The sequence below is a fragment of the Synechococcus sp. Minos11 genome (assembly GCF_014279855.1).
Classification (GTDB): domain Bacteria; phylum Cyanobacteriota; class Cyanobacteriia; order PCC-6307; family Cyanobiaceae; genus RCC307.
Genome location: NZ_CP047953.1, coordinates 167,638 through 387,547, shown reverse-complemented (window position 1 = coordinate 387,547; position 219,910 = coordinate 167,638). Strand labels below are relative to the sequence as shown.

Genomic DNA, 219,910 nt, shown 5'->3' with positions numbered 1-219,910 from the left:
GCCCCACAAAGTGAATGCGGTGCTCGCGATCGCGCAGCGCTGCCACCGCCTTCAACAGCCGGCGCAGGTTTTTGTGGGGGTCATGGCGGCCGAGCACCAGCAATTCCGCTTCGCGCTGATAGCCCAAAGGGCGAAGCTGTCCTGGGTTGAAGCCCAACTTCAAGACGGACAAGCGGCGTGTTGGCACGCCAATGCGGCCATGCACCTCCCGGGCCGTCGCCTCGGAATTGCAGAGCACGTGGCGAGCGCGGCGCAGCACCAGCGGCACATAGGCCAGGTGGTAAGCCAGCAGCGGCGTCAGCTGCGGGTACCGCAGCGGCAGCAGGTCATGGGCCAGCACCACCGAAGGCACGCCTGCCAACAGGGGGGCTTCCGGCAATGGCGATAACAACAGCGGCGCGCCACTAGCCCGCCACAGCTTCGGAAGCTGCCTCTGGGTCCACCACAGACGCCGGCCATGGCCCGCGCTGCCCTGATCGGGCGCCATGCCTTGGGGCCACACGGCTGGCACCTGCTCAGGACCCAAGGCGGCGGCCAAATCCCTCGCCACAACGCCAATCCCCGTGGGCCGCTCTCCGACATAGCTGCCGTTAAAAAGAGCGAGGGGAGTTTGCATGAGCGTTACGGTCTCACAGTGGGTCATGGCCTGCGGCGCAGGGCATGTGCCACGATCAAAAAGACACTTTGTCCACAGTCATGGCGCTCCAGCTTGGGGACACCGTTCCCAATTTCACCCAGGACTCCCAGCAGGGTCCGATCAATTTCTACGACTATGCCGGCGATAGCTGGGTGGTTCTGTTCTCACACCCCGCTGATTACACCCCGGTTTGCACCACGGAGCTCGGTGCCGTCGCCAAGCTGCGAGCCGAATGGGATAAGCGCAACGTCAAAACCATTGCCCTGAGCGTTGACTCTGCTGAGAGCCACAAGGGCTGGATTGGCGATATCAACGAAACCCAGTGCACGGTCGTTGATTACCCGATCCTCGCGGATGAGGACAAAACCGTGAGCGATCTCTACGGGATGATTCACCCGAAGGCGCTCAACAACCTCACGGTGCGCTCGGTGTTCGTGATCGACCCAGCCAAGAAGCTGCGATTGCAGATCACCTATCCCGCCAGCACCGGCCGCAACTTCGATGAAATCCTGCGGGTCATCGATTCGCTGCAGCTCACCGACCACCACCAGGTGGCCACTCCAGTGAACTGGAAAGACGGTGAAGACTGCGTGGTGGTGCCCTCCATCCCCACCGATGAGGCCCGCAACAAGTTCCCCAAAGGCGTCACCGAAGTCCGCCCGTATCTGCGCATGACTCCCCAGCCCAACCGCTGAGGATGGGCGCCACGGTGCTGGGGCTGATGAGTGGCACCAGCGCCGATGGCGTCGATGCTGTGTTGGCCCGTTTTGATGGCGCCCCCAGGCAACCGTCCTGGCGCGTCATCAATGCCATCCATCACCCCTACCCCCTGCCCTTGCGTCAGCAGCTGCTGGATGCGGGGCAGGGGGTTTTGTTATCGGCAGCGCAGTGGCTTGAGCTGCGCCAAGCGGTGAGCGAAGCCCAAGCGGCCTGCGCCGCCGCGGCCGACCCCCAACACCAAGCCAGCCTGGTGGGCTGCCACGGACAAACCCTTTGGCATCAACCGCCCCACGCCGGCCAATGCGGCGCCAGCTGGCAATTGCTGGATGCCTGCTTGCTGGCCGAGAGGCTGCAGCGCACGGTGGTGAGCGACTTCCGCAGCGCTGATTTGGCGCGGGGCGGCCAAGGGGCACCCCTGGTTCCCCTGACCGATGCGGCCCTCTATCCAGCCGAAGGCGGCTGGCGGGCCCTGCTGAACTTGGGCGGGATCGCCAATCTGACCCTGCTGCCACCGGGGCAAGGCCGCGATCAGCAGCCCGTTCAGGGCTGGGACTGCGGGCCCGCCAACACCCTGCTAGATCTCGCAGCTGAGCACTTCAGCGGCGGCAGCAGCCACTTTGATGAGGGCGGACGCTGGGCGCTGCAAGGGCAGGTGCACGAAGCCTTGGTGCAGCGCTGGCTGCAGGAGCCGTTCTTTCAACAGTCGCCGCCCAAATCAACCGGCCGCGAACTCTTCGGCCGCCCTGACCTGCAGCGGCGCCTAGAGGAGCTGGGGGAGAGCATCAACCCAGCCGATGCCCTGGCCACCTTGGCGGCCTTGAGCGCAGCGGCGGTGGCGGCTGATTTGCAGCGGGGGCCTGCGGTGGTTGAGATGCTGGTTGCCGGGGGCGGCTGCCGCAACCAAGCCCTGATGCAACAACTCAGATCACGCTGCCGCGGCCTATGGGTGCGCAGCTTTGAAAGCTTGGGGCTCAACCCCCAACACCGCGAGGCCCTGGCCTTTGCCCTGCTGGCCTGGTGGCGGCAGCTGGGACTGCCGGGAAGCGCCCCATCGATCACAGGAGCGCGAGCGGGCCTGCTGGGGCAAGTGGCCGAGCCCTAATTAGCCGCCGCGCAAACGAATCCGCCGCAGCCGGCCCTGACGCAGACGGGGCTGCACCTGCTGCTGACGCTCGAGTTGATGGCGCACGCCGCCCTGCAAGCGATCGAGGCCTTGCTGAATCAAGACCTTGGCCATGTTGCTGACCGTGCGGCTGTCCTGGTCTGCCGCCACCGCCAGGCGCTCGAGAAGCGCTTCTGGCAACACCACCTGAATACGCGGCGACTTGGCGCGGCCACTGCTGGAGGTCTGACGGGTCGCCACGGCCTTAGGCACACACGGTCACACACACAAGTGTACTGAGATCGCCACGGATAGTATCCATGCGTATGCTGATGGAACCGGCAATCCCCGCCATGGCCGCCTCCGCTGACAAGAGCGATGTGCTCGTCTCCGCTGTGATGAGTACCTATTTGCTGACCCATCTCCACCACGTGTTGCAGCGGGCGGAATTCAGCGCCGCGCGCGAGGGCAGGCCAGCGATGGCAAGGAATTACGCCAAGCTGCGCAAGGTGCTTTGCCTCGATGCACGCACCATGCGGGACGCCTCCGCCATGGAGATCTCCGAAGACTGGGCGGCCTGAGATTCCGCACCCAATTCAGCACTGATCAGCAGCACTAATCGTTTTTAGCTTTCCCCAGCGGGGAGCACTTTTCCCAAACCAAGCTGAAGGTTTTCCACAGCCCAACGGGTCAAACCCCCGCCGCAACGGCTGAACTGGGGAAACACCCAATGTGTTCCCGTTCTCACTTGACAGTGTTGCGTCATACATCTGGCGCCATAGCCAAACCGAAGCGCCAGCAAGCCAAGCCAGTTGCAGCAGTCAATCTCGGCCATGGGACTCATGCGACCACCTCAGCGGGCCCGCTTTGACGAATCGGCCATCTCGTGGCGAACTAGTGCACCCAGCGCACAACACCTCCATGCTTTCCGCCGCCGTTGCCAGCGCCACCCAGCCAATCGCTTTACAGGCGGAGTGCACCGGTAGTGAGCAGATGGTGAGCTTCCAGACCCCCCTGCCCGGCAACCTCGCCCAGGCCATGAGCCAGTTCATCGAGGCCCATCCGCAGTGGGATCAATACCGCCTGATGCAAGCCGCGCTGGCCGGCTTTTTGCTGCAGCAGGGCGTCCAGCAACGCGACCTCACACGCCGTTACGTCAGCAGCATGTTTGGTCGCCGGGTCTAGCTTGAAAAAAAGCGTTCTGCCCTATGGGTTTTGAGCAGGCCCAAGCCCTCTACGACATCGTGCGCAGCGATGCCCAGCTGACCCGATCCCTCTTTCGCCAGGCCCTGCAGGACCCCCAGGGCACCTTGGATCAATTGGTCGCCATTGCCGAAGCCAAGGGGCTGAGCGTCAGCCGCCAAGAGATCCGCGATTACCTCAACGACAGTGCCGACGATGCAACCCGGCAGTGGCTGATCAAAGCCCGCGGTGGCCTATGAGTCGGCGGAGCGCTCCTGGGGAACCGGTGTGGTGAGCGGCTCTCGCTGACTGCCCCCGCCTTGGGCCCAACTGAAGAACAGCCAATAGCTCACAACGGCCAGACCGGCTGTCACCACCAAGGCCATGACCGCTTCCAAGCGCTTGAGCATCACCGTGCGGGTGCCAGCACAGCCTTCAGTTTGACCTGCCGCACGCTTGGTATGGTCCTGCCGGTCCCATGCTTAAGACCGGGTGCTGCGGCTGGAGCGCGTTGGCAAGATCTACCCCACCGGGGAGGTGCTTCGCGACGTCACCTGGGAGGTCAAAAGCGGAGACCGCATCGGTCTGGTGGGCGTCAACGGCGCCGGCAAATCAACCCAACTGCGGATCATTGCGGGCTTAGAAGAGCCCAGCAGCGGCCAAGTGGTCCGGCAGGGCGACCCTCGCATCGTCTTCCTGCAGCAGGAATTTGATGTCGATGTGCGCCGCACGGTGCGAGAAGAGCTGTTTCAGGCCTTTGGCGAGGCGGCCGAGGTGCGCAACCGCCAAGGGCACGTGGAGCAGGCGATGGCCAGCGAACGAGCCGCGGAAGACCCCGACTATCTGCAAGAACTGATCGAGGACTTGGGGCGACTGCAGACCCGCTTTGAGGGGCTGCATGGCTACGAGCTGGATGCTCGCATCGACAAGCTGCTGCCCACGATCGGCTTCAACGAGGCCAAAGCTGAGCGCCTCGTTGGCGACTACTCAGGCGGCTGGCAAATGCGGATCGCCCTGGGCAAGATCCTGCTGCAGGAGCCCGATCTGCTGCTGCTCGATGAGCCCACCAACCACCTCGACATGGCCACGATTGAGTGGTTGGAGGGCTATCTCACCGAGATCAATGTGCCGCTGGTGGTGATCAGCCACGACCGCACGTTCCTCGATCGGGTGTGCAATCAGATCGTCGAAACCGAGCGCGGGATCTCACGCAGCTACCTCGGCAACTACAGCCAGCACCTTGAGCAAAAAGTGCTGGAGCGGGAAGCCAGCCAGTCGGCCTTTGATCGGCAGCAGAAAGAACTCGCCGCGCAGCAGGCCTACATCGACCGCTTCCGGGCCAGTGCCACCCGCTCCACACAAGCCAAAAGCCGCGAGAAATTGCTCGACAAGGTGGAGCGCATTGATGCCCCAGTGGAATCGCTCGGGGGGCCGCAATTTCAATTCCCACCGGCGCCGCGCTCAGGTCGTCAGATCGCACTGATCGACAACCTCACGCACCACTACGACGACAACATCTTATTTCTCGAGGCCAACCTCGAGGTGGAGCGGGGCGACCGCATTGCCTTTGTTGGCCCCAATGGGGCCGGGAAATCCACTCTGTTGCGGTTGGTGATGGGGCTGGAGCAGCCCAGTGAAGGGTCGGCTCGCCTCGGGGAGCACAACGTGGAGGCCGGCTACTTCGAGCAGAACCAAGCCGAGGCTCTGGATCTCGAGAAAACCGTGATCGACACGCTGTTCGAGGCGGTTCCCGACTGGACCCAAACGCAGGTGCGCTCGCTCTTGGGCAGCTTCTGCTTCAGCAATGACGCGGTGTTCAAGCAAGTGGGCCAGCTGAGCGGCGGCGAAAAAGCCCGCCTCGCCCTGGCACTGATGTTGCTAACCCCCTGCAATCTGCTGGTGCTCGATGAGCCCACCAACCACCTCGATATTCCAGCCAAACAGATGCTGGAAGACGCCTTGATGCAATACGAGGGGGCCGCACTGCTGGTCAGCCACGACCGCACCTTCATCGCCCGCGTGGCCAACCGCATCGTGGAACTCCGCGATGGTGAGCTGGTGCTCTACCGCGGCGATTACGCCTACTACCTAGAGAAGAAAGAAGAGGAGGCAGCTCTGCTGCGCCAGGCCGAGGAAGACGAAGCACGGGAAGCCAAGCGAGCCGCCAACCGGGCCAAGCAAAAGTCCAAAGCGGAGAGCCGGCGCAAACGTCCCACCTGAGGGGCCGCCGACAAACAACTTCACAGCTTTGTAGGCAGGAAGACTCAACTTTCTGGACCTCTCTTTTCGGTGTGCATACGCTGACGGGATGCGTTGAGGTTGCTGGATGAGCTGCTCTTACATCCCCGGGTCAGGCGAGCACGAGCAGACCTGGGATGCCGTTGAAACCTATTTCCAGTGCATCACCGAATGCTCCTTGGATGACGGTGAATGCGTCACCCGTTGCGTGGAAGATCTGCGCATCAGTGATGGTTCCGAAACCGACTAGCAGCAGATGTAGCCCTTACTACGCAAGCATCTGAAACAGTTTTTAAGGTTTGTGGCATCTAAACGGATGCCATGGATTCCGCCGCCGCCCTCAGCCTTGGCCAACGCTTTGAGCTGGAACGGATGAATCGCGCTATCGACGCCGAAATGGATCCCACTGCCGTGCGCGGCATTGCCAAGCAGCTGCTGCAGGCCTGGCAAAGCCAACGGGCCGCATCCCGCTGGCTGCTCAGCCAGCAGAGTGATCAGCAGAGTTGAACCACGGGCAGCCTTGAACGAGCCAGCGACCTCGAGCTACGCCGACCAGGAACTGGGCGAGCGACCGCTTGACCTTTGGGATCCAGCGCAACGGATAGAAAGCGTGCGCGACGACGACCTCAATGACATACCTGACCTCCCATGGGAGTGATCAACCAAGCTGCGCCGGCACGGTCAACAACTGATCAGGCTGGCCCAAACCACGGAATTCCTGCAGCAACGCCTCAGCCTCCAATACAAGCCCTTCCTCCAGCAGCTGAGCGCGGCGAGCTGCCAGCCAGCTGCGGTTGCCCTGCAGAGATAGAGCCAAAGCCAGTCGCTGCCTTGCCACAAACGTGGAATCGATTGGTCTCATTGTGAGACGAATTGAGCTGGGGGCCTTGACAAACGGACAGCGATCACGCCGGCCTATGGACTCTGGGTCAACTGGCCATGCTGGCCATCTCCACCGGCACCACCTCCAGAGTGCGGCGCTGACCATCACGCAGCAGCTCAAGGCTGAGGGGCTTGCCAACCCCTGAGAGCTCCATACGAGCCAGGAATTGCGCCGGATCACGCACTGCTTCGCCGCCAACGCTCAGCACCAGATCGCCGGGCCGCACCCCCGCGCGAGCGGCTGGGCCGTTGGGCATCACGGAGTTCACCCGCACCCCCTTGGGCTCAGCGGAGAGAGCCAGACCAACCAGAGCATGGCTGGCTTTGCCATTGCGGATCAGCTGATCGGCAATCGATCGCGCCCGGTTGATCGGAATCGAGAAGCCCAAGCCGGCGCCAGGGCCAGTGCGCACCAAGGCATTAATCCCCACCACCTCACCATCGGCATTCAGCAGCGGCCCGCCGGAATTCCCGGGATTGATCGCGGCATCGGTCTGAATCAAATCAAGGCGCTTGTCGGTGATCCCGAGCTTGGTGGCGTTGCGGTTGGTGCTGCTGATGATCCCCAAGGTGACGGTGTTGTCCAGACCAAATGGGTTCCCCACCGCGATGGCCCAGTCCCCCACCTCCACCGCATCGGAATCGCCCAATGGCGCCACAGGCAGAGGCTCTGAAGCGGCCACGCGAACAACTGCCAGATCGGTGACGGGATCAGCCCCGATGACCGAGCCTTCCATCGTGCGGCCATCCACCAGAACCACCGTGACCCTTGAGGCCCCCTCGACCACATGGGCATTGGTGAGGATTAAGCCATCAGCCTCAAAGATCACCCCCGTGCCCTGACCGCGTTCAGTGCGTTGGCTTGGCCGCGGCGCGGGCATGGCGCCACCGGAGCCACCAAAGAACTGACGAAACAACGGATCCATCAAGAACACCGGCGGAATTCCGCCTGGTGCGCTGGCGCTGGTGATGGTGCGCTCGGTGTCGATGCGCACCACCGCGGGCCCGGCCTGACGGACGGCCTCTGCCACAAAGGACTGGCGATTGGTGGTTGAAACGGGCAAACGGGCTGGCGCCTGAGCTGCTGTTCCGATCACCAAAGCCGTGGAGAGGGCAAGCAGCGGCAACTGGCGGCGCATGAATCGGGGCAAAAGACTCGTCAAACCGTATCGACGGTTGACCGCTCAGGCCCCTCTGGCAACGCACCAAGATGTGACTGGTTGTGCCAGTGACCGGGCTGATCTCGCACAATGAAACAACTGATCAATGGCTGAAGGCCTTTTGACCCAACTGTTCCCACTGCTCTACCTCACCTGTCTGGGGCTGCTGCTCTGGCAGGCTTTTCGGGTGATGGGGCGCGGCTTTAGTGCGGCGCAGAAATCAGTACAGCCGCCGGCCAACGTGCACCCCGAGCTCTTGGATGCCAACGGCCAAATCACCGAAGAGGAACTCCTAACGGTGCGCTTTGAGGCTGAGCCCAGTGCCGACGGGTCCGATGATCACGCAAGCTAGGAAGACAAGGGACCTCAGTTCAGATGCAGGCAGGAGCTCGCCAAGCCGATCCACGCACCCGAGTGGTGCTCGCTGTTCTTAAGGCCGTCAAGTTGCCTCCTCGCTTTCGCCTGAAGCTGGTCAAAGATGACCCCGTGCGCCTGGAGCTCACACTGACGCCGGCCTACGGCAAAGACCCCATCCTGGTGGGCATCGTGGAATCCCAGGATCTGGTGGCCCGCCGCGACCGCGAAGGGCGCATCCCCCGTGATCTACAAGGAACCTGGGATTGGACGGTGCGCCACGGCAAGGTGTCGACCGGCGGCTGGAACCCCTACCTCAAAGAAGCCCTGCAAACCATGTTTGAAACAGGGCTCCCGGCGATTGTTTACGAAGAAACCACCGGCGAGGCGTATCACCCAGTGGATGGCACGCGCCACGTGCGCTGACGCGCTGAAATGTTGCGCATTCCAACCATTTGAAACGGGGTGCGAACAGCTACGGCGCCAGCCAACCAAGAGCGCTACAACGGAATCATTGCGACCTTTAGGTTCTCTTTATGTTTTCCGTCGCTGCTGGTGGAGGCTTAATTCGCCTCCTTGCCGCTTTGGGCCTCCTGAGCTCAGCGGTTTTCGCCCTGGCGTTGTCGATTGCCGGCTGAAGACAGGCTCGCCCTCACTTTTCTCTCCAAGACCGCTGCTGCTGGAAGCAGCGTCACAACATTGGCCCAAAACACGGGCCAGTCTTGAACCCACAATCCATAGACCGCCCAGGCACTGACGCCTGAGGTGAAGAGCAAGTACATCCGCAGCGAGATCCCTGCGGTTTCATTGGTCCGCAAGGTTTTCAAGGCTTGCGGGAAAAAACTGCTGGTGGTGAGGGCTGCTGCCGTAAAGCCCAACCACTGGGCGCTGTCGCTCACGAGGCCCCTTGAGCCAGCAGCCCGCCAAAGCCGAAATGCTCCAGGCCTTCGAGGATGCCGCTGCAACCAGCGCCGTTGGCCAGATAAGTATTGGGCAGTTGGGGCAGCCACTCCAGCAGGGGAGCTTCGGCGTTGCCCACCATCACACCGGCATAACCGGTCTGAAAAAGACCCAAATCATTGAGGGTGTCCCCTGCCACGACCACAGGCACCTGCTGTAACTCCAGCAACTCCAGCACGCGTTGCAGCGTCGAACCCTTGTTCACCCCTGGGGGCAGAACGTCGAGGTAGCGGCCATCGGAGAACACACAATCCACACCCACCTGGCGCAGACGTTGCATCAGGCCTGGATCCATCAGCTCTGGATCGGCATCAAAGGCATGGCGCCGTTCCGCGCACACTGGCTGGGGGGACAACCCCGGCTGCCCTTGGGTCAGCGCCAACACCTGCTCAGCGAATGGTTGCCACTGACGTTCGATGTCATCAACCACCAACGGCACCAGCTCGAGGCTGTCGCCGCAAGCCACCGTGCAGCCCACATCACTGATCACCAGGTGGGGCTGCCTGAGCAGAGCATGCTCAGGCGCCTGAAACAGCTCAGCCACTGAACTGCGTTCACGGCCCGTGGCAAAGATGTGCAGCACCTGCTCACGGCAATCACTCAGCCAGCGATAAAGGCGTCGCCGATCCGCTGGCTCGCCGGCCAGCAAGGTGCCATCGAGATCGGTGACGAGCACTAGCTCAGGAGCACTCGGCAAGGGCGCCTGGACTTGAGCCTGAAACTGTGCCCGCATCAATGGCCTTGCCAAACCCTGCCTCAGTAGGCCCAGGCGGCCAACCTGTCAATGCCGGTCAATCGCATCTTTTGTTGCCTACAGCACTTTCAACAAAGCTCAATCATTCGTTACACTTGGCAAAGACAACACCTTTAAGCCATGTCCGAAACCAACGCCTCCCGCTTCGGCTTCGTGAACTTCGCTGAAACCTGGAATGGCCGCCTGGCCATGATGGGTTTCGTCATCGGTCTGGGCACCGAACTGCTGACCGGCCAGGGCATCCTGTCCCAGCTGGGCCTCGGCTGAAGCTTCTAGAAGTCACCAAAGAAGGGGGGCCACGGCCCCCCTTTTTTTGTGCCCTTTTAAGGTGATCGTTGATCGGCCTGCTGCGTGAAGCTGTTTGTTGACAATCGCCGCGACGGCTCGCGCCTGTTGAGCAGTGCCCTGGCCTTCAGCTTCGTGGGTCTGATCCGGATCGACACCAGCTGGGGACGCGTGTTGTTTGTTGCCGCTGGCGCCTTGAGCCTGTGGTGGTGGCTCTGCTACCGCAAGCTCACCCACTAATGGAGCTGCCCGCTTACAGCGTTAGCGAGCTCAATGAAGCCATTGGTGTGTTGCTGGAGCGGGGCTTTGCTCCTCGCTTTTTGGTCGATGGTGCCGTTGTTAAACCCGTTCTGAAAAAAGGCCATCTCTGGTTCAGCCTCAGCGATGGAGATGCCTCCATCCAAGCTGTGGCTTGGGCCTCAACGGTGGCCCGGCTCAGCTTTCGCCCCAACGATGGCGACGGCGTTCGCGTCGTTGGCAAGCTGAATTTTTGGGGTGCACGCGCCAGCTTGAGCGTGCAAGCCCTCGACATCCGCCCCAGCCTCTCGACGGTGCTGCGCCGCTTTGAGCAGGTGAAACAGCAGCTCGAGAGTGAAGGCTTGCTGGATCCAGCCCTGAGGCGTCCGCTACCGCAACGGCCAAGCTGCATTGCCATCCTCACTAGCGTTCCCAGCTCAGCACTGGCCGATCTGCTGCGCACCGCCAAACAGCGCTGGCCCGCCTGCAACCTGCGGGTGGTGCCGATCCCCGTGCAAGGCGATGTGGAAAAGCGCATCTGCGCGGTGTTTGATCAGCTGGAAACCCAGTGGCAACCGCTCGGCATTGAAGCGGTGGTGCTCGCCAGAGGCGGAGGCAGCCGCGAAGACCTCAGCGTCTTTGACGGCGAAGACTTGGCCCGGGCCCTATTGCGCTGCCCGGTGCCCGTGGTGAGTGGCATCGGCCACGAAGACGATGTGACGATCGCTGATCTCGCCGCTGACTACCGGGCTGCCACTCCCACCGCCGCCATGGTGGCGCTGCTGCCCGATCGCCAGCAGGAGCAACAGCTGCTGGAGGAGCGCGGACGCCATTGGCGCAGCAGCATCCAACACCGGTTGGAGCAGGAGCTGAGACAGTGGGACCCAGAATTGAGGCAAGACCAGCGGCGTGCTCTGCTGCAGCGAAACCTGGAAAGACGGCAATGGCAGTTGCACAGTCAGCGGCAATTGCTCGCGGCGCTCTCGCCCCAACGCTTGCTGCAACGGGGCTACTGCTTGCTGCGCAGCAGCGAAGGCCAGCTGCTGCGTGATGGCAGCACACTCAGCGCAGGCGATGCCGTCGAAGCCCAACTGCATCAGGGCGTTCTGTCGTTAACGGTGCAGACGTGGCAACCTGAAACCAGTGAGGTGAGCTGATGGCAGCCAAAGCCAAGCGCCAAGCCGATCAAGGCCTCAAAGACCTCAGCTACAGCCAAGCGCAGGAGCAGCTTGAACAGGCCTTAGCGCAGCTGCAATCAGACACTCTGCCCTTGGAGGAGTTGCCCCAGCTGTACGCCCAAGCCGTGGCACTCGAGAACCATTGCCGCCAAAAACTGGAGCAGGTGAGCCAAGACATTCAAAAACTTGATCCCGATGGCATCAGCCTGAGTGCTTGGTCAGAGGAGGCAGGATGAACGGCAGCCAAGGCAGACAACTGATCTATCTGCTGCTGACCGTCAGCGGCACGGTGCTGACGCAACGGGCCAATTGGCAATTCATCCAAGAGAACGGCGGCTTTGCCTTAGGCGAATTCATTGCCCAAGCCGGAGCCACCGCGGCCGGGCAATCCCTGAGCTGGGATTTGGTGATTGGGGCCACCGCCGGTGTGATGGCGATGATTGTGGAGGGGCGCAGGCTGCAGATGCGCCATCTGCAATGGCCGGTGCTGGCCTCCATGCTGATTGCCTTTGCCGCCGGTGCTCCGCTGTTTTTGCTGATGCGGGAGCGCCACCTGCAGCAACTTGAAGACGCCAATGGCTAGGAGCAGGCCTGCACCGAATCTGATGGCAGAACTGCTGGATCTACCAGTGGTGTCAGCGGGTCTGCGCACCGCGCAGAGCCAAGGGGTGCACTGGGGCCGGCAATTACTGGAGCAACACGCGGACCTGGGGCGTGATGGGATGGTTGAGCACGCCATTCGCCGGGCCATGTGGCGCACCGCCGGGACTGGAGCGCTGGCGGGGCTTGGTGGGGTGTTGACCCTGCCAGCTGGCGGCGGAGATTTGCTCTATTTCCTCTACGCCGAAATTGAGCTGTCGGCAGCCATTTTCACAGTCTTTGGCGTCGAGCTCGACGACGAACAGCACCGGCCGATTTTGCTGGCGGCAGCCATGGGCTTGGGCGTCAATGAAATGGTGCGATTGATTGGCAGCCGTCTTGGTGAGCGCGCTGCTCGCCAGTTGCTGCTTCAGCTCTCCAGAGAAGCCAGCCAGATGCTGCAACGGCTGGTGGGGCAGCGGCTAGTCACCCATTTGGCGCGCCGCGGCTGGCTCGGCCTGGGGCGGCTGGTTCCGCTCACCGGTGCGTTGGTGGGCGGAAGTTTAAATGCCGTGTTAATTCGAACCGCTGGCGAAGCCATGCGGCACACGGCACGGGAATACAAACGCTTTCTCGATGACCATGGACGCGTTGACCCAGTCGATGTTGTTGTTCTTGATATCAACGCAGATACTGCGGGCTAGAGATCAGCCTCAGCTGATTGGGCATCATTCGCTAACAACAACTGCGGCTGGCGGCGCTGCGTCAACGCAACGGTCCAAGCCATCCCGAAATACAAAATCAGGCCCAATAGCCAAATCCAAAGCGTGAGAAGAATAATTCCGCCAACGAGGCCATAGGCCAAAAAGCGGGAGCCAGCCCAGACCAAAGCCCTTCCCAGTAGTGGGTTCACCAAGGTGAGACCCGTGGCCACCAGCAAGGAACCTTGCCACAGCAAGCCCAGCCTGGGCCGGCGACTGGGCAAATAAGAAAACAACAGCACGGTGGCAATCACCACACCCAACCAACTACCAAGCACCGAAATCAAGGTGCGGGCAGGCACCTCCCAGGGCTGCGGCAACCAGGGAGATAATGAACCCAAACTCGACCACATCGACGACCAAAGCAGACGAAATGGCGTGGTGATTTGGTTAATTAACAGCACCAATGCCAGTAGCAAAGCAGCCCCAATGGCCTTGAGGCGTTGAAAGAACCAGCGACGAAGATGCCAATGCCAAGCTTGATCACCAGCATTAGGCAACCCCAATCCATACCAAAGACGATCAGCCCCACGCTGCAACGACAACGTGGCGTTACTGGCACTAAAAATTAAGACCAAACCACCAATCTGCTCAGCCACCTGACCCTGATTCACCAAACGCTGCAAGATTCCTTCCATCACTTCCAAGCCACCAGGCGGTAAAACACCAGCGGCTACGGCCAGTAATTGATCACTCGCACCATCAACTTGCCCGAATAAACGTGCCCCAACACCCAGGCACACCAACAAAAAAGGGAAAAAAGATTGGAGACTATGGAACGCAAAAGCTGCACTCAGATCAACACAGCCATGGCGATTCCACACCTGGCAAGCAAGCTGTAATTGATGTCTGGCGCGTTGAAGCAAGCTCATGCGAATAGACACAAAAAAAGCCACCCCGTCACGGGATGGCTTTGATGAAGTAAAGGAAATTTTTACCTGGCATTGAGCTATTTTCACGGGGGGCCACCCCCCAACTATCGTCGCCGCTGCAGCGTTTCACAACCGAGTTCGAGATGGATCGGTGTGGGACCACTGCGCCATGAACACCAGGATAGAAATTCCCAGGAAGAACCCTGAGAACTGCATAGGGTACTCAGCTCAAAGAACTGAGCTCTGGAAAAAACATCTCACATGGAGGGCCAAGTGATGGTCAAGCCCTCGGTCTATTAGTACTCCTCCGCTTCACACGTTGCCGCGCTTCCACGTAGAGCCTATCAACGGGTGTTCTTCCCGTGACCTTACTGGGTTACCCCATGAGAATACTCATCTTGAGGTGGGCTTCCCACTTAGATGCTTTCAGCGGTTATCCACTCCGCACATGGCTACCCAGCGTTTACCGTTGGCACGATAACTGGCACACCAGAGGTGCGTTCCTCCCGGTCCTCTCGTACTAGGGAGAAATCCTCTCAATATTCTTGCGCGTGCACCGGATATGGACCGAACTGTCTCACGACGTTCTGAACCCAGCTCGCGTACCGCTTTAATGGGCGAACAGCCCAACCCTTGGGACCGACTTCAGCCCCAGGTTGCGATGAGCCGACATCGAGGTGCCAAACCTCCCCGTCGATGTGAACTCTTGGGGGAGATCAGCCTGTTATCCCTAGAGTAACTTTTATCCGTTGAGCGACGGCCCTTCCACACAGAACCGTCGGATCACTAAGGCCGACTTTCGTCCCTGTTCGACTTGTAGGTCTCACAGTCAAGCTCCCTTCTGCCTTTGCACTCGTCGGCTGATTTCCAACCAGCCTGAGGGAACCTTTGCACGCCTCCGTTACCTTTTAGGAGGCGACCGCCCCAGTCAAACTGCCCACCTGATACTGTCCTCTCCCCGGATAACGGGTGAAAGTTAGAATTCTATCTCTGAAAGAGTGGTATCTCACCAGTGGCTCCAATTAACCCACGAGCTAATCATCAATGCCTCCCACCTATCCTGCGCATTCAGAGACCGAACACAATACCAAGCTACAGTAAAGCTTCATAGGGTCTTTCTGTCCGGGTGCACGTAGTCCGCATCTTCACAGACAATTCTATTTCGCCGAGCCTCTCTCCGAGACAGCGCCCTGATCGTTACGCCTTTCGTGCGGGTCGGAACTTACCCGACAAGGAATTTCGCTACCTTAGGACCGTTATAGTTACGGCCGCCGTTCACCGGGGCTTCAGTCGCCAGCTTCGCTTACGCTGACCGGCTTCCTTAACCTTCCGGCACTGGGCAGGCGTCAGCCCCCATACATCGTCTTGCGACTTAGCGGAGACCTGTGTTTTTGGTAAACAGTCGCCAGGGCCTCTTCACTGCGACCACCTTGCGGTGGCACCCCTTCTCCCGAAGTTACGGGGCCATTTTGCCGAGTTCCTTAGAGAGAGTTACCTCGCGCCCCTCGGTATTCTCTACCACCCCACCTGTGTCGGTTTCGGGTACTGGCAGTTATGCCTTAACGGGTATAGAGCTTTTCTTGGAAGCATGACATCACCAACTTCGCTCCCGTAGGAGCTCGTACTCACGCCTCAGCTCGGAACGTTTTCACCGCTCCTCAACGCCTCGAACGCTTGAACCAGTAACCAACGTCTGGCTTGGCTAGCCTTCTCCGTCCCTCTTCCCAAAACATAACCGGTACAGGAATGTTGACCTGTTATCCATCGACTACGCCTTTCGGCCTCGCCTTAGGTCCAGACTAACCCTCCGCGGACGAGCCTGCCGGAGGAACCCTTAGGGTTTCGGGGCATGGGATTCTCACCCATGTTTTCGCTACTCAAGCCGACATTCTCACTTCTATGCAGTCCACGCCCGCTCACGCTAACGCTTCGCCCCACATAGAACGCTCCCCTACCATAAATCCGCAGCTTCGGTATACCGCTTAGCCCCGTTCATTTTCGGCGCAGGATCGCTCGACCAGTGAGCTATTACGCACTCCTTTGAGGATGGCTGCTTCTAGGCAAACCTCCTGGTTGTCTATGCAATCCCACCTCCTTTATCACTCAGCGGTAATTTTGGGACCTTAGCTGGCGGTCTGGGCTGTTTCCCTCTCGACCATGGAGCTTATCCCCCACAGTCTGACTGCCTGACTACACACAGGGTATTCAGAGTTCGTCTCGATTTGGTACCGCTCTCGCAGCCCGCACCGAAACGGTGGCTTTACCCCCCTGCTGGAGCATCAGACGCTACGCCTCAACGTATTTCGGGGAGAACCAGCTAGCTCCGGGTTCGATTGGCATTTCACCCCTAACCACAGCTCATCCGCTGATTTTTCAACATCAGTCGGTTCGGACCTCCACTTGGTATTACCCAAGCTTCATCCTGGCCATGGTTAGATCACCCGGGTTCGGGTCTATAAACACTGACTAACGCCCTATTCAGACTCGCTTTCGCTGTGGCTCCACCATTCCCGGTTTAACCTGCCAGTGCCTATAAGTCGCCGGCTCATTCTTCAACAGGCACACGGTCATCCGATGAGTCGGACTCCCATTGCTTGTAGGCTCACGGTTTCATGTTCTATTTCACTCCCCTCCCGGGGTTCTTTTCACCTTTCCCTCGCGGTACTGTTTCGCTATCGGTCACACAGGAGTACTTAGCCTTACGAGGTGGTCCTCGCAGATTCACACGGAATTTCACGTGCTCCGTGCTACTCGGGATACAGCTAGGCCAAATTCCCTTTCGAATACGGGGCTTTCACCCTCTCTGGCGCGCCTTTCAAGCGCTTCTTCTAGGTTCATTGGTCCACGTTGCTGTCCCACAACCCCGATGGTCGAAACCATCGGTTTAGGCTCTTCCCCGTTCGCTCGCCGCTACTGAGGGAGTCGTTTTTACTTTCCTTTCCTCCAGCTACTAAGATGTTTCAGTTCGCTGGGTTGGCTCGCGCCAGCCTATGTATTCAGCTGGCCGTACAAGGGGTTGCCCCATTCGGAAATTCCCGGATCAAAGCGTGTTTCCAGCTCCCCGAGACTTATCGCAGGTAACCACGTCCTTCATCGCCTCTGTGTGCCAAGGTATCCGCCGTGAGCCCTTTGTAGCTTGACCATTTTGTTCCTGATCAAATTGATTCAGGACTCGGCTTTTCTCCAGAATTGTTGAACCAAACATCAAGCAAATCACGCCGTAACGTGGATCACTTCATGCCTGGATCATCTCTGTGAGATGCTTTATTTCCAGACTTACCTATGCAGTTGTCAAGGTTCTTGCTGAACCCATTGCTGAGCCCAGCATCGTTTGAACTTGAATCAAGAATCAAACGAGGCTGGAATCACCAACATCCTTCTAAGTCACCCTGCGCCACAGTTCCATTATCAAGACTAATGGAGGTTAGCGGACTCGAACCGCTGACATCCTGCTTGCAAAGCAGGCGCTCTACCAGCTGAGCTAAACCCCCAATCCCGATGGGCCATCCTGGACTTGAACCAGGGACCTCACCCTTATCAGGGGTGCGCTCTAACCACCTGAGCTAATGGCCCAGGAACCCTCTCGGGCCCATCCCACAAAGCTTATCAGCTAAGGGGTGGTGACCTAGACAAGCTTAAGGACCGAGATGAGTGATTATCACTCACTGAGGTACCGATCGACCTTAGGAATGAACAGTCAAATGGATCACTAAAAAGTGGTGATCATCATTTGAGGTTGGTTCTCCCTGTTAGGAGGTGATCCAGCCGCACCTTCCGGTACGGCTACCTTGTTACGACTTCACCCCAGTCATCAGCCCCACCTTCGGCGTCCTCCTCCCAGAGGGTTGGAGTAACGACTTCGGGCGTGGCCAACTTCCATGGTGTGACGGGCGGTGTGTACAAGGCCCGGGAACGTATTCACCGCAGTATGCTGACCTGCGATTACTAGCGATTCCTCCTTCACGTAGGCGAGTTGCAGCCTACGATCTGAACTGAGCCACGGTTTATGGGATTTGCTTGTCCTCGCGAACTTGCTGCCCTTTGTCCGTAGCATTGTAGTACGTGTGTAGCCCAGGACGTAAGGGGCATGATGACTTGACGTCATCCACACCTTCCTCCGGTTTGTCACCGGCGGTCTCTCTAGAGTGCCCAACTAAATGCTGGCAACTAAAGACGTGGGTTGCGCTCGTTGCGGGACTTAACCCAACATCTCACGACACGAGCTGACGACAGCCATGCACCACCTGTCACTGCGTTCCCGAAGGCACCCTCCGGTTTCCCAGAGGTTCGCAGGATGTCAAGCCCTGGTAAGGTTCTTCGCGTTGCATCGAATTAAACCACATACTCCACCGCTTGTGCGGGCCCCCGTCAATTCCTTTGAGTTTCACACTTGCGTGCGTACTCCCCAGGCGGAACACTTAACGCGTTGGCTACGACACCGGAGGGGTCGATTCCCCCGACACCTAGTGTTCATCGTTTACGGCCAGGACTACAGGGGTATCTAATCCCTTTCGCTCCCCTGGCTTTCGTCCATGAGCGTCAGTGATGGCCCAGCAGAGCGCTTTCGCCACTGGTGTTCTTCCCGATATCTACGCATTTCACCGCTACACCGGGAATTCCCTCTGCCCCTACCACACTCAAGCCTGACAGTTTCCACTGCTGAAATGGAGTTAAGCTCCACGCTTTAACAGCAGACTTGTCAGGCCGCCTGCGGACGCTTTACGCCCAATAATTCCGGATAACGCTTGCCACTCCCGTATTACCGCGGCTGCTGGCACGGAATTAGCCGTGGCTTATTCATCAAGTACCGTCAGATCTTCTTCCTTGATAAAAGAGGTTTACAGCCCAGAGGCCTTCATCCCTCACGCGGCGTTGCTCCGTCAGGCTTTCGCCCATTGCGGAAAATTCCCCACTGCTGCCTCCCGTAGGAGTCTGGGCCGTGTCTCAGTCCCAGTGTGGCTGATCATCCTCTCAGACCAGCTACTGATCGTTGCCTTGGTAGGCCATTACCCCACCAACAAGCTAATCAGACGCGAGCTCATCCTCAGGCGAAATTCATTTCACCTCTCGGCATATGGGGTATTAGCGGCCGTTTCCAGCCGTTATCCCCCTCCTGAGGGCAGATTCTCACGCGTTACTCACCCGTCCGCCACTAACCCGAAGGTTCGTTCGACTTGCATGTGTTAAGCACGCCGCCAGCGTTCATCCTGAGCCAGGATCAAACTCTCCGTTGTAGACACTTCCTATTGGTCATTGCATAGCAAACCCGCAAAGTGTTCAGCTTGTCCCGTGGCGCTTAAACCACAGTCCTCAGCTCGCCTTCTTGCGAAGGGTTCGGATAAGTGCCGTGTCCGTCGTTCACTCCGCAGCGAACAACCACGACTCTCCTTGGAACTCAGTTCCGGTGCGTCCACTCTTTCGCTTTCCCTCTGTGCGCAGCCTCGTGAAAAACCACAACACAGATCCAAAAGAGCTTTCGCTAGTTCTTTTTGACGGGACCTCACACCTTTGTCGCGAAATCGTTCCTTTCAAAGCCAGAACAGCGTTCTGGTGAAAGAAACGCGACAAAAGCGTCGGTTCCTTAAGCTTTTCGGTTGTCCAGGTGCATCGCCTTTCGGCGTATCAGAGCGCCGGATCGCCGTTTTCAGAGAACTGAAAGGGCGAGGGCGTCTGGACGACGCACAACCGTCTTTCGACGGCTGAGGAACAGTAGCAAAGCGTCGGATCCGAAGCTCTGGCCGAAACCAGACATCAAGAAACGAGCGCAGCTCAACTGCCCACCAACGAAACATAGCACAAGGGCATCGCTTGTCAACAAATTGACTGGCGTCCTCGCCAGGACCTGGGTTATCGCAGAGGGATTGCAACGGTCTTGCCTTTGCCCGACGTTTCTGCGAGCTGCTCTTCAGCCGGCGATCCGCTGGGTTTGCTGCAGTCGCGCCTGCCTCAGGTGCGGCAGCGGATTCAGCAACTGCATGGGAGCGGCGATCACGCGGGGGGCGAACGTCTCTTTGAGGAATACAGGGAGTGGCTTTGCCCCAACGATCCGCACAGTGACTTGCTACTGATGCGGCGTTTGGCTGAAGGCCCCTGATTCAAAAGGATCCTTCAGAAAGACTTGCGTTGCCGAGATCAAAGGCTGTGGGCATAACAGGAGTGAGCCCACGGGTCTTTGGTTTCGTGAAATTCTTTTGCTGCTACGACGGTGAGGGCACGCTCTTGGCCCGCTGCCAAACCATGGCTGATGTGGAAGTCCTGCGCCGCTTGGGGCGCCCCGTCATCAAGGTTGTGGAGATGGAGCCGGAGGAAGCGGTGGTCTGCCGGATGACCGACGCACCGGTTTCCCCCAGAGCTTTCAACGAGGAGTACTGATCACGCGTTGATCAGTCGTCGTAAATCCGGCACTCAGGGGACTCGGGATTGTTCTCGCAGAACATCTCGAGCGAGGTGGGGTCGTGATTGTCGCCAGGGTGGTGCTCCTTGAACACTTTGAGGTCCTGGAGCTCGCCCTCGAGGTGGCGCACTTTGCCTTCATCGCCTTGAGCTTTGGCCGCAAGGATCTCGTTCTCATCCTTGGCGATGTGCTCGTCGATGGATTTCATCGCGCGATCAATCAATTCACTTTCAAGGGTATCCACCCCGGCAAGGTTTGGTGACTCAGGCGGCCATCTCCACACACAGATGGGCACGCCATCACATATAGATAGGGGGGCAGACGAGCCGCACTCGATGGTGAAGGTTTTGATCCCCCGGGAGTGGGATGCCGGGGAAACCCGGGTGGCAAGCAGCCCAGAGGTGGTGAAACGTCTTGCTGGACGGCAAGTCCAATGCTGCGTTGAGCGCGGCGCTGGGCGGCAGGCTGGCTTCAGTGATGAGGACTATGCGGCGGCCGGAGCTGACTTGGTTAACCCCGGTGACCGCGCGACGTGGTCGCAAAGCGACATCGTTCTGAGTGTGGGCCCGCTGGGCGACAACACAGCAGCGCTCAAGCCAGGTGCCGTGGTGATTGGTCAGCTGGCGCCCCACAACAACAATGCGTTACTCGATCAACTGGAAAAAGGCCAGCTTTCAGCCATCTCCCTAGAGCTGCTGCCGAGGATCAGCCGGGCGCAAGCGATGGATGTGCTCTCCTCCCAAGCCAACATCGCCGGCTACAAAGCGGTGTTGCTGGCAGCGGCGGATTTGGATCGTTTCATGCCAATGCTGATGACGGCGGCCGGGACGGTGCAGCCAGCCAAGGTGGTGGTCATTGGAGCTGGTGTGGCCGGGCTGCAAGCCGTTGCCACTGCCAGGCGCTTAGGCGCTGTCGTCAGCGTCAGTGATGTACGCGCTGCCGCACAAGAGCAGGTGGAATCGCTGGGCGCTCGTTTTATTCCGCCTCCAGAGCAAGGCGTACCGGGTGAATCCGGCGGCTACGCGAAGCAAGCCACGATGTCGTTTCTCGATGCCCAACGGGCGGGATTGAGCGAACACCTCAACCAAGCCGATGTGGTGATCTGCACGGCTCAAGTGCCCGGAAGACCAGCGCCGATGTTGATCACCAGCGCCATGGTGTCCGCCATGCGCCCTGGGGCCGTCATCGTTGATTTGGCCGTGATTCAGGGGGGCAACTGCGAACTGAGCCAAGCCGGCCAAACCGTGGAGCACCACGGGGTGAAGGTGATTGGTGCTGATCGCTTGCCCGGCAGCGTGGCCCACCACGCCAGCTCGTTGTATGCACGCAACCTGATGTCGCTGCTGGAGGCGCTGATCGATCAAGAAGGTGTCCTCAAGCTCGACAGCGAAGATGAGCTCCTAGCTCCCAGCCTGATCAGCCTGGATGGCAATCTGCGACGCACGGATCTGGTGCCTGAGCGCGCCACCTCAAGCGAGATGACCCCATGAACGACGCTCTTTCCCTGAACGACGCCCTCTGGGTGTTGCTCCTCGGCAGCCTGCTGGGGCTCGAGCTCATTGGCAAGGTGCCTCCCACCCTGCACACGCCTCTGATGAGTGGCGCCAATGCCATTTCAGGAATCACCGTGTTGGCGGCCCTGACCTTGATCATCAAGGCCGGCTCCAGTGGCAATGGCGGCCTGATGACCTTGGGAGCCGTCTCCCTGGGCTTTGCCCTGTTCAACGTGATTGGCGGCTTTTTGGTCACCGATCGAATGCTGGCCATGTTCAGCCGTAAACCCGCTCGCCAGAAGGAGAAGCGCTGATGACTGCCGCTGTCGTAATCAAGTACGCGATCGAGCTGGTCGCTGTCCTGCTCCTCGCGCTGGGCATCAAAGGGCTATCCAAGGTGCGCTCGGCACGCGCCGCCAATCAAATCTCGGCCGTCGCGTTGGCTTTGGCCGTGTTGGGCGTGTTGATCAACTTCCTCAGCACCAGCGGGATCGACTCCAGTGCCTGGCTGTGGATCATCGGCGGCACCGTGGTGGGTGGCTTGCTGGGCGCCATCACCTCGCAAAGGGTGCCGATGACGGCCATGCCCGAAACCGTGGCGCTGTTCAACGGTTGCGGCGGCATGTCCTCGCTGTTGGTGGCCCTTGGCGTGGCTCTCGATCCACTGGCTGGAAGCGATGGTGAGGGCACAGGAGCCCTCGTTGCCGGCATTTCGATTGTGGTGTCGGTGTTTGTAGGTGCGATCACCTTCAGCGGCTCGGTGGTGGCCATGGGCAAGCTGCAGGGTTGGCTGGACACACCGGCCTGGATGCAGAGCAAGCTGCGCCATGTCATCAACATCGGCCTGGCGGCCGTCTCCCTGGTGGCTGCCATCGCCTTAATCGCAAGCGGTGGAGATCAAGGCCTCTGGCTGCTGGTGATTGGCTCCAGCCTGCTGGGCATCGGCGTCACCCTCTCCATCGGAGGGGCCGACATGCCCGTGGTGATCTCCCTGCTGAACTCCTATTCCGGTGTTGCTGCAGCAGCAGCCGGTTTTGTGGTGGGCAGTCAGATGCTGATCGTGGCCGGCGCCATGGTTGGTGCGGCAGGCCTGATCCTCACGCAGGTGATGTGCAATGCCATGAACCGTTCGCTGGTGAACGTGCTGTTTGGTGGTGCCCTTGGCGCCAGCGCTAGCGCTGCCGACCAAGGCGAATACCAGGGCATCACCTCCTGCAGCGCTGAAGAATGCGCCCTGACTCTGGAAACAGCCCAACGGGTTGTGTTCGTACCTGGCTACGGCTTGGCGGTGGCCCAGGCCCAGCACATCCTGCGGGAAGTGGCCGAGCTACTGGAAGCCCAAGGCATTGATGTGGCCTATGCCATCCACCCGGTGGCCGGGCGCATGCCAGGGCACATGAACGTGCTGCTGGCGGAAGCCGATGTGCCCTACGAGCAATTGATCGAAATGGAAACGATCAACCCCGAATTCCCGCGCACCGACGTGGTGATTGTTCTGGGCGCCAATGATGTGGTGAACCCCCAGGCCCGCAACGACTCCTCCAGCCCGCTCTACGGCATGCCCGTGTTGAACGTGGAGGAAGCCACGACGGTGTTTGTGGTGAAGCGAGGTCTGAGCGCTGGTTATGCCGGCATCAAAAACAGCCTGTTTGAGCGCCCCAACACCTCGATGGTGTTTGGCGACGCCAAGAAGGTGCTCAGCGGACTCGCTCAGGAGTTGCGCGAACTGGGGGTCGGAAAAGCCAAAGTGGGCTAAGCAGCCCTGCCGCCATGGTGGCCTCCGTTCTTGTTGTCGGCGGGACCCATGGCAACGAATGCAATGCCCCCTGGCTGCTGCAGCAATGGGGGCCGAGCTTTGCGGCGCTCCAACGGCCCAGGCTGAAGGTGCAGACAGCCCTGGGAAATCCCAGGGCTTTGCAGTGCTGCCGGCGTTACATCGATCGCGATCTCAATCGCAGTTTTCGAGGCGATCTCCTGCAAGCCCAGCCAAGCCCAGCTGATCAGTGGGAAGTGCAGCGAGCCAGGGAGTTGGTCCAAAGCTTTGGGCCACAAGGAACCAAGCCCTGCCAGGTGGTGATCGATCTGCACAGCACCACAGCCGCCATGGGCAACAGCTTGGTGGTCTATGGCCGCCGTCCTGCCGATCTCGCCCTGGCTGCTGCCTGCCAAGAACGGTTGGGGCTACCGATCTATCAACACGAACACGATCCGGATCAAACCGGTTTCATGGCAGAAGCTTGGCCCTGCGGGTTGGTCTTGGAGGTGGGGCCAGTGCCCCAAGGAGTGATTAGCCCAGTGATTTGCCAGCAAACACAGCTGGGGTTGGAAACCCTGCTGGATCTGCTGGATGAGGCCAGCCAGGGCCATCTTCAGCTGCGCTCTCCCCTGCGCGTTCACCGCCATAGCGGCAGCCTTGATCTCCCCAGGGACAGCAGCGGCCAACCCACGGCTTGCCTGCACCCAGCACGCCTAAAGAGTGATTGGACGCCACTGAAACCAGGAGCGCCCCTGTTTCAACAAGGCGATGGCACCGTGATTCCCTTCAGCGGAGAGCCAGACCAGGTGACGGTGTTCAGCAATGAGGCGGCTTACCAGGAAAAGCACATCGCCACGAGCCTGGCCCGGCGCGTGAGCATCCCCTGCGATCCCAGTTGGAGCAGGGCTTTGAGCGACTTGCTACAGGGAGTTGATCGCTAACGCTGGGGCAACACCCGCCGCAAAAATTGCTCGGTGGCCTCCAGCACCTGACGCTGAACCGAGGTTGAGCGGAATCCATGGCCTTCGCTCTCAAGCAGCATCAGCTCTGGGGAGAGGCCCCGCCAGCGCAAGGCTTGCACCATCTGCTCCACCTGCTCGGGGGGCACCACCCGATCCTGCAACCCCTGGATAAACAGCACAGGGCGATGGAGTTGATGGCTGCAGGAGCGCGGTGAACGCTCGTCGTAACGGCTGCGCTGCTGTGGCCAAAGACCAATCAAGCCATCGAGATACCCCGACTCAAAGCGGTGGGTGTCCTTGGTGAGTGCCTCGAGATCACACACCGGATAACGGCAGACCCCGGCGCGGAAAACCGGTTCACGAATCAGGGCCGCCAGGGTCGTGAAACCGCCCGCACTGCCTCCCTCCATGGCTACCCGCTGGGGGTCAACGAGCCCCTGCTCCACCAAATGGGCCACGGCTGCAGCGCAATCGGCCACATCGAGAACGCCCCACTGACCATCGAGCCGCTGGCGATAGGCGCGGCCGAAACCGGTGGAACCGCCGTAATTGACATCAACCACCCCCCAACCGCGGCTGGTCCAAAACTGAATCGCCAGATTCAGCCCAGTGCGGGCCATGCCGGTGGGTCCGCTATGGGCCTTCACCAGCAATGGCGCTGGGCCTGCCTCTGAGGTTGTGGGGGGGTAATACCAGCCATGGCTGCTCTGTCCATCGCCGCCGACAAACTCCAGAGCCCTGGGCTCACTAATGCGAACCAGCCCCTGGGGTAAAGGGGCCGCTGGCTGTAGAGGGTGATGGCTGGCTGCTGCCAAATCCAACTCCAACAGGGTTGTGCGCTGCGTCGCCGAAGCGCCCAAGCAAACCGCCCGCTGGGAGGAGGCCGTCAGGCCACTGAGCTCGTTCAACGGCAGGGGAATGCGCCGCCATTGCTGTTGCTGCCAGGGGTACTGCCAAAGGCTCCATTCCCCCTGGGCGCAGGCCAAGGCCAGCAGGGCGCTTTCGCTGGCGGCCATGGTGCGCATGCCATAAACCCACTGGGGCATGGCGGTTTCACAGGCCTGCGGCAGCGGCAGCGGCTGCCAGGCCGGTTGCTGATCAGGGCACCAACGCTGGGGCGTCCACCAGCCACTGCGATCGGAGGCCACCAGCAGCTCACCAGCGCTACTCCACAGGGGCTGAAACAAGGATTCAGCACAGCCATCGCCTCCAGCAATCCGCTGCGGATGCGACAGCTCACCGGCGGCATCGATGGGCGAGCACCACAGTTCAGTGCGCTCCCACGGCATCGCAGGCAGCGACCACTCCAGCCAAGCCAACTGATCACCCGCTGGAGAGAGGGCGGCATAGCCGCAAAAATCCGCCTCTTGGCGCAGCACCTGGGGCTCACCGCCTGAGAGGGGCAGCGCCACCAGCTGATCGCAGCTGGTGGTTTCACGCACCCCCAGCCAACGCTGGCGCTGCGTATCAATCAGGCCATCGGCGTAGCGCCCACACTCATCAGAGGGTCCACTGATCAAAGGCCTGGGCTGCGCACCAGGGCTGAAGGAGACGGCGTGGGGAATCCCGCTGCGGGCCTCAATAAAGACAGCCAACTCGCTGCTGGCACAAAACAGGCCCCCACCAAATTCATGGACCCGGCTGCGCAAACTCCAGCGGCCTGGAGTGAGATCTTGCGGTGCGGCCCCCGCCGCCACCTGGCGCATCAAGGTGGTGCGGCCACCTTGGTCGGGGCGGTGCTCAGCCCAGAACAACTGCTCACCCAGCAGCAGAGGCTCTTTGCAGGCGCGATCTCGCCCCATCACCTGATCAACGGGCAGGGCTGCAATGGCTTCAGAACGAACCGCCACAGAGATCTCGACACTGCTGCCTAGGATGCAATCTCTCTAGCGAAGCGGTTTTGTCCCTGAACTTTGCCGCGATGGCGCGCCAATCCGAACGGCAGGCCTCCACGGTGATGGTCCCCAAGGGAGAGGAGCAGCCTGAAAGCCCCAAGATCCACACGCTGGGATCCAACGAATTGCGCAAACCCGCCAAGCGCATCAGCAAAGTCAATGAACAGGTGCGGGAGCTGGCGCGGGAGATGCTGCGCAGCATGTATGCAGCCCACGGCATTGGACTGGCAGCACCGCAAGTCGGAGTCCACCAGCAACTGCTGGTGATCGACCTCGATCCAGAGGAAGCTGCCAACCCTCCCCTGGTGCTGATTAACCCTGAAATCGTGGCCACCAGCGGAGCCCTCGACACCTACGAAGAGGGTTGCCTCAGCATTCCCGGCGTCTATCTCAATGTGGTTCGCCCCAGTCAGGTCGACGTCAAATACCGCGATGAGCTCGGCCGGCCGCAACGGCGCAAAGCCGATGGCCTGATGGCCCGCTGCATCCTGCATGAGATGGACCATCTCAATGGGGTGCTGTTCGTGGATCGGGTCAGCGATGAGCTGAGCTTGAGCGGTGAGCTGCAGCGGCTCGGCTTCGACCGCAATGATGTGAAGCCTGTCGCTTGATCCCATGCCGATGAAACCCCTGGCCGGCCTGTTCCTGGCCCTGGCTTGCGTTCTTGGGATTGCAGCAACCGGTTGCGTCTTCGAGCTCGCCTACGGCGATCCCGACCTTGGCATTGGTGTGACGCGCGGAATCTTGATCGGCGCGCTGCCTGGTTGCGCTGGATCACTTCTTGTCGCGATTCGCCTCAACACACCGGCCTAATGCCCCTGGGCAAGGCTGAATCTGACTTTTACGATCAGTTCAAACCGGTCTGATTACTGCCTGTGTTGTCTGCCTTTCGCCGCCTCGCCCCTGCCCTCGTGGGACTGGCCAGCGCTACGACTGCCCTGCTCAGCCAGCCAGCTCAAGCAGGACTGTTTGATGCCAAAGAGGTGGAGACCACCCAGTTCGTCCTGGTGGCCGCCCCGATTCCTAGTGGCGGCGCCCAGCTCAATATCTACGAGCAAAAGAAAGACACCCGTCCCTGCTTTAGCCGTGAGGGCAATGCCCCCACCACGGTGAAGCCGCTGCTGGCCACCTTTGATTTCACAGGGATCTGTGGCCGCTACATGGACAGCAATGGCTATTCCGTGCGCATTGGCGAGATTGATTACGGCTCAGCGATGCGCCTGCGCGTGGAGATCCTGGAAGAGGACATCGTGCTGATGAGCACCGGTCCCAACGGCGGTGAAGTGGTGATGGCCAGGGCCGGCGGCATCGACGACGGCTATGTGGAGCTGAAACTCGAGCCAGGCTGGAGCTTGAAGCGCCGCCACTACGGCGAGCGGGCCCTGGGCCACCTCTATGTGCACAACGAAAGCCTGCCGATTCGCCGCGATCAGGAATGAGGCGAGGGTGATTGGTAAGATTGAGCGTTCAAACGAGCGAAAGCGAAGCCGGTTCTTATGACCCAGGTGACCGTCGGTGAAAACGAAGGGATTGAATCGGCCCTACGCCGCTTCAAGCGCCAGGTGTCCAAGGCCGGGATCTTTGCTGACCTGAAGCGTCTGCGCCACCACGAAACCCCCGTGGAGAAGTACAAGCGCAAACTGCAACAGCGTCGTCGTCGCCGCTGAACATCAAGTTTTTGCAGCCCAAAACAACCTTTTGTGCCGTTTACTCTGACGGCACTTTTTTTTGGTGCTGACGTGCACAAACTGGAAATAAGCCATTCAGGAGGTCCCCATGGGCAACCTGTTTCATTCCGTCCGCGCCTGGTGGGGCGAAGCCATCGAGCACGCCTTTGGCGACCCTCGCCAGGAAAAACTGCACCAGCCGCCGCTCATCGGCATGCAGCCCTTCCGGCACCATCCCCACAAAGACGGCCACTAGGCGCCCTGATGCCAGCGTTGTTGACAACGCTGGCTTTGTTGTTGGCAGGGCCACTGGCACGGGCTGAGGTGCTCAATCAGCGCCTGATCTACAACCAGGACCCCTGGGATCCCGACACCCATCTGGAGGTGAATTGCGCTCCCGGCGCCGATGGCTCAATCAGCTGCGACACCAGGCCGCCCGGCCAAGCCTGGGTCGAGACCACCATCACGGGCGACTGAGCGCTCCAGCGAGCGAAACAACAGGGCTTCAGCCAAATGCTGCGGTTCCACCACAGGGCTCGCCGCCAAATCCGCCAGGGTTTGGGCAACCGCCAGCAGACGATGCCGCCGGCGCCCGCTCAACAGGTGAGCCAGCCGCTCATCCCTCCACCAGCCTTCGGCCTGGGGGCTCAACTGCACACAGCCGTTGAGCTGGGCTGCCGTTAAGCGCCCATTGCAGCGACCCGACGGATTGCGCTGCCGCATCCTTTGGCGTGCCCTGTGAACCCGCCGCGCCACCACGGCGGTGGCCTCTGGCGGGCTGCTGGATGGGCTGGCGCAGGCATCACTGCGCAAGGACACCTGCAAATCAAAGCGATCCAGCAATGGACCACTGATGCGGTTCCAATACTGCTGCCGGCGGTGCTGTCCGCAGCAACAGCCCTGACGTGGATCCCCCCACCAGCCGCATGGGCAAGGGTTGGTGGCCCCCACCAGCAACGTCTGGGAGGGAAAACGCAGGGCCTGCTTGGCGCGAGCAATGAGCACCTCACCGCTCTCCAAGGGCTGCCGCAACTGGTCGAGCACAGGGCGCCGAAATTCCGCCAGCTCATCGAGAAACAGCAGGCCGTGATGGGCGAGGGTGAGCTCACCAGGCCTGGGACCAAGGCCCCCACCCACCAAGGCTGCGGCTGTGCTGCTGTGGTGCGGCGCGCGAAAGGGGGGGTGGTGCAGCAGCGGAGCTCCAGCCGATCGCAGGCCCACCATCGTGTGGATGTGACTCACCATCAGGGCCTGCTCGTTATCCAGCGGAGGCAGGAGGCCAAGCAAGGCCGAGGCCAACATGGTTTTGCCGCAGCCTGGTGGTCCCACCAGCAACAGGTGATGCCCACCGGCCGCCGCCAGCTCAGCAGCGCGGCGTCCCTGGCTTTGGCCGAGCACCTGCTGCAGATCAACCCCTACGAAAGGCGGCTGGCATGGATGCAGCTGGGGCCGGGAGGACCAGGAGGCTCGGCCTTGCAACGCCGCCACCACAGCGCTGAGGCTGCTGGCTGGATACAGGGGCAGCGCGTCGAGCACCGGCGCCTCGCTGGCATTGGCTTGCGGAAGGATCAAACCTGAGGCGGCAGCCTGCTGCGCTGCCAAAACAACAGCCAAAACCCCCTGAACAGGGCGCAGGCTCCCATCGAGAGACAACTCACCAAAAGCCCAATGGGCCTGCAGCCGCGAAGGATCTAGCTGACCGGAGGCGACCAGCAACGCCAAAGCAATCGCTAAATCAAAGCCGGCTCCCTGTTTGGGCAGATCCGCTGGAGCAAGGCTGACCACCACCCGGCTTTGCGGCAGCCGAAAGCCGCTGTTGCGCAGGGCTGAACGGACCCGCTCACGGGCATCGCGGCCACTGGCATCACTCAGCCCCACCAGCTGGAACCCCGGCAAACCCGGAGCGAGGTCGACCTCAACAGCAACAGGATGGGCTTCTAACCCCAGCAGGGCAGCCGCACCACAGCAAGCGAGCACAGGCGATGGCCCAACGCTGCTGCCATGACTCCCCGCTGGGGCTCAGCTGTTGCGCTGCTGCAGGCGGTAGCGCAGCCGCTCAAGGCGGCGAATCGAAGCTTCGGTGTAGTCGTGCAATTCGGTGCGGCGGCTGGGATCCAGGCGCTGCTCGGCTTCGTCCATCAGATCAGCCAAGCGGTTGACCGAATCCAGCAGATTCATGCCGGCATCTTGCCAATCGGGCTCCAGGCGTTTGCGGATGGGACCGCGACGCCGCTGCGCAAGTTCCTCTTGAAACTGCCTGTGCAGCATGGAAACGGCCTGACAGCCACGAACTACGGACATACATTGAAGCGTCCCGGAGCGTTTCGGGAAACCTGTGCTGGTTTACGAACAGGCCCGATGGCTGAGAACAACCCAACGATTTTCGGACGCATCCTGCGCGGCGAGATCCCTGCTGAGCGGATCCATGAGGACGAGCACTGCATTGCATTTGCCGATATTCAGCCGCAAGCCCCCGTGCACCTGCTGGTGATTCCGCGCCAACACATCCCCAGCCTCAAAGAAGCCCAGCCCTCCGATAGCGCCCTGTTGGGGCACCTCTTGCTGGTGGCCGCCAAGGTGGCCAAGGAGGCCGGCCTGCAGGACTGGCGCACCGTGATCAACACCGGCGCTGAGGCTGGTCAGACCGTCTTTCACCTGCATGTGCATGTGATTGGTGGCCGTCCGCTGGCTTGGCCGCCCGGATAAGCCGTTTGACGGCGAGAATGCGGCCATGACCGCGACCGTCGCTGCAGGTCCTCTCCAGTCCCTGCGCCAGCAGCTCAGCAAGCTGCGCCACCTCTCCCAGCCGTTCTTCCTGCCATTGGACCAAGCCAGTGGCTGGCAGTTTCTGTGGCTGTTGGTTTCGCTGCTGTTCTGCGTTGGCGGGCTGGTGCTTGCCCTGCTCACCGGAATCATCCGCAGCCTGGAGCAGCTGCAGCCGGCGCTAACCGAGAAATACTTCGGCGGCGTTGCCGCCACGATCAGCGGGATCTGGAGCTCCTGGTGGGGCATTGGTTTTGTCTGCCTCTTTATCCTGGGAGCCGCCAGCTTTGTGGCGTTCCGCCAGCAATTGCGTCAGCGGCGCTGGCTGCACTGGCTGCTGCTGGGCGTGATCGTTGTGATGCTGCTTTCGGTGAATGGCATCAACGCTGGCATCGGTTTCATTGCCCGCGATCTCACCAATGCCTTGGTGGAGAAGCAAGAAGCGAACTTCTATCGGATCTTGATCATCTATGCCGCCTGCTTTGTGGTGGCACTTCCGATACGCATTTCACAGTTCTTTTTCACCTACAAACTCAGCAATATCTGGCGTGATTGGCTCTCGAAGTCGCTGATTGGCGATTACATGAGCAACCGAGCCTATTACGTCCTCAATCCAAATGACGAACAAGCAACTGACGTCGACAACCCTGACCAACGAATTACAGAAGATACCTATGCATTCACCTTCCAAAGCCTTGGATTCACGATCGGCATCTTCGATGCTTTGCTGACTTTCTCGCTGAACATCCTGATTCTGTGGAGCATCAGCCAGGTGCTCACGTTCAGCCTGTTTGGCTATTCCGCTGTGGCTACCACCTTATTGATTCTTGCTGGGCGCAAGTTGGTTGGGCTTCAGTTCGACCAACTGCGCTACGAGGCCGACTTCCGCTACGGCCTGGTGCACATTCGCGACAACGCCGAATCGATCGCTTTTTACGCTGGCGAAGAACCAGAGTCACAGGAGACGCGTAGGCGACTTGACACGGTCATTCGTAACTTCAACCTGATCATTAATTGGCGAGTTATTATTGATGTGATGCGCCGAACCACCAACTACGCGGGCAACTTCTTCCCGTATTTGGTGATGGCTCCGGCCTTCTTTATGGGTGAGGTGGATTACGGCGGTTTCGTTCAAGCGTCCTTCGCCTATGGAATGGTGGAAGGTTCGCTGTTCTTCATCGTTAACCAGATCGAAGAGCTGGCCAAATTCACTGCCGGCATCAGTCGTTTGGAGGGCTTCCAATCGAAGGTGGAAGAGGTCAGCACCCAGCCGCTTGACCCCAGCAACCAGATCATTCAGTCCGGTGGCGGCATCGTGATTCGCCACGCCGATCTCTACACGCCGAAAGGAGAGCTGCCCGTCATCCGCGATCTCAATTTGAGCGTCAACGACCACGAGCGGATGTTGGTGGTGGGCCCTTCCGGCTGCGGCAAAACCTCCCTAATGCGGATGATCAGCGGCCTATGGAGCCCTCGGCGGGGCACCGTGGAACGCCCCGAAACCGGCGATCTGCTGTTTATTCCCCAGAAGCCCTACATGCTGCTGGGCTCATTGCGCGAGCAGCTCTGCTACCCCAGCGATGAGGAGCGCTTCAGTGATGCCCAGCTGCGCAGCGTGCTGGAGCAGGTGAACCTGCCGCAGCTGGTGAGCCGCTACCCCGACCTGGACATCAAGCAGGACTGGCCCCGCATCCTGTCGCTGGGTGAGCAACAGCGCCTGGCTTTTGGCCGCCTGCTGCTGAACTCACCGCGCTACGTGGTGCTCGATGAGGCCACCAGTGCCTTGGATGTCAAAACCGAGAAGCTGCTCTACGAGCTCCTGGTGGAGCGCGATTTGGCCTTCATCAGCGTGGGGCACCGGCCATCGCTGAAGAGTTTCCACACCAACGTGCTGCAACTCGAGGGCAATGGCGATTGGCGTTTGATGCCAGCGGTGAACTACGACCCAGAAGCGGCCTAGGCCCGCCGGCTGGCGCCCAGCCCCCACGACCAGCTAAGAACCACTGCATCCCAACCACCGCTGATGGCTAGCGCACCTGATTCCAACGCTGCCGCTGAGCAGAAAACCAGTGCCACCACCAGCGAAATCCCCAGCTTTGGCTGGAGTGGCTATGCCGAGCGCATCAATGGCCGTTTCGCCATGGTCGGCTTTGTGGCGATTCTGTTGATCGAAGCCTTCAGCGGCACCACCTTTCTGCACTGGGCTGGCTTGAGCTAAAGCGAGCGCGCCTAAGGCACACGCATCACCTCCACCTCCCAACGCCCGCCGCGGCTGACCTGCACAGCCAGCTGCTGACCATCTGCGCTGAGCGCCACACGGGCCGGAACCCCGGCGGGCACCAGCATCAACGGCCGCACGCTGGCCAGGTTGCGGTTGTAGAGCAACAACTCGGTGCGGCCATCGAGGCTGCGCACCAAGGCGATGCGGGATCCCTTGGCATCAACACTGACGCTGATGGGCTGGGCATCGGGCCGGTTGAGACCTGGCAACGGGCCGCCCATTCCGCTGGCCAGATCAAACCAGCGCACCTGATGCTGGCCGGCTGGACCCGGGGCAATCCACACCACCCCCTGACGGGCCATCGAGGGGGAGCGGTCATCGCCTGGTGTGGAGAGGCGGGTGTTGACGCCCATCAGCGGCTGCAGCCGCAAGCCCTGGCAACCGCTCAACAGCACGAGCCCCAGCAGAGTCGAAGCCAGCAGCCTCATGGCAACGGCGCTCCTGCCGGCAGATCAGGCTCAAGCCCGGGCAAGCGGAAAAGCTCCAAATCCAGCTGACCGCGGCGCAGCACTTGAACCGCCAGCTGCTGACCATCGGGGGCCAGGCTGAGTCGCTCCGGCAGCCGGTCATTGGGCAGGGCCAAGGGCTGCAAACGGCCGCTGAGACGATCGAGCAGCACAGCCTCTGGGCGTGTGCCGCGTTGGCGGATGAAGGCGAGATAACGGCCGGTCCAACTCAACGATGGCGAGCGGTGCGGCTGGCCTTGGCGCAGGCCCGGCAATGGCAATTCCCGGCCGGTGGAGCGTTCCACGAGCCGCAAGGAACGGCGGCCGCCACGATCGACAACGCTCACCAGCAAGCGTCCATTACCGCTGAGGGCAGGATCTTCTTGATCGCCAAGACCTGGAGCTGAATACCGCTGGCTACATCCAGCCAGCAGCACCAGCACAAGCAGCAGCTGCGCGCGCCGCACCGAGGCAATCAGTCGTCGAAACGGGAGCTGTTATCGCGGTTGGCCGGCTGCGATGGGGCAGGACGGCTGCTGATCGGTGAGAAGTCAGCGTCGCTGATGGGAGCGCCCTCGGGCATTGATGTGCTGCTGGGGCGATCCGGACGGGCAGCCGCCACAGGACGGCTCGAAGGCCGGCGACTGGAGCGGGGCATGTCGTCTGTGGCACCACCGGGGCGAGAGCCACTGCGGCGGGTGCTGCTGGCATCGCGCTCACGGCGGCGGGCGCCAAACTCAGGGCGCGGCTCTCGGGTGCTGGCGCCATAACGGCTGCGCTCACGGCTGCCACGGCCACCGCGATCCTCAGCGTCGGCCTCATCGAAACGGCTCTCGGCGCGCTCAGGGATCGCACGGCGCTCAGGACGCCGCGGGCGGTAGAAATCCTCCTGATCACCGCGCTCATCGCCGTCTTCAGAGCCATCGGCGCGGGAGCGAATCCTGCGGCGCAAGGGCTGGGGATCATCGAAGCGCTCATCGCCACCCCACTCACCGCGACCCATGCGTGGGCGAGAGGGCACCGGTTCGTCGTCGTCGAAGTAGGCCGAACGACGAGCCTGTTCGGTGGTGACGCTGCGCAGGCGCACCGACTCGTAGGCAAAGAAAACGGTGGTGGAGGCTAAAAGAAACTGACCGAATTGAAGGATGGGGTCTAAACGCCATCCCTGAAAAAAGAGGATGCCGCCGCACAGCAAACCAACGGCAGCAAAGAAAACGTCGTAATCACGGGCCAGCCCCGGCTTGAAGCTGCGCAGGAAGTACAGCACGCAGCCGCCCACAGCAAGGACGATGCCAACGATGCTGGCCCAATTCAGGCTGGCATTAACCATTCGTGCCCTCCCAGGCCCGGCCGGGCCATACAGCCCTTTGCAATCAGTTTAAGGGCGGCTTTCGGCCACGCCAGGGCGATCAGAGCTTGCGGTCAACCTGATCGGTCTGGCTGATCAAGATCAAAGCGATGGTGATGGGCACCACCACGATCAGCGCACCCGCCACGAGACTGTTGAGGAAATTCGCGAGGGAGGGGGTCATGGCACCACTGGTGGTCGCGGCATCCTACGGGGCCTGAACCTGGCTTCATAGAGTGCCCAGCCAAGCGCTTAGAAGTTTGTGACAGCAATATCGATGTTGAGCGTTAGCAGCTGGGTGATCGGGCTGCTGCTGGCGGCCTGGACACTGCTGTTTCTGTTCCGCATCGTGCTGACCTGGTACCCCCAGATCAGCAGCGAAAATCCTTTGGTGGCCTTGGTTGTGATCCCCACCGAGCCGCTTTTGAGCCCCACGCGCAAGCTGATCCAACCCATTGGCGGCGTGGATGTCACCCCGGTGATTTGGGTTGGCTTGGTGAGCTTGCTGCGCGAGCTCCTGGTTGGTCAGCAGGGGCTGATCACCCAGCTGGTGCTCAAAAGCGCTTAGTCGCTGAGCATCTCCTGCTCAACAAATTTGGTGTGCACCTGGGCGTTTTGAAACTCCGGACGATCCAGCAGCGCGAGATGGAAGTCGATGGTCGTTGGCACACCAATCACGGCGCATTCCGATAGCGCCCGGCGCAGACGCAACAACGCTGCCGGCCGGTCTTCCGCCCAGACAATCAATTTGCCGATCAACGAGTCGTAAAAGGGCGGGATGTCGTAGCCGGTGTACACGTGGCTATCGATGCGAATGCCAGGCCCTCCGGGGGGCAGCCAACCGGAGATGGTGCCTGGTGAGGGGCGGAAGCCATGTCGCGGATCCTCCGCGTTGATGCGGCACTCGATCGCATGGCCATGGAGCTTGATTTTGTCCTGTTTGAGCTCCAGGGTTTCGCCGGCAGCAATCTTGAGCTGTTGCGCGATCAAGTCCACGCCGGTCACCACCTCGGTGACGGGATGCTCCACTTGAATGCGCGTGTTCATTTCCATGAAATAGAACTCGCCTGAGACATCCAGCAGGAATTCCACGGTGCCGGCGCCCTCGTAGCCAATGGTTTTGGCTGCTGCCACGGCTGCTTCGCCCATGCGCCGGCGGGTTTCAGGATCAAGCCCAGGGCTCGGAGCTTCCTCCAGCAATTTCTGGTGGCGGCGCTGGATGGAGCAATCCCGCTCGCCGAGGTGCACCACGTTGCCGAAGCGGTCGGCGAGGATCTGCACCTCAACGTGGCGCGGCCGCGTGATGAATTTCTCCATGTAGAGCCCCGGGTTGCCAAAGGCCGCTTCGGCTTCACCCTGGGCCGCTTTAAAGAGGTTTTCCAGCTCATCGGCACTTCGCACCAGACGCATGCCACGACCACCACCGCCTGCGGTGGCTTTGATCATCACGGGATAGCCCATCGAGCCCGCCAGACGGGCTGCTTCATCGACGCTGGCGAGCAGGCCTTCGCTGCCGGGGATGGTGGGCACCCCAACCCGCTGCATGGTGGCTTTAGCGGTGGATTTATCGCCCATGGACCGGATGGACTCCGGCGATGGACCCACAAAGATCAGCCCATGGGCGCTGCAGATTTCAGCGAAGCGGTCGTTTTCAGCCAGAAAGCCGTAACCGGGGTGAATCGCATCGGCACCGCGGGAGGTGGCCGCCGCAATGATGTTGGGGATATTCAGATAACTGCGGCCGCTGGGGGGGTCCCCAACGCAGACAGCCTCATCAGCCAATTGCACATGCAGGGCGTTGCGGTCCACCGTGCTGTACACAGCCACTGTGGAGATGCCCATCTCCCGGCAAGTGCGGATGATCCGTAGAGCGATCTCACCCCGGTTGGCGATCAGAAGCTTGCCAATTCCCAATGGGGGAGCGCGTCAGCGAGCGATTTTATCAGCGATTCACATGGCGCTTTCACAAACGTCCAGACCGACTGGTACGCTCGCTTTCTGCCTCTTGGCAGACCACGCGGATGTGGTGGAATTGGTAGACACGCACGTTTGAGGGGCGTGTGACTTCGGTCTTGCGAGTTCAAGTCTCGCCATCCGCATCAGAGCCATCACGGGCCATCGTTTTGGTCTGCAATGGCCCCGGGGAGCTCACCACCTGGGTTCGTCCGTTGGCGGAGCGGCTGCATCAACGCGCCCTGCCAAGCACGAGTTTGCAGTTGGTGTTGGTGCCGTGTCCCAACGCCACTGGCACCGAGGCCGACGTGGCCCGGCGCATGAATTTGTTTGACCGGGTGCTGCCGGCATCACGCTTTTGGTGGTTGCTGCTGCGGCCCCAACGCCATGGCCCATGGCCAGCCGCCGGCGTGGTGGTGTTTCTCGGTGGTGATCAGTTTTGGACTGTGCTGCTTTCCGCGCGACTGGGCTACCGGCACCTGACCTATGCCGAATGGGTGGCGCGCTGGCCCCGCTGGAACGACCGCATTGCAGCGATGGGGCCCGCGGCCGCCGATCGGCTCGCCAAACGCTGGCAACCCCGCTGCCAGGTGGTGGGTGATCTGATGGCTGACCTCTCCAGCTCAGCCCGCTCCAGTGCCCCCTTACCCAGCGGCGAGTGGGTGGCGCTACTGCCTGGTTCCAAACGAGCCAAGTTGCAGGTGGGCATGCCATTTCTGCTGCGCTGCGCCGAGGCCCTACAGACTCTGCGGCCCCAAACGCAATTCCTGCTGGCGCTGGCGCCCACCACCAGCGTGGCGGAGCTGCAGGCTTTCGCGGGACCCAGCAATCCGCTGCAGCGCTTTTATGGCACCCAGGAGCCCGAGCTCATCGAGCAAGACGGCCAGCGCTGGCTTGTGAGCTCCGGGGGAGCTCGAATCCTGCTGGTGGAGGAGCATCCCGCCCATGGCCCCTTGAGCCAGTGCGCTCTGGCCCTCACCACCGTTGGCGCCAACACCGCCGAGCTTGGGGCCCTTGGAGTGCCGATGCTGGTGCTGCTGCCCACCCAACACCTGCATGTGATGCAGGCCTGGGATGGCTGGTTCGGCCTGGTGGCGAGGCTGCCCCTGCTGCGCTGGTTGGTGGGTGTGGCCCTTACGGCCTGGCGCTTACGCAACCGGGGCTTTTTGGCCTGGCCCAACATCAGTGCCGGCCGGGCCGTGGTGCCCGAGCGAGTTGGGGCGATCACCCCTGAGCAAATTGCCTGCGAAGCCCGTGACTGGCTCGCTGAGCCGCAGCGGCTCCGAGGGATGCAGGACGACCTGCGCAGCTTGCGGGGGCAGCCCGGTGCTGTGGCTGCTTTGAGCTCACTGGTGGAGGAGCTGCTGCCTAGCGTTGGACCGAACCGTTGATGACCCCGTGGAAGCAAGCGAGAACGACTGGCGCTCCAAGCTGACTCCTGAACAGTTCCGCATCACCCGGGAGGGCGGCACTGAGCGGGCCTTTACCGGGGCCTACTGGAATCACAAAGGTGATGGCATGTACCGCTGCATCTGCTGCGGCGCTGAGCTGTTCCGCTCTGACCGCAAATTCGACTCCGGCACCGGCTGGCCCAGCTTCTGGGAAGGGGTGAACCCTGAGGCCATCCGCACCATCCAAGACGTGAGCCACGGCATGGTGCGCACCGAAATCCGCTGCGCCAAATGCGATTCGCACCTGGGCCATGTGTTTCAAGACAGCCCCACCCCCACTGGGCTGCGCTACTGCGTGAACTCAGCCTCGCTGGACTTCAAAGACAAGACGTGAGTTACGCCCAGGGGTCTTCTTCAGCGGGTTGAGGCCCCCTGGGGGGTTCTGGCAGCGGCTCGGGCTCGACATCCAATGGCGCGTCGTAGCGGTCGCGGTATCGATCACGCTCGGCGTAGCGATCCCGCTCGCCATAGGGATCGCGCTCCTCATCCATATAAAGACGTTGGGGCTCGCGGCGCTGGCGCTGCTCAAGTTCCACGTATTCGTAGTCGTCTTCCTGGCGCTGCGGCTCAAAACGCTCTTGCCTGGAGGCCTCAAGGCGCCGCTGCTCCTGTTCAGTGGGAACGCCGGCCGGCAACTGATTTTCAACTGGCACCATGTTGAGCCGGTAGCGCTCACGCTCTTCGCGCTCGAGGCTGCCGCCGCCTATGCCCAGCTTTTCGAGCAAACCGGTGTTGAGCTGCTTGAGCTTCTCTTCCGCGCCCTCATAAACAATGATTCGATCCGGGCCCGAGCTGACGATTTCATCAACGGGCAGCTCCCAGGTGCTGAGGATGCCTTCACCCAGAAGGGGCACGCCCACAGCGCCCACCACCAAGGTGGTGAGCTCACCGGTTTCGATGTCAAAACTGAAACCCAGAACCCGGCCAAGCTGCTCACCGGCTTCCGAGACCACCTGACAATTGATCACCCGGTCGTAGCGATCGGGGTTGAAGCCCTCAGCCAGGGAGTCGAGGGAATCAACCAAGATCACATCACCCACCTGACGGATCTGCTCCAGCGGCATCCAACGCGGCAGACCAGGCAGGAAACGGGTCAACGGGTTGTCGCGCAGGCCAAGGGCCACCACCTCGCGGCGGTCGATGTCCACCAAGACTTCGCCCACCACGCCAAGACGGCGGCCGGTGTCAGTGGTAATGACCTGGGTTCCCATCAATTCCGAACGCAGCCAAAGCCGATCGGAGGGTGCTGGGGTGGAATCGGAAGGGGGGGGCGCCTGCAAGGGCTAACTGCTCGATCGCGCCATTGTGTCGCAGGATCGCCAATCAGGCTGCAGCCGGCATGCCCACCACCTGGGTGTGGGCACCGCGGGCCTGGGTCACGCCGATGGTTCGGGTGCTCGCAGCAATCATCGGGCGGCGATGGCTGACCACCAAAAACTGAGCATCGCCGGCTTGAGCAGCGATCAACCCAGCCAGGCGCTCAACGTTGACGCCATCGAGGAAGCTGTCGACCTCATCGAGGGCATAGAAGGGCGAGGGCCGAAAGCGCTGCAGGGCAAACAGGAAGCTGAGGGCCGTGAGCGACTTCTCGCCGCCAGACATTGAGGCCAGCCGGCGCACGGCCTTGCCCTTGGGATGGGCCACCAAGGTGAGACCTCCCTCGAGCGGATCGCTTGGGTTTTCCAGCGACAGCTCGCCTTCACCATCGGAGAGCCCGGCAAAGATGCTGCGGAAATGGCCATCGACAGCGCGGAAGGCCTCCATAAACGCCTCCTGACGCAGGGTGGCCACCGTTTCAATGCGAAGCAGCAACTCATGGCGCTCATTGCCGAGCACCTCGAGCCGCTCTCGCAGCTCAGCCAGCCGGGCTTCCAGTTGCTCGAGCTCCTCGAGCGCCAGCATGTTCACCGGCTCCAGCGCTTCCATGCGCTGCTGAATCACGCGCAGTTGCTCCTGCAGCGCCTCCAAGCCGGCCTCCCGCAGCTCATCGCTGATCTCCGGCAACGGATCGGGCAATTCAGCCACCTGCTGCTGCAAGCGCTCACCCAGGGCGCGGCGCTCTTCGGCAAGGGCCTCGATTTGCTCTGCCAAGCGCTGCAATTCCCACTCCCGCTGCTGCTGCTGCTGACGCAGGCCAGCCAGGCGGGCTTCGGCTGCATCACGGGCACGGCGCTGCTCACCAAAGCGCTCCTGCAAGGCCTGCTGCTGCTGCTCGAGTTCAGCGCGGCGGGCTTGATCGGCCAGTTGCTGGTCCCGCAGTTCCTGCACCTCAGCGGTGAGGGCGGCCGTGCTGGCTTGCAGGCGCTGGTCTTCAGCGGCCACGGCCTCGAGCTGGCTGTTGAGGCGCGCCAGCACCAAACCCCGATCACGCTGGGCGGCTTCCAAGCCATCGCGCTGGGCCCGGGCGGCGCTCAATGCCGCATCGGCCTGTTCGAGCTCCTGCTGCAACTCACCCCAGCGGGCGGCATCGGCGGAATCACTGCTGGCCGCTTCACCTTGTTCAAGCTGCTCCAATTCCTGGCGCAGCGGCTGCATCGAGGCCTGCAGCTCCTGCAATCGGGTTTGATCGCTGCTGAGGCTCTGGCTCACCTGCTCGAGCCGCGCCTGCAGCTGAGCTTGACGGGTGACCTGGGGACCATGGGCCCGTTGGGCGGCCGCCAACTCAGCCTCCACCCCAGCTTGGCGGGAGCGCTCGGAACTGAATTCCCCTTGAGCCGCTTCCAACTGGCGGCTGAGCTCAGCTTCACGGCGGCGGCTAGCCACCAGGGTTTCACCTAACTCCAGCAAGCGGCGGCGCAGGGGTTCAGCCTCATCTCCATCGTTGGCACGACCAAAACTGAGGCTGCCGCTGCGCTGCTGCAGGCTGCCGCCGGTCATGGCACCGCTGCGCTCGAGCAGCTCGCCTTCGAGGGTGACGATGCGGCTGCGGCCGAGCTCCCGGCGAGCTGACTGCAGATCGGAATAGACCAACGTGTCGCCAAACACATGGCCAAACACATCGCGGTAGATCGGCTCAAAGTGCAGCAGCTCCACCGCCCGGCCCAAGCACCCGCCACCGCTGGGGGCACCGCCGCGCTGCAGGGCTGCACCGCCGCCCCGCGCTGAGCTGCGGATCTTGTTGAGGGGTAAGAAAGTCAGGCGGCCGGCACGGCGCTGCTTGAGCAACTCAATGGCACGGGCTGCGATGCGGTCGTCATCAACCACCACCTGGGAGAGCCGGCCCCCAGCGGCCACCTCCAGCGCTAGACGGTAGCGGTCGTCGACCTCGGCCAACTGAGCCACCAGGCCGTGAATGCCATCGAGGCCAGCCTCAAGCAACAGCCTCAGAGCTCCAGTACCGCGGCTCTCCTGCAAGGTTTCGCGGCGGCTGTCATGGCGGGCAATGTCGCGTTCGAGCTGCTGCTGCTCCTGCTCCAGGCGAATGCGGGTGCGCTGCTGCAACGAAAGGGCTTCAGCGAGCTCCTGCACGCGCTGCTTGTGCTTGGCGATCAACTGCAGCAGCTCCTGCTGAGTGCCTTGCAACTCTTTGAGCTGCTCAGCCGCCGTGCCATTGCCTTGCTGCTCACGATCGAGTTCCGCCTGCAACTCCTGCTGGCGTTCCTGCTCTTGGCGCAGGCGCTCATCGAGCTGCACCGCCTCAGCTTGCTGAGGACCCAGTAGGGCCTGCAGCTCCTGACGGCGGCGACTGCGCTCCTGCTGCTCCTCCATCCAGCTGCCAGAGCGGCCAGCCACTTCCGCCAGGCGGCGGCGGGAGAGTTCAACGGCTGCTTCCGCGCTGCGGCAGGCCTCATCAGCAAGCTGGCGCTGCTGAACGTCATCGGTGGATTGCAGCTGCTGGCTCTGCTGCTGCAATTCAGCGCGCTGCTGCTGTTGCTGATGGCGCTGATGCTGCAACTCCGAGGCCTGCTGTTGGTGGCGCTCAGCGCGGCGCTGCAACTCGCGGCCAGCGGCTTCAAGCTCAGCCAGCTGGCCTTGCACCGCAATCAGCTGGTCTTCACCAAGACTTTTGACAGCCTCTTGCAGAGCGGCCAGTTCCTCCGCAGCACCTTTGAGTTGCGCTTGGCCTTGGATCAGGGCTTGCTGTTCCGATTCACGCCGCCCGCTGAGTTGCTCACTGTTCTGCGCCAGCTGCTCGAGCTGGGCGCGGTTCTGCTCGACCACCAGCACCTGCTCTTGCTGGCGACCGAGCTGGACCTTTTGGCGCAAATCCTGATACAGCCGGGCCCGCTGGCAATCGCGTTCCAGGCGGGTGCGGGAGGCTTCCAGCTCGCCTTCGACGATGCGGCAGCGTTCTTCGCGCTCCTGCACGTCATCGAGCTTGCGGCGGCTTTGCTCAATGCGGCTATCAAACAGCGCCACACCAGCCAGCTCATCGATGATTTCGCGGCGATCGCGGGCGCTCATCGAAACGATGCGGGTGACATCCCCCTGCATCACAACATTGCTGCCATCGGGATCGAGGCGCAGGCGGCGCAGCTGGGTTTGCAGCTGCTGCAGGTTGCAGGGCACCCCATCGGCGCTGTAGCTGGTGCTGTAGGTGCCGCCCGGAGCCACACGCAGCCGGCGGGTGACGGTCCATTCGGTTTGCCCGGGCTTGATCCAGGGCCCCTCCTCAGGGGCTTCCAAACCGTCTTCTGCCGTATCGGGCTGCCAGCCGCGCAGATCGAAGCGCACCGACACCGACGCTTCAGAGGCTTTTCCCTGTTTGAGGGCGTTGTTATTGATCAGATCCGGCAGGCGCTCAGCGCGCATGCCGCGGCTGCTGGCCAACCCGAGGCAAAAGAGGATGCCGTCAAGGATGTTGCTTTTGCCTGAGCCGTTGGGCCCAGTCACCACCGTGAAACCTGGCTCCAGGGGGATCGTGACACTCCCCCCGAAGGACTTGAAATGCGTAAGGCTGACCTGATCGATAAAGACCAACAGGACAGCGACCTTTCGGTCAGGAGTTAGATCGACTGAAGTTAGCCGAGGTGTTTAAGAGCACAAGAGAGAACAGGCCGCGCTGCCAACCGCCCGTTGGCTCGATACCTTGCGGGAAAGAGCCAAGGGATTGATGGCGAGCTCAGGGCTAACCCAGGTGGGCGAACGGTTCCGCGAACGCTTCACCGAACTGCTGCCGGAGATTCAAGAGCGATGGCCCCAGGTGGCCCATGAGGCCCTCACCAACACCCGCGGCAGCTTCGATGAGGTGGTGGCAGTGATCGCCGCACAAACCGGTCGAACCAGCGCGGTGGTGCAAGAGCAGCTGCTCGAATTTATGGATGTGGCTGGCGAGCAAACCCGCAAGCTCGGCGACAGCCTGCAGCCACTGGAAGAGCAATTGGAACGGTTGCTCGATGACCTCAACGCCAACCTCAGGCCAAAAATTGAATCGCCGGTGCGCGAGCGGCCGCTGCTGGCGGTGGGCATTGCCGCTGGAGTTGGCCTGTTGGCTGGCCTAATCCTGAGCGGCGGCCGCCGGCGCTGATCAGCATGGAATCCCAATCGCCCCGCGGCGCCACTGGAAAGCTGGCCTCCCTGGTGGTGTCGGTGATGGACCTGCATGTCCGCATCGCCCTCAAGGAGGTGGACCGCGAAAAGCGGCGCCTCATCGTTGGTGCCTTGCTTATGGGCACCGCCTTGGTCTTGCTCACCGGAGCACTGCTGGTGGCCCATGCCGCCTTGGTGATCGTTTTGGTGGAGGGCGCTGCCCTCGATTGGCTAACCGCTTTTTTAGTCGTGGGCGCCATCGACCTGGTGCTGGCCGGGCTGCTGCTGCGCATCGGCGGGCAACTGCTGAAAGGCCCCTACCTGCCCGAGACAGCTGCGGGCATCAGCCGCACCACCCGCACGCTGCTGGGGCGCTAGCGAATCTCGTAATGGAGCCAGCGGCAATCAATGCCGCCATTGCTCACCGGCACGCGCCGGCTGGCCTTCATTCCTAGAGCGCGAGTGAGCTTGGCGTTGCCGCTCAGCAACCACAAACTCCAACCACTGCAGTGGTCCTTGAGCTGCCGGCCAAAGCGGTGATAGAGGGCATCGAGCGCCTGCTCATCGCCCAGACGCTCGCCATAGGGGGGATTGCAGACCAGCACCCCTGGGCCAGGCGGAGGCATCAGCTCACAACCATCGCCTGGGCGTAGATCGATCCAGGCCTCCAGGCCTGCCGCGGCCACATTGCTGCGGGCTTGCTCGAGCACCTCAGGGTCCTGCTCCAGGCCAATGACCGGAGCCAACGGTTGCTGCGATCCAGCCAGAGCCTGCTCAGCGGAAGCCACCACTTCCGAACGCCACAGGCCCAAATCCGCATCAGGCCATTGCAAGCAGCTGAAGCGGCGGGCCTGGGCGTGGTGGGCCGGCTCCAAAGCAGCACCAGGCAACAAACCCGGCGGACGCTGCAGCACGCGCGAGACGGCCTCGATCAGCAACGTGGCAGACCCGCAGAAAGGGTCCACCAGCGGCACGCTGCCATCCCAGCCCGTGATCGCCATCAACCCTGCAGCGAGGTTTTCCTTCAAAGGTGCCAGGCCCATGGCCGCCCGGTAGCCGCGGCGATGCAGGCTGCTGGAACTACCGGCCACATACAGCGACGCCATGGGCCCCTGGCGTCCTTGGCCGAGATGCAAATGAAAAACCCGATCTGGATCCTCGAGATCCACATCGGAGCGCTGGCCACAGTGCTGGCGCTGCCAATCCACCAGGGCGTTCTTGACCTCCAAGGCCGTGAAATGACTGTGGTTGAGCTCTCCAGCTCTTCCGCTGGCCTCAACGCGGAAGCTGAGCTGCGGCGGCAACCAGCCCTGCCAATCCGCCGCTTGCTGCACCCCGCCATAGAGCTGAGCGCGGCTGGAGCAGGGGAAGCTGGCGAGCAACCGCAACAGCTGAAAAGGCAAGCGGGCCTGCAAATGGGCGCGGTAAAAGCCCGCTCGATCCAGGCGGCAGCGCACCGCACGGCGCAGGGTCTGCAGCGATTGGGCACCGAAAGCCTCAAGCTCTGCCGCAGCTTCTGCCTCGAGCGAAGCAGGCACAACGGCGATCACATCCCAGAGTTGATCCTGCATGGCAGCGGGCACTGCTGCCACAATGAAGGAGTCCGGTCCTTCCGGACTAGGTGACTCAAACCAGTGTTTCGGACAGCGGTTCGATTCCGCTCAGCTCCATTTCTCCCCATCGCGGGGCTGCAATGGTTTCGACGGGGCAACAGGAGGGTGACTGAAACCTGCTCGGTAAGAGCAAACCCGTAACTGCGAACAACATCGTTCGTTTCTCCCGTCAAGCAGCCCCTGTTGCTGCCTGACCCAAGTAAGGGAGATGGGGTGAGGTCAGCCTTATCACCCAATTGACCCACTGGGGCTGGAAGGCCCCTTCCACCATTCCAGCGCAATTGATCTGGCCATAACACCAGAATCAAACGCGGGGCCTGTGACCAGTCCCACGCAGGCTCTGTGGCGACCGCGACAAAAAGGTTCAAGCTGATACATAACCCTTGAATGGCCGCCATGGGAGTGGTGGCGCTTCGAGCATGGGACGGCTGTGGGAGGCCGTCCTTTTTATTGCTTGCCTAGCAATACGCTTGTACTACTCTTTGGCCATGAAAGAAGCCTGGCTGAAGCAACCCAACGGTCCATGGGTCGAGCGGTTCTGGCCCAATCCAGAGCTTGAGCGCGACGGTGGCGCCAGACCCATGGCGGTCGACCTAGGCAGACACCTTCTGCTCCATGAACCACCCCTGCTGAAGTCACGGCGCCAACTCACGCTCAGCCAAGCCCGCGAGCTGTGGCGCAATCGGGTGAAAGCGGGCTGGAAACGGGTTGAACCGCAGTGGTGAGAAGGCGGGGTGTTGGATGCTGAACCTGGGCTGCCAGAGGAGCTAAACAGCAGCCAGGACTACAACCCTCAAGAGTCCTGGCCAGGATGCTTCCAGTCTTTGCACTACTGATCCCGCTGCTTGTTTTCGGGATTGCCTTTGTGAGTCTCTACGGGCAGCCATTGGAGGGCAGGCTCAAGTGGCTTTCAGAGCATTCCGCTCAGATCTGGATTGCAGGGATGGTTTTCCTGATCACGGCCAGCCTGATCATTTTCCTAGCCCGCTAATGGGGACGGCCATTTTTCAACGGCTCAATGCTCTCCAGCACTTCCACCGGTTGGCCATTGATGCAAAGCGATAGAGCCACACAGTCCCAACCCTGAAGCGCACTTTTGAGCACGGAGCTGTGATAGTCCTCCACCGCATCGAGCACGCTCTCGTGAAAGGAGGTCTCCTCACGCCGATCTGGATGGGTGATGCAGACAGCGAAGGAGAGTTTCATGACAGAACCAGCAGCCGGTGCTCGTAGTCCCCATTGTTGAACGGCTCACCAGCCCAGCAGGGAAGCCTCCTGGCTGTGTGGAGGGCTGGATCCTCGTGGAAACCAACGATGCCGGCGTTTGCACAGCCAGGCTCAAAGCCGCGCAGCTAATCGATCGCAAGCAGCCGAGACTCACCTGATGGACAGCTGTCTTGATGGATCACGGAGTCCACAGATGCTGCCTCGGCTGATCTTGGATAGGCGTCACTTTTTATCCCTCCTCCCGTGCAGGAGTCCACGCAAAACCTCTTACGGCTGGTGCATGACGCCGCGTTTGAGACGGCCTTGAAAGGTCAGTTTGATGAGGATCGAGAAACCGTTGAGAGCATCCTTCAATCAGCCCTGAACATCCTCGAAGGCAAAGCGCTGCTCGCCCAAACTGGCTTGGCCAGCCAGCAGTAACAGCAACACTCAGTCAGAGCCAGCAGCGGGTGTTTCCGCCGGCGATGGCGGGGACATGCTGAATCTCACCGTGCATTGCCACCGGAAGTCGTTGGCTACGGAAATCTGCTCGCAGTGGCTGTCAGTGATTTCAGCCCCTTGAGGCACACGGCTTCGAGCTGCTCGCATGGCAGCGGCTTGGTTCCAAATGGAGCTTCGCGTAATGGAGCCGGCCTGCACTGGGGAAGCTGCCAACAAAGCAATACCAAGCCATGCAGCGGCAAAGATCAGGCGTTGAAGCATTGCCAGCAAACCCATAAAACCTTGATGGCATTGGTAGCAAAACCGAGCGGCAGCACCGCGTTCACCGGTTCAATCAGCTGAAGCCTTTGCCGCCCGAGGCACGCTTCATTTGCTCGTGTTGGCGCATGATCGGCGAGCATTTACTGCACTTCGCTGTCTTGGCCGCGTCCCAAGCCTCGGGGATCTCTACGGGCGCACCGCAGCTGACACAAGGAATCGTCTTACCCATAGCCCTTCATCAACAGCTCCATCCTGAAAGGTGGACAACCATCACGGCTCCACCATCACCACCCGGCGGAGTGGGAGGAAACGTTCTTCAACATGGCTGTCTTCATCGCAATGTTGATCGATGTAGTCGAACGCATCATCAGAGCTGTAGAAGCAAGCCACTTCTCGGTAGTTGTTGAACACATCGCACGCGTTCACAACCACCCAACGCTCATCACCCATCGCCTTCACCACTGCTCGATGGTTGGACGGTAGGAGCTCTTTTTTTCTAATCAGCAGATAGACATCTCTCGTAGTCAAGCCCATCCATTCAGCCTGATCACCAGGGCAAGGAGCTCAGCTGGCCGCGCTGGGAGCAGCTTTTTTGATTTTGCTGCTGTGACGATGCTTGTTGACCAAATGCAGAAGCTGACTGGAGCATGCCGGCTGCTCTTGCTGCTTCAAACGCTTCACCAGCTCAAACACGTCGTGGGCTGACAGCTCTCCGTTGGACTCCCACTTGAGGGTATTAATCCTTTCCGGAGGCATTTTTGAACGTAAAAGGTCCCCAAAAGTAGGCAAGAAAACAAGTCTTGGTGTCCGAATAGCAACAAACAAAACTGAGGAAAATCTAAAACTGTTGTGATTGCTGCCAGAAGCAAGCGTTTTGGTATCCAGCCAGGCGTTTCCTATTTTTTGACCCGTGCCATCGGCCTGCATCTCCAATGCGCTTACTGCTGTCTTTGCTGCTGTTTCTCTCTCTGCTTGTCCCATCCATGCCCGCGCTTGCTGCTGAGCAGCAGGTGTGGATCCAGCGCATTGGAGGGGAAGAGAGTGGCGAGGTGCTCGGCAGCGTGATGGCCCGTGACACGAGCGATGGACTGGTGATCAGCCCGAGCATCTCCGGATTAGCTGCAGGGGCCTATGGCTTTCACCTTCATGAAAACGGCCGTTGTGATTCAGGCCTCAAAGACGGAGTCGAAGTGGCCGGTCTAGCGGCCGGTGGACACTGGGATCCCGACAACACCGGCTCCCATCAAGGGCCGTTTGGCGTTGGCCACCGCGGTGATCTGAGCCGATTGGTGGTCAACGCTGATGGCACATCAACCACGCCGGTCGTCGCTCCACGGTTAGGCGTGGATGACCTCAAGGGCCGAGCCTTCATCGTTCATGCCGGCGGCGACACCTACAGCGATGAACCTCCCTTGGGCGGAGGCGGCGCCAGGATCGCCTGCGGCGTTGCTGGCGAATGAAAGACATTTAAGGGCTGATCGATCACGGATCAGCCGCCATCAAGCGACCAACCTTTGGCCCAGCACCGCCCTTAATCAGCGCAGGGCTCTTGACCGGCCACCAACACCTCATTGATCAGCTCACAAGCCAGGTGCTCGGCGTAGTCGTGCAACAGGCCGAGCTTGCCGACCACGCAACTTTCAACGCCCGGGCTGGCCAGATCAGCGCGCATGGCGAGCCGTGCTTTGTCGCGCTGCTGGCTGGTGGCGTGTTTGCTGAGGATGCGCTCAACAGCGAGGGCCATCAAAACCTCCGTGGCTTCACCGACGGGGTTGGTCGCTGTGCTTCGCATGGAGAGAATCTCCTTTGACAACGGAGGTTTAAGGCCTTTTCGAGAGGCGGTGCTGTGGTCGTCGCGACGTTGTGAATGTGTCGCGGAGGACTTTTTCTTTAAGGAAATACAAAGTTCCAGAATTGGTGTTTATGGCGACCGAACAAGCCCCCGGCAGCCAGCTATTCATTCCCCACGACTCTCGGGAAAAGGGTCGTGGATCGACAAAGAGACGCCCTTTTCGGCAAAGGGCGTTTTTTTTTGGCAAGACTGCTGTTGAGATGACCAGCGCTGGAGTCAATTGATGGGTGAAGCTGCTGTTGGCGAGGCCAACTACTTCTGCGCCGCCCCCGAAAGCCTGAGACAAGCCTTTGACAGCTGCGGACTGAGCCCCAAAGAGCGGGACTTCCTCTTTGCCACCGTTGCGCTGCGGCGGGGCACGGCTGCTCGAGGTGCGCTAGCCGCTGGGCTGAGCCCCGAGAGCCGCCCTTCCAACGAAAGTCCGGGCACGTTTTTGAAAGTGCAGTGGAACTCCGTGGTTGGCCATGCCTGCAGCAAGCTCGCTGGCCAGCTGGGGTGGAAAAAACCAAGCACCGGGATGTGGATTGATCTGCTGGTGACCTTCGAGCGCAAAGCGGCCTATGGACTTGACGATGCCTATGAGGAAGGCAAAGAGAGCTTTACCTGGGTCGTGCGACCGGAATGGGTGGAGGCACTGCGCTGAGGGCAGACGGTCAAAGAAGAGCCGACTGAACACAGCAGACAATTTTGGTGACACTTAAAGGTTCAGCCTGAAACATCTCGGCAGAAGCGAGCTGGTAATTTCCCGCCATGAACGTATTTCTGCTGTTGGCAACGCTGGTTGCCTTAACGCCCGTACGCGCCAATCCCCTCGTTGCGCCGCTACCAGAGGCAAGTGGGCCTCGCGAGCTGCCAGCTATGCCCAAAACAACAGCAGCTTCGGCCTCCCAACTCGACCCGAGCTGGGAATGGTTCAAAGATCAAACCGGGATGTATGGAATCAAATGGGATGGCTGGAAAGATGGCCGCTATGGCAACCGCTACGCCGCTGTGAATGACCTCTCGCCTGGCATTGGCGGCAAATTGTTAGCCGTTGGCGTGAATTGCCAAGCCTTCAAGATTGCTTGGAATCAAGACAACGGTCAGAGCAAAGCCTGGACGGCCTGGGAATACCCCATTTCACGCTCGGTGAGCGAGCAAATCATGCTGAAGCTCTGCGAGGAGATTTGATTGTTGAGCAGCACCCCGGCAACTCACGGGGACGGGATATTTCCTCGACTGGACACACTCTCTTCTGAGAGTTGATTCAGAACTGTTGAGAGACCAACGCCGAGCTGACCAAAGAGCATGGCGGCACCAATGAGTGCTGTTGCGAACTTGGCAACCTTCATCCCAAGCAAGCCCACCAGAGTCATCACGCTAGGAATCCCATTGTCAGGTTTCAACGCAATGAGAGAAGCGGTCGGTCGATTTCTCAGGCGGCCGGGTTGGTCTTCAAGAACTTCAGCGGTTCGGCCATCGAAGCAGAAAAGCCAAGCAGCCCTGGGTCCTTCCAGCTGTAAAGCAACGACCCATCACTACTGATCAAAAAGGTGGCGCCTCGTTGGGTCATCCAACGCTCATCCGGTACATAGGTGCCCCAATGGCTGAGCACTTCGACCATGTTCCGCAAGCGGATACTGGCGATCCAAAACGGGAGATAACGCCCGCCGCCGTGATAACTACGCAACACCTCGCGCAAGGTGCCCGGCGAGCCAATGCCTGCGCACATGGCGAGCAAGTTTCCCCAGGGCCCACCAAATCCCTCCGCACCGCCATACAACCCCAGATCACGGTGCAACCTCGCCTCGGGATCGACTGACAAGCGTTCCTTTGGGAACCGTGTGTAATCGCAAAAACGATCAACGCTTCCCGCATTACCAATACCGATGGCGCGAACATCCACGCCGGCTTCCCGCAGCTGAGGCCATGAGGCCATCACCGCCTGGGCGTACTCAACCGAATCAAAGTCACCCAGCTGGCTGAGCACCAACAGCAAACGGCGCTGCTGGTTAGCCAATGGCGCCAGCCCAGCCAAAACAGGCTGCAACGGAGCTGGGACCTCATGCCATGGCGAGGCTTGAAGCGTGGGGGCGGGCTGGGTCAAACCGGTGATGCGGTTGAACAAGGCCCAGCCAGCAAAACCGATCAGCAACGTCCAAAGCAGAAAACCAAGACCACCAGCCCAGCTGCCGTCACCAGGCGCGATCAAGCCGACTTGCAACAACAAGGCCTCAATGCCAATGCCCCCGAGGCACCACAGCAGCACCCAGGTGAACAAAAAACCAATGGCCTGCAAGTTGCCCGTCATGGCGTTGTTTTGCGGCCGCCATTCTGCAAAGCAATCCAGAGGGTTGCCGCTTGGCGCGACACTGCATGGATTGAATGCACACCCCAATGAAGTTGGACAGCAAGCAGCCCTGGGGCGTTTGGGCTTTTGTGATTGGCCTGAATGTGGTGGGCGTGATCGGCTATTTCATCCTTCAGTCCAAAGGCATCACATTGCAGTCGATCCACGCCGGCTAACGCACAACGGGCAGCGAAACCAGCGGCGGCAGGCAATTGATTGACGCAGCAGTACACCCGTACTAGAACAGGTGTACCAGCGGCAGGACCATGTCTCCCAGCTCGCCCTACGCCACCTTCCGTGCTGATGCCTGGATGCGGGGCCCTGCCATCGCCATCCCCGCACCATGCGCTGCCAAGCCTGGATCCATAACCCCCAAACTGCGCACACCAAGCGCTTCCACAGGGATGAAAAAAGCGTCCCGCAGGACCCGCACATCTTTGTGGATTCAGGGCGACCTTTTCCAGGCCAGCCTCCCCTACTAACCACGAGGCTTCATCTCAAAGCCCAAGCGGCGGAACTGCTGTGGCAGAGCCTGCTGCAGGGAGGCTGGAGGCCATGCGATCCGCAATGGGATGCGGAAGCGGATATCTAAAGCCTCTGGGTTTGGCCGCACCCCAACTCCATGGTCTTGGGCTAAGACCGCATCACGCGCCTGCTGGCACGTGATCAACCTCGGCAGCAGGATTTCGGAACTAGGTCATGCGTGTTTTGTTGCCGGCAGCCCTTGTTCTGAGCTTGCTGGTGATCCTCAGCGCCAGCTTGATCCGCTTCAACTACGTCAACCGTTCGCGCCAGCTCCAGCTCAGTCCTTTCGTGAACCGAGGTGGCTACATCCCCGCCAGGCAGCGCCGCAAAGCCGTTCGGCGCTCCACCTACGGCGTTGAGCTCATCGATTGAGGCTCAGAGCCCAGCCCAGCTGCGCAGTTGCGGCAAGGTCATCACGCCCTCAGCGCGTTGATCCCCCAAGACCCAGGTGGGGAAGGCCTTGATCTGAGCTTTGCGGCATTGCTCTCGCCCGGCGTCATCTTTGTCGCACTCCACATAGGGCAGTTCACGCCCCGCCTCGGTGCCAAACAGATTCTTTTGGTGGAAACAGGCGCCGCACCACCAGGCGCCATAAAAAATGACGCCGGCTTGCTTGAGCTCACGGGCCAAGCTCAATTGCTCAGCATTGGAGGGCTCAACGGCATCACCCAGGTTGCCGGCCTGCGCCTTGGGCAGTTCCGCAGAACCGAACACCAACCCTGCCGCCAAGGGCAGCAACCAAAGAGAGCGACGCATCAGAGGAGCCATGTTGGGCGGAGATTAAGCGCAAATCGTTCGGACTTCCGCCCCAGGCAAGCCACCTGGGGACTGAGAAACTATGGGCTGAGGGGCAGGGCCCGGATGAGTTCAGGCGGCTACCGCGATTACTGGAAAGTGCTGGGCCTTGAGCGCGGCGCTGATGGTGACGCCGTCAAAAAAGCCTTTCGCAAGCTGGCTCGTCAGCACCACCCTGATGTGAACCCTGGCGACAAGGCAGCTGAAGCTCGTTTTAAGGAAATCAGCGAGGCCTACGAGGTGCTCTCTGATCCTGAAAAGCGGCGCCGTTATGAGCAATTTGGCCAGTACTGGAATCAGGCTGGTGTGGGCAGCGGCGGACCCGGCGCCGGATTTGATGTCGATTTTGGCCGTTACGGCAATTTCGACGACTTCATCAATGACCTCCTTGGCCGCTTTGGCGCCGGTGGAACACCAGGAACACCAGGGGGGTTCCCCGGCGGCTTTGGCGGCGGCTTCGGCGCTCCGCCACCAGCGGCGAATCTCGATGCTGAAGCCAGCATCAAAATCAGCCTGGCAGAGGCCTTCCGCGGCTGCGAGCGCACGCTGCAAGTGAATCAAGAGCGAGTGCAAGTCCGCATTCCTGGCGGGGTCAAGCCCGGCAGCCGCCTGCGGCTCAAGGGGAAGGGCAATCTGCAACCCAGCAGCGGCCGGCGCGGCGATCTCTACCTCACCATCAATCTCGACAGCCACCCCTTGTGGAAGCTCGACGGCGATGTGTTGCGAGCTGAACTGCCCTTAAGCCCCGCTGAGGCGGTGTTAGGCGGCGACGTCAAAGTGCCCACCCCCGATGGCGAAGCGGTGGTGACCGTTCCCGCTGGCATCAGCTCAGGCCGGTCGTTGCGACTGCGCGGCAAAGGCTGGCCGCTGAAGGCCGGTCGCGGCGACCTGCTGCTGACCGTGCAACTGCAACTACCCAATCAACCAAGTGAGGCGGAGCGGCAGATTTATCAACAACTGCGTGATCTCCCCAGTGACAACCCACGCGACAGCCTGTTTCAAAACTCCAGGCTCTGACTGGGGCATTCCTTAAGCTTCTCGCCATGGATATCGCCTATCGCCCCCGCCGACTACGGCGTACACCTGGCCTGAGGGCCATGGTGCGCGAGCACCACGTCAGTGCTGCCGATTTCATCTACCCCTTGTTCGTACACGAAGGGGCGACCAACGAACCGATCGGAGCCATGCCAGGCGCCCAGCGCTGGAGCCTCGATGGCCTGCTTGGGGAAGTGGGGCGCGCCTGGGATCTCGGCATCCGTTGTGTGGTGCTGTTTCCCAAGGTGGCCGATGGGCTCAAAACAGAAGACGGCAGCGAGTGCTTTAACGAGGGAGGCTTAATCCCCCGGGCGATTCGCCGCATCAAGCAAGAGCACCCCGGCATGACGGTGATGACCGACGTGGCGCTCGATCCTTACTCCTGCGATGGCCATGACGGCATCGTCAGCAATGAGGGCATCGTTCTCAACGACGAAACCGTTGAAATCCTCTGCAGACAGGCTGTCACTCAAGCAGCTGCCGGCGCTGATCTGATCGGCCCCAGCGACATGATGGATGGCCGTGTTGGCGCCATCCGCGAAGCCCTCGACGACGAGGGCTACAGCCATGTGGGGATCATCAGCTACACGGCGAAATACGCCTCCGCCTACTACGGCCCCTTCCGTGAAGCGCTGGATTCCGCACCCCGGGCCGCGGCAGGCAAGCCCATCCCCAACGACAAAAGCACCTATCAGATGGATCCGGCGAACAGCCGTGAAGCCCTGACCGAAGCCTTGCTCGATGAGCAGGAGGGGGCCGACATCATGATGGTCAAACCAGGCCTGGCCTACCTCGACATCATTCATCGCCTGCGGGCAGAAACCGAGCTGCCGATCGCCGCTTACAACGTCAGTGGTGAATACGCCATGGTCAAAGCGGCGGCTGAGAAAGGCTGGATTGATGAGCGTGCCGTTGTGCTCGAGACCTTGCTCAGCTTCAAGCGGGCCGGGGCCGACCTGATCCTCACGTATCACGCCTGTGATGCAGCCGAGTGGCTGCGCCACGGCTGAGGCCTACTGCACTAGAGAATGGGCCTATTGCGGCGTGGCAATGGCAGTCAACAGGTTGGGCCATGTGGCAATCCGCGTGGACGATATGGAGCGCGCCAAGGCCTTCTATTTGGGCCTTGGCATGAGGTTGATCTGGGATGCCGAGGATTGGGCTTACCTGGGAGCCGGCAACGAAGGACTGGCGTTGCTGGGCCCGAACTACAAAGCCGCCGGCCCCCACTTCGCCTTTCATTTCGATAGCCGCGCCGCCGTGCAGTCCATGCATGACCAGCTCAAGGCCGAAGGAGTTGCTGTTGGCGGCCTGCACGACCACCGCGATGGCACCGCGTCGTTTTATCTGCGGGACCCTGAAGGCAACTGGCTGGAAATGCTCTATGAGCCTCCCGGCGGGATCCCCAGCAACCAGGGGTGATGGAGATCCAAGCCGAAACACTGGCTCTGTTGGAGTGGGAGCGGCTTGGCGAGCAAGTGGCTGGCTTTGCCGGCAGCTGTCTTGGGGCCAACCTCTGCCGCCCTTTGCAGCTAGCGCCAACGCTGGAGGAAGCCCAGCGGCGGCAAACGGAAACAGCCGAGCTTTTGGTTCTTGATGGCCTCACCGAGGGGGGACTGAGCTTTCAAGGCGTCAGCGACCACAGCATCACGGTGCAGCTCTGCAGTAAGGGGGGCTGCGCTGGGGCCGATGAGCTGCTGCAACTCGCCGACACCCTTGCAGCAGCACGGCGTCTACGGCGTCAGATCGATGACGACGAACTGCGGCCTGTGACCACCGCGCTGCTGGAGGGGCTACGCACCCTGCCGGAGTTGGAGCAGCAGTTGCGCTTCGCGATTGAAGAAGGCGGCCGCGTGGCTGATCGGGCCAGTCCGCCACTGGCGGGCCTGCGCCGGCAGCTGCAAAGCCAGCGGCAAGAACGGCAAAGCCGCCTGCAGGAGCTGATGCGGCGCTGGGCCAATCAGCTGCAAGACAGCGTCATCGCCCAGCGCCATGGCCGGCCGGTGTTGGCCGTCAAAGCAGGCGCTGCCGGTTCCTTGCAAGGCCAGGTTCACGACAGCTCCGCCTCCGGCAACACGCTGTTCATTGAGCCCCAAGCGGTGGTGGGCTTGGGCAACCGCATCGCTGAGCTTGAAGCGCAAGAGCAGAAGGAAGAACGGCGGGTGCTGCTGCAGCTCAGCGCTGCAGTCGCCGCTGAAGGAGACAGCCTGATGGCCATGCAGGACTGCCTGGCTCAGCTGGATCTGGGCCTAGCCCGGGCGCGCTATGGAGCCTGGGTGGGGGCTGTTAAACCCAAGCTGGGCACGGAGTACTGGCAGCTCAAGGACCTGCGCCACCCCCTGCTGGTCTGGCAGGAGCGCCAAGAGGCCGGGACTGCGGTGGTGCCGGTGAGCTTGCAGATTGAACCGCCACTGCGGGTGGTCGCCATCACCGGGCCCAACACCGGTGGCAAAACGGTGACCCTCAAAAGCCTGGGGCTGGCCACCTTGATGGCCAGGACCGGACTGTTTCTGCCCTGCAGCGGCACCCCACAACTGCCCTGGTGTGAAGCGGTGCTGGCCGACATCGGCGATGAACAGTCGCTGCAGCAAAACCTCTCCACGTTCAGCGGCCACGTGCGCCGCATCGCCCGGATCCTGAAAGCGCTCAGCAGCCTGGGCGCAGCACCGGTACCGGCGTTGGTGCTGCTCGATGAAGTGGGAGCTGGCACCGACCCCAGCGAAGGGGCGGCCCTGGCCACAGCACTGCTGCGTCATCTGGCCGATCAAGTGCAGCTCAGCGTCGCCACCACCCACTTCGGTGAGCTGAAGGCGCTCAAATACGACGACTCCCGCTTTGAAAACGCCTCCGTTGAATTTGATGAGGTGAGCCTGCGGCCCACCTACCGGCTGCTTTGGGGGATCCCCGGACGCAGCAATGCCTTGGCCGTGGCTCGGCGCCTGGGCTTGAGCGAAGCGGTGCTCGGTGGAGCTGAGCAGCTAATGGATGAGCAGGGCACCAGCTCGGTGAACACGGTGATCAGCGGCCTGGAAGAGCAACGCCAGCGGCAACAGGAAGCCGCCGAAGAAGCTGCCGCCCTATTGATGCGAGCCGAACTGCTGCATGAAGAGCTGCAGCAGCGCTGGCAACAGGAGCAACAACAAAAGCAAGCGCGCCAAGGGGAAGCCCAACAGCAGTTGGTGGGCTCGATTCGCGAAGGCCGCAAGGAAGTGCGCCAGCTGATTCGCCGCCTGCGCAATCCCAAAGCCGATGGCGAAGCGGCACGGCAAGTGGGGCAACGACTGCGCAGCCTCGAGCAAGAACATGCGCCAGAGAGCAGACCGCAGCGGCATCATCGCGGCTGGAGCCCTGCCGCTGGCGATCGGGTGCGGCTGCTGAGTCTGGGCAAAGCCGCTGAGGTGTTGAGCTGCAGCGACGACGGCCAGGAGCTGCAAGTGCGCTGCGGCGTGATGCGCCTGACCGTGCCACTCACGGGTATCGAGGGCCTGCAAGGGGAAAAGCCGGCGCCACCAGAACCAGCCCCGGTGCGCATCCAAGGCCGCGGCCGGCGCAGTGATTCAGCCGTGCGCACCAGCCGCAACACCGTTGATGTACGGGGCCTGCGCGTGCATGAGGCCGAAGCCGCGGTGGAGGAGCAGCTGCGGTCGGTGCATGGACCGCTTTGGGTGATCCATGGCGTGGGCACCGGCCGGCTCAAGCGCGGACTACGGGAATGGCTCAGCGGGCTCGACTACATCGAGCGCCTCGTCGATGCCGAGCAGGGCGATGGCGGCGCTGGCTGCACCGTGGTCTGGCCCCGTTAAGCCGGCAGGCTGGGCAAATCAGGGGACGCCACCGCAGCATCGCCGCTTGTAGGACGCAACGCATCGCCAGCCGCATCAAACAGATTCCAGCCAGCGGCTTCGATCTCGAGGTGGCACTGGTCTCCTGGCTGAACACTCACCTCAGCGGCGGTGCGCAATTGCACGGTGTGATCAGCATCCAGCAGCCGGCAGCTGAGCAGCTGCTCATGGCCCAAAGCCTCGAGTTGAACCACTTCAGCTGGAAGATTGCGGTTGGTGGCTGGCGCCAGCCGCAGGCGCTCCGGGCGCAAACCCAAAGTGAGTTGCTGGCCCAAATGGCCCTGCAGTAGGCCAGCCAAGGACGGATCAGCGGCCACACGCTTGCCGGCCAGCAGCACCTGATCAGCCGAGAGCACCTCCACCGGCAAAAGATTCATCGGTGGCGAACCAATGAACTGGGCCACAAACAAATTGGCCGGCTGCTCATAGAGCTCAATGGGGGTACCGAGTTGCTGCAGGCGGCCGGCATTCAGCACCGCAATGCGATGGCCCATGGTCATCGCTTCCACTTGATCGTGGGTCACATACAGCGTGGTGACCCCCAACTGCCGCTGCAGCTGCACGATCTGGCGGCGCGTATCGCCGCGCAACTTGGCATCCAAGTTGCTGAGCGGCTCATCCATCAAAAAGACAGCCGGCTGCCGGGCAATGGCGCGGCCCAGTGCCACCCGTTGCTTTTGGCCGCCAGACAACTCCTTCGGCAGACGATCGAGCAGATGGGCCAGATCCAACATCTCAGCCACCTGCTGAACCCGATCGGCAATGCGTTGCTCACGCGGTGAACGCAGCCAACCGGTGGTGCGTGCCAGCCAATCCTGCAGCTGCTGCTGCAGGCGGCGATGACCGCTGCGGCGCAAACCAAACGCGATGTTGTCGGCAACGCTCAGGTGGGGATAGAGCGCATAGCTCTGAAACACCATCGCCACATCCCGGCGTGATGGCGGCAGAGCTGAGACATCCCGGCCAGCCACCACCACCTGCCCCTGACTGGGCGCTTCCAAACCCGCCAGCAGGCGCAGCAGCGTGCTTTTGCCGCAACCCGATGGCCCCACCAGCACGAGGAATTCGCCGTCGCGCACCTCAAGATCAATGCCTTTGAGCACCTCAACAGCGGCACTGCCGCGCCGCGGCGGGTACTGCTTGCGCAACTGGCGGAAGGCAACCTCGGCCACGCGGAGAGCTCTGCGGATGCCCGACTTTATAGAGGTTGGCCTGACAGGGAAGAATGATGGATTGACCCGCAAGCCGTGCAGTTCATCGACCAGGCCAGGATTGCCGTTAAGGCCGGCCGCGGTGGTGATGGCATTTGCGCCTTTCGGCGAGAGAAATACGTGCCAGCTGGCGGGCCCTCCGGCGGCGATGGCGGGCGCGGTGGTGATGTGGTGCTGCAGGCCGACAGCAACCTGCAAACCCTGCTGGATTTCAAATACAAGCGCCTGTTTCAGGCCGACGATGGTCGCCGCGGCGGACCCAACCGCTCCACCGGAGCCAGCGCCAACACGCTTCTGATCCGCGTGCCCTGCGGCACCGAAGTGCGCGACCTGGGCACCGATTTACTGCTTGGGGATCTGATCGACAACGGTGAGCAGCTGGTGATTGCCACCGGCGGCAAGGGAGGCCTGGGCAATGCCCACTACCTCAGCAACCGCAACCGAGCCCCAGAGAAATTCACCGAAGGCAAAGACGGAGAAGAGCGCGAACTGCAGCTAGAGCTCAAGCTGCTGGCCGAAGTGGGGCTAGTGGGGCTTCCCAATGCCGGCAAGAGCACGCTGATCAGCGTGCTCTCAGCCGCCCGGCCAAAGATCGCCGACTATCCCTTCACCACGCTGGTGCCCAACTTGGGGGTAGTGCGCCGACCCAGCGGCGATGGCACGGTCTTTGCTGATATCCCCGGACTGATTGCTGGTGCCGCCCAAGGGGCCGGACTCGGCCACGATTTCCTGCGCCACATCGAGCGCACCCGGGTGTTGATCCACCTGGTGGATGGCAGCAGCCCCGACCCGATCGCTGATGCCCAAGTGCTGCTCGGCGAGCTCGAGGCCTATGGCAATGGGCTGCTGGAGCGTCCTCGCCTGCTGGTGCTCAGCAAATCCGAACTGCTCGATGAGGAACAACTCGAGGCGCTGCCTGCCCAGCTCAGTGACACGTTGGGCCAGCCGGTGCAGGTGATCTCAGCGGTGACCGGTCAAGGCCTGGATGGACTGCTGCAGCAGGTGTGGCAAGAGCTTGGCGTCAGCAGCTAGCTGACCAGCGCTTGACCCCAGGGCAAAAACCGCTGGTAGTGCTCTTCGTCGCACGCGGCCATCAAGGGATAGCTGGCCTCACCCAAGGGAGCTCCTGGCGTCATCGGGAAGGGGTGATCCGCCAGCGGACGAATCACGCAACCAAGCTCCTCGAGGATCAGCCACACCGCTGCGAGATCCCAGATCTTGGGAGTGGCCTCGAGGGCGGCCAGCATCGTGCCTAGCCCCACACCCAGCAGGTTGAGGCTGGCCACCCCCAGCATTCGCGTTTTGGCGGGGAAGCGCCCGGGCACCTTCTGCAGCACCGGCAGCGAGCGGGTGCAGAGGCTGGCGCAATTGCAGCGATGGCGAGGACCGCCAGGCGGCTGCAATGGCTCACCATTGCGCCAGACGCCCTGGCCGCGCACCGCCACATAACGCTCCCGGAGCGGGGGCACATCGATGATGGCCTCGAGGGGCTGGCCGTCCTGCAGACGCGCCATCGAAATCGCCCAAATCGGCAGGCCCACCGAGAAATTGGTGGTGCCATCAAGGGGGTCAACAATCCAGCCATGGCGCTGGGTTGGGGCATCGGTGCAGCCTTCTTCGCTGAGCAGGCCGTCGCCGGGAAGGATCGCCTCCAAGCCTGCAGCGATGGTGGCGTCACTCCAGCGATCACAGTCGGTGACCAAGCTGCCATCAGGCTTCACCGTGCTGGCGATCTGACCGAAGTCAGCGCGCTGACGCTCAGCGACCCGGTCGACAAGCTCATGCAAGGCCGGCCAGTGGGCCCCATGGGGATAGGTCGCCATCAATCGAGCTCCAGCGCGAGCAGATCCCCCAAGGCGCGCTGCACCCGCTGCTGGAACAGGGTCGTATCCACCCGCAGCAACAACAAACCAGCCAACAGCAATCCCACCGCCTGAATCACAAACACGCTGGCATAGGCCCCGTAGGTGTCTTGGCCGCCGAACACACCGCCAAACAGGCTGAGCAACCCGCCGCCAGTGACCGTGGCCACGCCGCGGGCGTAGGCCTGCGCCAGACCCCAGACACCAATAAACGTGCCAGCCAAGGCGGGCGAGGTGAGCCCCAACATCAAGGTGAGGCTGGCGTTGGTGCTCACCCCAGCGGCGTAACCAAACAGCAACAAGGCCAAACGGAAGAGCGGCTCTGAAACCACCGCTCCAGCCACCACCATCAGCAGCACAAACACCCCAGCTAGAACGCCACCAACCAAGGCGGTGCGCTGCGGGCCCAAGCGAGGCACCAGAAGAAACCCTGTGGTGGCAATGCCCACCAAGGTGCCAACGCCCCAAATCGCATTGAGGCGCGTGGTGGCGCAAACATCCATGCCAAAGATCGCGCCGCCATAGGGCTCCAGCACCGCCTCCTGCAGAAACAGCGAGAAGGTGAAGAGCGACAACACCCCAAAGAAATAGGCCACCTGAGGCGATGCGCGCAGTACGGTCCAGGCTTGGCCAAAGCTCAGTTCGGCAGGGCGATCAGCGGCAGGCTTGGCTTCATTGCTCTGCTGGTCAACGGGCCGCTCCACCCCAACCACTGCCAAAAGGATCAAGCCAAAGATCACCAAGGGCGCCACCACGATCAGCCGTTCCACCCCGGCAATCACCAAATCCAAATCAGTGCTGGCGCAGGCGGTGCCCAAAAAGCGGCTGGCCAAAATCGCGCCGGCAACGATGCCGACGGTGAGCATCGACCACACCACCGACACCAGGGCTGGCCGTTGCCGCTCGCTGGTGACATCAACGAGCAACGCCGCAAATGGCGTGGAGCTCGCTGAGATGGCCAGGCCGTAGCCGAGAAACACCACCGTGAGCACCAAACCGCGCCACAGAACGGCACTGCCATCGCCAGCCTGAGACGCCTCTGCCAGCCACAACACCGTGCGCCCGGCAATCCAAAACAGCACGCAAAAGCTCAGCGAACCGCACAGCACAAAGGGGGTGCGCCGCAACCCGCGCCAACGGCAATTATCGGAACGTTGGCCAAACCAAACGCGGGTGAAGGCCACCAGTTGCTGGGCGCCAAGGGCAAGCGCCGTTAGGGCAGCAGGAACCGAGAACTCATCAATCAGCAGCCGATTAAAGATGCCGAGCGTGAGCACCGAAAGGGCCCCGAGGCAGGCCTGAAATAAGCCCAGGCGAACCGCCAGAGCTGCAAAACGCAATGACCCCAACCGGATCAGTCAGCAGGGGGCACAAACGTAGCCCGTTGGAACGCGCAGGGTTCAGTGATTGGCGTTGAGAACACCGGCACGTCAGTCAAAGGATCTTTGACGGGCGGCTCACCTGGCAGCTCAGCAGGAATGCAACTGACAACAGCATCCAGTCCGGTCTGCCGACGCAAAGCGGCCAAAGTGCGGTTGTAAAGCGCAATGGTGTCGGTGTAAGCCACCTCAGCGCGGGTGACATCGCGCTGGTTATCAATCACGTTGCGCTGGGTGCCAACACCAGCTTGGAAACGCAAAACAGCAAGGCGGTAAGCCTCCCTTGAGGAAAGCACTCGACGAGAGTTACTGATCAAATCTCGAGCATGTAACTGGAGGTCGAAAAACTGCTGTTCAACTTGCTCACGAATTTTGTTGCGCTCCTCAGCAAACAGATATTCGCTTTCTTTGGCCTTTTGCTTCTGCTCTCGTGCCAAGGCTTGCGCCCGGCCTCCATCAAAAACTTTCCAGGTCAAGCCCATATAGATGGCTTGATCAAGGTCTTCAGCGACCCTGCCCATGTCGACCCATTCGTCACGTTTTCGCTGTTCTCCAAACGATTTGGACCAACGCGCATCCCCTGCAATGTTCAAGAAGGGCTGAACATCACCCAAAAATGAATTGGCGCGGGAGTTATAAATCGAAATATCCAAAATGATGTTATCAAGCTCTTCTCGGAATTCGTTGGCGGCAATAATGCTTTCATCCAAACTTGCCTGCCAAACACCCAGAACTTCAACCCTATCGCTGGCAGTAGGAGTGACGTTCTGGGGCAAGTTCAGTGTCTTAGCCAGCAAACGTTGCTGAACTGATTGGTCTCGCAGGGCTCTGGAAAGCCCGGCCTGGTCCTGTGCGAGTTGAGTTTCGGCCTCCAAAACATCGAGTTTTGTAGCCACACCAGCCTGCAGCTTGGCCCGGGTATCGCGAACATTGACCAAAGAGGCCTGGACAGCAGCTGTAAAGGTATAAACGTCAGTGTCGTAGGCCTGAAGCTGAAAGTATTCGCGAGCTGTTTGAAGCCGTAGATCGCGCAAAGCAATCAGATAGTTATTTTGGGCTTTTTCGTAATCATCCCGTGCAGCAGATATATCAGGAACACGCTTGGGGTTGATCAGTTTCCAATCCAATGTGGCTGTCGCTGAAGCGCCATAGGTCTGAGTGGTCCCCCACCATTCGCCGTAGCGATCCAGTTCCATATCAGGGAACTGCTGCTTTTTCTGGTTCTTCCGCTGTGTGGCCTGGGGATCGGTGGCTGCCTTACCAAAGTTTCGATAATTAGTCCCGAAATTACGGCCGGGGAACTTGAGCCGATTAGTGGTCAAGTTGAGGGTTGGATACCAGGCGGCGATGGCTGCACGCAAACGGCTTTGCGCTTCATCGATACGGATTTTTGCGGCTTCGAGGAAGGGGTTATTCACCTCCATCAGCTCCACCGCTTCCGTCAGAGAAAGCGGGCGAAGGTCTTCAATACGTACTTGCGAGGGCTCATTGGGAAGCGCCAGCGGAGCAGGTGCCCCAAGCTGATCCACATCAGGCGAGAGGGTCGTCGCTGCTGGAGCCAACACCGAAGGATCTGACTTCGGTCTTGGGCCCTTTTCTTGAATCGCCGTCGGCAACGGCCGACCTTCAAACGGATCAACGCTGTCATCGGGCTGAACGCCGATGTCTTCCGGTTGCTCTGTCCACAGAGGGTTCCCCAACCAGTCAGTGGTGTCTTCTTGCTCTTGAGCCAAAGCGGCCAGAGGAAAGCCCATCAGGACGAGGGCCAGCAAGCTGCTGCGCAGACGTCCCTTCACAAGCCCTTTCGAATTCCTTTGGGAAGAATTTAATGGGGCTAAGGGGTTTCGTGTAGGCAGGCAGCCACGACTTCAGCCGCACCCCCCACCACCTGCAGCGGAACTCCTAAGCGCTGCTCGACGGTCTCCAAGCTCAAATCGTCCAAAAACACGGGCTGGCCCTGACGCAGCAGCACCGCAGGCAACAGCACTGCATCGCCCAAGTCCTTGCCTTGCAGCCCGTCAATGAGGTCTTGCCCGGTGAGCAAGCCCGTGACCACCTGCTCACAGCCCCAATAGGGACTGGGCAGGGACTGCAGGCGGAGATCCAGCCCCTGCACTTGATGCAAGCGCTCCACCACGGGCTTGAGACTGGGCCCCACCAAACTCCCCACCACCCAACTCAAGCTGCGGAATTTGGGCAAAGCAGCAGGCAACTCTTGCGTGGCGTCATCGAGCTGCTCCAGGAAGGCGCGAATGCTGCCGACACCGTTCTCCTGTTGGGGCAAATCCTCATAACTGGCCCGCTGCGGCAACGGCAGCCCCGCCATCAAATACCACTCATCGGAAAGCCAGGCCCAACGGCTGCCAAAGCGCTCCGAGAACTGCTGCTGCAGGGGTTCCACCACTGCAATAGTGCGCCTGGCCATCGCCGGGGTGACCGGCACCAGGCCATCCCCATCGGGGCGAAAACGGGTCAACCCCACCGGCACCACCGCCACCGACAGCACCGCTGGCCAATCGCCACCACCAAAACGCGCCAGGTCCTGCAGGGTTTGCACCAGGGCCTCGCCATCGTTCAGGCCTGGGCACACCACCACCTGGGCATGGATTTGCAAGCGCTTGGCTTGAAACCAGGCGATTTGATCGAGGATCTGGCCGGCCCGCTCGTTGACCAGCAATCGGCTGCGCAGGGCGGGATCGGTGGCATGAACAGAGACAAACAGTGGCGAGAGGCGTTGGCGCTCGATCCGCTGCCAATCGGCTGGCAACAGGTTGGTGAGGGTGAGGTAGGAGCCGTAGAGAAAGCTGAGGCGGTAGTCGTCGTCTTTGAGATACAGGCTTGAGCGCCGCCCTGGAGGCTGCTGATCGATAAAGCAGAACGGGCAGTGGTTGTTGCACTGCTTCAGGCCATCGAATAGGGCCTCGGTAAAGCCCAAACCCAAGCCGTCATCAGCATCTTTTTCCAGTTCGATGTGATGGCTAGTGCCATCAGGGTCCTCCACCTCCAAGGCGAGATCTTCCTCACCGCAGAGCATGCGCAGATCAATCAGATCCCGCGGGCGAATGCCATTGACAGCCACCAGCCGGTCGCCAGGTTGAAAGCCAAGCTCCTCGCCGATCGATCCCGGCTCCACCGTGGCCACCACGGCGGGCTGCGGCGCTGCGGCACTGGGATCAGCCTGCAGAGGAACCCCATCACTGGGCTCGTTCCACACCCTGGTTCAGGCGACTTATCCCAGTGTGGGGTTTGTCAGCACGAGAGCCAGCAAAACCAACCCAAATACCAATCGATAGATCACAAAGGGCCAAGTGCTGTTGGTTTGCAAAAACTTCAGCAACCAAGCAATCGCCAGCCATGACACCACGGCGGCCGAGAGGATTCCCAGCAGCATCGGCAGCGGCCCGTAGACCGAACCTTCAGCAAAGGCGCCCTTGAGCTCAACCAGTCCAGCCAAGGTGATCGCTGGAATCCCAAGCAGAAAGGAGAAGCGGGCGGCATCGGAGCGCTGCCAGCCAAACAGCAGGGATGCCGTCAGGGTGCTGCCGGAGCGCGAGACCCCCGGAATAATGGCCAGCGCCTGGGCCAGACCCACCACCACACCATCTAGGCCTTGCACCGATGGGAGCTGCTTACGGCGCTGCCCCAGACGCTCGGCAAGGGCCAACAGCAAGGCCATCACGATCGAGACGATGCCAATGGAGGCCAAGCTGCGCAGGGGCGATGTTTCGTAGCCCGGCCAAAACAGCTTGATCAGCAGCCCGGCCACCACAACCGGCAGGGTGCCAACGGCAATGGCAATTCCCAGGCGAGCATCAGGGCTGCCCCAGTCCCCCTCCCGCAAGGCCCTGGCCAAACCGCGGCACACCTGCAGCAGGTCACTGCGGAAGTAACCAATCACCGCTGCAATGCTGCCGAGCTGAATCACGGCGGTCACCGCCACACCAGGGTCTCCCCAACCAGCCAAAACCGGCACCACCTTGAGGTGCGCCGTGCTGCTGATCGGCAGAAATTCCGTCAGGCCCTGAACGATGCCCAACACCACCGTGCGCCAGCAGGCCTCCAGCAGCGTGAGTTCAGCGGCAGCATCCACGCGGGCTCAAGCCAAGTGGCGAAACCTTAAGCGCCATGGGCGGATGCTTTTCCGCTGACCAGGGGTCAATCGCTTTAAGCTTGTTCGCGTTTGTTCACACAGCTGTTGTTCGGAGCTGCCCCAGTCCTCAATCCGGCGCCGCAGCTCAACGCAGCTGGTGTGAGCTTGAAGTTGTCAGCGCCGGCCGTGGCAGCCGCGCTGGTGATGCTCCCGGTGTTTGCGCAGGCTCCCTGGGTGCGCAGCTCCCCAGTGGCCTGTGCGCTGTTCACGGCTGTTTTGGTGGCGTTGGGGCTGCGGCTGCGGGGCGACCTGGGCGCCCTGCTAATTGGTTTTTCCGGCAGCTGGCTGGCCGGAGCCGTGTTTTGGGGTTGGCTGCGGCTGCACCCCCTCTGGCATTTGCCGGTTGAAGCCTTTGCCCTGCCCCTGGCGATCGCCGGATTGCAGGGGCCTTGGCGCCGGGCAGGGCAGTTCTATTTGGGCGCCTTAATCGGCACCGCCTGCACCGATGCCGCCACGGCCCTTTGCGGCTTGATGCCGCTGTGGCCGCAAGTGCTGCAAGCCAGCCCCAGCGAAGCGCCTCTATTGCTTTCCGCAGCTGCAGAGCAGGTGCTGCAGCCGCTGCCCCTGGCTGTGGTCAGTGGATTTGCCGCAGCCATGCTGGCTGCGGGTCGCTGGCTGTGGCGCCAAGGCGAAGGCGGACAAGTGGTGGCAGCAAGCCTGCTCAGCACCTTGGCGGTGGATGCCCTGTTCCTGGCGTTGGCCCTGTTGAGCCCGCAACTCAGCGGCTTGGTTTAAAGATCTGCAAATGCTGCCCGGCCGAGAGCTCGGCGCAGCTCAAGCCTCTGTAATCTGGCCGCTCAGCCCTTAATCGGCCCCGCATGTCCAGGCTTTTTCGTCGCCTATCCACCCTGCTGCTCTGCAGCCTGCTGGTTTTGGGTGTTTGGCTGACCCAGCCGCTGAGCGTGCAGGCTGCGGAAATTCGCAACAAGGTTGACGACAAGATCGCCGAAACCGCCGGCAAGGTTGACCTCAACAACGCCTCGGTGCGCCGCTTCCAGCAGTACCCTGGCATGTATCCCACCCTGGCCGGAAAGATCGTGGTGGGCGGCCCCTACGACCAGGTTGACGATGTGCTCAAGCTCGATCTGACGGAGCGTCAGAAGGAGCTGTTTGAGAAGTACAAAGAGAACTTCACCGTCACCGACCCGGAAATCGCCCTGAACGAGGGCTTTGACCGCATCAACGACGGCCAGTACCGCTGATTTCCACCTCTTCAGAAGACACCGAATCATTGTTTGACGTCCCTTGGGACGTCGTGGTGATCGGTAGTGGTGTTGCCGGTCTGATGAGCGCCCTGGAGCTTCCCGCAAGTTCCAGGGTGCTTTTGCTCAGCCGCGACATGAGCACACCTCCGGCCAGCCGCTGGGCCCAAGGCGGTTTAGCGGCAGCGATTGGAGCTGATGATTCACCAGCGCTGCACCGCAGCGACACCCTGGCGGCAGGGGCAGGGCTATGCGAGCCGGCAGCGGTGAACTGCTTGGTGGAGCAGGCACCGGGCTGCATTGCCAACCTGCTGAGCCTGGGGCTCAACCTCGACCGCCACGGCGAGAACCTCAGCACCACCTTGGAGGCAGCCCATAGCCGCCGGCGGGTGCTGCATGCCCAAGATCAAACCGGCCTGGCGCTGGTGGAGTTGCTGGAGCAATGCATTGAAAGCCGCCCCAATGTGACCTGGTGGCGCGGGGCCATTGCCTTGCAGTTGCTGGAAGAAGCAGGACGCTGCTGCGGTGTGCAAGTGCTGCGTCATGGAGAGCTGGGCTGGCTGCGCAGCGCTGCTGTGGTGCTGGCCACTGGCGGCAGCGGCCACTTATTTGCCAACACGACCAACCCGCGAGGCGCCCACGGCGATGGGATTGCCATGGCCTGGCAGGCCGGCGCGATTCTGCGGGACATGGAATTCGTGCAATTCCACCCCACCGCCTTGATGCAACCCGGGGCGCCCCATTTCCTGCTCTCAGAAGCGCTGCGGGGCGAAGGGGCACGCCTGGTGCAAGCCGATGGCCAACCGCTGTTCACCAGTGGCAGTGAACTGCTGCCCCGCGATCAACTCAGCCGCAGCATGGTTCGCGCCATGCAGCAGCAGCAACTGGCGCAGCTGTGGCTGGATCTGCGCCCGGTGGGCGAAGCCAAGCTGATCAAACAGTTCCCCACGATCTTGGAGCGCTGCCGCGAGTTGGGGCTGGACCCGATGCAAGTGCCGCTTCCGGTGGCTCCAGCCGCCCACTACTGGATGGGGGGCATTGCCACCGATCTCGATGCCGCCACCTCGCTACCGGGGCTCTATGCCGTGGGCGAAGTCGCCAGTAGTGGAGTGCATGGGGCCAATCGCCTGGCAAGCAATTCGCTGAGTGAATGCCTAGTGATGGCCAGCCAGCTCAGCCGTCTGCAGCCCCAACCCAATGCGCTGGTTTCCTCTGGGCGCTGCCAGCGGCGCCAACTGGAGTGGGCAGCACCACCGGAGTTGGAAGGGCCCTGCGGCGCACCGATCACAGCCCTCCGCCAATGGAGCTGGCAGGCCGCTGGTGTGGAACGCAGCGGCAGGCAGCTGCAAGGGGCCCTTCAGCAGTGTGAGCAACTCCGTGAGCAGCTCAGGCTCGATCGCGCTCTAGCGCCGATCCTGCAGCTGCAACCTGGCCAGAGCTTCAGTTTGAGCAGCAGCCAAGAACAGCAGCTGGGCTGGCTATGGGAGTGCCGCCAGCGGCTGCAAACCACGGTTCTGCTGCTGGAGGCTGCCCACTTCCGCCAAGAAAGCCGCGGCGGCCATTTCCGCTGTGATGCCCCCGCAACCCTTCCCTACTGGCAGCACCACTCACTGCAGCAGCGGGATCAACCGATCAGAAGTTCCGCGGGCCTTGATAACCGCTGAGGTCAGCCAGCTTCTGCAGCGACTTCACACCGGAATCGATTTGACCCTTGATCTCCCAGCTGGGGAAGCCTTCAATCGCCTTGCTTTGGCAGAGCGACGCCTGGGAGTTTTTGCCATCGGTGGCGCACTCGATCACATCGAGCTTGGCGGCCGCTTCCTGGCCAAAGAGCTCCTTCTGCTCATGGCAATGGGGGCACCAATAGGCCGAATACATGCGAGCGCCGATGCTGCTGAGATGCTCAGCCAAGGCCAACTTGGCCGGATTGCTCACGCTGGTCACAACCGGCGGGGCACCTTTTTCACTCAACACAGCTGGGCGATCGGCCGAGGCCACCCAGGCCAGGCTCAGCAAGCCCACCAGCACCACCAAGATCACACTGCGGAACAGCACCTGACCGCTGTCTTCCCATTCACGGCCAAGCAAATGCAGCAGCCACAAAGCCAGGCTCAAACCAGCTGAGAGCAGACAGAACGCACAGATCGCTTGAATCTTGAACAGCATCAAGCCCACCAAGGCGGCGCTGAACACGCTCATGCCCAGGCTCAGCAGATAGCCCAGGTGCCAAAACAAATCGGGGCCGCGGCCAAAGCGGCGAGCAGTTAAACCACCGCTGCTGCTCTGGCGATCGATCAACCACTGCTGCACCGCTGGAATGAGCGGCAACAACGAGAGCAGCACCAAGGCCAGGTAGGCCAAGAAGCCAAACAGCGCCAGGGGCTGGCCCAGCACTGTTCCCCAGGCACTGTTGAGCACCTTGTCGCAACCATCGGCCCCACCAGGGCAGGCCAACTCGCCAATCACACCCCAGCGCTCGAGGGTGATCGAGACCGTATCAATTGCGCCGATGGTGGCCAGACCACCCATCACAGGCCGCACCCAACGGCGGAAGGGCGGCTCGGGGCGCTGGCGTGAGGCTGTCACTCGCTCTTGATTTCCTTACTCAGGAAGTTTGGCATCGCTGCAAGGTTTGGCGTAGGGCTTGCACCCGCAAGGGATCCACCGGATTGGCCAACAGGCCATCGCGCTTGAGCGAGCTGGCCACAATCACGCCATCGGCGCTGGCCCCCAGGCTGGTGGCATTGCCCGCATGGCAACCACTGCCAATCAACACCGGAGCGCTGCCAGCAGCTGATCGAGCTGCGGCCAGATCATCGGGATCGGGAGCAGCACCGGTGGCCACACCACTAACGATCACCCCGTCAGCGCCTGCTCGGCCCAAGCAATCCTCCACGGCTTCCCCGATCGGCTGGGGCGCCAGCGGATAGGCGTGCTTCACCAACACATCAGCAAAAATCCCAACCTCTGTGGCCTCCAGCTGCCGGCGCAAACGCAGCAACTCCGCTGCTCGCCCTTCAATCAGGCCCTGATCGGTGAGCATGGCACCGCTCAGCACATTCACCCGCACAAAGGAGGCGCCGCTGGCCGCAGCAATCCCGATGGCGGCTTGGGCGTCATTGCGCAGCACATTGATCCCCACCGGCACTCCGGCGGCAGCCTCCACCACCTCAGCAGCGATGCGAGCCATGGCAGCAACGGTGTGGGACGGCACGGCGGAGGCAAAAAAGGGCGCATCGCCGAAGTTCTCCACCACCAAGCCATCAGCGCCGCCCGCCAGGTAGGCCGCTGCATCAGCCAGGGCAAAGCGACGCACTGCTTCGAAATCCCCCTGCCAGCGCGGACTGCCCGGCAACGGCGGGAGATGCAACACGCCGATCAATGCCGGCCGGTCATGGGCAAACAGCGATGACCAGGGAGCAGCAGCCACCAAGGTTTACGTTGAACTGTTGGGCTGATGCTGCCATGGCTTCCACAGCAACCACCGCCCGGCCCACGGTGGCCTTTGCCCACCTGGGCTGCGAAAAAAACCGCGTCGACACCGAGCACATGCTGGGCCTGTTGGCACAAGCGGGCTACGGAGTCAGCGCCGATGAAGCCGATGCCCAAGTGGTGGTGGTCAACACCTGCTCGTTTATTCAGGACGCCCGCGCTGAATCGGTGCGCACCCTGGTGGACCTCGCCGAGCAGGGCAAGCAGATCGTGATTGCCGGCTGCCTAGCGCAGCATTTCCAAGAGGAGCTCCTGGAATCGCTGCCGGAGGCCCGCGCCATCGTTGGAACTGGCGATTACCAACACATCGTTGAAGTGCTCGAGCAGGTGGAGGCCGGCGAGCGGGTGAACCGGGTGAGCCAGGTGCCCACCTTTGTTGCTGATGAAAACCTGCCCCGCTACCGCACCACCTCCGAGGCGGTGGCCTATCTAAAAGTGGCGGAAGGCTGCGACTACCGCTGCGCCTTCTGCATCATTCCCAAGTTGCGCGGTGATCAGCGCTCACGGCCCATCGAATCGATCGTGGCCGAGGCCCAACAACTGGCGGCCCAGGGGGTGAAGGAGCTGATCTTGATCAGCCAAATCACCACCAACTACGGACTCGACCTTTACGGCAAACCCCAGCTGGCTGAACTGTTGCGGGCCCTAGGCGAGGTGGAAATCCCCTGGATTCGGGTGCACTACGCCTACCCCACAGGCCTAACCCCCGAGGTATTGGCGGCGTACCGCGAGGTGCCCAACGTGCTGCCCTACCTGGATCTGCCCTTGCAGCACAGCCACCCGGAGGTGCTCCGGGCCATGAATCGGCCCTGGCAAGAGGGGGTGAATGGCCAATTGCTGCAGCGCATCCGAGAGCAGCTGCCCGATGCGGTGCTGCGCACCACCTTCATCGTTGGCTACCCGGGTGAAACCGAAGAGCAGTTCGAGCACCTGCTGGAGTTTGTGCAAGAGCAGCGCTTTGACCATGTGGGCGTGTTCTGCTTCTCACCGGAAGACGGCACCCCAGCTGCCGACCTTCCCAATGCCGTGCCCGCAGAGGTGGCTGAAGCCCGCCGCGGCCGGTTGATGGAAGCCCAGCAGGCCATCAGCGCCGAGCGCAATGGGGCCTGGGTGGGACGCATCGTTGATGTGTTGGTGGAGCAGGAAAACCCAAGCAGCGGGGAGCTGATTGGCCGCTGCCTGCGCTTTGCCCCGGATGTGGATGGAGAGGTGCGGATTCGAGCTGGCAGCCACGGAGCCGCGGCCAGCGCTGGCACCATGGTTCCAGTGCGGATCACCGCAGCCGACATCTACGACTTGGAAGGAGAAGTGGTGGGAGCCCAAGAAATGGTTGATGCCGTGCGGCATTCGTGAGGCAAGCCCGCTTCAGCCTCCCTGCTCAACGCAATCTGTTCCTGCTGGCCTCCGGGCTCAGCACGATGGGCTCCTTTGCCGGCCTAACGGCCAAAGGCTGGGTGCTGATGAGCGGCACCAACAACCCGTTGATCGTGGCCCTGCAATTCGCAGTTCTGGCCCTACCCACCCTGGTGGTGAGCGGGCCTGCCGGAGTGCTCACCGATCGCCATGGCTGCGAGCGGGTGTTGGTTTGGGCTCAATTCGGACTCCTAGGCGGAGCGCTCGTTGGAGCCCTGGCTATGCCCCTCACTTCAGGGGCGCTGCAGGCCGCACTGCTACTGCTCAGCACCCTGCTGGTGGGGATCGCCAGTGCATATGAGCTCACCGCCCGCAACAAGTACTGCGCCTTGCTGGTGCAACACCCCGGCGAACTCGGCAGTTATTTGACCAGCTTTTCGGTGGTCTTCAACGTGGGCAAATTGGTGGGCCCGCCGGTGGGAGGGCTGTTGGTGGCCCTAACGGGCCCATCGCTGGCGCTGCTGCTTGATGCCAGCACCTACATCCTGCCGATCGTGAGTGTGGTGTGGCTGCTGGAGCCCTTGCGGGAGCAGGAGCAGCGCAGCCAGCAAGGCGAAAGCGCCAGCCTCTGGGCCGCCTGGCGCGGCTGCGGAGCCGACCTACGCCATGTGCTGCGCTTCACCGCCTTGTTCTGCCTGGTGGGCTTTTTTCACCCTGGCTTAGCCCCAGTGATGGCGGCGGATTTCATCGGGCCCGGCCCTCAGGATCTGGGCCTGTTCACCAGTGTGTTGGCCGCAGGCAGCATCACCGGTGGCGTGCTGCTGCAACGCAATAGCTTTCGGCTCAGCCAACGGCCCGCCTTCCTGCTCGGCAGCAGTGCCCTGCTGACCTCATTAGCTCAGCTGGGCCTGGGCATCGACGGGCCCAGGGCTTGGACCCTGGCGATGGCCTTTTTGATTGGCTGGGGAACAGCAGTGCTGCTCTCAGGCACCAACCTGATCACCCAAGTGGGAGCCTCCCAAGTGCTGCGCGGACGCATGGCAGGACTGGGGCAAATTGCATTTTTGGGCGGCGGCGGCCTCAGTGGGCTACTCGCTGCCGGTTTAACGATGCGCTGGGGCCTTGGTGCCACCTGCGCGGTGCTGGGCGCTATCGGCCTGGTGATTGCCGTCCAAGAGCTCATCAGGCACAGTCAAGACCGGCTGACCTTGGCATCTGATTGAGCTCAGATCAGCTTGATCCCCTTCAGCAGACGGGTCAGCACCACAGCGGTGACCAGGAATCCGCCAACCCAGGTGAGATAAAGGGCGATGCCCATGGCCGCTTGTGTCAGTGGGGGTATTAGAGCAGATGTGGCGTTTCCTACGACGAAACCGATTAGGGTTTGCCACATTCAGGCGATAGCGCCACCGCAACGTCACCGGGCATGCGCACCCTGTTCATCTACCCCGAATTCCCCAAGACCTTCTGGAGCTACGAGAAGATCTTGGAGCTGGTGAACCGCAAGGTGCTGCTGCCCCCCCTTGGCATGGTCACCGTGGCGGCCCTGCTGCCCCAGCAGTGGGAGATGAAGCTGGTGGACCGCAATGTGCGTGAGGTCACCGAAGCCGAATGGAACTGGGCTGAGCTGGTGATCATTTCCGGAATGATCGTCCAGAAGGACGACATGGCCGTGCAAATTGCCAACGCCAAAGAGCGTGGTTTGCCTGTGGCCGTTGGCGGCCCCTTCGCCAGCTCCACTCCCGATGCACCTGAGCTGGACCTGGCTGATTTCAAGGTGCTCGATGAGGGTGAAATCACCCTGCCGATGTTCATCGAAGCCATCGAGCGCGGCGAGCGCAGCGGACGCTTCTCCTCGGAAGGCGAAAAGCCCGATGTGACGGCAACCCCGATTCCCCGCTTCGATCTGCTTCAGCTCGATGCCTACGACTCGATGAGCGTGCAGTTCTCCCGGGGCTGCCCATTCAATTGCGAGTTCTGCGACATCATCGTGCTCTACGGCCGCAAACCACGCACCAAGACTCCCGAGCAACTCGTTGCCGAGTTGCAATACCTCTACGACTTGGGTTGGCGCCGTTCGATCTTCCTGGTCGACGACAACTTCATCGGCAACAAGCGCAACGCCAAGTTGCTGCTGCCCGAAATTCGCAAGTGGCAAGAAGAGCGCGGCTACCCCTTCAGCTTTGCCACCGAAGCTTCAGTTGACCTCGCCGACGACGAGGAGATGATGCGAATGATGGCCGATTGCCGTTTTGAAAGCGTCTTCCTCGGGATTGAAACCCCAGATGAAGCGAGTCTGGAAACCGCCCGCAAGGTGCAAAACACCCGCAACCCCCTCGATGCTGCGGTCGACCGCATTACGGCCAATGGCATTCGCGTGATGGCGGGCTTCATCATCGGCTTCGATGGCGAAAAGAGCGGCGCCGGCGATCGCATCGTTGAGTTCGTCACCCGCACCGGCATTCCAGCGGCAATGATGGGCATGCTTCAGGCCTTGCCCAAAACAGCGCTGTGGGCACGCCTGGAGAAAGAAGGTCGCCTGATCCAAAACGAAGACGCCGCTAAGGGCGTGAACCAGACCAACCTGCTCAACTTCGTTCCAACCAGGCCGATCCGCGAGATCGCCAATGAATACGTAGACGCGTTCTGCGCCTTGTATGAGCCCAATGCCTACATGGATCGGGTGTACTCCTACTACTTGAAGATGGGTGCTCCTCGCTGGAAGGCTGCCGCCAAGCTGCCCACCCTGGTCGACCTCCGCGCGCTCTCGATCGTGGTGTGGCGCCAAGGGATCAAACGCAGCACGCGCTTCCGCTTCTGGCGCTACATGGTGGGTATGGCCATTCACAACCCCGCACTGCTGGAGCAGTTCCTTGTCGTGTTAGCTCACAACGAGCACTTCCAGGAGTACCGCGGTGTGGTGACCCAGGAAATCCAAGAGCAACTTGCTGAGTTGCCGGCCAAGCGCGAACTGCAGCCCGCCTGAGTCAGTCCTGCACGTAGTCGAGGCCCTGCTCGAGGCAGAGCTCCGCTTTTTGCAGCTCACGGCCTAGGTACAAGGCGTGATCCAATCGACTGAGCGGCAAAGGCTCGGCGCTTTCGGTCAGCGCCATGCCCAGCTCTTTGGCGCTGCGGCCGCGGTATTCCGCTGACGCTGCACGTGGGCCACCACCGCGGCAACTGAGCACCTCACCAGTGTCTGGATCGGTGGCAAGCCCCTGGTCATTGATGGCATTGCCGAAGTGCTGGACCACCAGCTCGCCAGCAGCAGCATCCACACGGATCAGAAAATAGCCACTGGGATCGAGCTCGATCGTGCGGTTGGAGTGGGCATCATCCAGCTCGCGGCGCTGCTGGGGCGAGAGCGGTGCCATGACAGGTGGTGGCTCAGCCTTCGATTTTGCCCTGCTCTGGGGCCAGCGGGATCTGGCGGCCGCTAAACGGCAACTCTGCGTTAATCGCCTCCACCTCCTCCAGCTGCTGGGCATTGGCCAATGGCAACCAACGCTTAATCAAGCCGGCGAACTGGGGCTCATACCAGCGGTGCAAGCTGGCATGCGGGCGGGCCACAAAACCGCGGCGGCGCTTGTGGCTACCGCCGGCACCTGGGTCGTAATGGCGAATGCCCTGAGCGATGGCCCATTCAATCGGCGCGTAATAGCAGACCTCGAAGTGGAGATTGTCGATCTCCACCGTTGAACCCCAATACCGGCCCCAGAGGTGATTGCCCTCCCGCACGCAGAGGCTCATGGCGATGGGCTGATGAGGATCCTCCCCGTGGCGATGGGCACTGAACAGCACCAGGTGCTGACGCAACTGCTGAGCCAGTGAGAAGAATTCTTCGGTGAGGTACTTACTGCCCCACATGCCCCAGCGGCGGCAATGGTCTTCATAAAAGCCATGCATGCGCGCCAACAGCTCCGGCGTGATCGCTTCCGCGGCAATGGCGCTCACCTGCAGGCCCGCTTGCTGCACGGCCTTGCGTTCGCGGCGGATATTGCGGCGTTGGTTGGCGTTAAAGCTGGCGAGGTAGTCCTCAAAGCTGCCGTAACCGGGATTGCTCCACAGGCTCTGCTGATTGAGCCAGGCGGAGCAGCCAGCGGCTTCGGCGTGGGGCCGCCAAGCCGGATCGACATAGAGGAAGTTGCAACTCAACAGTTGGTTGCGCTCGCAAAAGCGATCGATCAAGCGCAGCATCAACGCAGTGCAAGCGCCCTCCTCTTCACTGCTGGCGATGAAGAAGCGATAGCCCAAGATCGGGCTCAATGGGCTCATGCCCAGCAGCTTGGGGTAGTAGCGCAGGCCCAACTGTCCAGCGAGTTGAGCGAAGGATTGATCAAAGACGAACTCGCCGTAGCTATGGCCTTTGACGTAGAGCGGCGCCACCGCAATCAGCCGTTGCTCGCGCCACAGGCTGAGGTGGCAAGCCTGCCAGCCCTGGGAGGGAACAATGCTTCCGGAGCGCTCCAAGGCTTCCAGCCAAGCCCAGCGGTAGAACGGCAGTCCAGCGGAGGCCACCAGAGCATCCCAAGCCTGCTCAGGAATCTCGGCAAGCTGCTTATGCCAGCGCGCCTCCAAGGCCTCAGCGGAGTGATCGGACTCGCTCACAGTGGGGCTGGAGTTGCTGCAAAACCTAATCAGGCCATCGCACGGCTGGGGAGTGCTGCAGGCTGAGGTCACACCCGCAACGGCTCGATGCTGCTGCCCTTACTGATCCTGGCTCAAACCAGCACGCCGACCGAAGACCTGTTGATGGTGCTGCGGCCGCAGCTGGAGCTGCAGATGACGCGGGAATGCGAAAAAGCCGTCAACAGCCCTGACGGCAGCTTCTTGAATCTGCGCAGCATCTGCTCAGAGATCTCACAACCCGCCAGCGTTTGCCTGGTGGAGGAGATCAGCCAGCAAGGCAGCTTGGCCCAAGTGGCCCGTGAAGCTCTTGAAGGCAGCCTGGGGCCCGCCAGCTTGGGTGTGGCTTCGGCCTGCATCGAACGGCTGATGCAAAGCGCCAAGCCGGTGTGGGATCAGGAGTTCCCCTTGCGCTGATAGCGCAGCAGCACCTCCCCATCGCCTAAGGAGCGCTGCTCCTGCAGCAACCAGCGATCAGCCTGGGGCTGTGCGGAAGGCGGCAGCCAGCTGTGTTCACCGCCCAGCACCAGCGGGCAGATGGTGAGCTGCAGCTCATCGACGAGATCCTCTTGAAGCAAGGCCCCAGCCAGCTGGGCCCCACCCAACAGCAGCACGCGTTGATGCCCCTCGGTGTTGAGTTGGGCCAGCAAGCCCTGCCAACTCTCCAAAGCAAGCTGGCGCGCAAACCCAGCAGGCGGCGCCGCCAACAGCGGCGCTGAGCTCAGCCACCAGAGCTGCAAGGGCTGGGCCCAAAGGCGCCAAGCGGGATCAAAGCCCACTGGAGTGGCCTGGCGGCTGGCAATCAGCAAAGGCGGTTGCAGCGACTGTCCGCGGGACTGGCGCTGCTGCTGCAACTCAGGGCGATGAATCAAACAGCTGCAGCCGTGGGCCCGCACGGTGCCGGCACCCACCACCGCGACATCAGCCCAGGCCAGGGCCTCCTCAAGCACGCAGCGATCACCGGCGCCACCCAATTGGGCAGCTCCGCCTGCAGGGGGTGCCAGCCGGCCATCGAGGCTGACCGCCAGAACCAGGCGCAGCGTCACACCTGGGCGGGTTCGGCGTAGATCTCAGCGGCGTTGTTGGGGCTCTCCTGCAGGCGGATCTTGTGCAGTGAGGCACCCAGATCAGCGATCGGCGCCTTGAGCCGATCAGCGATGTGCAGAGCGATGTTTTCAGCCGTGGGCACGCAGCTGGCGAAAAACGGCACGTCCTTGTTGAGGAACGTGTGATCGAAGGGCTCGAGCACTTCGTCATCGAGCAGCTTCTGCAGGGCAGCCAGATCACAAACCATGCCGCTACGGGGATCGATCTGGCCGCGCACCGTCACATCGAGCAGGTAGTTGTGGCCATGGCCATGGGGCCGGGCGCACTTGCCATAGATGGTTTCGTTTTCGCTCTGGCTCAGCTCCTCACGGGCCAAGCGGTGGGCCGCCGCAAAGTGTCCGCGAATGGTGAGGAAGGCTTCCATGTCATTGCCGAAGTAATCGGCCCAGAGGGTGGATTGTTCAAACAGGCGCAGGCTGCGCAGGGGCAGATGCGCTGATAGGCGCTGCCAAATGGCATACAGCAACCACTCGGTGGTGGGCAAAGCGGCCTGCTGGCTGCCTTCCACATCGAACTCCGGCCAGGTGGTGTTGAGGCAGCGGAAATCCAGCTGCTCGGTCACCTGGGAGCGGATCGCATGCTTCACATCGGACAGGTTGAGCACCATGCCGTTGGCATCGAGCCCGCCTTCCATGGCCACGATCAACTCGTAGTTGTGGCCATGGCCTGGCGCCTGGCTGCAGGGGCCAAAACGCTGCTGATTTTCAGCGGCGCTCAGCTCCGGCAGGGAATAGAGATGGCTCGAACTGAAGGTGGCCCGGCGCGTGATCACGCAGGACCTGCCCTGGCCGTGGGGGGCCGTGGCAGCATGCCCAATCACCTGTGGCGCCAAAATTGTCACAGCTTGTAAAGCGCATGCATCCTACGGATCCATCCCAGCCCCTTGGTGAACGGCTCCAGGGCACGAACCTGTATTTGGTGGGAATGATGGGCAGCGGCAAGAGCACGGTGGGACCGTTGCTGGCCAAGGCCCTGGGCTATCGCTTTCTTGATGCCGATGCGGTGATCAGCCAAGCCGCTGGCTGCAGCATCCCCGAGATTTTTGAGCGCGATGGGGAGGAGGGCTTCCGCCAGCTCGAGAGGCAGGTGCTGCAGCAGCTCAGCCAGTGGCATTCGCTGGTGGTGGCCACCGGCGGCGGCATTGTCACCGTGCCAGCGAACTGGGGCGAACTGCGCCAGGGCGTGGTGATCTGGCTGGATGTGGCTGAAGAGGAGCTGATGCGCCGGCTGCAGGCTGATCCCGGCGGACGGCCGCTGCTGGCTGGAGACGATCCAGCAGGACAACTGCACGGACTCTTAGAGAAACGCCAACCCCTCTATGGGCAAGCCGATCTCCGCGTGAGCGCGCAAGGAGAGGGCGCCAGCGGCATCAGCGAGCGGGTCTTGAGTGAATTACCCAATCTTTTACGCAAACCAGATCTGAATCCCATCAACTAAAGCGGTAATCAGTATCCGTTCTTTTCTGAGCCGATGAATTCGTTGGCGCTGCAGCTGTGTAGTAGTAGAGAGCAATTGAGTTGCGGGCCATACCATCTGGCAACTGCATCGGGTCGGGGTGACCGTGGAATGACGAATCAGTTGTATTGAAAACGACCATGGTGTTGAACTCTGGGAAAATCGCTTGCTCCACACGCAAGCCTTGATCAAGAGAGCGAGCCAAACGAAGATCTCCGCCCCAAGCAGGATCCCAATTGGGATTGAGATAGATCAGAACATTCAGACGGCGGTAGAGCTGAAGCTTGTTGTGCCAGTTGAAGTCTGCATGCATCTTCAAGAAGCCTTGGTTAATCGTTGAATGGATTCCACCGCCGAACAAATAGGGATCAGGGATGAGCGCATCAATACTTGTGAGCTGTTCTAAAAACCCAAGGAATTCAGGAGTGCTGCAGAAATCAATCAAGCCCAATGTTGCTGGCGGCAATTTCGCGCGAGTTCCACAAAAGCGTTTGCCAACCGATCCAAAAAACTTTTTCTCACCATCCCAATTCACAAAAGCATCACACTCCGCGGCAACCTGCCGAAGCATGGATGAATCCCAGTAATCCCTCAAAACAATGTGAGGGAAAGGAGCAGCAGCAGCGAACTCAGCCGCAGCCTGGGCCATCACATCCATTGCCACGCATTCATTGCTCGGGCGGACCTTACGGGCCAACCCCTCAGGCAATCAAGGCTCCAGGCGCACCGCAAACCACTGCACCGTGAGCCCCGGCTCAATCTCCAGCGCACAGGCCGTGTCGATGAGCCATTCCACCTGCTGGGGCAGACCCTCGACAGCAGCGATGTCGGCCGGCAATTGCTTGAGGCGTTGCAGCTGCTCCGCCAACCAGTGACGGGTTTCAGCAGCGCTGAGGATTTGTTCGCCCACGGCTGGATCCAGCACCACGTAATGATCAAGCTCGCGGATGAGGGGATCAGACATGGCCACCAGCCTGCTGGGGCTCATCTTGGCGCTGCTGCTGCCCATCAGTGCAGCGGCCGGCCCCTTGAGCCTGCGGCTAGAGCAATGGCCCAGCTGGCAACTGCCGGCTCCATTGCCGCGTCCAAGCCCTGGTGATGACCTGATCTATCCGGCCTGGTTTGAAGGCGATTGGCAGCTGAGCAGCAGCGATGGCATCAGCGCTGAGGTGCACTTTCAGCGCCGCACTGATGGTGCGGTTGTGGGCACCCGAGCAGCCAACGCCATGGCCATCGGCCGGGCCGTGTTGGGGGATGAGCTGCTGGAGGTGCAGGACGATCCCGGCAATCCGAACCGGCAGCTGGCCCGCTTGAGCGATGACCGCGTCTTGGACACGCGCATCAGTGGCCGGCGCAGCGAAACGCCCAGTCCCAATGCCTTTCTGGCCGACGAACTCAGCCTGCAGTTGCTGCGGCAAGGGGGCGCACCGCCGCGGATCAGCCGCATTGAAACCCTCAGCAGCTACGAGCTGTTGGGCCCCGATCAAATCAGTGGTGAGCAGTGGCAAGCCAGCTACGGCTCACCGGAAGACGGCCTGGCGGGCGCAGCACGCAGCAGCCAGAAGCTCAGCTTGATGTTGGAGCGCATCTCAGCGCCCTAGCAACCCAATGAACTGCACAACATCGGCAGCACAGCGCCGGATCTGCAGCAAGTTGATCAGGTCGGATCAGAACCTCCCATTCGGTTGTGATGCAGCAGCAGCCCATCTCGATCTTCATTGGCATGGACCCGCGCGAGCGGGCCGCCACCAATGTGTTGATCGATTCGCTTGTGGCCACGAGCAGCGCGCCGCTTGCCATCACGCCTCTGGTGACCCCCCAGCTTGAGCAGCAGAAGCTCTATTGGCGCCAACGCGATCCCAAACAAAGCACCGCGTTCTCCTTCACTCGCTTTTTGGTGCCCCAGCTGATGGGCTTTCAGGGCTGGGCGATCTTCATGGACTGCGACATGCTCTGCCGCGCTGACATCAGCGACCTGTGGGCGCTACGCGATGAGCGCTTTGCCGTGATGTGCGTGCAACACGATCACCAACCCACAGAAGCCAGCAAGTTCTTGGGGGAAACCCAAAGCGCCTACCCCAAAAAAAACTGGAGCTCATTAATGCTGCTGAACTGCAGCCGCTGCCACGCACTCACACCTGAATACGTGAACTCAGCAAGCGGGCTTGATCTGCATCGCTTCCATTGGCTCGACGGCGACCATCAGATCGGTGCCCTCCCCAACCGCTGGAATCATTTGGTGGGTGTGCAAGAACCAGCCAGTGAGGAGGCGGCCCTTCTGCATTGGACCCTTGGGGGGCCCTGGTTTCGCGGGCAGCGCAGCATGGGCGGGGCTGTCGCGGCCGAATGGTTTGGCGCCCGTGATGACGCCATGGCCCTGTGGGACGAATGAATCACCCCACCACCGTGGTTGCCATTCCAGCGCGGCTGGAATCCAAGCGACTGCCCCGCAAACTGCTCGCCGATGTGGGCGGCAAGCCTTTGCTACAGCGGGTGCTGGAGCGCTGCCTCGAGGCTCAACACCCAGCTGCTGTTGTGCTCTGCACCGATAGCGAAGAACTCCGCGACAAGGCCAGCCAATGGGCCCTGCCTCGACCTGTGCCTGTGCTGATGACACCAGCGAGCTGCAGCAGCGGCAGCGAACGGCTGGCTTGCGCCCTGCCGGAGCTGTTGGAGGTAGCAGGCTCCAATGACCCAGCCCATTGCTGGGTGCTGAATGTGCAGGGGGATCAACCCTTTGTGGACCCAATGATCATTGACGCCATGGCTGAACGCTGCCGCGAAGCCCGCAGCGATGTGCTGACTCCGGTGTATCGCCTACCTGCTGAGAAGATTCACAACCCAGCAGTGGTGAAGTGCCTGCTGGCCCATGACGGCCGTTGCCTCACGTTTTCGCGTAGCGCGCTGCCCCATGTGCGCGATGTGCCGCCAGAGCAATGGCATGCCCATGCCCCCTACTGGGGCCATGTGGGGATCTATGGCTACCGGGCCGAGGTGTTAGCCCAATGGGAAGCCCTACCTGCCTCACCCTTGGAGGCCATTGAAAAACTGGAGCAACTCAAGCTGCTAGAAGCAGGCATCGCCATTGGCAGCTTCCCGGTGGAGGCGGATTCGCTATCGGTGGACACCGCTGAGCAACTGGAAGAAGCGCGAGCAATCGCAGCTCAATTGCGCTGACGCCAGCCACCGGCAGCGAGCGCGGTCCACTCACCGCGTGCCTTGAGAATCCGCTCGGCGAGCTCGCGAACAGCCCCATGGCCGCCCCGGCGCCGCAACACCAAATCGGCCTGCCGGCGCAACGCCTTGCAGGCATCAGCAGGCGCTGCCATCACGCCCACCTGGGAGCGCACCACCAAGTCGTTGAGGTCATCGCCAATAAAGCCCGTGGCGGCGGGCAACACCTGAAGCTGCTGTTGGAGCTGGCCCAATTGCGCCTGCTTATCGCGCACCTCGGTGAAGCAGTGCTCAATGCCTAAATCCTGGGCGCGGCGCTCAATGGCTCCGCTGCGGCCCCCACTGATCAACGCCAAGGTGATCCCCGCCTGCTGCAAAAGCTTCAATCCCAAGCCATCGCGCACATCAAAGCGGCGCCACACCTGGCCATCGGGGGCATAACTCAAGCCGCCATCGGTGAGGACACCATCCACATCAAGCACCAGCAACTCAAGCCCACGTAGCGACTGACTGAGGCGGCTCACAGGCTGCTCACGGCCTCCGGCTGCGCTGCGGCGGCTGCGCGAATCGCCAACAGCTGCTCCAGCAGAGGTTCGAGGCGATGCAACGGCACCATGTTGGGCCCATCGCTCAGGGCTTGATCGGGGTTGGGGTGGGTCTCGATGAACAGCCCATCAACTCCAACCGCCATGGCGGCGCGGGCCAACGGAGCGACAAACTCGCGCTGCCCGCCCGTGCTGCTGCCGCGGCCCCCGGGCTGTTGCACCGAGTGGGTGGCATCAAAAATCACAGGGCAGCCCTGCTGGCGCAGCTGCGGCAGGCTGCGCATGTCCACCACCAAGGTGTTGTAGCCAAAGCTGGTTCCGCGCTCCGTCAGCCAGAGCTGCTCAGGGCTCTGCAGGCCGGCTTCACGCAACTTGCTCACCACCTGGGCCATGTCCCAGGGGGCAAGGAATTGCCCTTTTTTGACATTCACAACCGAGGCAGCTGCCTCTGGGTTTTGAACGGCGGCAGCTGCGGCCAAAAGCAAATCGGTTTGGCGACATAGGAAGGCAGGAATCTGCAAGACATCCACCACCTGAGCCACCACGGCAGCCTGGTGGCTCTCGTGGATATCGGTCAGCAGCTGCACTCCCAACTCTTGCTTCAGTTGGGCCAGCACCTCAAGGCCCTGCTCCATGCCGGGACCGCGAAAACTGCCTCCTGAACTGCGGTTGGCCTTGTCAAAGCTGGTTTTAAACAGCAAACGGATACCGAGCCGCTCGCTCATGGCCTTGAGTGCGGCGGCCATGTCAAAAACCAGCTCAGGGCTTTCGAGCACACAGGGCCCAGCGATCAAGGTGAACGGGATGCTCATGCCGCCTGCGGAATGTCTGTGGTGGTTCCTGAAGCGCGGCTCAGCCCGGCCTGCACCAGATCATGCAAGCGCAGCAGCCCCACCAACTCCCCACTGGCCGCTTGCACAGGCAACACCGAAATCGACTTACGGCGGTTGCGCTCCATCAGCTCCAAAGCGGCAACGGCCAATTGATTAGGGGCTGCCGTGATGGGATCAGTGGTCATCAAATCGACGGCCTGAATCGCAGCCCAGGCCTGCGGCGAATGGGTTCGCAGCGCGCGGCGCAGGTCGCCATCGGTGATCAGGCCCAACAAGCGCTTGGGCTGATCAGGCTGCTGCACCCACGCGGCCCCAGCCAGAGCGCCGGTGAGCTGGTCCACCACGTCCGCCAATGCAGCATCCGGCGGCAAGGGCGGGCACCTGTCGATGGGCACCATCAAATCCGCGACGCTGAGGGTGAGCTGCCGCCCCAAGGAACCTGCTGGGTGATTCACCGCGAAATCGGCCTGGGTGATGCCCTGCCGCTGCATCCACACCGCCGCCAAGGCATCCCCAATCGCCATCGCCACTGCTGTGCTGGCTGTTGGAGCCAGGTTGAGGGGGCACACCTCACGATCCACGGAGCCATCCAGCACCACTTGAGCGCCCCTGGCCAAGCTGGAATCCAGCCGACCTGTCAGGGCAATGCAGGCGCTACCGCGGCGGTGCAAATGGGGCAGCAACGCCAGCAACTCACTGCTCTCGCCGCTGTTGGAGAGCAATAAAACAACGTCATCGGCACCCACAACCCCGAGATCCCCATGCAGGGCATCGAGGGGATTGAGATAGAGGGCCATTAGGCCAATCGAGGTGAACGTGGCCGCGATCTTGCGGGCCACGATCCCGCTTTTGCCCACACCCGTGACGACCAACTTGGCGCCCTGCTCGCTGCAGTGCTGCAGCAGATCCAAGGCGGCCTCGGCTTGATCGGGCCGCAATTGAGCGGCCGTGTTCAACAACGCCTGGGCTTCCTGCTGCAACACCGGGGCCAGGGGATTCATCGCAGGCCCAGCAAAGAAGACCCGAAATTAAGATGCCCGGAGGCTATTTCGATGTGATCAGCGAGCCCAAGCGCGCCTCACCCCACCGGCATGGCCTCAACCGAAGCCGACGCTTCTGAGCCATCGGGCCGGCGGCCCAGGGTGCGGTAGAGCTCATCGCGCCATTGGAACAGCGGCTCAAATCGGGGCTGATCAGCCACACCGGCCACACCGCGGGAGGCCAGTTGAGGCCCAGCCACAGATGGGAACCGCAGCAAATACAGCTGGGCGGCCACCGCTACATCGGCCACGGTGGGGCGCTCACCCACCAAATAGGGGCGCTGCTCCAACAAGGTGAGCAGCTGCTCGAGGGCAAAGATCAGCGAATCGCGCCCCATGGGCAGCAATTGGCCCACACCACCGAGCAGATCACCTGGCACGGCACCGATCAAATTGCGCAGCAGCGATGGGGTGGCATCGGGCAGCAGAGCGCCGCGAAGCACAGGATCTTCCGCTGCACCCTGCAGGAGTGCCATGCGGGCGGAAGAGGCCAAGGCCGTGTCGGCCCAGTCCTCCAGCAGCAGCACCTCAGCGCGCTGGGCGGCATCACTGGGCAGGAGCGCAGGCTCCGGGTGCTTGGACTCCAAGTGCATCGCGATGGCACTGGAATCGGCAATCAGCTGTTCGCCATCGCGCAGCACCGGCACCTGCCGCTGGCCTGTGAGCTGGAATAGTTCGATCTGCCCCACGCCGGGGGTGACATCGTTGACGCTGTAGCTGAGTCCTTTTGCCGCCAATAACAAGTGCACTTTTTCGCAAAAGGCAGAGTGGCGGAACTGAAAAAGCTCCATGGCAGGCGGGCGAAACAGCGCTTGCCGGCAGAGTAGCCATGGGTTTTGTGAGGTGATGGGAGAGTTTTTCGCCAACGTGACGCGCTATCCGCGTTACTTGATCGCCTTTGGATTGGGTGTGGCCAGCTCGGTGTTCGAGCCTCTTTTGGCGCGCACCCGCAACCCCGTCACCGCCGTTGCGCTGATTGGCGCGCTGATCAGCGGGCTGCTCACGCTCACGCTCGTGCTGCGTGCCATGGTGACTCCAGTGCCGCTGGCATAGGCAATGGCCCATGGGCGACGGGTAGAGCGCGTGGCCTCGATGATTCGCCGGGAGATGAGCGAATTGCTCGTCAATGGCGTGCGTGATGAACGCGTGAACCAAGGCATGGTGAGCATCACCAATGTGGTGGTGGCCGGCGATCTGCAGCACTGCAAGGTGTCGGTGAGCATCTTTGGCAGCGAGAGCGAGCAAGACCAGGCCATGGCTGGCCTGCGCTCGGCAGCTCCCTACCTGCGCGGTGAGCTGAGCCGGCGCCTGAACATGCGCCGCACCCCCGAGCTGGTGTTCCACCACGACAAGGGCTTGGCCCAAGGGGTGGAAGTGCTGGGGCTGCTGAGCAAGCTCGAGGAAGAACGGCAAGAACGCGGCCCGGTGCCCGACGGCAGCGAGGAGATGTGAGCCTGCGCCGCCAGCTGGCCCAGCTGCTGGTGCTCAGGGCCAGTGGCTACGCCCTCGACGGGCAGCGCCGCTACCCGCGCTGGGAACTGAGCAACAACGAACTGCAGCGCGGGCTGGCTGAAGGCGTGGGCGGTGTGATCTTGCTGGGCGGATCAGCAGCTGATCTAGCGCTGCGCTGCCGGCAACTGCAGCGCTGGGCCCAAGGGCCACTGCTGCTCTGCGCCGATGTGGAGGAAGGCGTGGGCCAACGCTTTGATGGCGCCAGTTGGCTGCCGCCACCACTGGGCCTGGCGAAGCTGTGGAAACGCGACCCGACTCAGGCCGAAGAGCTGGTCACGGCCTATGGCCGCTGCACCGCGCTTGAGGCCCGCAGCCTCGGGTTGAACTGGGTGCTTGGGCCGGTCTGCGATGTCAACAACAACCCCGCCAACCCGGTCATCAATGTGCGCGCCTGGGGAGACACAGCTGAGGCCGCCAGCGCTTTGAGCTGCTGCTTTCTCGTGGGACTGCAACGCGAAGGGGTGCTGGGCTGCGCCAAACACTTTCCCGGCCATGGCGATACTGCCAGCGATTCCCATCTGGAACTACCGCTAATCCCCCACGACCTCGAGCGCTTGCAGCGCATTGAGCTGCCGCCGTTTGAAGCCGCCATTGCCGCTGGAGCCGCCAGCGTGATGACCGCGCATCTGTTGCTGCCGGCCTTGGATGCTGAGCGGCCCGCCACCCTCTCCAAGGCAGTGCTCACCGATCTGCTCAGGCAGCAGCTTGGTTTTAACGGGCTTGTGGTGACCGACGCCCTGGTGATGGAAGCCATTGCTGATCGCTATGGCCCTGGGGAAGCTGCCGCCTTGGCATTTGACGCTGGCGCTGATCTGATCTTGATGCCAGCGGATGCGGCAGCGGCCCTTGATGCTCTCGAAGAAGGTTTCAGCAGCGGGCGCTGGCCGATCGAGCGCTTGGAGCAAAGCCTGCAGAGGCGAGAGCAAGCCCTGGTGCAAAGCCAAACAGGCCCAGCCGAGCCAGCGATGGCCATCGAGCAACTGGCCGCCCTACAAAGTCAACACCGCAACCTGCAGCAGCAGCTGCTCACCGCCAGCTTTGAGCACCGAGGCGGGCCACTCGCCAGCGGCGGCGGCGTCAATCTGATCCGCCTTGACAACAGCCTGCAATGCCCGGCTCTGCCCCTCAACGCCCCAGCCCTGATCCGGCCGCAGGCGGCGGGCTGGAGAACCTGGCGCATCGATGATCAAAGCCCGCCCTGGAACCTGCCCGAAGAGAAGGTGTTGCTGCAGCTGTTCGTGCGCGGCAACCCATTCCGCGCTGGCAAAAACAGCAATGAGAACTGGCCTGAGCAAGTGCAGCAGCTGATCCAGCAGGAGCGCCTGGCAGGCCTGGTGGTCTACGGCAGCCCTTACCTCTGGCACGAGCTCCAAGCTCTGCTGCCTGCCGATCTGCCAGCGGCCTACAGCCCCGGCCAAATGCCGGCGGCTCAAGCCATGGCCTTGGCCCAACTGGGGTTGGTGGGTCATGCCCATGAGGGCGGTTTTACCGACTGAGGCACTCCAGGAGATGCCGCTTAATCTCTGGGGCGATTTAGTAACCAGCGGCCATGCTCAGCCTCTCGATGATCGTGCGCGATGAGGAGCAGCAGCTCGGCGCTTGCCTCGAGAGCGTGAAAGGGTTTTGCGATGAACTGGTGGTTGTTGACACCGGCTCTACCGACAACACCGTCGCCATCGCCAAAGACGCCGGCGCGCGAGTTGAAGCGATCGAATGGCCCGGCGATTTCACCCCAGCGCGCAACAAGGCGCTGGAGTTCGTAAGCGGCGACTGGGTGCTGGTGCTCGATGCCGATGAGCTGCTGCTTGATGACGTCAAGCCAGCGCTGCAAGCGTTGATGGCGCAGCCCGATGTGCTGGTGATCAACCTGCTGCGCTACGAGGACGGCGCGGTTCAATCGCCCTACTCCAGCGTCAGCCGTCTGTTCCGCAAGCACCCAGCGATCCAGTGGAGCCGGGCCTATCACTCGATGATCGACGATTCCGTCGAGGAGCTGCTCAAAACCGAGAGCCAATGGCGGGTTGTTGATTGCGCTGAACCGGCCCTGTTCCACACCGGCTACCGCCCCGAAGAGCTCATTGCCGGCAACAAGGCCAACCGTCTGCGGGAGGCCATGGAGGCCGAGCTCGCCAGCAAACCCGGCGACCCCTATGCCTGCGCCAAGCTCGGCGGCCTTGAGGTGGATCAAGGCAACACCACCCGCGGCCTGGCGCTGCTGGAGATGGGACTCGAGCACTGCCAAAGCGATCAACACCGCGAGCGCTATGAGCTGCTGCTCCACCTGGGAATCGCCAACAGCAGCAACAAACCTGAGGAAGCCGAGCGCTATTACCGCCTGGCCTTGGAGGAACCCCTCAGCCCCCAGGTGCTGGTGGGAGCCCGGCTCAACCTGGGCGCATTGCTGCTGCGTCTGAACAAGCTGGCTGAAGCGACCGAGGTGACGGCGGCTGTGACCCGGCAGCTGCCGGAGGTGATGCTGGGCTGGTACAACCTCGGCCTGATCCAACGCAAAGCCGGCGACATCGGCGGGGCGATCGAGGCCTACCAAAGCGGTTTGCAGCTTGATCCCAACAGCCCAGAGCTGCATCAAAATCTGGGCGCTGCCCAGCTGGCCGGCGGCAACTTTGAAGCGGCGCGCAGCAGCTTCTTGATGGCGATTGGGCTGCTGCTGCAGCAAAACCGCAAGGATGATGCTGAAGCCTTAGCCCGCAGCGCTGGCGAGCTGGTGAACCTGAATGCCGCCTGATCTGAGCGGCCACACCGTGGTGCTCACTCGCGCGGAGCACCAGCTGGGCGCTGCGCGAAAGCTGTTTGAAGCCGCTGGCGCCCAGGTGCTGGATTTGCCAGCGCTGGTGATTGGCCCGCCCGATAGCTGGGGGCCTTTGGATGATGCCCTGGGCGAACTGGAGGACTTCCACTGGCTGGTGGTCTCCAGCGCCAATGGCGTCAGCGCGGTGGATGAGCGCTTGCAAGCCCAAGGCCGCAGCCTGGCTCGGCGGCCAGCGTCGCTAAAAATCGCTGCGGTGGGCCGCAAAACGGCTCAACAACTGGAGGATCTCGGCGCCACGGCCGACTTCATCCCACCTGATTTCGTGGCCGACAGCCTGCTGGAGAACTTCCCTGTTGGCGTCTGGGGCCAGCGGATCCTTTTGCCGCGGGTGCAAAGCGGCGGACGCACGCTGCTGGCTGAAGCCTTTGGCGAAGCCGGCGCGCGGGTGAGCGAAGTGGCGGCCTATGAATCCCGCTGCCCCAAGGATCTGCCAGCCCTTACCGCCGCTGCTCTAGAAGCCGGCATGGCGGAGGCCATCTGTTTCAGCAGCGGCAAAACCGTGCGCCACACGGTGCAACTGCTCAAGGCCCAGTTCGGCGAGAGCTGGAACGAGCACACCAGCAAGCTGGCGGTGATTTCGATTGGCCCGCAAACCAGCGCCGTTTGCCGCGAGCTGCTGGGGCGCGTCGACGCTGAAGCTGATCCCCATGACCTTGATGGCCTGGTAGCCGCCTGCAGCCGCGCCTTGGCTTAAAGCTGAAGCGGGCTCAAGGGCCGGCCATCGCGCTCCAATAGCAAGCGGCCACGCTGCACATCAACACCCGCAACGCCAACACCGGTGGGCAGCCAAGGCAGGCGATCAGGGTCGCCCACATCACCAGGGGCCACAGGTCCGCTATGGCTGCCATAGCTCACAAACGCCTGGGCCACACCACCTAACGAGGAGACACCCATCAGCTCGGGCACCCCGTCGCCTCCTGAATCAGACGCGTCATCTTGGGCGGCCACCAGCGCCTGCGGAGGCGGCGCAAAGGGATCTTGGCGGCCGCGCGGCAACGAACCCAGCACCTCAGCCGGGTCGTAGAGAGGAATCAGCTGTGGATCAGCTGTGGGCTCAGGCAGCGAATTGGCAGTGTCTTTGTTGGCCTCAGCGGCAGGAGGCGTGCTGGCCTGCGGGGGCGTCTGGGCGCCACAGGCCGCCAGCATCACAGCGGCAACAGCAACAGCGGCAGCAGCGCGGCAGGCCAGCAGCCCATCAGCAAGTGGCCGAACCCTATCGAGCGCGGGCCCGCTCTTCCACCAGTTCTTGAAAACGATCGAGATTGGCCTGCAACTCCTTACTGACCAAACCGCCCAGGATCTTGGGATCCATCAAGGGCGCCAGCACCCCAGGCAGCTCGTAGCTCACGGTGAGCTTCACCGCGGTGCGCTCATCGGCTTCTGGGTAGAAGCGCACGGCGCCTTTGGTGGGAAGGCCTCCGACGGATTGCCAATGCAGTTGCTGGGCCTCCACCCGCTGGGTGATGCGGGCCTTCCACTGGAAGCGAAAGCCCTGGGCCGCCAGGGTCCATTCAGTGAGGTCGGGGTCATCGAGCGTCTTCACCGACTCGATCCAGCGCATCCACAGCGGCATGGATTCGAGATCACTCCACACCGCCCACACCAGATCCACGGGCGCGGCAATGTCCACCGCAACACTGTGCTCAAGCCAGCGGCCCATCTCAGCCTCCCTCGCCGTTGAGGATGGCCTTGGCGGCCAGACGCCCGCTCATGGTGGCCCCTTCCATCGAATCGATGTAGTCCTGGCGGGTGTAACTACCGGCCAAGAAGAAGTTGCTCACCGGAGTGCGCTGATCAGGCCGATAAGGCTCCATGCCGGGGGCTTCGCGATACAGCGACTGGGCCAGCTTGACCACATTGCTCCACACCAGCTTCAAGCCGCTACTGGAGGGGAAGAGCTTGCGCACCTGGGCATCAGTGTGGGCAACGATCTCCTCGGTTTTGCGTGGGATCCAGGGATCACCCGGGGTGAGCACGCACTGCAGCAGTGAGCCCTCGCCTTCCTTGCGGTAGTCCTCGGGGCTGGCCAAGGCGAGATCGGCAAAACAGCTGAAGTCGGCATCGGCTGTGTAGAGCAGGTTGTTGAGACCCGTGGGGTGAGCCACATCAGCCCTGGCGGCAGCCGCTTGGGGTTGATCACCGAGTTCCGTCACCCAGCCGTCGTAGCGAAGCTGAACGGTGGCCACGGGTACGGCCTCGAGCTTGTAGATGTTGTCGAACTGCTCAAAGCGGCGCCACTCCTCGGGCAGCAGGCGCTGAATTCCCGGCACATCGCAAGCCGCGAGGTAGGCATCGGCTTCCACCTCCACATCGCCATCGGGGGTGCCCATGGTCAAGCCGGTGACCTCGGTGGTGCCGTTGTCGCCCTTGTGGTGCACCGCGGTGACGCGATGGCGCAGGTGCAGCTGGCCGCCACGCGCCTTGATGTAGTCGAGGATCGGACCAGTGAGCCAGCGGTGGGGCGAGCCCTTGAGCAGGTTGAGCTTGGAGGCCTCTGTGCGGGCGGCAAACATCATGAAGATGGTGAGCATGCAGCGGGCGGAGATGGCCTCGCAATCAATGAATCCCAGGGCATAGGCGATGGGATTCCACATGCGGCGAATGCTCTCCGGGCTGCCTCCATGGCCCAAAAACCACTCACTAAAACTAATGCGATCCAGGGCGCGAATGGTGCGCATCGCCCCCTCGTAATCCACCAGGCCTCGCACGATCGGGCTGGTGCCGAGCGCCAGGGCATTGCGTAGCTTGTCGATCCAATCAAGCTGCGGTGTCGTGAAAAAGGCCTTGAGACCGTTGAACGGAGCACCGAGGGCAAAGCGGAAATCCAGCTCCCTGAGATCACCCCCTTCATTGACAAACAAATGGGTGTGATCTTTCGGCAGCAGGTTGTCGAAAGCGCCCACCTTGCGCATCAGCGCAAAGAGATTGGTGTAGTTGAAGAAGAAGACATGCAGCCCCATCTCGATGTGGTTGCCGCCCTCATCCACCCAACTGCCCACCTTGCCGCCCATGAAGGGGCGGGCTTCATAGAGATCAACGCTGTGGCCGGCATCCACCAGATCCACTGCCGCCGAAAGACCGGCCAATCCAGATCCGACGATGGCGACACGCACCGCTCAAGCTCCCGTAAGGCCCCTGACTCTATGGATCCGAGCTGCCCAGCCGAGGCTTCCTAAACTGCAGAGCAATTAGCTGGCGCCGGAATGGCCACCGAAACCCTGACCCACACCGGCAAAGACGGCAAAGGCATCTTGATCACCGAGCCAGCCATGAAGCAGCTGGCCAACCTGATGCAGCAGCAAGGCAGCGGCAGCGTGCTGCGGGTGGGCGTGCGCTCAGGCGGCTGCAGCGGCATGAGCTACACGATGGATTTCATCGATGCCGCTCAGATCGAGGGCGATGACGAGCGCTACAGCTATGAGCCTGCGGATGCTCCCAGCTTTGAAGTGGTGTGTGATCCCAAAAGCCTGCTGTACATCTATGGAATGCAGCTGGACTTCAGCACTGAACTGATCGGCGGCGGCTTCAACTTCACCAACCCCAACGCCAGCCAAACCTGCGGCTGCGGCAGCTCCTTTGCGGTCTGATGACCGCGGCCATGGGAATCTGTTGGTCTAATCCCTGCGCCCATGACGGAAGAGCAGCCAAGCCTGAGCGAAAGTCAATTCGGCCAAGCCCTTCAGCGTTATCAAGACGGCGCGGAGGCCGCTGATGTGATCGCTGACTTTGAGGCCATCACCCGGCGCGACCCGCGTCAAGCTGCCGGATGGACCTGCCTGGCTTGGCTGCAATTGCTGACCGAGCAGCCCGAAGACGCCCTGCGCTCAGCCAAAACCGCGGTGAAACTCAACGCGCAGGATCCGCAAGGGCGGCTGAATTTGGCCCTGGCGATGCTGGAAACCGGCGCCAAAGGCGTGCGTGAGCACATCGAGATCGTCAAGCGCGTGATGGTGTTCTCCCCGGAACTGGGCCAAGAGCTGGAGACCTCGATCGCCGATGGGCTCCAGCGGCGGCCGGGTTGGCCGGCACTGCTGAAAGTGCAGGCCTGGCTGGCGGACTGAGATGCAGCTGCTGCTGCTCAGCAACGGCCACGGGGAAGACCTCAGTGGTGCCCGCCTTGGGCAGGCGCTGCAGCTGCTTGGCGCTTCGGTGCGAGCCGTGCCTTTGGTGGGCGATGGAGCCCCCTACCGGCAGGCGGAGCTTCCAATTGCAGGCCGCACCCAGAGCTTCAGCACCGGCGGGCTGGGCTACGCCAGCTTTGCCGGCCGCTTGAAAGAAATCCTGCAGGGGCAGGTGCTTTATCTGCTCAAGCGCAGCTTGCTGCTGCTGCAAGAAGCGCGCCACGCCGATGGAATCGTTGTGGTGGGCGATGTGATCCCGGTGATCCTGGCCTGGCTGAGCGGCAAACCGGTGATCACCTATCTGGTGGCCTACTCCAGCCATTACGAAGGCCGTCTGCGGCTGCCGTGGCCCTGCGGGCCATGCCTGGCCAGCAAACGCTTTGCCGCGGTGTTCAGCCGCGATTCGCTGAGCGCCAGTGATCTGAGCGAGCAATTGGGGCGGCCGGTGGAGTTTCTCGGCAATCCCTTCATGGATGGGTTGGTGGCCGCTAAGGCCAGCGAGCGCTCCGGGCGGGTGCTGCTGCTGCCTGGCAGTCGTCTGCCAGAAGCGCGCCAAAACCTCGAGCGCATGCTGGCGTTATTGGAAGAACTACCCGCTGGGTTGCGCCACCACGATTTCCAGGCGGCGTTGGTGCGCGAACTGCCCGCCGCCGCAGTGGAAGCCTTGGCCGCCAGCCGCGGCTGGAGCTTGAGCAGCAGCACCAGCCGCAGCCTCTGGCTCAAGCGCAAAGGGCTGGTGCTGCAGTGTTGCTGGGGGCAATTCACCACCCTGTTGCCAGCGGCGCAGGTGGTGGTGTCGATGGCGGGCACCGCCAGCGAGCAGGCCGCCGGTTTGGGCAAGCCGGTGCTGCAACTCGCCGGCCATGGCCCGCAATTCACCGTGGGCTTTGCCGAAGCCCAACGGCGCCTATTGGGCCCGGCGGTGCATTGCGCCGAAGGCGATGTGGATGCCCCGCACACCCTGATCGCCAGCGCTGAGGTGCTGGAGCAGTTGCTGCAGCTGCCGGAGGCAACACTGCAGCAGCTGCGCAAGGAGGGAGATCAACGCTTAGGCCAAGCCGGCGGCACCAAGCGCATGGCCCGCGCGATCCTGGAGAAGCTGCAACACCCTTGATGGAGACCCTCAAAGGCTGGTTGGACCGGCTGCTCGTTGCCGATGTGTTTGTGGTGATCGGCGGGGCGTTTTGGTTTCTCGCCGCTGTGCTGTGTGAAGCGCGCGGCATCCATCAGCCCCTGGCAGTGTTCCAGCAGCTCTGGGAGCCGTTGTTTACACCAGCCATTGGACTCTTGATGGCCGCCGCTGTGATCAGCGGGGTTTTGGGCTGGTGGGGGCGACGTCGCTCAGCAATTGGCGATACTGCTGCTCAATCCTCTCCACACCAAAATCAGCATTGAGGCGATCACGGAGTGGCTGTGGAGCAAGACAGCACTGCGGCTGCTCTCCCTGCAAGCAAGCAGCCAATGGATCACTTGCGAGCACGGCCAAATCGGAGAAGGGCTCATATGCAGGAATGGGTGAAGCAAACACCTTTTTGCCAAGCAAAAGCGCAGTTGTCAGGCGGTTATGGCTGCTGTAGCGCTTGCGGGCATCATCCCCATTGACAGGAAGCACAACTGAACCCACCCCTTGAAGCTGGTCAGACAGTTGTTGTGGGGATTCGTATTCATACCAATGCACAGCTTGAAAACAATCCTCAAATCGCTTCAGCAAGTTCTGGCTACCTAATCGATCGCGCAGCACTTCAGCCCGAGTAATCAAAGTCAGCTGTTGAGACACAGGCCTATGAGCAAATGCCAAATCCAGTAATGGCTGGATGTTTGTGTCGTGGCCAAACCAACCGATTCCTGGACCATTGGCACTGCACGCAGAAGGCACAGCAATTTGCTCCGTGCAATCGGCAATGGTGATAAGGCTGCAGCTGGGGCCTACTTGGCGGGGCAGCACTTCACTGGCCAATGCATTGGTAGAAGCGATGCAGACATCCGCCTGTGCAGCCCAAAAAGAGGCGTAGTCGCGATGCCATGCATGAGCTGCAACAAAATTATTCTCACAACAATCAAACAGAAGCTTGGCGTTCAACTGAGGCTGAATGCGGTTTAAAAAAGTCTCAAATAGTTGAGTCACAGAAGTAGTGGCTTCAGCCGTTGGTGGCGGTGACCACTTGCCGAGATAAACCACCGATAAACCTGGCTGCTGCAACGCGTTCCAAGTTTGATCAAGGGTCTCCGGGCGCCAGACCCACCAGCCCAATTGGTGGGCAGCGCGCTCAAGTGGAAGGACTCTTAAACGCATGCTCGCTAGACGCTCTGACTCGGCGAGTTCACCAAAACTGCCTGGTCCAAGCACCACGAGAATTGGTGACGACGAAGCGATCACAACACGGCGTCAAAGCACTCAGGCAAGCTTGCCTGGGAAAAGGCAAATCCATTTGTTTGTAACCGCAAGGGCTTGACCTGCTGGCCTTGCAGCACCACCTCGGCCCCATCACCAAGCAGGAGCTTCAACACAGCGCCTGGCACTGGGAGCAGGCTGGGGCGACGTAAGGCGCGACCAAGCTCCGAGCAAAACTCCCGCATCGACACTGGATTGGGAGCTGTGGCGTTGTAGATGCCAGCAAACGCTTCGTCGCTCAATGCAGCACTGATCAGCTGACAAAGATCCGTCCGCGAAATCCAACTCATCCACTGCTGGCCTGAGCCAATCGGGCCACCAAAGCCAGCGCGGAAGATCGGCAACATCTTGCCGAGTGCCCCGCCATCGGCCGCCAGCACAATGCCGATGCGGGTGATCACCAGCCGCGTGCTGGGCTTTACCTCTTGGGCAGCGGCTTCCCACTGCGCGCAGAGCTTGCCGAGAACATCGGCACCAGCTGGGCTGTCTTCCTTAAAGCTGGCGGTTTCACTGGTGCCGTAGAAACCCACAGCCGACGCGCTCACAAGCACCTGCGGCGGCGTGGCGCTGGCATTGATCGCTGCCACCAGATGCCGTGTGGTGTCGATGCGACTGCGGTGCAAAACCTCCAGGTGGGCAGGGGTCCAGCGCTTCTCGGCAATCGGCTCCCCTGCCAGATTCACCACGCCTTCGGCTTGCGCAAGGGCTTGCTGCAGAGCTGAACCGGCAGCCCAAACTTCGGGGAGGGATGGATCGGCTTGCAGGCAGGTCAGGCCGGCCAGTTCGCGCTGCTGGCGGCTGACAACGGTGAGCGTGTGACCTGCAGCAAGCAGCTGCGGCACCAGCTCACGGCCAACCAATCCCGTGCAACCCAGCAGCAGCAGACGCATCAATCAACAGCCATAGCGCTGGGGACCCTAGCCCTGTTAGGGCTTTAGCCTGCAGCCACTGTGGAGCTGGGCCATGGCTGATGCCCTCAAAAAAGGAAGCTTGATCCGCGTGAACCGGGAGGCCTATCTCAGCAGCGTGGAAGCCAAAGCCAGCGCTGGTGATCCCCCGGCCTATTTGCTGGAAGGCCCCGGCGAAGTGTTGGCGGTCAAAGGCAACTACGCCCAACTGCGCTTTCGCCAGCCGGTTCCCGACATCTGGCTGAGGATGGATCAGCTGGAGGCCTACGCCGGAAGCTGATCCTGAATACGTTGGCGCCGCAGGCAGGCTTCGCGAATCATCTCGCGTCCATCACGCAAGTAGTCATCGACATAACCCGCGGTGTAGCGCTCCAGCTCCATCACAGCGTCCTGAACACCACTGAGGAAGTGATAGAGGCTCAGCCCAAAACCCTGAGCTGATGAGGGACATGGCATGGAGCGGTAGAGCGTCTCAGCCGTCTGCAACTTGCTTTGGCTGCGCTCGATGTAGTCGCAAAACGCCTCCATCAAGCTGTCGTCATAGGGGTCAGCCGACAGCTCCCGCAATTGGGCGGGGAATGGATCCAACACCTGGCCCAATAAGCGATCCACCGGGTGATACACCTGCTCCAGCCAACGCTCAAGCTCGGCGTCATTGGCAGCACCGCGGCGGCGTTTCCCGGAGCTAGCGCGGGCCTGGGCTGTGGCCCGCGCGCTGCGCTCACCGCGCCCGGCATCAAAGCGTTGCCGCGCCTCGGCATCACCCAGCAGCTCCCAAGCGGCGTTGATCTCCAAAATCCGCTCGGGATCATCACTGATGCCGTCAGCTGCATCGGGATGATGTTGCTTGACCAGCGCGCGATACGCCGATTTGATCTCGGCCGCTGACGCCGATGGCGACACCCCCAACACCTGGTAGGGGTCGCGTGTCATCAGAAGCCGATTTCCGTGAACATCGGCGTGCTGAGGTAGCGCTCACCAAAGCTGGCCAGCACCACCACGATCAACTTGCCCTCCATCTCGGGGCGCTGGCCGAGCTTGAGGGCCGCCGCCATGGCCGCACCACTGCTCACCCCACTCAACAAGCCTTCAATACGGGCCAAGCGGCGTCCCATCACCATCGCCTCGGCATCGTCGACCTGCAGCACCTCATCAACGAGGGAGGGTTGATAGTTATCGGGCACAAAGCCGGCGCCAATGCCCTGGATGCGGTGCGGGCCTGGGGTACCACCGCTCAAAACAGGACTTCCAGTTGGTTCAACGGCAAAGGCTTGAAAGCTGGGCTTGCGCTGCTTGAGCACTTCACTGCAACCGGTGATGGTGCCGCCGGTGCCAACACCCGCCACCAAAGCATCAATGCGGCCCTCGGTGTCGCTCCAGAGCTCTTCTGCGGTGGTGGCCGCATGAATCGCTGGGTTGGCGCTGTTGGAGAACTGCTGCAGCAGGTAGGCATTGGGAAGCTCATCGGCGAGTTCTCTTGCCCTGGAGATGGCACCCTTCATCCCATCTGAGCCTGGGGTGAGCTCGAGTTCGGCTCCATAGGCCCGCAGCATCGAGCGGCGCTCGGTGCTCATCGTGTCGGGCATGATGAGGATGAGGCGGTAGCCGCGGGCAGCGGCCACCATCGCCAGCGCAATTCCCGTGTTGCCACTGGTGGGCTCAACGAGGACCGTGCGATCTGGCGCAATCCGCCCAGCGGCTTCTGCCTCGCGGATCATCGCCACACCGATGCGGTCTTTCACCGATGCGGTGGGATTGAAGCTCTCCAATTTCGCCGCAATCTCAGCTCGGCAGCCGACTTCTTGCGGTAATCGGTTCAGACGCACCAACGGGGTGCTGCCCACAAGTGCCGTGATGTCAGGGGCAATCGCCATCGCGGGGCGTCAGCTCGGCAGTTGCTGTTCATTCTGGCCACCAGCCTCAGCAAGCCAACAAACCAAACGCTCTTTCACCAGCTCAAGGGGATGATCCCAAACTCCTGGCAGCTGTTGGCGAAACAGCTCCACCGAGGCATACCAAGGCATCGTGGATTTTGAGCGTCCATAACGCCATTCAGCATCTTGAGGCAGCAACACCCAAGCAGATGTGCCAACGGCTCCAGCGATGTGTAGTGCCGTCTGCTGAACAGTGATCACCAAATCCAAGGCTTGGGTCAACGCTGTGGTTTGCAGCAGATCCTGCGTGATGCCTTCAAAATGATGAATCTTGATTTGATGATTGTTGCGAAGCTCTTCTAACTCATCAGCCACGTTGCCGTATTGCAAGTTCACCCACTGAATGCCTGGTGTTTGCAGCAACGGCAATAACAATGGCAACGTCATTGAGCGCTGCTTTTTGTTCTCTAAAGTTCCGCCACCTCTCCAGGCAACACCAATCTTCAAGCCTGAGCCAAGCGACTGCAATGTCTGCTTCCAATGCATCAACAGCTCTGGCGGCACCTGCAGATATGGCTGACCTGAACAAGACTCGGGTGATGGCCGAAAGAACCGCCCCAGGCTTCCAAGAGCATAACAACGCTCCATCGCTTTGAACTGAGCGAAATTCATCTCAGATGAGCAAGGAATATCTGGAAAAGTGGCCTCAAACAAAGGCAATAAACGAGGTGTTAGCAACAACTTCACTGAAGCTGCATGCTGCTGCAGCTCTGGCAACATCGATGCCATCATGATGGTGTCGCCGATCCCCTGTTCGCCAAAAACAACAACATTGGCTTGATCAGGAGGTTGATCGGAACGCACCTCTTCCATGCCAGGGGGAAGGCACCTAAAACGATTGGATCCTTTCAAACGGGCGGCGTAGTGCGGCCAGGCTTCTTGCCAATGCGCGAGGGCAAGCAATTCACGGGCCAGGGCAGATTGCAGATCAAAATTATTGGGTGAAGCTTGATGCAGCTCCCGGCGCAACTGCAGCGAGTCTTCAAAGCGGCCAAGAGCGGAATAGACCATGGCCAGCAGGCCACTGCGATACTCAGAGTGATCTTGGGTTTCAAGAATCGCTAGTGCCTCGTCATAGTTGCCAGCGTTGTAAAGGCACTGCGCCAACATCAATGGCTCAGGCGTATCCCAATAACCAGACGTAGGCTGCGAAAAAGTCCAACGCAGATCATCAACACGGGCCTGGGCAACCAGAAAATCCTGGAAGGCAATTCGCAAACGGCCATCCAATCCGTGGCGATCAATCGCACACCTAAACGTATCCTCAGCTTCGTCAATCAGCAGAGCACGCTCATACAAACAGGCCAATTTGAGCAAAACTCGCCGGCTGTTGGGGCAGGTGCTTCTCACTGCCTCCGCTGCGACGCGGCGCTGTGGAATCGAAACATCATGTTCAAGCAACTCCAACTCCAGAAGTGCGGCTTCCTCGGCAGCTCCATCGAGGGCGGCTAAGCGGTCCAGGCAGAATCGCGCGCGCTTGAAGTCGCCATCAAAGATATGCCAATCCGTCAGGCCAATCCCCAGACGCAGCAGATCAATCTCTCCCTCCTGTTGCAAGGCGACGTAAATCGCCTCAGCTTCTTGGCGATGGCCTAAGCGAACCTGGACCCGAGCGAGGCCCCATTGCCCCAGGGGGGTTTGCAGCAAACGGGTGTCACTGCTGTCTGTGAGAACCCGATACGCCCACGACCACTCTTCAGCTGCAAGCAGTGCCTCCACCATTTCCCAGCGCAGGGGCAGCGACTCGGGATCCAGCTGACAGGCGCGTTGAAGGCTGAAAACACCAAGCTCAGGTTGCCCAAGGCCGCTATTGGCGCGGCTATGTAAAAACAAAAACTCTGGATTCTCCTGCCATTGCGCTGCTGGCGAGTCCGCCAACATGGCCAGCAAGTCATGCCAACGCTGTTGCTCAAACAACTGGCGGGCCTGAAATAGATCCAATGGCATCGATGGATCAGATGTCTGCATGCTTATGGCTCGACATCGGCATGGGATTGTGGCCCATCAGGACGCCAGTGTCGCAAAGCGTTGAGGCGTTCATGAAGCAATGGCTTCCAGCCACCAGAACGGGTGGAGCGGAACAACTCAACACTGCCGTACCAGGGCATCTCAGGCCCATCGGTGCCGTAGCGCCACTCCGGCACAACTGGAAGCAGCACCCAAGCGGGCGTGCCAAGGGCGCCAGCAAGATGCACCGTTGTTTGTTGCACGGTGATCACCAGATCCAATGCCTGAATCAATGCCGCCGTGCGGGTGAGGTCAGAGGCCACGCCGTCGTAGTGATGCAGCCAGGGCTGGGTTTGCTCATAGTCCTGGTCGGTCAACCCGTACTGCAAATTCACCCAACACACCGGCGACTCAGTCAACAACGGTTGGAGCAAATCGAGCGGTATCGATCGGCGGGCTCGCTCTTTGACGTAGCCACCACCACGCCAAGCGAGACCGACTTTGAGCCCTGAGGGCAATCCCGCTAGCCATTGCCTCGCCTGCAGCTGCTCAGCACGGGGCACTGTCAAGCAAGGCCGGCCAGGACAAGCCTGAGGGGAAGGCCGAAACCATTGCCCAAGGCTGGAGAGAGGCAAAACCGCCTGAAAGGCTTGATGCGAATCCATGGGCAGCGCAGTTTTGACAGCCACCTGCGGGAATGAAGCCGCCAATAACGCCTGCAAGCGCGGCTGAACCAGCAGGGTGATGGAGGCGGCCTGCTGCTGCAGCTCCTCGAGAACAGAGCACATCATCACCGTGTCACCGAGGCCCTGTTCCTCATAGAGAAGAACATGTTTCCCCACCAATGACGTCAAAGCGGGCGTGCGCTCGGGCAATCCAGCAGCCTGAACGCGCTGCACTGCAGCAGAAAGAATCGATCGCTGTTCATAGAGCGGCCAGGCTTGCGACCAATGGCCCAACGCCAAGAGCTGGTGCGCCAACTGCAATCCATACTGCGGTTGAGGCAGTTGCTGGCAACAGATCAAGGCCTCATCAAATCGGCCTTGTAAACGCAGGCACTCCGACAGCAAGGAGGTGCCCTTGGAATCGCGTGGCACCAAGCGGCGCAGGTGGGATTCAGCCAGCTCCAAGCGATTGGCATTGATAAAAGCCTCGGCCAACAGAAGCTCAAGGCCGCTCACACCTGAATCGGCTGGAAGCCTTTGCTGCCATTGCAGGAATTCATCGGGCTCGCCCAATTCAGCCAATAGCTGAAACCAAAGCGTGGCAACATCACCATCGAGCCCCCAATGATCAATAACCTTCTGCAACAGCTTTTTCGACTCATCAAGAAGCTGAAAATGCAAAAGATCTCGCAACAAGCCAACAGCGAGCAGCCTGCAGTGCAATGCTGCTTGTTCAAGCTGCTGCCAACCAACACAATCCTCCATTGACCAGGAATGGCGCAATAGCTTCCAATGCGCCGAAGCGAAAACACCAACAGAAGGATCAAATTGCCGTAACTGCTCAAGACACATCTGGGCTTGCTTGAGCTGGCCTTGCAAAACATTGGCTTCCAGCAAAACAATGCCCAAGTCGACAGGATCAAAGTTCAACTGATGCTGCAACTGAAGCAACTCATGGGCTCCCTGCTGCGCTTGACCGCAATGAATCAAAGCGCGAAGACGCATCAATTGAAAAGATGGATCATTTTTAAGACGTTGGGCCACAGGTGACTGCAACAGCTGCAGCGAGAGTTGCCACTGCTGGCAATCCTGCAAGGCCCCTAAGGATTCCTGGATAATCTCAATTGAATCAGGATCAAGATTGCAGGCTTTTTCCAACCAAGGTAAAGCCAACTCAGGCTTACCCAAACGTCGCTGATTGCGAGCTTCACAGAAAGCCTTTGAAGCCTCGATGACTCGCTGGCTTCGATGATCTGGCGAGTCAATCATTCCCAGGGAGGCATTGAATCAACCTTGCAAATAGTGCCATAAAAACACAAAAAAAAGCCCCTCCTTGCGGAGAGGCTTGTGATCTGTGTGAGAGGTGGTGTGGTGAGGAGTGAAGCGTCGAGAACTGAGATCAGAACTTGAACTCGGTCTTGACGATGCCGCCCCAGACGTCGCCGTTGGAGGCGTCGAGGGTGACCTGACCATAACGGCCGGTCTTCTCGTCGTTCTGGCCAGAAACCCAGAACACACCAGGGGTGACGCTGATGTTGTCGGTGACCTGGAACTGATACCAGGTTTCCAGAGCGATCGGCATGCTGCCGTCGGTTCCCCAGCCACTGTCGTTGCTGTTGACCGTTGGCACACCACCGATGGCGAAACCGGCCTTGTTGCCTTGGATGAAGACATCCTTGAAGTTCAGGCCGATCATCCAGCTGCTGGTCTGAGCAGAGTCACCAGCACTGGCCATCTTGATGCCCAGGACGCTGCTGTCGTAGCGAGAGTTCATCGAAGCACCGCCGTAAGCGCCGGTGATCTGGAACTGCTTGCTCCACTTATAGGCCAGGGTGAAGCCGTACTGATTGGATTCAATCAGAGTGCTGTAACCGAAGGGGTTCTTAGCCAGCTCGGTGCCGACCTTGCCCATGGAGTTGTTGCCACGCTCGTAGGCGTAGTTGGCAGTGAACAGCCACTTCTTGTCTTTGCTCTTCCAAGCGAGTTGGACGGGCAGGCGGAAGCGGGTGTCGCGACCCATGAAGCCTTCCTGCAGGTAGTTGTAGGAAGCGGGGTTCATTGCGTCACCTTCGTTGGCCAGGTAGCCGATACCGAAGCCAACGGTGCCGTTAGCGATCTTGAGCTTCTTACCGCCGAAGCGGCTGATGCCTACACCTGCACCGGTACCGGTGTAGGAGGGGAACACACCAGCGGAGGTGTTGAAGAACTCAAGCAGAGCGTCCTTGGTGTACATGGTGCCGCGGCTAGGCAGGAAGGAATCCTGAGGAGCGCGAGTACCGAAGGACACCTTGCCCCAATCGCCAACAGGGAACTTGTAGTACAGCTTGTCGACGTACAGCTTGGCCTTGCCTTTGGTGGGCTTGGAGCCATCGAAAGCCAGGTCAGCGAAGGGAGCGTTAACGCGCTTCGCGAAGCCGTAGATGGTGTTGGAACGCAGACGGAAGTTCAGCTTGTCCTTACCAGTGAAGCTGGTGTTGAAGTTCAGCTGAGCGTCGTGGCTGAAGGTGAGGGCGTTGCGGTCAGCAACACCGTTCTTGTTGGCGGGGTAAGCAGCCAAGCTACGCACGAACAGCTGACCAGCCTTCTTGACGTAGGCGGTGTTGCGCTGAGTGGTGTTGAGTGAGCCGTACTCAGCCAGCAGGTAGTTCATGACGTTGTTGTACGCCAAGTTGTTCTGAACGAAACCACCAGGGGTCACGGCCAGGCCTGTGTTACCACCACGGTCGTCGGCACCTTCGCTGCCAGCACCAGTGATCAGAGCAGCGTTGCCGTCGGCCTGATAGCCGACATAAGCGCGGGCCACGTCACCGATCTTGATGGGGTCAGGCACACCAGCGGCTTTGGTGTACTTGGTCAAGCCAGCGATGCTGGTGGTGTTCGCAGCAGGCAGGACGTAGTAGTCGTAAGCCTTCACGCGGCGGGCCTTGTTGGCCAGGTTGACCAGGGCGCCGTAGTCAGCTTGGTCGAATTGGATCGACTTGGCCTTGTAGTTGCTGGAGCCGGACTGAGAAGTCTGGACGCGCAGCTTCTGAGTGTTGCCGAACTTGTCCTGGAGTTGGAAGTTACGGGCACGCAGATAGGCACTCGGGGCCAAACCGTTTTGGATGCCCTGAGAGGAGAACAAGAAGTAGCTGCTGGTGCTCTCAGCGCCAGAGGTGTTGGCGAAGGAGTTGTCAGTGCGGCTGCCGTCCTTGAAGTACAAGGACATGCGACTGCGGTCAGGCGTGTAGTAAGCCGTGCCAGTGCCGTTGTTGTTGCTGGTGTTAAGAGCCGCAATGCTGGGGGTCAGCAGGATTTTGTAGGAGCCAACGCCCTTGGCAGCTGTATTACCGTTACCAGCGGCAAAGGTATTGCCGGACAGTGCGCGCATGGCACTGCTATCAGTTGCGTCGCCAATCGACATTCCGGAAACGGCACCGCTAGGAGTAGCGCCAGTCCAAGCAGTGTTGAAGGCGACGTTGCGCGCTTCGTACTTGGTCAGGGAGCCCGCAGCAGGCTGGCTGTAGACGGTTTGACCAGACAGACCACCCTTGGTGGGGTAAGCGCCAGTATCAGGGTCAACGGCGTAGTAGGTGTAAGCCTCGCCCTGGGACTTGCCGTCCTTGATCTTGTTGACGGTGCGGTCCTGGAGACCACCGGTGGAACCGTCGTAAACGCGGATGCCGTAGAGCTGAGCAGCCTTCAGGACATTCTTGAGACGACCGAAGCGGACGTAGCCGTCGCCGCGGTAGGCAGAACCTTGGACGAAGCGGACTTTGCCCTTCAGTTTGGTGGTGGTGGAGAACTGGGTAGCTTCCAGCTCACCAACGGCGGCCTCGAGACCGTCGACGCGAGCTTTGACAACAGCCAGCTCTTTTTCGAAGGCCTTCATCAGGCGACGCACTTCGTCGGTGATCTCAGTCACGCGATCGAGGCAAGCGTTCAGCAGAGCTGCTGCTTCGTAGCGGGAAAGAGCGCGGTTGCCTTGGAAGGTGCCGTTGGGATAACCAGCGACGCAGCCGTAGCGCTCGATCAGATTGGCAAGAGCCTGGTAGGCCCAGTCCGTGGGGTAGACGTCAGAGAACTGGCTGATGCTGGTGACTTGCTCATCAGCGGAGGCGTACTTGGAGACGCCGCCGAAGTTGAGCTCGCCAGCCATGGCGCCCATAGGGGCGAACAGGCCGAGAGCAGCAGGAGCCAGCATGAGTTGCTGGAAGAGTTTCATGGGGTCCTCACACCAAAAAAGAGGATGGATTGAGCGCTACAAGTCAGGCGAAATCGCCAGACAGAGCAGCCCTCTTTTTAAATCTATCAACGGATATTGATGTTTCCAACGTCCCAATGCACCACTGCGGACAGCTGATTTGTTGTCCCTTAACGAGTCTCAAAAGTCCTAAATCTGACCATAAAAAAGGGGCCCGAAAGGGCCCCGATTTGTGTGTGAAAAGTGGTCTGAGAAGTGGTCCTTTTGAAATGAATCGCTGATGCGACTCGATCAGAAGGTGAAGGTGGTCTTGAGGACGCCACCTTGGACGTTGCCGCCTTCGCCCATCCCGGAGGGATTGTCGATGAAGAAGTAGGCGGGGGTGACAGCGATGTTGTCGGTGACCTGGAACTTGTACCAGATCTCCCAAGCGAAGGTCGAGTCGTCGGACTCCAGGAAGGAATCGTTGGAGCTGATGAAGGTCGGCTGACCAACAGCAGTACCCAGGTAGTTGCCTTGCAGGAAGATGTCGGGCCATTGCAGACCGACATACCAGGACTGGCTCTCGGCGTTGTCGCCGTCGCCAACCGCATCGATGCCCCAGATGTTGACATCTGCGTTGGCGGTGTAGCTGTTGACGCCCCAACCAGCGCTAACAGAAGGCATCCAGCGACCCCAGTCTTCAGGAGCAAACCAGCCGCTCAGAGCGAACGAGCTGGTGCTGAAGGTGGAGAGACCACCGAAGGGATCGGAGGCCAGAGGAGTACCGACGGGGATGTAACCGCCGTAGGCACCGCCTTGGTTGTAGGCGTAAGCCGCGGTCAGGTTCCAGACGTCACCCGTGTAGGCGATCTGAACAGTACCGGTGCCGTTGGAGTTGTCGTTGGCGATACCACCGACAGCGCCATCAGGGGCAGTTGCAGTCCCTTGTTGTGCGGAACTGAAGCTCTCGTTGCCAGCGCCAGCGACGTAGTTGGCGCTAACAGCAAAGCCGTCCATGCCAAGGAATTCGCCTGCGTAGGACAGACCAGCACCAGCGCCCAGGTTCAGGCTGTAGGTACCAGGTGCACCGGCGTAGGTGAAGAAGTCCATGATGGTCTCAGCCGGGTATTGGCTGGGCCACACGGCCAACATGTCATCCTGACGGACTTGAGGACCAGCGGTCACGGTCCAGGAATCGCCAACTGGGAACTGGTAGAACAGGCGGTTGACGTTGAAGCTTCTGGTACCGCCTTCTTCGAAAGCGATCTCAGCACCAGTCACGGGGAAAGGAGTACCCGCGAAGGTGTTGTTTTGGAAGTTGCCGGAACGCAGGCGAGTGCGCAGCAAGTCCTTACCAGTGAAGCTGGTGTTGAAGTCCAGGCGGACGTCGTAGTTGAAGCTGACAGCTTCGCCCACTGCCACATCGCCAGAGAAGAGGTCCTTCAGCAGCTTGCGGGCTGCATTCTTGACGTACTTCTGGTTAGCGAGAACAGGACCCAGGGAGCCGTACTCAGCAATCGATGCGTTGAACGGATCGGTGTAGACGTTGGTGTTGGTGAAATAACCACCGTCGGCGATCTGGTAGCCAGGGTCGTTGACGTTGAACGTGGCCGAAGTGGAAACAACGTTGTTGTTGTAACCAATCATCGGGGCGTTCTTGGCCTTACGGGAGGCATTACCAAGACGAACCAGGTTGGCCAGGTCGGTGGAATCCAGGGTGAAACCACCCATGGCCACGCCGGCCTTGTCCAAGCCCTTGAGCTCAGCATCCTTCTTGTAGTTACCGGGGGTCAGGCCGATACCAAGGGGAAGATCATTAGTGCCGAAACCAACGGTGCCGAAGGTGTCGCCATTGCCGCGCAGACCGGTGACAGCCAGCTGGCCGGAGACGGTTGTAGCACCGCCGATGATGTTCTCGAGGGTGACAGGAGCAACTGCAGCGTTATTGAGCGTGGCGGCAACAGAAATGTTGGCCAGGCTTGAATCGGAGTAGTTGGTGGGGTTTCCGTCGTAGCTGCTGACGTCAGCAACGGCGCCAGCACCAGTTTGACCAGACCAGGTTGCACCTTTCTGGAAGATGCGGCCTAGGCCAGCCTTGGAAGTACCTGCAACTTCAGTAGCGAAGTTGTTGAAGCCGCTACCTGGGGTCAGGTTGAGGCCATTGTTCTCAATCGCATCCGCGTAAGAAGCGACTTCAGCCAAGCCAGCTGCACTGTTAACAGCGGGGGATTTGCCGCTGTCGTTGTAAACAGCGCCACCCAGCCAGAAGAAAGCAACACCACTGAGTTTGGTGGTGGTGGAGAACTGGGTTGCAGCCAGCTCAGCAGTTTGAGCTTCGAGGCCGTCAACACGGGCCTTCAGCACCACGAGTTCCTTTTCGAACTCCTTCATCAGGCGCTTGAGCTCTTCGGTGATCTCGGTCACGCGATCGAGGCAAGCGTTCAACAGAGCGGCCGCTTCGTAGCGGGTCAGTGCAATGTTGCCCTTGAAGGTGCCGTCGGGGTAGCCAGCGACGCAGCCATAGGTCTCAACCAAGTTGGCGAGAGCCTGATAAGCCCAGTCGGTGGGGTAGACGTCAGAGAATTGGCTGACGGAAGTCACCTGGCCCATTTGTGCCTCAAGGGCACGCATGCGGTCGGTGTCTTGTTGTTGGGTGTAGCGGTTGACATTGCCCATGTCGAAGCTTTGAGCCTGGGCAGCCACAGGGGCAGCCAGACCGAGCACGACAGGTGCAAGCAACAGCTTGCGAAATGCGTTCATGGTCCTCACACACAGAGAGATGGCGCAATGCGCCTTCCTGATATTCATTCCGCTGTTAAATAAAACAACATGGGTGTGTACCAGAAAACAATTGGCCCAATCACTGCCGTGCCAATCCGTCGACTGGGACCCCTCTTCCTTTTCTGGCTCGCTGCTCTCGCGCTGCTGCTGATCCCCGGACTGGATCTACCGATCAGAGATTGGGATGAAGGCATCGTGGCCCGCGTCGCCTATGAGCGCGGCGACGCACTGCTGCAGTGGCTGAGTGGGCAAGCCCCATTCAGCAACATCTGGCTGCCCACCTATTGGGATGCCCCCTATCTCAACAAGCCCCCTGGCCTGCACCTACCCGCCAGCCTTCCCTTGCTGCCATGGATGTCTGCCAGCGAAGTGCCGCCGGCCTGGGCGGTGAGGCTGGTGCCAGCCCTGGTCGCTAGCGCCGTGGTGCCGCTGGCCGGATTGATCACGCGCCAGCTGAACCACAAACAACAAGGAGCAGCGATGGCCGCCGCTGCGATTGCTCTAACGCTGCTGCCGTTGATGCGCCATGGCCGGCTGGCCATGCTCGATGGGGCCTTGGTCAGCGCTTCAGGGCTGCTGTGGTGGCAGCTGCTGCTCTGCCGCCAATCCAGGGGCTCGAAGCTGTTGGGCTGCGGCCTGCTGTCGGGGCTGGCCTGCAGCGCCCTTCTTCTCTTGAAGGCACCGCTTGTGATTCCCGTGCTGGGGATCGGCCTGCTGCTGTTGCTGCTCGAGCGGCAGCTGGGCGCTCAGCAATGGCTTGTCCTCTTCTTAGGACTCTGCTTAGGACTGCTGCCTGGGCTCGGCTGGCATCTCTTCCATTGGATGCAGCGAGGCAGTGATGCGCTGCTGCTCTGGGGCGGTGATGGCGCTAGCCGCGTGCTGCTCAGCGCTGGGGAAGGCAGTGATCTGGGTTGGCGCATTCCCTTCTTAGAGGTCTTGGAAGGTGGTTGGCCCTGGCTGGCGCTGTGGCCCTTTGCTGTTGTACTGGCCTGGAAACAGCGCCATCTCAGCGCCGGCCGCTGGCCCTTAGGGCTGCAGCTGGGCATGGCGGCGGCTGTATTGCCCTTGCGCACGCAACTGCCCTGGTACAGCCACATCCTTTGGCTGCCATTTGCGCTGCTCTGCGCTCCGCCCCTGGCGCAGCTGGTTGCAAGCGGCAAACCCAAAGCCGTGAGCTGGCTATGGCTGCTGCTGGGCCTGGCGCTGCTACCGGTTGCTCTGCTCAAGCCTGAATTCAGAACTGTGTTGCTTCCCGCCAGTGGTGCCTTGTTGGTCGGCGGCTGGGGCCTACGGCCTGCCAGCAGCATCAAAGTTCAAGCGGCCGGCGCGATGGTGGGCTTGTGGTGGCTGGGCTTGCTGCTGCTGTTCAGCGGACCGCTCTGGCACTGGGAGCTCAATGAACACCGGCCCGTGGCTGCTGCCGCGGAGCTAGCCCGCACGGCTGACCCCGAGCTGCCGATCGCCCTATGGGGCCAAAGCGAACGGCCCAGCTTGAGCTGGCAAAGCCAAAAGCGCCTGCAACAGCTGTCCAAACTCGGGCTTTCCAATGAGCCGTTGCAATTGCTCAGCCCACCCGGCGCACCGATCCCAGAAGTGGCGGGTCAGCAATGCCGCCAACAGGGCTCCAGCGAAGATGGCTGGCTTCTATGGCTGTGCGCTCCTATCCCGTGACGGTGTCCTCCCCGCCTTTAAGCCTGAGCGTGGTGCTGGCCACCTTTAACGAGAAGGACAACCTGGGGCCGATGCTCGAGCAGCTCAAGGCGCTGCTTGGTCAGCGCTATCAGCTCGAGCTGGTGGTGGTGGATGACGACTCTCCCGATGGCACCTCGGAACTAGCGCGCCAGCTCGCGCGTCAAGACCCACGCATTCACTTGATTCGCCGCGTTGGCCGCAGCGGCCTCTCCAGCGCCATCCGCGAAGGACTACTGGCCGCCTGCGGTGAGGTGGCCGTAGTGATGGATGCCGATGGCCAACACGAACCAGAAGCAGTGCAGCGAGCGGTTGACCGGCTGCTAGCTGGCGATCTGGATCTGGTGATGGGCAGCCGCTTTCACCCGGAGGCCAGCATTGCCGGGCTTTCAGCCAGCCGGCAAAAGGGATCGGAGAGGGCCAATCAGCTGGCTCGCTTCAGTCTTCCCGCGTACGCTCAGCTCTCCGATTACATGAGCGGCTTTTTTGCCCTGCGCTTGGAGAGGTGCAACAGCGCCATCCGCTCTGTTGATGTCTCGGGCTTCAAGTTCCTCTATGAGCTGCTGGCAGTGAGCAAAGGCCAACTCAAGGTTGAGGAGATCCCCCTCAATTTCCGCTCACGCCAGGCGGGCGACTCCAAGCTCGACAACGCCGTGGTTTGGGATTGGCTGGTGTCGCTGGTGCACACCGCCACCTTTCGGCTGCTGCCCAGGCGTGCGGTGAGCTTTGGCATGGTTGGCGTTAGCGGCATGGTGGTGCATGTGGGGCTTTATGCCCTGCTGCGCAGCGCCGGTGTTGGTTTTTTTGGAACCCAGGTGGTGGCGGTGATCACGGCCGCCTGCTCCAACTATTTGATCAACAACTCCCTCACCTTCCGCAGCCGGCGGCTGCGGGGCCGCTCGCTGGTGATTGGACTGCTGAAATTCCTGCTGGTGTCGTCCCTTGGCATGGCCGCCAATGTGGGGGTGTCGACTGTGGTGTTCGCCAGCATGCAGGGCGGGCCAATCGCGATGATCGCCGTGGCCAGCGGCATCCTGGTGGACTTCATCTGGAAGTACGCCGCCTCCTCGCGCTTTGTTTGGAACGTGCCCTACTGAGGCAGCTCGCGGCTGAGCCAGGCGGCATAGCCATCGGAGTAGCGCTGGCGGTAGCGGCTGCGCTGGGGCTCCGGCATCCGGTAGGACCCACTCGCCCAACGGCTGAGGGCACCATCGAGCAAGCGGCGCAGGCCGCGCTGCCAGCGGTGGCGCGCTTGTGGGGTGAGCCAGGCGCAGTGGCGATTCAGCCAAGCCAGCAGGTTTAAAGCGCTGGGGTTGAGGCCGCGATTGCGCTGACGCTGAGGCTCAGGCGGCCAGCCCGCTGCAGGAGCATTGCCGAGCAACTGCAAAAAATCAGCGCTCAAGCTGCCGCCTGCTTGGGGCGGAAAGGCGCGGGGCTGCAACACCGCCTCACCAAACACAGCCCGCCAGCGCCGCAGGCTGGCGCTGTGATCACAGATCAAGGCCACAAAGGGATCGGCTGGATCCGCCGGCAGGGGCCGCTGATCGCCTGAGCGCACCATCGTTGAAAAGAGCGATTCGATCAGCGCTAACGGTTCGCGCAGATAAATCACCACCTGTTGAACCTCCAACCCCAGCTCCAATAAGAGCTGCTTCAAGGTTTCGATTTCTTCAGGGCGCTGCAGGCTGAGATGGAAGTGCTCAGAGCTAAGAATCACGCCCAGCTCATCTGGCACGGCCTTGAGTTGAGCCTCAAGCTCGGCCTTCACCTGCTGGCGAAAGGCCAAACGCTGCTGGGGCTCCACCAAACGAAGCGCCCGCAGCAGTTCATCGCGTTGATCATCGATGGCAATGCAGGCCGCCGCCAGATCGCGGCGATCGGGCCGGCCAACAGCCGGCAGATAACACCAGCCGGCTTCAGCCAGGGCCTGCTGATGCTCAGCGAAGTACGCCTGCAGGGATGTGGAGCCGGTCTTGACCGTTCCCACATGCAGCATCAAGCGGCGAGATTGGGGCGCCAACAGCCTTAAGTTGACCCGCACATGCGGCCGAGACTAATCAGCACCCGATCGGTCTGGCCCCTGCTGCTGATCGGCGCCGCCCTGCGGCTGGTGAATCTGCACGCTCCGCTGTTGGGGGTGCACAGCTGGCGGCAAGCCGATACGGCAGCCATCGCCCGCAATGCCTTTGAAGCTGGCCTGCCCCTGTGGCTGCCCCAAGTGGATTGGGGCGGGGCGAGCAGCGGCTTTGCTGAAACCGATCCACCGCTGTATTCCCAGGCCGTGGCCTGGCTCTATGGCTGGTTTGGCGTGCAGGAATGGTTGGCCCGCGGCCTCAGCCTTGTGCTGAGCTTGCTGGCCCTGTGGCTGCTGGTGCGCCTAGGCCAGCGCTTGCTGGGCGCCGATGCCGGCTGGTGGGGCGGGCTGCTGTTCGCCGTGCTGCCGTTGAGCGTGTTTTATGGCCGCTCGATTCAGCCAGAGAGCCTGCTGCTGGCCTGCAGCGCCTTAGCCCTGGAGCGCGGCTTGGCCTGGAGGCACGGCGGGCACTACCGCGATCTGGCCCTGGCCAGCGGTGGGCTCACCGGAGCTGTGTTGATCAAGGTGCTGCCGGCCCTTTGGTTGGGCTTGCCGCTGCTCTGGCTGGCTTGGCTGCGCCATGGCCCAGGCCTGCTGCGGCGCCTTGAGCTATGGCTGGTGGCTGCGGTCGTTGTGGGCGTAACGGGGGCTTGGTACTGGCATGCCCATCAGCTGTTTTTGCAAACGGGTTTGAGCTTTGGCTTTTGGGGCGCCGGAGCCAATCGCTACAGCTGGAGCGAGCTGATCGGCCCTAGCTACTGGGGCAACCTGCTGCTGCGCACCAGCGTGCGCGGGCTGGCGGTGTTGGGCCTGCCGCTGCTGGTGATCGGTCTACTCAACAAGCAGCTGAAAGCTGAGGCACGGCTGCTGCCGATCGGCTTGGTGTCGGTGCTCGCTGCCGGAGCGTTGGCGCCGGAATCCAGCGGGGTGCACGAGTACTACCAACTGCCGCTGCTGCTATTTGCCTGCCCCTTGATGGGACTGGGCTGGGTGCAGCTCTGGCAGCAGGCGGGTCACCTCAGTCGACGCTGGCTCACTGGCGCCATGGCCCTGCTGCTGGGCTGCTCACTGGTGGTGCTGAATCTGGAGTATTGGGCCAAAGAAGTGCCCGAGGGCAATCCCACCTGGGAGTTAGCCCAGCGCATTCGAAATGAAACACCGCAACAGGCGCGGATCATCAGCGTGAGCGGCGGTGATCCAACGCTGCTGTATTTGGCGCACCGCAAGGGCTGGCTCAAAGGCCCAGGCGCCATCACCGAAAGCTGGCTGAAGGAACGCCAAGACGAGGGGGCGACCCACATTGCCGGCAGCTGGGAGGTGATCCAGAGTTATGCGCCTTTCCCCGACAACGGCGCCAAGGCGCGCTTGCGGCAACTCTTGGGCCCACAAGCCAGCCATGGGCCCAACTACGTGGTGACGTTGCCCTTGCAAAACGATGCCCCCGGCTCACAACAGTGAACCGGGGGCTCTCGCCGGGTCCGCTATGGCACGGAACCGTTTTGATCAGGACTCGGATACCTAAATCAGGCGGCCTTCTCCGCGATCAGCAGACCCTGAATGAAACAACTGTGGGACATGACACCTCCTGTGAAATAAGCCTGACCGGCAAGGCCTTCGGCAAACGCACCGGCGAGCCGGGCATTGGCCACCTCACTGTCAAACGGACTCCACGAGCGTAACCAAAAAAAAAGGGCGCCCGCAGGCGCCCTGAATGCAATCGAAACCTCGGATCAAAGAGCGTTGCCGCGGGGCAGGACCTCTTCGGGGAAGATGAAGTTTTCGTGGGGTTGGTCGGCCGGAGCCATCCAGGCGCGCAGGCCTTCGTTCAGAAGAATGTTCTTCGTGTAGAAGGTCTCAAATTCAGGGTCTTCAGCAGCCCGGAGTTCCTGGCTGACGAAGTCATAGGCGCGCAGGTTCAGTGCCAAGCCGATGATGCCGATGGAGCTGGTCCACAGGCCCATCACAGGCACGAACAGCATGAAGAAGTGCAGCCAGCGCTTGTTGGAGAAGGCGATACCAAAGATCTGACTCCAGAAGCGGTTGGCGGTGACCATTGAATAGGTCTCCTCTTCTTGGGTGGGCTCAAACGCCTTGAAGGTGTTGGCGCCGTCACCGTCTTCAAACAGGGTGTTTTCCACCGTGGCGCCGTGGATGGCGCACAGCAGTGCGCCGCCGAGGATGCCGGCCACGCCCATCATGTGGAAGGGGTTCAGGGTCCAGTTGTGGAAGCCCTGCAGGAACAGCAGGAAGCGGAAGATCGCTGCCACTCCAAAAGAAGGAGCAAAGAACCAGCTGCTCTGGCCGAGGGGGTACATCAGGAAAACGCTGACGAACACCGCAATCGGGCCGGAGAAGGCGATGGCGTTGTAAGGACGAATGCCCACCAGGCGGGCAATTTCGAACTGACGCAGCATGAAACCGATCAGGCCGAATGCACCGTGCAGTGCAACGAAGGCCCAGAGGCCGCCGAGTTGGCACCAACGCACGAAGTCGCCTTGGGCTTCAGGGCCCCACAGCAGCAGAAGGCTGTGGCCCATGGAGTCCGCTGGGGTGGAAACCGCAGCGGTGAGGAAGTTGCAGCCCTCGAGGTAGCTGCTGGCAATTCCGTGGGTGTACCAGGAAGTGACAAAGGTGGTGCCGGTGAGCCAGCCGCCAAGCGCCATGTAGGCACAAGGGAACAGCAGCAGGCCGGACCAGCCCACAAAAACGAAACGGTCGCGCTTCAGCCAGTCATCGAGGACGTCGAACCATCCCCTCCCAGCTGGTGCACGCCCCACGGCGATCGTCATGACGTTGGCTTTACGAAGCTTTACAAGCGAAATGTAGGGGCCCCGCCAGGGGTTTGGGGGGTTTTGCCCTCCAGAAGGGGTATTTCTACTTAGCGGCTTTTCTCCTTAGGGTGAGCCGACTGCTTCCAATGTCATGTTCGTTGTTGAGCTGAGCCTCAAGTTGTCGCCGATGCCCATCAGCGTGCAGCGCAAAAGCCTGGAAGCGGCCCAAGGCTTGTACGGCGAAATTCGCCAAGCCATGGAGTCGGGCCATCCCCAGCTGATGGATCTGCGCTGCGAAAAATCAGAGGAAAAACAGATCTGCCTGCGCAGCAGTGAAATCGTTTCGGTGCAGCTGTATGAAAAGAGCGCCATGGGCGCCGGCAGCAAGCGTCCTGGCTTCAGCACCGGCGGCTGATCGGGGTGATTCCGCTCGCAGTTGAGCGCCTGCGCTACCGCTGGCCCAATGGCAACAGCGCCTTAGAGCGCTGCAGTTTTTCAATCCCTGGCCCTGGCCTGTGGATGCTGGTGGGCGGCAATGGCAGCGGTAAAAGCACCCTGCTGCGGCTCATCGCTGGCTTGCTCGAAGCCGAGAGCGGCGTCATCCAAAGCCCTGGGCGCCCAGCGCTGGTGTTCCAAAACCCCGATCACCAGCTGCTCTTGCCCAGCTGCGGCAGTGAGCTGGCCTTCCATCTGCCGGAAGAAACAGCGCTGAGCACGGCGGTGATCGATCAGGCTCTCAAGCAAGTGGGACTGGAGGGTATGGCCGATCGCCCGATCCACAGCCTCAGCGGCGGCCAGAAGCAGCGACTGGCGATTGCTTCAGGGCTCTTAAGCGGTGCCCAATTGCTGCTACTGGATGAGCCCACAGCCCTGCTGGATCCCGAGAGCCAGCAATCGGTCTTGCAATTGATCCGCCAGCTCAGCCCACCGCTGACGGCGTTGTGGGTCACCCACCGGCTCGAAGAGCTGGAGCAGTGCGATGGAGCTCTTCAGCTGGAGTGCGGCGTTGCTGGCCCATGGCAGAGCGGAGCGGAGCTCAGGCGGAAATTGGAGCGTCAGGGGTTGCCCGGAAGCGCGGCTGGCAGGTAGGTTCTTGCGGTTCCATTCCTCGGTAGCTCAGCGGTAGAGCGGTCGACTGTTAATCGATTGGTCGCAGGTTCGAATCCCGCCCGGGGAGTTTTTTTCCATTCACAAACCGGCCCGTTTCTTGGATGGTTGACATCGAAGAAGCGGGCTTTTGTGTGATCAAATCCATAGAGATTCTTAAGTTCCAACGTAATTCCTGCTTTTTGATGCAAAAGCATCATTCAAGCCTCCATAAAAAGCAGACGAAGAAAAGAATCTCCCTATAGTCAAATCAGAAAAACCGCAAGATCGTTCGGGCACATTCCGCTTCCGCGATCCAACTGCCCTCCCGCGAACGTCCAATGAAGCCCTGCATCCTGCTGATCGAAGACGACCGGGACATGCGCGAGCTCGTTGCCGGCAATCTCGAGCACTCTGGTTTTGATGTTCAAAAGGCCGATGACGGCATCAAGGGTCAAGCCCTGGCATTGCAATACATCCCCGATCTGATCGTTTTGGATTTGATGCTGCCTCGGGTGGATGGTCTCACCCTGTGCCAGCGCCTGCGCCGCGATGACCGCACCGCGCAAATTCCGATCCTGATGCTCACTGCTCTGGCGGGCACCAAAGACAAAGTGACGGGCTTCAATTCCGGGGCCGATGACTACCTGACCAAGCCTTTTGAGTTGGAAGAACTGCTGGCACGGGTGAAAGCACTGCTGCGCCGCAGCGACCGCGCTCCTCTCTCCAGCAAGCACAGCGAAATCCTCAGCTTTGGCCCCATCACCCTGGTGCCCGAGCGCTTCGAAGCCATCTGGTTTGACCAGCCCGTGCGGTTGACCCACCTGGAATTTGAACTGCTGCACTGCCTGCTGCAGCGCCATGGGCAGACCGTGGCCCCTTCGTTGATCCTCAAAGAGGTGTGGGGCTACGAGCCCGATGACGACATCGAAACCATCCGGGTTCACATCCGCCACCTGCGCACCAAGCTCGAGCCCGATCCCCGCAAACCTCGCTTCATCAAAACGGTGTATGGCGCTGGCTATTGCCTGGAGCTTCCCAGTGGAGCCAACCTCGATGACGCCAGCCGCGTGATGAAGGAGTTCCGCGCCGAGCGCCAGGGCAACCTCGAGCAGATCGCTTAGGCGATCAGATCCAACAAGGCCACTTCCCAAGCCAACCGCGGCTGAACGTGGCCAACCAAATGGCGGCGCAGCTTGGTCAGCCTCCGCTGCACGTTGTCTTGGGCTTGCTGGCGCCAAAGGTGCCATTGCCACCACTGCAATAACCAGAGCTGCTGCTCGGTGTCGAGCGCTTCACACACCTCACGGGCCAACGTGAGCGCATCGATCGGCTGGGTGGGGAGTTGCTGCAGCTGGGCCAACAGCTCAGGCGGCAGTTCGGCCCAACGCTCACGCCACAAAAGCAAGGCGCCAGGGGACCCAGCCGCTAAATCCACCAGCGCCGGGGGATCGTCTTGGGCGCCGCCCACCAGCTGCAGCATCGTGTGAGCCGGCAATGGCTTAAAGGGGATGCGCTGACAACGGCTCAAGATCGTCGCCAACAGGCGCTCGGGGGCTGCGGTGATCAACACCAGCAGGCCCTGGCCAGGCTCCTCCAAGGTTTTCAGCAGGGCATTGGCTGCAGACTCAGCCATCGCCTCAGCCTGCTCAATCACGACCATGGAGCGGCTGGCATCCAGGGGCGGCCGCGCCAAAAAACGGCTGACTTCGCGGATCTGCTCCAAGCGGATCTGGGGCAGGGTTTTCTTGCTCAAGCCGCGCTCTTTGGCTTCGGTCGCTGTGATGCGCTCGCCTTTCTCCAAATAGGTGGGCTCCACCCAGATCAAATCGGGATGGTTGCCCTGTTGCAGCCTGCGTCGCAAGTCCGAATCGGCCTGAGCTCCACCAGCGCAAAGGCCTTCCAGAAAACGGCGGGCCGTTAAGGAGCGCCCCACGCCATCGGGCCCGGCAAACAGATAAGCCGGGGCCAGGCGCTGCTGATTCAAAGCAGCAGTGAGCAGCTCAAGGGCCTGCTGCTGCCCTTCGATGCCGGCAAACAGCGCCTCACTCACAGGGCCAACTCCAAACCCTCACGCACCAGCTGCTGCACCTGCCGGTGCACCTGCTCAGGGGGAAGCGAGGCATCCACCCGCCGCCAAAGCGGCCGCTGGCTCAGCTCAGCAAAGCCTTGATGCACCCGCGCCAAAAAAGCCAAACCTTCGGCTTCGATGCGGTCTTGCTGCTGGCCGGAGCGGCGCTGGGCGGCCAGCTCAGGCGATAGCTCAAGCCAGAGGCAAAGATCTGGCTGCAACCCCGCCGTGGCCAACTGCTCCAGCTGGGTAATCAAATCAAGGTCCAAACCGCGGCCATAGCCCTGATACGCGGCCGTGGAGCCGCAATAACGATCGCTGAGCACCCAATCACCAGCAGCCAAGGCAGGCTCCAATCGGGTCTGAACATGTTGGGCGCGATCAGCCGCATAGAGCAGCAGTTCAGCGCGGGTGGCTGGGGCCTGCTCCTCGGGCGGATGCAGCAGCAATTGCCGCAGGGCCTGGCCCAAAGCGGTGCCGCCGGGCTCGCGGGTGGTGATCAGCTGCGCGCCAGCGGGCATTAGGCCACTGGCTGGCAACCAATCAGCCAGGGCCTTGAGCTGCGTGGTTTTGCCGCAGCCATCAATGCCCTCCAGCACCAGAAACCGGCCTCTCATGCCGGAGCGCGTAGCAGCAGAGCATTGGCCACCACCGTGATCGAACTCAGTGCCATCAACAGAGCGGCCAAAGGAGGGGTGAGCAAGAGGCCAAAGCCTGGCAGCAGCACCCCAGCGGCCAAGGGCAACACCAGCAGGTTGTAACCGAATGCCCAGCTGAGGTTCTGGCGAATCTTGGCCTGGGCTGAGCGGGCCAAGGCCAGCGCTTGCGGCACTGCCATCAGGCGTTCCCCAAGCACCACCAAATCAGCGCTGTCCTGGGCGATCTGGGTGCCGGTTCCCACCGCGATGCCGAGATCAGCTGCCGCCAAAGCTGGGGCGTCATTGAGGCCATCACCCACCATCGCCACCGGGCCAGGGGCCTGGTGCAACCGCTGGAGCTTGTGCTCAGGCCGCAGCCCCCAAGCCAATTGATCCGTCTGCAGAGAAAGCTGCTGGCCCAGCTGCCGCACGGGGCCCTCACGATCACCGCTGAGCACGGCCAAGGCCAAGCCATCTCTGCGCAACTGGGCCAGGGCCTCAGCCGCATCGGGGCGCATGGCATCGCGCACGGCCAACAGCCCCAACAGCTCCTGGCCATGGGCCAAGGCCAGCACCGTGGCTCCGCCCTGCTCCTGCTGCTGCTGCCATGAACTGGCCTCAGCCGGCACATGAACACCGTGGTGCTCAAGCCAGGCCAAACGACCCAAACGGCAGAGCTGCTGCTGCGAATCCAATTGCCCCTCGACGCCATCGCCGGCCTGGGTGGTGCTGCTGCTGCTGCTCAGCAAGCTCAAGCCCTGGCCTTCAGCGGCCTGCAGCAGCGCCCACGCCAAGGGGTGGCGAGTGGTTTGCTCCAAGGACGCAGCCAGTTGCAGCAAACCCGAAGCATCCAGGCCATCAGCGATCACCAGCTGGTCTTCCAGCAGGGGCCGGCCGCGGGTGAGGGTGCCGGTTTTATCCAGCAACACCGTGCGGACCGAAGCAGCCACCTCCAGCACATCGCCGCCGCGGAACAGCAGGCCCAAATGGGCGGCGCGGCCGGTTGCCACGCTAATGGCTGTGGGGGTGGCCAGCCCCAACGCGCACGGGCAAGCCACCACCAGCACGGCAATGGCCAACTGCAAGGCCAGGGCAAAGGGGGTTTCCGCGCCACTGCCCAAGCTGCGGTGATGGCCCGGGCCATGGGCCATGCCATCCAGCACTTGAGGGAAAAGATCACTGCCCAGCAGCCACCAGAACAGGAACGTGGCCAGGGCCAAAGCCATCACGATCCAGGTGAAGCGGCCCGCCCAGCGATCCGCCATGGCCTGCACCGGTGCCTTACGGGCCTGGGCCTGCTCCACCAGGGCAATCACTCGGGCCAGCGCTGATTCCGATCCCGGCCTGAGCACCTTGAGATCCAGCGGCGCCTGCAAATTGAGGCTGCCGGCGGCCAATTCATCACCACTGGCCACGCTGCGGGGCAATGGTTCGCCGGTGAGGCTCGATTCATCCAGCGATGAGCTGCCATCGATCACCACCCCATCAACGGGCAAGCGATCACCCGGGAGCACCCGCAGATGATCGCCGGGCCGCAGCCCACCGACACGGATGCTGCGGGTGGAGCCATCCCCCAGCAGCAACAGGGCGGTTTCAGGCTGCAATTGCGCCAGCTCCTCCAGCGCTGCACCCGTGCGGCGGCGGGCGCGGGCTTCTAAAAAGCGGCCCAGCAGCACAAAGCCGAGCAGCATTACCGGCTCATTGAAAAAGCAAGACCAGCCCACCGAGGGCCAGATCAAAGCCACCATGCTGGCCAGATAGGCCGTGCCCACGCCCAAGCCCACCAGGCTGTCCATGCCAGGAACGCCCTGGGCCAAGCCTTTCCAACCGCGCACCAAGATCGGCCGGCCCGGGCCGGCCAAAGCGACTGTGGCCACCAGGGCGTGCAGGCGCATATCGGCGAGCACACCGCCACTACTGAGGTGGCCGGCACTGCTGATCAACAGCAGCACCAATGCCACCACCAGCTGTCGCCAGCAGCTCCACCAGCTCTGCTGCTGGCGGGCTTGCTGCAGGCGCTCCAGCTCACCGTCTGGATCGCGCAAATGGCCTGGGAAGCCAAGGGCGGCCAGGCTTTCCAGCAAGGATTCCGCCGTTGCAGGGGGCTCGAGTTCCACCCAAGCCGAGCGGCTCAGCAAATTGACGCTGGCCTCCTGAACCCCAGGTTGGGCGCGCAGGCGCTTCTCCACAGCGCTGACGCAGCCGCCGCACTTCATGCCTTCGATATCAAGAAGTAGCGCTTCTGGAGCCATGCCCCAAGCTAGGAACACTTCGCTAAGGCGCCTTGCCTCGCAGTCAACGCAACGACAACTTCATCGATAAGAGCTTCACGGTGATGGCGGACCTGATCCTCAAGGTGCTGCCAACCAACCAGAAAGCCAAGGAAGCCTTTGCCTACTACCGCGATGGCATGAGCGCCCAAGGCGATGGCGAATACGCCGAAGCCCTGGAGAACTACCAAGAGGCGCTGCGGCTCGAGGAAGACCCCAATGACCGGGCATTCATCCTGTACAACATGGCCCTGGTCTACGCCAGCAATGGCGAGCACAACAGGGCTTTGGAGCAATACGAACAGGCCCTGGCGCTCAACGCCAAGATGCCGCAGGTGCTCAACAACATGGCGGTGATTCACCACCATCTCGGCAGCATTGCCCAGGAAAAAGGTGAGAGCGATGAAGCCGATCGGCGCTTTGATTTGGCCGCTGATTTCTGGAGCAAGGCGATCCGCCTGGCACCGAACAACTACATCGAGGCCCAGAACTGGCTGAAGACCACCGGCCGCGGTTCAGCTGACGTCTACCTCTAACTAGTCATCAGCCGGGTTGACTCCCAGCGCTGCCACCAAGGCCTCAGCAATGCCGCTGGCCTCTTGAATCGCCAACTCAGGGCAGCTCACCCCGCTGCCTTGGGGCACCACAGCGCGGCGGAACCCCAAACGAGCGGCTTCCTGCAGGCGCAGCTCCAGCTGCCCAACGGGCCGCAACTGACCGCCCAAACCGAGTTCACCCACCAGCACCGTGCCGGCGGGCAGGGCTAAATCGCGAAAGCTGGCCACCACCGCCGCGGCCACACCCAGATCTGCGGCCGGTTCTTCCACCTCCAAACCACCAGCCACCGCCAGATAGCAGTCGAACCGCGAGAGGGGCAGGCCCAAGTGCTTCTCCAGCACAGCCAGGATTTGATGCAAGCGGTTGGTGCCGATGCCGGTGGCCATCCGCCGGGGGCTGGCGTAGCTGGTTGTGCTCACCAGAGCCTGCAGCTCTACCACCAACGGCCGCGTGCCCTCGCAGGCCACGATCGTGGCCATGCCCACCGATCCTTCCGGGCTTCCTAAAAACAGCTCGCTGGGGTTGCTGACCTCCAGCAGACCGCGATCGCGCATCTCAAAGACCCCCAGCTCATGGGTGGCGCCGAAGCGATTTTTCACCGCCCGCAGCAGCCGGTGGCTGGCAAAACGATCCCCTTCAAAGGTGAGCACCGCATCCACCAGGTGTTCGAGCACCTTGGGGCCCGCCAGCATCCCTTCTTTGGTGACGTGACCCACCAAAAGCAGAGCGATATCGAGCTTTTTGGCCAGCCGCTGCAGCGATGCCGCGCACTCACGCACCTGGGCCACGGAACCCGGTGCACTGCTCAAGTCAGCGTCATGCAGGGCCTGGATGCTGTCGATCACCGCCACATCAGGCCGCAGGGCTTCGAGCTCCTGGAGCACGTGTTCCAGATCGGTTTCAGCCAGCAGCTGGGGCCCATCCCCATCACTGCCGGCAGCGGCCAACCGCTGCCAGCGCAACTTCACCTGCTGGGCTGATTCCTCCGCACTCACATAGAGAACGCTTTGGCGTTGGGCCAGATCTGCAGCGGTTTGCAGCAGCAGGGTGCTTTTACCGATGCCGGGGTCACCACCCACCAGCACCAATGAGCCCGGCACCAAGCCACCGCCCAAGACCCGATCCAGCTCAGCAAAACCGGTGCCAAGGCGCTGCACAGCCCGCTCCCCCACTGCAGCCATGGCCTCTGAGCGGCGCGGCGCTGGTTCAGCCGCTTCGGCGCTCTGGCGGCGGCGCCGGCCATCGGGCGGCGGACCACTGGTCTGCTCCACCAGGCTGTTCCAGCTGCCGCAGGAGGAACAGCGGCCAAAAAACTGGCGGCTCTGGGCTCCACAGTTTTGGCACACGTAGGTGGTGACAGTTCGGGGCACCGGGGTTTATGAAGAATGGTGATTGTTCGGACTTGAACTCGACCGAGTCTCGGTTGAGTGGTCCGGACCTTGATTGTCCGCACACGACACCATGGCGGTTGCTGCCCCAGCCCACAACGGCAAGGAGACCATCCTTGTGGTGGATGACGAGGCCAGCATCCGGCGGATCCTCGAGACCAGGCTCTCGATGATTGGCTACAACGTCGTGACGGCGGCCGACGGCGAAGAGGCCCTCGAAGCGTTCCACCGCGAGCCCACCGATCTCGTGGTGCTCGACGTGATGATGCCCAAGCTCGATGGCTATGGCGTCTGCCAAGAGCTACGCAAGGAATCGGACGTGCCGATCGTGATGCTTACCGCCCTCGGTGATGTGGCCGACCGCATCACGGGCCTGGAGCTCGGCGCTGATGACTACGTCGTGAAGCCCTTTAGCCCCAAGGAACTCGAAGCGCGCATCCGCTGCGTCCTGCGCCGCGTTGAGAAAGAGCACGGCGGCGGCTCGATCCCCAACTCCGGCGTGATCCAGGTGAGCGATCTCAAGATCGACACCAACAAGCGCCAGGTGTACCGCGCTGGTGAGCGCATCCGCCTGACCGGAATGGAATTCAGCCTGCTGGAGCTGCTGGTGAGCCGCTCGGGTGAACCGTTTAGCCGCGGCGAAATCCTCAAGGATGTTTGGGGTTACACCCCTGAGCGCCATGTGGACACCCGGGTGGTGGATGTGCACATCTCCCGGCTGCGCTCCAAGCTCGAAGACGATCCTGCCAACCCCGAATTGATCCTCACCGCTCGCGGCACGGGTTACCTTTTTCAGCGGATCATTGACGGCGCCACTGGCGAAGGAGCCTGACCTCCATGGCGGAGCCCCAATCCCTGCCGGGTCGGACCCGGCGGCCGCGGCCCCGCCGTGCCATTAAGCGCCTGGTGATTTGGTATCGCCGCACCGGTCCGGTGATTCGGCTGGTGAACACGGCCAATTCCGCTCTGGGCCCGCTGCGCCTGGGCCAAACCCGCCCTGGCGGCACCACTGCCGTTAAAGGGCCAAGGCTCTCCATCGCCGTGGATGGCATGGGCGGCGATTACGCCCCCGGGCCAATCCTGGAAGGATGCCTCGGCGCCATCGAAGAACTGCCGCTCAAGGTGATGTTCTTCGCCGAAGAGAAACCGCTGCAGGCGGCCATCAAGGCCCTCGAGCTGCAAGAGGCCGTGGATCAAGCCGTGGCCAAAGGCCACCTGGAGCTGATTGCCAGCGGCCCCTCGGTGGGCATGGACGATGAGGCCACCAGCGTGCGCCGCAAACGCCAGGCGAGCATCAATTTGGCCATGGACCGGGTCAAAGCTGGCGAAGCACTGGCGGTCTACTCAGCCGGCAACTCGGGGGCTGTGATGGCCGCAGCCATCTTTCGCCTCGGGCGGCTCAAGGGGATCGAGCGACCCGCGATTGGAGCCCTGTTCCCCACCAAAGACGTGGGGCAGCAGGTGCTGGTGCTCGATGTGGGGGCCAACACCGACTGCAAACCCAGCTACCTGCACCAGTTCGCCCTATTGGGGAACATCTATGCCCGCGACGTGCTCGGGGTGAAGCAACCCCGCGTGGGGCTGCTCAACATCGGCGAAGAAGAATGCAAGGGCAATGAGCTCGCCCTCAAAACCCACCCCCTGCTGGTGGAAGAAAAGCGGCTGAACTTTGCTGGCAACTGCGAAGGACGCGATGTGCTCTCGGGCGAATTTGATGTGGTGGTTTGCGATGGCTTCACCGGCAATGTGTTGCTGAAGTTCCTCGAATCAGTGGGCAGCGTGCTGTTGGAGGTGCTCAAAGCTGAGCTGCCCCGCGGCCGCCGCGGCAAGGTGGGCTCCGCCTTTTTGATCAGCAATCTGCGCCGCATCAAGAAACGGCTCGACCACGCGGAACATGGCGGCGCCCTGCTGCTGGGCGTTGATGGCCTCTGCGTGATTGGCCACGGCAGCAGCAAGGCCCGCTCGGTGATGGGCGCCCTGCGCTTGGCCCATGCGGCAGCCAGCCACAACACGCTCGATAACCTGCACCGCCTCAGTGATGAGGGTGTTGGATGAAGGGGATCCGCCTGTGCGGCAGCGGGGCCGGTGTGCCGCGCCTGCGCATCAGCAATGACGATCTGAGCGGCAGGGTTGAAACCAGCGATGAATGGATCCGCACCCGCACAGGAATTGCTGCGCGCCGCGTGGCTGATGAGAGCGAAAGCCTCACCAGCCTGGCGGCCGCCGCCGGCAAGCAAGCCCTTGAGCGCGCCGGCTGGGATGCCAGCAGCGTTGATCTGATCCTGCTGGCCACCTCCAGCCCCGATGATCTGTTTGGCTCAGCCCCCAAGGTGCAGGCACTGATCGGCGCTGGATCAGCCGTTGCCTTTGATCTCACCGCCGCCTGCAGCGGGTTTCTGTTTTCCCTGGTGACGGCAGCGCAGTACCTGCGCACCGGCGCCATGAGACGGGCTTTGGTGATCGGCGCTGATCAACTCAGCCGCTGGGTGGATTGGGATGACCGCCGCAGCTGCGTGCTCTTTGGTGATGGCGCTGGTGCTGTGGCCGTCGAGGCCTGCCCCGCTGACAACGATGGCTTGCTGGGTTTTCGCCTCAACAGCGACGGCGCCCGGGGCGATTGCCTGACCCTGGCGCAAACCAGCGAGCGCGCTGAACTGCTGCCTGGCATGAGCCACCAACGCGGCGGCTACGCGCCAATCAGCATGAACGGCCAAGAGGTCTACAAATTCGCGGTGCGAGAAGTGCCAGCGATCCTCAAAAAGCTGCTAGCCGACACCAACACCGAGCCCGCCAGCATTGATTGGCTGCTGCTGCACCAGGCCAACCAGCGCATCCTTGATGCTGCAGCTGAACGGCTGGGCATCGCCGCAGACAAGGTGCTCAGCAATCTGGCCAACTACGGCAATACCTCAGCCGGCACGATTCCGCTGATGCTGCATGAGGCCGTCAGTGATGGGCGCATCCAAAGCGGCCAACTGATTGCCAGCAGTGGCTTTGGCGCCGGATTGAGCTGGGGTGCTGCCCTGCTGCGCTGGGATGGTCCCACCAGCTGACGCGTAGCCTCCTGCCCACCGCAGCGAGAGGCGCAATGGGCAATGCATGGGTGTTTCCAGGGCAGGGGTCGCAAAAACAAGGCATGGCTGCGGGCCTCACCGAGCACCCTCTGGGCAAAGAACGCTTTGAGCTGGCCTCTGAGCTGTTGGGCCGCGATCTCGCCGCCATCTGCGCCGGGGAAGCCACTGGTGAGCTGAGCGATCTCAACGACACTCGCAACACCCAGCCAGCCCTGTTTGTGGTGGAGAGCTGCCTGGTGGATTTGCTGCATGAGCAAGGGCGCCAGGCCGAGCTGCTGGCTGGCCACAGCCTGGGCGAGGTGGTGGCCCTCTACGCCGGCGGCGTCTTTGATGCCCGCACCGGCATTGAGCTGGTGATCCGCCGCAGCCAACTGATGGCGGCCGCTGGTGGTGGTGCCATGACCGCGGTGATGGGTTTTGAACGCTCAGCGCTGGACGACGCCGTTGCCAATACCGCAGATGTGGTGATCGCCAACGACAACAGCGACGCCCAGGTGGTGCTCTCGGGCAGTAAAGACGGCGTAGATGCTGTGGTGGCCGCAGTGGCCTGCAAACGCGCAGTGCCGCTGGCTGTCTCGGGTGCGTTCCACTCCCCGTTCATGGCCGAGCCGGCCGCGGCCTTTGCCGAGAAGCTCGATGGGCTGAGCTTTGCCGATAGCCGCGTGCCGGTGCTGAGCAACACCGATCCCACCCCTTGCACCGACGGCGGGCAGCTCAAACAACGGCTGCGCGCCCAGATGACCACCGGTGTGCGCTGGCGCGAAACGATGCAAACCCTTGCTGCTGAAGGGATCAGCACCACCGTGGAAGTGGGCCCTGGGGCGGTGCTGAGCGGTTTGATCAAGCGCAGCCTCAAGGGCGTCACCTCTGCTCAAATCAATGGGCTGGAAAGCTTGGGGCAGGCCTGAGATGGCCAGCTCCGCTCTTGTTCCATCGCCGCCGCCAAGCCCCACCTACCGGGTGGTGAAGTGGGCCTTCGTCACCCCACTCTTTCGGCTGTTCCTACGCGGCCGCTGCCGCGGCATGGAGCTGGTGCCCCTGAGCGGCCCCTTGGTGGTGGTGGCCAACCACGGCTCGCACCTGGATCCACCGCTGCTGGGTCATGCCCTGCCGCGGCCGGTGAGCTTCATGGCCAAGGCCGAGCTGTTCAAAATCCCTGTGATTGGCCCGTTGATCCGGGCGATGGGGGCCTACCCCGTGAGCCGCGGTGCCAGTGATCGCGAAGCCATCCGCACAGCCCTGCGCCGCCTGGAGGAGGGCTGGGCCACGGGCGTGTTCCTTGATGGCACCCGCAAAGCCTCTGGCCGGGTGGAAGCCCCCCAACTGGGGGCCGCCCTGCTCTCAGCCCGCAGTGGCGCGCCTCTTTTGCCTGTGGCGCTGGTGAACACCCATAGGGCCTTTGGCCCCAAGCAGCGCTGGCCACGGCCGGTGGCTGTGGAAATTCGCGTCGGCCAGCCGATCGCGCCGCCGGCCAGCCGCAGCCGCGCTGATCTGGACGCCACCACAGCGCAGTGCCAACAGGCGATCAACGCCCTGCTGGAGCACCCTGCATCTCCTCTTTGAGGTCGCGGCCACTCACCACCCACACCAACGCCCGCACCCCATCACCCCAAACCTTGCTGCGCCGCTCGGGGCGGCAGTCATCACCGCAGGGCACCGGCACCGGGGTGAGATGGATGCCGCGGCTGCCAGCCACCACACGACCCACCAGCAAAGCCCGGTCCATGTGATCACTGCTGGTGACCAGCAAGACATGGCGAATGCCGCGGCGACGCAACCGGTCCACCAGGGTGGTGAAGTTGCTGAGGGTGTCGCGGGCGGCGTAATCGAGCTGCAATTTCTGGGCATCAACGCCCTGGCCTTCAAACACCCACTGGGCATATTCCGGGTTGCTGCCGCCGGTGATCAGCACCGGCAAATTGCTCTGGCGCGCCAAGGCAGCGGCTTGCTTTTCCCGCTCCACATCACCGCCCAAAACCAGGATCATTTGCGGTGGCGGCATCCAGGGCTCCAGCAGCCGCGGCAACAAGCGCCAACCACCCCAGAGCAGAAGCACCACCACACTCCATCGAAGCAAGCGCCGCATCAGCTCTGCACCGGCGAGGTGGGATAGATCGGCAGCACGGGCTGCCACGGGCCTGGCTGCTTGGCTTCAGCCGCCGCCTGGCCCAGCTGCAACAGCTGCAAGGCGTCAGCCGCCGCATCCATCTCCGCTTCCCAGCTGGGACCGGGCAACTCGCTCCAACCCTGGCGGTAGAGCCGCGGCGCTTCCAGCTCCACCACACCTTGGCTCTGCCAGCAATAGCGGCCGGCCACCACGCCCCGGCGCGGCAAGGTCTGACCGATCCAACAGGCGCCCAGGTCCTGCAGCTCCTGCTGCCTGCGCCTGGCAATCAGCTCAAAGCTGCCCCAACCCCACAACGGGCAACCCAACTGCTGCGCCAAGGTGCGCGCCAACACCACCGTGAGACGCGTGCCAGTGAAGCCGCCAGGGCCCGTGGCCACAGCCAACCACTGCAGCTGGGGCCAACGGGCTGCCGGCAACAGCTCCTCCACCGCTTCAAACAGACCATTGGCCAATTGCCGGCCCAGGGGATGGGCTATCGAGCGGCTCTGGCCGCCATCAAGCAAGGCCAAACCAAGGGCTGGGCTGCAGCTATGCAGGGCAAGGGCGCAGCTCATGTGGGCACCGGCGCCCCAGGGCGCAAACGCTGCCAGTGGCCGCGATCGAGGGCAAAGCTGCTGCAGGAGCGCACATCCCACTCGATGCCCCAGCTGTTCTCGATGGGGCGCAAACTCACGTGGATGCGGGGCTGCTCAGGCTCAAACTCAGGCTCAGCGTTGAGGTGGGGTTCACCGTGCTGCGTTTCAACGCGGTGGTAGGCCTTGCACCGGTCCACCCACTGGCAGTCAACACAGATGCACATCGCCGCGGTGGACCGCTGTTGATGGGAATTGTGCCGCGGCCAGGATGAGGTGATGCATCCCCTCTCCGCCACGCAAGCTGCCGCGCAGGCCTGGGAAGCTCTCCAGCCGGAGCGCTGGCCTCTTGCACCGGGCTGTTTTCCGCCCGGCAGCGCCTTGGTGGGCGGAGCCGTTCGCGACGCGCTCCTGCAGCGGCTGGGGCCCTATCCGGATTTGGATCTGGTGGTTCCGCAAGGGGCCATCAAGCTCTGCCAACACCTCGCGAAAAAGCACCGTGGCACCGCTGTGGTGCTCGATCGCGAGCGGGACATGGCCCGGCTGGTGCTGGGCCCCTGGAGCTTGGATCTTGCAGCCCAAGAGGGCAGCGATCTAACCAGCGACCTGCAGCGGCGCGATTACGGCATCAATGCTTTGGCGCTGCCGCTCCCCCCTGGTGAGGCACTGCTGGATCCCACCAGTGGGCTGGGCGATCTCGCCACGCGCCAGCTGCGGGCCCTGAGCGAAGCCAACCTGCTGGCTGATCCGCTGCGACTGCTGCGCGGACCCAGGCTGGCAGCCGAGCTGAATTTCAGCCTGGAGAGCACCACCGCTGCGTTGATCAGGCGCCACGGCGCGGCCCTGCCCCAGGTGGCTGCGGAACGGGTGCTGGCTGAACTCGAGAAATTGGCCAGCTGCCCAGGCGGTGATGCCGGGCTGCAGCAAGCCAGCGACTTGGGCCTGCTGCAGCCGTGGGAGCGGCCCCTCACCGCTGGAGAGCAGGGCTCACTGGAGGTGGCTGGCCTCAGAGATGAGGAGCTGCGCACGGCGATGCCCCTGGCGCGCTTGGCCCAGCGCTTTGATGGAGCCGCCTTGGGCCAGCTCAAAGCCAGCCGCAAGTTGCAACAACGCTGCGGAATGCTGCGCCACTGGTTCGAGCAGCTCAGCCAGCCCTTGGGGGAAGCCGCGATGCTCCAGCTCTGCCGGGAGCTGGAGGAAGACCTCCCAGCCCTGGTGCTGCTGGCTCCCGGCGCAACCGATGGTTGGCTACAACGCTGGCGCGATCGCACCGATCCGCTGTTTCACCCGCGCAGCCCACTCGATGGCCGCACCCTGCAACGGGAGCTGGGCTTAGCTCCTGGGCCGCAGCTAGGGAAGCTGATGGAACAGCTAATGCTGGAACGCGCTTTTGGGCGTCCTCATTGCATAAAAACGGCCAAGGGTCTGTGCCGTGATTAACTTTCCTCTGGCCATCACGTGACCCTGCCTTTCAAGGACACCGAACGCAGCCTCTCTTTCTTTCGCCTAAATCCCCGATGAGCACTCGTCTCTACGTCGGCAATCTGCCCCAGAACTTCGACCAAAAAGAGTTGGAGGGGATGTTTGCGGCGGTCGGAGCAGGTGTGCGTTTCAAAGCAGTTCTCGATCGCGACACCGGCGTATGCCGCGGCTTTGGCTTCGTCAACCTCGATGACCCCAAGCTCACCGATGCGGTGATCGAGCAGTTCAACAACCGCGAATACGGCGGCAACCAGCTGCGCGTTGAAGTGTCCGAGCGCCGTGAATCCCGCGGCAACGACCGCGGCGGTGATCGTCGCCGCGGCCCCGGTGGCGGTCCTGCCGTGGCACGCAAGAGCGTCGACAAGGTGGTGCACAGCGAGCCCGCCGACAAAGAAGCTCCCGACCCACGCTGGGCCGGCGAACTCTCCAAACTGAAGGACCTCTTGGCCAACCAGAAGGCCTCGGTCTAAAACCCTGCCTCCATGCCCCTCCCTCCCCTGCAGCACTGGACCTGGCAGGGGGAGGAGGGGATTTTTGCGGTTGGTTACCGGCAGCAGAGCTGTGAAAACAAATGCGCTCCTGTGCTGTTGGTGCATGGCTTTGGCGCCAGCAGCGACCACTGGCGCGCCAACATCGCGCCACTCGCCGAGCAGCAACCCGTTTGGGCTCTGGATTTGCTGGGTTTTGGCAGCAGTGACAAGCCCCGCTCACGGCTGGTTGATGAGCCCCAAGGGCCTGGTTCGGTGCGCTACTGCTTCGACCTCTGGGCCCAGCAGGTGGCTGATTTCGCCTGCCAGGTGGTGCAGCCCCAAAAGCCTCTGCAGCTGGTGGGCAATTCCATTGGCGGAATTGTGGCCCTCAGGGCTGCACAGCTGCTCAGTGAGCGCGGCCAGGCACCTGGCCAAGTGATTCTGCTGAACTGCGCCCAGCGCGCCCTCGATGACCGCCGCGCCGCCCTCTTGCCGATTTGGGAGCGCTGGAGTCGCCCGATGGTGAAGCGATTGGTGCGGCAGCGTTGGTTACTGCAGCCGCTGTTTCGAACCGTGGCCCGGCCCCTGTTTGTGCGCCAGGTGCTCGCTCAGGCCTACCCCAGTGGCGCCAACGTCGATCAGGATCTGATTGAGTTGCTGCTGCGGCCAGCGCGGCAGGCCGGCGCAGTGGAGAGCTTTCGCGGCTTTGTGAACCTGTTCCGCGACCACATGGCCCCCGAACTCCTGCCGCAACTAGAACTGCCCGTGCGCTTGCTATGGGGCGCCGCCGACCCCTGGGAACCGATCGCGGAAGCTCGCCGCTGGGCCGAGCGCCACAGCTGCATCCAAGAGCTGCATGAGCTGCCCGGCGTGGGCCACTGTCCCCACGACGAAGCCCCCGAGCAGGTCAACCCAGTGCTGCAGCGCTGGCTAGCCGCCTAGCGGGCCTGCGCGATCAGATAAGACAGCGGTAGGTCCATCAACTTGCCCACCCGCGGCACATAGGCGCGGTGGTTGAACACGTCGTAGTTGAGGCGCTCGATGGCATCGAGGATGCCGCGGTAGAGCCGCAACGAGGTCCACACCGGCCAACGGGCATCTGGGGCCAACCAGCGCACCCCAGCCTCAGAGCGCGCAAACCACTCACGTGCCCGCTCCAGCTGGAAGGCCATCAAGGCGCGCCAGTTGTCATTGAGGGTGCCGGCCATCAGCTCGGCTTCGGAATAGCCAAAGCGCTGCAGGTCTTCCTGGGGCAAGTAGATGCGGCCGCGGCCGCGGTCTTCGCCCACATCCCGCAGGATGTTGGTGAGCTGGTTGGCAATGCCCAAGGCCACAGCCGCCTCGCTGGTGTCGGGGCGTTCGCTCCAAGGGGCTGTGGTGTAAGCCGGATCGAGGCCCATCACTTCTTGGGTCATCAGGCCAACGGTGCCGGCCACGCGGAAGCAGTACTGCTTGAGCTCAGCGAAATCGGAATAGCGGTGCTTGGCCAGATCCATGCGCTGGCCCTCGATCATCTCGAGGTAGGCCTCGAGAGGCTGGGGGTAGTTCTCGATCACATCGGCCATCACCCGATCAAGACCATCGCGCACCTGGCCGGCGAACAGCTCGCGGGTGCGCTGCTCCCAGGCATCCAAACGGGCGCTGAGTTCAGCCACCGGCAAGGCCTGGGCCTCGGGGCTGTCCATCAGCTCATCGGTGCGCCGGCACCACACGTAGATCGCCCAAATCGCCCGCCGCTTGGCCGGCGGCATCAGCAGCGTGCCTAGATAAAACGTCTTGGCCCAGCGCTCGGTTTCAACCCGGCAGTCCTCATAGGCCTGCTCAAGTGCAGGAACCCCAAGCGCAGGAGCAGGCGGGCTTAAGACCATGCTTCAGGCCGCCACGGCTTCGGCGCAGAGCTTACCGCTGAGCACTGCACCCTCCATCGAGGCCAGGTAGCGCTGCAGGGTGTAATCACCGGCCATGAAGAAGTTGGGCACCGGTGTCTTCTGCGTCGGCCGCAGGGGCTGGCAGTTGGGAACGGTTTTGTAGACCGAGAGCGGAGTCTTCACCACCTTGCTCTTGCGCAGCACGGCCGGGTTTTCAGAGCCGAAATGCTGCGGGAAGAGGCGCTCGAGCTCCTTCATCGTGGCGGCCACGATTTCTTCATCCGGCCGGCCAATCCAGTCCTTGGCCGGGGCAAACACCAGCTCCAGCATCGAGCGCTCAGCGTCTTCGTATTCGCGGCAGGTGTTGCTCATGTCGGCATACACGCTGAGCAGGGGCGAGCGGCTGAACAGCAGGTGATCGATCTCGGTGAGCTTGCGGTCAAACCAGAGGTGGATGTTGATCACCGGCACCCCGCGCAGGCCATCCAGCTTGCTGAAGAAAGGCATCTGCTTCCAGGGCTCAGGCAGCAGCAACTTGAAGGGATCCACCGGCATCGCGCTCACATAGGCGTCAGCGGTGAGCGTGTAGGGCTCCTTGCCAGCGACGCCACCGATGCGGAAGCCCGCCACTGAGCCATCGGGATTGAGCTCGATCTCGCGGAGGGGGGATTCCAGATGCACCTCACCGCCTTTGGCTTCGATGTGCTCAACCATCGGCTGGCAGAGGCGCTCGGGCGGGTTGCCATCAAGGAACGCCATCTTCGAGCCGTTCTTTTCCTGCAGGAAACGGTTCAGAGCGGTGAGCACCACGGTGCTGGAGATCTCATCGGGGTCGATGAAGTTCAGCGCCTTGCTCATGGCAAGGAACACCTCATCGTTCACCCGCTCAGGGATGTTGTGGAGCTGGAGCCACTCGGTCCAGGAGTACTTGTCGCACTCCTCCACGTAGCCCTGGCCGCGCAGCATCGCCGGCACCAAACCCAAGCCAAAGCTGATCTTTTCGGGCCAACTGAGCATGTCGTTGTTGCCCAAGATGGCCGCCACACCATTGATGGGAGCAGGCAGGTCCGGGAAATCAAAACGGCTGTAGGTGCCCGGGACCTCCTGTTGGTTGAAGATCATCGAGTGGCTCTTCCACTGCAGCCGCTCCTCGATGTTCAGCTCCTTAAAGAGCTGGAGCATGTTCGGGTAAGCCCCAAAAAAGATGTGCAGACCGGTCTCATACCAATCACCGTCTTCGTCTTGCCAGGCCGCCACCTTGCCGCCCAACACATTGCGGGCTTCCACCACAACCGGCGTATGGCCGGCATCACTGAGGTATTTGGCACAGGAGAGCCCAGCAAGGCCGGCTCCAGCAATTGCCACCCGCATCGTCGCGCCCGTCGCACATTGAGGGCTCACCATAGAGTTGAGTCCATGCCCGCTGACTTGTTGAGGTGTCTGATACCCCGCTGAAGTGCACCACCCGCCATGTGCGGATTTTCACCGCCACGGTGGAAGACAACGGAGAGCTCAAGGCCTCTAGCGACAAACTCACCCTCGATCTCGACCCTGATAACGAGTTCGAGTGGGATCAGCCGGTACTGGCCAAGGTGCAGCAGCGTTTCGCTGAACTCGTCGATGCAGCGGCTGGAACCGAGCTGAGCGACTACAACCTGCGCCGCATCGGCACCGACCTGGAAGGCTTCATCCGCCAACTGCTCCAGGCCGGTGAGCTGCGCTACAACCTCGGTGCCCGGGTGCTGAATTACTCCATGGGCCTGCCCCGCACCCCTGAGACCCTCTGATGGCCCCCCGCCGTCCCCCGTCCCGCTACGACGACGATCGCTACGACGAACGCGATCGTTATGAACGCCGGCCGCCCCAACGCGGTGGCAGTGGCGGCAATAAAGGTGGTGGTGGCGCTGGGCTCACCTTCAACACCGCCACAATCGCCGTTTTGGCCGGCATCTTGATCATCGGCATCGGCATCGGCACATCCCTAACCAGCAACACATCAGGCTCCCAGGGCAACATCGCCAGCAGTGAACAGCTCGATCTGGCCGTGCCTGATCCGGAGTTTTGCAAGCAGTGGGGGGCTAGCGCCTTTGTGATGGACGTGGAGATGTACACGACCATGAACCCCTCCACCAGCTTTGTGACCCAGCCCAAGTTGCAGCCGGGCTGCGTGATCCGCCGGGAAAACTGGGCCGTGCTGCAAAAAGCCGGTGCGGTCACCACCGATCAGATGCGGGACTGCAAGCAGCGGATGAACACCTTTGCCTACATCGGTTCGATTCGCGATAAGCCCATCGTGCGCTGCGTCTATCAGACCGACGCGGGTGAGAACAAATTCCAGAACCCCGGCATCGCTGGCGCTGCTGATGACACCGTGGGCATCACCCCAGAAGCGGATCAGTTCTGACCCCTAGGCCGCATCAGGGGCCTGAGCTGATTCAGCGGCGGGCTGAGCGCGCCTTAGTGGGCTGTCGGGGCTAGCAAACACCGGCAGGATTTCGCGGCGAAAGGCAGCTGATGCCCGTGAGCAATAGCGGGCGGGGTGGGTGATCAAGCGCAGTTGCCTGCGCACGCTCAGATCCGCCATCACGCCCCTATGCAAGGTGCCGCTAGCCAATTCCCGCTCAATCGACACCACAGGCAGGAAGGCAGCACCAAGGCCGCTCTGGACGGCGTTCTTGATGGCCTCCAGTGAATTGAGCTCCATTTCGATGCGGAGCCGCTGCACATCCAAACCACCGCGCGAGAGCAACTGGTCCACCACCTTGCGGGTGGTGGATTGGGCATCGAGGCAAATGAATGAGAGCCGGTAAAGGTCGTCTTTCTGGAGTTCCTGCAGCCGGGCCATCGGGTGTTTCACCGGCAGCACCAAAGCCAGCTCCTCACTGGCGTAAGGCACCACCTGAAGCTGCTCCATCAACTCCGGCGGCAGCTCACCGCCAATGATCGCCAAATCGATCTGGCCATTGGCCACGCTCCAGCCGGTGCGGCGGGTGCTGTGCACCTGCAGCTGCACCGACACATCCGGGTATTTCTGGCGGAACAGGCCAATCATCCGCGGCATCAAATAGGTGCCCGTGGTCTGGCTCGCACCCACGATCAGCGAGCCGCCCTTGAGGTTGTGCAAATCATCCAGGGCCCGGCAGGCCTCCTGGCATTGGCTGAGGATCCGCTCGGAATAGCTGAGCAGCAGATGGCCGGCTTCGGTCAGCTGCGCCTTGCGGCCACCGCGATCGAATAGGGAGACATCCAGCTGCTTCTCCAGGTTCTGGATCTGCAAGCTCACCGCGGGCTGGGTGACATACAAGCTGTCGGCGGCCTTCTTAAAGCTGCCCTCGCTGGCGATCGCCCGCAGGATGCGCAGCTGATCAAGGGTGAAAGGAAGGTCCGCCATGCTGCGGCCCGGCTCCCGGCGGCATCAAACTCTAAGGCTGCTATTCATCCCTGATGCAGATGCACCACAGCAGTGTCGTGATGCTGATCCTGCTGATCGGCTTTGCCGTGCTGCACAGCGGTGGGGCCTCACTGCGTGCTTGGGGAGCCGAAAAGATTGGCGAGCGAGCCTGGCGGCTGCTCTTTGCCGCGGTGAGCATCCCCGCCGCCGTGGTGGTGATCGCCTATTTCCTGGAGCACCGCTACGACGGGCTGCGGCTCTGGAACCTGCAGGATCAGCCCTGGATCATTCCGGTGGTGTGGGCTGGAACAGCCGTCAGCTTTCTGTTCCTCTATCCGGCCACCTACAACCTGCTGGAGATCCCGGCGGTGCTGAAGCCGCAAGTGCGGATTTATGCCACCGGCATCATTCGCGTCACCCGTCACCCCCAAGCGGTGGGTCAAATCCTGTGGTGCGCCACCCATCTGCTCTGGATCGGCAGCAGCTTCATGGTGGTGACTTGCATCGGGCTGATTGGCCATCACCTGTTTGCGGTCTGGAATGGTGATCGGCGGCAGCACAACCGGTTTGGCGAAGCCTTTGATGAGCTCAAGGCCAACACTTCACTCATTCCTTTTGCGGCCGTGCTCGATGGCCGCCAACCGCTGCCCTGGCGTGAATTTGTGCGGCCAGCCCAGCTGGGCATTGCCATTGCCGTTGGCGTTTTTTGGTGGGCCCACCAATGGATTGGGGTGGCAGCCACCAGCTTTGCTCGAACAGGTTTTGCACACTGGCTTGATGGCGCGTACGGGCTGATGGCTTGACGCTGCCTACACTCCAGAAATCGAATTGTTTTCCATGCCTTCAGCGGCCGAGGTTGCCTGGCTGATCCCGTTGCTCCCCTTGGTGGGGGCAACCCTGGTGGGCTTGGGGCTGATCAGCTTCAACCGCACGCTGAACCGGCTGCGAACACCCGTTGCGGCTTTGCTGATTAGCTGCGTGGGCGGCTCAGCAGCCCTGAGCTATGGGGTGCTGCTGGAGCAACTCAATGGGGCCGCGCCCTACGAGCAGCTGTTCACCTGGGCCAGCGCTGGCACGTTCAACCTGCAGATGGGCTTCTGCGTTGACCCGCTTGGGGCGGTGATGCTGGCGCTCGTCACCACCATCGCCCTGCTGGTGATGGTGTACTCCCACGGCTACATGGCCCACGACAAGGGCTATGTGCGCTTTTTCACCTACCTGGCGCTGTTCAGCAGCTCCATGCTGGGGCTGATTGTGAGCCCCAACCTGCTGGAGATCTATGTCTTCTGGGAGCTGGTGGGCATGTGCTCCTACCTGCTGGTGGGCTTCTGGTACGACCGCGATGGTGCCGCCCATGCCGCCCAAAAAGCCTTTGTGGTGAACCGCGTCGGCGACTTCGGTTTGCTCCTGGGAATCCTTGGTTTGTTCTGGGCCACCGGAACCTTTGATTTCGAAGGCATGGCCACCGGCCTGAGCACCGCCATGGCCGATGGCCAAGTAGCCGGCTGGGCCGCTGTGGCTCTCTGCCTATTTGTGTTTATGGGCCCGATGGCCAAATCAGCGCAGTTCCCTCTGCATGTGTGGCTGCCCGATGCCATGGAGGGCCCCACACCGATTTCAGCCCTGATCCATGCCGCCACGATGGTGGCTGCGGGCGTTTTCTTAGTGGCGCGGCTTGAGCCGCTCTACAACCTCTTTCCGCAGGTGCTCACCGTGATCGCTGTGGTTGGCGCCATCACTTGCTTCTTGGGTGCCTCCATCGCGCTGACGCAGATGGATCTCAAGAAAGGCTTGGCCTACAGCACCGTGTCCCAGCTCGGTTACATGATGCTGGCGATGGGCTGCGGAGCCCCGGTGGCCGGCATGTTCCACCTGGTCACCCATGCCTTCTTCAAGGCGATGCTGTTCCTGGATTCCGGCTCCGTGATCCACGCCATGGAAGAGGTGGTGGGGCACGAACCGGTGTTGGCGCAAGACATGCGCCTGATGGGCGGGCTGCGTAAAAAGATGCCCATCACTGCCAGCACCTTCTTCATCGGCTGTGTGGCCATCAGTGGAATCCCGCCACTGGCCGGTTTTTGGAGCAAAGACGAGATCTTGGGGCAAGCCTTTGGCAGCTTCCCGCTGCTGTGGGCAGTGGGCTTCCTCACCGCTGGCATGACCGCCTTCTATATGTTCCGGCTCTACTTCCTCACCTTTGAAGGCGAGTTCCGGGGCACCGACAGTGTTGTGCAACAGCAACTGCTCGCTGCAGCCGGCAAGGGAGATGAGACCGTTCACGGCCATGCCAGCAGCCCCCATGAATCGGCCTGGCCGATGACGGTGCCATTGATGGTGCTGGCGGTGCCCTCGGTTCTGATCGGCCTATTGGGAACGCCCTGGAACAACCGGTTTGCCGGGCTGCTCAATCCAGCGGAAGCGCTGGAGATGGCCGAACATTTCAGCTGGGAGGAATTCCTACCCCTCGCAGGCGCTTCAGTGGCGATCTCAGTGGCCGGCATTGGCCTAGCCACCGCGGCCTATGCCCTACGCAAAGTGGATCTCGGCACTGCGGTAGCCGGACGCTTCCCTGCGATCAACGCCTTTTTTGCCAACAAGTGGTACCTCGATGCCCTGAACGACAAGCTTTTCGTGCAAGGCAGCCGCAAGCTTGCGCGCCAGGTCTTGCAGGTGGATTCCAAGGTGGTTGATGGGGTGGTCAACCTCACCGGCCTGGTGACCCTGGGCAGCGGGGAAGGCCTCAAATACTTCGAAACCGGCCGCGCGCAGTTCTATGCCTTGATCGTGTTTGGCGGGGTGATCGGTCTTGTGGTGATCTTCGGCGCGTTGGGGTGATCGCCTGAACTGTGTGTCAAAGGCGACGCACAGCTGGCAGCTGCGGCTGAAATTTCTACACTCCAGCCAGATGCCGCAAAGGAACTGGATTCCTTTCCCTGGCTGACGACGGCCATCCTGCTGCCGATCGCCGCCTCCCTGGCCATCCCTCTGGTTCCAGATCCTGGAAACGGCAAAGGGGTGCGCTGGTACGCCCTCGGCGTTTCGCTGACCACCTTTCTGATCACGGTTGGCGCCTATCTCAATGGCTACGACCCTGATATCGCTGGGCTGCAATTGCGGCAGGTGATTCCCTGGGTGCCCGATCTTGGCTTGGGCTGGTCGGTGGGAGCCGACGGCCTCTCGATGCCGCTGATCCTGCTCACCAGCTTCATCACCACATTGGCCTGCTTGGCGGCATGGCCAGTGACGTTCAAGCCACGGCTGTTTTTTTTCCTGCTCCTGGCCATGGACGGCGGTCAGATCGCTGTGTTCGCCGTGCAGGACATGCTGCTGTTCTTCCTGGCCTGGGAGCTGGAGCTCATCCCCGTCTATCTCTTACTGGCGATTTGGGGCGGCAAAAAGCGCCAATACGCTGCTACCAAATTCATCCTCTACACAGCCGTCAGCTCCCTGTTCATCCTGCTGGTGGCCCTCGCCATGGCCTTCAGCGGCGGCGGACCTGTCAGCTTTGAGTACTCCGATTTGGCGGCTAAGCATCTCGGAGCAGGCTTCCAGGCCCTTTGTTATGCGGGCTTGCTGATTGCCTTTGGCGTGAAGTTGCCAATCGTGCCGCTGCATACGTGGCTCCCCGATGCCCACGGGGAAGCCACAGCACCAGTGCACATGTTGCTGGCCGGCATCTTGCTGAAGATGGGCGGCTACGCCTTGTTCCGCTTCAACGCGTCGATGTTCCCCGACGCCCATGTGCAGTTCGCACCGCTTCTTGTGGTGCTGGGGGTTGTGAACATCATTTATGCGGCGCTCACCTCGTTTGCTCAGCGCAACCTCAAACGCAAAATCGCCTACAGCTCCATCAGCCACATGGGCTTTGTGCTCATCGGCATCGGCAGCTTCTCGCCCTTGGCCGCCAGTGGCGCCATGTTGCAGATGATCAGCCATGGCTTGATCGGAGCCAGCCTGTTTTTCCTTGTGGGGGCCACCTACGACCGCACCCACACCCTGCAGCTCGATGAGATGGGCGGGGTCGGCCAGCGAATGCGCAAGATGTTTGCCATGTGGACCGCCTGCTCGCTGGCATCTCTGGCTCTCCCTGGCATGAGCGGCTTTGTCTCGGAGCTGATGGTGTTCGTGGGCTTCGCCACCGACGACGCCTACACCCTGCCCTTCCGCATCGTGATTGATGGCGCTGCGGCCATCGGTGTGATCCTCACGCCGATTTATCTGCTCTCGATGCTCAGGGAGATCTTCTTTGGCCAGGAGAAACCCGAGCTTTCCGACGCCAATTTGGTGGACGCCGAGCCCCGGGAGATCTACATCATTTCCTGCCTGCTGGTGCCGATCATTGGCATTGGCCTCTACCCGAAGCTGGTCACCGACAGCTACAGGGCGACGATCGAGCAGGTGGTGGCGAGAGATGAGTCATCAATGAAGGCCCTGACGGCTCCTTACTTGCCATTGCGTTCTGCTCCGAAGCTGAGCTGAACATGGGCGGATCGATTTAATCTCCGCCTCGTTCGGCCAGCTCTTGTCAGAACCATGCCCCAGATCAATTTTGTGCTGATCTTCGTGTTCGGCCTGGCAATGGTGATGTTCACGCTCGAGAACACCGCAGCCACCACCGTGCGCTTCCTGCCTGGGATGAGCACCACAATGCCTCTGGCGGTGCTGCTACTGATCGTGGGTGGTGTGGGCGCCACCGCCGCTTGGGTGTTTGCTGTTTGGACTGGGGTCACCCGCAACATCACGGCAGGCGAGCAGAACCAGGCGCAACAGGTGCAGATCCAAGAACTGCAGCAAGACGTGGAGCGCTACCGGGCTGCCATGGATGCCCAGCTCAGCCTGCTGCCCGCGTCTGGGCAGAGCAGCTCAGGGGTGGCTGAAGCGAGTTAACCCCGTTACCTTCAGCCCACTGCACGCCCGCAAAGCTTGTGATCCAGGCCGGGGACAGTGGGACACGCTTAGCCATTCGGCTGCTCCAAGACGCGGCCGAGCGCGGCGACATCGAGCCCTGGGACGTGGATGTGATCGCCGTCGTTGACGGTTTTCTTGATCAACTGCGCCAAAAACTAGAACTGCCGCGTCTGATCGCCTCAGCTGGCGGCAGCTACGAACAAGACCTCGCCGAAAGCAGTGAGGCCTTTTTGGCGGCGTCAGTGTTGGTGTCACTCAAAGCAGAGCATCTAGAGGCCAGCACCTTCCAGGCGGCGGAAGTCGATGACGACGAGGTCGACCTGTTGCTCGAGCAGCTTGCGGAAGACGATGGCGACTGGCCAGCCTTGCGCGCCCTGCCCTCCAGGCCGGAAAAATTGCTGCAGCGCCGCACCGTGGCCCCGCCGCCACTGCAGCGCCCCGTCACCTTGGGGGAATTGATCCGCCAACTGGAAGACATTGGCGAAAGGCTCGAGCAAGAGGGCGGCCGCCAACCCAAGCAGCGGCGCAAGCGCTACAGCGACCGCGAGGCCATTGCCCAAGTGGCCTCCCTCGCTCACCGCGAGAAGTTGCCTGAAACCACCGCAGCCCTGAGTCAGTTCCTCAGCCGCTGGGATGTGGGCTGGGAGTGGCAGCAGTTCGATGGTCTGGTGACCGCCTGGGCCGCCGTGGCTCCAGAGGATCTCGATCAAGACAGGGTTGGGGTGTTCTGGGCGCTGCTGTTTCTCTGCAGTCAGGGACGAGTGGATCTCCAGCAGGACGAGCAAGATCTGTTTGGCCCCCTGCAACTACGGGTGCGGCCCAGCGATGAGGATCAGCAGCGGCAAGGCGTGCTGCACTTTGTTCCACCTGGGTCAGCTGCCCTGCCGGCTGGCGAATTGAAAGCGGCCTGAAAAACCCTTGATACGCTTGCCCAGTTCAGTAGGGGACCTGCATGAAGGCCATGATCCTGGCGGCAGGTAAGGGAACCCGGGTGCAGCCGATCACCCACACCATTCCCAAACCGATGATTCCCATCCTGCAGAAGCCAGTGATGGAGTTTCTGCTGGAGCTGCTGCGCCAGCACGGCTTCACCGAGGTGATGGTGAACGTGTCCCACCTCGCTGAAGAGATTGAGAACTACTTCCGCGACGGGCAGCGCTTTGGCGTTGAGATCGCCTACAGCTTCGAAGGTCGCATTGAAGATGGCGAGCTGATTGGTGATGCCCTCGGCTCAGCTGGTGGACTCAAGAAAATTCAGAACTTCCAGAAGTTCTTTGATGACACCTTCGTGGTGCTTTGCGGCGATGCGCTGATCGACCTCAACCTGAGTGAAGCCGTTCGCAAGCACCGCCAGAGCGGCGCGCTGGCAACGATCATCACCAAACGGGTGCCGAAAGAGAAAGTCAGCAGCTACGGCGTGGTGGTGACCGATGACGATGGCCGGGTCAAAGCCTTCCAAGAAAAGCCGGGAGTGGAAGAGGCGCTCAGCGATGAGATCAACACCGGCATCTACCTGTTTGAACCGGAGATCTTTGAGCACATTCCCGATGGCGTCTCCTACGACATCGGCTCCCAACTGTTCCCCAAGCTGGTGGAGAAGGGGCTTCCCTTCTATGCCCTACCGATGGATTTCGAGTGGGTGGACATCGGCAAAGTGCCCGATTACTGGCATGCGATTCGCTCGGTGCTGCAGGGCGATATTCGCCAAGTGTCGATTCCTGGCAAGCAGGTACGTCCTGGCATCTACACCGGCCTGAATGTGGCCGCCAACTGGGACAAGATCGAGGTGGAGGGCCCCGTCTACGTGGGCGGGATGACCAAAATTGAGGATGGAGCCAGGATCATCGGCCCAGCAATGATTGGCCCGAGCTGCCACATCTGCGCAGGCGCCACGATCGATAACTCGATCATCTTTGACTATTCCCGCATCGGCGCGGGTGTGACCCTGGCCGAGAAACTGGTGTTTGGTCGCTACTGCGTCGACAAGACCGGCGATCACCTCGATGTGCAGGAAGCCTCCCTCGACTGGCTGATCACCGATGCGCGCCGGCTGGATCTGGTGGAACCATCGCCGGAGCAGAAGGCCTTGGCCGAACTCCTGGGCTCAGACCTTGGCAACAACCTTGGGGAGGCCAGCTAGTTCCAGCACCTGGGGCAAGCTCTCTTCGGCTTTCACGGCCATCAGGTGCACTCCAGCAGCAATGGCGCCGTAGGTCTGCACTTGCTCAGCAGCAATGCGAATGCCTTCCAAACGGGGGTTCTCCGCTGCGGCGAGCCGATCAATCAGCTGCTGAGGAATCTGAGCACCCGGAACAACGCGATTAATAAAGGCAGCGTTCTTGGCTGATTTGAGCAGAAACACCCCAGCCAGCACGGGCACATTCAAAGGGGCCGCAATCTCTGTGCAAAAGCGCCGCAGAGCCGAGGCGTCCATCACCATCTGTGTCTGCACAAAGCGAGCCCCGGCTTCAGCTTTGCGGCGCATGCGGCTTGTCAGCCCGCTCCAACTGGCCGATTGCGGATCAGCCGCCGCTCCAGGGAACAGAGCCGGGGCACCATCAACCAAGGGCTTGCCACCAGGACCGATCCCCCCATTGAGCTGCTGCACCTGCCGCAGCAACCGCACCGACTCCAAATCAAAGACAGCCCTGGCCTCGGGCTGATTGCCCGCTTTCACCGGATCACCAGTGAGGCAGAGCACATTGCGAATGCCCAAGGCGTGGGCTCCCAGCAGGTCAGCCTGCAAGGCAATGCGGTTGCGATCGCGGCACCCCAACTGAAGAATCGGCTCAAGCCCCCGCTCCAGCAGCAAACGGCACAGCGCCAAACTGCTCATGCCCATCACCGCGCGGCTGCCATCGGTGACGTTGAAGGCCTGGACCTGACCGCGCAGAGCCTCAGCCATCTCCAGTGCATGACTGGGATCTCCACCCACTGGCGGGGTGATCTCAGCGGTGATCACGGGCTGGCCGCTAGCCAAAGCCTTTTCGAGGGATGAAGCCAACAGGTTCGACATGGGGCTCATCCTCCCAGGCTGCCTACACTGGCGAAAGGATTAAGGGCGGGCTGCGACATGGTGCTTCCGGGCCCGAGGAACAGCGGAAGTTACCAAGCCAAGATCCATCTCTCTGAGCGCGAGCTTGAAATCATTGAATTGGTGGCCGCTGAGCTCACCAACCAAGAGATTGCTTTGCGCCTCTCGATCAGCAAGCGCACGGTTGATAACCACGTCAGCAACATCTTCACCAAAACCGGCTCCCGCAACCGGGTTGCCCTGGTGAACTGGGCGCTCTCCAACGGCAAGATCTGCAAAGACGGCTTCAACTGCTGCAACCTTCCCGACGAGGGTTAATCAGCGCGGCAGAGCCGCATACAACGCCTTAAAGCGGGCCTGCTGTTGCTTGTGGTTCACGATCGGCTCGGGGTAACCGCGCCGCTCAAGTGCTCCGATATCCCCGCTAATGAGGTCCTTGGTGTTGATGTGGGCGAGCTCCGGCAACCAGCGGCGGATGTAGGTCGCCTCTGGATCAAATTTGCTGGCTTGAGTGAAGGGATTGAAGATCCGCAGCGGTTTGGGATCCATGCCACTGCTGGCGCTCCACTGCCAGCCACCGTTGTTCGCCGCTAAATCGCCATCCACTTCATGGGCCATGAAAAAGGCCTCTCCATGGCGCCAATCACAGATCAGATCTTTAACCAGGAATGACGCCACGATCATGCGGCAACGGTTGTGCATGAAGCCTGTTTGGACCAGCTGCTGCATGGCGGCATCCACAATCGGCACGCCAGTGAGCCCGTCTTGCCAAGCCTTTAAACGCACGGGGTCGTCTTCCCAGGGGAACTGGCGCCATTGGGGCCGATACGGGCCATCCGCCAATTCCGGGAAATGGAACAGAGCTTGCTGATAGAACTCGCGCCAAGCCAATTCCTGCTGCCACACCGTTACCGACTGCCGCTGCTCATCGCTGCGGCAGTGCGACAACACGTCCAAGCTGACGGCCCACGCCGTGCGCGGGCTGAGGCTGCCGGCCCGCAGAGCCGCACTAAGAGTCGAGGTGCCTTCATTGCCGGGCAAGTTGCGGCCTTCGCCGTACTGCTCCATGGCACGGGCCGAAAACAGCTCCAACTGCTCGAGGGCTGCTGTTTCGCCCGGGCGGCAAGGGCACAGATCAGCCCCATCCCAAGGCTCGATGGGCACCTCATCCAGCACAGGCAAACCGCTGAGATCCAGCCCCGGCAAAGCCTTCAGGCCTGATGGCACCGGCACGGGCTTGGCCTTGGGCTGCTTCTCCCAACTGCGCCAATAGGGGCCATACACCCGGTATGGATCCCCGCCACCGGTCTTGAGCTGCTCCGGCGGCACCAGCAACTGATCCCAATCAGCGGCAACGCGCACACCAATGGCCTTGAGCGCCGCGGCCAGCTCCCGGTCGCGCTGGCGCACCAAGGGCTCGACATCGCGGTTCCAAGCCACCCCAGCGGCTCCAAGTTGCTGAGCTAAGCGGGGCAACAGCTCAACAGGATTGCCTTGCAACAGCAGCAGTTGGCTGCCGGCCTGCCGCCAGCGCTGCTGCAGCTCACGCAGGCTTTCCAGCAAAAACCAGCGGCGCGCCGGAGCCATGGTCGGGTGCTCCAGCTCGGCTGGATCCAGCACAAACACCCCCATCACCTCAGGCGTGATGGCGCTGACAGCAGCCAAGCCGAGGTTGTCGGCCAAGCGCAGATCACGGCGATGCCAGAACAGCCAGGGGCCCATTAACCGAGCCCCAGCAGCTGTTTGGCCCGGTACCAAGCCGTGACGGATTTGCCATCAAGAGCTTCATCACCACTGGCCAGGGCCGCATCGAGCTCCATGGGGTGCATCAGCACCACCTCGATGTCTTCATCGTCATCACCGGCCACCGGCGCCGGAACAGGTGTGAGCTGACGGGCCAAAAACAGGTGAATCACCTCATCGGAATACCCAGGGCAAGGCAACAACACACCAAGGGAATCCCATTGGGTGGCGCTGTAGCCAGCTTCTTCCTGCAGCTCCCGCTCCATGGCCGGTTGGGGCTGCTCATTGGGCTCCAGGGTCCCAGCTGGAAATTCGAGGATGCGGCGCTGCACGGCGAAGCGGTACTGACGCAAGACCACCACCCGTTCATCAGCCAAAACAGGCACGGCCAAGGACGCTCCCGGATGGCGAATGCAGCCGTAGTTGCCTTCCACTCCAGTGGGAAGCCGCAGGTGCTGAATCTCCATGCGCAGCTTGCGCACCGCCAGGGTGGCCACGGTGTCGAGCAGTTCAGAAGGCTCTGGCGCAGGCAAAGGAGACACAGCGACTCTAAAAGGCGGAGCTCAGTCTGCCGGCTCAACCAGGCCAGCGGTGGGGGGATCGAAGCTGCTCTGGCGGCGGCTCCTCGCCCCGTTGCTCAACCCGCTCCAGCAAAGCGGCAACGCTGAGACCCTGCCCTGGCGGCACCAGGTTTGGATCCAGCGCTGCCAGGGGCTGCAACACAAAGCGCCGCTGGGCCAAGCGCGGGTGGGGCAGCTCGAGGGAGGCACTGCTGCGTTGCTCATCGCCGCACCAGAGCAGATCGAGATCCAATGAACGCGGGCCATTCACGATCAAGCGCTGCCGGCCAGCGGCAGCCTCCAGCTGCTGCAGCTGCTGCAGCAATTGCTCAGGGGTGTCCTGCCAATCCAGCAGCACGACGGCATTAATGAAGTCGGGCTGATCGGCTGGCCCGCCCACCGGAGCGGTGCGGAACAGCGGTGAGCAGCGAAACGACCCTGGCGCGGCCAACTGCTGCAGGGCCTTGGCTGCCGTGCTCAGCAGCTCCAACGAATCACCCAAGTTGCTGCCCAACGCCACCGCAGTGGTTTTGCGGCACAACGGCATCACTGGCAGCTGCAAGAGATCGATAGTCTCGCTGCATGAGCTTCCTCGCCGGCCTCAACGACGCCCAACGCCGGGCGGTGGATCACCACGAAGGTCCGCTGCTGGTGGTGGCAGGAGCCGGCAGCGGCAAGACGCGCGCACTCACCCATCGCATCGCTCATCTCATTGGCGAGCACGGGGCTGATCCCGCCCAGATCTTGGCGGTGACCTTCACCAACAAGGCCGCGCGGGAGATGAAAGAGCGGCTGCAACTGCTGCTAGCCCAAAAGCTTGCTCAAAGCCAGTTCGGCCAGCCCTGGGGCACCCTGCCGGCGGTGGAGCAGCGGCAACTGCGCTCCCGCATTGAGCGCGAGGTGATCAAGGAGCTGTGGATCGGCACCTTCCACGCCCTGTTCTCGCGCTTGCTGCGCTTCGACATCGACAAGTTCAAAGATCCCGAGGGCCTCTGCTGGACCAAGCAGTTCTCGATCTACGACGAGGCCGACGCCCAGAGCCTGGTCAAAGAGATCGTGACCCAAGAGCTGCAGCTCGATCCCAAACGCGTTGAGCCCAAAAAGATCCGCTGGGCGATCAGCAACGCCAAAAACCAGGGTTGGCTGCCTGATCAACTCGAAGCCAACTCCGAAGGCCAGCGCGGCAAGCTCACCGCTGATGTCTACCGGCGCTACCGCAAAGCCTTAGCCGCCAACAACGCCCTTGATTTCGATGATCTGCTTCTGCTGCCGGTGCAGCTGTTGCAGCAGAACGAGCAGGTGCGCAGCTACTGGCACCGGCGCTTCCGCCATGTGCTTGTGGATGAATACCAAGACACCAACCGCACCCAATACGACCTGATCAAGCTGCTGGTGACCGGCGGCCAAGACCCGCAGCTCTACAACGAATGGAACGGCCGCTCGGTGTTTGTGGTCGGTGATGCCGATCAGAGCATCTACAGCTTCCGCGCCGCTGACTTCACAATCCTGATGGGCTTCCAGCAGGACTTCGGCGATCAAGCCGCCGATGACGCCACACGCACGATGGTGAAGCTGGAGGAGAACTACCGCTCCACCGCCACGATCCTTGAGGCGGCCAATGCTCTAATCGCCAACAACAGCGAGCGGATCGACAAGGTGCTTCGCCCCACTCGCGGCGAAGGTGAGCTGATCTCACTGACCCGCTGCGACGACGAGATCGCCGAAGCCGAAGCCGTGGTGCACCGGCTGCGGATGCTCGATGCCGCCCACCCGGAGCTGAGTTGGGGCGACATGGCGGTGCTGTATCGCACCAACGCCCAATCCAGGGCCATCGAGGAATCCCTGGTGCGATGGCGGATTCCCTATGTGGTGGTGGGGGGCCTGCGCTTCTACGACCGGCGCGAGATCAAAGATGTGCTCGCCTACCTGCGGCTGCTGATCAACCCTGCTGACAGCGTCAGCCTGCTGCGGGTGATCAATGTGCCGCGGCGCGGCATCGGCAAAACAACGATCCAACGGCTTAACGATGCCGCCAATCAACTGGCTATTCCGCTCTGGGATGTGGTGAGCGACGGTGAAGCCGTTCGATCCCTGGGCGGGCGCTCAGCCAAAGGACTGCTGCAGTTCTGCGAGCTGATTAATGGCCTCAGGGAACAAGGCCAAGTGGCGCCGCCATCGGAACTGATTCAGCAAGTGCTCGAAAAGAGCGGCTACCTCAGGGAACTCATCACCGAAGCCACCGATGAAGCCGAAGAGCGCCGCCGCAACCTGCAGGAGTTGGTGAATGCAGCGCTTCAGTACCAAGAAGAGAACGAAGAGGGAGATCTCGAGGGGTTCCTGGCATCTGCGGCCTTAGCCAGCGATGCCGACAGCAAAGACACCGCGGCCGATCGCGTCACCTTGATGACTCTGCACAGCAGCAAAGGGCTGGAGTTCCCCGTGGTGTGCCTGGTGGGCCTAGAGCAAGGACTCTTCCCCAGCTACCGCTCCTTGGATGACCCGGCCTCCCTGGAGGAAGAGCGGCGGCTTTGCTACGTGGGCATCACCAGGGCCAAGGAGCGTTTGTTCCTCTCCCATGCGAGCGAACGGCGGTTGTGGGGCGGCATGCGCGAACCAGCAGTGCCGTCGATCTTTTTGGCCGAACTGCCCGAAGCACTCGTTCAAGGCGATATTCCCCGCAGTGGTGGTGCCGCCCTGCGCAGAGAGCAGCGGCTCGAGCGACTCACGCGCGTGGATCGAGCTGAAGCACAACCCAAAGCGCGGGTCAGTGCTGCCCGCAGCTGGAGCGTGGGGGAAAAAGTGATCCACGCCAATTTCGGTGAAGGCGAGGTGACCCACACCTTTGGCAGCGGCGAGAAAATCTCGATTGCCGTGAAGTTCATTGGCATGGGATCCAAGATCCTGGATCCACGGCTGGCCCCAATCGAACCCGCTTGAACTGCAATATTGGCCGCCATGCTTCCTGTTTTTCCCCTCGCTGCCGTCACCGGCCACCCAACGCTGAAGCTGGCGCTGCTGCTGGCGGCCATTGACCCAGGCCTGGGTGGTGTGGTGATTGCTGGGGGGCGCGGCACAGGCAAATCAGTGCTGGCCAGAGGCCTGCACGCCTTGCTGCCAGCCATCGAAATTCTTGAAGGCAGCTGGAACGAAGAACCAGATGGGGTCAACCCCAGCAAGGTGATCCCTGCACCGTTTGTTCAGATTCCGCTTGGGGTCACCGAAGACCGACTGGTGGGATCAGTTGATGTCACTCGCTCGCTCTCGGAAGGGCGAACCGTGTTTCAACCCGGGCTCCTCGCTGAAGCCCACCGAGGCGTGCTCTACATCGATGAGCTCAACCTGCTCGATGCCAATGCCTTGAACCTGGTGCTGGCAGCAGTGGGCTCGGGCATCAACCAGGTGGAGCGCGAAGGCCTGAGCGTGGCCCACCCCTGCCGGCCGCTGCTCATTGCCACCTACAACCCAGAGGAAGGTGCTGTTCGCGATCACCTGCTGGATCGCTTTGCCATTGCCCTTTCCGCTGATCAAACCATCGACAGCGCCGCCCGCGTCAGCATCGCTGAGGCCGCCATCGCTTACGGCGAAAACGCTGAGGCATTCCGGGCGCAGTTCCAAGAGGAAACTGATGCCCTCGCCACCCAGCTGCTGCTGGCGCGCCAATGGCTACCCGATGTGCAAATCAGCCGCGAACAAATCGCGTATCTGGTGAACGAAGCGCTGCGCGGGGGCGTCGAGGGTCATCGGGCTGAGCTCTATGCGCTGCGCGTGGCCAGGGCCCATGCCGCCTTGCAAGGCCGCGATCAAGTGGAGGCCGAAGACCTGCAACTGGCGGTGCGGCTGGTGATCGCACCACGGGCCAAGTTGATGCCTCCTCCGGATGATCAGAAACAACCCTCGCCTCCACCACCACCGCCACCGGGCGACAACGAAGACCAACCGGATCCTCCAGAAAGCGAGGACAACAAAGAAGACGACGAGCCCGATCCACCCGAGCCCGATGACCCGGAAGACGACACTCCCCCGAGCGTGCCGGAGGAGTTCATGCTCGATGCGGAAGCCACCGCTATTGACCCAGAACTGCTGCAGTTCCAAAGCGCCAAGAACCGTGCTGCCAGCAGTGGCTCGCGCGGCATTGTGTTGAGCGAAAGCCGCGGCCGGTATGTGCGACCTGTGCTTCCCCGCGGACCGGTTCGACGTATTGCCGTCGACGCCACACTGCGGGCGGCAGCCCCATACCAAAAAGCTCGGCGCGCGCGCGAACCCCACCGCAAGGTGATTGTGCAAGACGGCGATCTGCGCGCGAAGCAACTGCAACGCAAAGCAGGCGCCCTGGTGATCTTCCTGGTGGATGCCAGCGGCTCGATGGCGCTAAACCGGATGCAAAGCGCCAAGGGTGCTGTGCTGCGGCTGCTGACTGAGGCCTATGAAAACCGCGATGAGGTGGCGCTGATCCCCTTCCGAGGCGAGCAAGCGGAAGTGCTGTTGCCTCCTACGCGCTCAATCACTGCTGCCAAGCGGCGCTTGGAAACCATGGCCTGCGGCGGCGGCAGCCCCCTGGCTCATGGCCTTGCGCAAGCGGCGCGGGTCGGGAACAACGCGCTGCAAACCGGCGAGTTGTCGCAAGTGGTGGTGGTCGCCATCACCGACGGCAGGGGCAATGTGCCGCTCGGCCGCTCATTGGGCCAACCCGAGATTGAAGGTGAGCCGCCTGTTGATCTCAAGCAAGAGCTCAAGGACGTGGCGAGCCGCTACGCGCAACTGGGCTTGCAGCTGCTGGTGATCGACACCGAGCGCAAGTTCATTGGCAGCGGTATGGGCAAAGAACTCGCCGCCGCCGCAGCTGGCCGCTACGTGCAACTACCAAAAGCCAGTGATCAGGCGATTGCAGCCGTAGCGCTTGAGGCCTTAAACCGCTGATCAATCGTCAGTGGTTTCAGGCTTGATCGAGGGATAGAGCTCATCAAAGAACTTGCCCAAGCCAATGCTGACGCTGCGGAAGCCGTTGATGACGTTGGGATCAGAGGTGAGCTGCTGAATATCGCCACTTATCACATCGATGCGGCGTGTGAGTTGCTCAGCGTTGCTGACCGTCTTTTTCAACTCATTCAACGATTTCGGATTATCCAGAGCTCCCAACACGTTGCTGGCATGGGCCGTGGCTGAATCCAGGTTGTCGATCACAGGACCGGCATTCTCCACAGCAGACTGCAGTTCAGCGACCAAACCCTCAGCTTTCTCAGCAAGAGCCGAGAAGTCCTCGGAGGTCTTGGTCAAAGCCGTCAATGTGGTGGCGCCTTTGCTGATGAGCTTGTCCTGATCAGCCTGAGTCAAGATCCGCTCCATCAGACCCATCACCGTGGTGAGGCTGGGGGTGACTTCCCCCTTAATCAATCCACCTTCACAAACGATGCGCGTGGGATTGCAGGTGCTGCTGGTGGGTCCTCCGGAGGTATCGGAGGCAGGGATCGTGGCTTGGGTGTCTAAGGCAACTTGGGGGTCGCCGCCCAACAGCGAACCGCTACGGATTTGAGCCGTAATGGGGCGATAGAGCTTCAAGCTGCGGTCGTTGATCTTGGCTTCCACAGCAACCCAACCCGCCTCGGGGGTTACCGAATGAACGGAGCCAACAGGAACGCCTTGATAGGTAACGACGCTTTGAGGAGCTAAGCCAGCAGCATCTTGGAACCGCAAACGAATCGAATAGGTCTTCTGGCCGAAGACAACGCCTGTAAGCCAAAACCACAAACCCAGTCCACCGACCAGAGCAGCCAGCAGAGAAAACCCGATGGTGGCCTCGCGAACACTGCGGCGCATCAGCTGGTTACAGCTCCTGGGGCTGCATGGGCCCAACCAGGCTAGCCGTTCTGAACTGAACGACATAAGGATTATCGGAACAGCGAAAAGCCTCCACCGATCCTTGCCAGCGCAGCTTGCCGTCGTACAGCAAAACGACCTGCTCTGCGGAGCGCTCAATCGTGCTCAGCACATGGCTCACGACAACAGAGGTGCCTCGACTCAGGCGCGTCGTTGTGACCATCAAGTCCTCAATGCGGGTCGACGCCACTGGGTCCAAACCTGCCGTGGGCTCGTCGAACAGCAGCAGAGGATTCGCCGAATCGGCAGCGGGATCGTCGATCATCGCCCTGGCAAAGCTCACCCGCTTTTGCATGCCGCCAGAAAGCTCAGCCGGCATCAAATCCTCAGTACCCGCCAAACCAACAGCTTCCAAACAGCGCGCTACGCGCTCTTTAATCTCTTTGTCGCTCAGCAGGCCGCCGCGGTAGAGCAGAAAGCCAACGTTGTGCAACACCGATAACGAGCCCAGCAGCGCTGGGTTTTGCGACACCAAACGCACATCGGGAGGAAGGTGCTGATCGAGGCGCAAGTAGTCCTGGCGGCGGCCGAACAAATGCAGCTCTCCAGCGCTTGGCATTTCCAAGCCAGCGAGCAAGCGCAGGATGGTGGTTTTGCCAGCACCCGATGGGCCCACCACCGCCAAGCTCTGGCCGGCTTCCAGGCGCAGATCGATGTCATCAAGAATGACACGGTTGCCGCGCAGCAAGCTGAGGCCGCGCATTTCAACAACAGCAGAGGAAGCCTGGGTCATCGCTGGCTCGAGCCGAACTGATGCTGCCTCGGGAAGAGGCTTCCGTCAGCGTTCTGGATGTGCAAAATTGCAATCCACACGCATCGGATTGCTGAAGGGGCGTTACTTGGAGCGAACCAACTGAGCCGCCTCAGTTTGTTGGGAATCTCCTTTGAGGAGCTGGTGAGAACAGGAGTTTGTCACGGCTTGCCAGAGGCTCCAAGCCAGCCACAGACAGGCTCCTTACAGTGCAGGCCATGACCCGTTTGCCCAGAGCTGGAGAGCAGTCACGACGCGGGGAGCTGGTGGATCGCTCTCGCCGGGCGGTGCAGTGGCTACAGCCCGGATTGGTGGTCAAACGCTGGGTTCTCACCTCAGCTCTGGGTTTTGTGTTGGCCCTGCTGGGGGCTGCCATTTGGGCTGATCTCAAACCCATTTACTGGATCCTCACCACAGTTGATGACCTGCTGCGGGTCTTGGCAGGCGCCGGCAGGGAATTCACAGGCCCTCTGGTGCTGCTGGTGGGAATTGGTTTGGTGCTTCTAGGCCAAAGCCGCAGCTTTGGCTCGATCCAACGCGCTCTAGCTCCTCAGAAAGACACGGCGCTGGTTGATGCCCTGCTGGCCCAACGCCGCCTGAATCGCGGCCCCAACATCGTGGCCATCGGCGGTGGCACCGGACTCTCCACCCTGCTCAGCGGGCTGAAGCGCTACAGCGGCAATCTCACCGCCATCGTGACTGTGGCCGATGACGGCGGCAGCAGTGGCGTGCTGCGGCGTGAGCTTGGAGTCCAACCCCCGGGCGATATCCGCAACTGCCTAGCTGCCCTTGCCAGGGAAGAACCTTTGCTGACGCGGTTATTCCAATACCGCTTCACCGCTGGAGGCGGCTTGGAAGGCCACAGCTTCGGGAATCTTTTTCTCTCGGCCCTAACGGCGATCACCGGCAACCTCGAAACAGCTATCACCGCCAGCAGCAAAGTCTTGGCGGTGCAAGGCCAGGTGGTGCCTGCCACCAGCGCCGATGTGCGCCTCTGGGCTGAACTCGAAAACGGCAAGCGGCTGGAGGGGGAGTCCTGCATTGGCCAAGCCAACAGCCCGATTGTGCGGCTTGGCTGCACACCCGCCCGTCCAGCAGCATTGCCCCGCGCCCTGGAAGCCATTGCCCACGCCGACATGATCGTGCTTGGCCCCGGAAGCCTTTACACCTCGTTGCTTCCCAACCTCTTGGTTCCAGAGTTGGTGGAAGCGATTTCCCGCTCACAGGCTCCACGGCTTTACATCTGCAACCTGATGACTCAGCCAGGGGAAACCGATGGCCTGGACGTGAGCGGACATCTACGTGCGATTGAATCCCAACTCGCCAGCATCGGGGTGCAACAACGCCTCTTTGATGCGGTGCTAGCCCAAGACACCCTTCCCTCAGGGCCGGAACTAGACTACTACCGAGCGCGCGGCGCTGAACCGGTGGATTGCGATCTCGATGGCCTCAAGCAAGAGGGCTATCGGGTGATGCTGGCTTCCATGCAAGGGCCTCAACAACGCAGTGAAGGGCGTGCTTTCAAAGGGACTCTTCGCCACGACTCACGCAGTCTCGCTCTGGCAGTGATGCGCTTCTACCGGGCCAAGCAAAAACGCAACCAAAGAAACCTTACCGACCAATAAACATCAAAAAGTCAATATCCCACGCCTATCGCCCCATAATCAAAGCCTACAAATTAAATACTTGCCAACCACAAATCAATCAAGTTACACATCTAAAACTAGCCAAAACCATCGCAAAGCACCAGCGTGTTGCAGGAATCAAAAGCACTTAAACAGCTTAACCAGCAGATATGTTGAAAATGAATTACACCAAAAAGATATTATTTGTAAGCAGTAATCATCATAAACAAGCCATTGCGAGGAAAGAAGCTTTTGATCAGCCACCTAGGCCATATCAAATTAGCTACTTGGAGCAAAAGACCTCTATGGCGCTGACCAACTGGAGAATCCAAAAGGTCACCATGCGAAAGCGGCGTGCTTATGTCTACATATGCAAAATCATCAAATAACTCCAGCGCCTCCGACCTTGAATAAGCTTTAGTTCCGGGGCTTTCAAGATAATTGCCATATATTTCATTCAAGCTCCGAAAAGGCTTTCCAGCCAGCAAACCATATCGGAGCCAAAGCATCAAACCCACGAGGCTCCTCTTATGATAAATCATTATTCTTGCTATACTACCTAACCTCAAAACGCGGAAAACTTCTTTAATCGCCTTTCGCGTGTCAGGCGAATGATGCAAAACACCCCACGAATAAACAACATCAAAGGAATTATCATCAAAAGGAAGATTCTCAGCATCACAAACCAGCAAAGATGAATTCAGACCAAATGCCTTTAATCTATTGCACGTATGATTGATGGCTCTCTTGGTTAAATCAATACCAACAGTTTTGGCACCTGCCTGAACATATTGCTGATGATCCGCTCCAAGACCTACCCCAATCTCAAGCACTGACTGCCCCCGAGATTGATCAAATTTTGCGAAAGGAAAGATCAGCGAACCTTCTAAATTGTATCTGCTCTTAGCCTGAGAGATATAACCTTCCTGATCGCAATCTTTCAAATAGAGGGCCTCGCCACAACTTGAGGAATCCCAGAAGTCTTCCACGCTTTTTTTAAGGCTCAAACCAAACTCCTAGAATAATTACACAAATGGTCAAACAAATAATTCTAGCCAGCCTACGGAGTTCGATCCAGATGGGGAAACTTTTAATCAGTATGCATCCTGAAGCTCATAAAAATCAGGCTGGACGTAATCCTTCCGCAAGGGGTAACCAACCCAGTCTTCTGGCATCAGCAGACGCTTGGGGTGGGGATGGCCGCTGTAGTTGATTCCAAACAAGTCAAACGTTTCGCGCTCCTGCCAGTCAGCCCCTCGAAAGAGCGGATAGAGGGAGGGAACCGTGAGATCTCCATCACGGACAAGACTCACCTCAAGGCGAACTTCAGCTGTCGAGGCACCGTCACTGCCTCCCACCTGAACCAGGTGATAGAAGCTCACCAATGGTTCTCCAGGGCCTTGGTCAAACCCGCCCTGAACCTGCAGGTAGTCAAAACCCTTGGACTTCAAGGCTGTAGCCACCAAGGGCAATGCCAACGGCTCAACCCCCAGGCGCTCAATCCCCAAGTGGTCATTGTCGAGAACTTGGTGATCAAAACCTTGGCTGGTAAGCCATTGGGAGAGAGGACCAGCCTGGGGAGCTTCCGGCAAATCCTGCTTGGGTGAGGTGGGGGTCTCGCTCATGATTTGGCGGGGATTGTTTCGGGTTGCTCCGCTGGAGCCAGGTTGAGAGGCGACACGGCTTCCGCTGCAGCCAGTGCCTTTTGTTGGGTTTCAGCGCGCAGATAACGGCCATCCACAATCGGATCAACGGCCGTCATGCGGTGTTCAACCGTGCTGTAGCGGTGGGTTTGCTCAAGTTTGCCCCGCTCTGCGATGGCCTCATCACCAACCTTTTTGCGCAATTTGATCACGGCATCAAAGATGGCCTCTGGACGCGGCGGGCAGCCCGGCAAATACAGATCAACAGGGATGAGTTTGTCGACACCACGAACGGCCGTCGTGGAATCGGCGCTGAACATGCCACCAGTGATGGTGCAGGCCCCCATGGCGATGACGTACTTGGGTTCAGGCATCTGCTCATAAAGCCTGACCAGAGCAGGAGCCATCTTCATGGTGACTGTGCCAGCCACGATCAGAAGATCGGCTTGCCGCGGGCTGGACCTGGGCACCAAGCCAAAACGATCGAAATCAAAACGGGAGCCGATCAGCGCCGCAAATTCAATGAAGCAGCAAGCCGTGCCGTAAAGCAGAGGCCAAAGGCTGCTCAGGCGAGCCCAGTTGTGCAGGTCATCAAGGCTGGTCAGGATGACGTTCTCAGAGAGGTCACTGGTGACCTCTGGCGAGCCAACAGGCCCGCAACTGGCTGCGCGTAAGTCGCGCAAAGAATCAAGCGAGGTGTCTGACATAACGATTCAGCTCCACTCCAGGGCGCCTTTGCGCCAGGCATAGGCAAGCGCCACAACCAGGATGGCGATAAACACCAAGGCTTCGATGAAGGCCAGCAGGCCAAGGCGATGGAACGCCACAGCCCAGGGGTAGAGGAAAACGGTCTCCACGTCGAAAATCACGAAGACCAGAGCGAACATGTAGTAGCGGATATTGAACTGAATCCAGGCTCCGCCCACAGGCTCCATGCCTGACTCGTAAGTGAGGCGGCGCTCACCCCGACGCGAGCGCGGAGCCAGCACAGCATTGGTGATCAACGCCAACACCGGCACGGCAGCAGCGATCAATAAAAAGCCCAGGAAGGCGTCGTACCCGGGGAGGACAAACATGCGAGAGCGGCGCTCCACTCAAATCACTTGCGGCAGTCTGGCACTGCCAGCTGCTCAGGCTCGATAGAGTTCGGCGTCGCAACGGGATTGCATCGATGGAGCAGGAACCGTCAACGCCGGAGGAGGTGCTGATCGAAGCACCCGTTGAAGAAGCTGAACCAACGGAGAATCCAGACACTCACCGCTTTGAGTGCCGCAGCTGCGGCTATGTCTACGACCCCGGCGAAGGGGTGAAAAAGGTGGGCATTGAGCCAGGAACACCATTTAGCTCATTGGATGTGGCCAGCTTCCGCTGCCCGGTCTGCCGCAGCCCAGTGGCCGCGTTCCGCGATATTGGCCCGCGCGATAAGCCCAGTGGCTTTGAGGAAAACCTCAAATTTGGTCTGGGCGTGAATGTGCTGACTCCAGGCCAGAAGAATGTCCTGATCTTTGGTGGCTTCGCGCTGGCCTTCGCCTTCTTCCTGTCCCTTTACTCCCTGCGTTGATACCTGTGATTCGCTCTTTCCTCTCTCTGCTGTTGTGTGTCGGCCTGACGTTTGGCCTTGGCGGTTGTGTCACCACCAGCCTGCCGATGGCGACAGCCAGCCCCTGGAGCTCCCAAAAACTGGGGATTGAATCCAATCCCTTGGATGTGGCTTTCACCAATGAGTCCCACGGTTTTTTGGTGGGCAGCAACCGCTTGGTGATGGAAACCAACGACGGTGGCGAGACCTGGGAAGAGCGCGAGATTGACCTGCCAGCTGATGAAAACTTTCGTTTGATCAGCATCGATTTCAACGGAGACGAGGGCTGGATCGCAGGCCAACCCGGCCTACTCCTGCACAGCGATGACGCTGGCCAAAGCTGGAGCCGCTTGCTCCTCGACACCAAACTGCCCGGAGATCCCTATTTAATTACTGCGCTCGGCTCCAAGAAAGCTGAATTGGCCACCAACGTTGGCGCTATCTACCAAAGCAGCGATGCCGGCAAGAGCTGGCAAGCGGAAGTGGTGGATGCCGCTGGCTCCGTTCGAGATTTGAGGCGCGGCAACGACGGGCGCTACGTGAGCGTCAGCAGCCTTGGCAACTTCTTCTCCACCTGGGATCCAGGCCAATCCAATTGGCAGGTGCACCAACGGGTCAGCAGTCAAAGGCTGCAGAGCATGGGCTACCAGCCTGATGGACAGATGTGGATGGTGACCCGTGGAGCGCAACTGCGCTTCAACCCTGAAGGCGGCGATTACGAGGAGTGGAGCAAGCCTGTGATCCCCATCACCAATGGCTATGGCTACCTCGATATGGATTGGGATCCCCAAGGCAACATCTGGGCTGGGGGCGGCAATGGGACCCTGCTGGTCAGCACCGATGGCGGCAAAGAATGGGAAAAAGATCCCGTGGGGACAGCCACACCAAGCAATTTCACTCGGTTTGTGTTCTTAGGGGGCAATAAAGCTTTTGCCTTGGGAGAGCGAGGCGCCATCCTGCGTTGGGTGGGCTGACACTCTCTGTAACTGAAGCCTCGATCAGCGGGGCTGACCCCTTAGGATCACCGAGCTGAACTGGGAGTTGAGATGGCCGCCGGCTCAACCGGAGAACGTCCGTTCTTCGAAATCATTACGAGCATCCGCTATTGGGTGATCCACGCAGTCACATTGCCTGCGATCTTCTTGGCTGGGTTCCTCTTCGTCAGTACAGGGCTTGCTTATGACGCCTTCGGGACTCCCCGTCCTGATAGCTACTTCCAAGCAGCTGACGTCAAAGCTCCTGTGGTGAGTCAGCGCTATGAGGGCAAGTCACAACTAGACACCCGTCTTAAAAACTGATCCGTCATGACTTCCAGTCCTTCACCCGCGACACCCCGCAACTATCCGATCTTCACGGTGCGGTGGCTATCACTTCATGCTCTTGGCATCCCAACGGTGTTTTTCTTGGGCGCTCTGGCGGCCATGCAGTTCGTTCGTCGCTGATTTTCTGAACCATGGACCGCAACCCCAACCCCAACAACCTGCCGGTTGAACTGAACCGCACCAGCCTGTATCTGGGCTTGTTGCTTGTTTTCGTCACTGGCGTGCTCTTCTCCAGCTACTTCTTCAACTGAGGCTTAAGTCATGAGCGGAAAGAAATCTGGACTACCCGACGGACGGGTACCCGATCGCAACCCTGACGGCACACCAGCAGTTCCCTGGAAAAGCCGTTGGACCGAAGGCCCCCTACCTCTGTGGCTTGTGGCCACTGCTGGAGGCATGGCGGTGATGTTTGTAGTGGGCCTGTTCTTCTATGGCTCCTACGTGGGTGTTGGTTCGGCGTGATTTAGGGTCGAAACACTTCTTTCTTTGAAGCTCCCAGTTCCCCCACTTACAATATGGGGTTTATTTTTTGCGATTCTCCTGCATCTGATCAAGCCAAAATTGCGGTGAAATGTCTTAATTAGTGTTGGCTGAGATTGAAATAAGAGGAGAAACGCCAATATGAGCGAACTACACCTGCAGCCGACTCATATCAGGGGTATTCGAAAAAAATCTAACAGCCAGAGCATGGGCATATTCAGCGAACGAGATGGATAAGAGGGAGAGAGCAACGCAGCTGATGCTTACCTGCAAACAAACGGCCTGAAATACAAAGGCTCTCTCGAGGCAAGCGCTCGCCAAAGCCGGCGGAAAACCAGGTGGAATGCCACCTGGATTCACAACGCGCCAGGCTTGGGGCATCAAGTACAACCTGATCAAGCAGCTCACGATTGATCTTCGGCCCTAGATGCCACCACTGGCGCACGTGCAAAGGAACACGCGTGCTCACCATGTCGAGCACCTCGAGATTGAGTCGACTGTGCTGGGGATCGCTGAGAGTGACCCGGCGATGATGGCTCGCTCCGATGTGATCAAAGCCGTTGTGACTGCCGGCAGCAAAGCAGATGCCCTTGGCTGTTTGGCCGCAAGTGCGATCGCGCGGCTGAGCCTTGCGGCCGGCGCGGAAACCACCCCAAACATCAACCGGTTCGAGCCAATGAATGACACCAGGCGTGCTTTCTAAACCCAGCTGCAACACGTTATGAGCAGCGCCTGAACGTTCGTAGGCTCGTTTGGGGCCATCGCCATAGATGCTGGTGCCGGCTTCGCTGAGCAGCCAACGGCCGTGATGGCTGAGCTCAAAGCTCAGCTGATCGGAATGGACGTGGGCCGGGAGATGGTTTGGGCAGGGAACACCGCATTTGAACAGCAGTTCCCAACCATGACCAGGCCGCAACAAGGTCCAACCTGTGTCGGGCAGATCCGTCACAACTGCCTGAGGCAATGGATGCTTGGCCGATGGGGATCGCTGTGCCAGTGCAAGATTGGAGAAGGCCAACACCGTATCGAGCGTTGGAGCAGCATCAGCAGCACTGTCGTTAAAGCGTGGTGCCTTACCTGTTTCAAGGCGAACCAGCGCGGCCCAGTAGGCCATGGCTTCGATCGCCTCCATCAGCCATGGAGGCTTATCGCCAGTGATGCTTTGCAGGGTCTGGGCCAGTTCAGCCAGGCGATCGAGAATGAGCAGGTGGTAGCTGGCGCTGCGCTCCTCATGGCCGCCATCACTAAGCACCTGTTGTCTGAGCTCTCGCTGCAGCAGACGCATCGCACGGCGATGCATATGTATGGCCTTAGGGCCATCAAACTGCAGGCCACCGATGGCCAATGCTGTGAGGTTTTCGAGCCAGTGATTGCCGCCATGGCAATGCTCTGGATGGGCCTGCAACCAACACAACTGCTGCCAGAGCGACTGCAGACGCTCTGGGGTTGCTAAGGAAGGACATCCGCGAAATAGAGCAATCCAGTTGCGAGTTCTCAGCGAAAGCGTGTAGCTGTGCCAGCCATCGCCGCGACCTGGAGAATTAGAGGTAATCCAAGAATCCAAGAGCAACTCGAGGGCGGCTGACTGATCAGGCCAATGCCCAGTGCTTGCGGCCTCTTTCAGCCATTCGCGAGCCCAATCGAAGTAGTGCAGATAAAACTGCCAAAGGCGAGGCCATTGAGGATCGTTCCAATGAATCGGCCATGAAAGGTGGCGCTCCTGGTTCAGGAAGCTGAAGCTGACGACTTGCAGGCTGGAACCTGCCGGAGGCAGCGCAAGGTCACCATCGCCAGATGCCGGCGGATGAATGGTGCGCCATCCGGGGTGATGGCCATGGGCTCTGGCCCAGGCCAAAGAGATCCAGGGCGGCAAGCGGCGGTCGAACCTCTGCCTCAATTCGTAGCGGCAGCGGCGCTGCAGCCGGATTGGGCCGATATCCGCAAGAGTGCGACTCATTCGGCCAAAGGAAGCCAGCTTGCTCACCAGCTCATGTTGGTTCAGTCACGCCGCAGAGATCAAACACGATGCGGCCAGCAAGCTCCAGGTTGCGGAAGGGACTGTGGGCCACGAGGAACACCAACAGATCTGCATCGGCGAGCACCTGCGCAAGGGTGTGGAGCTTAATGGTGGGGTGGTCGTGGAGGTTGGGTTCGCAGGCGAGCACATCCACGCCGGCCACCAGCAGCTCAGTAGTGATGTGGAGGGCTGGGGACTCGCGCAGGTCGTCCACATCGGCTTTAAAGGCCAGGCCCAAGCAGCCGATGCGGGCGGGTCGGCCGAGCTGGTCTTCCAGCGCAGCGGCGCGGGCCTGCACCTGCTCAATCACCCAACTGCTCTTGCCATCGTTCACGCGCCGGGCTGTCTGGATCAGGGGAGTGCAGTCGGGAGCTTCTGCGGCAATGAACCAGGGATCGACGGCGATGCAATGGCCACCCACACCGCAGCCGGGTTGCAGCACATTCACCCGAGGGTGGTGATTGGCGAGGCGAATCAGCTCGCGCACATTGATGCTGAGGCGATCACACACCAGCGAGAGCTCATTGGCGAAGGCGATGTTGACATCGCGGAAGCTGTTTTCGGTGAGCTTCACTAGCTCGGCGGTGCGGGCGGTAGTGGTGAGCAAGGCGCCCTGACAGAAGCTGGAGTAGAAGGCCTTACCTGCTTCTGCCGATACTGGAGTGAGTCCACCGATCACACGATCGTTGCTAACCAGTTCCTGCAGGATGCGACCGGGCAACACCCGCTCGGGGCAGTAGGCGATATGCAGCTGCTCGGTGGTCAGACCAGAAAGCTCCGCGATCACCTGGGCCACCTGCTCGGTGGTGCCCACCGGCGAGGTGGATTCGAGCAGCACGAGATTGCCGGGCCGCAGCACCGGCGCGACTGCGCGGGCTGCCGCCAGCACATTGTCGATGTTGGGTTGGGGGATGCCTTCGGCACCGCTGCGGAAGGGCGTTGGCACAGCGATCATGAACACATCGGCAGTAGCCGTGGTGAGCTGGGCGCTGAGGGCACCTGAGGAGACCGCATTCGCCACGGCTTGATCTAGATCAGGCTCCACGATGTGAATCTGGCCCTGGTTCACGGTGGCTACCACCTGGGCGTTCACATCCACGCCGATCACACGGTGGCCGGCGCGGGCAAGCACAGCAGCGGTAGGCAGGCCGATGTAGCCGAGGCCGAGGATGCAGCAAGTGCTCACTGATTCAGAACCTCCAAAAGCCAACGCTGAACTTCAAAAATCTCGGAGGACGGGGTCGGTGATGGTCCACCAGATTCAATGGTTTGCAGAAAAGCAGTGCAACAAGCCACTTGTCCCTTGTCTTGTTGGAGCAATCGGCGGGTGCGGAAGCCAGTAATGCCCCAGGCCTTGAGCTTTCGATAATTGTCGAGACGGAGAACCTTGCCATCGGCAAAAACCTCAAGACGCTCTTTTGGAAAGGCCTTGCTGCCATTGGAGAAGTAGTGCACGGTGCCGATGGAGCCATCAGCGAAGCGCAGCTGCAGAGTGAAGGTGTCCGGGCAGGGTTTGCGATCAAGGGCGTTGATCAGCTGCAGGTCTTCGATGGGGCTGGCGGCCAGGTAGCGCAGCAGGTCCACGAAGTGACAAGCCTCGCCCAGCAGGCGCCCACCTCCAGCGGCTGGGTCTTGGGTCCAATGGTGGGCGGGGATGGCGCCTGCATTGCAGGTGTAAACGAAAGCCTTGGGGCCCTGCAGGCGAGAGAGCTGCTGCTGCAGATCCAGCAGCAGCGGCGCAAAGCGGCGGTTGAAACCCACCATCAGCAGCGCCTGGCCTGTGTGGGCTTCTTCGATGGCGGTGAGTTCATCGGCGGTTATGCACAACGGCTTCTCTACGAACACGTGCTTTCCAGCGTCCAGAGCCTGCTGCACCAGGGCGGCATGACTGTCGTGGCGGGTGGCAATTACAACGCTGTTAGCATTAGAGTCCGCTAACAAAGCGGAGATGTCAGTGCTGGCCTGGCGGAAGCCGAACTTTCGGCCCAAGTGCACTGGTCCGATGCCGGAAGAGGCGGCAAGGGTGTGGAAGCGGGCGCCGGCCTTTGCAAAAGCAGGAATAAGCATGCGGCTGGCGTAGTTACCGGCACCGATGACGCTCAGCATCGGCTGGCTCGGGGCCATTGATTGGGTGGCTGCCGGGAGCTGAATCAACCGCTGGTCGGCATCAGCTGTTTCGGGATAGCGCAGCAGGATGCCGAGCGAGTGCTCAGAGCTGCTAAGAAGGTCATAGGCCTCGGAGGCCTGATCGATCTGGAAGCGATGGGAAATCAGCGGCTCAGTACGCAGTACACCGCTGGCCAGAGCATGGAGCACGGCCTGGAAGTTGCGCTGTTCGGTCCAGCGCACAAAGCCGATTGGGTAGTCGTGAGACTGCTGCTCGTAAAATGGGTCGTAGCGGCCAGGGCCATAGGAGCAGCTCACCTGGAAGGAGAGCTCTTTTTTGTAAAAGAGATCGCGGCGGAGTTCGAGGCCGGTGACGCCCACCAGCACGATGCGACCGCGTTGGCGACACGCCTGGGCTGCTATGTGCACCGGCTCACTGGAGGAGGTGGCCGCGGTGATCAACACACCATCAACGCCAATACCGGAGGTGTGCTCCAGACACCAAGCCACGGGATCCACACCACTGCCGAGATGGAGAGAGGCGATGCCGAGCGTTTCAGCAAGGGCACACTTGGAAAAATCAGGATCCAAACCGAGCACACGGCAACCCTGAGCCGCGAGAAGCTGGCCAGTGAGAAGGCCAATCAAGCCCAAACCGCTCACTACAAAGGTTTCACCAAAAGTGGGGTTGGCCAGGCGAATTCCCTGAAGACCGATGGAAGCCAGAACCGTGAAGGCGGCGGCTTCATCGCTAGCGTCGTCTGGGATGAGAGCGCAGAGGTGCTGGGGCACGGCCACCAACTCGGCGTGGGGACCATTGGAGGCCACCCGATCACCCACCTGAAAGCCGGTAACGCCTGAACCAAAATCCACCACAGTGCCGACATTGCAATAGCCAAGAGGGAGAGGCTGACCGAGCTTGCTGCGCACCGCATCAAGGGTGGTGAATAAGCCATCAGTCCTTGCCTTCTCCAACACCTGCTGCACCTTGTCTGGCTGCTGACGGGCCTTATCAATCCAGCTGGCTTTGCCGAAATCCACGAGCATGCGCTCGGTACCAGCCGACACCAGGGAACAGGAAGTTCGGATCAATAGCTGGCCACGGCCAACAACAGGAGTAGGGAGCTCTGGCAGGTCGCTGTCGCCGGTGGAGAGAGACTGGAGAAGTTGTTTCACAAATCAATGGCCTACGGGTTCAAGGGATGGGCTGCGTGCACCGTCAAGGAAGTACTTGCACCAAATCTCGATGCAAGCCAGAGAGAGCAGGGTGTAGCTGGCATCGATCCGGCCCTCAACATTTGCGGTAATCAGAGACTGCACAGCCTGGGGATCAAAGAGCCCTCTGCTACGCAAACGCTCCACCGAAAGGGTGTCGGCTAGCCAGTCACGGAGTTCCACCTGCAGCCAACGCCGCAAAGGAGCGCCAAAACCGCTCTTGGGCCTGTAAATCACATCCTTGGGAAGGTAAGGCTCCATGGCTTTTTTTAGGATCCATTTGCTTTGGCGACCTCGTTGCTTGAACTGCGTAGGAATCTGCGCTGCAAATTCAACCAAATCCGGATCCAGAAAGGGAACTCTGACTTCTACACCTACAGCCATCGACATTTTGTCTGTGTAAAGCAGATTGTGATCGGTGAGGAAGAAGCGCTGCTCCAAGGCCAACATTCGCTCAAGGGAGGAAATATTGCTAGGGAGGCCATCCAGAAAATCGAACATGGGATCTTCAGCACGCGCATTACCGAGAGCAGCACGGAATGCCGGGGTGAATAAGGGCTCAAGATCAGACCGCTCAATCCAACGGAAGTAATGCACGATACGGGCATCCCCCTCGAGATGGGCGCCAGAAAAGGCTTTGCGCAGGCGTCGCGTAAAAGGGTGACTTGTAGGCAGATGGCCCGTGGATGCACGGAGCTGGAGGCGCAGGGGCCGGGGCAACCAACGCCACCATTTCTCAGCTTCTAGAGCCATATGACGCCGATAACCGCTGAATAAGTCGTCACCACCTGCACCAGAAAGCAAGACCTTGATGCCCTGCTCGCGGGCTAGCCGACTGATATGAAGCAAATTGAGAGAAGCTGGATCAGCCAAGGGTTCATCCAGCTGCCAAACCATGAATTCCAGTTCGGCTGCCATCTGAGCCGCGTCAACCTGAACAACCGTCAGAGGGACTCCGAGATGATCGGCAACTTCGCGAGCATAGGGAAGGTCGTCAGCAAAGCCTTCTGAGTGGCCCTGGCGCACATCGATAGTGAAGCACTCCAGATCGGGAGTGATCTCTCGAGCGAAGGAGACGATACTGCTGGAATCGATTCCACCAGAGAGAAAAGCACCAACTGGAACATCAGCAACCATCTGCCGTTGCACAGCCTGACGCAAAAGATTTTCAGTACCAGAAATGAACTGAGTCTGGTGAAAGGGCCGTGAGGAATGGCAACAAGGCCGAACAGACCAACATGTGTGATCTTCAACAAGGCCGTGACGGACGCGCAGCATCTCGCCGGGACCCAACTTGCGAATGTTAGGGGCTGGTGTGCGCTCACCAGGAGACCACAAAAATGTAAGGTATCGATTTAGAGCAGTGACATCTAACTGCTGGCAAGAGCCGACTAATGGAGTGAGTGCTTTCAACTCACTAGCAAAAGCAAGGACCCCATTATATTGAGAAAAGTAGAGCGGCTTTATACCATGAGAGTCACGAGCTAAAAGCAAAGAAGCAGTGTCAAAATCCCAAAGTGCAAATGCAAAAATGCCGTTGAGACGTTGGAGCTTAGATACAAAATGAGATAATGGATTTCCTTTGCCAGCTCGACATGAAAGGTAGAGGGCGAGAAGCACCTCAGTATCAGTATCACTAACAAAAACAAAGCCATCATTCTCAAGCTCTAATCTAAGCTGCTTAAAGTTATAGATTTCTCCATTGAATACCAAGGCAACTCGACCATCGCTACTCAACATGGGCTGGTGCCCGGCATTGGAAAGATCAAGTATTGATAGACGAGTGTGAGCTAAGCCTATCGATGAATTAATGGGGGCATAAACTCCAAAATCATCAGGACCGCGATGATTTAGTGATTGAACAGCGTCTGAAAGCCATACACCAAGAGAAGGGCTCAACTGACGTGCAGAAAAACCTGCGATACCACACATAAAATTCAGGGAATCAATGGAACCCTGGGATCTGGATCACCAGAAAGTGGAGAAACCTGTAGATATGGCAGGCCTGTCATCTTAAGCTCCTGAATCTTAAGTTCGCGAAGAAAGTAAACAAAGACTCTAAGCTTGGCCCATGATACACCTTGCGCACCAGCAAGTATGGATCTTTGAAAGAACAGCAAATAGAGGAAAAGAAAGAAAAATCGAAACGGAATTGAGCCAAAAACCCGCTTAAACCACATACGCCTTTCGATATTATTACCAAACAAATTAGGAGTGTAGGATAGGGATGTTGATTGCAAGTAAGAAATTGCTTCAGCCGTGGTATATAGGTTTTGCTTTGAAACCCAATGCTCTAATGTAGGAGAATCATGATGCAACAAATTACCAGAAACTTTTAGAATGGGGCCATGAACAATTGGCTGTTCATTAACCAGGGAATTAGTAAAGGAAACAGAACCAGTTCGCCAGCTGCGAATTATGTGTTGCTTAACAGGAAGTGGTTTACCCATGAAACATAATTGCCGCTCAAACGCGATAGGAGTACAAGCGTATTCCTGGTAGGCGAGGGAAAGACTGTATTTAAGTTCAGGAGTTAACTCCTCATCAGGATCAAGCTTAAGAGTCCATGGCTGTGTATATGCAAAAGAGCTAAGAGCAAGATTCCATTGGGAGCCAAAACTATGAAATGCTGACTGTCGAATGACGACACCGTAATCAATCAAGATATCGATAGTCGAGTCGGTACTAAAACTGTCAAGTACAAAAACTTCAGATGCCCAACCAAGAAGATTATTCAATACACGGGGTAAATTATGCGCCTCGTTGAGTGTAATCATAACAACTGATACCGGAGCCGAACCAGCAGGCCATTTAGCAAGCACGAGACGGAAAAATGGAATCAACACAACCTAACATATATGTGTAATGAGGCAAAAAGCAGAAGGAAGACAAGAGAACGAACCGAGATAGTCGCAAAAGGATAAATCTCAAACTATACGATGAGTTAAGAGAAAAAATGAGAAGACACAAAAGATGGCCAGGTACAGAATCCAGAATTAGATTCCTTCATCCACTTATTAATTGGGATGCCAAATCCTGTCTTTTTACGAGAAAGAATGGATCTAGGAAGAGGTTTTTTCAGGGAATCAGTTAAGAGGCACTTGCGAGGAAATTGCGAAAACATATCAAAAAATGGTGAAAGATTACACAGAAGAGTTGAGTCAACAAGTGGGGTTCTTACCTCAACACTGTGATGCATACTGGACCAATCAGTATCCCGGAGTAGTTGATTACGCAAGTAACGTGATGACTCGAGGTAAGCAACAGCATATTTAGAATTCAGGGGGATATCTGGAGTATCAAAAAGTGGCCAGAAAGAAGATGACAATGCGTAAGGATAGTCCAACAACTGCTCAACCAAATCACATGGAAGCCGGTTTGGTACGGAAATTGATCTAGCAAGGCACCAAGAGCCAGCTATTCCATGATTGAGCCAGTTCGGTGCATAAGCCCAACGCGGATTGCCAGTAAGAACCGAAATTAAATTGAAAAGGGAGGAAACAATAGAATTGGAAGGATCAACAGAGGAAAGAAGATTGTATAAAGATAGGAGGGCAGGGACCGTAGAAAAAGTGCTGTAACCCCAAAAAAGTTCGTCGCCACCAATACCTGATAGTGCGACTTTCAGGCCAATTTCAGATGCTGCTTTGCTAGCGTACCAAGTATTAACACCATCAATTGATGGCTGATCCATAGAATCAATAATTAGAGGCAAGTCGGTGAGAAACTCAGACTGGTGAATTTCGCGTATATAATGGTCTAAAGAATATATACGTGATACTAAGCTTGCCCCCTCAGTTTCGTCAAAATGGGAAGTAGATTGGCTCTTAAATTTTATAGTGATTGCATGAAGAGGATCTTGTGTAGCTTCACGGCACAACCCGGCCAAAGTTGCAGAATCAAGGCCAGCTGATAAAAATAGTCCTACTGGAACATCAGAAACAAGATGACGATGAATTGAATCCTTTAATAAGGCTGAGGTATGTAGTTGTACTTGTGACTTGGATAATGATGAAGCAGGATTGGGAGAAGACCAAATGGAGGGAAAATCAAAAAAGGGAATTGGAGACTCAGGTATAGAGTTTCTAATATATATGTAGTGACCTGCGGGAATAGATTGAACCTGCCTATAGGTAGTGTGAGGCTCAAATATGGAGCCAAATAACAAAAAGGATGCATGAGCAATTGGATCTCTTGATGCATCTACTAGTCCAGATAGAATAATCGGCTTAACTTGGGAGCATAAAATGCATGAGTGAGATGATGTGCCTAAGTAAAGTGGTTTGATGCCATAGGGGTCTCGGGCTGCAAATGCATATTGTTCAAAGGTATCCCAAATAACAAAGGAGAACATACCTTCAAGTGAATTAAGCATAGATGACTTATAGCGGGAATACAACTCGATAAGGACTTCAGTGTCAGTATCAGTTCTAAACTTATGACCTAGCTTAACCAGATCAGAGCGAAGAGAACGATAGTTATATATCTCACCATTAAATACAATGATAAACCTGTTGGTTCTTGAAACCATAGGCTGATTTGCACGCTGAGATAAATCCAGAATTGAAAGACGCCGATGCCCTAGAAATACACCAGGTTCCTGCCAAAAACCCTCAGCATCAGGGCCCCGTGTGGCGAGACGATCTAATGAGGCCCTAAATGAAGAAAAGTGAGGATTTAATGAGGAAAAGGAGGCAATAAAACCGCACATTCGAAAAAATTAAGCAGCAATAATATTTGGAAGATTAGAATCATAAACACCACGAGTATCAACAATAGTTGAAGAATGATTAAGGATTAAATTGTAGTCGAACGAGCTATGATTTGTTGCAATTAACACAAGGTCCTGACTAGAAAGAAAATCAGGGTATAAATGCGAGCTAATATAAGATTTGCCAGAGAGTGGATCGAGAAAAGAGGAAATATAAGGATCACTATATGAAAGAATTGCCCCAGAACTAGAGAGCTTTTGTAGTAAAGCGACAGCTGGGGACTCACGAATGTCATCGACATCCTTCTTATAAGAAAGTCCAAGAATTAGGATTTTGGAGGAATTGATAGATAGACATTTAGAATTAAGAGCATATGAAACCTTGGAAATCACCCAATCAGGCATGCTTGTATTAACTTCACCTGCAAGCTCAATAAAACGAGTGTGAATGTTGAACTCACGTGCTTTCCATGTCAAATAAAATGGATCGATTGGAATGCAGTGGCCTCCTAAGCCAGGGCCAGGAAAATAAGGCGTAAATCCAAAGGGCTTTGTAGAGGCTGCTCTAACCACTTCATGTATATCGATACCCATTTTATCGGCGACTATCTTCATTTCATTTACAAGACCAATATTTACGCATCTGTGTATATTTTCAAGAAGCTTAGTCATCTCAGCTGCACGTAGGGAGCTGACTGGAATCACTGATGGCACAATTGACTTATACAAGAGAAGTGATAGTTCTAAACAGTTTTGAGAATAACCCCCAACAACCTTGGGGATTTCAGCAAGAGTGTGTGTTGTATTTCCAGGGTCAACACGTTCAGGTGAGTAGGAGAGGTAAAAATTAGATCCAACTTGGAAGCCAGCAGATTTAAGGAAGGGGTACAACACTTCATCACAAGTACCTGGATATGTAGTACTTTCAAGTATGAGGAGTTGATAGTCAGACAAAAATCTTGAAATATTAACCAGGGTAGACTTAATAGGCTGAAGGTCGGGCTCCCTATAAAGAGTGAGAGGGGTAGGCACGCATAAAATTATGACATTAATGCTGGAAATTAATGAAAAATCAGATGTTGCAGAAAACCCCTGAGAAGAGGCCTTGGCAATGGAAGAGGATTTAATTTGATCAATATAACTGATTTGGCTATTGAGTTTTCGTACACGATCATCGTTAATGTCAAAACCTATAACCTTGTAACCAGCATCAGCAAAAGCAAGTGATAACGGAAGGCCAACGTAGCCAAGGCCAATTACACCTATAGTGGCAGATTTATTGGAAATAGAATCTGCTAGCAGGCGAAAATTAGACACTGTTATTGCCAAGGGGGGGCTGGTCGATCTTGAATTATAGACGAAGATTGTAGATGTTTAAGTATAGAGGCCAGATAGACAGCTCCACAATCAGCACTTAGACATCGTGCCCATGATTGGAGCTGCTCTCTGGAATGAGAAGAAATTCTACCTCTGAAAAGATGAGCTAACATAAGAGTAAGAAGTGATGGCCAATCGCGAGAGTTGAAGACAGAACTTAGTCGAGATAGCCTTGCAACCTCAGCAGAGCCACAAGAGGAAGAAACAATCACTGGTGTGCCAGATAATAAAGCTTCGGAAACAACTGCACCCCAACCATCATGCCTGCTTGGCAAAACGAGGCAATCAGCGTGAGACATGAAATGAGGGATTTGCGAATTATGGACATTACCGTGGAAAACAACTTCGTGTGATATTTCACTGCGCAGACAATGGGAATGGGACTCGAGGGATTTGCGTAAAGGTCCATCGCCAATAAAGTGAAGAGAAGAATATAAGCGCAAATATTTATTGGAAACAAAAATCTTGAAAAGATCTAAAACGCCCTTATCTTTCAAGAGTGAGCCAACATATAGAAATCGGAACTTTTTATGTGAAATCGAGGAAGGACTGGACGGATCCAAGTTGTTAGATGGGCTATCAAGGAAGTAGGCAAACTGATAAATCTTAGAAGGTGGAACATTATGTGCAGCAAGCCATAAAGGAAGACGGTAACCAATTGCAAGATAGGCAGTTATAAGATCATTTGTTGAAGAAAAGATATGTTTATAAATTTGAGATTTGAGGTAAGAAAAGAGAATATTATTGAGGTTGGGAGATTCGAGCATGATAATTTGCTTGAATCCAAAATTGGAGACCTTAGATTGACAAAAAGAAAGGAACTTGTCACCTCTAACACCTTGAAAGATATGAAAAGCATCAGAAATTGGGGATGCTAGAAAATCATTTAAAGATTCAAGAGAATTGATTAGATGAAAACGAACACAAGAGGTACTGGAAGGAGTAATATTCCAACCCATTACGCTGCGATCAGGAGTGGATTTATTAAGTGCAACATAAGTCACATCAATATTGAGTGAACCAAGTGACTCGGCGAGATAGAAAATGTGCGGTGTAATTATAGTTTGCCAGAAGATGACTTTCATGAGATCAAGCGAAAAGAAAACTTGTCCTGTGGAAACGAGAAAGGAATAAGAAGACAAATCAATAGAAGTCCTATCCCGCCAGGAGAAAATAAGGTTGACTCGCCAATATTAGTAAGTAAAATGGTTAAACATACTAAAAAGCTACCGTAACCATTTCTAAGGGAAGATCTTAATATCAGAAGAAAAAGCAAGAGAAAAGGGATAAAGAGAATTAGGCCTAACTCTTCTAATATGGCAACAAACAGGACACCTTTTTCAATTGATGCTCCGACTGGTATGCCAAAAAAAGGATCAAATGCAACAGACATCGAGGATGAAACAGAGGGAACGCCGAAACCAATACCTTGAAAAAGATGGGTGGAAATATTATCAAGCATTGGTAGATAAAGAACCTCTCGGGACGAAGCAAAGATTTCAATGTATAGTTGGTACGAATTAAAATCAAGTTGATCTAGTAGACTTATAGCAGCATTATCTGACTTAAACAGTATTGAGCCAATAAGAGATTGTACTCTCACAGAAGTCAGAAAAATTCCAAGAATACCAAAAAAACTTACAACAACAAACAAAGTATTGACAGGCAAATGTTTCAATTTATGTTTATATGAGGAAAAATTTAATGATAGATGTACAACAAAAGAAAGGAAAAGAGCTAAAAGAAATGCAAAAAATGCTGTACGACTCGCAGTCGAATAAAGCATGAACAGAGCTAGAAGGAATAACGGAAGAACAATTCTGCGAAAAGAAACATAATTGAAAAGATAGTTGAAAGCAATAGAGAGATAGGTGGCTAAAACAACACCAAAAACCTGTGGCTGGGATAATATGCCTTGAAATCCAGTGCCATTAACAGCAAAACCAATACTTGATATGAAGTAAGTAGGCAAGCTAAGAATGATAACAAGAGAGAGAATGGTAAAAGACCAATGAAAGAACTCAGCACGTTGTTGAGATGAAGAATGAAACCAAGATTCAATGGAAGCAAAGGAAATGAAAAACAATAGAAAGGCCTTCAGCAACGATATTAAGGGAAATTGACTAAAAACAATAGAATGAAGAACTATAATAGGAAAAAAAAGCAAGAGAATAAAAGATGGGCGGGAGATAGTTAGCCTTGATTTAGTAACAGTAAGGGTATACAAAAAAACGAGTAAGAAACAGATATACCTGTCATTCCCACCAAGAACAGTTGGCGGTGTAAACGCTGGATTAATTAACCCAAAAAGAGAGGTAAGCAGTAAAGACTGAAGTACAGTATACGGGCGACGATAGATAAACGGATATAAACCTAACATCAGTATTGAAAGGGTTGCTGATATAGGCGAAAACAACCGAAAAACCAGAGCTATGCCAAGATATGCTGTAGATGTGGGGAGTTTATGTAAAAAGCTCAAACGGATGGGGGATAAATACATGAATGGGGTAAAATGATACTAATTTTGTGAAACAGAAGAAATAAGTCGCTTAAATAAGAGCCGGTATGAACCACGGTAAAAATACCAATAAGCCCGTCGGAGGCGATAGATATATTTCAAACAAAGACCTAGGAAGGTATATTTGTATTTGAGTTTATAACGAGTGGCGATATATTTATGTTCGAGCATAGCTGCAGAATTATTTGGAAGAGTTTTTTGGCTCGAGTGGCGCCTAAAAACAGCAAGAGGAATATTATGTATACGATGAAAAGGCATAGTGCATAGTCTAGAGAATTCGATTAACATTTGATAGTCCATGGTATAGTGTAAATTTGTATCAAAACCTGGAAAATCTGCATGGAGACATGACTTCCAGAAGAATGCTTGAGCGTTAAGGTGAAAGCCTTCGTAGACAAGATGATGATAAGAAAAATCAAAAGCATGAAAATAATCAATGTAGTTATTGTGCTCATCGATTGATATCCAATCACCAAAAACAACATGCACGGAAGGATTGTGGTCGAAAGCAGTTATGGCATTAATAAAAGAATTAGGTAGAAAAAGATCATCTGAATTAAGCCAACAGAAAATATCACCAGTTGCATGCGAAAAGCCTTTATTTAAAGCATCACTTTGGCCTAAATCGGGTTCTGAGCAAAAATAGGCGATGTGGGAGATATACTTGTCAATGATCATAGTGGTATTGTCAGTTGATGCTCCATCAATTATTATTAGCTCAGTATTAGGGTAACACTGATTAAGAACAGATAGTATGCTCTGTTCAATGAAGAGCCCAGAATTGTATGAGGGCATTACAACAGATATTTTTGGAAGACATGAAGATAAAAGTTTATTAGGTTGAAAATGGGAAAAGAATAAAGTCGAAATAAATTCGGTTGGAATATGAGTGTGAGCTGATCTAAGGGGCATAAAACGAAAAATGGGGAGTAAGTCAGGAATTAGCAGGCCAGGAATTTAAACGCGAAGTATAGTCTTGAAGGAAAGAGACGAAGGAATTCAAGTACGTATCCGGGGATAATTCAGAGAGTCTTTGTGAACCTCTTGATACAATAGAGGAGCGGAGATCCTTTTGATTGAGAAGTGACAAAATTGAATGAGCAGCTGTATCAGGATTACTAAGATCTACAAGATGGGCGGCGTCAGCAACTTGATCCTTTAAGCCAGGTTTATTAGGGTAAATGACAGGAACACCGAGATGAAAGGCCTCAAGTGGTGGAAGGTTGGTAGGGCCGAAGTATGTCGGCATAAATAGAGCGAGTGCTGAGCTGTAAATTGCAGACATCTCCGTATCGGAAACAAAACCCGGGAAAAAAATGTTATTAGTAAGATCTAACGAATTAGTTAACTGACGCAAGAAAGAGAGATTACCTTTGTCACGACCAAGAAATATAGCAGATATAAGCGTATTATATTTAGTCTTGAGAAGTGCCAATGTACGAATAATATATGCGTGGTTCTTATGAGCCCAAAATTGGGCTGGATAAACTACATAGGGGGTAGATGGGAGAGGAAATGAGCTTGGAGAAGTATTACTTGAGAGTACGGCAAAGGAAGGTTGAAATGGGATGACGTGAATACGAGACTTATCTATTCCGTAGTAAAAAGAAGTGAGATGTTTGCTATGAGCAGAATCAACAATAATGGCAGCTGAACGTGGAAGAGAGTTACGGTAGAAGGCCTCTCGGTTTTCAAATGCTTGATTATCACGTACCTCAGGAAATTCCACATCTTCTCTATGAGAGAGGTCCCACACAGTTATCACGTAATTAAGTTTTTCGAGATAAAGAGAAAGCGAGGATGGAGAAACGAAATATACAAGATTAATTTTGTCGCGGATAAGTGCTGCCTCGAAAGGATTGAAAGGTTGTATAAGTTTAATTATTGAAAGAAGGCGTGGATGCCACCGGAGTTGACGAATAGAGCATAGAAGACGAACAAAGGGGGAGACAGGTAGGTATGCAATATTTAGATGGCTAAGCCGTATTTCCTGAGCAGGCTGTGTCAAAGAATAATAATGAACATCAGCAAGCGAATCAGGTATAGTCGATAAAAGATTCATGGTATTGATTGCTTGGTAATAGCCTCCACCAACAGATATATCTTGATCAAAGATAACGCCAATAGATATCTTTCTTAAATAATTCATGATCTACGAAAATAAATTGAGCGTAATCTCAATAACATGAGATAATTGATCCTCGGTTAATCCAACACCGCTTGGCAAGTATAGTCCTTGAGCATATAAATAATCAGCAACGGGATACTCCTCGGAAGGGAATAGTCCTAATGACTTAAGAACAGGCTGACGGTGCATAGGGCAGAAGAATGGACGAGTTCCAATACCAAGCTCACGATATTTAAGAATAAAATCAGAAGCGGAACCCAGAGTGGGGTCAATAAGGATGCCAAACACCCAATAGATGTTAGAGGCATATTGGGTACAGTCGAGTGGAATTTGTAGTTTATTGATCTGTTTAAGGGATGAAGAGTAGGTCATGCCTATTTTTCGCTTAATCGCAAGTGTTTCTTGAAGTAGTTCGAATTGTGCGACACCGACTGCAGCGTGGAGATTAGAAAGACGATAGTTCCAACCCAATCTGCGGTGAACAAAGCGAGCGGTGTTATCAAAACAAAGATTACGAAGGGAACGACAAGTATTAGCTAATGATGCATTACTAGTCAGAATCATACCTCCCTCACCAGTAGTTACATGCTTATTTGGGTAAAAGCTCAGGATGCTAATGTCACCAAAAGAGCCGCAGGGTTTACCTTTGTAAGTATGTCCAATAAGCTCAGCGGTATCTTCGATTAGATAAAGACCATGCTTATTGCAAAGATGTAGAATGGGATCTAGATCAACAGGCAATCCATAGGTGTGTACGACCATTATTGCTCTAGTTCTTGATGTAATCTTCTCAGCGATTAGAGTGTGATTTATGTTCCATGTCACAGGATCACTATCTATAAGAACAGGCTTGAGTCCAGAACGAATTATTTGGTGAATACAGGAAATAATCGTAAAAGATGGCAAAATAACTTCGTCACCAACAGAAAGCCCGAGAGAATCAATGGCAATGTCTAAAGCTGCTGTACCACTAGAAACGGCGATGGCATGAGAGGTCTGAAAGACACCACATGCTATCTCTTCAAGCTGAGTTACAAAGGGACCTTCCGAAGAAATCCAACCTGAATCAATACAATCACACAAATATTGCTTTTCGTTCCCCCGTAGAGAAGGTGTATTGACAGGAATAAAGCTCATTTTATGAAGTCAGAAGTAAATCTATGTCTTTTAAAGATAGCAGGTTGTCCTGATACATACCAGTTGTCTGGGATTGACTTGAGAATAACAGAATTTGAGACACAAAAAGCATCTTCGCCTATAGTGACTGAAGGCATAATTATACAATTTAGGCCAATCCATGAATTCTTTTTTATAACTACAGGACCAGCAATAAAAGGTGCCGAAATGTAAGGCATGAGTGAGACCCGTCGTGATTTTAGATCATGATCATTCGGAATATTTGAAAGACTATAGACTTTTGTATAAGCACTGAGAACAGTATTGTCCTGAATTTCTAGACCACCGAAACCAGCTAACGTACAAAAAGGACAGACATGAATATTGTCGCCAATGACAATTGCACCAGGCGGATGGGAAAAATTTTTGTTATCAGAAAAATGAATATTACCAGTGAGAGATGAACCGGTAGAAATTAAAGTATATTTATCAATATGAACATTATTACCGATAGATATCAACTGAGGACCAAGGATTTGGACCCCTACATCAATAGTGACATTTGAGCCAAGGCTTCTAAGAGTGCATTTATAATAAAGGGAACGGAGCTTGTTGCCTGTAGGTCCTGGAGTGAAAGTGACAAAAAGGAGTAAAAGGTCATTCAAAACAACTAATGGGGACCGTAGAAGTTGTCTAAGGCGCATAATTATTCAAGAACTATGCGAGATGAGGGAACTGACTCAAATCTGTTTTTGTCTGCAATGCCAACATAAGGACCCTGCTTGACCTCAATGAGTTGTGTATCTTCTAGCATAGTGAAACCATGGCCCCCAGAAGAAAGAAGGATAACATCGCCAGTAAAAAGTAGTTTACTGAGGTAATAAGTATGATCTTGCGCATAAAAATCAACTCTAAGCTTGCCTGATTTGATCAATAAAACTTCTTGTGTAAGTTTGATATCACGAGGGACATCATTGTGCGTGTGAGGTGGTATTGTATGGTCTTTAGGATGATTCATATAACCAACCTGCTGTGAGAAGGTCAATGGTGTAACGAAATGAATACCAGGTTCAGAAAAAGAGGATCTGATAATGATTGCGAGTAAATCTCCACCGTATGTGATATGTTCAATCATTTAAGGCACTTAACAACAGTGGCAGGATTGCCAGCAACGAGAGTAGCTGGTGGTACATTTCTGGTAACGACTGCTCCTGCAGCAACAATTGATCGGGGACCAACCGAAACACCAGGGAGAATAATAGCATTAAGTCCAATCCACACATCATCGGCAATAAACACAGGATCAATCCTCACATCGTGCCAAGTTTTGATGTTGTTGAAAGTGTCAGGCAAGTCGGAACGTCGAACTTGGTAGTTGATGGAATGGGAGTTATGATCCATGATTGTCACACCCCAAGCAATTTGAACGTTTGATCCAACATATACAGACTGTGCAATACTTAATGTGCAGCCACCCATAAAAGTGTTGGTACCTATGGAAAGCTGAGCATGATCACGTTCAAAAACAATATTTGCATCTATAAGAGAATTGTTACATACGAAGAGTGAGCAAAACTTGGAACGTTTCAATGAAATCCTTTCATAGGAAACAAGGGAAGAAGCTGAAACGGCTAAGTCGGCATGTCGAAGAAGACGAATAAAAGCCAGACGACGCTTGATGAAAGCAACCATTAAAAAGGGAAAATGGCAAAGATTGATTTAAGCTTAGAAGATATCCTTTTAGAAAAAGATTGGGAAAAATATTGATGACGGAGTAAATCGTCCTTTTGCTGGCCTGTAAGCGAAGAGTCAACAAGAGGGAGTGACGTGCTCGGTAGCTCACCTAATGGTCTGTTAGCAACCTGAGAATTGATATCAGTAGTATGCGTTGCATTAGAATCAAAACCAATATTAGATATGAGATTGCTATTGGGCGTAATACAAAAACCGTTGTTAAGCCAGATAGTAAAAAGCCACTGGTAGTCCCAAGTGTCAAGAGAACGATATTTAACAGAACTGAATAAATTAGACCAGAAAATATGGTCGATTGGATGATTAACTAGACGCCTTAACGACTTATGATCAGAAAACCCAGGAAAATTGAGGGAATAATTCTCCCAGCGGTTTGCCCAAGTTGCCCAACCCCAAATCCCGGGGTAAATTGAAACATGATGACTAGCGCGAGGATGAAGATCGGGGAAAAGAGAGGCGCCGCTAATATGCCAAATATTGGGATCATGCGAGTATTTATTAAGCATATGATCACAAAAAGTGAAAAATGACTTAGAGGGAAGACAGTCATCCTCAAGTATCAAGCCCTGTGACTCGTGAGAAAAAAACCAACTGATAGCTGAACTGACAGCTAATTTACACCCAAGGTTGGTTTCCCTGTAGAGAGTCTCTACTTTGCAGTCCCAGTCAATATGCGAGACAATTGACTTACAAATAGAGATATTCGATTGGTCATCTAAATTACAGCTACGTGGTCCATCACAAGCAAGGTAAAGCCTTCTAGGCCTAGCAAGCTGAATTGATTGAAATACTTTTTGAGTTGTATAGGGACGATTAAAAAAAAGAAAGAGAATAGGGTTAGTCATGGAGACAAATGACGGCAGGTTAAATGAAGAGGATCAAGCTCGGAAGATGATCGAATATTAATAGCGTTTGAAAGACCCTTATATATATGAGAATAATCTCTGGCTATTATGTTGTCAGGGGGTGCAACTAAGAAAATATCAGAGCGCTTAAAAGCTAGCATTATAGATGAATAATAGCCTAAATACCGCATAGAGGTTTGAAAGATAACTAACTCAGCTGGCAACTGCCCGTACTTACGGGGCATGAGAATGAAATTAGGAGAGTTAAAATAGTCAGGAAGAGGTCGAATGTCTCTTGGTCTGGTTTTAATAAAAATGGGGGTATCCTTGATAAGAATTGAAAGGTCACTGAACCATGATGAATATTGTTCGAAGCTAAGTGGTTCAATAAGGGGGTGGAAGAACGGGGAGGGAAGATGTTTGAAGTTTAAGTCGGGAATAATAGAAGCAATATGCAAAGCTAAAGAACGAATATTAGGAAATAAGATGTTCTCAGGCAATACAGAGATGTTTGAAATTATATATTTAGATCTAAGGCGAATTTGTCCAGAAATATCGGGTAAAATCCAATATTTATCTAAAACAAAAGGAGATCCTGTAATTAAAGAGCGGATGTGTTTAGCAGTTTCTCTGAAGTGGTCAAAACATTGGATCAAGGTCGAATCAAAGGATACAAACTGATTACCGAAACAAGAAGCCCCCTCTGGAAAAATATCGATGCGCTTACCTCTTAATTGATCATATAGAAAAAATAGAGCGTTAGAAGTAATAATATTATGTTCGTCGAGGGGTAGCTGAGGGGGGTCAAAGCGTATAGGGTCAAAAAGTCTCTTTTCGCGTGGCGGACAATACCAATTCAGAGGACCAACTATTACTAATTTATATCCAAAAAAACCTGCAATCTCATTAGCAAGATAATTGGCAAAGGGATCGTAGGATAAGTATTTAGTTTCATCATAACCATTATGGTACAAAAGATAGTAAATTGTAGTGCCTTTTGTGATAATCGAGGAGGCACATAAATTCAACAAAGGGGAAAGCCCGGTACAAATTACAGCCATTAAAGATTACTGTACTGGGAAAACTGCCAAGGGAAAGGGAAAACTTGTGTTGATAGATTATTTGAAGTCATAACAGAGGAATTATGGAGCATTTCAAGATTATTTCTCTCATGAAGTAAAAAAGGCTTTACACCTAAAGAGATTAAGTCGGTAAGAATACCCAAACCAGGACGACATATCGCAGCCCTAAGAGAACAAAACATATCTATTGAGAAAGATGCAGGCTTTAACCATGATGGTAGAGGGTGCATGTCACTCAGCAGTGGAGGATCAACATAAATGGTTGAAAAAGGAAACGGGCCTTTGTACAGAAGGGTAGTCATAATGCTTTTAAGAGATGATTGAAGGATGGGAGTTGAACCACCAGTAATTAAAAGATTATTGCGGTTATGGAAGGACCTAGATTGGTGGCTTGATAGAAGTGCTGGATTGAAAGCAAGAGGAATGGGGCAAAATCCAGATTGAGATTTGACATCAGGCATAGAAAATAGCTCGTACCCATAGATTTGTGGGTTATGGCGTTGTAGTAAGGAAGTGCAATACTCAAAGTAATAAGGATTTAGATCGCGGGCAATCGTGTGCCAAAAGAACTGAGCTGTTATACATGCGTCAGGACGAACAGAGAGAATATCAACTAGATTATCAGAATAAACTGAAGAAAAAGACTGTAATGATGGAAGATTTGAAAGCCAGTTGGATGGATTCAGGCTTTTAACAGAAAAATTGGCAAGAGAAGTAGAAGTATGAAAATCAATTAACTGTATAGAGCAAAACGAAGGAAGTGAAAGCGATGTGATCAGCTTTTGATAGCAGGTAAGGGGTGCAAAAAGGGTGATATGAGTATCAGGTGGGAAGAAACTATTATTATGAAGTAAGAGAAGGACACGACGTAAGTGACCAAGGCCATGGTCGCAAACAATATACGCAACTGACCGTTTCAATTTAACAACTTGAATTAATAGAAGAGCAATACCCCATAGATGAATAGATTAAATTTGGGACATTTTCAACATCAATTCGATCAAGCATAGACCAACCATCAAAAATAAGCTTTGTTTTAGAAGATTGCAAGAGGGTGAGCAAATTATCAGGAACATTATCAGGATGATTGTTAAGAATAAGAAGCGCATCAATATCTAATAAGGAGCCATCATATTTAACAAGTTTTGGAAAATGAGACGGTAGCTGGGATTGAGATACAACAGCATCAAAAACAGAAACCTTAACGCCTAATGCTAATAGTTGTTCGCACAAATCAATACCGATAGATCCACGAAGATCGTTTGTTTCTGGAAGGCCCTTAAAAGCGAGACCAGCTACAAGGACAGAGAGAGAATCATATTGGAGACCAAGGGATGTAAGAAAACGATTTAGAACTAAGAGAGGGTAATCAGAAGCAAGTTTGTTTACATGTCGACCGCATTGGGATAGAAGGCTATGTGGTGCAGAATTATCTATTGACGAATATAGAAAGGGGTCCTTAGTAAGACAATAACCACCAACGCCAGGACTTGGTTGAGGGATTGGGTTTCGAGGGTAGCCTTCATTAGCAGCAGCAATGACCTTAAATGCGTCAAGATTAAACTGGTCAGCGAGAAGAGCAAAACCGTTGGCAAAAGAAAATGATAGATCTCGATAGCTATTATTAATTAGCTTGACAAGCTCTGCGGCTTCAAGTGACTCTACTAATACTGTATTTGAGAGGGTCTGCCAAAATGCAGAGGCTTTAGAAGCACATTGAGAAGAAAAACCGCCGACAATCTGTGGCAAGGAGGTAAGCTCAGACATAGCCTGCCCCTCAACAGTCCTTTCGGGAGTAAAAGCAACGTGGAAATCCTTGCCGGCTCGAAGATGGGATAGTGACTCCAGGAGTGGAATAACTTGACTGCGTGTGGTGCCAACGGGAACAGTGGAGCGCAGCATCACTAGGTCTCCTTGCTTCAATTTTGGACCTACGGCATTGCAAACAGAGAAAAGAGCATCAAGTGAGGGAACAGATTCAGAATCAACTGGAGTTCCAACGGTGATAATTACAACTTTACTATGATGATCTGGAGTTGAAACTTGGACTTTAAAGTGGCCAGTCTCTAATGTATTAATTAGCATATCTTTAAGGCGAGGCTCAAAAACATGCGGCTGGCCAGCAGACAATTGACTGATAAGATTCAGATTAGTATCAATGCCTGTTATGTAATGGCCACGTGATGCTAATGTTACACCCAAAGTAAGGCCAACAAAACCCAAACCATATATGTCGATATGGCAGCCTTGAGTTGGGTTATTGGAAAGTAGAGAAAAAATATCAATAACATCACAAAGTTTGTCACCATCATCAAGTAAAGGGACAAATCTAGTTAGTTCTTTACTACCGCCTGATTTTTTGAATAGCTTAAGTCGTACATCTATAATTATGTCTTCCTCCGGCAAGCCATAACTTGCACTGATGAAATCAGTTATCATAATAGTGGAGACTTGCTCTTTAAGATCGACACCATCGGCTAAAGCACGGATGATATCTGCATGATTGAGAACTCCCAAAAGAAAAGAAGAATTATCAATAATAAAGCACATCTCTATAAACTGAGATGCACTGCGTCCCATCTTTTGAATAACACTTGAAATAGTATCGCCTGGGTTAACTAAAAGATATTTAGTTGGGAAAGTACTAGCTAGCATGGAGTTTCCTCCCAGTTGAAGATCATTTCGCTGCGCCTAAATGCGCCGGACTTGATAGGTGATGCAAAACGTCCACGATAATAATCGCGATTTAAAAGTTCTCCAGGGGTGAGAGAGCGGTCCGCAGAGCCGAGCATGTCCTTCCAACTAGGATGATATTTATTTAAATAGCCAAGCTGGTCATCTCTAGATAAGGAGTTGAAATCTAATAATTCACACAAATGATGGGGGGTGATCGAAACTGGTGCGTCCTTAGCATGACAAAGGTCATCGAGAATAAAATGACGCTCAACAAAGTCAGCGCCACAATAAACAGCAGCTTTTGCAGCTACTAAGCCATCTTGTTGAACAGAAGAATGATCAGAAAAACCAACAGAAGGTACCAAATTCTTTAGCCAGGAAATGCGATTAAGATGCATTTGGTCTAAAGGTGTAGGATACAGCGTTACACAATGAAGAAGCGAGAATGGAATATTGTAAGAATGAAGAAGTTCAGCAGCATAGAGAACTTCAGAGGAGTGAGTCGCACCGGTAGAAATATATAGTTCGTCGAAACTTTTTGCAAGTTCTCTAAGTAATGAATAAGAAGCGCAGTCATAACTTGCGACCTTAACAACGCGAAATCCTTGGTCAAGCAGGGAAGGAATACTATCCTTTGCAAAGCAAGTAGTCATGGGGATACATCCTAAAGACTGGACATGTTTGACAAACGAACGACATTCTTGGTCTGTAAGCTCAAGCTGCTTAAGACGATTGTATTCAGCTTTCCATGGTCTTTTAATAGATTCAAGTTGACCAGTCTCGGAAGTGAAACCGGTTTCAAATTCAGAGCGATATGTCAGGTTTTTGACGTAAATGTGTTGGAGTTTGATATGCGTGGCTCCGCTTGCAGCAGCAGCGTCAGCCATGCGAAGAACGTTATCAAATTTGCCGCCGTGATTTTGACAGAGTTCAGCAATGAATTTCATAGATCTAAGAAGCAAGCTATGAGGTAAAAAATGAGTTTACCTGCTGGATAATGAATGCACGAGTAGAATTAATTGCTTCAACAGAATAGCCAGCAACATGTGGAGTTATAATAACATTTCTATTATGCAACGAATAGTTCAACAAAGGAGAGGATACGGTTGAATTAGGCGGCCAAGTGGAGTCAGCAGCAAGTACATCAAGACCAGCGCTGCGTATTATACCAGTCTTCAGAAGCTGGACAAGAACATCTTCATCAACTAATTCACCTCTGGCTATATTAACAAAAGTTGAACCATATTTGAATAAGTGGGAATTAGTTTTATTAATAATAGGCGGGTCACCAGAAGAATAAGAAGCAGCCATAATTACATGATCAGAAGAACTCAGAAGATCATCAAGTGTCACAGATTTTACAAAGCTAGGTATACACTTAGAGTCAACAAAAGGATCACATACCAATATGTTCATACTAAAAGCCCTTGCATAGTTGACAAGCATTGTTCCAATTCTGCCGTAGCCTATGATTCCAATAGTTTGACTAGAAAGTTGGTGAAGCTCCAAAAGATCACGATGCCATCGTGAATTCTGTGGAATAGCCTCTAATGTGCCTAAGTTACGATTACAGGCAAGAAGTAATAACCAAGCATGCTCAGCAGTGCTTGTAATTGTACGCAGAAATGCAACTTCGCCGCGAAGACTTATAACTGAGACATTATTGCGTGCAGCGCATAAACAATCAATATGATCTAAACCGGTGGTGGGTGTAGCTAGGACCTTGAGGCTAGGCGCCAATGCAAAGAAATCGGAACCAAAATATAATCCTAAACGAGCAAAGACAATATCAAATGAATTATTACTTAAAAAAGCATATAGATCTTGTGAAGATCTAAAGGCGCGAGAAGTAAGAATGAAATCCTTACGCAAAAAATTATTGACCACCGACCTAGAAAAAATGTCAGGCTCAGTGGCTAACGCTGTGATTGGCATCAAGAATGAATATTATTCTGAAGGAGAAATAACTGTGCGTACCTTAGGTCTTGAGGAGTATCTATATTGAAAGACGTTGAAGGATCAACAGTAAAGCCAAGTGAGATATCACCAATGAGACTATTTTTTGAGATCAGGCAATCTCGACGTGTAGCATAGACGTCGCCACTCCTGATGTATATATCAGGAAGATCTTGGCGAGGCATCATTGGGTCTGAAACATCCGAACAAACCGGAACCAATAGATTTCTATTAGTCATACTGTACATGCGATGTGGATGGTTAGCCCCCACGTTCACAACAGTTACTGCAGAATCAACAGAAGAATCGGCAGATATCAAAGACATAACAACAGAATCAATCAAATTAGAGGATCTGAATGGAGTAGTAGGCTGAAGAAGAACAACGATATCATAGATACAATTATTCTTGCTTTCCATAAATTGGAGGGCATGGTAAACAACAGAAAAACTATCTGATTGATCAGTAGCAAACTGAGCTGGACGGATGAATGGTACTGAGGCACCAAGCGACTCTGAAAGGTTGGCAATATCCACAGAGTCAGTGGAGACAATAACATCGTCTAAACCACTACATTGATATGCAGATTGGATGGAATATTGAATAAGAGGTTGACCACCTAGATCAACAATATTTTTATTCGGTATCCCCTTAGAGCCACCTCTAGCTGGGATGACACCTAAAGTGCGAAGGGAAGATGACATTGGTAATAAGTTAATTATTTTCTAATAAGACCCCATCTCTCGAATTCTGAAGGTGGAGTCGGAAACTGGACGAGTTCAGAATCTGATGAGGAGATGGTCGCAAGAAACTCATTGGTTGCAGCACGAGCTCCAGGGAACTTTAATGAGTAATACTCATCAAGGTATATCAAAGCATTGGGCTCAAGCTTGGGCCACAAAAATTCAAATGTCGCAATGTGACTATCATATAAATCGCAATCCACAAGTGCGGCACAAACGTTTGAAGGGCCAGAATGCTGTGAGGCAGCCATAGTGTCCTTGAAAGAGCCTTCAACTAAAACAACATTATCTAGGCCTAAAATTGATAGCTTGCGCTCAATACAAGAACGGGAGGTAGCGGAAAAATTACCAGAAGAAGAGATGGTTGAGGCGTTTAAAGTAGACTCTGATAATAGTTCACGCCATCTGAGGTTTGTCGTAACATCTGAGAGATGCTTGGATGTAATTTGCTCGTCTTTAAACAAATCATGGAAGTACTTGGGATCATCCTTTAGATTGTAAACAGGAGGAAATCCACAAAACGTGTCATAACCATAGACTGTCTTCGTGGAATTAATTGACTTAAGAATTTGAGCAGTTGCTATTAATGAATGCCCTTGAAAAACACCGGACTCAACAATATCGCCATCAAACTTGTGACTTTGTTCCTTGATAAAGTTAAAGTAGAAACGCAAAGGATGAGAATTGGACAAATAATTACTGACACCAAGAACATTAAATTGCCAATCAGCTGATAGTTTAATCAAGAAAACCTCTCAAAGTGGAGGAATCCTAACATATTACAACAAAAGGGGGGGGAAACAAATATCAGGCATAGTCATGAAATTGAGAGAGAATACTAGAGGGAGGACCTACACGGTGAATGACTCCATCTTTAAGATAAACGACTCGGTCGCACAACTCGAGCGTAGAAAGCCTGTGGGCGATGATAAAAATTGTAATATTACTGCTAAGACTATCGACAGCATTCATTACAAGAGACTCTGTAACTACATCTAGAGCGCTTGTTGCTTCATCTAGGATTAAGACAGGAAGATGCTTGTACAAGGCACGGGCAATACCAAGGCGTTGACGTTGGCCTCCACTGAGACGAACACCTCTTTCACCAATTGTGGTGTCATATTTAGAGGTAGTAGACTGGATATATGAATCAAGCTGAGCTTGCTGTGCGGAGGTAATAACTTTTGGAATATCGATAGTTTCGGATGAGATACCGAAGGCTATATTTTCAAGAAAAGATGAGTCAGAAAGGTAAATAGTCTGTGGAACGTGAGCAATTTGAGAACGCCAAGAGAGAAGAGAACTAGAGTCAGAAGAGTCAAATATATCATCACCATTCACAAGTAATTTGCCAGAAGTAGGCTGAAGCAAACCCATAAAAATATCTGCCAACGTACTTTTGCCGCTGCCAGTTTTGCCGAAGACTCCAATTTTTTCACCGGGTTGTATTTTTAGATTGATACCGCTAAGAATATGTTGATCGGTTCCTGGATATCTGTAACTAATATTGTGAAATTCAATAGTTTTTGGTGCCTGTATTTCTGATCTAATCTTATGATGATGATGGGAAGAGAAATTACTCGGTTGCTCAAGAAGCCATAAAACAGAAGCCAAGGCAGGTGCTCTACTTTGAAGGCTGGCCCAGGTACTAAAAACTTGTTGAAGAGCTGGCAAAAGTTTCTGAGATCCAAGTGCAAAAGCACCCATCAATGGAAGAAGTGCAGAAGTACCTGATAAGGACTGCGAAGAAGAAATCGCAGTTGCAAAAAATGCAATAAATAGAATACCTATAGCCTCAAGAATGTACCTAGGTGAGGCTGATATAAATGAAATAGATGCGTTGGATAGCCGCATCTTCATATCTGCGTCTTGAAATATTGAAACATAAAGAGCCTGAGTATTATCAAGTAAAATGTCCCGAATGCTGCCAAACCCCTCCTGAAGGGCTTTTAACTGCTTTCTACTTGAGAGTGTAAGCAATTTACCCTTATGCGAGAGGCTTTTTCGAGTGCGTAAGGCAATAAAAACATATGCAAGAGAAAAAGCAGTAATAGCGCTGAAAAAAAGACCGGGGTCAATTGAAAATAAAGCAAATCCAATGGAGAAAGAAATAAGTGAAGAGGAGAAAAAAGCAAGAAGTTGGTTGAGTAATACAACGGAAATGTTTACCTGTGTTGTGATGGAATCAATAGTTGTACTACTATTGACGGAGATATGAAAAGAATAAGGCTGGTAAAGAGCTTGCTTATAAGAAGCGGAACTGAGGTCAGAGCCAATCAGAGCTGCTAAACGGGCATTAAGTCTAAGGTTAAATAAACGAAGCCAAGCCGCAATGACTGCAATAGTACTAAAGGACAATGCAAGTGGAAATAGCAACTCGGATGAATAGGAAGTTCCAAAAAAATCAAAGAATAGCGTAACTAAAGCTGGACTTGATTGTTGATCTGAGTCGCCCAATAGGGAGAGAAAAGGAATGATAGAGGCAACGGAGGCCATTTCAGCGATACTGCTACTAAGCATCACTAGAAGAAGGAAAAAAAGTTGACGTCGCCTAATATTCCTCAACTGCTTCCAGAGCCTAGGCAATAGAAAGAAGAAGTTGTTGGTGAAATCAGGTTGAGTAGCGAACATCAACAGACCGAGTCAAAAGGGATAATAAATATATAAAAAACTAATAGATCACGAATTCATGGATGCATACATTTCTGAGAAATCTTTGATTGTTGAATCTAAGCCAGTTGAGAGATCGACTAGTGGTGTCCAACCGAGTTGCGAAAGTGACGAGATATCAAGAAGCTTTTGTGGAGTGCCATCAGGATAACTGGTATTCCACTTGATTTGACCAGTAAAACCAGTTTTGTGAGCTATCAGGTTTACGAGTTCAGTAATGGTAATGTCATTTCCAGTACCAACGTTTAAATGAAGAAGCGGATTCCCATGGGTATCTAAAGGAGAATTCAGGGCGTTTGGGTCCCAATTCTCAAGTACAAAAACAGACGCGCTGCCTAAATCATCAACATGCATAAACTCTCGGCGGGGTGAACCAGTACCCCAACATTCAACAAAAGGGGAACCAACATTAGAAGCCACAACAAACTTACGAACAAGGGCTGGAAGAACATGACTATTCAACGCATGATAATTATCACCAGGACCGTACAAATTAGTAGGCATTAAACTGATAGCGTCAAAGTTGTACTGCTTTCGGAGTGATGCACACAGCTTCAATCCTGCAATTTTAGCAATTGCATAAAACTCATTTGTTGTCTCCAATGGGCCTGTCAGTAAAGAGTCTTCAGTAATAGGCTGAGCGGCAAACTTAGGATATATACAACTACTACCAAGAAATAATAGACGACGAACACCATGTCGCCATGCAGATTCAATAACATTTGTCTGAATCTTTAAATTCTCCAGGAGAAAGTCTGCCGGAAAAGTAGTATTAGCATGTATTCCACCAACTTTGGCAGCAGCTAGAATCAAAACATCTGGGGAATGAAGATCCATCCAGATATCAACAGCTTTGTTGTCAAGAAGATCAAGGTCGTTGCGGGACGGGAGGAGAAGATTTGAATATCCTCTACTGACTAGTGCCCTAGAAATTGCACTCCCAGCCATTCCTGTAGCACCAAAAACAGCAAAAGTATCCTGGAAATTTATAAGATTCATTCGCGAGCTCCTATAACATTGAAGCCTTGATCGCGCAGAAATGCTTCTTTTTGAGCTTCTTCCTTATCTACAGCAACCATTTCAGAAACAAGATCTTCTAGAGTTGTTGTAGGTATCCAACCTAGTTTTGCCTTTGCATTGGCTGGGTCACCAAGAAGAGTTTCTACTTCTGCAGGTCTAAAATATCTTGGGTCAATTCGAATGACGGGGTTACCAGTATCAGATCTATAACCGACTTCATGTAAAGCAGAACCTTGCCAGAGAATTGTTCCCCAACCGAGTTCTGCTGCTGAAAGCTCAACAAAGCGCCTTACAGTCTCTTGTCGACCTGTAGCAATAACAAAATCCTCCGGTGATTCTTGTTGCAACATTAACCATTGCATTTCAACATAGTCCCTAGCATGACCCCAATCTCGGAGAGCATCAAGATTGCCTAAAAACAATATATCATCAAGGCCGGCATCTATTCGTGCTAAACCACGGGTTATTTTTCTTGTGACGAAGGTTTCGCCTCTTCGAGGGCTTTCATGATTAAAAAGTATACCGTTGCAGGCATACATCCCATAGCTTTCCCTGTAATTAATAGTTATCCAATATGCATAGAGCTTTGCGACTCCATATGGACTGCGGGGGTAAAATGGAGTGCGTTCTGTTTGTGGTATCTCTTGCACAAGTCCGTACAATTCACTAGTACTAGCCTGGTATATTCTTGTTTTCGATACAAGCCCAAGTATTCGTACTGCTTCTAAAATACGTAAAGTCCCTAAGGCGTCAGAATTGGCTGTATATTCTGGGCTTTCAAAGCTAACTGCAACATGACTTTGGGCTCCTAAGTTATAGATTTCATCAGGCTGAACAAGTTGTATAATGCGTATTAAGTTGGTGCTATCGGTTAAATCACCATAATGAAGCGTTAGACGAGGATCATCAACATGCGGATCCTGGTATAGGTGATCTATTCGGTCTGTGTTGAAGCTGCTTGATCTACGCTTAATACCATGAACTTTGTAGCCTTTCTCAAGTAGAAACTCAGCCAAATAACTGCCATCTTGTCCCGTTATGCCGGTAATCAGTGCGGTTTTCGTTGAGGTCATTGATATCATAATTGGCGAGTGGGGACGCTTTAAATTGAGTGTGAGGCTATGCGAAAAGGCCTTGAAACAAACTTAGTACAGCAGTCTCAGTGAACCTAGGGTAAATTTTGTCATGATTTTCCCAAATTGCGCGAGAATCTACAGTACTCATTGGAGTTCACATTGCCAGTAAAGACCATCTGCTGCATCGGCGCCGGTTACGTCGGAGGCCCTACCATGGCGGTGATCGCCGACAGATGTCCAGATATAGAAGTTCACGTAGTGGACCTTAATTCTGAGCGAATAGCAGCTTGGAATGACCCTGACCTAGCCAGGCTGCCTATATACGAACCAGGACTTGACACAATAGTGGCAAGAGCGAGGGGGAGAAATCTTAATTTCAGTACAGATGTCGACAGATGCATAGAAAAAGCTGACATGGTATTTTTGTCGGTAAATACACCAACAAAACAACGGGGGATAGGAGCAGGAAAAGCATCTGACCTAAGATGGATTGAGGCTTGTGCTAGGCAGGTAGCGAGAAATGCCAAGGGCCATACAATTGTCGTAGAAAAAAGCACACTACCTGTAAGGACAGCTGAAACAATAAAAACAATTCTAAATTCAACACAAGAGAGAGGTAAGAGCTTTTCGGTGTTATCAAATCCTGAGTTTCTAGCAGAAGGTACTGCGATAAAGGATCTGGAATATCCTGACAGAGTGCTCATAGGTGGCGAAGAAGAACATGCTATCGAAGAGTTAAAATCAATATATGAACGTTGGGTTGAGCCAGCCAAAATTCTGGAGACGAATCTTTGGAGTAGTGAATTAAGTAAATTAACAGCTAATGCTCTTTTGGCTCAAAGGGTATCATCAATTAATTCAATAGCAGCTCTATGTGAATCAACTGGTGCTAATGTCAGGGAAGTAGCAGAAGCTGTTGGACGAGACCATAGGATTGGTGAGAAGTTTCTTAAGAGCGGTCCGGGCTTTGGTGGAAGTTGCTTTCAAAAAGACATACTGAATTTAGTGTATCTTTGTCGTAGTTTTGGCTTGGAAGAAGTAGCAACATACTGGGAGCAAGTTATTGACTTGAATACATGGCAACAGAGAAGAATTTCGAGGCTGATCACAGAGAAACTATTCAACACGCTTGCCGGAAAAAAAATAGCTATTCTAGGATTTGCGTTCAAAGCAAACACTAATGACACGAGAGAATCCCCCGCAATTAGGATAGCGAAAGACTTGATTGAAGAGGGCGCAATATTAAGTATTCACGATCCAAAGGTTAAAATAGATCAGATTAGAGCTGAATTGGGAGAGAAACTCAAAAATGATTTAGGCGAATGGGAATTTGCGGGATCAATAAAAGATGCATGCAATAATGCAGATGCGTGTATATTGATTACAGAGTGGAAAGAGTACAGTACGATAAATTGGATGGAGATCTCAGAATCGATGCGGAAACCGGCATGGTTATTTGATACTAGATGTATCGTAGATAGCAATTTAGCCAGAAAATCAGGCTTGAATGTATGGATACTTGGTGAAGGATAGTGAAATTGAGACATCTAGTAACAGGGGGTGCGGGTTTTGTCGGTTCGCACCTCATAGACAAGTTGATGAATGCTGGTGGTGAAGTATTGTGCTTAGATAACTATTTTACAGGGAGAAAAGAGAACATTCAAAAATGGATTGGTAATCCACGGTTTGAACTTATCAGGCATGATGTAACTGAACCAATAAGATTAGAAGTTGACAGAATATGGCATTTAGCTTGTCCTGCATCACCAGTTCATTATCAATATAACCCGATTAAAACTGCCAAAACAAGTTTCTTGGGAACATACAATATGCTTGGATTGGCAAGAAGAGTTGGATGCAGATTACTATTAGCGAGCACAAGTGAAGTATATGGAGATCCCGAGATTCACCCACAGCCAGAATCTTATAGAGGTAGTGTAAATACAATAGGCATCAGAAGCTGCTATGATGAAGGTAAGAGAATTGCGGAAACACTATGCTTTGACTATAACCGTATGCATGGTACAGAAATACGAGTGGCACGAATCTTCAATACATACGGTCCAAGGATGTTGGAAAATGATGGTCGCGTTGTAAGTAATTTCATCGTCCAAGCATTAAAGGAAATGCCAATAACGATATATGGAGATGGCTCACAAACCAGATCATTCTGTTATGTCAGTGATCTGGTAAGTGGATTGATGCTTTTGATGGAAAGCAATGAAAAAGGCCCTATAAATCTTGGCAATCCGAATGAGATAACAATTAAAGAACTTTCTTCAATCATCAAAACTCATACAAATAAAGAAGTCAGATACGAATATAGAGATTTACCAAATGATGATCCACTTCAAAGACAACCGGTAATTACAAAAGCAAAGGAGTTGCTAGATTGGAATCCAGTCGTTGGAATAGATGAAGGAATAAAGTTGACGATCACTGACTTCGAGGAGAGGATGAAGATCTCATAGTGAAAAAAACTATTATAGTTACAGGTGCAGCAGGATTTATTGGTGCCTCAGTATCAATCAAGCTGGTCAAACAGGGATATAACGTAGTTGGCATTGATAATATGAATCAATACTATGACGTCAGCCTCAAAAAAGCTCGCTTAAAATCGCTAAATGGGCAAAATTGGAAGTTTTTCAACCAGGACATATGTGATAGCGAAGGTTTAAGTAAAATATTTGCTACGACAAATCCACATAAAATTATACATCTTGCAGCACAAGCAGGAGTAAGATATTCAATTGACAATCCTGAGGAGTATCTTAAAAGTAATTTAGTAGGGTTTGGCAATATTTTAGAAGTTGCAAGAAAATGGAAGATTGAACATCTAGTCTATGCATCTAGTAGTTCAGTTTATGGTGGAAATACAAATACACCATTCACAGAAACACAAGGGGTAAATCACCCAGTAAGCCTCTACGCCGCAACAAAAAAATCGAATGAACTAATGGCACACAGTTATAGTCATTTATATGGATTACCTTGTACTGGCCTGAGGTTTTTTACAGTCTATGGACCATGGGGTAGACCAGACATGGCACCTATGCTGTTTGCGAAAGCAATTTTGAACAGGGAGCCAATTCGGGTGTTTAATAATGGGAAAATGAAGAGAGATTTTACATACATTGATGATGTTGTAGAAGGCATCGCAAGAGTCGTAAAAAAACCTGCAAAATCTAACGTAGACTTTAAAAGAAGCGATCCTGATGCCTCAACAAGTTGGGCACCCAGTATGATTTTTAATATTGGCAATAGTAAGCCTGTTGAGCTTTTAAGGTTTATTGATATATTAGAGCAGGAGCTTGGTATACCAGCTGTAAAACATTTCGAGCCAATGCAAGCTGGAGATGTTGAAGAAACATCAGCGGATACAGATGCACTATTCCGTTGGGTTGACTATCAGCCAACAACCACAATTGAAAATGGCATTAGAAAGTTTTCAGAATGGTATAAAAAATACTATTTTAATAGCTAATGATGCGGCGTTTATTGTTAATTGGTGATACAAGCAAGGTAGAGGCGCTGGGCTCAAAACTATTGAAAGGCATGGGTAAATCCAGTATCAGTAGAGAATGGGAGGTTTTTGTTATCTATACATCACCCGATAGGCATTTCTCGCCAAGTATGAATTCGATACAGGGAAAAATTTTCTACCGCCTAGCAGATAAAAGGAGCATGGAATGGTTTGGCTTTCAAGAAAAACTCAAAGAAGATCTGAAAGAAATAAATCCAGATTTAGTTATAGTTACTGGAATTTTACCGTTAGCTAAATACATATTTAAAGAGGTTGAAAAAAGAGGGGGAACCATAGTGAATTACTTGACAGATGATCCATGGAATAGGATCCACAAGAGGAGGCTATTCTTGAATAATATTCCAAATTATGATCATATCTTCTCAACAAAAACAAAGCTTATCGAGAGGCTTTTGGATAATGGCGCACGAAGTGCATCATGGTTACCATTTGCATATGATCCCGAATTGCACTACCCAGTGAAGTCAAAAATTAACTGTGATGTTGTTTTCGTAGGAACAGGAGCAAGGGAAAGATTAACCTGGCTGAATTCCTTAAATAATATCCCAAATATTCAGAGACATATATACGGTAACGATTGGGAGAAGGTACCGGTTGACGGCTGGAAGAAGCATAAAGCAGTTATTGGTGATAGTTATTGTCAAGTAATTAACTCAGCAAAAGTAGTGCTTGGGTTGGTTCGTGAAGCAAATGGAGACCTGTCGACTGACAGATCATATGAAATAGGTGCTATTGGAGGCTGTGGCATTTACCAGGACACTATAGAACATAGAAAGCTATTAAAGAACTATCCAGATATCGGATTTTTTGCTAACACAAGCCAGCTCAGAGAAAATGTTAGCGAGATAGTACAGAATGAAAGCTTGCAAATTGAATTAAGAATGAAAGGCCTTGCACAGATACGAATTAACGAGAATACATATGCGTCGAGATTAGATCACATTCTAAGTTGGGCTAAGCCATGAAAATCACGATAGTTGTAGGTGGTAGATGGCATGCCTTTGATTTGGCTAAAGGTTTATATGATAATAATCACCTGCATAGAATAATCACAAACTACCCTTGCTGGTTTGTAAAAAAGTGGGGCATACCTGAAGATAAGATATGCAGCCTTCCATTTACTTTTTATCTTGTAAAGCTAATTTATAAGATTGGCGGTGAAAGACTCATGATGAAATGCCAATGGTTTGTACACAAATGGTTTTCAATCCGAGCAGCTAGTTATCTAGAAGGGAGCGAGCTAATTCACGGTTGGTCACAATGGTCTGAAGACAGTCTTATTTGGGCAATTAAAAACGGAGTACCAACAGTATTAGAACGTTCATCCGCACATATCACTGAACAATGCATTCTGCTGAGGAATGAATACAAGCGAATCGGGAAGAAGTGGGAAGAAACTCACAAAAAAATAGTCAGCATGGAGATTAGAGAATATAATATGTGTTCTTGCGTAGCAGTTCCAAGTCTTTTTGTTGAGGAATCGTTCAAGAAGTACGACTTCCCCTCAGATAAAATCTATCGAAATCCACTAGGTGTAAATGTACAAGCTTTCGAGTCCAATCAAATTAAGTTGTTAAAATCATTTAATGTCATATTTGCAGGCTCCTTATCAGTTAGAAAGGGAATACAAGACCTAGTGAACGGATTTTTATTAGCTGAAATTCAAGATTCTCAGTTAATATTAATTGGAGGACAGACAACAGAGACGCGGCACTTCCTGGAGAATGCTCCTGATTGTGTTATAAAAACTGGTCACATTAAGCAGAATATGCTTAGAAAATATTACTCATTGGGTAGTTGTTTTGTTCTGCCCTCCATCGAAGAGGGCATGGCAATGGTTCAAATGCAAGCACTTGCTGCAGGCCTACCTCTCATATGTTCGACTAATACAGGAGGAGAGGACTTATTGTGGCTATCAAACAAAAGGCCCATCCAACATGAAGGAAATATCAAAGAATTTCCTGCAGGCTTTGTCATACCAATAAATAGTCCCAGGAGCATCAGCTATTGTTTGCAGCTTCTAAAATTTAATTCATTAAAACAAAAAGCTATGAGCAATGAAGCGAAAGAAATAGCTAAACAAAAATTGAGCTGGGGTGACTACGCTTACAGGTCAATCAAAAATTACGAAAGGCTCGTGTTAAAGTAAAATGTCAATAACAATAATATTACCGGTATATGGACATTCACCATGGCTGAGAGGCGCTCTTCAAAGCATAGGGAGACAAAACACTTTAGATTGGAATTTATTAATAGCAGATGATGGAGGTGATGCTGAAGCAAGAGAGGAAATAATGGGATGGATCAAACAACAGGATGCATGTCAGGTGAAATGGATTAGAAGAGAAAAAAATCTAGGGCTATTTGGGAATCTCAATGATGCAATTGAGAGGTCCTACACCAATTGGCTCCTACTATTGTGTAGCGACGATTTACTTTTACCAGATGCTGTGAGAAGTATTACGGAAATTACAAGTCGAAAGGAAGATGTGGGCTTAATATTATCAAGCTTTCTATCAATCAACGCAGATGGAAGTATGCGTGAAAATTCATCGGTACTACATCATGACGAAATAAGCTTAGCAAGTAGAAAAATAGAATCAAAGCATGCTACACCATTACTAATAAAGTATGGGAGCATCAATGGCAACATCACTGGGATGGTGTTTAGTAAGCAGCTGTTTAACGATGCTGGACCATTCCGTGAAGATTGGCGGCACGCAGCAGATTGGGAGTGGTTGATAAGAGCAACAGAAAAGGGGCCGATTCTTTTAAATCGAAAGCCAATTGCTGTAGTTAGAACACATGAAGAACAACTTTCAGTCAAAAATCGCAAAAGCGGTCATGAGCTTGTTGAGGTCTCCGAAGTCGTCAAGATTTTGTTGAATCATCCTGACTTAGCTTCGATGAAAAGTAAGAAAATTTATGCATCACATATAATGCAATTCCAGCTTTGGAATTTAATAAAAACAAACACGTTGCACTTGAGTGAAAGACTTGACGGATTCCAAAGAATCCATGAAAGCTCAGGTATAGTTGAAACATTTCTAGCATTTGTCATGTGGTTTCCAGTAAGAATAAAGAGGAGGTGGATGAAAAGTTATGGAAAATAAAAAATCACCTAATGGCCGAATATATGACCTATTTGCACCACTAACTATATTATTAGATACAAGATATGCAGCAGTCTTCTGCTCATTAGGTTTTTTATTGACATTAACCATCACTACTTCCATGCTAGGAAGTGCACTTTGTTGGCTCGGAATCTTTGGAATACTATTTACTATATCGTTTGAAAAACGGTTTCTAGAACTTGTAGCATTCCCACCGTTAAGTGTAATAGCAATAAATATGATAGGGCACTGGGCTATAGCAGGAATTTTCCTACAGTTAAATGATTTTGGAAATCTATTTGCCAATAAAGAGATTACAGAGGCAAATATTGATTTATACATAATGCTGAAGCATCTGGATAAATCCATTACGGTAAATGCAATATTCAGCCTAATGCTGGTTTCTGCCTACGTACTTGTAACAAAGAAAGTAATTTCAAAAGCAGGCAATAAAATCAAAAACATTTGCAGCGATGTATTGACTAAGAAAATAAATGCTGAAACACAAAGAAAGATATTCATATTGGTTTTATTGCTCTCGGTCCCCTACATCATGCACAACCTCATAGGTTTCGCGACTGGAGTCATGGATAGAAGCTATGAGACATATCTTCAATATGCAGGTAGAGTCTGGAGGCCTGATACTTTAGTTGTTGCATTTGTCAGACTAAAAGACATTTACATATTACTCCTAACATTCGCAGTAATTAAATTAAATCGATATAGATATTGGTTAATACTTTTGTCATTAGCTACTGCTTCAAGTTTGGCATTAATAAGTTTAAGCGGAGGACGCGGCTTAGTAATCTGGCCTCTAATATTAGTGTTGGGTGGGCTTTGGACCGCGAATGTACGAATTCGTATTATCAAAATCATGTTGGCTTTTATAATTGTGTTTGGTGTATTTTTTATTAATGTTGTAGGTAATACACGGGGAGAAGGTTTTAGCACTATAAGCAGGTTTGATTTTGTAGGACGATTAGCATTCATGGCTGAGACAGCAGGGAATAGTGAGGATGAATCATCGAACGCCAAGTTTTGGCAATCTATTTATGCAAAAGCTGATGGCTGGTTATTCACTGATTCATCACTAAGTAAAGCAAGAGTAGGATTTGAAGGTCTTGAAAATATCAAATACATCTGGATCCCAAAAGCTTTTTATTTAGGAAAACCTGAACTAAATGATGGGCATTTAATAGCTAACGAAATTAGCGATCGTCCCGGACGTGGGTTAGTGAATGGTTACTACACACATTTTGGTCACGTATCTCCTGGAGGTGATTTGTTTCGAAGATTTGGCTATGGTGGTGTTGTGATTGGTGGGATAGTTGCAGGATTCCTTTATGGATTAATGGGTAGATATTGGTATAATAATTGCAATTTATATGGTTCAACTTTTGTTTTGCTATTCACTTTGCTACCATCTACATACTTGCAAGGGCTGCCATTTAGGTCAGTAAGTGAAACAGCATGGACTTGGCTGTATGAAATGCCAAAGTATTTCATAGTATTCATAGCTATCCATTTTATAGTAAGATGGGTCTCGAATTTCCAAACTAAAGAGAGGGTATAAGAAAAAAGATGTCAAAAGACACTTCGTTTGTCATTAACATAAATAACGACAAGGCTCCCAAAACAATCCTAATGCCAATGCGATCTGATGAGCGCTTGGCAGAAAAGATCGCAACTTATATTGCTAACAACTTAAAGTTTTCTAGTCTACTTGATATTGGATGTGGTGATGGTGTGGCTGGCAACATATTTGGAGAGGGAGTAATTTACAAGGGGCTAGATATCAGTGATGCTTGTATATATGAACAGAAAACGGAAAATCCACGAATTGAATATGTTAAACCTCAGATGATACCAAACATAATAGAAGATGGCGGCCCATGGGATGTAATTTTTCTGCTTGATGTATTAGAGCATACTAGAGAATTTACAGATTTATTCGAACTTGCCATTAAAAGCTCTTCAAAGTATATTATTGTAAGCTTGCCTAATGAACTATTTTTCTTGGATAGACTTAGGATGCTGTTCGGGCATGAGCTTAATGCGCATAGCCTTGCATTACTTAAGAAGCCTGAAGGATTTAAACACCAGTATATTATCAATATAAATAAAGCCAAAGATATACTAGTGACATACGCCAAAAAATATGATTTTATATTGGACCGGGAAGTACAGAGACCACTTTTATGCAAAAGAAATATCTTACAGTTTTTGCCGTATCTTTTAAGGAAGTGTTCATCTAGTCAAATGTGGAGTATGGGCAGCATATTTGTCTTCAGGAACAGCTCCACAGACGTTAATAACTAGCGAGAGGCACTATTAATCGAGCGCCTGGCTTATAATTAAAGAAATAAATGAACGCAACTGGTCAATCTTGGAATCCAAGTTAAAGGCTGCAAGAGGAGTGCTGATAAGTCTTTCATGAACTTCTGAGTCTGCGAGATAGCTACATAAATCATCCACTTCAAGCAAATTATTTTTAATAAATTTATTGAGATTAATAAATGCATCGGTCGAAAAATCAATATGAACGAAAGACGAATCACAGTATGTAATAGGTATTGCGCCACAAACAAATGATTCGGGTATTTTTTCTGTGTAGTAGCCTGGAGCTAGTGAGTTCTCTGGACAGAAACAATATTGATAGTTCTTCAGTAAGTTTCTCTTCAAAAATCCTGAACTTGAATGTGATGAAATAGTTGGATTGTAATACTTGCCGAAGCCATCAATAGGTAATACTTTTGATAAGGAATCTGCTAATGCTTGACGTTCATTTGTCATATTAGAAACTATGAAAACCGCACTAGGTTTTGCAGTACGGTTCCAATATATGGGAGAAGAGACTTCAGCCTTCTGAATGGGTCGTCCGAGACGAGGCCAATGTGATGGGCCGAAGATCCCATTGTTGGCAAAATCTACGTAATTTAGCCAATGAGGAATTCTCAAATAATTTTTATCTTTAATAATCTCGTGACCTATTCCATAAAGACAGTTTGAACTATGAAAAGATTGATAGTTGATAAGAGTATGGTTTTCCGAGCTTACATGTAATGTAAGGGGTGACTTATACATTGGATTAATAAAGTCCATTGCCCTTAATAACTTATTTCGGACTCGACGCTTTTTATTACCATTATGGAACGGACCTCTTATTAACAAGTCGCATTGGCTAAGGAGGGGGACTTTTTGCGGCGAACAAAATGACCGCACAGTTCTCATGACAAGATCAGTGTCCCAAAAGCTTGGATAGCAGCCATCCAGAGCAATACGCAGATCCTTCACGTCGCAGGCACTACGGTCTATCATATGTTGGATTGATACGTGATTTAAATCTGAAACAACCACGGCTGTTGACTGCTTCACTCCATTTGTTGAGTGGATCGGCATTAGGGCGAGGATTTAGTTTTTTAATTAATCTTCTTTTGAGTAGAGCTCTTGGGCCTACTGGTCTTGGTGTCTTTAATCTCTTTCTCGCAACAATTCAAACTTTTGAAATCACAAGCCAAGGGGGTTTAGATTATGGACTTAGCTGTAAGTTAGTAGACACTAAACCACAGAGCGATGATTATCTTAAAAACCAGTCATTACAGGCACTGAAACTCCTAAATGTCTTTATTTTAATAGCTGTAATTCCTTTTGCTATTTGGCTATTTATTAACCGAGGCGTCTTAGTGCCAATAAGCAAAGAATTCATCCTAATTAGCTTCGGTGTAATCATTATTACCTGCATATGCGAAAGTTTTGCCAGTTTACGTTGGCAAATACTCTTGTTATGGGGACAAACTAAACTATATGCACTACGACAAGGGGTGTTGCTTCCTATAAAACTTATAGCGGCATACCTAGGTGCAGTCATTGCTGGTTTAGCAGGTTCAATGAGTGCCTATGCACTAATAACAGCATTGCAAAACTGGTGGCTTACAAAAAAACTTGCATTCTTAAATGCCCCGCCGCTTAATCTTGACATTACAAAAGATCTGGGAACTAAAGTATCACTAATCATGGCCGGATTCCCCTTATACATGACAAATACTATATCAGCTCTTGTCTTTTTACCCCTCTTGGGTACGGTAGCACTTGATGCTGGATTAGATGATGTTGGCTATTTAAGAATTGGCCAGCTCATTGTCCAGGCCTTCACAATCTTGCCTGCTGCAATACTGCCGAATCTTTTCATTAAGTTGAGGCAAACAAAGGATTCGGATGTGCTTGATCAAACAGAGCCAACACTGAGATTAATTTGGTGCGGCGGCTTGCTAATTTTATTGGCATACTTAACAATTGATCAGAAGTTAATTACTCTCCTTTTCGGGAAAAGTTTTATTCAGTCAATACAGCCAACTCGAATTCTAATTATGTGCTCTGTATTAGACTCTGCGAATCAAATATTGCATTCGCCTCTGTTAGCTAAAAGGCAAATTTTATTCTTTACATTGACTCAAAATGGAGCTGCTTTACTGGCAGCTATAATAGGTTTCTTCATGATTCCACTCAGTGGCTTATCGGGTTATCTAATCGCAAAATTAACCTTCTCATGGATACCAGTTATGATTTACTGCTTCAGCTTTTATACAAAGTTCAGCAGTAAGCTATTATTGCCGTTATTAATAGCTTCATCAGCAGGTATAACATACTTATGTTGGTCCTCAGATATCAACTACTTACCAGCAATTTGTATCTCAATGGTAATAGGACTGGCTTTAATGATTGGGCTTTACCCCCTAAGAAAGACGTTAATTTAAACAATGCGCATTATTCACGCTGTCCCTGTATACGCACCAGCATGGCAATATGGAGGGCCAGTTCTTAGCGTAAGCCGCCTTTGCGAAGCCCTAGGAAGGGCTGGCCATGAGATCCGAGTAATTACTACCAATACAGGGATAAACCTTCCCGAGAATTCAATTGAGAAATCAGTAATGCGTAATGGAGTTGAAGTTATCTACTTTCCCAAAGACACTTATAAAAAGTTTATTTATTCTTCTGCCTTGGAGGCAGCACTACCAGAAATCTTAACTGGTGCAGATATATTCCATCTGAGTGCGATCTGGCAACCGTTTGGCATTCCATTGCAAAAAGCAGCTCATCAACTTGAAATACCAGTCCTTAATAGCCTCAGAGGGGCACTAAGCCCCTATTCATGGCAACGAAGCTGGTGGAAAAAAATTCCATATTACTTCTACAAAGAGAGATATTGGTTGCAGCAAGCCGCGGGCCTTCATGTTACTAGCTTCCAAGAAGAAAAAGAGCTTGAAGGCCTTAGGCTCAAGGCACCCTGCTTCCAGCTGCCTAACCCTATTGATCTAGAACACCTAAATTTTGATTCAAGTTTAGGCTTGCATTGGCGAGACAATAACAGAATCGATCCAGATATTCCCTTGCTTTTAATTTGCGGACGACAGCATCATAAAAAAGGTTTAGATCTGCTGATCCCCGCACTACAGCAGCTCAACCAATATGACTGGAAGCTATTGATGGTTGGCAGTGACGACGATGGTACTGGCAAGAAGTTCATAAATTTTCTTAAAGACCAAGGCCTTCAAGATCGGCTGATTCAACTGGAGAGCATCCCAGCACCTGACCTAAATGCTGTCTACAACGCCGCTGATCTTCTCTTACTGCCAAGTCGTCATGAAAACTTTGGCAATGTGGTCATTGAAGCCTTGGGATGCGGCTGCGCCGTTGCTGTCAGCGACAAAACTGGGGTTGGAGGTGATCTCCTCAATGGAGCCCCTGCCAACTTTGGGGCCGTCTTGCCTCGTCAAGCAGGAGCTTGGGCCGATTGGTTGGCCAACTGGCTCAAAAATCCTCAACGGGCAGGTAAAAATTGTGCTCAGTGGGCAGCTCAGCGCTACAGCTCGGAGACCGTGGCTAAACAAGCCGTGGCTATCTACCACCAGATACTGGAATCCCGCCAACGGTGAAACAAGCATCATCACCAACAATTGCCGGTGTTGTTCTCTGCCTTAATGAAGCTGAGAACCTTCCTCGTGCCCTTGACTCGTTGGCCTGGTGCAATGAGGTGTTAGTGCTTGATTCAGGGAGCACTGATGGCAGCCAAGAGATTGCCGTGAGGTGCGGTGCACGCGTCATTGAGCACCGTCAACGGGGACGATTTTTAATCACGGAGCAGCGGAACTGGGCTCTGACTCATGGACAGTTGCAAAGCAAGTGGGTGCTATTCCTCGATGCTGATGAAGAGATCACCAGCCGGTGCCAACAAGGCATTCAACAAGCCATCCAACACCCAGCAGCTGCGGATGGCTACGAACTGACCCCTCGCTATTGGTTTTTAGGGCGTTGGCTGAAGTACACCCAGGGGTATCCCAACTGGCATCCACGATTATTGAAAAAAGGCATCTTGCACTTTGAAGGCGGTGTCTGGGAGAGTTTTTCTGCGGATGGCAGCATCGGCCGCATTACAGAACCTTATGAGCATTACGCCTTCAGCAAGGGCATTGATGATTGGCTCGAACGCCACAGGCGCTACGCCGATTGGGAAGCCGACCGAATCGAAGCTGTACTAACCGGAGGGGGGGTTCAAGCCTTAAGTACTCAACGCTGGAAACAATTGCGCCTTGTGATGGCCAAGGCGTGGCCCTTAAGACCCATCTTTCGATTCACTCAGAAATATATCTTGCAAGGAGGATTTCTAGAGGGCTGGCAGGGACTGCTGTTTGCAGTGTTAATTGCCGGATATGACCTCATCACAATGGTCAAAGTGATTGAAAAGAAACGCCAGAAACGAGGTTTGGCGTTATGACATCAAGGCGATTGGTCTTAGTCAGTGAGCACTACCAACCCAACAGTGGTGCAACGGCTCAACTCATGCACGATCTCAGCCTCGGCCTTGCAGAACTTGGCTGGAACATCACTGTGCTGACAGCTACATCGGCTCTTCCAATTGACCATAAATCCAACCGCCTCCGCGTAGTCCGCCTTGGACAGCAGCAGAAAGCAGCCTATGCCACCAAGAGCGTGACGGGAAAAACTTTGGCTGGCTTGCTATTTCTCTGTTCCTGCTTCCTGTGGTGCAGCTTCAGAGCCCATCGAAATGACCTGGTGTTCATCGTTTCCAATCCGCCTTTCATTGGTTTGATTGGGCCGCTCCTGAAGATTTTTCGGGGGCTGCGATACCTCTTCCTGTTTCAGGACCTTTTCCCTTGCTCAGCTGTCCTGAGCGGGGTTCTCCCAGCCCAAGGATTCAGCACTCAGATCTGGACTGCTTTGATGCAAGGTGTCTGCCGCCATTCAGCAGCCACCGTGGTGCTCAATCAAGCGATGGCCAAACAGTTGCAACAGGACAGTTCCCATCGGTTGCCCCTGAAAGTGATCCACAACTGGGCCATTGAACAGGGCTCAACATCGCCACGTGCGACGAATCCGTTTGCAATCAAGTACAGCTTTCAAAGCCGCTTCACAGTGCAGTACTCAGGCAATTTTGGTCGTCTCCATGACATCAAAACGCTGATTGGTGCTGCAGCTGAGCTTCACAACAACTCAACCATCCAGTTCGTCTTTATTGGCGGTGGCGCCAAGCAGCAAGAGATTCAGCAATCAAACCTCAGCAATGTGCTGCTATTGCCATATCAGCCTCGGCCAGGTCTGCCGGAAACTTTGGCTGCCTGTGATCTGGCCTGCATCAGCCTCATACCAGGTGCGGAACACACCCTGGCTCCCTGCAAGCTCTACGGCATCTTGGCCAGTGGCCGTGGATTGGTGTTGATTGCTGGCCCCAACTGCGATCTAGCAGAACTTGTGCAGCGCGAGAAAATCGGCATCGTGGTTGCACCCGGTGGCAGCGAGCTCTTGGCACAGCAGCTGCAATACCTCAGCAAGCACCCAGAGGAGGTGGCAGCCATGGGGGAGCGTGCCAAGCGGGTGTATGGAGAGCACTTCGGATTTGAGCGCTCGCTCAGGCACTACAACGAGCTACTACTCAGCCTCTGATGATCCTGCTGCTTTGCTTTGATCTTCGTCGCCGAGGCGGTATTGAGCGGCTCAGCCTGCAGGTTCGCGACTCATTGAAGCAACAAGGCCATCGCGTCCAAGTGATCAGCACGCGCAGGCTGGGGCCCGGAGCTTTGGGACGCTGGTTGGGTCGCTGCGCGTTTGTGTTGCAACTGGTGTGGTGGCTGCCAAGCGCCCAACAGGTGCTGAGCATGCATGTGTTGCTGCTCAAACCCACTCTCTGGCTCAAGCCTCAACAGCTGAGCTGCTGGCTGCACGGTCTCGAGGTCTGGGGCGCAGCCGGCCGCAAGCACGCTGGAGATCTTCAACGCTGTCAGCAACTCATTGCCAGCAGTCAGTTCACCTTGAATCAGCTGAGCTTCCCCCCACAAAGAGCGGCTGTGGTGCACCCCATGGCAGATCTGATTGATCCGGCACAACAACCAACTCCCATTCCCGAACAGCTTCGGCTTTTAACGGTGGCGCGGCTCTGCAGCCAGGAGAACTACAAGGGCCATGACCTCATCTTGCAGGCTCTCGCCCAACTGCCCGCTGCCATTCATTGGCAAGTCGTTGGCGATGGCGACCAGCGACCGCAACTCGAAGCCCAGGTCGAAAGGCTTGGCTTAACAAGCCAGGTGCAATTCAGCGGCCACCTGAACGATCAAGAGCTCCGGGAAGCCTTTGCAAACTGCAGCATCTTTGTGATGCCAAGCCGCTTTGGAATCCAACCCACTGGTGATGCCACTGGCGAAGGCTTTGGCATCGTTTATTTAGAAGCCGCCTTGGCGGGTCGCGCCTCGATTGCCTGTGATCAAGGCGGGCAAACCGATTTCATCATCGATGGCGAATGCGGCTGGCTTATCCCCTACGAGATCTCCGCACTCAGATCCTTGTTGAGCAACCTGCTGGAGAACTCTGCGGATATCAAGTGGCGCGGACAGTTGGCACGGACAAGGGCGCTGGAACATTTCGGACGGGAGCGTTTTGAGCAAACTCTTTGCCAGGCCATCGGGGTTTAAACGATGTGCGGCCTGTTTGGAGCCTGGGGAGCGTCCCAGCAACTCGATACAACCGCAGCCCTCGAAGCGCTGAAAAGCCGGGGCCCTGACGATCAGGGCGAATTTCATGACCCCTGCGGCCTCAAGCTGCTGCACACCCGCTTGGCCATTCAGGACCTTTCGCCCTTGGGGCATCAGCCGATGCAAGCCATCGATCAAGGCCCGGTGTTGGTGTTCAACGGCGAGATCTACAACCAACACAAGCTCCGCCGCGAACTGGAAGCCGCTGGCTACAACTTCTACTCAGGGAGCGATACCGAAGTTCTGCTCCATGGCTTCCGCCATTGGAAGCAAGATCTCTGGCACAGGCTGGAAGGGATCTTTGCCGTGGCCTGCTGGGAACCGCACGATAAGCGTTTAACCCTGGCACGCGATCGCTTCGGCGTGAAACCGTTGCTTTGGAAACGAGAACCCCAAGGGCTGGCCTTTGCTTCAGAACTCAGCGCCTTGATGGCTAGTGGTTGTTGCAGCAAAGAGGCCCTCAACCCCAAAGCCATCGAGAGCTACCTGCTCTGGGGTTCTGTAGCTGCACCCAACACCATCGTTGATGGCGTGCAGGTATTCCCAGCTGGGCACTGGGCCAGCTGCCAATTGGGGGGATCCTGGCGACTGCAACGCTTCAGCCCTCAGCAACCACCAGCGCAACGAAGCGATCTCAACCTCTCCAGGGCCACAGAGCAAACCCGGCTCGCGCTGCAAGAAGCAGTGCAACGCCAAAGCATTGGTGATCGCCCCGTTGGCCTTTTTCTTAGTGGAGGACTTGATTCAGGCTTGCTGGCCGCTGAATTACGCCGCCAACAGCAAGGTGCCATCCACTCGGCCTCGGTGGGATTTGAAGGTTTACCCGGAGCGGTTGATGAAACTGATCTTGCCGCCGAAACAGCCCAAGCATTAGGGCTCACCCATCAACGCCTAAGCATTGGGCCAAAGCAACTGGAAGAGAGCTTCGACGATTTTTTAGAAGCCATCGATCAACCGAGCATTGATGGCTTCAACAGCCATCTGGTGACGCAATCGGCGCGTGATCAGGGGATGGTGGTGACCTTTTCCGGCCTTGGAGCCGATGAGCTATTCGGCGGCTACAGCCACATGCATCCGGGGCCGCTCGAAGGCCAGTTGCAAGCGCGCCGCCTGAAGCTGCATGGCGTCAGCTCGCAAAGCCGCCACGCCTTGGAACAAACCCGGAGCAGCGGTTTAACCAGTGATCTGAGCCTCTCACAATGCAGCGAACTCGAACTGCGCGGGTATCTCCACGACACCCTGCTGCGCGACAGCGATGCGGTGACCATGGCCCAAGGGCTGGAACTGCGGGTGCCGTTCCTAGATTCCGAACTGGTTGATTTAGCGCTCAGCATTCCTGCAGAACTGCACCGGGCTGAAGGTCCAAAAACCTTGCTGCGCAGATTGGCAACAAACCAACTACCGGATGCGGTGCTGAACGCACCCAAACGGGGCTTCAATTTGGCATTGGCGCCGTGGCTACTGCAGCACCCACGTTTCAATCCCAAGCGGATCTGGAGTCTTTTGCAGAAGCAACCCTTGCAGCTGTCTCGCCGCAGCTTCTGGGGGAGTTGGATCCTCTTACGCCTCAGTGGCCGCTTTACGCCCTACTGGCGTTATGTGGTGCTGGCCGAATGGCTAGCCCAGTGCTGAATGGTGCTGGCCAGATCGCGCGGATGGGGGAGATCAGTTTTCGGCAGAGGGCTGAAACCCTCCGGGTGAGCCTCTGCAAACGCCAGCAGAGCATTGGCAAAAGCGTCGGAATCGCCACTAGGGAACACAGCAGAACCCGAAGGAATGGCTCTCTCTGAAGCCAACAGATCAGCCACACAACCTGGATGATCACTTGCCATCACAGCCAACCCAAATTGCAGGGCTTCATTGACCACCAAACCCCACGTTTCGCCTTGGATGGAAGGAAACACCAAGACATCCGCCATCACATAACCACGGCCAATCTCGGATTGATTGCAGAAGCCAAGGAAATGGCAGCGGCCTAGCAACAAACCTTTTAGTTGAGCCTCAAACGGTTGGCGCAAAGGGCCATCCCCCATGGCGACAAACCAGAAGCGTCGGCGAATAGCTGCTGGCAAGGCTGCCAAGGCCTCAACCAGCAGAAACGGAGCCTTGACCGGCGTCATCTTGGCGCTCCACAACAACACCAAGTCAGCAGTGCCAATACCAAATTCGCGGCGCAAGCTCAAACGCTGGGGTGACCAGTGCTGTCGCTGCTGGGCAAAAAAATCAACATCCACCGCGTAGGGAACCGGATGCCGCCGCGAAGGAGCAACGCCCAATCGCTCGAAATGGCGGTCGGAATCAGCGCCAATGGGGAACACATGGCAAAACTGGCGATACCAAAGACGCAGTACGAGGTCTTTGATTGAGCTCTTCAGCCAAGTGCGCGGGAAGGCGCGATCGGTGCCATCAGCCCGCAACAACAGCAATTGGCCCCGGATCCTCAGCAGCAGGGTGGACACACTGATGAAGATTGGGGTGTAGGCAAAGATCAGCACATGATCGGGCTGCCAGGCGCTGATGGCGCGGGCCGCTTTCCAGGCCAAAGGAATCGCATGCTGCAGCCGACTCAACTGCTCCAAGGGAGCATGGCTGATGAAGGCATGGGGGAAGCCTTGATGGGCTGGAACATCCCAGGCGAAGCTGACACCAAAGTCAGGATCCAGGCTGGTGCGCCGGCCATGGTCACAACCAAAAAACACCCGCAGCTCCAAGCCGGGCTGCTGAGCTAATTCCGCAAAGACCGGCCGGAAATACTGAATTGGATGCGTGATCAACACAGCCAAACGCATGGGCTGGCTCATTGCTGCGGCTGAGCACCCTGCGCGCGCAGCACTAAGCGAATGGTTTTCACCAATATCAACAAATCCAGCAAAATCCCGGCATTACGGAGGTAGTAGAGGTCGTAGCTGAGCTTGATGCGGCTATCGGCCACGCTGTTGCCATAGGGATAGTTGACCTGCGCCCAACCGCTCAGCCCCGGGCGAATCCAATGGCGCACGCGGTAGTGAGGAATGGACTGCTCCAACTCCAGCTCAAGCTCGGGCCGCTCGGGGCGAGGGCCAATCAAACTGAGATCACCGCGCAACACAGCCCAAAGCTGGGGCAACTCATCGATCCTCAGCCGCCGCAACCATCCACCACAACGGGTGATGCGTGGATCTTGTATTTGAGCCCACTGCATGCCGTTGACTTCAGCATCAACGCGCATGCTGCGCAATTTCCAAATCCGCACCGGATCACCATACAAACCACTACGGATCTGGCTGTACAAGATGGGACCACGATCTTCCAGCCAAATCGCTAATCCAGCAATCAGCACCAGTGGGCTGGTGATCAACAGCAAACTGATCGCGCCGAGAACATCAAAAAATCGCTTAACGCGCCAGCTCCAACGGCCCGGTTGCAAGCTGAAACCGTCGGCGGCCAGAAGCCAGCGTTCACTCAACAACTCGGGTGGAACGCGCTGCAGACTGCGCTCAGCCCAGTCCACGAGTGAACCAACTCGAACTCCGAGTGGCCTGAGTGTGATGAAGCGTTCCAAATGAGCATCCGGAATCCGTGCTTGATCACTGATCGCAACGATCAAGCTGCGCCGAGAAAATTGGGTGAGCACCCCCGGATCCTCGTCTTCATCCACAAAGGTGATTTGCTGATGTATTTTGGCAGGTAGCGTGGCTAATTCTGCCTTCAAGATGGGGCGTTCAGCTGTTGTACACAGCAACACAACAGCTTCCCACTCGGGGCGAAACGCGGCCAAGACTTGATGGCCTAGCCCTGATCCAGCCGCAATCCCGCAAAGCAAAGGCAATAAAAAACTGCGCAGACGAGTGCCTGAGTCAGCAATGCCAACCAACCAAGCCTGCGCCACAAAAATGGCCAAAACCAGCAGAGCCAGCTGAGCAGTGGGCTGCCAACTCGCCCAGCCTCGCCGCCGCTGGGTGTAGCGCCCCAACAGATAGGAACCACCAAGCCAGAACAGCACCAAGATTGTTAGAGCCAGGGTGACGCCAGGGGCTTGCCCAAGCCGAAAGCGATAGATAAAGCCGTACATGGCACACACCACAACCAGGTCCCATAAGGCCAGCGACAGCAACAGAAGTCGCTCCCGCAACCAAGGGGCACGCAATGTCATGCAACAGTTTTATTAATCTTGCATTGAGAACCAGATTCGATGCTTGAGAAGGAGCCAGGAATAGTTGTTGGCTTAATTCGGTGACTGAAGCCTGCGGCAGTCATGATGGAACGAGAATATTTTTTAAGAATCAAGCTAGAATTGAAACTATCTAGAAAATTATCTCGCTCAACAACGTCTACAACTGCAGATTTGGATCGGATTAAGGAATCCACAAAAGAAGCAGGATTATTCTGAGAAAATGGGATCGCACCACTTATATTTGAAATGAACTTTTCGGTAAAACCAGAGGCACCATAAATAATTGGCTTATTTGTCGCACAATATTCAAATACTTTTGTAGGTATAACCATGGATAGCGAAGAAAATTCACCAAGTTGCAACATCAAGCAATCTGATTCGCCGTACACGATGGGCATTTCATCACGAGGAATTATGCCTTTTACTTCTAGCAACCCCGAGATAGAAGAACTAATAGTCAATTCTCTTAAATTTTCAAGCTGAGATCCTGAACCATATATATTAATGCATATTCTTTCAGAAATTAGCCTGGAAACAGATTCAGGGTCGCACGTCAGATTTTTAAACAGCGTAAAAAGGTCTTGACCTTCCCCCAAATTTCCGCAATAAGCAACTTTAAAAAAATCATTCAAGGAGCTAGCTTTATCATTTTTTTGACGGCATCGACTTGCACTGGATATGATTGCCCGAGAGGACTGAGTTATTCCATTTGGAAAATTAGTCACTTCAATCCCATATTTATAAAGCAATCTATCCCAACCATAAAAAGCTTCCTTAAAGCCTAATGAGACCATGTTAATCGCAGTCGCGCACCTAAGCACTACATTTTCAATGCCAAGTATCAGGCTTTGGGCAAGTATCCTTTTGTTCCACCTATAAAAGTAAAAGAAGTTATCGGCAAATGTATCTCGAATATCTAAAAATAATTTAGCACCATTTGCTTTAGAAGCGATGGCAGCTACTAATGAGGTTAAAAGTTTTGCACTTGTCCCAATAACTATCTGAGGCCGATAAAGAATGGAAGCAGGGATTGCCTGTGCAAAATAAAAAGCATATGAAGCTACAGAAGCTAACGGGCCTCTACCAAAATATGGCGCCCAGAATCTGACCACTTTCAAATTTTTATCCGCGGAAAAATCATTTTTTTGCTGGATATTAAACTTGACGCCATATCTTCTAGGTTGGCTGCAGAAAATTCTGATCTCTGTATCCTTAGAAATCGTTTGCAAGGCCTCAGCAAGTTCTTTGGCGCGATAAGATCCGGCACTCTGATCGGGCGGATAGTGGAATGAAAAAAATAAAATGCGCAGCTTACTTAAGGTGGCACTATGTATATCCTGTTGATCAACGAGCATTATAGATGGGGCTGAATTAGACAAACCGATAGCTCCTAATGGTAATAACCTGTGGAGATTCAAACGGAAAAATTTGACAATAGACAAACCAAACAAGCCTCAACAAGAGTCTCAATTTTCCGATCTCGAGACTAAACTCATTTTGCCTCGCTCCGCATAGACACTGTGCCAGCTCAATGGGATGCCCAAAAGAACACCTGAGAGCACTACCGTCACGGGCCAATGCAAAAGGGAAAGATCGAGGAAACCCTGAATAAATGTGTAGAGCAGCACCAACTGCCCGGCCGTTCGCGGGAATAAGTCGATCTCAGCAGCAGCTGAGCGCCATGCCAGCACCAGCAAAACCAGCAGAAGGACAAGCCCCAGCACCCCTAATACCCCTGTGCTCGCAAAAATCTGTAGATAGATGTTGTGGGCATGATCAGCCACTCCCCCATGGATCGGATCAGAGCAAAACTCACCAGAACGATCGAAACCGATCCCGTAGAGAAACCGGTTGTTACCGCTGAATGGAATCGCTCCATAGCACTCAGCAATCGCCAGGCGACCTGAATCGGAGCTGAGGTCGATTCCTGGGATGCCTGTGCTGGAGGGGCGAAGCAACTGCTTCGCCCCTCCAGCAGCCACACCAAATGCAAGCACCAATAAACTGCGCTTACAAATCTGGCCAAAGCCAACGCCCTGCTGAATCCATAACAGTGCTGCTGAAACAACAGCTGCAACAAATGCGGCGCGAGATCCTGTCTGCCAGACCATCACTGCAGCCAGAGTCGTTGCCACGCCTGCCAAAAGCCGTTGCCACTGAGGCTGCTTGGCCTGGCAGAACCAGGCGATTGCCAGAAGCCAAATCAACCCCAGCAGATAGCCCCCCTGATTAGCCCCTGCAAACGGATTGGGAGTCCAAGGCTTGGTACCCATTTGCAACAACAGCACTGGCAGCACCAACAGAGGCAGTCGCAGCAAAACCTGCCAACGCTGCGGGGACACACACGCCGCGGCCAGCAATGCTCCCACAAGCAACACACCATCCTGTACAGCGACTGGATGGGGCATCTGGTTCAACCACCAACTACGGCTGAACAGCAAAAGCACAAAAAGCAACGGCCAAGCAGCCCAACGCCGCTCAGCAGGCGCAAAAAAAAGTTGCGCCATAACCCATGCAACTACTGGGGGGCTGCTGAGGAGTGGATTCAACGGCAATAAAAACAACATTGCCGCCACGGGCAGCAGCAGATCGAGCAGAACCATGGCGGTCAGTCTGAAGCCTGGACACTGCTGAAAAAAATTTACCGAAATAGAAATACTGTCTTACCATTCCAATTTTGGATACGTGGCGCGAAGCTTTTGGCGATCTTCTCTTCTGGCCTTAGCTACAGCAGTTCCGACAGCTGCTCTTGCTCAGCCCCTCTCAGAGCAGATGGACGGTATGAAGCTGGCAGCCCCAACAGCCGAACAGCGAGCACGCGTCAACTACGACGCATACATACTTGGTCCTGGCGACAGCCTGCAAATCGAACTGCTAGATCTGCCTGAACTGAGCGGGCGCTTCACCATCGGCCCCGACGGCACAATATATCTGCCAAGGCTCAGGGCTCTTTATGTGGAGGGACTCACAATTGAGGAACTCCGCAGTTTCCTGAATCAACAGTTCAGCGCCTTTGTGCTGCAACCGGACGTGTATGTGAGGCCGGTCGGATACAGACCAGTTCGCATCTACGTCAGAGGAGAAGTACGCCGACCTGGGTATTACACACTTAGCGGCAGCCAGCAAATTCAGGAAGAACTGGCACAAACATCTTCATTAATTACTAATAACTTCGATACGCAAACCACTCTGCAGCAAAAAGAAAGCTCTGCGATTCGCGCAGCCCGGAAAAGTATTGGGGGGAATCCTGAAGCTATTGCCATCGAATTTCCAACGGTCTTCGATGCAATCAGGGCAGCCCAGGGAATCACTCCTTACTCGGATTTAGGGAAAGTGGAAGTTACACGCACACAACCCATTAGTAGCGGAGGGGGCCGCATCCGCACCAAACTCAACTTTATCTCTCTAATTACAGATGGAAATGAATCACAAAACATCCGCCTACTTGATGGTGATGTCATCAAGATCAGCAGGAGTGACGAAGTGCTGAGAGAGCAGCTTCTTGAGGCAGGCCAAACAAACCTTAGCCCACAATTCTTAGAAGTTTTTGTCAGTGGCCGTGTCAAAGTGCCTGGGGGAAAAGTACTACCTCAAGGCAGCACCTTGATCCAAGCTATTGACATGGCTGGTGGTCTGAAAATTTTGCATGGGTCAATAGAATTTATACGCTTTAACCGAGAAGGAGCTGTTGACAGGCGCGTGTTTCGATATAATCGAAACGCGCCCTCTGACGACTACAAGAATCCAGTCTTGATGGCGGGGGATGTTATTCGGGCTCGAGAGTCACCACTGAGTGCAGCCACAGAAGTGATTGGTGAAATCACAGAGCCTGCTCTTGGCCTTTATTCAATCTACGGACTTTTAGGAGGTATTAACCAGTGACCAACAGCATCCCAGCACCTGCACTCGAGAAGCTCCAACAACCTGCACAAAGTATTAATAATGACGAGATTGATCTACGTGAAGTTGCTCGCACACTTGGGCGCCACAGCAAGCTTATTGCGGGAGTCACTGCAACGATGGTGTTGCTCAGTGGGTTTAACGCACTGAGCCAGAAACCAGTCTGGGAAGGACAATTTCAAATTGTTTTAGAGGACAAAGATTCCGGCCAAAGGGGCCTCTTCAAGGCACTCCAGGCAAATTCACTGTTCTCCCAATTCACAGGAAATACAGGCACAAGCCGTAGCTCACTTAAGACAGAGGTAAAAATCCTTACAAGTCCATCGGTCCTGATGCCTGTTTACCAATTCGTGAAGAAACAAAAACAACAACAAGGTATTGATGTTGAGGGTTTCCGTCTGTCTGACTGGGTTGGTAATGTCAAAGTTGACCTACAGAGGGGCACATCTGTTCTCAATATTTCCTACCAAGACACCGACAAGAAGTTGATTCTCCCTGTTATTCGTTTAATCTCGAAAACTTATCAGGATTATTCAGGCAGAGACCGCACAAGGGGTATTAGCCAAAGCGTTAGCTATTTAGAAAAACAAATCTCAGAGTTAAGAAAAGAGTCTGCAAAATCCATGCGTTCTGCGCAAGCTTTTGCACTAGACAATGGTCTGCCGCTTGAGGGGTCAGGCTCTTTATCTGCCACCGGCCTGATGTCGTCACAAATGGCACAGGGAAATTCCCTCACAGGTGGAGCCACATTGGGGCCAAGTTCTATTGATAGCAGCCGCAGTGCAGCTCAAAGTAAGGTCAATTCTTTGATGCAACAGCTTGCAGCCGCAAGGGCAGCTGGTGAAAATACAGTTTATGTAGCGCCACAATTTGAAGCCAACATTGAGCTTTATGGCGAGCTTCAACAACTGCAGTCGCAACTTGAAGAAAAATTAGCTCTTCTAAAACCCAACGACCAAAGCATTCAGGCGTTAAAGCGTCGGATTAGTTCCAGAACGGCCTACATCAACCAACAGACTATTGGCCTACTTGAGGGACAACTCAATACAGCTCAGGCTCAACTGACCTCTGTAACGCGACCACGAGATGTGGTCCTCAAACACCGTGAGCTCATGTCCAAAGCGCTGCGTGATGAAAAGACCTTGGCTGGACTAGAAGGACAACTCCAAGTAATGCAGCTAGAAAAAGCACGCCAAACCGAACCCTGGGAGCTGATTTCGACTCCGACTTTGTTGGATAACCCGGTGGCGCCCAACAAAAAGAAGATTGTCGCGCTTGGGGTGCTCGGTGGTCTCGTACTTGGCGCCGGGGCCGCTTTGGTGGTGGATAGGCGCCGCGGTTTGGTGTTCTCCAAAGGCGAGCTAAAAAAAGCGCTGCCATGCCCATTGCTCAAGCAGCTGAATGTGGCGGATCCCTCCAGCTGGGTTGAGCCGATCGAACTGCTTGCAGCAGGCACGCTCGCAAATCCCGGCGATGGAGCAATCGCCCTCATTCCCGTTGGCACTGTTCCCAACGGCCAACTCGATCAGTTTGGCCGCACCTTGCAACAGGCTATTGGCAATCGCGAACTCAAGATCACGACTGATCTCTTGCAAAGCCGGGACTGCAGCCACCAGCTTCTCCTGGCCTCTCCTGGGGGAGCCAATCGCCTGCAGCTAGAACATCTAAAAATGCGACTTGCTCTGCAGGGCAAGCCTGTGACGGGTTGGGTTCTACTCGATAAGAGTCAGGTAGTCAGTTGAAACCTGTCGGTTGGATAGCAGCAGTCGGGCTGTTAAGCGGGGGAGCGGCTTGTGCTGAGGTGCTGTGGACTCCTCTTGGTGTGGAGAATGCAGAAAGCGGTGATTCGTCAAACGCCAACTGGATTGATCCTTTTGCCAGCAAGGACTCGGACCCACCAGCTGGAGATGGCACCGTGCGCTGGGAGCACATTCCTGAACACACAACCACCCAGGGAGCCGTGGTTTGGGAGCCCGTCACACCAGAGGACTACAACCTGACAACCACAGTCCCCACCCGAGTACCCAAGCCACCGGCGCCAGCACTGGAGAGCATGAACCGCTCCATTGCCTTCAGCGACGGACGCGTGGGACCAGATATTGGTTTTTTGGTGCCTCCAGGCTTCCGCTGGACACCGGATTACATCCTCGACAGCTCCGTACGGGGCTGGAGTCGCCGTGCAGCAGAAGACGAGTTTTTGGCTTGGAATGGAGGCGATGCTGTTGGCCAGTTTTATCTGCAACCCTTTCACGGCGAACATTGGAGCTTTGGCGCAAATCTGGGTATCCGCAGCTTGTATCAAGGAAACGAGTTTGCAGGGGGAGTTACGCGCATTGGCGAAGGTATCTCGGCAGGATTCCGGTTTGACTATTCCTTAAGCGAAACCATTGGCATCGCCATCGGTGCAGAGCAGCTGGTTCACTTTGACAACATGACCGACACCGGTCGAGATATCTATTTGGTGGCATCAAAAGGATGGTGGCTGGGACGAGAAGCGGGCAACTTTCCACTACTAACAGCAACTGCCGGAATCGGCACTGGTTATCTTGGGCGTAACCCCTACTTGCAATTTGGCTGCAGCAACATTGTTGATGCTGGAATTGCTCAAGAAGGGAATCCTGTTTTTTACCCTCTTTGTTGGGGTCCAATTGCCTCAGGCTCCATAGTTTTATCGCCCAAACTCAGCATCTTTAGTGAATTCAATAACTTTGCTTTTGTCACAGGTGCTTCAGTTGCGCCCTTTGAGCGTCTTCCTCTCCGAGCAACCTGGGGTGTGACGCTCGCTCAGGACTTTGGCGGCGGCACGGAAGACTTTCGCTTTGAACCCGATAAAACTCGTTGGTTCTTCAGGGTGAGCCTGGGGCTCTAAGCAGGGCTATTCACAACAGCCAGTCTTGGTAGCTGATCGCAGCGAACTGTCGCCCCCGCGCTCTCGCAGCAGTTGCCATCTTGAAAAGCTTGGATTCTGGACAAGCCAGAGGATCCCTCAAGCGGTTGATGAGCTGAACCTGTTCTGGACTAATTTCAGGTGAAGGGCAACCCAAATCAAAACCTGTCTCCTCTGGCATCAACTGCTCTTCAAAACCACCATTTTGAATCCTGATCAGTGGCAAACCCAAGGCCATTGCTTCAGAGCAAACACACGAGAAAGCCTCCTTCAGAGAACAATTGACCAATAGATTTGATCGCTGCATATCTTGAAAGATTTGCTCTTTGGAGGATGCAGGATGCCAGGCAAATTGATCACCAAGCAGCTCCTCAGCTTGCCTGATAACAACTCGTGTTAAAGCTGCGTAGTTTGCAGTCTCAAGCCCTGCAAATTGAAGCCGAATTGCCCTCATCTCCACTGCATCATTGGGTATTTCTTTGAGCGCAGACTCCAAAAGTCGCAATAGCCATAGGTGACCCTTATTTCCAGAGCCAACCGCACCCACCAACAACAAACGCAAGTTGTTAAAATGGCCCTTACCTATAGGCTGACGAGCCTCAATCATGGAGGTTGGGCTTATCGCAGGGCACAGAACATCAAGCTCAGCACCCTCAAACTCCAACCATTTCTGATACGCCAACATCACTCTGAAAGACGGCACACGCATCTGCAGTCGCCCTGAGCTCAGCGCCTCAACAATCAAGCGGCGTGTGTCATTGCTTTGGAGCCAAATCTTTGGATCACTCTCATGGGCATACCAATCCAGTCGCTGCAACTTGCCAGCAGAGAGCCAAACCAAGGCTTGCCGCATGACCGCATCGGGCAGGGCAACCGTATTGAGCAACAGCCGGTCCCCTGGCTTGATCTTGGGCGGGGACTGATCTGGATTCAGAACTTGGCAATGAATGCCCTCATCAGCCAACTGATGCTGGAGCGTGGAATGGCGTTGATCATGCAAGCCGCCCCAGCTCACGATTCGCAGCTGCTTACGCAGACCGGCAACTGCCAGCTCGCGCGCAATGGCAGCCAGCACTAACGGAGCACCGCTATGGGTGAAGTTGTGGGAATACAGCCAAAACCTTGCAGCCATCAGCGTTTCGGCAGCATCAGCTCGCGCCAACGCGACACATAAGGGTCAATGCACCAGCGCCCACCCAGTTCTTCACTCCACAACTCGCGAAAGCGCGTCAATTCAGGCGGAATCCCAGCGGTGCTCCGGCTGGCTGATTCGAAGTGCGTCCAGCGGCTGGCTGGATCCAGCACCACAGCATGGCCGCGCTGCCGCGCCCGCAAGCAGAAATCCACATCGCCGTAATTGATGGGTAAGTCATCGCGAAGACCACCCAGCTGTTGCCATAACTCAGCGCTGCACAGACTCACAGCTGCGGTGACCGCCTGAAATTGACGCGCAGCAGCAAGCAAGCCAGGCGGCAATCGCTTGGGCCAGCAACCAACCCAGGCGTGACGCGGGGCGAGATTATCGACCGCAACGCCAGCGTGTTGAACGCGCCCACCTGGGTAGAGCAATAACGCCCCTACAACACCGATGTTGGTCTCCTGGGCATGGGCCAGCATGGAACCGATAGCCCCTGGCTCCAGCAATTCTGTGTCGTCGTTGAGTTGCAATAAAAACTCGCCGCGAGCTGCAGCAGCCGCCTGGTTGATGCGCTGGCTGTAGCTGTAAGGCAAGTCACTGCGCGCATGGCGCCAGCGACCAGGGCCCAAGCCATAGCCAATCGAATTCTCAAACTCCTCAAGCTCGGCTGCGTTGAGCTCGCCGCCATCAATCAGAACAATCTCGAGTTCGCGATAGTCACTGCGCTGCAGCAGGCAGGTGAGGGAATGGCGCAGCAACATCGTTGAGCGGCCATGCATGGGCTTGTGAAACCCGCCGGATGGAATCAACACGCTCACCAAAGGGCTCCCCTTGGGCTGAGCGGCCTGGGCTGGAGGCAACTCAACAGGTGGACTGATCGCAAGTGGCAAGGCCACATGGGCCCAGGCTTCAGCTCCAACGGTCTCAAAAAGGTGATCACGCCAAGCAGGCCGAGCTTGTAACTGCTCGGGCGGCTCACCCAGTTCCTGCAGCAAGTTGCGTTGAATCCACAAAGGACCCTCCGCTTCACCGGTCACGCGATCCAAGAGAGGGTCGAGCTGACCTTTCTGGCGCCAAAGCCGCTTGCCGGAGGCGAGCGGAAGCCAGTCATCACAACTCACTACCTGGGCGCACGTGCGGGCTTGCCGGCGAGCAAGCAACCGCTGCAGACGCTTGCGTTGTGCAGCGGTGAGCTGCCAACCCGGAGGCATCAACAGCACAAAGTCCTTGGATTGGCTCAGCCGGCGCCGCAAAGGGGCAATCCCCGGCTGAATGCCGATCAACCACTGCCTGATCCGATCAGCAGGAGCAAAATTTCGGTAGATCTCCAGTTCCTTGATCAATCGCACCGCCTTGGCCAGGCGCCAACGCTTGAACTTGCTGAACCAGTCGTCACCCTGGGCAGGTGATGTCACAGCCGTGCGAAAGCCGGGCAAACCGTAGTGCACCCCAGCACCGCTGCCGAGCAATGGATGGACTGGCTGGCAACCATTGCCATGGCCCATGGTCTGCATCTCAGCGTGGTGGGGGGTGCTGTGCGCGACCGACTCCTGGGCAAAAGCACCCCCGACAAAGATTTAGATCTTGTGGTGGAAGGGGATGGCAGCTGGAGCTGGCCAGCCATCCAGCTGCTGGAACTCATCGAAAACCACGAATTACCAAGAGGATTTCAGCTGAAACAAAGCCAAAGCTTT

At 57.0% G+C, this 219,910-nt stretch carries 234 protein-coding genes, 4 tRNA genes and 3 rRNA genes (2 of these 241 running past the window's edge); 123 read left to right on the top strand and 118 right to left on the bottom strand.

Annotated elements, in window-relative coordinates; translation table 11 throughout:
- Positions 1–616, bottom strand: the 5' portion of a protein-coding gene (locus tag SynMINOS11_RS02035; RefSeq protein ID WP_255445448.1) for a glycosyltransferase family 4 protein. The gene continues 422 nt to the left of window position 1, outside the view; only the first 616 of its 1,038 coding nucleotides appear in the window; the start codon lies at positions 614–616; the stop codon falls past the left edge of the window.
- An 80-nt stretch (positions 617–696) separates the two neighbouring features.
- On the opposite strand from SynMINOS11_RS02035, the gene SynMINOS11_RS02030 reads away from it, so the two are divergent.
- Positions 697–1,332, top strand: coding sequence for a peroxiredoxin (locus SynMINOS11_RS02030; RefSeq protein WP_043737706.1), 636 nt, complete (start codon positions 697–699; stop codon positions 1,330–1,332).
- Positions 1,333–1,334: 2 nt separating this feature from the next.
- Positions 1,335–2,459, top strand: a complete 1,125-nt coding sequence (locus SynMINOS11_RS02025; RefSeq protein ID WP_011934803.1) for an anhydro-N-acetylmuramic acid kinase — start codon at positions 1,335–1,337, stop codon at positions 2,457–2,459.
- On the opposite strand, the gene SynMINOS11_RS02020 is transcribed toward SynMINOS11_RS02025, so the two are convergent.
- Positions 2,460–2,720, bottom strand: coding sequence for a ribbon-helix-helix domain-containing protein (locus tag SynMINOS11_RS02020; protein ID WP_186549528.1), 261 nt, complete (start codon positions 2,718–2,720; stop codon positions 2,460–2,462).
- A 59-nt stretch (positions 2,721–2,779) separates the two neighbouring features.
- Between SynMINOS11_RS02020 and SynMINOS11_RS02015 the strand changes: the two genes are divergently transcribed.
- From SynMINOS11_RS02015 to SynMINOS11_RS02005, 3 genes are all read left to right on the top strand, one after another.
- The gene (locus SynMINOS11_RS02015) at positions 2,780–3,040 is read left to right on the top strand and encodes a hypothetical protein (RefSeq protein ID WP_255445447.1); all 261 of its coding nucleotides are present in this window, start codon (positions 2,780–2,782) and stop codon (positions 3,038–3,040) included.
- A 412-nt stretch (positions 3,041–3,452) separates the two neighbouring features.
- On the top strand, positions 3,453–3,644 hold the full coding sequence (locus SynMINOS11_RS02010) for a DUF2811 domain-containing protein (RefSeq protein WP_050815512.1): 192 nt from the start codon (positions 3,453–3,455) through the stop codon (positions 3,642–3,644).
- 23 nt (positions 3,645–3,667) lie between these two features.
- Positions 3,668–3,901, top strand: coding sequence for a hypothetical protein (locus tag SynMINOS11_RS02005; RefSeq protein WP_011934799.1), 234 nt, complete (start codon positions 3,668–3,670; stop codon positions 3,899–3,901).
- Here the strand turns inward: SynMINOS11_RS02005 and SynMINOS11_RS02000 are convergent.
- Positions 3,896–4,051, bottom strand: a complete 156-nt coding sequence (locus SynMINOS11_RS02000; protein WP_011934798.1) for a hypothetical protein — start codon at positions 4,049–4,051, stop codon at positions 3,896–3,898. The two genes, SynMINOS11_RS02005 and SynMINOS11_RS02000, sit on opposite strands and share 6 nt — an antisense overlap.
- Positions 4,052–4,133: 82 nt before the next feature.
- Here SynMINOS11_RS02000 and SynMINOS11_RS01995 point away from each other — a divergent pair, with 82 nt between their 5' ends.
- The 3 genes from SynMINOS11_RS01995 to SynMINOS11_RS01985 all read left to right on the top strand — a co-directional run bounded on the left by SynMINOS11_RS01995 (position 4,134) and on the right by SynMINOS11_RS01985 (position 6,386).
- Positions 4,134–5,861, top strand: coding sequence for an ABC transporter ATP-binding protein (locus SynMINOS11_RS01995; RefSeq protein WP_011934797.1), 1,728 nt, complete (start codon positions 4,134–4,136; stop codon positions 5,859–5,861).
- 106 nt (positions 5,862–5,967) lie between these two features.
- Positions 5,968–6,129 (top strand): hypothetical protein, encoded by a 162-nt coding sequence (locus SynMINOS11_RS01990; RefSeq protein WP_186549527.1) that lies wholly within the window; start codon positions 5,968–5,970, stop codon positions 6,127–6,129.
- Between the two features lie 71 nt (positions 6,130–6,200).
- Positions 6,201–6,386 carry a hypothetical protein gene (locus tag SynMINOS11_RS01985; protein WP_011934795.1) on the top strand — a complete coding sequence of 62 codons (186 nt, stop codon included), beginning with the start codon at positions 6,201–6,203 and terminating at the stop codon, positions 6,384–6,386.
- Between the two features lie 151 nt (positions 6,387–6,537).
- Here SynMINOS11_RS01985 and SynMINOS11_RS01980 read toward each other — a convergent pair whose 3' ends face one another.
- The gene (locus SynMINOS11_RS01980; RefSeq protein ID WP_186549525.1) at positions 6,538–6,717 is read right to left on the bottom strand and encodes a hypothetical protein; all 180 of its coding nucleotides are present in this window, start codon (positions 6,715–6,717) and stop codon (positions 6,538–6,540) included.
- Positions 6,718–6,808: 91 nt separating this feature from the next.
- Positions 6,809–7,900 carry a trypsin-like peptidase domain-containing protein gene (locus SynMINOS11_RS01975; protein ID WP_186549523.1) on the bottom strand — a complete coding sequence of 364 codons (1,092 nt, stop codon included), beginning with the start codon at positions 7,898–7,900 and terminating at the stop codon, positions 6,809–6,811.
- Positions 7,901–8,027: 127 nt separating this feature from the next.
- On the opposite strand from SynMINOS11_RS01975, the gene SynMINOS11_RS01970 reads away from it, so the two are divergent.
- Together SynMINOS11_RS01970 and SynMINOS11_RS01965 are read left to right on the top strand one after the other, a co-directional pair.
- The gene (locus tag SynMINOS11_RS01970; protein WP_186549521.1) at positions 8,028–8,273 is read left to right on the top strand and encodes a DUF2973 domain-containing protein; all 246 of its coding nucleotides are present in this window, start codon (positions 8,028–8,030) and stop codon (positions 8,271–8,273) included.
- Between the two features lie 23 nt (positions 8,274–8,296).
- Positions 8,297–8,701 (top strand): hypothetical protein, encoded by a 405-nt coding sequence (locus tag SynMINOS11_RS01965; RefSeq protein WP_011934791.1) that lies wholly within the window; start codon positions 8,297–8,299, stop codon positions 8,699–8,701.
- Between the two features lie 173 nt (positions 8,702–8,874).
- Here SynMINOS11_RS01965 and SynMINOS11_RS01960 read toward each other — a convergent pair whose 3' ends face one another.
- Together SynMINOS11_RS01960 and SynMINOS11_RS01955 are read right to left on the bottom strand one after the other, a co-directional pair.
- Positions 8,875–9,174: a SemiSWEET family sugar transporter gene (locus SynMINOS11_RS01960; RefSeq protein WP_011934790.1), complete on the bottom strand. Its 300-nt coding sequence runs from the start codon at positions 9,172–9,174 to the stop codon at positions 8,875–8,877.
- Positions 9,171–9,968, bottom strand: a complete 798-nt coding sequence (locus tag SynMINOS11_RS01955; protein WP_050815437.1) for an HAD family hydrolase — start codon at positions 9,966–9,968, stop codon at positions 9,171–9,173. Before SynMINOS11_RS01955 ends, SynMINOS11_RS01960 begins: the two co-directional genes overlap by 4 nt.
- A 141-nt stretch (positions 9,969–10,109) precedes the next feature.
- Between SynMINOS11_RS01955 and SynMINOS11_RS01950 the strand changes: the two genes are divergently transcribed.
- From SynMINOS11_RS01950 to SynMINOS11_RS01925, 6 genes are all read left to right on the top strand, one after another.
- Positions 10,110–10,256 carry a chlorophyll a/b-binding protein gene (locus SynMINOS11_RS01950; RefSeq protein ID WP_011934788.1) on the top strand — a complete coding sequence of 49 codons (147 nt, stop codon included), beginning with the start codon at positions 10,110–10,112 and terminating at the stop codon, positions 10,254–10,256.
- A gap of 84 nt (positions 10,257–10,340) precedes the next feature.
- Positions 10,341–10,514: a hypothetical protein gene (locus SynMINOS11_RS01945; protein ID WP_011934787.1), complete on the top strand. Its 174-nt coding sequence runs from the start codon at positions 10,341–10,343 to the stop codon at positions 10,512–10,514.
- Positions 10,514–11,668, top strand: a complete 1,155-nt coding sequence (gene xseA, locus SynMINOS11_RS01940; RefSeq protein WP_186549520.1) for an exodeoxyribonuclease VII large subunit — start codon at positions 10,514–10,516, stop codon at positions 11,666–11,668. The genes SynMINOS11_RS01945 and xseA overlap by 1 nt, the downstream gene beginning before the upstream one ends.
- A complete protein-coding gene (gene xseB / locus SynMINOS11_RS01935) occupies positions 11,668–11,925 on the top strand; it encodes an exodeoxyribonuclease VII small subunit (RefSeq protein WP_186549518.1) in 258 nt (85 codons plus the stop codon). The genes xseA and xseB overlap by 1 nt, the downstream gene beginning before the upstream one ends.
- On the top strand, positions 11,922–12,272 hold the full coding sequence (locus SynMINOS11_RS01930) for a DUF2834 domain-containing protein (protein WP_186549516.1): 351 nt from the start codon (positions 11,922–11,924) through the stop codon (positions 12,270–12,272). The genes xseB and SynMINOS11_RS01930 overlap by 4 nt, the downstream gene beginning before the upstream one ends.
- Positions 12,273–12,294: 22 nt before the next feature.
- On the top strand, positions 12,295–12,972 hold the full coding sequence (locus SynMINOS11_RS01925) for a hypothetical protein (RefSeq protein ID WP_043736496.1): 678 nt from the start codon (positions 12,295–12,297) through the stop codon (positions 12,970–12,972).
- On the opposite strand, the gene SynMINOS11_RS01920 is transcribed toward SynMINOS11_RS01925, so the two are convergent.
- The 6 genes from SynMINOS11_RS01920 to SynMINOS11_RS01895 form a co-directional block, all read right to left on the bottom strand.
- Positions 12,969–13,901: a YihY/virulence factor BrkB family protein gene (locus SynMINOS11_RS01920; RefSeq protein ID WP_186549514.1), complete on the bottom strand. Its 933-nt coding sequence runs from the start codon at positions 13,899–13,901 to the stop codon at positions 12,969–12,971. The genes SynMINOS11_RS01925 and SynMINOS11_RS01920 overlap by 4 nt on opposite strands.
- A 64-nt stretch (positions 13,902–13,965) precedes the next feature.
- Positions 13,966–14,082, bottom strand: a 5S ribosomal RNA gene (gene rrf, locus SynMINOS11_RS01915).
- Between the two features lie 95 nt (positions 14,083–14,177).
- Positions 14,178–17,043 (bottom strand): 23S ribosomal RNA (locus SynMINOS11_RS01910).
- A gap of 276 nt (positions 17,044–17,319) precedes the next feature.
- Positions 17,320–17,392: transfer RNA gene (locus SynMINOS11_RS01905), tRNA-Ala, on the bottom strand.
- A gap of 8 nt (positions 17,393–17,400) precedes the next feature.
- Positions 17,401–17,474: transfer RNA gene (locus SynMINOS11_RS01900), tRNA-Ile, on the bottom strand.
- Positions 17,475–17,650: 176 nt separating this feature from the next.
- Positions 17,651–19,135 (bottom strand): 16S ribosomal RNA (locus tag SynMINOS11_RS01895).
- Together the 16S, 23S and 5S rRNA genes with 2 tRNA genes alongside form the textbook arrangement of a ribosomal RNA operon.
- Before the next feature lie 644 nt (positions 19,136–19,779).
- Here SynMINOS11_RS01895 and SynMINOS11_RS01890 point away from each other — a divergent pair.
- Positions 19,780–19,995 (top strand): hypothetical protein, encoded by a 216-nt coding sequence (locus SynMINOS11_RS01890; protein WP_186549512.1) that lies wholly within the window; start codon positions 19,780–19,782, stop codon positions 19,993–19,995.
- Between the two features lie 86 nt (positions 19,996–20,081).
- Complete coding sequence (locus tag SynMINOS11_RS01885; RefSeq protein WP_011934780.1) at positions 20,082–20,273, top strand: hypothetical protein; 192 nt, start codon at positions 20,082–20,084, stop codon at positions 20,271–20,273.
- A gap of 11 nt (positions 20,274–20,284) precedes the next feature.
- Here SynMINOS11_RS01885 and SynMINOS11_RS01880 read toward each other — a convergent pair whose 3' ends face one another.
- Positions 20,285–20,503, bottom strand: a complete 219-nt coding sequence (locus tag SynMINOS11_RS01880; RefSeq protein WP_043737696.1) for a CP12 domain-containing protein — start codon at positions 20,501–20,503, stop codon at positions 20,285–20,287.
- A 127-nt stretch (positions 20,504–20,630) separates the two neighbouring features.
- Here SynMINOS11_RS01880 and SynMINOS11_RS01875 point away from each other — a divergent pair, with 127 nt between their 5' ends.
- The 4 genes from SynMINOS11_RS01875 to SynMINOS11_RS01860 are packed head-to-tail and all read left to right on the top strand — an operon-like array spanning position 20,631 to position 24,485.
- On the top strand, positions 20,631–21,785 hold the full coding sequence (locus SynMINOS11_RS01875) for an NAD(P) transhydrogenase subunit alpha (protein WP_186549510.1): 1,155 nt from the start codon (positions 20,631–20,633) through the stop codon (positions 21,783–21,785).
- Positions 21,782–22,102 (top strand): NAD(P) transhydrogenase subunit alpha, encoded by a 321-nt coding sequence (locus tag SynMINOS11_RS01870; RefSeq protein WP_186549508.1) that lies wholly within the window; start codon positions 21,782–21,784, stop codon positions 22,100–22,102. The genes SynMINOS11_RS01875 and SynMINOS11_RS01870 overlap by 4 nt, the downstream gene beginning before the upstream one ends.
- On the top strand, positions 22,102–23,544 hold the full coding sequence (locus tag SynMINOS11_RS01865) for an NAD(P)(+) transhydrogenase (Re/Si-specific) subunit beta (protein ID WP_186549506.1): 1,443 nt from the start codon (positions 22,102–22,104) through the stop codon (positions 23,542–23,544). The genes SynMINOS11_RS01870 and SynMINOS11_RS01865 overlap by 1 nt, the downstream gene beginning before the upstream one ends.
- Before the next feature lie 14 nt (positions 23,545–23,558).
- Entirely contained in the window at positions 23,559–24,485 is a 927-nt protein-coding gene (locus SynMINOS11_RS01860; RefSeq protein WP_186549504.1) for an aspartoacylase, read from the top strand.
- On the opposite strand, the gene SynMINOS11_RS01855 is transcribed toward SynMINOS11_RS01860, so the two are convergent.
- On the bottom strand, positions 24,482–26,356 hold the full coding sequence (locus SynMINOS11_RS01855) for a S9 family peptidase (protein WP_370586175.1): 1,875 nt from the start codon (positions 26,354–26,356) through the stop codon (positions 24,482–24,484). The two genes, SynMINOS11_RS01860 and SynMINOS11_RS01855, sit on opposite strands and share 4 nt — an antisense overlap.
- A gap of 50 nt (positions 26,357–26,406) precedes the next feature.
- Here SynMINOS11_RS01855 and def point away from each other — a divergent pair, with 50 nt between their 5' ends.
- From def to SynMINOS11_RS01825, 6 genes are all read left to right on the top strand, one after another.
- Positions 26,407–27,012, top strand: coding sequence for a peptide deformylase (def, locus tag SynMINOS11_RS01850; protein ID WP_011934773.1), 606 nt, complete (start codon positions 26,407–26,409; stop codon positions 27,010–27,012).
- A 4-nt stretch (positions 27,013–27,016) separates the two neighbouring features.
- On the top strand, positions 27,017–27,214 hold the full coding sequence (locus SynMINOS11_RS01845) for a hypothetical protein (RefSeq protein WP_011934772.1): 198 nt from the start codon (positions 27,017–27,019) through the stop codon (positions 27,212–27,214).
- Between the two features lie 62 nt (positions 27,215–27,276).
- On the top strand, positions 27,277–27,840 hold the full coding sequence (locus SynMINOS11_RS01840; RefSeq protein ID WP_011934771.1) for a DUF3747 domain-containing protein: 564 nt from the start codon (positions 27,277–27,279) through the stop codon (positions 27,838–27,840).
- 57 nt (positions 27,841–27,897) lie between these two features.
- Positions 27,898–28,068, top strand: coding sequence for a 30S ribosomal protein S21 (gene rpsU / locus SynMINOS11_RS01835; RefSeq protein WP_011934770.1), 171 nt, complete (start codon positions 27,898–27,900; stop codon positions 28,066–28,068).
- A 109-nt stretch (positions 28,069–28,177) separates the two neighbouring features.
- Positions 28,178–28,324 carry a hypothetical protein gene (locus SynMINOS11_RS01830; RefSeq protein ID WP_186549502.1) on the top strand — a complete coding sequence of 49 codons (147 nt, stop codon included), beginning with the start codon at positions 28,178–28,180 and terminating at the stop codon, positions 28,322–28,324.
- An 8-nt stretch (positions 28,325–28,332) separates the two neighbouring features.
- Positions 28,333–28,545: a hypothetical protein gene (locus tag SynMINOS11_RS01825; protein ID WP_186549500.1), complete on the top strand. Its 213-nt coding sequence runs from the start codon at positions 28,333–28,335 to the stop codon at positions 28,543–28,545.
- On the opposite strand, the gene SynMINOS11_RS01820 is transcribed toward SynMINOS11_RS01825, so the two are convergent.
- Positions 28,480–30,045 (bottom strand): YifB family Mg chelatase-like AAA ATPase, encoded by a 1,566-nt coding sequence (locus SynMINOS11_RS01820; RefSeq protein ID WP_186549498.1) that lies wholly within the window; start codon positions 30,043–30,045, stop codon positions 28,480–28,482. The genes SynMINOS11_RS01825 and SynMINOS11_RS01820 overlap by 66 nt on opposite strands.
- Before the next feature lie 42 nt (positions 30,046–30,087).
- The gene (locus SynMINOS11_RS01815; protein WP_043736487.1) at positions 30,088–30,336 is read right to left on the bottom strand and encodes a hypothetical protein; all 249 of its coding nucleotides are present in this window, start codon (positions 30,334–30,336) and stop codon (positions 30,088–30,090) included.
- A gap of 90 nt (positions 30,337–30,426) precedes the next feature.
- On the opposite strand from SynMINOS11_RS01815, the gene SynMINOS11_RS01810 reads away from it, so the two are divergent.
- The 3 genes from SynMINOS11_RS01810 (at position 30,427) to SynMINOS11_RS01800 (ending at position 33,049) form a co-directional block, all read left to right on the top strand.
- Positions 30,427–30,774: a histidine triad nucleotide-binding protein gene (locus tag SynMINOS11_RS01810; RefSeq protein WP_043736484.1), complete on the top strand. Its 348-nt coding sequence runs from the start codon at positions 30,427–30,429 to the stop codon at positions 30,772–30,774.
- 25 nt (positions 30,775–30,799) lie between these two features.
- On the top strand, positions 30,800–32,791 hold the full coding sequence (locus SynMINOS11_RS01805; protein ID WP_186549496.1) for an ABC transporter ATP-binding protein/permease: 1,992 nt from the start codon (positions 30,800–30,802) through the stop codon (positions 32,789–32,791).
- A gap of 63 nt (positions 32,792–32,854) precedes the next feature.
- Positions 32,855–33,049 (top strand): chlorophyll a/b-binding protein, encoded by a 195-nt coding sequence (locus SynMINOS11_RS01800; RefSeq protein ID WP_186549488.1) that lies wholly within the window; start codon positions 32,855–32,857, stop codon positions 33,047–33,049.
- A gap of 11 nt (positions 33,050–33,060) precedes the next feature.
- On the opposite strand, the gene SynMINOS11_RS01795 is transcribed toward SynMINOS11_RS01800, so the two are convergent.
- The 4 genes from SynMINOS11_RS01795 to psbX all read right to left on the bottom strand — a co-directional run bounded on the left by SynMINOS11_RS01795 (position 33,061) and on the right by psbX (position 35,090).
- Entirely contained in the window at positions 33,061–33,540 is a 480-nt protein-coding gene (locus SynMINOS11_RS01795) for a hypothetical protein (RefSeq protein ID WP_011934764.1), read from the bottom strand.
- Positions 33,537–34,025 (bottom strand): TolB family protein, encoded by a 489-nt coding sequence (locus SynMINOS11_RS01790; RefSeq protein ID WP_255445445.1) that lies wholly within the window; start codon positions 34,023–34,025, stop codon positions 33,537–33,539. The genes SynMINOS11_RS01795 and SynMINOS11_RS01790 overlap by 4 nt, the downstream gene beginning before the upstream one ends.
- 8 nt (positions 34,026–34,033) lie before the next feature.
- Positions 34,034–34,888 (bottom strand): Ycf66 family protein, encoded by an 855-nt coding sequence (locus tag SynMINOS11_RS01785; protein ID WP_186549487.1) that lies wholly within the window; start codon positions 34,886–34,888, stop codon positions 34,034–34,036.
- Positions 34,889–34,967: 79 nt separating this feature from the next.
- Complete coding sequence (psbX, locus tag SynMINOS11_RS01780) at positions 34,968–35,090, bottom strand: photosystem II reaction center X protein (RefSeq protein WP_011934761.1); 123 nt, start codon at positions 35,088–35,090, stop codon at positions 34,968–34,970.
- Positions 35,091–35,183: 93 nt separating this feature from the next.
- Here psbX and SynMINOS11_RS01775 point away from each other — a divergent pair, with 93 nt between their 5' ends.
- Positions 35,184–35,474 carry a YggT family protein gene (locus SynMINOS11_RS01775; RefSeq protein ID WP_011934760.1) on the top strand — a complete coding sequence of 97 codons (291 nt, stop codon included), beginning with the start codon at positions 35,184–35,186 and terminating at the stop codon, positions 35,472–35,474.
- On the opposite strand, the gene accC is transcribed toward SynMINOS11_RS01775, so the two are convergent.
- Complete coding sequence (gene accC, locus SynMINOS11_RS01770) at positions 35,471–36,820, bottom strand: acetyl-CoA carboxylase biotin carboxylase subunit (protein WP_186549485.1); 1,350 nt, start codon at positions 36,818–36,820, stop codon at positions 35,471–35,473. The two genes, SynMINOS11_RS01775 and accC, sit on opposite strands and share 4 nt — an antisense overlap.
- 103 nt (positions 36,821–36,923) lie before the next feature.
- Here accC and SynMINOS11_RS01765 point away from each other — a divergent pair.
- From SynMINOS11_RS01765 to msrB, 3 genes are all read left to right on the top strand, one after another.
- A tRNA-Leu gene (locus SynMINOS11_RS01765) sits at positions 36,924–37,005 on the top strand.
- The gene (locus tag SynMINOS11_RS01760; protein WP_255445444.1) at positions 36,979–38,250 is read left to right on the top strand and encodes a glycosyl transferase; all 1,272 of its coding nucleotides are present in this window, start codon (positions 36,979–36,981) and stop codon (positions 38,248–38,250) included. Before SynMINOS11_RS01765 ends, SynMINOS11_RS01760 begins: the two co-directional genes overlap by 27 nt.
- Positions 38,234–38,644, top strand: a complete 411-nt coding sequence (msrB, locus tag SynMINOS11_RS01755) for a peptide-methionine (R)-S-oxide reductase MsrB (protein WP_186549481.1) — start codon at positions 38,234–38,236, stop codon at positions 38,642–38,644. Before SynMINOS11_RS01760 ends, msrB begins: the two co-directional genes overlap by 17 nt.
- 1 nt (position 38,645) lies before the next feature.
- Here the strand turns inward: msrB and SynMINOS11_RS01750 are convergent, their stop codons facing one another.
- Together SynMINOS11_RS01750 and smc are read right to left on the bottom strand one after the other, a co-directional pair.
- Positions 38,646–39,521: a PRC-barrel domain-containing protein gene (locus SynMINOS11_RS01750; protein WP_255445443.1), complete on the bottom strand. Its 876-nt coding sequence runs from the start codon at positions 39,519–39,521 to the stop codon at positions 38,646–38,648.
- Positions 39,522–39,633: 112 nt separating this feature from the next.
- A complete protein-coding gene (gene smc / locus SynMINOS11_RS01745; RefSeq protein WP_186549477.1) occupies positions 39,634–43,230 on the bottom strand; it encodes a chromosome segregation protein SMC in 3,597 nt (1,198 codons plus the stop codon).
- 133 nt (positions 43,231–43,363) lie between these two features.
- Between smc and SynMINOS11_RS01740 the strand changes: the two genes are divergently transcribed.
- Both SynMINOS11_RS01740 and SynMINOS11_RS01735 read left to right on the top strand, forming a co-directional pair.
- Positions 43,364–43,777, top strand: a complete 414-nt coding sequence (locus SynMINOS11_RS01740) for a glycine zipper domain-containing protein (RefSeq protein WP_186549475.1) — start codon at positions 43,364–43,366, stop codon at positions 43,775–43,777.
- 5 nt (positions 43,778–43,782) lie between these two features.
- Entirely contained in the window at positions 43,783–44,157 is a 375-nt protein-coding gene (locus SynMINOS11_RS01735; protein ID WP_011934753.1) for a phage holin family protein, read from the top strand.
- Here the strand turns inward: SynMINOS11_RS01735 and SynMINOS11_RS01730 are convergent.
- The gene (locus SynMINOS11_RS01730; RefSeq protein WP_186549473.1) at positions 44,154–45,350 is read right to left on the bottom strand and encodes a THUMP domain-containing class I SAM-dependent RNA methyltransferase; all 1,197 of its coding nucleotides are present in this window, start codon (positions 45,348–45,350) and stop codon (positions 44,154–44,156) included. The genes SynMINOS11_RS01735 and SynMINOS11_RS01730 overlap by 4 nt on opposite strands.
- Before the next feature lie 530 nt (positions 45,351–45,880).
- On the opposite strand from SynMINOS11_RS01730, the gene SynMINOS11_RS01720 reads away from it, so the two are divergent.
- Complete coding sequence (locus SynMINOS11_RS01720; protein WP_043736478.1) at positions 45,881–46,117, top strand: DUF1651 domain-containing protein; 237 nt, start codon at positions 45,881–45,883, stop codon at positions 46,115–46,117.
- Between the two features lie 262 nt (positions 46,118–46,379).
- Here the strand turns inward: SynMINOS11_RS01720 and SynMINOS11_RS01715 are convergent, their stop codons facing one another.
- Complete coding sequence (locus SynMINOS11_RS01715) at positions 46,380–46,598, bottom strand: hypothetical protein (RefSeq protein WP_011934749.1); 219 nt, start codon at positions 46,596–46,598, stop codon at positions 46,380–46,382.
- A gap of 264 nt (positions 46,599–46,862) precedes the next feature.
- Here SynMINOS11_RS01715 and SynMINOS11_RS01710 point away from each other — a divergent pair, with 264 nt between their 5' ends.
- Positions 46,863–47,039, top strand: a complete 177-nt coding sequence (locus tag SynMINOS11_RS01710) for a hypothetical protein (protein WP_011934747.1) — start codon at positions 46,863–46,865, stop codon at positions 47,037–47,039.
- Between the two features lie 266 nt (positions 47,040–47,305).
- Here SynMINOS11_RS01710 and SynMINOS11_RS01705 read toward each other — a convergent pair whose 3' ends face one another.
- The 3 genes from SynMINOS11_RS01705 to SynMINOS11_RS01695 all read right to left on the bottom strand — a co-directional run bounded on the left by SynMINOS11_RS01705 (position 47,306) and on the right by SynMINOS11_RS01695 (position 48,302).
- Positions 47,306–47,461 carry a hypothetical protein gene (locus SynMINOS11_RS01705; protein WP_186549471.1) on the bottom strand — a complete coding sequence of 52 codons (156 nt, stop codon included), beginning with the start codon at positions 47,459–47,461 and terminating at the stop codon, positions 47,306–47,308.
- A gap of 130 nt (positions 47,462–47,591) precedes the next feature.
- Positions 47,592–47,855, bottom strand: a complete 264-nt coding sequence (locus SynMINOS11_RS01700) for a hypothetical protein (protein ID WP_186549469.1) — start codon at positions 47,853–47,855, stop codon at positions 47,592–47,594.
- A gap of 30 nt (positions 47,856–47,885) precedes the next feature.
- The gene (locus tag SynMINOS11_RS01695; RefSeq protein ID WP_186550911.1) at positions 47,886–48,302 is read right to left on the bottom strand and encodes a hypothetical protein; all 417 of its coding nucleotides are present in this window, start codon (positions 48,300–48,302) and stop codon (positions 47,886–47,888) included.
- Between SynMINOS11_RS01695 and sodC the strand changes: the two genes are divergently transcribed.
- Positions 48,254–48,781 carry a superoxide dismutase family protein gene (gene sodC / locus SynMINOS11_RS01690; RefSeq protein ID WP_186549467.1) on the top strand — a complete coding sequence of 176 codons (528 nt, stop codon included), beginning with the start codon at positions 48,254–48,256 and terminating at the stop codon, positions 48,779–48,781. The two genes, SynMINOS11_RS01695 and sodC, sit on opposite strands and share 49 nt — an antisense overlap.
- Positions 48,782–48,852: 71 nt before the next feature.
- Here sodC and SynMINOS11_RS01685 read toward each other — a convergent pair whose 3' ends face one another.
- Complete coding sequence (locus SynMINOS11_RS01685) at positions 48,853–49,113, bottom strand: hypothetical protein (RefSeq protein WP_011934742.1); 261 nt, start codon at positions 49,111–49,113, stop codon at positions 48,853–48,855.
- A gap of 283 nt (positions 49,114–49,396) precedes the next feature.
- Here SynMINOS11_RS01685 and SynMINOS11_RS01680 point away from each other — a divergent pair, with 283 nt between their 5' ends.
- The gene (locus SynMINOS11_RS01680; RefSeq protein ID WP_186549466.1) at positions 49,397–49,816 is read left to right on the top strand and encodes a hypothetical protein; all 420 of its coding nucleotides are present in this window, start codon (positions 49,397–49,399) and stop codon (positions 49,814–49,816) included.
- A gap of 107 nt (positions 49,817–49,923) precedes the next feature.
- Positions 49,924–50,343 (top strand): hypothetical protein, encoded by a 420-nt coding sequence (locus SynMINOS11_RS01675; RefSeq protein WP_186549464.1) that lies wholly within the window; start codon positions 49,924–49,926, stop codon positions 50,341–50,343.
- A gap of 244 nt (positions 50,344–50,587) precedes the next feature.
- Here SynMINOS11_RS01675 and SynMINOS11_RS01670 read toward each other — a convergent pair whose 3' ends face one another.
- On the bottom strand, positions 50,588–51,463 hold the full coding sequence (locus SynMINOS11_RS01670) for a peroxiredoxin-like family protein (protein WP_186549462.1): 876 nt from the start codon (positions 51,461–51,463) through the stop codon (positions 50,588–50,590).
- 92 nt (positions 51,464–51,555) lie between these two features.
- Between SynMINOS11_RS01670 and SynMINOS11_RS12800 the strand changes: the two genes are divergently transcribed.
- From SynMINOS11_RS12800 to SynMINOS11_RS01660, 3 genes are all read left to right on the top strand, one after another.
- Positions 51,556–51,678, top strand: a complete 123-nt coding sequence (locus SynMINOS11_RS12800) for a hypothetical protein (protein WP_255445560.1) — start codon at positions 51,556–51,558, stop codon at positions 51,676–51,678.
- A 167-nt stretch (positions 51,679–51,845) separates the two neighbouring features.
- Positions 51,846–52,094, top strand: coding sequence for a DUF1651 domain-containing protein (locus SynMINOS11_RS01665; protein WP_186549460.1), 249 nt, complete (start codon positions 51,846–51,848; stop codon positions 52,092–52,094).
- Positions 52,095–52,213: 119 nt separating this feature from the next.
- Positions 52,214–52,399 (top strand): hypothetical protein, encoded by a 186-nt coding sequence (locus SynMINOS11_RS01660; protein ID WP_186549458.1) that lies wholly within the window; start codon positions 52,214–52,216, stop codon positions 52,397–52,399.
- 3 nt (positions 52,400–52,402) lie between these two features.
- Here SynMINOS11_RS01660 and SynMINOS11_RS01655 read toward each other — a convergent pair whose 3' ends face one another.
- A complete protein-coding gene (locus SynMINOS11_RS01655; protein ID WP_011934735.1) occupies positions 52,403–52,783 on the bottom strand; it encodes a hypothetical protein in 381 nt (126 codons plus the stop codon).
- A 105-nt stretch (positions 52,784–52,888) separates the two neighbouring features.
- On the opposite strand from SynMINOS11_RS01655, the gene SynMINOS11_RS01650 reads away from it, so the two are divergent.
- Genes SynMINOS11_RS01650 through SynMINOS11_RS01635 form a run of 4 tightly spaced genes read left to right on the top strand, consistent with a single transcriptional unit; the run spans position 52,889 to position 57,660 of the window.
- Positions 52,889–53,839, top strand: coding sequence for a DnaJ C-terminal domain-containing protein (locus tag SynMINOS11_RS01650; RefSeq protein WP_186549456.1), 951 nt, complete (start codon positions 52,889–52,891; stop codon positions 53,837–53,839).
- Positions 53,840–53,865: 26 nt separating this feature from the next.
- Entirely contained in the window at positions 53,866–54,867 is a 1,002-nt protein-coding gene (gene hemB, locus SynMINOS11_RS01645; protein ID WP_011934733.1) for a porphobilinogen synthase, read from the top strand.
- A 40-nt stretch (positions 54,868–54,907) separates the two neighbouring features.
- Positions 54,908–55,279 carry a VOC family protein gene (locus SynMINOS11_RS01640; protein WP_186549454.1) on the top strand — a complete coding sequence of 124 codons (372 nt, stop codon included), beginning with the start codon at positions 54,908–54,910 and terminating at the stop codon, positions 55,277–55,279.
- Positions 55,279–57,660 (top strand): endonuclease MutS2, encoded by a 2,382-nt coding sequence (locus tag SynMINOS11_RS01635; protein ID WP_186549452.1) that lies wholly within the window; start codon positions 55,279–55,281, stop codon positions 57,658–57,660. Before SynMINOS11_RS01640 ends, SynMINOS11_RS01635 begins: the two co-directional genes overlap by 1 nt.
- On the opposite strand, the gene SynMINOS11_RS01630 is transcribed toward SynMINOS11_RS01635, so the two are convergent.
- Entirely contained in the window at positions 57,657–58,871 is a 1,215-nt protein-coding gene (locus SynMINOS11_RS01630; RefSeq protein ID WP_186549450.1) for an ABC transporter ATP-binding protein, read from the bottom strand. The genes SynMINOS11_RS01635 and SynMINOS11_RS01630 overlap by 4 nt on opposite strands.
- Before the next feature lie 75 nt (positions 58,872–58,946).
- Between SynMINOS11_RS01630 and cgtA the strand changes: the two genes are divergently transcribed.
- Positions 58,947–59,942 (top strand): Obg family GTPase CgtA, encoded by a 996-nt coding sequence (gene cgtA, locus SynMINOS11_RS01625; RefSeq protein WP_186549448.1) that lies wholly within the window; start codon positions 58,947–58,949, stop codon positions 59,940–59,942.
- On the opposite strand, the gene SynMINOS11_RS01620 is transcribed toward cgtA, so the two are convergent.
- The 5 genes from SynMINOS11_RS01620 to SynMINOS11_RS01600 all read right to left on the bottom strand — a co-directional run bounded on the left by SynMINOS11_RS01620 (position 59,939) and on the right by SynMINOS11_RS01600 (position 66,241).
- Positions 59,939–60,733, bottom strand: a complete 795-nt coding sequence (locus tag SynMINOS11_RS01620; RefSeq protein ID WP_186549431.1) for an inositol monophosphatase family protein — start codon at positions 60,731–60,733, stop codon at positions 59,939–59,941. The two genes, cgtA and SynMINOS11_RS01620, sit on opposite strands and share 4 nt — an antisense overlap.
- Complete coding sequence (locus SynMINOS11_RS01615; protein WP_255445442.1) at positions 60,733–62,112, bottom strand: BCD family MFS transporter; 1,380 nt, start codon at positions 62,110–62,112, stop codon at positions 60,733–60,735. Before SynMINOS11_RS01615 ends, SynMINOS11_RS01620 begins: the two co-directional genes overlap by 1 nt.
- Before the next feature lie 14 nt (positions 62,113–62,126).
- A complete protein-coding gene (locus SynMINOS11_RS01610; protein WP_186549427.1) occupies positions 62,127–63,923 on the bottom strand; it encodes a TolC family protein in 1,797 nt (598 codons plus the stop codon).
- Between the two features lie 62 nt (positions 63,924–63,985).
- Positions 63,986–65,365 carry a TIGR03279 family radical SAM protein gene (locus tag SynMINOS11_RS01605; RefSeq protein ID WP_186549425.1) on the bottom strand — a complete coding sequence of 460 codons (1,380 nt, stop codon included), beginning with the start codon at positions 65,363–65,365 and terminating at the stop codon, positions 63,986–63,988.
- Between the two features lie 15 nt (positions 65,366–65,380).
- Entirely contained in the window at positions 65,381–66,241 is an 861-nt protein-coding gene (locus SynMINOS11_RS01600; protein ID WP_186549423.1) for an undecaprenyl-diphosphate phosphatase, read from the bottom strand.
- Positions 66,242–66,331: 90 nt separating this feature from the next.
- On the opposite strand from SynMINOS11_RS01600, the gene SynMINOS11_RS01595 reads away from it, so the two are divergent.
- The 3 genes from SynMINOS11_RS01595 (at position 66,332) to nadB (ending at position 69,167) form a co-directional block, all read left to right on the top strand.
- On the top strand, positions 66,332–67,036 hold the full coding sequence (locus tag SynMINOS11_RS01595) for a DUF3120 domain-containing protein (RefSeq protein ID WP_186549421.1): 705 nt from the start codon (positions 66,332–66,334) through the stop codon (positions 67,034–67,036).
- 83 nt (positions 67,037–67,119) lie between these two features.
- Positions 67,120–67,503 (top strand): photosystem II complex extrinsic protein PsbU, encoded by a 384-nt coding sequence (psbU, locus tag SynMINOS11_RS01590; RefSeq protein ID WP_186549419.1) that lies wholly within the window; start codon positions 67,120–67,122, stop codon positions 67,501–67,503.
- A gap of 29 nt (positions 67,504–67,532) precedes the next feature.
- Positions 67,533–69,167: an L-aspartate oxidase gene (gene nadB / locus SynMINOS11_RS01585; RefSeq protein ID WP_186549417.1), complete on the top strand. Its 1,635-nt coding sequence runs from the start codon at positions 67,533–67,535 to the stop codon at positions 69,165–69,167.
- On the opposite strand, the gene SynMINOS11_RS01580 is transcribed toward nadB, so the two are convergent.
- Together SynMINOS11_RS01580 and SynMINOS11_RS01575 are read right to left on the bottom strand one after the other, a co-directional pair.
- The gene (locus tag SynMINOS11_RS01580) at positions 69,136–70,089 is read right to left on the bottom strand and encodes a vitamin K epoxide reductase family protein (RefSeq protein ID WP_186549415.1); all 954 of its coding nucleotides are present in this window, start codon (positions 70,087–70,089) and stop codon (positions 69,136–69,138) included. The genes nadB and SynMINOS11_RS01580 overlap by 32 nt on opposite strands.
- Before the next feature lie 19 nt (positions 70,090–70,108).
- Positions 70,109–70,933 carry a BtpA/SgcQ family protein gene (locus SynMINOS11_RS01575; RefSeq protein WP_255445440.1) on the bottom strand — a complete coding sequence of 275 codons (825 nt, stop codon included), beginning with the start codon at positions 70,931–70,933 and terminating at the stop codon, positions 70,109–70,111.
- A gap of 35 nt (positions 70,934–70,968) precedes the next feature.
- Here SynMINOS11_RS01575 and rimO point away from each other — a divergent pair, with 35 nt between their 5' ends.
- The gene (rimO, locus tag SynMINOS11_RS01570) at positions 70,969–72,348 is read left to right on the top strand and encodes a 30S ribosomal protein S12 methylthiotransferase RimO (RefSeq protein WP_043737672.1); all 1,380 of its coding nucleotides are present in this window, start codon (positions 70,969–70,971) and stop codon (positions 72,346–72,348) included.
- On the top strand, positions 72,345–73,571 hold the full coding sequence (locus SynMINOS11_RS01565; RefSeq protein ID WP_186549411.1) for an MFS transporter: 1,227 nt from the start codon (positions 72,345–72,347) through the stop codon (positions 73,569–73,571). Before rimO ends, SynMINOS11_RS01565 begins: the two co-directional genes overlap by 4 nt.
- Positions 73,572–73,573: 2 nt before the next feature.
- Here SynMINOS11_RS01565 and petL read toward each other — a convergent pair whose 3' ends face one another.
- Positions 73,574–73,666 (bottom strand): cytochrome b6-f complex subunit PetL, encoded by a 93-nt coding sequence (petL, locus tag SynMINOS11_RS01560; RefSeq protein ID WP_043736458.1) that lies wholly within the window; start codon positions 73,664–73,666, stop codon positions 73,574–73,576.
- Positions 73,667–73,774: 108 nt separating this feature from the next.
- On the opposite strand from petL, the gene SynMINOS11_RS01555 reads away from it, so the two are divergent.
- Positions 73,775–75,334 carry a B12-binding domain-containing radical SAM protein gene (locus SynMINOS11_RS01555; protein ID WP_011934715.1) on the top strand — a complete coding sequence of 520 codons (1,560 nt, stop codon included), beginning with the start codon at positions 73,775–73,777 and terminating at the stop codon, positions 75,332–75,334.
- 1 nt (position 75,335) lies between these two features.
- Here SynMINOS11_RS01555 and SynMINOS11_RS01550 read toward each other — a convergent pair whose 3' ends face one another.
- Positions 75,336–75,722 carry a DUF4346 domain-containing protein gene (locus tag SynMINOS11_RS01550; protein ID WP_011934714.1) on the bottom strand — a complete coding sequence of 129 codons (387 nt, stop codon included), beginning with the start codon at positions 75,720–75,722 and terminating at the stop codon, positions 75,336–75,338.
- Positions 75,723–75,735: 13 nt separating this feature from the next.
- Entirely contained in the window at positions 75,736–76,956 is a 1,221-nt protein-coding gene (locus tag SynMINOS11_RS01545; RefSeq protein WP_255445439.1) for a GNAT family N-acetyltransferase, read from the bottom strand.
- Positions 76,957–77,043: 87 nt separating this feature from the next.
- Here SynMINOS11_RS01545 and SynMINOS11_RS01540 point away from each other — a divergent pair, with 87 nt between their 5' ends.
- A complete protein-coding gene (locus SynMINOS11_RS01540) occupies positions 77,044–77,391 on the top strand; it encodes a hypothetical protein (RefSeq protein ID WP_011934712.1) in 348 nt (115 codons plus the stop codon).
- On the opposite strand, the gene SynMINOS11_RS01535 is transcribed toward SynMINOS11_RS01540, so the two are convergent.
- The gene (locus tag SynMINOS11_RS01535) at positions 77,370–78,020 is read right to left on the bottom strand and encodes a RibD family protein (RefSeq protein WP_186549409.1); all 651 of its coding nucleotides are present in this window, start codon (positions 78,018–78,020) and stop codon (positions 77,370–77,372) included. The genes SynMINOS11_RS01540 and SynMINOS11_RS01535 overlap by 22 nt on opposite strands.
- Positions 78,017–78,922: a 6-pyruvoyl trahydropterin synthase family protein gene (locus SynMINOS11_RS01530; protein WP_186549407.1), complete on the bottom strand. Its 906-nt coding sequence runs from the start codon at positions 78,920–78,922 to the stop codon at positions 78,017–78,019. The genes SynMINOS11_RS01535 and SynMINOS11_RS01530 overlap by 4 nt, the downstream gene beginning before the upstream one ends.
- A gap of 14 nt (positions 78,923–78,936) precedes the next feature.
- On the opposite strand from SynMINOS11_RS01530, the gene SynMINOS11_RS01525 reads away from it, so the two are divergent.
- Complete coding sequence (locus tag SynMINOS11_RS01525; RefSeq protein WP_186549405.1) at positions 78,937–79,518, top strand: shikimate kinase; 582 nt, start codon at positions 78,937–78,939, stop codon at positions 79,516–79,518.
- Here the strand turns inward: SynMINOS11_RS01525 and SynMINOS11_RS01520 are convergent.
- Both SynMINOS11_RS01520 and SynMINOS11_RS01515 read right to left on the bottom strand, forming a co-directional pair.
- Entirely contained in the window at positions 79,511–80,185 is a 675-nt protein-coding gene (locus SynMINOS11_RS01520; protein ID WP_186549403.1) for a 2OG-Fe(II) oxygenase, read from the bottom strand. The genes SynMINOS11_RS01525 and SynMINOS11_RS01520 overlap by 8 nt on opposite strands.
- 60 nt (positions 80,186–80,245) lie before the next feature.
- On the bottom strand, positions 80,246–80,500 hold the full coding sequence (locus SynMINOS11_RS01515; RefSeq protein WP_043736453.1) for a chlororespiratory reduction protein 7: 255 nt from the start codon (positions 80,498–80,500) through the stop codon (positions 80,246–80,248).
- Between SynMINOS11_RS01515 and SynMINOS11_RS01510 the strand changes: the two genes are divergently transcribed.
- The 3 genes from SynMINOS11_RS01510 to kdsB all read left to right on the top strand — a co-directional run bounded on the left by SynMINOS11_RS01510 (position 80,499) and on the right by kdsB (position 82,713).
- On the top strand, positions 80,499–81,137 hold the full coding sequence (locus SynMINOS11_RS01510; RefSeq protein ID WP_186549401.1) for a DUF6816 family protein: 639 nt from the start codon (positions 80,499–80,501) through the stop codon (positions 81,135–81,137). The two genes, SynMINOS11_RS01515 and SynMINOS11_RS01510, sit on opposite strands and share 2 nt — an antisense overlap.
- Positions 81,138–81,226: 89 nt before the next feature.
- On the top strand, positions 81,227–81,928 hold the full coding sequence (locus SynMINOS11_RS01505) for a glycosyltransferase (protein WP_186549399.1): 702 nt from the start codon (positions 81,227–81,229) through the stop codon (positions 81,926–81,928).
- Entirely contained in the window at positions 81,925–82,713 is a 789-nt protein-coding gene (gene kdsB / locus SynMINOS11_RS01500) for a 3-deoxy-manno-octulosonate cytidylyltransferase (RefSeq protein WP_186549397.1), read from the top strand. The genes SynMINOS11_RS01505 and kdsB overlap by 4 nt, the downstream gene beginning before the upstream one ends.
- Here kdsB and SynMINOS11_RS01495 read toward each other — a convergent pair.
- The 4 genes from SynMINOS11_RS01495 to SynMINOS11_RS01480 all read right to left on the bottom strand — a co-directional run bounded on the left by SynMINOS11_RS01495 (position 82,701) and on the right by SynMINOS11_RS01480 (position 85,919).
- Positions 82,701–83,234, bottom strand: a complete 534-nt coding sequence (locus SynMINOS11_RS01495) for a KdsC family phosphatase (protein ID WP_186549395.1) — start codon at positions 83,232–83,234, stop codon at positions 82,701–82,703. The genes kdsB and SynMINOS11_RS01495 overlap by 13 nt on opposite strands.
- The gene (gene kdsA / locus SynMINOS11_RS01490) at positions 83,231–84,067 is read right to left on the bottom strand and encodes a 3-deoxy-8-phosphooctulonate synthase (RefSeq protein WP_186549393.1); all 837 of its coding nucleotides are present in this window, start codon (positions 84,065–84,067) and stop codon (positions 83,231–83,233) included. The genes SynMINOS11_RS01495 and kdsA overlap by 4 nt, the downstream gene beginning before the upstream one ends.
- Positions 84,064–85,089, bottom strand: a complete 1,026-nt coding sequence (locus SynMINOS11_RS01485; RefSeq protein WP_186549391.1) for a KpsF/GutQ family sugar-phosphate isomerase — start codon at positions 85,087–85,089, stop codon at positions 84,064–84,066. Before SynMINOS11_RS01485 ends, kdsA begins: the two co-directional genes overlap by 4 nt.
- Before the next feature lie 77 nt (positions 85,090–85,166).
- Entirely contained in the window at positions 85,167–85,919 is a 753-nt protein-coding gene (locus SynMINOS11_RS01480) for a glutathione S-transferase family protein (RefSeq protein ID WP_186549389.1), read from the bottom strand.
- A gap of 55 nt (positions 85,920–85,974) precedes the next feature.
- On the opposite strand from SynMINOS11_RS01480, the gene SynMINOS11_RS01475 reads away from it, so the two are divergent.
- From SynMINOS11_RS01475 to SynMINOS11_RS01455, 5 genes are read left to right on the top strand one after another with little or no spacing between them, the layout of a single operon-like run.
- Entirely contained in the window at positions 85,975–86,181 is a 207-nt protein-coding gene (locus SynMINOS11_RS01475; protein WP_043736450.1) for a DUF751 family protein, read from the top strand.
- A gap of 3 nt (positions 86,182–86,184) precedes the next feature.
- Positions 86,185–86,580: a 30S ribosome-binding factor RbfA gene (gene rbfA / locus SynMINOS11_RS01470; protein WP_011934699.1), complete on the top strand. Its 396-nt coding sequence runs from the start codon at positions 86,185–86,187 to the stop codon at positions 86,578–86,580.
- Complete coding sequence (locus tag SynMINOS11_RS01465) at positions 86,577–88,136, top strand: glycoside hydrolase family 3 N-terminal domain-containing protein (protein ID WP_186549387.1); 1,560 nt, start codon at positions 86,577–86,579, stop codon at positions 88,134–88,136. Before rbfA ends, SynMINOS11_RS01465 begins: the two co-directional genes overlap by 4 nt.
- Before the next feature lie 53 nt (positions 88,137–88,189).
- Positions 88,190–89,386, top strand: coding sequence for a glycosyltransferase (locus SynMINOS11_RS01460; RefSeq protein WP_186549386.1), 1,197 nt, complete (start codon positions 88,190–88,192; stop codon positions 89,384–89,386).
- Positions 89,376–90,164 (top strand): uroporphyrinogen-III synthase, encoded by a 789-nt coding sequence (locus SynMINOS11_RS01455; RefSeq protein ID WP_186549384.1) that lies wholly within the window; start codon positions 89,376–89,378, stop codon positions 90,162–90,164. The genes SynMINOS11_RS01460 and SynMINOS11_RS01455 overlap by 11 nt, the downstream gene beginning before the upstream one ends.
- Here SynMINOS11_RS01455 and SynMINOS11_RS01450 read toward each other — a convergent pair.
- From SynMINOS11_RS01450 to zds, 3 genes are all read right to left on the bottom strand, one after another.
- Entirely contained in the window at positions 90,161–90,616 is a 456-nt protein-coding gene (locus SynMINOS11_RS01450; protein WP_186549382.1) for a hypothetical protein, read from the bottom strand. The genes SynMINOS11_RS01455 and SynMINOS11_RS01450 overlap by 4 nt on opposite strands.
- A gap of 67 nt (positions 90,617–90,683) precedes the next feature.
- Complete coding sequence (locus SynMINOS11_RS01445; RefSeq protein WP_011934694.1) at positions 90,684–91,130, bottom strand: SRPBCC family protein; 447 nt, start codon at positions 91,128–91,130, stop codon at positions 90,684–90,686.
- A 1-nt stretch (position 91,131) separates the two neighbouring features.
- The gene (zds, locus tag SynMINOS11_RS01440; RefSeq protein WP_186549380.1) at positions 91,132–92,583 is read right to left on the bottom strand and encodes a 9,9'-di-cis-zeta-carotene desaturase; all 1,452 of its coding nucleotides are present in this window, start codon (positions 92,581–92,583) and stop codon (positions 91,132–91,134) included.
- Positions 92,584–92,673: 90 nt separating this feature from the next.
- Here zds and SynMINOS11_RS01435 point away from each other — a divergent pair, with 90 nt between their 5' ends.
- The 4 genes from SynMINOS11_RS01435 to SynMINOS11_RS01420 are packed head-to-tail and all read left to right on the top strand — an operon-like array spanning position 92,674 to position 94,986.
- Positions 92,674–93,057, top strand: a complete 384-nt coding sequence (locus SynMINOS11_RS01435; RefSeq protein ID WP_186549378.1) for a HesB/IscA family protein — start codon at positions 92,674–92,676, stop codon at positions 93,055–93,057.
- 42 nt (positions 93,058–93,099) lie between these two features.
- Positions 93,100–93,531, top strand: a complete 432-nt coding sequence (locus SynMINOS11_RS01430; protein ID WP_186549376.1) for a hypothetical protein — start codon at positions 93,100–93,102, stop codon at positions 93,529–93,531.
- Position 93,532: 1 nt separating this feature from the next.
- Entirely contained in the window at positions 93,533–94,705 is a 1,173-nt protein-coding gene (locus tag SynMINOS11_RS01425) for a lipid-A-disaccharide synthase-related protein (RefSeq protein ID WP_186549374.1), read from the top strand.
- Positions 94,705–94,986, top strand: coding sequence for a hypothetical protein (locus SynMINOS11_RS01420; protein ID WP_186549372.1), 282 nt, complete (start codon positions 94,705–94,707; stop codon positions 94,984–94,986). The genes SynMINOS11_RS01425 and SynMINOS11_RS01420 overlap by 1 nt, the downstream gene beginning before the upstream one ends.
- On the opposite strand, the gene SynMINOS11_RS01415 is transcribed toward SynMINOS11_RS01420, so the two are convergent.
- Entirely contained in the window at positions 94,898–95,968 is a 1,071-nt protein-coding gene (locus SynMINOS11_RS01415; protein ID WP_186549370.1) for a hypothetical protein, read from the bottom strand. The two genes, SynMINOS11_RS01420 and SynMINOS11_RS01415, sit on opposite strands and share 89 nt — an antisense overlap.
- Complete coding sequence (locus tag SynMINOS11_RS01410) at positions 95,965–96,873, bottom strand: TIGR01777 family oxidoreductase (RefSeq protein WP_186549368.1); 909 nt, start codon at positions 96,871–96,873, stop codon at positions 95,965–95,967. The genes SynMINOS11_RS01415 and SynMINOS11_RS01410 overlap by 4 nt, the downstream gene beginning before the upstream one ends.
- Before the next feature lie 73 nt (positions 96,874–96,946).
- Here SynMINOS11_RS01410 and SynMINOS11_RS01405 point away from each other — a divergent pair, with 73 nt between their 5' ends.
- Positions 96,947–97,171 (top strand): NAD(P)H-quinone oxidoreductase subunit O, encoded by a 225-nt coding sequence (locus tag SynMINOS11_RS01405; protein ID WP_186549366.1) that lies wholly within the window; start codon positions 96,947–96,949, stop codon positions 97,169–97,171.
- On the opposite strand, the gene SynMINOS11_RS01400 is transcribed toward SynMINOS11_RS01405, so the two are convergent.
- From SynMINOS11_RS01400 to SynMINOS11_RS01375, 6 genes are all read right to left on the bottom strand, one after another.
- On the bottom strand, positions 97,156–97,824 hold the full coding sequence (locus SynMINOS11_RS01400; RefSeq protein WP_186549365.1) for a DnaJ domain-containing protein: 669 nt from the start codon (positions 97,822–97,824) through the stop codon (positions 97,156–97,158). The two genes, SynMINOS11_RS01405 and SynMINOS11_RS01400, sit on opposite strands and share 16 nt — an antisense overlap.
- Complete coding sequence (gene cysK / locus SynMINOS11_RS01395; protein ID WP_186549363.1) at positions 97,824–98,765, bottom strand: cysteine synthase A; 942 nt, start codon at positions 98,763–98,765, stop codon at positions 97,824–97,826. Before cysK ends, SynMINOS11_RS01400 begins: the two co-directional genes overlap by 1 nt.
- 9 nt (positions 98,766–98,774) lie before the next feature.
- Complete coding sequence (locus tag SynMINOS11_RS01390; RefSeq protein WP_186549361.1) at positions 98,775–100,793, bottom strand: tetratricopeptide repeat protein; 2,019 nt, start codon at positions 100,791–100,793, stop codon at positions 98,775–98,777.
- A gap of 2 nt (positions 100,794–100,795) precedes the next feature.
- A complete protein-coding gene (locus tag SynMINOS11_RS01385) occupies positions 100,796–102,442 on the bottom strand; it encodes a hypothetical protein (RefSeq protein WP_186549359.1) in 1,647 nt (548 codons plus the stop codon).
- Positions 102,443–102,836: 394 nt separating this feature from the next.
- On the bottom strand, positions 102,837–105,641 hold the full coding sequence (locus tag SynMINOS11_RS13135) for an iron uptake porin (RefSeq protein WP_186549357.1): 2,805 nt from the start codon (positions 105,639–105,641) through the stop codon (positions 102,837–102,839).
- A 270-nt stretch (positions 105,642–105,911) separates the two neighbouring features.
- Complete coding sequence (locus tag SynMINOS11_RS01375) at positions 105,912–108,362, bottom strand: iron uptake porin (protein ID WP_186549355.1); 2,451 nt, start codon at positions 108,360–108,362, stop codon at positions 105,912–105,914.
- A 69-nt stretch (positions 108,363–108,431) separates the two neighbouring features.
- Between SynMINOS11_RS01375 and SynMINOS11_RS01370 the strand changes: the two genes are divergently transcribed.
- Positions 108,432–110,054, top strand: a complete 1,623-nt coding sequence (locus SynMINOS11_RS01370; protein ID WP_186549353.1) for a phospholipid carrier-dependent glycosyltransferase — start codon at positions 108,432–108,434, stop codon at positions 110,052–110,054.
- Positions 110,030–111,169, top strand: a complete 1,140-nt coding sequence (locus tag SynMINOS11_RS01365) for a glycosyltransferase (RefSeq protein ID WP_186549351.1) — start codon at positions 110,030–110,032, stop codon at positions 111,167–111,169. The genes SynMINOS11_RS01370 and SynMINOS11_RS01365 overlap by 25 nt, the downstream gene beginning before the upstream one ends.
- Here the strand turns inward: SynMINOS11_RS01365 and SynMINOS11_RS01360 are convergent.
- A complete protein-coding gene (locus SynMINOS11_RS01360) occupies positions 111,163–112,092 on the bottom strand; it encodes a hypothetical protein (RefSeq protein WP_186549349.1) in 930 nt (309 codons plus the stop codon). The two genes, SynMINOS11_RS01365 and SynMINOS11_RS01360, sit on opposite strands and share 7 nt — an antisense overlap.
- A 21-nt stretch (positions 112,093–112,113) precedes the next feature.
- Between SynMINOS11_RS01360 and SynMINOS11_RS01355 the strand changes: the two genes are divergently transcribed.
- Positions 112,114–113,604: a glycosyltransferase family 39 protein gene (locus SynMINOS11_RS01355; RefSeq protein WP_186549347.1), complete on the top strand. Its 1,491-nt coding sequence runs from the start codon at positions 112,114–112,116 to the stop codon at positions 113,602–113,604.
- Positions 113,605–113,669: 65 nt separating this feature from the next.
- Here SynMINOS11_RS01355 and SynMINOS11_RS12795 read toward each other — a convergent pair whose 3' ends face one another.
- Entirely contained in the window at positions 113,670–113,795 is a 126-nt protein-coding gene (locus tag SynMINOS11_RS12795; RefSeq protein ID WP_255445438.1) for a hypothetical protein, read from the bottom strand.
- Positions 113,796–113,876: 81 nt separating this feature from the next.
- Entirely contained in the window at positions 113,877–114,935 is a 1,059-nt protein-coding gene (gene psbD, locus SynMINOS11_RS01350; protein ID WP_011934677.1) for a photosystem II D2 protein (photosystem q(a) protein), read from the bottom strand.
- Positions 114,936–115,068: 133 nt separating this feature from the next.
- On the opposite strand from psbD, the gene SynMINOS11_RS01345 reads away from it, so the two are divergent.
- The 4 genes from SynMINOS11_RS01345 to SynMINOS11_RS01330 all read left to right on the top strand — a co-directional run bounded on the left by SynMINOS11_RS01345 (position 115,069) and on the right by SynMINOS11_RS01330 (position 117,127).
- On the top strand, positions 115,069–115,332 hold the full coding sequence (locus tag SynMINOS11_RS01345; protein ID WP_011934676.1) for a hypothetical protein: 264 nt from the start codon (positions 115,069–115,071) through the stop codon (positions 115,330–115,332).
- Positions 115,333–115,337: 5 nt separating this feature from the next.
- Positions 115,338–116,006, top strand: a complete 669-nt coding sequence (locus SynMINOS11_RS01340) for an ABC transporter ATP-binding protein (protein WP_186549345.1) — start codon at positions 115,338–115,340, stop codon at positions 116,004–116,006.
- A 16-nt stretch (positions 116,007–116,022) separates the two neighbouring features.
- A tRNA-Asn gene (locus SynMINOS11_RS01335) sits at positions 116,023–116,094 on the top strand.
- 250 nt (positions 116,095–116,344) lie between these two features.
- A complete protein-coding gene (locus SynMINOS11_RS01330) occupies positions 116,345–117,127 on the top strand; it encodes a response regulator transcription factor (protein WP_186549343.1) in 783 nt (260 codons plus the stop codon).
- Here SynMINOS11_RS01330 and SynMINOS11_RS01325 read toward each other — a convergent pair.
- Genes SynMINOS11_RS01325 through SynMINOS11_RS01315 form a run of 3 tightly spaced genes read right to left on the bottom strand, consistent with a single transcriptional unit; the run spans position 117,124 to position 120,964 of the window.
- A complete protein-coding gene (locus SynMINOS11_RS01325) occupies positions 117,124–118,056 on the bottom strand; it encodes a DNA polymerase III subunit delta' (protein WP_186549342.1) in 933 nt (310 codons plus the stop codon). The two genes, SynMINOS11_RS01330 and SynMINOS11_RS01325, sit on opposite strands and share 4 nt — an antisense overlap.
- Positions 118,053–118,691, bottom strand: a complete 639-nt coding sequence (tmk, locus tag SynMINOS11_RS01320) for a dTMP kinase (RefSeq protein WP_186549340.1) — start codon at positions 118,689–118,691, stop codon at positions 118,053–118,055. Before tmk ends, SynMINOS11_RS01325 begins: the two co-directional genes overlap by 4 nt.
- Complete coding sequence (locus SynMINOS11_RS01315; protein WP_186549339.1) at positions 118,688–120,964, bottom strand: heavy metal translocating P-type ATPase; 2,277 nt, start codon at positions 120,962–120,964, stop codon at positions 118,688–118,690. The genes tmk and SynMINOS11_RS01315 overlap by 4 nt, the downstream gene beginning before the upstream one ends.
- 32 nt (positions 120,965–120,996) lie before the next feature.
- Here SynMINOS11_RS01315 and SynMINOS11_RS01310 point away from each other — a divergent pair, with 32 nt between their 5' ends.
- Positions 120,997–121,518, top strand: a complete 522-nt coding sequence (locus SynMINOS11_RS01310; protein ID WP_011934670.1) for a photosystem I assembly protein Ycf3 — start codon at positions 120,997–120,999, stop codon at positions 121,516–121,518.
- Here the strand turns inward: SynMINOS11_RS01310 and radA are convergent, their stop codons facing one another.
- Positions 121,519–122,910, bottom strand: a complete 1,392-nt coding sequence (gene radA / locus SynMINOS11_RS01305; RefSeq protein WP_186549337.1) for a DNA repair protein RadA — start codon at positions 122,908–122,910, stop codon at positions 121,519–121,521. It abuts the gene before it with no gap.
- Between the two features lie 91 nt (positions 122,911–123,001).
- Here radA and rpaB point away from each other — a divergent pair, with 91 nt between their 5' ends.
- The 5 genes from rpaB to SynMINOS11_RS01280 are packed head-to-tail and all read left to right on the top strand — an operon-like array spanning position 123,002 to position 127,565.
- Entirely contained in the window at positions 123,002–123,760 is a 759-nt protein-coding gene (gene rpaB / locus SynMINOS11_RS01300; protein WP_011934668.1) for a response regulator transcription factor RpaB, read from the top strand.
- Between the two features lie 5 nt (positions 123,761–123,765).
- Positions 123,766–124,983: a phosphate acyltransferase PlsX gene (plsX, locus tag SynMINOS11_RS01295; protein ID WP_186549335.1), complete on the top strand. Its 1,218-nt coding sequence runs from the start codon at positions 123,766–123,768 to the stop codon at positions 124,981–124,983.
- Entirely contained in the window at positions 124,980–125,981 is a 1,002-nt protein-coding gene (locus tag SynMINOS11_RS01290; RefSeq protein ID WP_186549333.1) for a beta-ketoacyl-ACP synthase III, read from the top strand. The genes plsX and SynMINOS11_RS01290 overlap by 4 nt, the downstream gene beginning before the upstream one ends.
- A 35-nt stretch (positions 125,982–126,016) precedes the next feature.
- Entirely contained in the window at positions 126,017–126,910 is an 894-nt protein-coding gene (fabD, locus tag SynMINOS11_RS01285) for an ACP S-malonyltransferase (RefSeq protein ID WP_186549331.1), read from the top strand.
- 1 nt (position 126,911) lies between these two features.
- Positions 126,912–127,565: a lysophospholipid acyltransferase family protein gene (locus SynMINOS11_RS01280; protein ID WP_186549329.1), complete on the top strand. Its 654-nt coding sequence runs from the start codon at positions 126,912–126,914 to the stop codon at positions 127,563–127,565.
- Here the strand turns inward: SynMINOS11_RS01280 and SynMINOS11_RS01275 are convergent.
- The 3 genes from SynMINOS11_RS01275 to SynMINOS11_RS01265 are packed head-to-tail and all read right to left on the bottom strand — an operon-like array spanning position 127,528 to position 128,929.
- On the bottom strand, positions 127,528–128,088 hold the full coding sequence (locus SynMINOS11_RS01275; protein WP_011934663.1) for a YdcF family protein: 561 nt from the start codon (positions 128,086–128,088) through the stop codon (positions 127,528–127,530). The two genes, SynMINOS11_RS01280 and SynMINOS11_RS01275, sit on opposite strands and share 38 nt — an antisense overlap.
- Positions 128,088–128,684: a tRNA (adenosine(37)-N6)-threonylcarbamoyltransferase complex dimerization subunit type 1 TsaB gene (gene tsaB, locus SynMINOS11_RS01270; RefSeq protein WP_186549327.1), complete on the bottom strand. Its 597-nt coding sequence runs from the start codon at positions 128,682–128,684 to the stop codon at positions 128,088–128,090. The genes SynMINOS11_RS01275 and tsaB overlap by 1 nt, the downstream gene beginning before the upstream one ends.
- Positions 128,681–128,929 carry a Ycf34 family protein gene (locus tag SynMINOS11_RS01265; protein ID WP_186549325.1) on the bottom strand — a complete coding sequence of 83 codons (249 nt, stop codon included), beginning with the start codon at positions 128,927–128,929 and terminating at the stop codon, positions 128,681–128,683. The genes tsaB and SynMINOS11_RS01265 overlap by 4 nt, the downstream gene beginning before the upstream one ends.
- A 52-nt stretch (positions 128,930–128,981) precedes the next feature.
- Between SynMINOS11_RS01265 and SynMINOS11_RS01260 the strand changes: the two genes are divergently transcribed.
- The 3 genes from SynMINOS11_RS01260 to SynMINOS11_RS01250 all read left to right on the top strand — a co-directional run bounded on the left by SynMINOS11_RS01260 (position 128,982) and on the right by SynMINOS11_RS01250 (position 131,596).
- On the top strand, positions 128,982–130,142 hold the full coding sequence (locus SynMINOS11_RS01260; protein WP_255445437.1) for a CCA tRNA nucleotidyltransferase: 1,161 nt from the start codon (positions 128,982–128,984) through the stop codon (positions 130,140–130,142).
- Between the two features lie 77 nt (positions 130,143–130,219).
- The gene (locus tag SynMINOS11_RS01255; RefSeq protein WP_011934659.1) at positions 130,220–130,654 is read left to right on the top strand and encodes an RNA recognition motif domain-containing protein; all 435 of its coding nucleotides are present in this window, start codon (positions 130,220–130,222) and stop codon (positions 130,652–130,654) included.
- A gap of 12 nt (positions 130,655–130,666) precedes the next feature.
- Entirely contained in the window at positions 130,667–131,596 is a 930-nt protein-coding gene (locus SynMINOS11_RS01250; RefSeq protein WP_186549322.1) for an alpha/beta fold hydrolase, read from the top strand.
- Here the strand turns inward: SynMINOS11_RS01250 and SynMINOS11_RS01245 are convergent.
- A complete protein-coding gene (locus SynMINOS11_RS01245) occupies positions 131,593–132,522 on the bottom strand; it encodes a phytoene synthase (RefSeq protein WP_186549320.1) in 930 nt (309 codons plus the stop codon). The genes SynMINOS11_RS01250 and SynMINOS11_RS01245 overlap by 4 nt on opposite strands.
- A gap of 3 nt (positions 132,523–132,525) precedes the next feature.
- On the bottom strand, positions 132,526–133,893 hold the full coding sequence (gene pds / locus SynMINOS11_RS01240) for a 15-cis-phytoene desaturase (RefSeq protein ID WP_186549318.1): 1,368 nt from the start codon (positions 133,891–133,893) through the stop codon (positions 132,526–132,528).
- Between the two features lie 65 nt (positions 133,894–133,958).
- On the opposite strand from pds, the gene SynMINOS11_RS01235 reads away from it, so the two are divergent.
- On the top strand, positions 133,959–134,309 hold the full coding sequence (locus SynMINOS11_RS01235) for an NAD(P)H-quinone oxidoreductase subunit M (RefSeq protein ID WP_011934655.1): 351 nt from the start codon (positions 133,959–133,961) through the stop codon (positions 134,307–134,309).
- Entirely contained in the window at positions 134,309–134,926 is a 618-nt protein-coding gene (locus SynMINOS11_RS01230; RefSeq protein WP_011934654.1) for a DUF3172 domain-containing protein, read from the top strand. Before SynMINOS11_RS01235 ends, SynMINOS11_RS01230 begins: the two co-directional genes overlap by 1 nt.
- Before the next feature lie 3 nt (positions 134,927–134,929).
- Here the strand turns inward: SynMINOS11_RS01230 and SynMINOS11_RS01225 are convergent, their stop codons facing one another.
- Positions 134,930–135,913, bottom strand: coding sequence for a LysR family transcriptional regulator (locus SynMINOS11_RS01225; protein WP_186549316.1), 984 nt, complete (start codon positions 135,911–135,913; stop codon positions 134,930–134,932).
- Between the two features lie 53 nt (positions 135,914–135,966).
- Between SynMINOS11_RS01225 and SynMINOS11_RS01220 the strand changes: the two genes are divergently transcribed.
- The 6 genes from SynMINOS11_RS01220 to SynMINOS11_RS01195 all read left to right on the top strand — a co-directional run bounded on the left by SynMINOS11_RS01220 (position 135,967) and on the right by SynMINOS11_RS01195 (position 142,961).
- Complete coding sequence (locus SynMINOS11_RS01220) at positions 135,967–136,716, top strand: NnrU family protein (RefSeq protein WP_186549314.1); 750 nt, start codon at positions 135,967–135,969, stop codon at positions 136,714–136,716.
- 34 nt (positions 136,717–136,750) lie between these two features.
- The gene (locus tag SynMINOS11_RS01215; RefSeq protein ID WP_186549312.1) at positions 136,751–138,748 is read left to right on the top strand and encodes an NAD(P)H-quinone oxidoreductase subunit 5; all 1,998 of its coding nucleotides are present in this window, start codon (positions 136,751–136,753) and stop codon (positions 138,746–138,748) included.
- Positions 138,749–138,832: 84 nt separating this feature from the next.
- On the top strand, positions 138,833–140,392 hold the full coding sequence (locus tag SynMINOS11_RS01210; protein ID WP_186550617.1) for an NAD(P)H-quinone oxidoreductase subunit 4: 1,560 nt from the start codon (positions 138,833–138,835) through the stop codon (positions 140,390–140,392).
- A gap of 54 nt (positions 140,393–140,446) precedes the next feature.
- Entirely contained in the window at positions 140,447–140,800 is a 354-nt protein-coding gene (locus SynMINOS11_RS01205) for a LapA family protein (RefSeq protein WP_186549310.1), read from the top strand.
- A 38-nt stretch (positions 140,801–140,838) separates the two neighbouring features.
- The gene (locus SynMINOS11_RS01200) at positions 140,839–141,732 is read left to right on the top strand and encodes a segregation/condensation protein A (RefSeq protein ID WP_186549308.1); all 894 of its coding nucleotides are present in this window, start codon (positions 140,839–140,841) and stop codon (positions 141,730–141,732) included.
- Between the two features lie 41 nt (positions 141,733–141,773).
- Positions 141,774–142,961, top strand: a complete 1,188-nt coding sequence (locus SynMINOS11_RS01195; protein ID WP_011934646.1) for a nucleotidyltransferase family protein — start codon at positions 141,774–141,776, stop codon at positions 142,959–142,961.
- Here SynMINOS11_RS01195 and SynMINOS11_RS01190 read toward each other — a convergent pair.
- A complete protein-coding gene (locus SynMINOS11_RS01190; protein WP_186549306.1) occupies positions 142,926–143,837 on the bottom strand; it encodes a methylenetetrahydrofolate reductase in 912 nt (303 codons plus the stop codon). The two genes, SynMINOS11_RS01195 and SynMINOS11_RS01190, sit on opposite strands and share 36 nt — an antisense overlap.
- Positions 143,838–143,894: 57 nt before the next feature.
- Between SynMINOS11_RS01190 and SynMINOS11_RS01185 the strand changes: the two genes are divergently transcribed.
- Positions 143,895–144,173 carry a helix-turn-helix domain-containing protein gene (locus SynMINOS11_RS01185; RefSeq protein WP_011934644.1) on the top strand — a complete coding sequence of 93 codons (279 nt, stop codon included), beginning with the start codon at positions 143,895–143,897 and terminating at the stop codon, positions 144,171–144,173.
- Here the strand turns inward: SynMINOS11_RS01185 and SynMINOS11_RS01180 are convergent, their stop codons facing one another.
- Genes SynMINOS11_RS01180 through folK form a run of 3 tightly spaced genes read right to left on the bottom strand, consistent with a single transcriptional unit; the run spans position 144,174 to position 146,705 of the window.
- The gene (locus tag SynMINOS11_RS01180; protein ID WP_186549304.1) at positions 144,174–145,577 is read right to left on the bottom strand and encodes a cryptochrome/photolyase family protein; all 1,404 of its coding nucleotides are present in this window, start codon (positions 145,575–145,577) and stop codon (positions 144,174–144,176) included.
- Complete coding sequence (locus SynMINOS11_RS01175; RefSeq protein WP_186549302.1) at positions 145,577–146,140, bottom strand: NUDIX hydrolase; 564 nt, start codon at positions 146,138–146,140, stop codon at positions 145,577–145,579. The genes SynMINOS11_RS01180 and SynMINOS11_RS01175 overlap by 1 nt, the downstream gene beginning before the upstream one ends.
- 34 nt (positions 146,141–146,174) lie before the next feature.
- Positions 146,175–146,705: a 2-amino-4-hydroxy-6-hydroxymethyldihydropteridine diphosphokinase gene (gene folK / locus SynMINOS11_RS01170; RefSeq protein WP_186549300.1), complete on the bottom strand. Its 531-nt coding sequence runs from the start codon at positions 146,703–146,705 to the stop codon at positions 146,175–146,177.
- A gap of 35 nt (positions 146,706–146,740) precedes the next feature.
- Here folK and SynMINOS11_RS01165 point away from each other — a divergent pair, with 35 nt between their 5' ends.
- Both SynMINOS11_RS01165 and bchD read left to right on the top strand, forming a co-directional pair.
- Positions 146,741–149,095 (top strand): UvrD-helicase domain-containing protein, encoded by a 2,355-nt coding sequence (locus SynMINOS11_RS01165; RefSeq protein ID WP_186549298.1) that lies wholly within the window; start codon positions 146,741–146,743, stop codon positions 149,093–149,095.
- Between the two features lie 18 nt (positions 149,096–149,113).
- Positions 149,114–151,075 carry a magnesium chelatase ATPase subunit D gene (gene bchD / locus SynMINOS11_RS01160; RefSeq protein ID WP_186549296.1) on the top strand — a complete coding sequence of 654 codons (1,962 nt, stop codon included), beginning with the start codon at positions 149,114–149,116 and terminating at the stop codon, positions 151,073–151,075.
- Here bchD and SynMINOS11_RS01155 read toward each other — a convergent pair whose 3' ends face one another.
- Together SynMINOS11_RS01155 and SynMINOS11_RS01150 are read right to left on the bottom strand one after the other, a co-directional pair.
- Positions 151,076–151,972, bottom strand: a complete 897-nt coding sequence (locus tag SynMINOS11_RS01155; protein WP_011934638.1) for an MlaD family protein — start codon at positions 151,970–151,972, stop codon at positions 151,076–151,078.
- Positions 151,973–151,979: 7 nt separating this feature from the next.
- The gene (locus tag SynMINOS11_RS01150; RefSeq protein WP_186549294.1) at positions 151,980–152,765 is read right to left on the bottom strand and encodes an ABC transporter ATP-binding protein; all 786 of its coding nucleotides are present in this window, start codon (positions 152,763–152,765) and stop codon (positions 151,980–151,982) included.
- A 236-nt stretch (positions 152,766–153,001) separates the two neighbouring features.
- Here SynMINOS11_RS01150 and SynMINOS11_RS01145 point away from each other — a divergent pair, with 236 nt between their 5' ends.
- On the top strand, positions 153,002–154,408 hold the full coding sequence (locus tag SynMINOS11_RS01145) for a gluconeogenesis factor YvcK family protein (protein WP_186549292.1): 1,407 nt from the start codon (positions 153,002–153,004) through the stop codon (positions 154,406–154,408).
- A gap of 200 nt (positions 154,409–154,608) precedes the next feature.
- On the opposite strand, the gene SynMINOS11_RS01140 is transcribed toward SynMINOS11_RS01145, so the two are convergent.
- The 4 genes from SynMINOS11_RS01140 to SynMINOS11_RS01125 all read right to left on the bottom strand — a co-directional run bounded on the left by SynMINOS11_RS01140 (position 154,609) and on the right by SynMINOS11_RS01125 (position 157,127).
- Entirely contained in the window at positions 154,609–155,397 is a 789-nt protein-coding gene (locus SynMINOS11_RS01140) for a class I SAM-dependent methyltransferase (protein ID WP_222929714.1), read from the bottom strand.
- Positions 155,398–155,502: 105 nt separating this feature from the next.
- On the bottom strand, positions 155,503–156,033 hold the full coding sequence (locus tag SynMINOS11_RS01135; RefSeq protein ID WP_186549288.1) for an NAD(P)H-quinone oxidoreductase subunit J: 531 nt from the start codon (positions 156,031–156,033) through the stop codon (positions 155,503–155,505).
- Positions 156,030–156,758, bottom strand: a complete 729-nt coding sequence (gene nuoB / locus SynMINOS11_RS01130) for an NADH-quinone oxidoreductase subunit NuoB (protein ID WP_186549286.1) — start codon at positions 156,756–156,758, stop codon at positions 156,030–156,032. Before nuoB ends, SynMINOS11_RS01135 begins: the two co-directional genes overlap by 4 nt.
- Positions 156,759–156,764: 6 nt before the next feature.
- The gene (locus SynMINOS11_RS01125) at positions 156,765–157,127 is read right to left on the bottom strand and encodes an NAD(P)H-quinone oxidoreductase subunit 3 (protein WP_186549284.1); all 363 of its coding nucleotides are present in this window, start codon (positions 157,125–157,127) and stop codon (positions 156,765–156,767) included.
- A 95-nt stretch (positions 157,128–157,222) separates the two neighbouring features.
- On the opposite strand from SynMINOS11_RS01125, the gene SynMINOS11_RS01120 reads away from it, so the two are divergent.
- The 6 genes from SynMINOS11_RS01120 (at position 157,223) to SynMINOS11_RS01095 (ending at position 159,414) form a co-directional block, all read left to right on the top strand.
- Positions 157,223–157,612, top strand: coding sequence for a rubredoxin (locus tag SynMINOS11_RS01120; protein WP_186549282.1), 390 nt, complete (start codon positions 157,223–157,225; stop codon positions 157,610–157,612).
- Positions 157,609–158,604, top strand: a complete 996-nt coding sequence (locus SynMINOS11_RS01115; protein WP_186549280.1) for a photosynthesis system II assembly factor Ycf48 — start codon at positions 157,609–157,611, stop codon at positions 158,602–158,604. Before SynMINOS11_RS01120 ends, SynMINOS11_RS01115 begins: the two co-directional genes overlap by 4 nt.
- 72 nt (positions 158,605–158,676) lie before the next feature.
- A complete protein-coding gene (psbE, locus tag SynMINOS11_RS01110; RefSeq protein WP_011934628.1) occupies positions 158,677–158,928 on the top strand; it encodes a cytochrome b559 subunit alpha in 252 nt (83 codons plus the stop codon).
- Between the two features lie 6 nt (positions 158,929–158,934).
- The gene (gene psbF / locus SynMINOS11_RS01105; RefSeq protein WP_186549278.1) at positions 158,935–159,072 is read left to right on the top strand and encodes a cytochrome b559 subunit beta; all 138 of its coding nucleotides are present in this window, start codon (positions 158,935–158,937) and stop codon (positions 159,070–159,072) included.
- 11 nt (positions 159,073–159,083) lie between these two features.
- Positions 159,084–159,203, top strand: a complete 120-nt coding sequence (locus tag SynMINOS11_RS01100; RefSeq protein ID WP_011934626.1) for a photosystem II reaction center protein L — start codon at positions 159,084–159,086, stop codon at positions 159,201–159,203.
- A 10-nt stretch (positions 159,204–159,213) separates the two neighbouring features.
- The gene (locus tag SynMINOS11_RS01095) at positions 159,214–159,414 is read left to right on the top strand and encodes a photosystem II reaction center protein J (RefSeq protein ID WP_011934625.1); all 201 of its coding nucleotides are present in this window, start codon (positions 159,214–159,216) and stop codon (positions 159,412–159,414) included.
- Positions 159,415–159,649: 235 nt separating this feature from the next.
- Here SynMINOS11_RS01095 and SynMINOS11_RS01090 read toward each other — a convergent pair whose 3' ends face one another.
- The 26 genes from SynMINOS11_RS01090 to gmd form a co-directional block, all read right to left on the bottom strand.
- On the bottom strand, positions 159,650–161,389 hold the full coding sequence (locus SynMINOS11_RS01090) for a heparinase II/III family protein (protein ID WP_186549276.1): 1,740 nt from the start codon (positions 161,387–161,389) through the stop codon (positions 159,650–159,652).
- Between the two features lie 31 nt (positions 161,390–161,420).
- The gene (gene wecC, locus SynMINOS11_RS01085; protein WP_186549274.1) at positions 161,421–162,635 is read right to left on the bottom strand and encodes a UDP-N-acetyl-D-mannosamine dehydrogenase; all 1,215 of its coding nucleotides are present in this window, start codon (positions 162,633–162,635) and stop codon (positions 161,421–161,423) included.
- A complete protein-coding gene (locus SynMINOS11_RS01080; RefSeq protein ID WP_222929713.1) occupies positions 162,632–164,623 on the bottom strand; it encodes a bi-domain-containing oxidoreductase in 1,992 nt (663 codons plus the stop codon). The genes wecC and SynMINOS11_RS01080 overlap by 4 nt, the downstream gene beginning before the upstream one ends.
- A 111-nt stretch (positions 164,624–164,734) precedes the next feature.
- Positions 164,735–166,702 (bottom strand): asparagine synthase (glutamine-hydrolyzing), encoded by a 1,968-nt coding sequence (asnB, locus tag SynMINOS11_RS01075; RefSeq protein WP_186549270.1) that lies wholly within the window; start codon positions 166,700–166,702, stop codon positions 164,735–164,737.
- Between the two features lie 5 nt (positions 166,703–166,707).
- Positions 166,708–167,613: a glycosyltransferase family 2 protein gene (locus SynMINOS11_RS01070; RefSeq protein WP_186549269.1), complete on the bottom strand. Its 906-nt coding sequence runs from the start codon at positions 167,611–167,613 to the stop codon at positions 166,708–166,710.
- A 101-nt stretch (positions 167,614–167,714) separates the two neighbouring features.
- Positions 167,715–169,481 (bottom strand): asparagine synthase (glutamine-hydrolyzing), encoded by a 1,767-nt coding sequence (gene asnB, locus SynMINOS11_RS01065; RefSeq protein ID WP_186549267.1) that lies wholly within the window; start codon positions 169,479–169,481, stop codon positions 167,715–167,717.
- Between the two features lie 9 nt (positions 169,482–169,490).
- The gene (locus tag SynMINOS11_RS01060) at positions 169,491–170,798 is read right to left on the bottom strand and encodes a nucleotide sugar dehydrogenase (protein WP_186549265.1); all 1,308 of its coding nucleotides are present in this window, start codon (positions 170,796–170,798) and stop codon (positions 169,491–169,493) included.
- A 2-nt stretch (positions 170,799–170,800) separates the two neighbouring features.
- Entirely contained in the window at positions 170,801–171,943 is a 1,143-nt protein-coding gene (locus tag SynMINOS11_RS01055) for a glycosyltransferase family 4 protein (protein WP_186549263.1), read from the bottom strand.
- Complete coding sequence (locus SynMINOS11_RS01050; RefSeq protein WP_186549261.1) at positions 171,940–173,358, bottom strand: hypothetical protein; 1,419 nt, start codon at positions 173,356–173,358, stop codon at positions 171,940–171,942. The genes SynMINOS11_RS01055 and SynMINOS11_RS01050 overlap by 4 nt, the downstream gene beginning before the upstream one ends.
- An 18-nt stretch (positions 173,359–173,376) precedes the next feature.
- Complete coding sequence (locus SynMINOS11_RS01045; protein WP_222929711.1) at positions 173,377–174,288, bottom strand: glycosyltransferase family 2 protein; 912 nt, start codon at positions 174,286–174,288, stop codon at positions 173,377–173,379.
- Between the two features lie 22 nt (positions 174,289–174,310).
- Positions 174,311–175,525, bottom strand: a complete 1,215-nt coding sequence (locus SynMINOS11_RS01040; protein ID WP_186549257.1) for a glycosyltransferase family 4 protein — start codon at positions 175,523–175,525, stop codon at positions 174,311–174,313.
- Positions 175,526–175,528: 3 nt separating this feature from the next.
- Positions 175,529–176,641, bottom strand: a complete 1,113-nt coding sequence (locus SynMINOS11_RS01035; protein WP_186549255.1) for a DegT/DnrJ/EryC1/StrS family aminotransferase — start codon at positions 176,639–176,641, stop codon at positions 175,529–175,531.
- On the bottom strand, positions 176,638–177,285 hold the full coding sequence (locus SynMINOS11_RS01030; RefSeq protein WP_186549253.1) for an acyltransferase: 648 nt from the start codon (positions 177,283–177,285) through the stop codon (positions 176,638–176,640). The genes SynMINOS11_RS01035 and SynMINOS11_RS01030 overlap by 4 nt, the downstream gene beginning before the upstream one ends.
- Positions 177,286–177,326: 41 nt before the next feature.
- Positions 177,327–177,755: a hypothetical protein gene (locus SynMINOS11_RS01025; RefSeq protein WP_186549251.1), complete on the bottom strand. Its 429-nt coding sequence runs from the start codon at positions 177,753–177,755 to the stop codon at positions 177,327–177,329.
- Positions 177,752–178,312, bottom strand: a complete 561-nt coding sequence (locus SynMINOS11_RS13045; protein WP_186549249.1) for an acyltransferase — start codon at positions 178,310–178,312, stop codon at positions 177,752–177,754. The genes SynMINOS11_RS01025 and SynMINOS11_RS13045 overlap by 4 nt, the downstream gene beginning before the upstream one ends.
- Positions 178,312–179,217 (bottom strand): nucleotide-diphospho-sugar transferase, encoded by a 906-nt coding sequence (locus tag SynMINOS11_RS01015; protein WP_186549247.1) that lies wholly within the window; start codon positions 179,215–179,217, stop codon positions 178,312–178,314. Before SynMINOS11_RS01015 ends, SynMINOS11_RS13045 begins: the two co-directional genes overlap by 1 nt.
- A complete protein-coding gene (locus tag SynMINOS11_RS01010) occupies positions 179,214–180,278 on the bottom strand; it encodes a hypothetical protein (protein WP_186549245.1) in 1,065 nt (354 codons plus the stop codon). Before SynMINOS11_RS01010 ends, SynMINOS11_RS01015 begins: the two co-directional genes overlap by 4 nt.
- A complete protein-coding gene (locus SynMINOS11_RS01005) occupies positions 180,278–181,219 on the bottom strand; it encodes a hypothetical protein (protein WP_186549243.1) in 942 nt (313 codons plus the stop codon). The genes SynMINOS11_RS01010 and SynMINOS11_RS01005 overlap by 1 nt, the downstream gene beginning before the upstream one ends.
- Before the next feature lies 1 nt (position 181,220).
- On the bottom strand, positions 181,221–182,954 hold the full coding sequence (locus tag SynMINOS11_RS01000; RefSeq protein ID WP_186549241.1) for a nucleotide sugar dehydrogenase: 1,734 nt from the start codon (positions 182,952–182,954) through the stop codon (positions 181,221–181,223).
- A complete protein-coding gene (locus SynMINOS11_RS00995) occupies positions 182,948–183,922 on the bottom strand; it encodes an N-acetylneuraminate synthase family protein (protein WP_186549239.1) in 975 nt (324 codons plus the stop codon). Before SynMINOS11_RS00995 ends, SynMINOS11_RS01000 begins: the two co-directional genes overlap by 7 nt.
- A gap of 16 nt (positions 183,923–183,938) precedes the next feature.
- Complete coding sequence (locus SynMINOS11_RS00990) at positions 183,939–184,910, bottom strand: NAD(P)-dependent oxidoreductase (RefSeq protein WP_186549237.1); 972 nt, start codon at positions 184,908–184,910, stop codon at positions 183,939–183,941.
- Positions 184,910–185,635, bottom strand: coding sequence for an acylneuraminate cytidylyltransferase family protein (locus SynMINOS11_RS00985; protein WP_186549235.1), 726 nt, complete (start codon positions 185,633–185,635; stop codon positions 184,910–184,912). The genes SynMINOS11_RS00990 and SynMINOS11_RS00985 overlap by 1 nt, the downstream gene beginning before the upstream one ends.
- 14 nt (positions 185,636–185,649) lie before the next feature.
- Positions 185,650–186,420, bottom strand: a complete 771-nt coding sequence (locus tag SynMINOS11_RS00980; RefSeq protein ID WP_186549233.1) for a TylF/MycF/NovP-related O-methyltransferase — start codon at positions 186,418–186,420, stop codon at positions 185,650–185,652.
- Between the two features lie 61 nt (positions 186,421–186,481).
- Complete coding sequence (locus SynMINOS11_RS00975; protein WP_186549231.1) at positions 186,482–188,170, bottom strand: ABC transporter ATP-binding protein; 1,689 nt, start codon at positions 188,168–188,170, stop codon at positions 186,482–186,484.
- Between the two features lie 183 nt (positions 188,171–188,353).
- Entirely contained in the window at positions 188,354–189,343 is a 990-nt protein-coding gene (locus tag SynMINOS11_RS00970; RefSeq protein WP_186549229.1) for a GDP-L-fucose synthase family protein, read from the bottom strand.
- Positions 189,340–190,446: a GDP-mannose 4,6-dehydratase gene (gene gmd / locus SynMINOS11_RS00965; RefSeq protein ID WP_186549227.1), complete on the bottom strand. Its 1,107-nt coding sequence runs from the start codon at positions 190,444–190,446 to the stop codon at positions 189,340–189,342. The genes SynMINOS11_RS00970 and gmd overlap by 4 nt, the downstream gene beginning before the upstream one ends.
- A 207-nt stretch (positions 190,447–190,653) precedes the next feature.
- Between gmd and SynMINOS11_RS00960 the strand changes: the two genes are divergently transcribed.
- Genes SynMINOS11_RS00960 through SynMINOS11_RS00925 form a run of 8 tightly spaced genes read left to right on the top strand, consistent with a single transcriptional unit; the run spans position 190,654 to position 199,416 of the window.
- On the top strand, positions 190,654–191,973 hold the full coding sequence (locus SynMINOS11_RS00960; protein ID WP_370586174.1) for a nucleotide sugar dehydrogenase: 1,320 nt from the start codon (positions 190,654–190,656) through the stop codon (positions 191,971–191,973).
- Entirely contained in the window at positions 191,973–192,911 is a 939-nt protein-coding gene (locus SynMINOS11_RS00955; protein ID WP_370586173.1) for a UDP-glucuronic acid decarboxylase family protein, read from the top strand. Before SynMINOS11_RS00960 ends, SynMINOS11_RS00955 begins: the two co-directional genes overlap by 1 nt.
- Positions 192,911–193,924, top strand: coding sequence for a GDP-mannose 4,6-dehydratase (locus SynMINOS11_RS00950; protein ID WP_304623011.1), 1,014 nt, complete (start codon positions 192,911–192,913; stop codon positions 193,922–193,924). Before SynMINOS11_RS00955 ends, SynMINOS11_RS00950 begins: the two co-directional genes overlap by 1 nt.
- 2 nt (positions 193,925–193,926) lie before the next feature.
- Positions 193,927–194,949: a CgeB family protein gene (locus tag SynMINOS11_RS00945; RefSeq protein WP_186549225.1), complete on the top strand. Its 1,023-nt coding sequence runs from the start codon at positions 193,927–193,929 to the stop codon at positions 194,947–194,949.
- Positions 194,946–196,133 carry a glycosyltransferase family 4 protein gene (locus SynMINOS11_RS00940; protein ID WP_186549223.1) on the top strand — a complete coding sequence of 396 codons (1,188 nt, stop codon included), beginning with the start codon at positions 194,946–194,948 and terminating at the stop codon, positions 196,131–196,133. The genes SynMINOS11_RS00945 and SynMINOS11_RS00940 overlap by 4 nt, the downstream gene beginning before the upstream one ends.
- A 1-nt stretch (position 196,134) precedes the next feature.
- Positions 196,135–197,097, top strand: a complete 963-nt coding sequence (locus SynMINOS11_RS00935; protein WP_186549221.1) for a glycosyltransferase family 2 protein — start codon at positions 196,135–196,137, stop codon at positions 197,095–197,097.
- A complete protein-coding gene (locus SynMINOS11_RS00930) occupies positions 197,087–198,670 on the top strand; it encodes a hypothetical protein (RefSeq protein WP_186549219.1) in 1,584 nt (527 codons plus the stop codon). The genes SynMINOS11_RS00935 and SynMINOS11_RS00930 overlap by 11 nt, the downstream gene beginning before the upstream one ends.
- A gap of 8 nt (positions 198,671–198,678) precedes the next feature.
- Positions 198,679–199,416, top strand: a complete 738-nt coding sequence (locus tag SynMINOS11_RS00925) for a class I SAM-dependent methyltransferase (protein ID WP_186549218.1) — start codon at positions 198,679–198,681, stop codon at positions 199,414–199,416.
- Between the two features lie 12 nt (positions 199,417–199,428).
- Here SynMINOS11_RS00925 and SynMINOS11_RS00920 read toward each other — a convergent pair whose 3' ends face one another.
- Positions 199,429–200,391, bottom strand: a complete 963-nt coding sequence (locus tag SynMINOS11_RS00920) for a glycosyltransferase family 10 domain-containing protein (RefSeq protein ID WP_186549216.1) — start codon at positions 200,389–200,391, stop codon at positions 199,429–199,431.
- Between the two features lie 68 nt (positions 200,392–200,459).
- Between SynMINOS11_RS00920 and SynMINOS11_RS00915 the strand changes: the two genes are divergently transcribed.
- Genes SynMINOS11_RS00915 through asnB (SynMINOS11_RS00890) form a run of 6 tightly spaced genes read left to right on the top strand, consistent with a single transcriptional unit; the run spans position 200,460 to position 207,770 of the window.
- Positions 200,460–201,851 (top strand): lipopolysaccharide biosynthesis protein, encoded by a 1,392-nt coding sequence (locus tag SynMINOS11_RS00915; RefSeq protein WP_186549214.1) that lies wholly within the window; start codon positions 200,460–200,462, stop codon positions 201,849–201,851.
- A 3-nt stretch (positions 201,852–201,854) separates the two neighbouring features.
- Positions 201,855–203,030, top strand: a complete 1,176-nt coding sequence (locus SynMINOS11_RS00910) for a glycosyltransferase (protein ID WP_186549213.1) — start codon at positions 201,855–201,857, stop codon at positions 203,028–203,030.
- Positions 203,027–203,869 carry a glycosyltransferase family 2 protein gene (locus SynMINOS11_RS00905; protein ID WP_255445435.1) on the top strand — a complete coding sequence of 281 codons (843 nt, stop codon included), beginning with the start codon at positions 203,027–203,029 and terminating at the stop codon, positions 203,867–203,869. The genes SynMINOS11_RS00910 and SynMINOS11_RS00905 overlap by 4 nt, the downstream gene beginning before the upstream one ends.
- Positions 203,866–205,056 (top strand): glycosyltransferase family 4 protein, encoded by a 1,191-nt coding sequence (locus SynMINOS11_RS00900; RefSeq protein WP_186549211.1) that lies wholly within the window; start codon positions 203,866–203,868, stop codon positions 205,054–205,056. Before SynMINOS11_RS00905 ends, SynMINOS11_RS00900 begins: the two co-directional genes overlap by 4 nt.
- Complete coding sequence (locus SynMINOS11_RS00895; protein WP_186549209.1) at positions 205,056–206,078, top strand: glycosyltransferase family 4 protein; 1,023 nt, start codon at positions 205,056–205,058, stop codon at positions 206,076–206,078. Before SynMINOS11_RS00900 ends, SynMINOS11_RS00895 begins: the two co-directional genes overlap by 1 nt.
- 3 nt (positions 206,079–206,081) lie before the next feature.
- Entirely contained in the window at positions 206,082–207,770 is a 1,689-nt protein-coding gene (gene asnB, locus SynMINOS11_RS00890; RefSeq protein WP_186549207.1) for an asparagine synthase (glutamine-hydrolyzing), read from the top strand.
- Here the strand turns inward: asnB (SynMINOS11_RS00890) and SynMINOS11_RS00885 are convergent.
- From SynMINOS11_RS00885 to SynMINOS11_RS00870, 4 genes are all read right to left on the bottom strand, one after another.
- Positions 207,734–208,939: a glycosyltransferase family 4 protein gene (locus SynMINOS11_RS00885; RefSeq protein WP_186549206.1), complete on the bottom strand. Its 1,206-nt coding sequence runs from the start codon at positions 208,937–208,939 to the stop codon at positions 207,734–207,736. The genes asnB (SynMINOS11_RS00890) and SynMINOS11_RS00885 overlap by 37 nt on opposite strands.
- Positions 208,936–210,270, bottom strand: a complete 1,335-nt coding sequence (locus SynMINOS11_RS00880) for a sugar transferase (RefSeq protein ID WP_186549204.1) — start codon at positions 210,268–210,270, stop codon at positions 208,936–208,938. Before SynMINOS11_RS00880 ends, SynMINOS11_RS00885 begins: the two co-directional genes overlap by 4 nt.
- Positions 210,267–211,646, bottom strand: coding sequence for a hypothetical protein (locus tag SynMINOS11_RS00875; RefSeq protein WP_186549202.1), 1,380 nt, complete (start codon positions 211,644–211,646; stop codon positions 210,267–210,269). Before SynMINOS11_RS00875 ends, SynMINOS11_RS00880 begins: the two co-directional genes overlap by 4 nt.
- Before the next feature lie 111 nt (positions 211,647–211,757).
- A complete protein-coding gene (locus SynMINOS11_RS00870) occupies positions 211,758–212,894 on the bottom strand; it encodes a hypothetical protein (RefSeq protein WP_186549200.1) in 1,137 nt (378 codons plus the stop codon).
- Between the two features lie 169 nt (positions 212,895–213,063).
- Between SynMINOS11_RS00870 and SynMINOS11_RS00865 the strand changes: the two genes are divergently transcribed.
- The 3 genes from SynMINOS11_RS00865 to SynMINOS11_RS00855 are packed head-to-tail and all read left to right on the top strand — an operon-like array spanning position 213,064 to position 217,060.
- Positions 213,064–214,173 (top strand): polysaccharide biosynthesis/export family protein, encoded by a 1,110-nt coding sequence (locus SynMINOS11_RS00865; protein WP_255445434.1) that lies wholly within the window; start codon positions 213,064–213,066, stop codon positions 214,171–214,173.
- Complete coding sequence (locus SynMINOS11_RS00860; protein WP_186549196.1) at positions 214,170–215,933, top strand: GumC family protein; 1,764 nt, start codon at positions 214,170–214,172, stop codon at positions 215,931–215,933. The genes SynMINOS11_RS00865 and SynMINOS11_RS00860 overlap by 4 nt, the downstream gene beginning before the upstream one ends.
- Before the next feature lie 59 nt (positions 215,934–215,992).
- Complete coding sequence (locus tag SynMINOS11_RS00855) at positions 215,993–217,060, top strand: hypothetical protein (RefSeq protein WP_186549194.1); 1,068 nt, start codon at positions 215,993–215,995, stop codon at positions 217,058–217,060.
- 10 nt (positions 217,061–217,070) lie between these two features.
- On the opposite strand, the gene SynMINOS11_RS00850 is transcribed toward SynMINOS11_RS00855, so the two are convergent.
- Positions 217,071–218,210, bottom strand: a complete 1,140-nt coding sequence (locus tag SynMINOS11_RS00850; protein WP_186549192.1) for a glycosyltransferase — start codon at positions 218,208–218,210, stop codon at positions 217,071–217,073.
- Positions 218,210–219,730, bottom strand: a complete 1,521-nt coding sequence (locus SynMINOS11_RS00845; RefSeq protein ID WP_186549190.1) for a glycosyltransferase family 2 protein — start codon at positions 219,728–219,730, stop codon at positions 218,210–218,212. Before SynMINOS11_RS00845 ends, SynMINOS11_RS00850 begins: the two co-directional genes overlap by 1 nt.
- Here SynMINOS11_RS00845 and SynMINOS11_RS00840 point away from each other — a divergent pair.
- On the top strand, positions 219,689–219,910 hold the 5' portion of the coding sequence (locus SynMINOS11_RS00840; protein WP_186549188.1) for a CCA tRNA nucleotidyltransferase. It continues 1,020 nt past the right edge of the window; only the first 222 of its 1,242 coding nucleotides appear in the window; the start codon lies at positions 219,689–219,691; the stop codon falls past the right edge of the window. The two genes, SynMINOS11_RS00845 and SynMINOS11_RS00840, sit on opposite strands and share 42 nt — an antisense overlap.

Coding starts and splice junctions, on each gene's coding strand:
- SynMINOS11_RS02030 (WP_043737706.1), top strand. CDS start 697: ATGGCGCTCCAGCTTGGGGACACCGTTCCCAATTTCACCCAGGACTCC.
- SynMINOS11_RS02025 (WP_011934803.1), top strand. CDS start 1,335: ATGGGCGCCACGGTGCTGGGGCTGATGAGTGGCACCAGCGCCGATGGC.
- SynMINOS11_RS02015 (WP_255445447.1), top strand. CDS start 2,780: ATGCGTATGCTGATGGAACCGGCAATCCCCGCCATGGCCGCCTCCGCT.
- SynMINOS11_RS02010 (WP_050815512.1), top strand. CDS start 3,453: ATGGTGAGCTTCCAGACCCCCCTGCCCGGCAACCTCGCCCAGGCCATG.
- SynMINOS11_RS02005 (WP_011934799.1), top strand. CDS start 3,668: ATGGGTTTTGAGCAGGCCCAAGCCCTCTACGACATCGTGCGCAGCGAT.
- SynMINOS11_RS02000 (WP_011934798.1), bottom strand. CDS start 4,051: ATGCTCAAGCGCTTGGAAGCGGTCATGGCCTTGGTGGTGACAGCCGGT.
- SynMINOS11_RS01990 (WP_186549527.1), top strand. CDS start 5,968: ATGAGCTGCTCTTACATCCCCGGGTCAGGCGAGCACGAGCAGACCTGG.
- SynMINOS11_RS01985 (WP_011934795.1), top strand. CDS start 6,201: ATGGATTCCGCCGCCGCCCTCAGCCTTGGCCAACGCTTTGAGCTGGAA.
- SynMINOS11_RS01975 (WP_186549523.1), bottom strand. CDS start 7,900: ATGCGCCGCCAGTTGCCGCTGCTTGCCCTCTCCACGGCTTTGGTGATC.
- SynMINOS11_RS01970 (WP_186549521.1), top strand. CDS start 8,028: ATGGCTGAAGGCCTTTTGACCCAACTGTTCCCACTGCTCTACCTCACC.
- SynMINOS11_RS01965 (WP_011934791.1), top strand. CDS start 8,297: ATGCAGGCAGGAGCTCGCCAAGCCGATCCACGCACCCGAGTGGTGCTC.
- SynMINOS11_RS01955 (WP_050815437.1), bottom strand. CDS start 9,968: ATGCGGGCACAGTTTCAGGCTCAAGTCCAGGCGCCCTTGCCGAGTGCT.
- SynMINOS11_RS01950 (WP_011934788.1), top strand. CDS start 10,110: ATGTCCGAAACCAACGCCTCCCGCTTCGGCTTCGTGAACTTCGCTGAA.
- xseA (WP_186549520.1), top strand. CDS start 10,514: ATGGAGCTGCCCGCTTACAGCGTTAGCGAGCTCAATGAAGCCATTGGT.
- xseB (WP_186549518.1), top strand. CDS start 11,668: ATGGCAGCCAAAGCCAAGCGCCAAGCCGATCAAGGCCTCAAAGACCTC.
- SynMINOS11_RS01930 (WP_186549516.1), top strand. CDS start 11,922: ATGAACGGCAGCCAAGGCAGACAACTGATCTATCTGCTGCTGACCGTC.
- SynMINOS11_RS01925 (WP_043736496.1), top strand. CDS start 12,295: ATGGCAGAACTGCTGGATCTACCAGTGGTGTCAGCGGGTCTGCGCACC.
- SynMINOS11_RS01920 (WP_186549514.1), bottom strand. CDS start 13,901: ATGAGCTTGCTTCAACGCGCCAGACATCAATTACAGCTTGCTTGCCAG.
- SynMINOS11_RS01880 (WP_043737696.1), bottom strand. CDS start 20,503: ATGAAATCCATCGACGAGCACATCGCCAAGGATGAGAACGAGATCCTT.
- SynMINOS11_RS01875 (WP_186549510.1), top strand. CDS start 20,631: ATGGTGAAGGTTTTGATCCCCCGGGAGTGGGATGCCGGGGAAACCCGG.
- SynMINOS11_RS01870 (WP_186549508.1), top strand. CDS start 21,782: ATGAACGACGCTCTTTCCCTGAACGACGCCCTCTGGGTGTTGCTCCTC.
- SynMINOS11_RS01865 (WP_186549506.1), top strand. CDS start 22,102: ATGACTGCCGCTGTCGTAATCAAGTACGCGATCGAGCTGGTCGCTGTC.
- SynMINOS11_RS01860 (WP_186549504.1), top strand. CDS start 23,559: ATGGTGGCCTCCGTTCTTGTTGTCGGCGGGACCCATGGCAACGAATGC.
- SynMINOS11_RS01845 (WP_011934772.1), top strand. CDS start 27,017: ATGCCGATGAAACCCCTGGCCGGCCTGTTCCTGGCCCTGGCTTGCGTT.
- rpsU (WP_011934770.1), top strand. CDS start 27,898: ATGACCCAGGTGACCGTCGGTGAAAACGAAGGGATTGAATCGGCCCTA.
- SynMINOS11_RS01830 (WP_186549502.1), top strand. CDS start 28,178: ATGGGCAACCTGTTTCATTCCGTCCGCGCCTGGTGGGGCGAAGCCATC.
- SynMINOS11_RS01825 (WP_186549500.1), top strand. CDS start 28,333: ATGCCAGCGTTGTTGACAACGCTGGCTTTGTTGTTGGCAGGGCCACTG.
- SynMINOS11_RS01815 (WP_043736487.1), bottom strand. CDS start 30,336: ATGCTGCACAGGCAGTTTCAAGAGGAACTTGCGCAGCGGCGTCGCGGT.
- SynMINOS11_RS01810 (WP_043736484.1), top strand. CDS start 30,427: ATGGCTGAGAACAACCCAACGATTTTCGGACGCATCCTGCGCGGCGAG.
- SynMINOS11_RS01805 (WP_186549496.1), top strand. CDS start 30,800: ATGACCGCGACCGTCGCTGCAGGTCCTCTCCAGTCCCTGCGCCAGCAG.
- SynMINOS11_RS01800 (WP_186549488.1), top strand. CDS start 32,855: ATGGCTAGCGCACCTGATTCCAACGCTGCCGCTGAGCAGAAAACCAGT.
- SynMINOS11_RS01795 (WP_011934764.1), bottom strand. CDS start 33,540: ATGAGGCTGCTGGCTTCGACTCTGCTGGGGCTCGTGCTGTTGAGCGGT.
- SynMINOS11_RS01785 (WP_186549487.1), bottom strand. CDS start 34,888: ATGGTTAATGCCAGCCTGAATTGGGCCAGCATCGTTGGCATCGTCCTT.
- psbX (WP_011934761.1), bottom strand. CDS start 35,090: ATGACCCCCTCCCTCGCGAATTTCCTCAACAGTCTCGTGGCGGGTGCG.
- SynMINOS11_RS01775 (WP_011934760.1), top strand. CDS start 35,184: ATGTTGAGCGTTAGCAGCTGGGTGATCGGGCTGCTGCTGGCGGCCTGG.
- SynMINOS11_RS01750 (WP_255445443.1), bottom strand. CDS start 39,521: ATGGGAACCCAGGTCATTACCACTGACACCGGCCGCCGTCTTGGCGTG.
- SynMINOS11_RS01740 (WP_186549475.1), top strand. CDS start 43,364: ATGGCGAGCTCAGGGCTAACCCAGGTGGGCGAACGGTTCCGCGAACGC.
- SynMINOS11_RS01735 (WP_011934753.1), top strand. CDS start 43,783: ATGGAATCCCAATCGCCCCGCGGCGCCACTGGAAAGCTGGCCTCCCTG.
- SynMINOS11_RS01730 (WP_186549473.1), bottom strand. CDS start 45,350: ATGCAGGATCAACTCTGGGATGTGATCGCCGTTGTGCCTGCTTCGCTC.
- SynMINOS11_RS01720 (WP_043736478.1), top strand. CDS start 45,881: ATGAAAGAAGCCTGGCTGAAGCAACCCAACGGTCCATGGGTCGAGCGG.
- SynMINOS11_RS01715 (WP_011934749.1), bottom strand. CDS start 46,598: ATGAAACTCTCCTTCGCTGTCTGCATCACCCATCCAGATCGGCGTGAG.
- SynMINOS11_RS01705 (WP_186549471.1), bottom strand. CDS start 47,461: ATGCTCGCCGATCATGCGCCAACACGAGCAAATGAAGCGTGCCTCGGG.
- SynMINOS11_RS01700 (WP_186549469.1), bottom strand. CDS start 47,855: ATGGGCTTGACTACGAGAGATGTCTATCTGCTGATTAGAAAAAAAGAG.
- sodC (WP_186549467.1), top strand. CDS start 48,254: ATGCGCTTACTGCTGTCTTTGCTGCTGTTTCTCTCTCTGCTTGTCCCA.
- SynMINOS11_RS01695 (WP_186550911.1), bottom strand. CDS start 48,302: ATGGGACAAGCAGAGAGAGAAACAGCAGCAAAGACAGCAGTAAGCGCA.
- SynMINOS11_RS01685 (WP_011934742.1), bottom strand. CDS start 49,113: ATGCGAAGCACAGCGACCAACCCCGTCGGTGAAGCCACGGAGGTTTTG.
- SynMINOS11_RS01680 (WP_186549466.1), top strand. CDS start 49,397: ATGGGTGAAGCTGCTGTTGGCGAGGCCAACTACTTCTGCGCCGCCCCC.
- SynMINOS11_RS01675 (WP_186549464.1), top strand. CDS start 49,924: ATGAACGTATTTCTGCTGTTGGCAACGCTGGTTGCCTTAACGCCCGTA.
- SynMINOS11_RS01670 (WP_186549462.1), bottom strand. CDS start 51,463: ATGACGGGCAACTTGCAGGCCATTGGTTTTTTGTTCACCTGGGTGCTG.
- SynMINOS11_RS01665 (WP_186549460.1), top strand. CDS start 51,846: ATGCGCTGCCAAGCCTGGATCCATAACCCCCAAACTGCGCACACCAAG.
- SynMINOS11_RS01655 (WP_011934735.1), bottom strand. CDS start 52,783: ATGCGTCGCTCTCTTTGGTTGCTGCCCTTGGCGGCAGGGTTGGTGTTC.
- SynMINOS11_RS01650 (WP_186549456.1), top strand. CDS start 52,889: ATGAGTTCAGGCGGCTACCGCGATTACTGGAAAGTGCTGGGCCTTGAG.
- hemB (WP_011934733.1), top strand. CDS start 53,866: ATGGATATCGCCTATCGCCCCCGCCGACTACGGCGTACACCTGGCCTG.
- SynMINOS11_RS01640 (WP_186549454.1), top strand. CDS start 54,908: ATGGCAGTCAACAGGTTGGGCCATGTGGCAATCCGCGTGGACGATATG.
- SynMINOS11_RS01635 (WP_186549452.1), top strand. CDS start 55,279: ATGGAGATCCAAGCCGAAACACTGGCTCTGTTGGAGTGGGAGCGGCTT.
- SynMINOS11_RS01620 (WP_186549431.1), bottom strand. CDS start 60,733: ATGGCGACCTATCCCCATGGGGCCCACTGGCCGGCCTTGCATGAGCTT.
- psbU (WP_186549419.1), top strand. CDS start 67,120: ATGTCCAGGCTTTTTCGTCGCCTATCCACCCTGCTGCTCTGCAGCCTG.
- rimO (WP_043737672.1), top strand. CDS start 70,969: ATGGCTTCCACAGCAACCACCGCCCGGCCCACGGTGGCCTTTGCCCAC.
- petL (WP_043736458.1), bottom strand. CDS start 73,666: ATGGGCATCGCCCTTTATCTCACCTGGGTTGGCGGATTCCTGGTCACC.
- SynMINOS11_RS01555 (WP_011934715.1), top strand. CDS start 73,775: ATGCGCACCCTGTTCATCTACCCCGAATTCCCCAAGACCTTCTGGAGC.
- SynMINOS11_RS01550 (WP_011934714.1), bottom strand. CDS start 75,722: ATGGCACCGCTCTCGCCCCAGCAGCGCCGCGAGCTGGATGATGCCCAC.
- SynMINOS11_RS01540 (WP_011934712.1), top strand. CDS start 77,044: ATGCTGCTGCCCTTACTGATCCTGGCTCAAACCAGCACGCCGACCGAA.
- SynMINOS11_RS01525 (WP_186549405.1), top strand. CDS start 78,937: ATGCATCCTACGGATCCATCCCAGCCCCTTGGTGAACGGCTCCAGGGC.
- SynMINOS11_RS01520 (WP_186549403.1), bottom strand. CDS start 80,185: ATGGCCCAGGCTGCGGCTGAGTTCGCTGCTGCTGCTCCTTTCCCTCAC.
- SynMINOS11_RS01510 (WP_186549401.1), top strand. CDS start 80,499: ATGGCCACCAGCCTGCTGGGGCTCATCTTGGCGCTGCTGCTGCCCATC.
- SynMINOS11_RS01515 (WP_043736453.1), bottom strand. CDS start 80,500: ATGTCTGATCCCCTCATCCGCGAGCTTGATCATTACGTGGTGCTGGAT.
- SynMINOS11_RS01505 (WP_186549399.1), top strand. CDS start 81,227: ATGCAGCAGCAGCCCATCTCGATCTTCATTGGCATGGACCCGCGCGAG.
- kdsB (WP_186549397.1), top strand. CDS start 81,925: ATGAATCACCCCACCACCGTGGTTGCCATTCCAGCGCGGCTGGAATCC.
- kdsA (WP_186549393.1), bottom strand. CDS start 84,067: ATGAGCATCCCGTTCACCTTGATCGCTGGGCCCTGTGTGCTCGAAAGC.
- SynMINOS11_RS01485 (WP_186549391.1), bottom strand. CDS start 85,089: ATGAATCCCCTGGCCCCGGTGTTGCAGCAGGAAGCCCAGGCGTTGTTG.
- SynMINOS11_RS01480 (WP_186549389.1), bottom strand. CDS start 85,919: ATGGAGCTTTTTCAGTTCCGCCACTCTGCCTTTTGCGAAAAAGTGCAC.
- SynMINOS11_RS01475 (WP_043736450.1), top strand. CDS start 85,975: ATGGGAGAGTTTTTCGCCAACGTGACGCGCTATCCGCGTTACTTGATC.
- rbfA (WP_011934699.1), top strand. CDS start 86,185: ATGGCCCATGGGCGACGGGTAGAGCGCGTGGCCTCGATGATTCGCCGG.
- SynMINOS11_RS01460 (WP_186549386.1), top strand. CDS start 88,190: ATGCTCAGCCTCTCGATGATCGTGCGCGATGAGGAGCAGCAGCTCGGC.
- SynMINOS11_RS01455 (WP_186549384.1), top strand. CDS start 89,376: ATGCCGCCTGATCTGAGCGGCCACACCGTGGTGCTCACTCGCGCGGAG.
- SynMINOS11_RS01450 (WP_186549382.1), bottom strand. CDS start 90,616: ATGCTGGCGGCCTGTGGCGCCCAGACGCCCCCGCAGGCCAGCACGCCT.
- SynMINOS11_RS01445 (WP_011934694.1), bottom strand. CDS start 91,130: ATGGGCCGCTGGCTTGAGCACAGTGTTGCGGTGGACATTGCCGCGCCC.
- SynMINOS11_RS01435 (WP_186549378.1), top strand. CDS start 92,674: ATGGCCACCGAAACCCTGACCCACACCGGCAAAGACGGCAAAGGCATC.
- SynMINOS11_RS01430 (WP_186549376.1), top strand. CDS start 93,100: ATGACGGAAGAGCAGCCAAGCCTGAGCGAAAGTCAATTCGGCCAAGCC.
- SynMINOS11_RS01425 (WP_186549374.1), top strand. CDS start 93,533: ATGCAGCTGCTGCTGCTCAGCAACGGCCACGGGGAAGACCTCAGTGGT.
- SynMINOS11_RS01420 (WP_186549372.1), top strand. CDS start 94,705: ATGGAGACCCTCAAAGGCTGGTTGGACCGGCTGCTCGTTGCCGATGTG.
- SynMINOS11_RS01410 (WP_186549368.1), bottom strand. CDS start 96,873: ATGCGTCTGCTGCTGCTGGGTTGCACGGGATTGGTTGGCCGTGAGCTG.
- SynMINOS11_RS01405 (WP_186549366.1), top strand. CDS start 96,947: ATGGCTGATGCCCTCAAAAAAGGAAGCTTGATCCGCGTGAACCGGGAG.
- SynMINOS11_RS01400 (WP_186549365.1), bottom strand. CDS start 97,824: ATGACACGCGACCCCTACCAGGTGTTGGGGGTGTCGCCATCGGCGTCA.
- cysK (WP_186549363.1), bottom strand. CDS start 98,765: ATGGCGATTGCCCCTGACATCACGGCACTTGTGGGCAGCACCCCGTTG.
- SynMINOS11_RS01390 (WP_186549361.1), bottom strand. CDS start 100,793: ATGCAGACATCTGATCCATCGATGCCATTGGATCTATTTCAGGCCCGC.
- SynMINOS11_RS01385 (WP_186549359.1), bottom strand. CDS start 102,442: ATGCGTCTTCGCGCTTTGATTCATTGCGGTCAAGCGCAGCAGGGAGCC.
- SynMINOS11_RS13135 (WP_186549357.1), bottom strand. CDS start 105,641: ATGAAACTCTTCCAGCAACTCATGCTGGCTCCTGCTGCTCTCGGCCTG.
- SynMINOS11_RS01375 (WP_186549355.1), bottom strand. CDS start 108,362: ATGAACGCATTTCGCAAGCTGTTGCTTGCACCTGTCGTGCTCGGTCTG.
- SynMINOS11_RS01370 (WP_186549353.1), top strand. CDS start 108,432: ATGGGTGTGTACCAGAAAACAATTGGCCCAATCACTGCCGTGCCAATC.
- SynMINOS11_RS01365 (WP_186549351.1), top strand. CDS start 110,030: ATGGCTGTGCGCTCCTATCCCGTGACGGTGTCCTCCCCGCCTTTAAGC.
- SynMINOS11_RS01355 (WP_186549347.1), top strand. CDS start 112,114: ATGCGGCCGAGACTAATCAGCACCCGATCGGTCTGGCCCCTGCTGCTG.
- psbD (WP_011934677.1), bottom strand. CDS start 114,935: ATGACGATCGCCGTGGGGCGTGCACCAGCTGGGAGGGGATGGTTCGAC.
- SynMINOS11_RS01345 (WP_011934676.1), top strand. CDS start 115,069: ATGTTCGTTGTTGAGCTGAGCCTCAAGTTGTCGCCGATGCCCATCAGC.
- SynMINOS11_RS01330 (WP_186549343.1), top strand. CDS start 116,345: ATGAAGCCCTGCATCCTGCTGATCGAAGACGACCGGGACATGCGCGAG.
- tmk (WP_186549340.1), bottom strand. CDS start 118,691: ATGAGAGGCCGGTTTCTGGTGCTGGAGGGCATTGATGGCTGCGGCAAA.
- SynMINOS11_RS01315 (WP_186549339.1), bottom strand. CDS start 120,964: ATGGCTCCAGAAGCGCTACTTCTTGATATCGAAGGCATGAAGTGCGGC.
- rpaB (WP_011934668.1), top strand. CDS start 123,002: ATGGCGGTTGCTGCCCCAGCCCACAACGGCAAGGAGACCATCCTTGTG.
- plsX (WP_186549335.1), top strand. CDS start 123,766: ATGGCGGAGCCCCAATCCCTGCCGGGTCGGACCCGGCGGCCGCGGCCC.
- SynMINOS11_RS01290 (WP_186549333.1), top strand. CDS start 124,980: ATGAAGGGGATCCGCCTGTGCGGCAGCGGGGCCGGTGTGCCGCGCCTG.
- fabD (WP_186549331.1), top strand. CDS start 126,017: ATGGGCAATGCATGGGTGTTTCCAGGGCAGGGGTCGCAAAAACAAGGC.
- SynMINOS11_RS01280 (WP_186549329.1), top strand. CDS start 126,912: ATGGCCAGCTCCGCTCTTGTTCCATCGCCGCCGCCAAGCCCCACCTAC.
- SynMINOS11_RS01275 (WP_011934663.1), bottom strand. CDS start 128,088: ATGCGGCGCTTGCTTCGATGGAGTGTGGTGGTGCTTCTGCTCTGGGGT.
- tsaB (WP_186549327.1), bottom strand. CDS start 128,684: ATGAGCTGCGCCCTTGCCCTGCATAGCTGCAGCCCAGCCCTTGGTTTG.
- SynMINOS11_RS01265 (WP_186549325.1), bottom strand. CDS start 128,929: ATGTGCATCTGTGTTGACTGCCAGTGGGTGGACCGGTGCAAGGCCTAC.
- SynMINOS11_RS01260 (WP_255445437.1), top strand. CDS start 128,982: ATGCATCCCCTCTCCGCCACGCAAGCTGCCGCGCAGGCCTGGGAAGCT.
- SynMINOS11_RS01255 (WP_011934659.1), top strand. CDS start 130,220: ATGAGCACTCGTCTCTACGTCGGCAATCTGCCCCAGAACTTCGACCAA.
- SynMINOS11_RS01250 (WP_186549322.1), top strand. CDS start 130,667: ATGCCCCTCCCTCCCCTGCAGCACTGGACCTGGCAGGGGGAGGAGGGG.
- SynMINOS11_RS01245 (WP_186549320.1), bottom strand. CDS start 132,522: ATGGTCTTAAGCCCGCCTGCTCCTGCGCTTGGGGTTCCTGCACTTGAG.
- pds (WP_186549318.1), bottom strand. CDS start 133,893: ATGCGGGTGGCAATTGCTGGAGCCGGCCTTGCTGGGCTCTCCTGTGCC.
- SynMINOS11_RS01230 (WP_011934654.1), top strand. CDS start 134,309: ATGGCCCCCCGCCGTCCCCCGTCCCGCTACGACGACGATCGCTACGAC.
- SynMINOS11_RS01225 (WP_186549316.1), bottom strand. CDS start 135,913: ATGGCGGACCTTCCTTTCACCCTTGATCAGCTGCGCATCCTGCGGGCG.
- SynMINOS11_RS01220 (WP_186549314.1), top strand. CDS start 135,967: ATGCAGATGCACCACAGCAGTGTCGTGATGCTGATCCTGCTGATCGGC.
- SynMINOS11_RS01215 (WP_186549312.1), top strand. CDS start 136,751: ATGCCTTCAGCGGCCGAGGTTGCCTGGCTGATCCCGTTGCTCCCCTTG.
- SynMINOS11_RS01205 (WP_186549310.1), top strand. CDS start 140,447: ATGCCCCAGATCAATTTTGTGCTGATCTTCGTGTTCGGCCTGGCAATG.
- SynMINOS11_RS01195 (WP_011934646.1), top strand. CDS start 141,774: ATGAAGGCCATGATCCTGGCGGCAGGTAAGGGAACCCGGGTGCAGCCG.
- SynMINOS11_RS01190 (WP_186549306.1), bottom strand. CDS start 143,837: ATGTCGAACCTGTTGGCTTCATCCCTCGAAAAGGCTTTGGCTAGCGGC.
- SynMINOS11_RS01185 (WP_011934644.1), top strand. CDS start 143,895: ATGGTGCTTCCGGGCCCGAGGAACAGCGGAAGTTACCAAGCCAAGATC.
- SynMINOS11_RS01180 (WP_186549304.1), bottom strand. CDS start 145,577: ATGGGCCCCTGGCTGTTCTGGCATCGCCGTGATCTGCGCTTGGCCGAC.
- folK (WP_186549300.1), bottom strand. CDS start 146,705: ATGCCGTTGTGCCGCAAAACCACTGCGGTGGCGTTGGGCAGCAACTTG.
- SynMINOS11_RS01165 (WP_186549298.1), top strand. CDS start 146,741: ATGAGCTTCCTCGCCGGCCTCAACGACGCCCAACGCCGGGCGGTGGAT.
- bchD (WP_186549296.1), top strand. CDS start 149,114: ATGCTTCCTGTTTTTCCCCTCGCTGCCGTCACCGGCCACCCAACGCTG.
- SynMINOS11_RS01155 (WP_011934638.1), bottom strand. CDS start 151,972: ATGCGCCGCAGTGTTCGCGAGGCCACCATCGGGTTTTCTCTGCTGGCT.
- SynMINOS11_RS01150 (WP_186549294.1), bottom strand. CDS start 152,765: ATGACCCAGGCTTCCTCTGCTGTTGTTGAAATGCGCGGCCTCAGCTTG.
- SynMINOS11_RS01145 (WP_186549292.1), top strand. CDS start 153,002: ATGACCCGTTTGCCCAGAGCTGGAGAGCAGTCACGACGCGGGGAGCTG.
- SynMINOS11_RS01135 (WP_186549288.1), bottom strand. CDS start 156,033: ATGAGCGAGACCCCCACCTCACCCAAGCAGGATTTGCCGGAAGCTCCC.
- nuoB (WP_186549286.1), bottom strand. CDS start 156,758: ATGTCAGACACCTCGCTTGATTCTTTGCGCGACTTACGCGCAGCCAGT.
- SynMINOS11_RS01125 (WP_186549284.1), bottom strand. CDS start 157,127: ATGTTTGTCCTCCCCGGGTACGACGCCTTCCTGGGCTTTTTATTGATC.
- SynMINOS11_RS01120 (WP_186549282.1), top strand. CDS start 157,223: ATGGAGCAGGAACCGTCAACGCCGGAGGAGGTGCTGATCGAAGCACCC.
- psbE (WP_011934628.1), top strand. CDS start 158,677: ATGGCCGCCGGCTCAACCGGAGAACGTCCGTTCTTCGAAATCATTACG.
- psbF (WP_186549278.1), top strand. CDS start 158,935: ATGACTTCCAGTCCTTCACCCGCGACACCCCGCAACTATCCGATCTTC.
- SynMINOS11_RS01100 (WP_011934626.1), top strand. CDS start 159,084: ATGGACCGCAACCCCAACCCCAACAACCTGCCGGTTGAACTGAACCGC.
- SynMINOS11_RS01095 (WP_011934625.1), top strand. CDS start 159,214: ATGAGCGGAAAGAAATCTGGACTACCCGACGGACGGGTACCCGATCGC.
- SynMINOS11_RS01090 (WP_186549276.1), bottom strand. CDS start 161,389: ATGAGTCGCACTCTTGCGGATATCGGCCCAATCCGGCTGCAGCGCCGC.
- asnB (WP_186549270.1), bottom strand. CDS start 166,702: ATGTGTGGTATCGCAGGTTTTTCTGCACGTCAGTTGAGCCCTTCTCTT.
- asnB (WP_186549267.1), bottom strand. CDS start 169,481: ATGTGCGGTTTTATTGCCTCCTTTTCCTCATTAAATCCTCACTTTTCT.
- SynMINOS11_RS01055 (WP_186549263.1), bottom strand. CDS start 171,943: ATGAAAGTCATCTTCTGGCAAACTATAATTACACCGCACATTTTCTAT.
- SynMINOS11_RS01050 (WP_186549261.1), bottom strand. CDS start 173,358: ATGTATTTATCCCCCATCCGTTTGAGCTTTTTACATAAACTCCCCACA.
- SynMINOS11_RS01045 (WP_222929711.1), bottom strand. CDS start 174,288: ATGCCCCTTAGATCAGCTCACACTCATATTCCAACCGAATTTATTTCG.
- SynMINOS11_RS01040 (WP_186549257.1), bottom strand. CDS start 175,525: ATGAATTATTTAAGAAAGATATCTATTGGCGTTATCTTTGATCAAGAT.
- SynMINOS11_RS01035 (WP_186549255.1), bottom strand. CDS start 176,641: ATGAGCTTTATTCCTGTCAATACACCTTCTCTACGGGGGAACGAAAAG.
- SynMINOS11_RS01025 (WP_186549251.1), bottom strand. CDS start 177,755: ATGATTGAACATATCACATACGGTGGAGATTTACTCGCAATCATTATC.
- SynMINOS11_RS13045 (WP_186549249.1), bottom strand. CDS start 178,312: ATGGTTGCTTTCATCAAGCGTCGTCTGGCTTTTATTCGTCTTCTTCGA.
- SynMINOS11_RS01015 (WP_186549247.1), bottom strand. CDS start 179,217: ATGACTAACCCTATTCTCTTTCTTTTTTTTAATCGTCCCTATACAACT.
- SynMINOS11_RS01010 (WP_186549245.1), bottom strand. CDS start 180,278: ATGGCTGTAATTTGTACCGGGCTTTCCCCTTTGTTGAATTTATGTGCC.
- SynMINOS11_RS01000 (WP_186549241.1), bottom strand. CDS start 182,954: ATGCTAGCTAGTACTTTCCCAACTAAATATCTTTTAGTTAACCCAGGC.
- SynMINOS11_RS00995 (WP_186549239.1), bottom strand. CDS start 183,922: ATGAAATTCATTGCTGAACTCTGTCAAAATCACGGCGGCAAATTTGAT.
- SynMINOS11_RS00990 (WP_186549237.1), bottom strand. CDS start 184,910: ATGCCAATCACAGCGTTAGCCACTGAGCCTGACATTTTTTCTAGGTCG.
- SynMINOS11_RS00985 (WP_186549235.1), bottom strand. CDS start 185,635: ATGTCATCTTCCCTTCGCACTTTAGGTGTCATCCCAGCTAGAGGTGGC.
- SynMINOS11_RS00975 (WP_186549231.1), bottom strand. CDS start 188,170: ATGGCCTCCGTTGCCTCTATCATTCCTTTTCTCTCCCTATTGGGCGAC.
- SynMINOS11_RS00970 (WP_186549229.1), bottom strand. CDS start 189,343: ATGAATCTTATAAATTTCCAGGATACTTTTGCTGTTTTTGGTGCTACA.
- gmd (WP_186549227.1), bottom strand. CDS start 190,446: ATGATATCAATGACCTCAACGAAAACCGCACTGATTACCGGCATAACG.
- SynMINOS11_RS00960 (WP_370586174.1), top strand. CDS start 190,654: ATGGCGGTGATCGCCGACAGATGTCCAGATATAGAAGTTCACGTAGTG.
- SynMINOS11_RS00945 (WP_186549225.1), top strand. CDS start 193,927: ATGCGGCGTTTATTGTTAATTGGTGATACAAGCAAGGTAGAGGCGCTG.
- SynMINOS11_RS00940 (WP_186549223.1), top strand. CDS start 194,946: ATGAAAATCACGATAGTTGTAGGTGGTAGATGGCATGCCTTTGATTTG.
- SynMINOS11_RS00935 (WP_186549221.1), top strand. CDS start 196,135: ATGTCAATAACAATAATATTACCGGTATATGGACATTCACCATGGCTG.
- SynMINOS11_RS00930 (WP_186549219.1), top strand. CDS start 197,087: ATGGAAAATAAAAAATCACCTAATGGCCGAATATATGACCTATTTGCA.
- SynMINOS11_RS00925 (WP_186549218.1), top strand. CDS start 198,679: ATGTCAAAAGACACTTCGTTTGTCATTAACATAAATAACGACAAGGCT.
- SynMINOS11_RS00910 (WP_186549213.1), top strand. CDS start 201,855: ATGCGCATTATTCACGCTGTCCCTGTATACGCACCAGCATGGCAATAT.
- SynMINOS11_RS00900 (WP_186549211.1), top strand. CDS start 203,866: ATGACATCAAGGCGATTGGTCTTAGTCAGTGAGCACTACCAACCCAAC.
- SynMINOS11_RS00895 (WP_186549209.1), top strand. CDS start 205,056: ATGATCCTGCTGCTTTGCTTTGATCTTCGTCGCCGAGGCGGTATTGAG.
- asnB (WP_186549207.1), top strand. CDS start 206,082: ATGTGCGGCCTGTTTGGAGCCTGGGGAGCGTCCCAGCAACTCGATACA.
- SynMINOS11_RS00885 (WP_186549206.1), bottom strand. CDS start 208,939: ATGAGCCAGCCCATGCGTTTGGCTGTGTTGATCACGCATCCAATTCAG.
- SynMINOS11_RS00880 (WP_186549204.1), bottom strand. CDS start 210,270: ATGACATTGCGTGCCCCTTGGTTGCGGGAGCGACTTCTGTTGCTGTCG.
- SynMINOS11_RS00875 (WP_186549202.1), bottom strand. CDS start 211,646: ATGCTCGTTGATCAACAGGATATACATAGTGCCACCTTAAGTAAGCTG.
- SynMINOS11_RS00870 (WP_186549200.1), bottom strand. CDS start 212,894: ATGGTTCTGCTCGATCTGCTGCTGCCCGTGGCGGCAATGTTGTTTTTA.
- SynMINOS11_RS00865 (WP_255445434.1), top strand. CDS start 213,064: ATGGACGGTATGAAGCTGGCAGCCCCAACAGCCGAACAGCGAGCACGC.
- SynMINOS11_RS00850 (WP_186549192.1), bottom strand. CDS start 218,210: ATGGCTGCAAGGTTTTGGCTGTATTCCCACAACTTCACCCATAGCGGT.
- SynMINOS11_RS00845 (WP_186549190.1), bottom strand. CDS start 219,730: ATGCAGACCATGGGCCATGGCAATGGTTGCCAGCCAGTCCATCCATTG.